We start from the raw sequence: 230,686 nt of genomic DNA, 5'->3' as shown, positions 1-230,686 counted from the left end.
CGCTTCGCACAGCAGCGTGTAGCGAAAGCTGGCCTGCGTGAGCTTGCTTAAGCTAAGCTTAGCTCCGACCAGCGCTGCCCCTTCAAACGAGCTGTGAGAAAGGTCGCTGCCACGAAAATCGCTATAGAGCGCTTGAATGCCCGCATAATCGCCCTGGGCCAAATCCAGCTCTGCAAACACCTCATAGGTGTAGGTCAGCTCCTGCTTTTGCTCCAAATAAGCGCGAACCTCGGCAGCCTCTTTTTGGCAAAAATCCTCCTTGTACACCGTCTCGCTCTGGTCCATGTACTCGCCCACGCGAACCTCGCATTCCACTTCCTTCTCCAGCTCCCTGTAGGCTTTCAGCTTCGCCGCCTCCGGCATCGCATAGCGGATTAAGCTGATGACGTAGCGATGCGCCTGCACCGCAGTCCTCAGCCGAACTGCCTCTGCCTGCAGCGCAGCCTCTGAATCGGAGAAGTAGCCCCTGGCCTCGGCCAGAAGCTGCTGCTCCAGCCCAGCCAGATCACGAAAAGCCCAGCTTGCATCATAGCTGCCATAGCAGCTGTTTTCATCCATATACCATGTTCGATCCGTTGCCTCGGCCATATAAAGCGGGCTGCCCGCAAGCAGCTCCGTCCGCAGCAGTGAATAGGTGATATGCCCCAGCTTTCCCTGCAGCCCCCGCTGCTGCCTTCCTCCGATATAAAGGCATAGCTGCTCAAACGATTGCACGAACAGCTCCGCAAGCCGTTCCTTGTGTGCTGCAAAATACCGCTCCAACGCCAGCAGCGCCCGCTGGCTTAGCTCATCAGCCACCTGCTCCTCAAATAGCTCGAGCCGATTTTCCTGCATGAACCGCTCCCCTTTCGTCTATTGAATGCCCTGTTTCTTATGACTTTTCTCGTAAGCTCTCCCCTTGCTTGTGTAGGTTGGTTTTCTGCTTGGTTTGCATTTTCCGCTCTAATTGGCCTTTAATTCGTCTTGAGCTCCTTGCCCTTAATCGTCGTATTGCCGTCCATCTTGATCAGGCTTTCCTTGCAGGTCAGGCTGATTTCATCCTTGGCGGAAATGAGCACCTTCTGCTGAGAATCAATGGCGATGTCTTCCTCGGCTTTGATTGTAATTTTCTTCTTGCTTATAATTTCAATGCCGCCTTCGTCGCTGAGCCGGATGAACACCTCGCCGTCCTTGCCGGTAATAATAATTTCCTCAGGTGTCATTTTCAGTTCTTTGCCCGCTGGCGTGCGAAAAAACTTATGATCGGGATTGCCCAGCTTGTTATGCTCGCCCTCCTCGACATTTTGCCGGACGGAGCTTGATGCAATGCCGTTCTCCTCCTTGCCGCTCGGAAAATACACCCTGACCTGGTCGCCCTTCTCCGGCATGCAGTACCAGCCCGTCCCCCCTTCCGCCGTATACACGGAGGAATAAGGGAACCAATAAGCTTTGCCGGCGTCCTGCTTCTCGTCAATGTCGAGATGAATTTGCACCGTGTCCTTGGCTATCGCCAGCACCTTGCCTTGCAGCGACGCTCCGGTGAGGGCCGCGGCATAGAGCGGAGGCTGGCTTAGCCCCTTGCCCGAACAGAGCAAATAACGATGCGACAGCATGCCTTCCTTCCACTGGCTGTGCATTTCGCCTACATAAAGCTGCTGCTTTTTGAAGGTGATGCATTGCCCTAAGTCCAGCAGCCACTGCGTCGTTTCAATTTCATAAAAAATAAAGTCCTGCTCCGTCACGCCCTGCATGCCGATTTTGCACATCCGCCGGTAATGCAGCACATCCTTGCGCACGCTGTAGGGCATATCCTCCAGCTTTCCGGCAGCATCGCCATCCGGCGTTCCAAGAAATACTTTAGGGGAATTAAACATCGCCGACGGCATCAAGCCCGCCTGAAACCGGGAGGCCATTCGTTTGAGAAATGCCCAATCCGTCTCCTGATATTGCAAGGTGAACTTTCCAAGACTCGCCCCTTGCGTTGCCGTATCCAGCACATCCATGCCGGGATAGCTCGCAGCCATTTGATCAATGAGCGCCTTGTACGTCATGCCCGTATCCTGATAGGAACGGGTATGCTTCTCCAGATCAAGCTGGCAAGTATGGGACAGCGCCTCCACCTTCAGCACATAAACGTCGCGTACCGCCTTAACCTCAATGCGCTGCACCAAGCCATAAAATAACGGGGATAATCCGCCCTCTTCATCCTTCTGGCTCACCTCAACCTCCGTCTCGGAGTCGGTCATTTCCACGTAGCTGTCCTTCAGCTCCTCCGACACAATGCCGGTAAACACCAGCTTCGCATGCTCATTGATTTTTTTCTCGACGGATAAAGACAGCATGTGGACAAGCTCAAATGGGGCAATCTGCACATTATGCGGGGCAATGATATTCGTGCTCATTATCGGTCACCTTCCTTCTCGGGCAGATGCCATTTTATCGAGGTCAGCATCGCTTCCCCAAGCTTTTTCCAATCATCCATTTCCTCTTCCATGCAGTTGAAGGTGCAGGCGATGGCTCGTCCGTTCAGCTCGGCAATCAGCATCAAATTGTATAGATTGCAATCCAGCGCAGGCGTCAAATAAGCGAAAAAAGCAACCTGCTTCCCGCCAACCTCCCGCATGCCTTCTTGGAACCAGCGCGCTGCAGGCTGCGACCGCTTGAGTACGGCCAGCATCGTTCCGCTGAATTCCTCCACATCATCTGCTTCAATCTCAAAGCCCGTCTGCTGAAAAGCGACGTTAATCGAAGTTTGCTCATTTGTGAAAATCAGCTTAGGCCGCCGCTCCGCCGGATATTTCAGCCTTGCCGTCCCCTCATCCATCACTGTAAACGCCTGCGACAGCACAATCGATGCTTCCCCTCCGGGGATGAAGCGGCGTGCAAACTGGTGACGCTCTCCCTGAACGTGCAGCGTCATCCCTTCTAGCGACGGCGATGGCGAGTCCTCCTCCTTGCGGTCCTTCTCTTGCTCCTCCTTGACTCCTCCGAAAATCATGGCAATGATCTTCTCATCCGCATACTTCATCACATGTCACACTCCCGTTCATTTTCTGAGCTCCCGTACACAGAAATTGCGACCGTGCGCGCCCTTGTATGGATAAAAATCCAACCATTTCTTATCCTATTTTTCTAATATCGGATGGAAAACTGCATAAATTTAGGTTATTAAGCAAATTAAAAGGAAACCTATAGGAAATTTTCATTTTTTACATCAAAAACGGTTATCCACAAAGTTGTCCACAATCCGACGCAAATTGTTAGTAAATTCTGTCGACATTTTCCGACGGAAATAAAGGATTTGTAAACGTTAACGTAATAAATTTTTAATGCCGTCGAATTTCTCAAAAAATTATTCACATTATCCACAATTCCAGTGTCGATAAAGTGAAAAAACTATCCACTTTCCACGAACAGCCCATCCACAGTCAAACCCTTGATTTTACGCATAAAAAAGGACTTATCCACAAAGCTTAATGCCCTGTGAATAAGTCCCTTTCTTGAGCTTGCTATTAAATTACATTTTGTTCATTCGCTCGTTTATTAATGGTCAGCATCGCTTGATTGCAGGCTCCCACATACGCCTGCGCGGCTGCATATACAATGTCGCTATGAATCGAAGTTCCACGATAGCGCTCGCCAGCGTGGACAATCGTCACGACTGCCTCGCCATGTGCATCCTCGCCTGTGGACAACGAATGGATTTCCAGATCCTCAAACTCTGCTGCAACGGGGATCGCTTGCTGAATACAGTGAATGACCGCTTCTAGAGGACCTTCGCCGGAACCTGTATAGGAACGCTCGGTGCCCGCATCATTTTCACGAATCGTCACGGTCGCAATACGGGATTGATGACTGCCCGACAGCACCTGCAGATCGGTCAGCATGTAAGGGTCAGGCTGAGTAGCTGTCATTTCGCCAGCGATGCGAATCAGCTCATTATCCGTCACCAGCTTTTTCTCATCGGCTACTTGCTTGAAGCGATTGTATACATTAACCAGTTCCTCGCCTTCTACGGCAATTCCGTATTCGGACAGGCGATGCTTGATCGCGTGGCGGCCGGAGTGTCTGCCCAGCACTATCATGCTGCGCGGAATGCCCATCGCTTCCGGGTCCATAATTTCATACGTATTGCGGTTTTTCAGCAGGCCGTCCTGATGAATGCCAGACTCATGCTGGAACGCATTGCGGCCCACAATCGGCTTATTATACGCAATCGGATAATGCATCGCCCGGCTGACCATCCGCGACGTTTCATAAATTTCGCTTTGATCAATCCGCGTCTCCATTTGCAGAACCGACTTGCGAGTCTCAATAATCATCGCAATTTCCTCAAGCGAACAGTTGCCGGCGCGCTCTCCAACGCCATTGACGGTAACCTCTACCTGCGTCGCACCTGCACGAATGGCCGCCAGACTGTTCGCAGCTGCCATCCCCAGATCATTATGGCAATGAGTGCTGTAGCGAACCGTTTCTCCGCCTCTAGCCAGGCGACGGACAGAGCGGAACATATCATCGATTTCGTCTGGCATCGCATAGCCCAGCGTATCCGGCAGATTGATGATTGTCGCACCTTCCGCTATGGCCGCTTCGACCAATTCTATGACAAAATTTCGATCCGAGCGCGTTGCATCCATCGCTGAAAATTCAATTTCATCTACGAACTGTTTGCCGTAAGCAATCATCTCACGGGCGATTTGCACCACTTCCTGGCGCGTTTTGTTCAGCTGGTGCTGCAGATGAATGTCGGACGAGGAAATAAACAGATGCAGCCTTCTTTTTGCCGCATCCTGCGTCGCCTTGACCGCCGCATCAATATCGACCTTCATCATGCGGGCAAAGCCGGCAATTTCAACATGCTGCAGCTCGCGGGAAATTTGCTGGATCGCTGCAAATTCGCCGGGACTGGAAATCGCAAAGCCCGGCTCGATAACGTCAATCCCCAGCTTGCCCAGCTGGCGGGCGATAATAATTTTACGCTCAGGATCAATGGAAGCGCCCGGAGACTGCTCGCCATCACGCAGCGTCGTATCAAAAATTTGAATTTTTCTCATTCCGTTATTCGTCTCATTTGCCGTTGTCATCGTTATGACCTCCTGAAATTTTAGTTAAATACAGCTGTTGCTGCAACCAAGGTGAATCGGCTGTCGCCATCCTTTGGCGGCGCGGCGCGTTTCATTCCGAGAAATATAAGCTGTTTATAAGGGTGAAACTTATAAATGCTTATATTAAAAAAAGCCTGCCGTCTCTAATTGAAAGAGACGACAGGCTTTTTCACCCACCGTGGTACCACTCTAATTGGCCGGACCCTGTATGCGCTTGAGCAGAAAAACCGGATTGGCTTCTCTTTTCACGCTGCTGCTGGATGGATAATCCCATGCCTGCAACATTCGCGCGGGTCCACACCCGCTTGATGCCCGATGACGGGGGCTGATTCCGTAACGATGTACGCATTAGGCTTGCAGCTAACCGCAGCTGCCTGCACCGATGGTTCCATCATTCCGCTCCCAGGCGAGTTCGAACGTAAGCTTCGACTGCGTCGCACCATCCCGCAGCTCTCTGCAGCGCTCCTTGTCGATCATGCAGCAGCTTGGTTATCCGCCTGCCGCGCCTCGCTCAAGGTTCCCGCTGTTGTCCCGCTTTACCGCTCTACTACTCCTGTTCAATGCGTTTTCTGTATGTGATTTCAGCTTATTGTGCTGGTTCATGTATAACTTGCCTGCTTGCTCATTTCATAGCTCGCTTCCAACTTTGAACTTCCAAACAACAAGAAAAGCCTGTCGTCTCTTGAATAAATCAAGAGACGACAGGCTTATTATAATCCTGCGCGGTACCACCCTTGTTGACCTTCCGCTTTGCTATTGCAGCAAATTAGAATGCCCACCTTAGGCACATCATCAACTCCGGATGTTGATTGATGCGCACCCGATTACGGGGGTTAGCCGTGACAGTGTAGTAAATCCGGCTATCCATGGTTAGCCAGCTGTTCCACTGTTCCGCTCCCAGGCGAGCTTCAGGCTTCCGTCGACTGCGTTGCACTAGCCCGCAGCTCTCTGTTCATTCCGGGAATGGCCCTACTATTCCTGTTCCTTGCGTTTGCAGAATATGAAGTTCAAAGTATTGTTGCCTATTATAGGCCTTCAAAAATTAGATGTCAATCACAGCACCAAAAAAATTTCCAGCAGCCGTTAGTCTAGCTCTGCACCTGCGGTGCCATCCAGCCTTCCAGACTGAAGCTTGGCTCGGCTTTAAGATCGAGCGACGAATATTCGCCGCGCTGCCATTTCAGGAATGCGGCAGCTCCGATCATCGCCGCGTTATCCGTGCACAGCGTCAGCGGCGGAATGAGCAGCGGCACGCCTTCCGCTTCGCAGCGGGAAGTCAGAGCTGCCCGCAGGCCGCGATTTGCCGCGACGCCTCCGCACAGCAGCAGCTGCTTGGCGCCATAGGCGCGAACGGCGCGAAGCGCTTTTTCAACAAGCACCTCAATGACCGACTCCTGAAAGCCCCGTGCCAGCGCCGCTTCATTGAGCGTGTCCCCGCGCATCTGCGTCTGATTAATAACCGCCAGCACCGCCGACTTCAAGCCGCTGAAGCTGAAATCGTAGGAGTCCGCCTCCAGCCATGCCCTTGGCAGCGCCAGCGCTTCCGTTGCTTCTGAAGCCAGCCGGTCGATATGCGGCCCACCCGGATAAGGAAGCTTGAGCGAACGAGCTACTTTGTCGTATGCTTCCCCAACCGCATCGTCGCGCGTACGCCCGATCATGCGGAAGGAGCCTTCATTTTCGAGCAGCACCAGCTCCGTGTGCCCGCCAGAAACGACGAGCGCCATACACGGATATTCCAGCTCATGCACGAGCTGGTTGGCGTAAATATGCCCCGCAATATGATGGGTGCCGATCAAGGGCAAATCTAGCGCCATTGCCAGTGTTTTGGCCGCTACGATGCCGACAAGCAGTGCGCCTACCAGTCCCGGCCCCTGCGTCACCGCAATCGCGGACAAATCCTTTAGCTTTATGCCCGATTCAGCAATCGCCTGTTCAATCATCAGCGTAATGACCTCAACATGCTTGCGTGAGGCAATTTCCGGCACAACGCCGCCAAAGCGCTGATGCACCTCGATTTGGCTCGAAATGACATTCGATAATATATGTTTACCGTCCTGAATGACGGCAACGGATGTTTCATCACAGCTCGTCTCAATGGCAAGAATAAGGCCTGACTTGCTTTCATTTTCCGCTGCCGCCTTCGCCGTTTCCTGTTGTTGCATGCTCAATACTCCTGCCCCTCTTCCCGGACGCCTAAGCTGCTCGTATCAAGCTCCGCCCACATAATGAGCGCATCCTCCTGATTATCCGAATAATAGCCGGGACGGATGCCCGACGCTTCAAAACCAAGGCTGCGGTAAAGCCGCTGCGCCACCTCGTTGGATACCCGGACCTCCAGCGTCATTTTATTTGCACCGAAAAACACAGCCGTCCGCTGAAGCTCGCCCAGCAGCAGCTTGCCAAGCCCTTGTCCGCGATGATCGGAACGTACCGCTACATTCGTTACATGCGCCTCGTCCACGATTACCCACATGCCCGCATAGCCGATAACTTCCCTCTCGTATTCCATCACCATATATTTGGCAAACATATTATTCGTCAATTCATTGGTAAAAGCCTCTGCTGTCCACGGACCTGTGAAGGCCTCCTGCTCGATCGCCACAATAAACGGTATGTCTTGCAACGTCATGGACCGATAAATCATTTCATCCCGATTGATTTCTCTCATCATGGCTCCGCATCCTTTACTCGAGCCGCATCCACATCGGCATTAATTGCAGCCTTTAGTGAAGCCGATTGGGCGGCTGCCCTTTCAGCTTCCTGTTCAGCCTTTAGAGCAGCTTCCTTTTCCTGCAGCTTAACTTCCGCCTCATGCAGCTGTGTATAGTTTGGCGCAAGCGTATGGGGGTCATCTATATCCCCCGCAAGCAGGCGCTTCCGCCCCAGCTCAGCTATCGCCCTGCCTTCGAGCTCATAAGGAAACAGACTAACCTCTACACCCGCTTCTGCACAGCCTTCTACGAGCCGCTGCGCCTCCGCCTCGTGGAGCTTAAGATCGCCAGTGATGTAAATTTTAGTAACATATCCAGCTGGAACCTGAGTTGGCTTAAGCTCAGCCTGCTCTTGCTCCTGCTTTTGTTCCTGTTCTTGAACCTGCTCTTGAACTTGCTCCAATAACTGGTCGACCCAATCCCGCATCAGCCTGATTCCATCAGCCGCACGGCGTTCCCATTGATCGCCATATGCATAGGAGAAGCTTGCCGTATATACCTGGCCCCGCCTTGCATCCATGATAGGAATGAACCATACAGCCATCTTGTTCATATTAGGGTGATCCGCCTGAATTTGTTGCTGCATAGTTGAAATCATCGCATCGGTTTGTTTTAATCGCTCACACGCCCCGTAAGCAATCGCATCAAGGCTGGACAGCGCTACTAACGGCTTATCCCAAGTCCAAGCAAGCGTCTTAGCCGCTGTTACTGCAATTCGCATGCCAGTGTAAGAGCCTGGGCCGCCCCCTACAGCGATGCCGCCAAGCTCCTTCTTGCTTACACCGCAATCCTCAAGCAGCTGCTTTAAATGCGTAATAATATAAACGGAGTGATTGCGCTCCGCAAAAGATTGAATTTCACCTAAAATCCGATCACCTTGAATAACAGCCGCCGCGAGGGCAGCCGTCGAGGTATCAAATGCTAATATGGGCTGCTCCGCCTGCTCAACCATGTTGCTTCCCTACTTCCCTGTCATTCAAAGACTGGCACCAGCCCGCGTAGGCTTCTCCGATGCCTTTCAGCCGAATTACCCGCTCTTCGCCGCCCGTATGCTCCAAATACAGCTCTAAGCGCTCCTCGGGCAAAAGCTCTTCGATCAAGCTTGCCCATTCCACAATCGTCACGCCGCTGCCGTAAAAATATTCGTCAAGTCCCAGCTCGTCCGCTTCCTCAAGGGATACGCGATAAACATCCATATGATAAAAGGGCATCTCAGCGCCTTCATATTCTTTGATAATCGTAAAGGTCGGACTGTTTACTATGCCCTGCACGCCAATGGCTTTCGCAAAAAACTGCGAAAACGTCGTTTTCCCCGCACCAAGATCGCCGTCAAGCGCTAGCAGCGTGCCCGGTTTTGCCCATGAAGCAATAAGCGTCGCAAGTGCTTCCGTATCCTTCGTGCTGCTCGCCTTCCACTGTGCTTCTCCAATCGCTGTTTGCATCTTATTCACCCAATTTCATTTCTTAAAATGATTATAGCCTCGCTTGGCAAGGGGCATACACTTGCCCTTGGCAGCAGCTCCGTCCGCTTTGGCTGACAACGCCGGCTCCAGCACCACTGAAGGCGCCCCCTGCCTCACCTCGCCAACGATATAAAATGGCAAGCCTTCGGCATGGAAAGCTTCGCGTGCTGCCTGCACATCAGCGGCTTCCATTGTGCCTAGCAGCACATAATCCTCGCCGCCATAAAGCATCCACTCCAGCGGATCGATTCCAACATCCGCCGCATAAGCAGCCATACTGCCGCTGCGTGGAAGCATATCTTCCTTGAGCACAAGGCAGCACTGTGAGGCTTCGGCAATCTCCCATGCTTCGCTGGCAAGCCCATCGCTCACATCATTAAGGGAATTACAGCTGCCACGCTCAAGCAGCAAACGTCCCGCACGCACGGAAGGTACAGGGCGGCAATGCGCCCCTATGAGCGCTGCCGCTCCGCGCACCTCTTCGTGCTGCGCTTGATTTGAAACGCCCGCTGAGCTTGCCGCTTGCGAATCCCCAGCAGGCTGTGTCCCACTGGCATCACTAGCATCACTAGCTCTGCCCGTTTCGCCCGATTCTACTGCCTCGCGCGCCGCCTGCTCTTGACGCTCCTGCTTGCGCGCGAGCAGCAAATGCAGACCTGCCGCCGACAGTCCGACGGCTCCGGTCAGCACAACCGCGTCTCCGGGCTTCGCCCCGGAGCGGCGCAAAGCCCGCCCAGCTTCGACGGCTCCCGTCACCGTCACCGCAACAACCAAGTGCTGCGGCGAAGACGTCGTATCGCCGCCAACAATCGCGACGCCGTAATCCGCGGCGCACGCATAAAGCCCATCATAGAGCCGAGCTATCCGCTCCGGCCCATATGCCGCCGGCACGCTCACGGACACGAGCGCATGTCGCGGCACACCGCCCATTGCCGCGATATCGCTCACGTTCGCGGCAAGCGCCTTATATCCGACATCCTCATCGGTCATCGTATACGCATTAAAGTGCACCGTCTCCACCATCGTGTCGACGGCCATCAGCAGCTCCAGCGGTCCATCCAGCTCATCCGCCATCCCCGCAGGAGCAATGATGGCTGTATCATCGCCAATGCCGAGCGTCACGCCTCTTTGCTGCTGCCATTCAGCGGACTGTCTGCCCGCCGTCCAATGGCTGATGCTTGCAAACTCATCCAAAGCTTAAACCCCTTTGCTAATGAATATCACGCTTCTTGAAGCGGCCGCCCTTCACATCATGGATGTTGCCGACGGCCAGAAAAGCAGCCGGATCAAGCTCCTGTACAATCGATTTCATCTTGGCTTCTTCCAGCCGGGTAATGACGCAAAAAATAATCCGTTTCTGCCCGCCGGTAAAGCCGCCCTCGCCGTGCAAATAAGTGACGCCGCGGCCGAGACGGCTCATAATAGCTGCGCCAATCTCCTGCCAGCTTTCGCTGATAATCCAGACGGCCTTCGATTCCTGAAAGCCTTCAATCGTAATGTCAATCATCTTGAATGCTATGAAATAAGAAAATAGCGAGTACATCGCCCGATCCCAACCGAATACAAATCCGGCGCTGCACAATATAAAAAGATTAAAAAACATCACGACCTCGCCTACTGAAAACGGCAGGCGCTTATTGCTCAAGATCGCAACAATTTCCGTCCCGTCCAGCGATCCGCCAAAACGGATAACGAGTCCAACCCCAGCGCCCAATATGACACCGCCGAAAATAGCGGCCAGCACGTATTCGCTCGTAATCGCCTTCACCGGATGCAGCAAAAATGTGCCCAGCGACATGACGCTAACGCCGTATAACGTCGATAAAGCAAAGGTTTTGCCGATTTGCTTATACCCTAGCAGCAGGAAAGGAAGATTTAATAAGAACAAAAACAAGCCGAGCGGCAGCCCCGTAAAATGGGATACGATAATAGAAATGCCTACAATTCCGCCGTCGATAATATGGTTCGGCACCAGAAAAATCTCTAAAGCTACAGATACCAGCGCAGCCCCAATTGTAATAAATAGAATTCTGCGAATAATATCCAGCTTGGATAAAGTATGATGCTGCACACCCATATGTATCAAAGCTCCCCCTTTATACATCTATCCCCATATTACATGAAGATAGAGAAGATTCAAAGAGAAAGCAAAATCCTCCTGCCCTCTCCGCCTGTTATGAGCGGAAAATGCAAGAGGATTTGAAGTTAGCCAATAACCGCGAATGTTTGTACTCCTGCCGGAATGAACGCCGTACGGAACAGTACGCCATTCGAATTGAATAAACGAATCGTGTAAGATACGTTTGTCAGCGTCTCAATCTGGTTAAACCTGACGACACCGAAACGGTCAAACGCCGCAATCGCAACCACAGTATTGCCTCTAAACAGACGGGCAAAAAAACCGGTCGTATTAAACGGCACGCCACTGGTCGTAACCCATACAACCGTCAGACGGTTAAAGGTCGGGCCTCCGCTTTGAAGCCTCTTTGTCCCGGTTACCTTGCTGATCACTTTTCCTGTACCCTTAGGGCCTAAATACGGGGGTTTCATTTTTTTAGACATTATACCACCACTCCTTTTTGCACTTTCGCCTTAACAGCTTATGCAGCATAAGGAATGCTTGTATAGTCAAGCCCCTAACCTAGCGAACCCATTTATATTCTTTCTTTTCTTAACAGCTCTGCGGGAAAAAGCTGCCTTAATGTGTAAGAAAGCCTCGTGCTTGACCCTATAGCTCTTTGACAATCGTCAAATACATGTCGTCCTTGAGCTCAATTTCAAAAGGAGCTGCCGTATGCGAGCCATCGGCTTCACGAATAATGCGTACGCGTGGACGATGCAGGGCCAGCTCATTGTTCGCTGTCACGACGGCGGTCTGTCCAGAGCTGAGCAGCAGCGTCGTCGCCACCGGATAAATGGAAATATGGCGGCAAAAGAGCTTGATCAGCTCAAAATCAAAGTATGTATTGCCGGCCGCAAACAGAAATTCGATGGCTTCCGTTGGCGTATATCTTTTGCGATAAGGCCGCGGGGAAGTCAGTGCGTCATAAACATCGGCAAGCCCGACAATTTGGGCGAACATATGAATATCATCATGCTTAAGCCCGCGCGGATAACCCGAGCCGTCATAACGCTCATGATGCTGCAATGCGCAGTGGGCCGATAAGAGGGAAATATCATGATACTTCCGTAAAATATCGAAGCCCTCCATCGTGTGGCTCTGCATGATTTTGCGGTCTGCATCGGATAGCGGCCCTTTCGTCGCCAGCAGCGGCTGAGGCAGCTTCGTCATGCCGATATCAAACAGCAGCGCGCCAATGCCCAAATCCTCCAGCTGGTTGCGATTGAAGCCCTTGGCGATTCCAATAACGCCGGCAAGCATCGCAACATTGACCGAATGCTGAAACAAATAGGCATCCGCCGAATGAATGCTGGTCAAATTGACCGCCATGTTTGGCCTGCTCGCGAGGTCCTGCATGATGGACCCAAATACCGAACGGAATGTCCGTCCAATGTCCGGGGCAATCGTCCGCCCCTTTAGGGCGGGCTCTTTGAACGCATTCATCGTCGCAGAAACAGCTTCCGCCGCTTTTTTGCGCGTCTCGTCGCGAATGCTGTCCTCGGGCATAATATCTTCTGTGGCCTTATCTTCAATAAACACAAAATCGTAGCCCATATTTTCAAGCCTATTAATAAAACGGTCATTCATCTCCACGCCTGCGCCGAGCAGCACGCTGCCGTTATCCTGAAAAATAGTTTTGGCAAGCCTGTCCCCCGGCTGCACCATGCCAATCTGAACTTTTCTCATTTCCTTGTTTCCCGCCTTTAACCATGATAACGCTAGTAATCGGCATCTTTCATTTGGTCGCTATCATCCATGCATTCCTAAAGCAATTTCCATTAAGTTATATACTTGCTAGTTTGCGGGCAAACGTTCGGCAAGCAGTTTCTCAAGACTAGGTGCTATCTGCAGAAAATTACGGAACTGCTCATATTGCTCCCATTTTTTCGCCTGTATGCCCGACTCGCCGCGAACCGCTCGAATGAGCAGATTTTTGGGCGTATGCTCCGGATCAACAAACTCCAGCATTTGAACTTTATAACCCAGCACCTCAAGCAGCGTGCCACGGGCCGCATCGGTTGCAATAGCCGCAAAACGTTCTTTCAATAGGCCTTGCGATAAAATAGGGGCCAAAACGTCGCTGCTCACCTGCTTGAACAACTCGTGCTGGCAGCAAGGCACGGACATAATGACCGAGGCTCCCCAGCCGACTGCCTTAGCAAGCGCAGCATCGGTAGCCGTGTCGCATGCATGAAGCGTTACAACCATATCCGCTTCGCTTACACCTTCATAATCGGCAATATCACCCACCATAAATGTCAGTTTATCATAACCAAGCGTATGTGCAAGCTCCGAACAAAAAGTGATGACATCCGCCTTCAAATCAAGACCAACGATGCGAATATCCCGTTTCTGCTCTAACGCCAGCAGATGATACAGGGCAAACGTCAAATACGACTTGCCGCAGCCAAAATCGATAATGGTCAGCGGCTTGCCCTGCGGAAGCTGAGGCAATACATCAGTAACCATTTCCAGGAAGCGATTGATCTGCCGGAACTTATCCTGCTTTTTCGCATGGACTTTGCCTTCCGGCGTCATTATGCCCAGTTCCACCATAAACGGTGCCGCCTGTCCTTCCGCAATGACGCGCTGCTTCTGGCGGTTGTGCTGCTGCTCGGTGCTTGCTGCACTAGCGGTTGGCGGCTTTTTGAGCAAAGTCGGCTTGCCTTTCTTGCTCAGAAGCAGCTGTATATCTGCTTCCTGCGTTTTGAGAAGCGCCTGGCGATATTGCTCACCGAGCAGTTCGACCAGCCTCGGCCCCGCATCTTCCGGAAGCCAATTGTTATGTATAACCTTATTCGCATAATGAGCTTCAAATTGATAATGAAGGCCATTTTTCAATTGTACGGGACGAATGATGATTTTGGGCGCTGCGTCTCCGTCCTTGCGGCGAAGCTGGCTCAGCGTTCCCTGCAAAAGCCCGCCCGTTTTTGTCAGGCGGCATATGTCCTGCTGCCACTGTTCTGTCATTGCTATTGCTCCATCTCCAGGCTGTTCAGCCCTGTTCTGATTTCCTCTATCGGCAAGCCGCCAGCCGCAAGCTTGTCCTCCTCAAAAGGAAGCAGCCGCATATAAAACGCGGCGACCTCGCCTTTGCCGGCTGCGCCGTCATCAAGCAGCTCGTACCAAATATTTTCAGCGAGCGCAAAAGCGCCCTCTGCTTCATGCCACTCAGCAACCAGATGCTTCGTTCGATTGGGCAGCTCGTATGGCGACAGCTTGCCGAGCAAGTTCACTGCTTCTTCGCTCGAGTCTGTAAGCGTCGGCGGCGCATCGATGAGTGAAAGCCGCATAAACAAGTGCAAAGCCTTTAAGCTGTGCGCAAAGCTTTCCGCTTCTTTGCCCAAATCTTCATACAGCTCTGCCTCCTGCTTGAACAAAATCGCGATTGCCTGGATATTGTCCGTTTCTACGACGCCGTTTTTCGTCATAACCGCGAGCAGATCCTCGTCTGACAACGTGCGAATCAGCTTCCCGCTTAGCCCAAACCTGCGGTCCAGCAGCTCGTCAATGACGACAAGCGCCTCCTCTTGCTTCAGCTCTCTTCTCAGCTGCATCACTTGTCCGACCGCTTCCGTCATCTGCTCAATCATGCGCATAAAATAATCCCGTTGAAACATCGCTCCGTGCCCCTTTCACTAGCCTCTATCTGCCCTGCCATGATTTAGCTTGAACGATGATCACCACTGCGAGAAAGGTGCGTCCAGCCTATATCCGAGCAATAAAGCTGCTGATCGCCTCTGCGCATGCTTCCGGCTGCTCCAGCATGCTCATGTGGCCGGCATCTGGAAGCAGCACCTGCGTGATGGAGGGGCCAACAAATAACAGCGTCCGCTCCGGTGGAACGATTTGATCGCCTTCCCCGGCAAGCAGCAGCACAGGCAGCTTGGCTTCACGCAATAGGCTCGTCCGATCAGGCCTTGCCTTCATTCCGGATGCCGCAGCGATCGCTCCTGTTCCGCCCGTCTGATAGCCAATCGCCTTCACACGCGCCACCTTGCTAGGCAGCTTGTCCAAATTATCTGGAGCAAACAGCTTTTGCGACATGCCGTCAATCACCTGCTCCAGCTGGCCCTGCTTGATTAAATTTATCGTATTGTCCCGATTGTCCTTCGCGGCCTCGCTGTCAGCTAGAGCTGTAGAATGCACAAGCCCGAATGCCGCCAACCGGTCCGCATGCCGCTCTGCAAAAGCCAATGCAATGTAGCCGCCAAGCGAATGGCCGATGAGGCATACTTTATCTATGCGAAGATGCTCAAGAATAGCGTAAAGATCATCTGCATACAATTCCATAGTAGCTTCAAGATCGGCGGAGGCCGAAGATAAGCCATGACCGCGCAGATCAGGAATGATCAGGCGCGACTGCCGTGCAAGCATTGGCGCAACCTCTTCCCAATAGGCTGAGCTGCCGCAGTAGCCATGCAGCAGCACAACCACAGGAGAGGGGTGGCCTGCCTCTGGATCTGAGTCCGTTGCTCCAGCCTGCCATTTTAACGCTTCTGAGTCGTAAAAGCTAAGCTCTGTGCCTTCCTCAAGCATCAGCTTTTGATTCGCCAAGGTTATCCAATTAGCCAAAATAAACACGCTCCTCTTCTGTCCATTTTAATAAGCGCTTACTGCCCGGCCATGCTCTTGCAATCGCTGCTGCCAACTGCTCTGCCATTTGCATGACATGATACAGCGATGTCGTCTGAATCGTTATATATGGCTTGTGGCTTAACGCATTCACAACGCCTGCAATGCTGTAATGTCCGACGGGCGGCAATCTCCGGCCCGTTGCTGCTCCTGGCTGGAGCGGACCCGCTTTCGCCAGAAAGGCTCCAACCGACTGCGGCTTGCCGAGACAAGCATCAATCGCAATGACGACTGCATGATTTTCAGCCTTGAGAACCGCCTGTTCCACTGCATAGGCGTCACACGGCTGCTCCATTGTGCCGATGACATGCTCCCAGCCCTGCTCCCGCAGCAGCGTGCCGACGAGAGGCCCAAAGCAATCTCCTGTCGAACGGTCTGTACCAATACATACGAAGGAAATATCGCTTCTATTCGGGTACTGCCTGGCAATCGGAGCCAGAAATTCAGCAATTTCGAGATTGAAACGATCTGACTGCTCCATCTTCCTGCTCCTTTAAGCTAACCTGCTTCATTCAATTTATCTGCGTTCCTTCATGCTCTACTTTATAATTACCCATCCTGCTATTAATTGTATCGGATTTATCGGTTCTATTCAATTTGTCTGATGCCCGTCCTAAAATTATGTTACAATGACGGCATTAGTATGAAACAGCAGGCGCATGCATCCATGCCCTGAATGATGAAGGAGGATTTACCCATGCTTGATCTTGAACAGCAAACGCCGCAAAATATTGAATTTATGATTGATACCATCAAAACAAAATTAAAGATGGCTTCGGCTGCCGCTATGCAGGCTTCCCATTTCAATATTACGCAATACGAAGACATTAAGGAACTGTATGAGGTCGTTGCAAGCAAAGAAAAATTCAGTATCAGTGAAGTTGAAGCCCTTGTATCAGAGCTAGGCAAGCTAAGGAACAAGTAATACAGCTCTTCAAGTAATACCATTAAAATACATTATATTACACCCTTCGACAACACAAGAAAACCGGCGCACTCGCAAGAGCTGCCCCGGTTTCTTTGTGTTATTCTTCTGTCGTTTCGGATTCCTTCACTGCTACAGCTGCTGCTGCTTCAAGGGACAGCGAAATGGCTACTTGTTTCTGCTCGCCCTTCAGGAAGAAAGCAAGGCGCTCGAGTTTCTCAGCAAGTTCAGCACCGCTGAGCGTTGTGTTCAAGTTGTAGTTGAACTGATCTGCTGGAAGCTTAAGCTCCTGCTGAGCGTAAGAAGGCTGTCCTCTCCATCCACGTTCAAATCCACCACCCGATTGTGAAGACAAATGATCTGGAACCGGATAGAACTTGTCCGACTTATTTACAACCCGCTCGTAGATGCGGAGTTTCTTAAGGAGCATGTAATACTGAGCGGAATGTTTGAAATCCCAAGCTTCACGAATATCTTTAAGCGTATAATCCATTTTCCATCTTTTCAGCTTTTCCACTTGCTCATCCGAATTCAACTGCAAAAAATCATCTAACGGCATAATAGTTTCCGGCATATTAACTCCTCCATCTAACTTGTAGTGTTGGCGATCACAATAAAACATTAGTAACGTAAATACTATTTTTAATCATATAAAAAATACCATAATTTTTTACACTTTTCAAATTAATTATTTCACAGATTAAAAGCTGGCTCTCAATCCCCTCAGGATTAAAAGCCAGCTTCACGTTTCAGCCTATATTATTCACTTTGCAACCCTAGGGAAAACAGGAACTTTTGAAAACTTGCTTTTCCAGCATCGTTGCGTTTGTATACCCCTGCGTCCTTCAGCACATCAAGGAACTTTGCACCCGTCTGAGTCTCCACATGCGCCTGAGCTTCGCTCTCTGAGCAGGACGTTCCATAAGACGCTACAAGCTCTCTAATCCACTCTGCATGCTTGTGAAGCGGATGAGCGGTTTCCTGAAGGGCAGCATCGATAGTCGCCTCTCCCGTCAAGTAAGCGGCAATTTGACCAAGCTCCGTTGCCAGTCTGCCTGGCAGAACAGCAAGACCCATCACTTCGATCAGGCCGATATTTTCTTTTTTGACATGATGCAGGTGCTGATGGGGATGAAAAATTCCGTCCGGATGCTCGTCGCTCGTCCGATTGTTGCGAAGCACAAGATCGACCTCATACTCGCCGTTGTCGCGCAGCCTGGCAATCGGCGTAATCGTATTATGCGGCGTCTGTGCTGCATCCAAAGCACCTGCGGTAAAGGCGAGAACGTCGGCATCCGCGTCGCTGTAGCCGCGCCAAGCATCAAGCAGGCTGCAGGCCGCCTTCAGCACATCAGCTTTCGAAGCGCCATTTATCCGCACAACGGACATTGGCCAGCTTACGATACCGTATTTGACGCCTGGCAGCTCCGGATTAACAAAGCTTGCTTCCACCCCAGCCGCTTCCATCGGGAACGTATGACGTCCTGCCTGGAAGTGGTCGTGGCTCAGAATCGAGCCGCCAACAATCGGCAAATCGGCATTGGAGCCGATAAAATAATGCGGATACAGCTCGACGAAATCGAGCAGCCTCGCAAACGAGGAGTGCGAAATCGCCATCGGCTCATGCGCGCCCTTGAATACAATGCTGTGCTCGTTGTAATAAACATAAGGCGAATATTGAAAATACCATTGCTCTGCCTGCAAGGTCAGCGGCAGGACGCGCAGATTTTGCCGCGCGGGATGATCGGCGCGTCCGGCGTAGCCTACATTTTCAGCACATAACAGGCACAATGGGTATTTAGCTTGCGGCAGCGTCTTAAGCAGCGCAATTTCCTTTGGATCCTTTTCCGGCTTGGACAGATTGATTGTAATCTCCAAATTGCCGTAATCCGTAGCGTATAGCCAATATTTATTTTTGCGAATGCGGTCCATGCGAATGTAGTTGGAATCAATATTCAGCTTATAGAAGGCATCCGTCGCCTTGGAAATGCCCTCTGCTTCTGCTGTCCGATCGAAAGCAGCTACCGTTTCCGAGGGGCGCGGCATGAGCAAGCCCATAATGCGCGCATCCAGCAAATCGCGATAAGTCGTAATATTTTCCTCAATCAGGCCGATGCTGTAGCCATAATCGAGCAGTTCCTCCAAGATCGAAACCGCGCTATCCAGCTGCTCCTCAGCTACTTCCCCCTCATGCGGCTCCGTAAAGCCGAATAAATCAAGCAGCGCATTGCGGGCAGCATGAATGTCCAGCTTGTGAAGCAAGCCTTGGCGGTAAGCAAAACCAATCAGTCTTTCAATATTTACAAGCGCCTTCGCCGCATTTGCTGCGGCTGTCTGGCTGTCTGTCATGCGAAAAACGCTCCTTCCTCTTGCTCCTACTCCTGTGCTTTACCTTTGTAGCCTTGTGGATTCGCCACATGCCAGTTCCAGGCGCTGCGAATAATGTCCTCCAGCTTGTCGCGCTTCGGATTCCAGCCCAGTTCATTGCGGGCACGATCCGATGCCGCTACCAGTACGGCTGGGTCGCCAGTCCGGCGAGGCTCAATGACAGCCTTGATCTCGCGTTCGGTTACGAAGCGCGCAATATCAATCACTTGCTTAACGGAGAAGCCTTGTCCGTTGCCTAGGTTGTAAATCGAGCTGTCCGCACCCGTACGCAAACGTTCTACAGCAAGCACGTGCGCATCGGCCAAATCGCTGACATGGATATAATCGCGGATGCAAGTGCCATCCTCTGTCTCATAATCTTCGCCAAACACCGAAATATGCGGGCGTTGTCCAAGCGCTGCCTGCAGCACGATAGGAATAAGATGCGATTCCGGATTATGGTCTTCGCCGATCAGGCCGCTCTCATGCGCGCCAGCTGCGTTGAAATAGCGCAAGGATACGAATTTCAAGCCATGCGCGACATCGAACCATTTCATCATTTTTTCCATAGCCAGCTTCGTTTCGCCATAGGCATTAGTCGGCAGCGTGCGGTCATATTCGTCGATTGGCACGTTTTCCGGCTCGCCATAGGTAGCTGCTGTGGATGAGAACACAATTTTAAGCACATTGTGCTCGATCATTTTTTCAAGCAGGCATAATGTGCCATAAACGTTGTTATGATAGTATTTCCCTGGGTTTTGCATGCTTTCCCCTACGAGCGAATTAGCTGCAAAATGAATAACGGCATCAATGCTGTTTTCCTTAAATACCGTTTCCAGAAAATCCTTATCGCGCAAATCGCCAACGTACAGCTTTCCGCCTGTTACTGCCTCGCGATGCCCCTGCTCCAAATTGTCAACGACGACGATTTCTTCACCGCGCTCTTTAAGTGACGCTACAGCATGCGAACCAATATATCCTGCTCCACCTGTTACCAATACTGCCATTGTATTATCCCTCCCATATTTGCTTGCATGTAAGTGTAAACGGCTAAATCCGTTCAACACGCTTCATTCGATAGGCCTGCTTAAGCCGTCTGTTGCTTAAACCAGCTGCTCAACGCCATTGCCGATGCTGCATACGTAGAAATCCGCTACAAGTCCGGTTGCCGCCGTGTATTCCTCGCCCACTTGCTGCTTGAAGCTCTCAATGCTGTCTTCATGAACGAGCGATACGGTGCAGCCGCCGAAGCCTGCGCCTGTCATGCGCGAGCCAAGCACGCCATCTACTTTGCGAGCCGCAGCTACCATCGCGTCCAGCTCCGCACCTGTTACTTCATACAAATCGCGCAGCGAGTCATGCGAGCCGTTCATCAGCTGGCCGAACAATGCGAGATCGTCTTTTTTAAGAGCCTCCATCGATTGCAACACCCGGTCGATTTCCTCGACTACATGCTGCGCGCGATTGCGGACGATATCTTCTTTGATCAGATGCTTGTTTGCATTGAACTGCTCCAAGTTAATTTGGCCAAGCAGCGTCAGCTCAGGGAATGCCTGCGTCAAGTCCTGAACCGCTTGCTCGCATTGGCTGCGGCGCTCATTATAAGCGGAATCCACCAATCCGCGGCGCTTGTTCGTGTTGCCGATAACGAGCTTGTAGCTGCCCGATTGGAACGGAACGAGATCATATTCCAGCGTGTCGCACATGAGCAAAATCGCGTGGTCCTTCTTGCCGTTCGCCACAGCAAATTGGTCCATAATGCCGCATTGCACGCCATTGAATTCATTTTCCGATTTTTGCGAGAGCAGAGCAATCTGCACCTTGTCGATCGGCTGTTTTTCAAGCGTCAGCAAGGCATATGCCGTAACCACTTCGATGGAAGCCGAGGAGGACAGGCCCGCTCCGTTCGGGATTTCGCCATGGTACAGCAGATCATAGCCGGATGTGTAGCTCACGCCGCGCTGCTTCAATTCATGGAAAATCCCTTTCGGATAGTTCATCCAGTCATCCGCTTCGTCATAAACGATATTTTCAAGATCAAATTCCCGGCTCATTGGAAAATTCGTCGTTGCCAGCCCAAGCTTGCGGTCTCCGCGCGCACGAATGAGCAGCGTAGTGCCGAACGTTAAAGCAGCCGGAAAAACGTAACCGCCGTTATAATCGGTATGCTCGCCGATCAGATTCACCCGGCCTGGAGCATGAAATACTTGAATGGAAGAGGCTTCTCCACCATATTGTTGGATAAATTTCTGTGTAAGCTCTTGAACATTTGCCACTTGCAATCACGTCCCTTTTTATCGTCTTTAGTAATTTGATGTAAGGCGATGTCTTCCCCTTCAGTATAGCGCAAGGCAAGCGGCAATTAAAATGGCGCAAAGTGCTATTTACATGGATATATGTGACTTTCATATCGATCTTAAGACATGCTATGATTATTAAAATCCGCAAATAAAGCAGTCTTTATTCCCAATTGCAGGCAGGTGTAATGAATGAACAGACCAGAGAACTATAAAGTCGCCTCAAGCCCTATGATCATCGAAAACGATCTGCTGCACGTATTGTTCGCAGGGGAAAGCCAGACGAAGCCAGCCCATCGCCTCGGACCGAAAGTATATGATTTTTATTTGATGCATGTCGTGCTTGAAGGCAGCGGCATCTTCATTTGCGGCGACAACCGCTACGAGCTGCAGGCAGGGCATACCTTTCTCATTGAACCGGAGCAGTTGGTCAGCTATGAATCCGATGTTCAAAATCCTTGGCGCTACCGCTGGGTCGCTTTTAGGGGCGCACTGGCAGGCGGGCTGCTGGAGACAGCAGGCTTATCCGCTGCACAGCCGGTCGTCGATACGGGCAGCAGCAAGCGGCCCGCCGTGCTTTTCCATCATATCTTCCATATTTTCCGCTCGAATGAGGCGGCTGCGCATTTGAAGGCAAGCGGCTATTTGCAGCTGCTGCTCGCTGAATACAGCGCCGTTATGAGCGATGCCGCTCGCGGCAAAGCACTGATGGCCGATGAAGAGGGAGAGCAATTGCTCCAAAAAATGATCCATTATTTATCGACGCAATATGCCCATCCCGTTTCTATTGAGCAGATGGCGGAGGCGCTTGGCTACAATCGCGCTTATTTATCGCGATTTTTCAAACGCAAGACGGGAACGACGCCCGTCACCTTCCTGCTCAAGCTGAGAATAGACAAGGCTAGACAGATGCTTCGAGAGCGTGGAGAGCTGACGATTGAGCAAATTTCCGCTTCTGTCGGACTGCAGGATGCGCTTTATTTTTCCAAGCAATTTCGGCGTTTTTATAATCAATCCCCAACCGCGTACCGCGAAGCGATGCGCAGCCAGAAGGAGTAGCGAGCAAGCCGCATGGCTTGTAATACGGGTAGGCCGATATGGGACATATTAGTGGTACAACAATTGATTAGATGTGTAATGGTTACTAAGAAACACCTTTTAAATCCACATGAACAGGAGCTGTGCCTCAGATGAAGGAGCTGCATACAGGCAGTCTGTTTTGGCCTACTACCTTAAATTCCCCGGCAGAATATCCGAGTATTACCTCGAACAAAAAAGTGAAGGTTGCCATTGTCGGCGGCGGTATGTCGGGTACCATTTGTGGCTATATTTTGGCGAAAAGCGGCATTGAAGCAGCGATGCTCGAACGGGAAAGCGTAGCTGGCGGCAGTACGTCGGCCAACACGGGCTTGCTCCAGTTTTCCAATGATATTATGCTGTGGGAGCTCGCTGACCAAATCGGCGAATACGATGCCGTTCGGTTCTATCGCGGCTGTCTGGATGCCGTGCGGCAGCTGGGAGAAGTTGCGGCGCAGCTCCCCGTAGATGTCGGCTTCATTCCAAGAAGCAGCCTATACTATGCGACCTCTGAGCAGGAGTTGCCAATGCTGCGGAAGGAGTATGAGATGCTGCTCAAGCATGGCTTTGATGTCAGCTTCTTGGAAGCGGACGATATTTCCCGGCAGTTTCCTTTCCGCAAACCGGGCGCCATTGTGGCGCAGGGGGATGCCGAGGTTAATCCTTTCCAGTTCGTGCAGGGCGTCTCTGCCGCTGCAGTGGAAGCCGGGCTGCAAATTTATGAGCATACCGACATCGTAAAGCATGAGCAGTCCGCTGAAGGCAGACAGCTGCTGCGTACTGCAGACGGCTGGGAAATCGAGGCGGAGCATGTGATTTTCGCTATTGGCTATGAGCCTGAGGAGCTGCGCGGCCAGCTCGTTAAAGCCAACATTAACCGTTCCTTTGCCGCCGTTACCGTCGTTCAGGACGACGCGAAGCTGCGGGCCAATTGGCCGGGCCAATGCCTCATTTGGGAAACGGCGCGCCCCTTTTTATACTTGCGCACGACGGTGGATGGCCGTATCGTCGTTGGCGGACTGGACGAAATGACAGAAGCGCCGATTGAGAGCGAGAAGCTAAGGCGCAAGCGAACCGATAAGCTGCTGGAAAAAATAACGGCATTGTTTCCGATGCTGGATCAGCCGCTGGAATTTGAATGGAGCGCCACATTCGGCGAATCCCGTGATAATTTGCCCTTTATCGGAGCAGACCCAAAAATGCCCGGCGTCTATTATTGCCTAGGCTATGGCGGCAATGGCACCGTCTACAGCATGATGGCTGCCTATATGCTGCGGGACATGATTAATGGCGAGGCGCATCCGCTCTCCAGCATCGTGCGCCTTGACCGTCCTTCCTTATTAAAGGTTTAAGCAGGCTTGCATCACGGCCATATAGTGTGCTTATATACACCACTATATAGAAAAGAAGGGCTCCGCCGATTAAAATGTACCCTATAAGATGGACACTTTAAAAAGGTCATCTTGTAGGGTCTTTTTTGTGTACAATAAATAAAAAAACGAGCGGTGGTCGAAGCGGATNTTAAAATGTACCCTATAAGATGGACACTTTAAAAAGGTCATCTTGTAGGGTCTTTTTTGTGTACAATAAATAAAAAAACGAGCGGTGGTCGAAGCGGATGTCTAAAAAATGCTTTACAACTCAAGAGCAAGCTCAGCTAAGAACAAATCCCTATGTGAAAAATGTCAGTGCCAAAGCCATTACCTATACGGATGCGTTTAAAGAACGATTTATTAAAGAATACAAGCAAGGTATGCTTCCAAGTGAGATTTTTCAGGGAGCGGGCTTTGCACTAGACGTTTTGGGGGCAACCCGGATTAAGAAGGCTTCCAATCGATGGCGCACGGCTTATCAAGCACAGGGGCCTGCTGGATTAACAGACGCTAGAAAACACGCCTCAGGCCGTACTCTGAGCCSCGAATTAAGTCTAGAAGAAAAGTATGCCCGTTTGGAAGCGAAAATGAAATGGCTCGAAGCGGAAAATGAATTCTTAAAAAAGCTCGATCAACTCGAAAGGCAGATGAGAAAAAAGAAGTCCAACTAAGCACGAAGCAAAAATTCGAACTTATTCAACAGATGATGAATACCTATCCTTTCCGGCGTAAGCTGTATGTTCTCTGTGAAATCGCTGGGGTTTCACGTTCCGGCTATTATCGATTTTGTAGCGAAGATGCTCGATTACATCGTCAAAAACAGGAAGAAAACGATCAAAAGGTGAAAGCGATCCTTCTGAAAGCCTACCATTATCGGGGGAGAAAGAAGGGRGCTCGTCAAATCAAAATGACGCTGGATCATCAATACGGAATCACCTACAACCTCAAGCGAATTCGTCGTGTCATGCAAAAGTACAACATCGTTTGTCCCATTCGAAAAGCAAATCCCGCACGACGTATGGCCAAAGCGACCCACGAGCATCGAACCTGTCCCAACACCTTAAAGCGAGCCTTTAAGCAAGGGATCGCCGGCAAGGTGCTCTTAACCGACATCACGTATTTAACCTATGGAAACAACAAGCGAGCCTATCTATCGAYGATTAAAGATGCCGAAACCAATGAGATTTTAGCCTATGAAGTTTCTGCTTCCATTGGTTTGGATATTGCGATCGAGACGTTGAAACAACTCAAGAAACATCGCCATCTCACCCCGGATGCGTTGATTCATTCGGATCAAGGATTTCACTATACGAACCCGAAGTTCCAAAAGCTTGYGAAGAAAATGGGGCTAAGTCAATCGATGTCRCGTAGAGGAAACTGTTGGGATAACGCCCCACAAGAATCATTTTTTGGGCATTTTAAAGATGAAACGACTATCAAAACGTGCATGACCTTGGAAGAGGTAAAGCAAGAAGTAAAAAGCTACATGATCTATTACAATCATTATCGAGGTCAATGGAACTTAAATAAGCTGCCGCCTGCACGATACAGACAGCAGCTTGAAGTGGCCTAACCTTTTTTTAATTGTCCTTTACAAGGGGTACATTTTAGNAGCCGATTGGAGGCATTGATTTTCGCCCATCATTATCGAGGTCAATGGAACTTAAATAAGCTGCCGCCTGCACGATACAGACAGCAGCTTGAAGTGGCCTAACCTTTTTTTAATTGTCCTTTACAAGGGGTACATTTTAGTTTCAGCTGGCAGGAAAGGTTCCTTTTTTTCTATCGGCCGCTTGTCCTTTCAAGGTGAAACGGCTTTCGCCGTCCTCTGGCGGCGCGGCGCGTTTCAGTCCGAGAAATATAGAGAAAGGATGGGAAAATCATATACTTTCCTATATTTTAAATAAAATCGGTCATCGAATGGACATTCAGCTCGCCCGGCGACGCAGCGCTGAAAGCCTGATCTCCTTGCGGATTTCGCGCGTAAAACGTAATCGTACGCGGTTCGTTCGGCAGCAGATCGAAATAGTTGTCGCTGAAAATACCTTCGATCGACGCAGAAAGTCGAACCTGCTTGGCCAGCGTATCCGTCTCCAGCACATAAGCGGTGCCGCCGCTGCCTTGAACCTCGCTGATCTTTATGGCCGGAGCCGCAAGCTCAAGCTCATTCATCGGCCTGAAATAATGCTCCTTTTCCTCCACGAGCAGTCCACCCTGCTTTAGCTTCGCCACAAGAACGACTTCACCTGGCTGAATGCCTTCGGAAAGCAGCGCTTCCAGCTCTAAGGAGCAGGCGATATGGCCGTTGTTTGGCTGAAGCGATACCGGAACGGCAAACTGCTTCAGCACCTCGCCCGTGAATGAACGCAGCTCAAGCGCAAGCTCGCCGATGAAAGGTTCATTTTGATCTGACAATACATAACAATCGACGCGGCCGCTGCTCGCGCAGTCAAACGACAGCATGATGTCGCGGAAGCTGCGTGCCGCATAATATTGCAGCGCCTTCCAGCGCCCGTAATAGTCCATTCCCGCCCATGAGGCGACAGGCCAGCAATCGTTCATTTGCCAATACAGGGACCCCATGCAAAATGGCTTTTTCCGCCGATGGGCTTCAATCGCTGTCTTCATCGCTTCCGCCTGCAAAACCTGGCTCAAATAAAGAAATGCCGGGAAATCCTTCGGCTGGCGCAAATACATATCCATATATTCCTTGATCAACTGGTTGCCGCGCGCGTTTTTCTGATGCGCCAGCATTACCTCCGATTCAATGGCCATGTCCGCTTCTTCCGCATACTGCTGCACCGTTTGCAGCTCAGGAAACGATTGGAAGCCGTATTCGCTCATGAATCGGCCGACGTGGACGTTGTATTTTTCAAAAGGCTCTACGTTATGCCAGACGCCCCAATAGTGAATATCGCCGCTCTTCGACAAGTTGAAAGCATGCTGCTCACCGTCTCCCGTCAGCCCCCGCATCGGTGAAGAAGGCCAATACGCAATACCATTGCCAAGCCCCGCGACCGCCTGCGGCAATATCCGGTGGAAAATCGCCTCATAATCAGCCCACAGCTGCTCGCGCTGCTCAGGCGTATAGTCGCGCTTCCAGCCCCAGCCCATATTTTCATCATAATGCGACCAGGCCGTATCGATTTCATTGTTGCCGCACCATATGGCGATACATGGGTGATTGCGCAGACGCCGAACGTTTTCCTCCGCCTCCAGACGCACATTTTCCAGAAAAGCCTCATCTCCGGGATACATGCTGCAAGCGAACATGAAGTCCTGCCAAACGAGCAATCCGTACTCATCGCACAGCTCATAGAAGGCATCCGCCTCATAAATGCCGCCGCCCCACACCCGGAGCATATTCATATTGGATAACGCAGCACTCGCAATTTCATGACGGTAACGCTCATAGGTCACGTCAGGCAGGAAGCTGTCATTCGGAATATGATTGGCTCCTTTCGCGAACACCGGAACCCCATTCAGCTCGATATAAAAGGCATGTCCCTGCTCGTCCTGATCGGTTACCAGCCTCACTGCCCGCAAACCCGTCGTTACACTGCGGCTGCTTACGGGCTGCTCGACCCCATCCTTTGTTTGCATAAGCTGCGCTTCAAAATGATACAGCTCCGGCTTGCCGAGGCCTCGGCACCACCAAAGCCGCGGCTGCGCAATAGATGCCGCCAGCTCCACCGTCTGCAAGCCCGCCGCCAGCTGAACCTGCTGCTCCCAGACCCTGCCGTCGGCATTTACCCGCAGCACCCCTTGCCAAGCTTGCTCGCATTCCACTTCTGCTGCAATCCTTAGGCTCGCATGGGCTGCGGTGATTTCCTGCTGCTCGATATACAGATCTGTCAGTCGCACCTCTGACCAGGCAACGAGCCTCACTTCCTTCCATATGCCGCTCGTCACAAATCGCGGGCCCCAGTCCCAGCCATAATGATACGGAGCTTTGCGGGCAAAAACACTGATTTTCTTGTCGCCAAGTCCACCAAGCTCTGACTGGTCATTCGCCGCCGGAAGCGGATAGCCCAGCTTCTCAAGCTTCGGCAAATCCTCGTTAACAGGCGAACGAAACTTGACTGTAATCACATTGCCTTCCGGCTGCAAAACCGGCTTCACATTCATTTTCCAGATGCGGAACATATTATCTGCCGACAGCATATGCTTGCCGTTGACGTACACATCAGCATACGTATCAAGTCCAGTGAATACCAACTCCAGATGCGATTGTGCCAGCATTTCCGGCGTTACCCCGAACGTGGTCTCGTACTCCCAATCCTGCTTATCGATCCACTGCAGCCCATGCTCATTCGTACCGTAAAAAGGGGGGGCTACTTTCTCCTGCCGCAGAAGATCCATGTGCACGTTTCCCGGCACAATCGCGGGCAGCCACTCCTTCTCGCCACAAGCTCTAAAGCTCCAATCGGATAAAACGCTGTTCGCTTCGTTCATCGTGTCCTCCACTATCGTTATATAAGTTTAAATAAAATGTAATTCAGCCTTGTCAGCGTTGAGAGCTGACACTTCCAGAGTCTCGTATTGCAGCGGCTGTCCGTCTGCCTGCTGCATGGCGACCGTGACCGCTTCACCCGGCAGCAGGTCAAAATAATTATCGCTGAAGCGAACGTTGCCCTGCTTCACATCGAGTTTCACAAGTCGCGCTGCTCCGCCCGAAGCGGCTACTGTAACCGTCTGCTCCTGCTTATTAAACGTTGCAGCAAGGGTGCTCTGCGGCAAGCTCAGCTCCAGATGGTCGCGCAAATAATAATAATTGTCCGGCGCGTCCCACTGCGGGGCAGACAGCTTCACGATAACCCGCTCCGGCATAGCACCGTTTAGCACTTCAAGCTCCGTCAGCTCGCCAATTTGAACCGCCTTGTTCGGCGGCAGGCTGACGTCAAAGCTCTGCTCATACCTCAAGCTGCCATCAAGCGCATAACACTGGAACAGCACCTTGCCCTCATACGCTTCCAGCCGGTCATTGACCGCCCATACGCGAAGCGGCTGTCCTGGCTCATAATCGAGCGACAGAAGGAGCGGATGATAGAACTTTTTCGCATAATAAAAAGAAGCCTTCGGCAGCAGCTCATAGTCAATCAGCGACCAGCTCGTACCCGGCCAGCTGTCATTATGCTGCCAGACAAGCGATCCGCTCGTGCGGTGCTTATTGCGCCTGTAATGCTCAATGCCATATTTTAAGCCTTCCGCCTGCGTGAGCATGGAGAAGTTCATATATTCTTCAATATTTTGCGGAATGCCCGTATAGCCTTCCATGAGCAAAATGCCCTTCTGATGGTTCGTATCCTTGTTGCGATGAGCCATCTCTACGCTGCCCCAATAAAATTCGCCTTCCGGGATATAGCGCTCCAGCGTATAGCGGTTAGCAGATGCGTGCATGCCAAACTCGCTGCTGAACAGGGTGAAATCTTTTTTATAATTTTTGAACGTGACGCCTTCAATGCTGTAATCAAGCAGCGGCGCCTCGCCGAATTTTCGCGGGTACACCGAACCATGCCATACTTGCCAATTGTGGCGGTCGCCGACGTCAGGGTCGTTCGCATCATTGCCGCCATAAGGCGACGACGGCCAATACGGCCTGCTGCTGTCATACTGCTCCAGCACTTCCGGCAGCAGCTCATGGTAGATGCTCTCGCCATAGAAGGGACAAGTAATATCCCCGCCAGCCGACTTCATGTCATACAGCCAGTCAATTTCGTTGTTGCCGCACCATAAAGCAAGCGACGGATGATTGCGCAAACGCTTCACATTATCGATTGCTTCCTGCTTCACATTTTCCATGAAATTACGGTTGAAATCTGGAAAAAGCGCGTTCGCAAAGGCAAAATCCTGCCAGACGAGCACACCAAGACGGTCGCATTCCTCGTAAAAAATATCCTTCTCATAGATGCCACCAGCCCAAATGCGCAGCATATTCATATTGGAATTGACAGCCAGCTCGATTAGATCGGTGTAGCGCTTATCCTTCACCGCTCCAATAAAGCTGTCTGCCGGAATCCAGTTGGAGCCTTTGGCGAACAGCTTGATGCCGTTCAGCAGGAAGGCAAAAGCGGGCTTTCCAGCTTCATCCTCCAGCTGCAGCTCAATCGTCCGAATGCCGCAGGGCTTGCGATAGCTGTCAACCTGCTCACCGTCCGCAAGCAGCTGCACCTCAAGCTCATACAAATACGGCTCGCCAAGATCATGCGACCACCACAGCTGCGGCTGCTTTACTGCCAGCTCTGCCGCTGTCTCGCTTCCTCCTTTTACGGAAAGCGCTGCGGATGCCGCAATCTCTCCCTCTCTCGTAAACAGCCTGATTTCAGCAGTCAGCTGCGCCTGCTTGTGATAGGCAACCGTATCGACTGCTACCTTCAGAACCGCTTCTTCCTTGCCAGCCGATAACGTTTGAACGAATACGCTGCCCAGCTTAGCTGCGCGCCTGCGCTCCAGACGAACGCTGCCCCAAATACCGACAGTGACCATTCTTGGCCCCCAGTCCCAGCCGAAGTTCATCGCCGCTTTGCGCAGCCATGGACGTTCCTTCGTATAGGAGGACCACTGGAACTGCTCCTTATCCTGATGATGCAGATGCAGCGGGTCAAAACGGACGGCAATGGCGTTTTTGCCCGGGCGCACAACCTTCGTCACATCAAAAGCATAAATGCGGTGCATATTTTCCGCTGTCCCTATTTCCAGTCCATTGACGAATATCGTTGCAAAGGTATCCAAGCCTTCAAAAATCAGCTCATGCCGCTCCCCTTGGCCCTCATGGACCTCATAGTCGAACTGCGCACGATACCACCACTCCTTCTGCTCGATCCAGCGGCATTTGATGTCGTTATGCCCAAAATAGGGATGCTCAATAATCCGCCGATCAATCAGTGTGGAATGCACATCTCCGGGAACCTTCGCCGTCATCCAAAAACGGTCGTCAAGTCCAGGTGCCGCCACCTGAAGAGGAGGCTTCTCCCCTACTTCAAAATGCTGCAATCGCCACTCCGTTATTTTCATATGGCTCTCCTCCTCCAATTTATCTCTATATGTGTGTTGAAAAAGAATACGTTAAGCGCGAAGAAGACCCGCCTCCAATCGCTTGCGATTTTTCAGCCGGGCCTTCTCCGCGCTATGACTTTTTCGCCGCACTTTTTAATATTTTCGTGAAGCTATACTTACTTGTTCAGCTTCGCTTCTGCATCTTTCCCTTTATCGAGCAGCGTTTGATAAGCCTCTTCCAATGTTGCTTGGCCAAACATAACCGCTTCCATTTCGGATTTGTAGGTTTTTACGAAGTCCTCCGCACCTGCAGGAGCTGGATAGAAAGGCAATGCTTTCGGTTTTGCCGCTTCAAGCAGCTCTTTAGCAAACAAGTCTCCGGACGCAAGCGTCGGCTCGAGCTCTTTGAACACCTCTTCGTTGATTGGAATACCGCGTGTCAAGCCGAGTGTCTTGCCGGATTCTTTGTCGGCCACGAACCACTTAATGAACGCTTTCGCCTGCTCCTTGCTAGCCGAGCCTTCGCTCACAGACAAGAAAATCGTCGATTGCGCCCAGCCGCCTCCAGCTTCGCCGATCGGAATGCTGTTCACCCCAAGCTTGCCAGGGAGCAATGATTCAATGACACTTGCCGAGCCGACAGATGCGGTTCTCAGCATAACTTTGCCTGAAGCCATCGAATCGAGCTGCGGATCATTTTCCTTAAAGGAAAGCTGCTGGTCCGCCGCAGGCACGATGCCATCTTTGCGGAAGTCCGCATAAATTTGCTGGAACTTCATCCAAGTATCTTTATCGAGATTAAACGTTGTACCATCTTTGAAGATCGGCCCTTTGCCTTGGGAGGTTTGGTAATATTGATAAAATTCCCAAATGTTCGTCATGTCGTCAATGCCGTATTGGCCCTTCGGCAGCTTCTCATGCGCTTCTTTCGCATAGGCGAAGAAGTCGTCCCATGACCAATTGTTCGTCGGAAGCTTGACACCCGCCGCTTCCAGCGCCTCTTTATTGTAGACGATGCCTTGTCCGTTATAGCTGAGAGGAATGCCGTACACCTTGCCGCCAATTTTAATATTTTCCAATACCTGCGGATCAACGACACCTGTCAAATCGATATCGGACAGATCAGCTAGCAGGCCGCGTTTCGCATAGCCTTGAATGTAAGCCGCATCCATTTGCAGCACGTCTGGCAGCGTGTTCGATGCCGCGAGCGTCGGCAGCTTTTCCCAATAACCGTCCCAAGCTGTATACTCAGGCGCAAACGTCACGTTCGGGTTCTTGGACGTATACAGCTCCAAATCCTTAAGCGTGGCATCATGCCTTGCCTGCGAGCCCCACCACATCACCTTCAGCTTTGCCGCAGCATCCGCATTTCCAGCAGACGAAGCCGCTGGCGCAGTGCTTGCTGTAGCTGAGCTGCCGCCGCTGTTAGAGCCACAGCCGGAAAGAACGAGGGGAACCGAAATCAGAGTAACGGGAAGCCATTTCAACCATTTTCTTTGTGTTTTCATACGTAGAACACTCCCTCTTTTATATAAATATAGTGAAGCCGCTAGTTAAAACCCTTTTGACGCTTTACCCTTTGATGCCCGTAGTCGCGATACCCTCTACGAAATGCTTTTGGGCGACGAAGAACAAAATCGCTGACGGGACGACAGACAATAGAGACATCGCAAGCAATTGCCCCCACTGGACCTCGAATTGGTCAATGAACATCCGCAGCGCGAGGCCAACCGTAAATTTCTCGACTGAGCTGAGGTAAAGCAGCTGCGAGAAGAAGTCATCCCAGCTCCACAGGAAGGTGAAAATCCCTACGGTGACGAGCGCCGGCTTAATAAGCGGAGCGATGATGCGAAAGAAAATGCCGTATACCGATGCGCCATCAATTTGCGCCGCTTCATCAAGCTCACGCGGAATGCCCCGCACGAACTGGACGACCAGGAAGACGAAGAAGGCGCCGCCGCCGAAGAAATGCGGGAGGACAAGCGGAACGTAACTGTCAGTGAACCCTAGCTTGTTGAACAATATATATTGCGGCACGACGGTTACCTGAGCCGGCAGCATCATCGTGAGCAGCAATATCGAAAACCAGAAGTTGCGAAGCTTGAAGTTCAAACGTCCAAAACCGTAGCCAACGAGCGCAGCTGTAGCAACGCCGCCTATGACATTCCACACTTCCATCATTAAGGTGTTGGCGAAGAAAGTGGCAAAGGTGAACTGTGGCGAGAAATTCCAGCCATTCGTATAGTTTTCCCACATGAAAACGGTTGGCCATAGCGACGGCTCCCCAAGCTCAGCCGTGCTTTTGAAAGATGCCCCGACCCACCAAATCACCGGATAAAGCATAAGCAGCGAGAACGGGAGCAAAATCAAATGGCTGCGAAATGCAGCTAGCTTTTCTGATCTCATTTGGATTTCCCCCCATCCGATTCGTAAAATACCCAATATTTCGATACTAGGAAGTTAATTGCCGTAAAGGCCGCGATAATGACGAGCAATATCCAGGCAAGTGCTGATGCATAACCCATCTCATACTGCTTGAATGCCTTCTCGTATAGGAACAGCACGTACATATAGGTCCCGTTCGCCGGGCCGCCCTGTGTTATGACGAATGCCGAGGTAAACATTTGGAAGGCATTGATAATGCCCAGCACGAGGTTGAAGAACATAACAGGCGAGAGCATCGGAATCGTAATTTTGAAAAACTGGCGAAGCTTGCTCGCTCCATCGACGGAAGCCGATTCATAAAGGTCTTTCGGAATTTGCTTAAGGCCGGCTAGAAAAATAACCATCGTTGATCCAAATTGCCAAGCGTTCAGCAAGATCAATGTACCTAGTGCCGTATCTGGATTAGATATCCAGCCAATTCCTTCAATGCCGAACCAGCTAAGCACATGATTGACGTAGCCATCTAGGCCGAACATGTTTCTCCACAATGCAGATACCGCGATGCTGCCGCCGATTAGCGATGGAAAATAAATCGCCGTCCGGTACCAGTTGAGGCCTCTTACCTTCTTGTTAAGTAAAAGCGCAACCATTAGCGAGAAAAACAGTTTAATCGGAACGGCAAGCAAAACGAAGGTAAAGGTGACCGTTAGCGATTTTACAAACAGCCGATCTTTCGTAAAGATGCTCTCGTAATTATCCGTTCCGGTCCACGTTGGTGAATCCAGCAGCGAATAATCGGTGAAAGACAAGTAGAACGATTGTAAAATCGGCCACAGCGTCAGCAGCAGAAAGCCGATCAGCCAAGGGGAGATAAATACGTAGCCAGCAATATCGTGCCCCGTAATTTTCCAGCGGCTTTGTTTTTTATTAAGCATGGCAAGACCTCTTTTCAGCGCGGGATAAATGGTCGAACTTTGTTGAACCCTGTATATCGTAAACCAATAGTAGTATGAAAGCGTAAACATTGTCAACCTAAATTTTTGTTATTGTTATGTTTACAATAAATAATAAAAGTTTACTTAAAGCGTTTACAACAATAACAAATAGAAAAACTCAGTCTATTGCACAAAAAAGACGGTTATGCGAGAATCGTTCCCCGCCAACCGTCTTACTGAAGCTATTTTCGCTTTGCTGAGCTATAACTAAAAACCTAACAAATACATTTCTACTTATTTACAGGATCGCCTACACTCTCCCGTATAATTAAATCGCTTTGCAGCAAAATTTTCGCATAGGGCATATGCCCATTTTCCAGCCGCCATTGCAGAAGTTCAACGGCCTTAATGCCAAGCGCCTCTTTCTCTGCATTTACCGTCGTAATGATTGGCGTTTCGCCTAATATTTCAAGATTGTTGTCAAAGCCCGTTAAGGAGCATTGCTCGGGAACCTGCTTGCCAAGCTGCTGCAGTGCGTTCATTGCGAGCAGGGCAATTTGGTCATTCGCACATACGAATGCAGTTGGAAAATGGCTCGCCTCCAGCTCTTTGAGACTGGCTTGCAGCAAATTCAGATTATGCGCATCCAACGTCGGTTTTACTTTAAGCAAGCCCTCGCTTGGCACATAGTCAAGCCGGCTCTCGTCCATAACCGAGCGGAAGCCGCTCCAGCGGTCAATAAAGCTGCGGGAATAGCCAAGCTCCCCGATAAATTGAATCCGGGTATGGCCTTTGCCGAGCAAAAACTTGACCAGCTTGCGAATAATATCATAATTGTTCATAAAGATGCTGTCGCATTCCAGCAGCTCATCCTCATGGTCAACTAAAATAAACGGAATCGCCTTGTTGCGCAGCTCAACCAGCATCGGCGTGGCGATCAAACCAACACCAATAATGCCCATTAAGCCTTCAGGCTTCATGACGAGGTTGAAATTTCGCGGCGAATCATCGGAAATGAGGACGGAGCCAAGCCCCTTCGCCTCCAAGCATTTGGAAATGCCGTCAAGCACTTTGCCCCAATAGCCCGATTCCTGATTTTGGCTGCGAATATTCGGAATGAGAATGCCGACGATTTGATGCTCTTCCTCGTCCGTCTGCTTGCTGCTTACCGTTTTTTTGGCGCTTTTCTGATTCATGTAGCCGAGCTGCGAGGCCATTTCAAATATTTTGCTGCGCGTAACGGCGCTAATGCCCGATTTTCCCGATAAAGCTTTGGATACCGCATATTTAGATACGCCTACCCGATCCGCTATTTCCTGCATCGTAATCTTTTTTTGCTTCCCCACGGCCAATCACTCCAAGTCCAAACAGCTGTAGTCAACTCGTATTTTGTAAACCAAACAATTTATTGTTTATCATAACAAATCCACTCCTCCCTGTACACAAGCTAAAATATAGGAATATTTTACTATTCAGTGGCTGCGGCGGCTGGGCGATCGATCGCCTTATCCGACTCGCCCGCATTGCGGCTCGCTTCCTTGCGGTTGCTCTGCATTTCTTCGACCGATTTTGTTTTCAGACGAGCGGCACCTTCATAGCTGCGTACCGGAATGGCAAGGCCATTTTCCAGACGTTTTTTCGCGGCAGCAATCGCCTCTCCATATTGCGGAAGCCATTGCTCCTGGGCAACAAGCATTTCATCGACCATTTGCCAAATCTCATTCGGATTGCACACCGCTCCGACCAGCGGGTCCATCATCATCGCTTGGCGCAGCAGCTTGTCATCGCCCTGAATGGCCGCTTCTACGGCCAGACGCTGAACGGAAATGCTGACATTGCAAACAGCCGCGCAGCCGAGCGGCAAATCGCCAACATGCGGCATGCTGATGCCGTTGCGATCCGCGTAGCCCGGCGCTTCAATAATGGCATCATCCGGCAAATTGGAAATAACGCCATTGTTGACGACGTTGAAGTGGCCTCGGTACACCCGTCCCGTCTCCAGCCCCTCGATAATATACGAGCCATGCTCCTGGCCGCGATGCTCCTTGGTGTACGCTTTCGGTTCTTCCTTCATCCAGTTCGGGAAGTCCGTCTCAAACCAGTTGCGCCCTTCCGTACATACGCGCAAGTAGCCGCCCGTTTCTCCATTAATCCACGTTCCAAGGTCGATCCAGTCGCGAATTTCCTCCGGACGCTTGCGGTACCAAGGCACATATTCGCTCAAATGGCCGTTTGATTCGGTGCTGTAATAGCCGAAGCGGCGCAGCATATCGATGCGGACCTTCTCTGTTTTGCTGAATTCCGGATGCTGTTCAAATGCCTCCAGCAGCTTGCCTGTCATATCCTCGCCATTATGTTTAATTTGCACATACCACGTCTGATGGTTGATTCCTGCACAAATAATGTCTACTTCTTCACGCGGCAGGCCCAATACTTCGGCAATTTGCGCATGTCCGCCTTGAACGCCATGGCACAGGCCAATCGTCCGTACGCCGCCATATTTATTGCATGCCCATGTAAGCATCGCCATTGGGTTAGCATAGTTCATCAGCAAGCAGTTCGGCTCCGCCACCTCGCGAATATCTTTGCAAATATTCATCATTTCGGCAATGCCCCGCTGTCCATACATGATGCCGCCTGCACAAATGGTATCGCCCACGCATTGGTCAATGCCGTATTTGAGCGGGATGTCGACATCGGTCTGAAAAGCTTCCAGGCCACCGACACGAATCGTTACAAAAATGTAACGTGCATCCTTCAATGCTTCCCGGCGATCGGTCGTAGGCTCGATTTCAATCGCAAGGCCATTTTCATGAATATCCCGTTGGCAAAGCTGGGTAACCATATCGAGATTTTGCGGATTAATATCCTGAAACGCAACTTTGATGTTGTTGAACTCTGGAACGGTCAGCAAATCACGCAGCAATCCCCTAGTAAAACCAATACTTCCTGCTCCAATAAACGCAACTTTAAATGACATTGATTAACGCCTCCAATGGCTTGCAATATAGTAGTGAACAATACGCTAATTGTAGCACCAGCAACGTGGAGGCGTTTGCACAATTGTAACTTCTATTTTGCTTTCTTGTATAAAATCCTAACTATATAAGATGAATGATCGACTAGATAAGTACGCCATCTCAGCGCTCCACTTCCTTGCGCACAGCGCGGCGATAAGCGAGCGGCGTCTCATTCGTATATTTTTTGAAAAGGGTACTGAAATATTGGCTGCTGTTGACGCCGACATAATGGCAAATATCGCTGACCGGAATATCGGTCTGCTCCAGCAGCATCCTCCCCTTCTCCATCCGAAAACGCATCACATAATCCATAACCGAGCAGCCCGTTCCCGCTTTAAATATGCGGTGAAAATACCCCGGATGCAGCCTTACAGCCGCCGCAATATCCTTGACCTGAATGTCGCGGTCATAATTTTGCTGAATATAGGCGATGCTCTCTCCCACATAAAACTCCGCCGCATCATGCGACTGGCTTGAGGTTTCCTGTGCCAGCCTGCCGATCTGCACGAGCAGCTGCGTCAGCTGAAGCGCTGTGAGAAGCTGCTCCGCGCGCCGCTTGCCGTCCAGCTCCAGCACGAGTGCCTTCAGCATTTGATACACATTGCTCGGATCGTAAAGCAGCAAATAATCATGCTTCACTGCGAACAGCTCCGCGAGCGCACGGTCAGTCTCCGCCAGCCGCTTAAGGGAAGGTAGCCCCACACCGGTATGGCTAAAAATAAATTCAACATTGAGCATCCGGCATGCCGTGCCCTGAGCGACGTGAAGACGGTGGGCGACCATCGAGTCGATGACGATGAAATGCCCTTTTTCCATCGGAATGGATTTATTGAGCAGCTCTACCGTACAATCGCCCGATATCACATACATAATTTCCACTGCGCTATGCTGATGATAAGCCATTTCGAAGCCATTCCACTCCTTAAAATAATAGGCTACCACTCGCGGATACTGCTCGGCCTGCATCAATTGCCCCTGAAAAATGCCTCGTCTTTCCACTTCATCGTCCCTCCTCTAATTGAACGCCTTCCAAGCTGCTACAGCAGCCTGCCGTTATCTTTAGCGAACCACAGCCGCATCGTCAACATGCTGAGCACAATAGACGTCAGCGACGATGAAGCCGACATCGCAAAGACGATTAAAATTTGATAACGCACCGCCTCAATCGGGTCTGCCCCGGCGACGATCATCCCTGTCATCATGCCTGGCAGCTGCACGAGGCCGACCGTCTTCATACCGTCCAGCGTCGGAATGAGACTGGAGCGCACGGCCCGGCGCACCGCTTGGCGAATCGCCTGCTTCGTCGTCGCTCCAAGTGCCAGCAGCGTCTCAATCTCGCCCCTCGACGCCTCAAGCTCGCGTTTCATATGGTTCAAGTAGAGGCCGCATACAATCATGGAGCTGCCGATAATCATCCCGCTGACCGGAATGATATAACGTGGCTCAGCCTCAATAATGCGGAGCGAGAGCAGGAGTGCGAGCGTTACCGCCTCCGTGCCTGCTAATGCCAGCGCAATGCGCAGCCGAATGCCCTTAACCGGCAATGCGCGGGAGCCGGCATTCCACGACGCCACCGTAATCATCGAAATAATAATGAGCACAATAAAAATCGGATGATTCGTTTCAAAAATAAAATGAAGCAAAAAACCGATAAACAGCAGCTGAACAGCGGAGCGGATCGTGCCAGTAATGATTTCCTTCTCTAAGCCAAGCTTCTGCTTCATCGAGATAAATGTCGTTATGGCGACGAATACTAGCGTGCAGGCGAGCGCAATATTATTCATGCTGGTCATCCCCCTGCTCTGGCGCATGCTGACTGTCTAAAAAGCTGCGCGCCTGCTCCGACCCGGGATTGGTGAAAAAAGCTTCCGTAGCGCTTTGCTCCAGCAGCCTGCCCTCCGCCATAAACCAGATACGCTCGCTTACTTGCCGCGCCTGCTCCAGATCATGGGTAATCCAGATGAACGCCGTGCCTTCCTCTGAGCACCATTCGCTTAGAAACAGCTCCACCTGCCGCTTGCTTTTCGGATCAAGCGATGACGTCGTCTCATCAAGCAGCAGCAGCGGCGAACGGAGCAATAAGGCCCGCGCGAGCGCCGTACGCTGCTTCTCGCCGCCGGATAAGCTTTCCGCCTCCTTGCTCCATTCGATATGCCCAAGGCCAACGCCCTCCATGCAGCGCCTTGCCAGCTCTTCCTCGAAGGGCTTCCCTTGCAGCTCGCTGACCGCGCGCAAGTTGTGCTCGACCGATCCCAGCAGCATAATCGGCGTCTGTGCCACGTAACACACGCTGCGCCGCCACTCCTCGGGTCTCCACTCGATGCTTGTCCGTCCTTGGAGCATAAGCTCTCCCGCATCCAGCTCACCTAGCAGCGATACGATGCGCAGCAGCGTGCTTTTGCCCTGACCGGATGTGCCTAGCAGCGCAATACGCTCCCCAGCCTGCACCTGCGCTGTAATCCCTTCAAAAAGCCATTCGGGATTTTTTCTATATTTTGATACGTTATTCAATGTCAATAACGGGGCCACCTGTCTCTCTCCTTCATCCGTAACCTGCATTCCACCATTATACTCTGCTCCCCGCCTGCTCGAAAGAGGACAGCCTGACAGCAGTTGGGAGCAGCAGCTCCGCTGTATCCGCTCTCATAGGCAATTGTGTCTTTTTCGCGACTATCCTTCGGGTATTGTGACAAGAAACAGTGGTTTTATTATTGACAACAATGGGGATCGCATGTAATGATAATGATAATTGTTATCAGTAATGAATTAAAAGATAAAGATGAGGTGTTGAGCCATGGCATTTCAGCAACCATATAGCATTTTGATTGTTGATGATGAGGAGCATATCCGCAAGCTGCTCAAGTTATTTTTGAAAAAAGAAGGCTGGATCGTCGAAGAAGCTTCGGACGGCATCAACGGCTTGTTCAAGGCGATGCAATACAATTATTCGATGATTTTACTCGATCGTAATTTGCCGGGAATGGACGGGCTTGAATTTTGCCGCGAGCTTAAGAAGAAAAAATCGACGCCCGTCATTATGCTTTCCGCCTGTGGCGAAGAGGATGACCGGCTCGACGGCTTCCAAGCCGGCTCCGACGATTATGTCGTTAAGCCATTCAGCCCGCGCGAGCTAATGTACCGCATTAAGGCGATCATCCGCCGCACCTCGGAGTTTGCTTATCGCGCCTTGCAGCGCAAGCAGACGCCCGATCTCACGCTGTCAGGACTCGTCTTCGATTATGATTCGCGGCAAGTCATTGCCGGAAACAGCAAGGTGAAGCTGACGTTCCGCGAATATGAGCTGCTGCGCTTTATGGCAGCCAACATCAATCAGCCCATTTCCCGCGAAGATTTAATGCGGCGAATTTGGGGCTATCAATCGCTCGGCGATTACCGGACGATCGATACGCATGTAAAGCGGATCAGAGAGAAGCTGAACCGCGTCCACCCCGAATCTGCCTCCTTGATTCAGACGGTATGGGGCATTGGCTATTGCCTGATGAATCCTGCGGCAGAGACCATTTAAGCGGGCGGCTGAAGCAGGCAGGCAAAAACATCCCCTCCTAATGGCATGCTTTTGCCTGCCTGTTGTGGCACGCCGCTCCCCGGCTTTGACCCTCCCCGCTTCCAAGTAAAGCAAAAGCTCCGCTTGCGCCAATCAGCGCAAGCGGAGCTTTTTTAATAACCATGCTTATTACAATTACTTAGCCAACTGCTCCCGTACTTGCTCAGTCGCTTGGATCATGTTGCGCAGCGATGCCACAGTCTCATCTACACCACGTGTTTTAAGTCCGCAGTCCGGGTTAATCCAGAACAATTCTGGCTCAAGCACGTTCAGAGCGCGTTTGATCATCGATGTCATTTCCTCTACCTCCGGCACGCGAGGGCTGTGAATATCGTATACGCCAAGGCCAATACCCAGCTCATACGTGTGCTCCTCGAAGCTGTGAATCAGCTCGCCATGGCTGCGGGACGTTTCGATGGAAATAACGTCGGCATCCAGCGCGCGAATGGAATCAATGATGTCATGGAACTCGCAATAGCACATATGCGTGTGAATTTGCGTCGTATCCTTAACGTCAGAAGTGGACAAGCGGAAGGCAAGCACAGCCCAGTTCAAATAGTGCTCCCAATCTTCACGTTTTAGCGGCAAGCCTTCACGAAGGGCAAGCTCATCCACCTGAATCATTTCAATGCCCGCTTCCTCCAGCGCCTTCACTTCTTCTGCCAAGGCAAGCGCGATTTGGTAAGCAACCTGCTCACGAGTCAAGTCGCTGCGAACGAACGACCAGTTCAAAATCGTAATCGGGCCCGTCAGCATGCCTTTCACCGGTTTAGAAGTCAGCGACTGCGCATAAACGGTTTCTTCGACAGTCATCGGCTTGCTGAACTGCACATCGCCGTAAATGACTGGCGGTTTTACGCAGCGCGAGCCATAGGATTGCACCCAGCCATTTTTCGTGAAAGCAAAGCCTTCCAGCTTCTCTCCGAAAAACTCAACCATATCCGTACGCTCAAACTCTCCATGAACGAGAACATCAAGGCCGATCTCTTCCTGCAGCTTGATCCAATGCTGAATTTGCTCCTTAATGAATACGCGGTATTGCTCCTCGCCCAAATCACCACGACGCCATTGCCGTCTCGCTTGGCGAACTTCCGCCGTTTGTGGGAAGCTGCCGATTGTCGTTGTCGGCAGGAATGGCAGCTGCCAGCGTTCCTTCTGGCTCACTTGGCGCTCTGCAAATACCGCTTTGCGCTCCGATGGCTGCGCATCAATGCTCGCTACAGCGGCATGGACGCTCGCACGGCCACGGGACGGCGATGCGGCAAGTGCAGCCAAAGCTGCTGCATTGCGATCAAACGCCTCTTTTACCGCTGCTTCTCCTTCATTCAGCGCAGTTGCCAGAACGGCAATTTCCTCCAGCTTCTCATTGGCATACGCCAGTGCGCCTGCAAGCTCTGCCGGCAGTGCCGTTTCAAGAGCCGCTGACACAGGTACATGCAGCAGGCTGCAAGAGGAGCTTACAATCAGTCGGTCGTTTGGCACGACTTTAGCAATACGGGCAAGCAGCGCTTTGCGCTCCTGAAGATCCGCCCGCCAAATATTGCGGCCGTCAATAACGCCTGCACCCAGCACTTTGTCCTGTGGGAAGCCGATTGACTCCAGCTGCTGCAGGTTCTTTTCAGCGCCAGCTGTGAAGTCCAGACCTAAGCCCTGTACAGGCAAAGCCGCGATTGCAGCATAATGCTGAACCGATTCAAAATACGTTTGCAGCAGCAAATTGAGCTTAGGTGCCGCTTCATGAAGCTGGGCATAAATGCTTTGCACAAGCGCCAAATCTGCTTCGGAAACGTCTGTTACAAGCGAAGGCTCATCCATTTGCACCCATTGTACGCCTTCTTGCTCCAACTCGCGCAGCACCTGTGCATACAGCGGAACATACTGAGCAGCAACTGTAGCAAGCTCAGAAGCGGCATAGCCTTTAGACAGCTTGAGGAATGTATAAGGTCCAACAATGACTGGTTTGCCTTCGATGCCCAGCTTTTCCTTTGCTTCGCGGTAAGCGATCAACGGACGGTTCTCGGTCAGCGCCGGCGTAATGCCTTTCAGCTCAGGAACGATGTAGTGATAGTTCGTATTGAACCATTTCGTCATCTCGGATGCCGAAGCGGTTTTGTTGCCTCGCGCCATTGCATAATAGGTCATTACCGATACGGGGCTGCCTGTATAGCCAAAGCGCTCAGGCACGACGCCAAACATCGCAGCTGTATCAAGGATATGGTCATAATACGAAAAATCATTTACCGGAATGAGATCAATGCCGGCCTGTTTTTGCAATTGGAGATGGTTTAGACGAATCGTCTCCAGCTGCTTCAAGAAAGCCGCTTCCGCAAGCTTGCCGCTCCAGAATGCCTCCAGAGCTTTTTTCCATTCTCTGTTTTCACCGATACGCGGATATCCCAAACTGCTGCTTTTTACTTGACTCATTGTTATTGCCTCCTGTTTTTCATTATTCATCCTTGTGGATGGATGTTATAATCCTTTGTTATTTCATCAACAAACTCAGATATATACTTATGGCAGTGCGAGCGAATTTCTTCGCGGCGGCCTTTCCCTATACATCCAATTTGCTGCCAGCCAGAAACTGCAAAAAGGGACGTCCTACCCTGTACAGAAATGTGGGTAAAGACGCCCCTCGTTTCAACAAACGATGGCTGCCATCTTTAACACCTCCCTATCTCCCGTAGGTACTGCAGTGTATAGAATAAGGCAGGTCTCCTGGCTCCAGCATCATCATCGCTGCGCTCGCCTTCCCGGCATCATGCCAGTGGCTTTATTGCGCAAAACTCCGCTGTTACAGTGGCGGGACCGCGCCGGTATTGCACCGGACTTCCCTTTTAAGCTCAAGACGTTACGCAAGAGCACCCTATTCCTCGCTATTTAGTTGGTCGATCTTTATTTATACAAGGTGAAACGGAGAAATATAGAGATAGGATGGAAAAATCATATCCTTTCCTATATTTCAAGCAACATGTATAAATATACGAATTTTTGCGTTTTTATACAACAAAAGATTTTACAGCCGCTTTAAATTGCGCGAGCGTACGCGGCGCCTGCTGTTCTCCTCGCAGCTCAGGCGGCAGTGCCTCCCAAGCTTCCAGCACCATTGGCAGCGTGAGTCCAAGGCTTCTGAGACGCTCGCCTTCGCGAAATACCGTCTCCGGCGTACCCTCCAATATACAGCGGCCCTCATTCATGATGAAAATCCAATCCGCCCAAGCATAGGCCATATTCATGTCATGCGTCGCCATAACCGGCGTTATGCCGCTGGCATGAATGCGGTCCAGCTCAGCCATCAGCCGCTGCTCCGATATCGGATCGAGATAAGCAGCCGGCTCATCAAGCAGCACTAACTCCGGCTCCAGGGCCAGTACGCCGGCAAGAGCGACTCGCTTCTTTTGCCCAAGGCTGAGATGATGCAGCGGCTTATGCGCCAGTTCCTGCAAGTTCAGCTGCTGAACGATGCGCGCCGTACGTCTGTCAATTTCCACTTCTTGAAGCCCCGCATTGCGCAGCCCATAGGAAATATCCTCATAAGCGGTATTCAAAATGAGCTGATGCTCCGGGTCCTGAAAAACAAGGCCGACGCGCCGTCTCAAGCTGGCAAGCTCTCTGGGCTTGTAAGAAAGCGGCTCGCCGCGCCAGCTGACAAAACCGGATTCCGGACGATTAATGCCAATAAGCTGCAAGAAGAGCGTCGACTTGCCCGAGCCATTATGCCCGCACAGCGCTATCTTCTTGTTCGCCGGAATACGCAGCTCTAGCCCGTTTAAAGCGGTCTTGTCCGTTCCGGGATAAGCATAGCTCACTTGGTTCATTTCCATAATGGTTGATGCCCGATCGTTATCCGCCAGCTTATTCACCTCCATACCGAAGCCATAGCTCTGCTGCCAGCAAAATCGTTAAGCCGAGCCCCGCTTCCGCCCAATATCGGAGGCGAACCGTCCGCTTTACACTAGGCGCAAGACGGATTTCATTCGTAAATCCTCTTGCCATAAGCCCATTCGAGAGCCCCTTGTATCGATGCATCGTTTTGACGAAGAGCCGCACAGCAATCGCCGCCGTACCCTGCAATTTGCCTTTAAAACCGTGTTGACCGCCGCGTGCACGCTGCGCGACCAGCATAGCCCCCGCCGTATCCAGCAGCAGAAAGATGAAGCGATACATAATAATCATGAGCTCCAGTACAATTTGCGGCATTTTCAACCGCTTCAGCACTTGCAGCAGATCCGGGAAGGGGGTCGTCAAGGTGATAAAAAACATACATGCCAGGCAAGCAAGAATACGCGTAAAAATATGTCCGGCCAGCCCTAACGATGCCTCTGGCACATACAGGCTAAGCGGCTTCCATGAAACGAGCATCCAGCCTGCTTTCGCTGCCGCCAAGCTTCCCGCTTCGCTGCTGCTATTGCTGAATTCAATGAGCAGCGCGGGCAAGCTGAGAATGAACAGCAGGCAAGAGGAGAAAAGCAGCGCCGCATAAAGCTTAGCGGGCACTTTCGCATAGCCGACCGTCCACAGTGCAAGCCATCCGAAAATGACAAGCTGTACGAGCGGATGAGCGATATAGGCAAGCAGCAGCAGAAGGGCTGCAAGCCCGCATTTCCAAATGGCGGGTAAATCCCGCAGCTTATTGGAATAAGAAATCGTATCAATCCATTTCATCATTGCTGCTTTGATTTCCCCGACTTCCCTTTAAAAAGGCCAATCACATAGCCGATTACGCCAGCGCCAATCGCAGCTTGCAGCGCGAACAGCATGCTTTCCGTTTCTCCCGGCACCTCAGTGAGCGGAGACGCCCAAGGCTCATAATGGGGCGCAATCGTCTGGATCATTTCCTCCGCCGCGCCATCCGCGCCGCCAAACTCGGCGTTAATGAATATTAAAGGCGCAACGGCAAGCAAAACAACAATGGCTAAAATCCAAATATTTTTGGCACTGCGGCTCATTACACGCGATCCCCTTTCATTCTCCGCTTCAAAATAGACAGCTCGTCCGTATTAAAAGATTGCAGCCAGTTCCAGATCAATACCGTCAGCAAGCCTTCGCTAATAGCAAGCGGAACCTGGGTAATCGCAAAAATACCGCCAAATTTCATAAAGGATGCGAGAATGCCTCCCTCAACAGCCGGAAAAGCAACAGCCAGTTGAATCGAAGTAACGATATAAGTGGCCAGATCGGCAACAGCGGCAGCAGAAAAAATCGCCACGCCTTGCTTGCTGCCTGAACGCATCAGCAGCCGATAGACGGCATAGCCAGCAGCGGGACCTGCAACCGCCATTGAAAAAGCATTCGCCCCAAGCGTCGTCAGCCCGCCATGTGCAAGCAGCACCGCTTGAAACAGCAATACCATAGAACCTAATACGCTCATGGGCAGCGGCCCGAACATAACCGTTCCAAGCCCCGTTCCCGTCGGGTGCGAGCTGCTGCCTGTAACGGAAGGAATCTTAAGCGCGGACAGCACGAAGGTGAAAGCTGCCGCCAAGCCCAGCATCAGCTTAAGCTCTGGTGCTTCCTTTGTAATTTTCCGAATGGCGCGTACACCCAGGATGAAAAAAGGAATAAAGGCCACCCACCAAAAAATCGCCCACCCCACAGGCAAAAACCCTTCCATAATGTGCATCGCATAAGCGGATTGCGGCTCATTCACCAGTAAAAAAAGCGTGAAGCCAATAACCAGCAAAGCGGTGCTAACTGCTGTCTTGCTTTTTAACTTGACCATTCGTTTCAATACCCTCCCCAATGTGTTCATGCCTAAAGACAACAAAAAATGACCGCTTTCCCTTCGCTGGGAAAACGGCCATGTGTACGCAGAAATAGACGGTTGCGCCAGCAAACAGACTGGTAGCAATCGCTTTCATTCGTACACCTATCCTTTCCGCGAAGGCACTGTGGTGCTGGAACGAGGTAGGTCTCCTGGCTAGCGGATCATTATTTTCCTTCGTCTTCCCTGGCTGCCCTAAAGCTTAGGCCAAGTGACTCCTGCTGGTGAAGGAAAACTCCCCGATTACAGTGGCGGGACCGCTCGGGATTTGCACCCGATTCCCTGTTACCCTTTGACGTGCGCAAAGGCACCTCGTTCCATGTCAATCATTTTTCAAAATCCTTGTATTCATTGGTCATTTTGTAGTTTGATCTTATCACAAAAAATTCAGGCTGTCCCCTATAAATGTAAATGGCTACCTTCCTGTTAGAAGAAGGACAAAATAACGCCTACGACAAAACCGCATAATGCGCCGTTGACACGAATCCACTGCAAATCGTTGCCGACCTTTTCCTCCAGCATGGAGACGAGCGCCTTGTCATCCATCCGGTCGAGATTATCCCGAACGAGCGCACCGATGCGATAGTGATTATTTTCAATAAGTCGAACGAGATAGCCGCGAATGCCATCTTCCCAATTGGCGAGCATTTCCTGCTTGCCATTCAAATAATCCGTTGCAAAACGGTATCCCTGCACAATGGCGCGCCCTCCGCTGCGATGCTGCTCCTCCAGCTTGTCCAGCACGAGCTGTCTCAGCTCCTCCAGACGCAAATGGATGAAGCGCTCCGTTTCAACGCTGTCCACCCCCTGTTCAATGAGCTGCTTCAGCTTGAGCATCAGCTCTTCGTTATCGGCAAGCTTCTCCGCCTGGGCTCTCACCTCAAGCAGCAGCTTCTGCCGATGCGGGCTTCCAGGATGGGAAAGCTCCTGCATCGTAGAGAGCAGCATGTTCTGGATCAAACCGCCGAGCTTCTCCTCGTTCATAAAGCCGACGAAAGCTTGCAGTGCAAACCCCATGAAGCCGCCTACCTTAAGCTCCTCCAGCTTTTTGAAGGCGAGCTTGCCGAGCATTTCCTCGGTTTCACGCTTGCGAATCCAATGGCCTACATGCTCCAGGCCGTAATCCAGCGCCCGTTCATCCCAACGCTCATGGACGAAACGATCCGCCAGCTTGCGCACGATTGGCGTAAAATCCTGCTTTTTCACATAATCAGCCAAAAATCCATGCAGCACACCGCTAACCCGCTCCAAAGGCAAGCGCTCCACTGCCGACTGGGCAAAATCAACCGCTGCCAGCCTGAACTTGCGCTTGCCAATCAGCCGAGTCGCCGCCGATGCTGCCCCTGCGAACAGTTGAAAGCCAGACAGCTTGCGGGTAATGCTTTCTTTATTCAGCAGTTCATTTTCCATAGCGCTGATGAGCGAGTTCACGATTTTCGCCCGGTTTTTGAGCAGCAAGGACGTATGCGGAATGGGAATGCCCATCGGATGGCGGAACAGCGCCGTCACCGCAAACCAGTCGGCAATTCCGCCGACCAGCCCCGCTTCAAAGCCGCTTTCCAGTAGATGTGTCCACGTGTTGTCTGGCAGCCACCATCTCGTAGTAATAAAGCCTGCCCCCATAACGGCAAGCGAAATACCTGCTATATATCTTGATTTCATCGTTGTCCTCCTAATCGCGGGCCCCAGCGCCCTCCTGTTGCATATTGCCCTATTATACCAGATAATGAGGTGGCAAGCGTAAACGGCTGTGCCTGCCTTCGGCAGCACAAGCTCGTTTCGCGTAGAAATATAAGCGTTATAATAATAACAATATTTATGCATCCTTATATTTCAAGCGTAAACGGCTGTGCCAGCTTCGGCAGCATCAGCTCAAATTTTCAACTACACCATTGTTTCGTTACATATAAAGGAGATTACCTGCGTGCTCAAACTACGAACCATTTTTCTAAAAATGACTCCACCGCAAATTCTTACGCTTGGCTTTCTCGCGATTATTGCGGCGGGTACCCTATTGCTTTCTCTACCTCTGGCTTCGTCAGCCCATCAGGCAACGCCGCTCATTGACGCATTATTCACTGCAACATCCGCTGTTTGCGTAACGGGGCTTGTCGTCGTCGATACCGGCATCCACTATTCAACCTTTGGCGAGCTCGTCATTCTCGTGCTTATGCAGGTTGGCGGACTCGGCTTTATGACGATGTCTACGCTGTTCGCCCTTGCCCTGCGCAAACGGATATCGCTGCGCGAGCGGCTGCTGCTGCAGGAATCCATGAATCAATCTTCGCTGGAAGGGATCGTCCGCTTCATACGGCGCGTGCTCATTTATGCTTTTGCCATCGAAGGAATAGGCGCCCTGGTTCTGGCACTGCGCTGGTCAACGGAAATGCCTTTCGGCAAGGCGCTGTATTTCGGCATGTTCCATAGCGTGTCGATGTTCACCAACGCCGGATTTGATGTTATGGGACCGATGAACGGTCCGTTCAGCAGCTTTGTCAATCACGTCAACGATCCCATTATTAATGTGATCGTTATTGCTCTCATTTTTCTCGGCGGGATCGGCTTTATCGTACTGGCGGAAATGTGGGATTACCCAAAAACTCGCAAGCTGTCTTTTCACTCCAAGGTTGTGCTGTATGCGACAGGCATTTTGTTTGTCGCAGGTGCTGCCGTTATTTTTATTTTCGAGTTTACAAATACCAAAACACTAGAGCCGCTTAGCATAAGCGGCAAGCTGTACAGCTCGTTGTTCCAAAGCATATCGCCGCGCTCGGGCGGCGCAAATACGCTGGATATTGCTTCTCTGCGCCATGCGACGCAGTTTCTCATTATTTTGCTCATGTTCATCGGCGCATCTCCGGGCTCTGCGGGCGGCGGCATTAAGGTGACGACGTTTGCGATTCTCATCGGTGCGGTGTTTGCAATGATTCGCGGCCGCGAGGATGTCGTCTTTTTCCGCAGAAGGCTCGCAAAGGACCGGGTGTACAAAGCGCTGACGATTACGATTGCCTCGCTGGCGGCGATTATTTTATTTACGATGATTTTATCTACTACTGAGGATGTCGATTTCCTCGTTCTGCTATTTGAAGTAACGTCCGCTTTCGGTACAACCGGATTGTCGCTTGGCTTAACGCCGCATTTGACGGTGATCGGCAAGGTGCTGATTATTATTATGATGTTCGCTGGACGGCTCGGCCCGCTGACGCTGGCGTTCACACTCGTTCCTGCTCAGGAGAAGAAGGAGCTGTATCGCTATCCGGAAGGGAAAATTATGATCGGATAACATGCGGCGAGGAAAAATCATTTTATAAGGAAAGGGCAGTTCATGAAAAAGAGGCTTGTTTCGAAAAAAATCAAAACGCTGTTGCTTTGCGTCTTAGCATTTGCCGCAGCGGTACTGTGCTGGTTTTCCTATGAAATTTGGTCATTTAGTATGAAGGATGAAGCGAAGCCTGCTGATGCGATCCTTGTGCTGGGCACGGCGGTCTGGGGCGATCAGCCATCCCCTGTGCTGCGGGAACGCCTGAATCATGCTATAAAGCTGTACGAGCAAGGCTTTGCCGAGTATATTATTTTTACCGGAGGACGCGAGTCTGCGAATGAGCTTGCAGAGTCAGAAGTATCACGGAGCTATGCGATTGAAAAAGGCGTGAAGCCTGAGCATATTTTGATCGAAGTCCAATCTCTTATTACAGAGGAAAATTTCGAATATTCGCTAGTCGTTGCGAAGCCATATGAGCTAGGAACCTTCATCATTGTCAGCGATCCGCTTCATATGAAGCGCGCACTCATGATGGCCAGCGAGCTGGGAATGACGGCATACTCTTCGCCAACTACGACCTCCGCATATAGCAGCATGCGCACGAAACTGCCCTTTTTCTTCCGCGAGCTGTTTTATTATACAGGCTATCGAATTATATATGCTCTGAGCTAGCTGAATGCCTTCAGCCCTCAGAGTATTTTTTTGCGCTGAAAAACTAGTATTATACATTTTTGGCATGCGAATTCCGATAAAAAAGGATAGGATTATTTTACTAAGATGCTGTAAGGGAGATTGCTGAAATGCCTGATAAGTTGAAGAACATGTTAAAGCTGCTGCAGGAGCTATGGTTTGTGCCTTTCGTCGTCTATACCGCCGGACTTGTGTATGTACAAGGCTCTTTTCAACCTTATTTCGGTGATATGTTCATTTTCAAAGATATTTTAACATTTTATCCTGTTTCTCAAAGCCTGTATTGGATAAACGGCATTTATATTTCCTTCTTTTTAGCAATTCCTGTTGTAACAATAGCTGTACTTGCATCCCGCAAGGATCGGAGAAAGCCTCGTAGGGCACCTAATCGGTCAAATGTGAGGATTAGACGTTTTCGGTATTTCGTTTTACGAAATCGTATGCATCCCTTATTATTATTAATTCATGGCCTTTTATTTCTTAGTTTTATTATTACTATGATAGTTTTTCAAATTTTAACCTTGGATAAAGATTCAAATCTACCGCTGGCCGTGCAGAATATATTCTTCTATGGCGCTTTTTTTCTTATTTTTTATTTTTCGTATCAAACCGCTTCCTATTTCAAAATGAATGCACCGGCAACAAAGATAAGCATCATTTTCGTTACAGCTATCATATTGATTTTCTCCATATACCTAAGCGGCATCCATGCGCAATATATTAATATTTCAAAATACGAAGCTCAGAAGAGTACAATTGAAATGTCCAGAGTCTCATTGGATAATGAAACGCTGACACTCATTAAAATGGATATTTCAGCTGATTATTATATCGGATACCATACAGGTACTAATCGAACTATTTTTATAGCAAAAGATAATATTAATAAAATCGAAAATTTTCAAGCCTCCTATGCAGGAAAAAAACAGCTCGCTGATCCTTCTGCTTTAAACGATGAAGAGGATGTTATTATTAAAACGTTGCAAAGCTATTATGATTTTAAGATTCATTCGGAGAAACTCACGAAATCATGTACGCAATCATGCGCCTCATTCGACGCCTTTAAGAAACTGCAATCAAATGCCTACTTACGCAATGCATCAGATTCCATTCGGTTAAAATATTTGCAGAATAACCCCTATCGTGGCAAGGAGGAGGAAGACTATTTTGGTGTGGACATCTCCTTGCCAGAGCGGATTAAAGGGGACGCGGCCTTAAGAGCCGTCTATGTCAAAGAATATTGGAAAGACGATATTTTCTATATAAAATATACGCTGCAAAACGTCGCTGATTTGGATAAAAACCCGTGGATCATTATTAAAGATGAGGAAGTATTTTTTGACTTTCAATAAAGGAGCTCAAACGAATCGAGTGTAGCGCGGACGGGCACTGATGAAGGCTGTAGTAACAACAGAAAAGCAAATAGAAATTTGGCGGACACAGCAGCAGCTATTTGTTGCAGATAAAGGGGAATGAGCAGGTTCGCGGACTCAGCAGCCGCTAATCACCCCCTTTATGATCATTTATAGCGAGAAAAACCGCATTAACGGCTTTCCTGTCCGCTTGCCCGCCAAAATCGCCTAAAAATGGGCAAATAGCTGCTGCTGAGTCCGCCTAGACCAAGTGTAAACGGCTGGCACCGTCCTCTGGCGGCAAAGCTACCGTTTCGCGGGTGAAATAGAAGGCAGCCGATTTTAAGTTAAGCGCTTTACCAAACATGAAAAAATGCTCCTATGAGCTAATGTTTTCGACCTCGACGGAGACGACATTTTTATAGCGCCGAAGATCCTCGTAGACAGAGGTTGTCGGGTGCAATTCCCGCGATGACAGCACGAGCTGAATTTCTTTGCGGCCGTCGCCAATATCTTTGATTTTCGTATGCTTGATCTGGTGCTCCGATCGAATTTTCGTCATCAAGCCGTCCAGCTCAGCCGAACGGTCAAACGTCATGCAGACCGATAGGTCGCGCTCGCGCAGCTTTCTCGGTCCTAATGCCCGAACCACGAACGGCACCAGATTGACTGCCATGATGATGAAGCCTACGGCAGTGAACGCTTCTTTATAGAAGCCTGCTCCTGACGCAATCCCAAGCGCCGACGCCGACCAGACCATTGCAGCTGTCGTCAGGCCGGAGATGACATCGTTATTTCTTCTCAGGATGACGCCTGCGCCGATAAAACCGATGCCGCTCACAATTTGTGCCGCCAGCCGCATCGGGTCCATGTTAGTCATGCCTGGATGGGCAAGCTCAGTCGACGCTTCGATCGACACCATCGTAATTAAGCAGCTTGCGACCGCGATCACCATGCTCGTCTTGATGCCAAGCGGCTTGTGCCGGAGCTGGCGGTCTACACCGATCAGCAGCCCAAGCAGCAAAGCCGCCCCCAATTTAAGTACAAACAATATTGTAATCACCCCTTCTGGGGGAGCATCTTCCTGAAGCGCGATAGTCAATCAGTTAGCTGCAACTCCATATATACGGTTACTGCCCGTTTGCCCCATTCCCATCGCTTGGAGACAAACGGATATGAAACGTCCGATCATAAGGTGTCAGCACGTTGACAACCAGCGTCTGGCAATCTGCCGGGAATGCAGCCCCGCGGATCGATTTGGCCCAATGCTCGTGCGCACCGCCCTCCATCTCAATCCAGTCGCCGCCAGCTGTAAATTTTACAGTGCCTGCTTTCCAAAATTGCTTACCTGTCTCGGCAGGAGCCAATTCGCCGCCAGCGAATTGCCCTTCCTTCCCGAATACGAAGGAAATTTGGGTTAGCAGCACATCCGGCTTGTCGCATTGAACACGCAGCTGCCAGCCATCATACGTTTCCGTCAACTCAATTCGCACATCATGCTGCTGCAAATGTGTTACCTCACGCAGCTGATGCGGCAGCAAATACCATGGGCTGACGGAATGGCTTGCTATTTCAGGCAAACGATCAGTTGCGATCGGCCCGTAGTAGCCTTTTGATTCCGTACCCGTCAGAACATAGCCGGATTCGAGCTGCTCCAAATGGTTCATCTTGATGAACCCCGGATCAAACGAGCTGCTGACCTGCACACCAAGCAGCCGTGCCGCCCCATGTCGAAGCGCGAAAAACGAATTCGTCTCCGTCATGACCGTAACGCTCGTTTCCCCATCCCGCTGCCGGGCAACCGGAGCGCCGAAATCAGGATGCAGACGGCTGTGATAAATCCGCCCGCCATGTCCAGCCGACTCCATCTGACTTAAATAATGCTGCCGATTAAATTGCCCGTTGATGACAACCCGGTAATGATCTGGCAGACTGCCGCTTTTCACACGTGGCTCTCTCAGCTCCGGATGAAGCAAAAATCCGAGCAAAACATTGTTTGGGATGGGTCCCGGATGGTTAAGCGCTGCGATTCCCAGCTCAGCCAAGGCAGCGAATAAAGCATTCTGATCGCGCTGTGCCATAAGGCAGGAAGCGAGTGTATAGCCGGACATATCGAATGCTTGACCAAAGTCCTGGCGTCCAGAATAATCCGTGACGACTTCTCCGTCAGGATGGATCAGATAGGCCATCATTCGCAGATTGCGGCGAACCGGCTCCAAGAGCTCAGGCCGGCCAAGCAGCTCGGCCGCATGGAACAGCATAATGTCGCTGACGCCGTTATAAATGCCGTTGCTGCGTTCCGTCCATTCCCCATCCTCCGTGCAATCCATGCCTTCAGCCAGCCACTGGTCGGCACGAGCTACAAGCTCGGCATTGCCCGTCAGCCTATGCAAGAAGGCAAGTGCCGCTGTCAGCACCCAACGATGGTTCGGCGTATGGCAGCCACCGGTCAGCAGCGCAGGTACAGACCGTTCTAGAAACTTTCTAATGTCCGCTCGAACACGCTCAAGCTCCGCCCATTCATGCTGCACCAGCAGTTCATGCAATTGAGCAAGTCCAACGACCGCGAACGCGGTATCGGGAGGTGAATGCATATTGGTCCAACCCGGCGATATCGTCCCGTCCTCATGCTGTTCGCGGACCGTGAAGGCCGCCGCCAGCTCCAAACGCCGCAGCAGCTTTTCGTCATGATAAAAGTTGGAGCTTTCATCAACAAGTGAGCATGCCCATATCGCCATAAACGTTGGCGTTCCCATGTGGGTCGGCCAAGCAACCCCGTTGTCCGGATCGGCTACACCGCCGTAGAAGCGGCTGCCGCTGTCCATTATTTGATTATCGATTCCTTGCTTGACCCAGCCATCGTTGACGGCAACCAGCTTCTCATGCATGTTCATCTTCCTTCCTCATTCTCCGTTGATCCGCTAAGCGTATGCCTAATAATAGCCAGCTCCGCCTCAATTCGCTCAGGTATTTCTTCGTACAGCGTTTCCCACGGAACGAACAACGGCTCACGCTCCGCAAGCTCGTAAGGAACGAACTCAAACGATGGCGTGAACCGATGATACGCCTGCTGATAGGCTCGAACTAGCACATTCGTCTCTTCATCATACTGCCCCAGCGCCTTGTACCACTCCGGCAATGTAAGACCATCCAGCCCGGCATCGCGGTCTGTAGCAGTGCGCACGTTCGGCAGCAGCTCGAAAATAATCGGCAGCGGCGAGAAGGCGTGCTTTCCAGGCTGCGAGTACAGGCTTGCTGTTTTCCCCTCCAGATTGGAGCGGTCAGGCAGCAGCGCCTTCATGTATTTGCCGTGAAAGCTCGCTTCCGCATCCACTACGGCGCCGTCCTTGCCTACATAAATCCATACATGCTCCAGCTCGTACAGATGCTGAATGTCATAATCCCAATAAATCGCGAATTCGATTACATAATCGACAATAGCATCCAGCCGTTCAAATTTACGCCGAAACGACGGCGATTGCTCGCCTTCGCGCAGGACGGAAACACCGACCCGCACCGGATAAAACGGCTCTTTTTGATCAAAAAAAAGCCGTGGGGCATAGGACGCCAGATGCTTAATGTCCATCATCCTACACCTCGCGCTCGGACAGCTTGGCAAGCAGCAGCTCATGGCTCTGTTCGATTTCCTCCGGTGTACATGCCGCTTTTAGCTCATACACCTTCACAGGAGCTGCTGCGATAATAGGCAGGAAACGATCGAAATAGCTCATGTCGCCGCTGTGTACATACGGACACCAGTGATCCGACAATCCAACCGTTTCATGAATGTGAATGCCGACTACATGGTCCTTAATGGCTTCCATATCCCGCGCATTATCGTACAAGCCCATACGCTCCATCATCATGCCGTGGCCAAAATCATACCACAAGCCGACCGGTGCACCCTTCAGCCGGTCAAAAACCGATTTCGCCTCGCGCAGCGTCGGCATCTGATAGCAGCGCGAACGCGTTTCAATGCCAATCGATACGTCCCAGCCCTTAGCCGCGATCTGGTCGCAAATATCATCCAGACTATCGCCTATGCGCTGCAGGTAATGTTCCGACAACGATTCCCTGCGCTCCAGCATCTCGTTCCACAGCTTTAAGTAAGCAGAGGATTCCGGGCCTTGGTCGTGGTAAATTTTTTTGAGCTCGTTATCGATGTTATAGTCGAACGGCACCTCGCCCGGATGCACGACAACCGCCTTCGCTCCATAGCGATTTGCATATTCCGCCGAACGGATCAGCAGCTCGATTGCACGCTGCCGCTTTTCCTCGTCTTCAAAGCCGAGCAGCACAGAATCGGTACCATAGTCGGGGTCCGCAACATGCGGAAACGTATTGTGGACGCTCGACACTCCAATTTCTCCCCGTTCAATCATGGGCTCAATCGTCGACAGCAGCTCCTGCGTGACGTTATAGTTCAGCTCAACGTAGCGAAAGCCGAGCTCCCGAATTTCATCGATCATGCTGCTGCCGACGTTGTGACGTTTAATATTCCAGCATGTCGAGAACGAATATTGGCCTTTGTCGTTTCCCATAAGCTCCTCCTGAAAGATAGATTCGGTTAACCTTTGACCGCACCGAGCATAACGCCACTAACGAAATACCGTTGAAGCCACGGATAGACAATCATAATTGGCACAGTTGCGAAAATAACGCTCGCCGCCTTCAAGCTTTCCGGCTGCAGCTTTGCCTGTCCATTTGCGCCTTCCATTACCAGCAGCTCGCTGACCATGTTGTTTTGAACCAGCTGATAAAGCTTCAATTGCAGCGGATACATCTCTGGACTCGTAATATACATGAGCGTATCCGTAAAACCGTTCCAGCGGCCTACTGCATAAAACAAGCTCAGCGTAGCAATAACGGGCAGCGACAGCGGCACGATAATGCTAACCAAAGTGCGGAGGTACGAGCTTCCGTCAATCTCTGCTGACTCCTCCAGCGAATCGGGAATATTTTGAAAAAACGTGATCAAAATAATCAAATAAAACGGACTAACGAGACCTGGCAGCATAAGCGCCCATATCGAGTCGAGCAAGCCCAAATTGCGTACGAGCATATACTCTGGAATAAGTCCGCCGCTGAAAAACATCGTAATGATAATAATGAACATCACCAGTTTGCGGCCTTTTAATTTCGTTTTAGCAAGCGGGTAAGCCGCCGCAATCGTCATTATCATGCACATGATTGTAAATAAAACCGTCAGCATAACGGTAAAACCGAGTGACCGGATCATCGACGCATCTGAAAATACCTTCTTGTAGGCATCCCAGTTGATTTCGACAGGAATAAGGCTGACCTCACCAGACATGATGGAACGTGTTGAGCTGAGCGAGATAGCGATTATATGAAGAAACGGAGCCAAACATAGCAGCACGAATAATAAAATGGCGATCGTATTGACAATATCAAATGATCGGCTGGCCTGTTGATCTCTCATGTCTTATCGCTCCTTTCCAATTTTCATAGAAAATAAAAGTTTATATTTTAAATAATGCTTTGGTCTGCCAGTTTTTTGGATAAGTAGTTGGCGCCTAAGACGAACACAAGTCCGACAACTGCCTGGAACAAGCCGACGACCGTAGCAAGCGTATATTGTCCAGATTCAATGCCGATACGGTATACGAAGGTGCTGAGCACGTCCGAATAATCACGTACAGCGGTATTTCCGATAATATAAGGACGTTCAAATCCGATGGCGATCATATTGCCCACGTTAATAATGAGAAGCGTAACAATCGTTGGTTTTAAGGATGGCAGCGTAATGCTCCAAATTTTTCTCAGTCTGCCTGCTCCGTCAACGTCAGCCGCCTCGAACAATTCCCTATTGATGCCTGTAAGAGCCGCCAAATAAATGATCGTCCCCCAGCCGGCACTTTGCCAAACTCCGACGATTAAATACGTAATTAACCAATCGCTTTTGTCCGTAAGAAAAGGAATCGCTTCAAAGCCTAACGAAGTTACGAAATTGTTAACCATACCGGATTGCGTACCAAACACTTGGTAGACGATCCCGCCGATAATAACCCACGAAATGAAATGCGGAATGTACAAAATCGTTTGCGAAATCTTTTTGAACCAAGCTGATTTGAGCTCATATAGCATAATGGCGATAAACAAAGGAGCAGGGAAAGAAAAAAGCAGATCCAAAAAATTAAGCATGAGCGTATTGCGCAGTGTCTTGTAAAAGTCCGACATGGCGAATACTTCCTTGAAAGCATCAAGCCCGATCCATTCAGAACCATTAATCCCTTGGAAAAAGTTAAAATCCTTAAACGCAATAATAATGCCGTACATCGGTCCGTATTTGAAAACCAAGAAATAGGTAACCGGTAAAATAAGCAGCATATATAATTGCCAGTATCTGCGTAAATACACGCGCATGTTCAATATTATCCACTCCTATCTGCTTACGATTAAGCCCGGAGACGGGACTTAAGAAATATCGATCGTCTCCGAGCTGCTTAATGCAGGCGTTATTTTTATTTCATGGCCTCATAAGCTTTTGTGCGTTCATCCAAAATCGCTTGACCGCCGTTTGCCATATAATCCTTCATGATCGATTCGAATGTGCTTTCGAATTGATCCGGCTTCACCATCGTTGCTTTAACGACAATTTCATTGAACTTGTCACGCAGCGCCGAACCATATTTGGCTTGGGCTTCGATCGGATGGTCGAACAAGACCGGCTTGATCGTATCAGATCTGGAAATCGTCAGTGCTTTGCGAGTCTCTTCTTGGAATTGCTCAGGCATGCCTAGTACATAAGCCTCTACGTTTTTCTCCGTATCACCCAACTGTTTGCCGTTGGAGATAATGGCCATGTCACCCCAGTTGTATACGCGATTTTTGATATCATCAGAAGCATCGGCTTTAGCTACCGGGATACCGTCTTGAAGATCATAGTTTTCGCCAGCTACACCATTTTGAATGTTAAGCAGGTTGTCTCCCGAAGCCATCCAATCCAGGTACTTAATTGCCTCTACTGCATTTTTGCTGCTTTTCGGGATCATAAGGTACAGACCAACTGGCGCATATTCCGGCTTCGGATGCTTGCCCTCGGAGTTCGAGTAAACATCAACAGAGGAAAGCTTAGCGTCAGGAATGTTCGTTTGCAGTGTCGAGTACAAACCATCTGGATAGAACGGGTTCATATCGTCTTCACTGAAGAAACCGACCAAGCCTTTAGCTGCGTCTTCGTTCAGCTTTTTCTTGTCTTCATCAAGGCTGAAGTCTTTGCTCATTAACCCTTCATTGTAGAGCTTGTTCATGAATTGCAAAGCGTCTTTAAAGCCAGGAAGCAAGATCGGGAAGTCATTGGATCCGAGCTGCTGTGTCAGCGTGTAGCGCTGTTCTTCAGTAACAGGCTGGATGAAGGACCACAGAAGCGGCTCATATTGAGCAGATGCTAGCGCCATTCCGAGCGGAATAACTTTGCCGCCAGTTTGACCCGGATCTTTTTCTTTAAACGCTTTCAAAGTCGTGTAAAGCTCATCTGTCGTTTGCGGCACAGGCAGGCCTAGCTTATCGAGCCAGTCTTGACGGACGAAAGATGAATATTTCCCTAAATGCGCACGTTTCGCTGGCAGTGCGAATTGCTGACCTTGATAATTACCATAAGCTAACGTATCGTCGCCTAGAAATTTTTTGAGGTTCGGGCCGTATTGATCAAGCAGCTCGCCAAGGTCAGTCAAACCGCCTTGCTGCGCATAACGATAAAACGTACCCGAATCATAAGTGAATACGATATCCGGAACATCGCTTCCGCTCGCCATTAGAACGTTAAGCTTCTGTACTTCCTCTGACCGTGGAATCGGTACAAATTGCACGTCAACGTTATTTGGCTTCCCGAAGTTATCCTGAACATATGTCGTCAAATAGTTTTTTGTAATAGTCGAACCAGAAGGAGAATTGCCACGATCGAATACTTCCACCTTAAGTGTTACTGGCTTACCGGAGGCTGCTTCGCCACCTGTCGTTTTGTTTCCAGTTTCATTGTTGCTGCCACATGCACCAAGAAGCATAGTACCTGCAAGCGTAAGTGCTAGCAAAACGCTGGTTTTCTTTTTCCCCTTCACAACTTTCATCATTTGATTCAACCCCTCTTTCTTTTTCGTTAATTTGTTTCCTGTACTCGATTATGAACCGAAGAATGAAGCATGTTTGAACGCGCTTTCAATCGTCGCTTGCAAACCGTGATTAGGAAGTGGCCTCAGTATGACACGGCTTGTAGTGCGCTTGCAATAAACCAGTTTCGGCGCGGCAAACCGTTAAGCCGAACCCTTGCCCAGCAAGGCTTTTGGCGATTAGAATAGATCATTTTCCCGACATAAACCGTTTTCCATCAACGCCGAAAAAGCCCGTCATAAAGCCATTTCCGCAGGTAAACTATATTCCGGCTAAACAAATAGAGCAGCAGTCCGAACATCTTTCCTTGTTCGGACTGCCGCTTCAACAAACAACTTTTCAATTCGCATGAACATACATGTGAAAGAACTAAAACCCTATTGCTTCGCACACCTTAGTTCAAAACAGAAGGCCGCATTTTGAGCTTTCGGAATTCGCCTGGCGTTACACCGGTTATCCGTTTGAATACCCGTCCGAAGGTGATCGAATTGGCGTAGCCAACCTGAAGAGCAATTCCTTGAACGGTCTCATCAGTATTCGCCAGCAGACGCTCAGCCTGCTGTATTCGAAGCTGCACAAGAAAATCGACGAACTTCATATCGTACTCCAGCTTAAACAGATAGCTTGCATACTTGCCCGATATTTGAAAGCGGTCACTCAAATGATTGAGCGAAAGGTCTGGATCGGCAAAGTTTTCCTGAATGTAGGCTCTCATATCCGTTATCATCGTCTTGTAGCTTTTCGTCTCGCTCATCGCCACATATGCATCGAATAGATCAGCCAAATACTCTAGCAGCTGCTCCTTCATTTCTGCCAAAGTCGAGGCAGTCTTTAGCTTGGCAAGCAATACAGATGAGCGATCGCCTTCCAGAAATTCATTCAGTGATTCCGACAAATCCTTCAGCTCACGGCTGAGCATTTGCATAAATATTTGCATGAGCGAATGAATATCTTCATCCTTGAGCGTATCCGTATTGAGCCGCTTGAATAATTGCTCAAACGTATTGCGCCAGCTCTCATTCGTCTGCCTAAATTCCTGCACACAATCGGTACACATTTGAATGTAATGAAACGTACCGTACTGTTTGCCCTGCGGAATATCGCCGCTGAACGTAACCGCCTCGCGTCCGATGCAGAGCTGATATTCCATACCGGAGAGGGCATCGCGGTAAGATTGTCCGATACGGCTCCATTCGTCAACGATTGAACCAATTCCAATCGACAGCATGAAACGCAAATGCTCGCCTACCCACTGCTGTGCAACGATTGCAGAAGTTCGAAGCTGATCCAGCATTCGGGATTCGTCATCCGAAACCGCAAACACAAAGGCGATGAGATCCGGCGCCAGCCATTCTCCCCAGCCCTGCAAGCCTTCGTTGTGAGCCAGCTCTTGCATAACATTGCCGAGCGCAAATTTCAGAACATTTTGCTCGTTAAGCGTATTTTCGGACTGAAAATCATCATAACGGTTGAGCTTCACAACCATTACGGCATACCGTCCGGCGCTCGGCAGCAAATCCAGCTTGCGCATCCGCTCATTAGTTTGCCCATTTTGTTCCCCGCTAATAAGCTCATTAAAAAGCTGCCTGCGCTGAAGCATCACACTTTCACGCTGCTTCTTTTCGTGATCCAACGACTGCACGATTAAATTTTCAAGCGCACGGTCAATCATCGTCAGATCATCTGTCAGAACCGCTCCCCCGTCGCCGCTCCGCAGCTGCAGCGCCTGAATGCGATTCATCATTAACCGGATCGGCTTGTAGTTTCGGCGCGTTACCCAAATGATATAGATAATAGCCGCTACGAATGTCAAAATAGCCATAACGACCCATGCATAGGATACGACCGATACCCAGCCGAGCAAATGACCGTCCTGAATCCCACTCTCGAAAGTCCAGCCAAGAGAGTCCGAAGTGACTGTCGTCAGAATGCTGCCGCCTCCTGATTCATCTGAGCCATTGTTGACGGGATAAATAGGCTTATTAGCTCCATCGGTAATTCGCATGAATGAAACCTGATGGCTTGTCATGCTGCCGATCATTTGTTCAACTGCATACAAATCGACATTAATGACCAATATGCCTTCCTTTCCGAACGGGAACGGCGTCCGCTTATGCATCGTAATGACCCTGACGGGCTTTAGCCGGTCATATTCCCGATACTCCCGGCTTGCCGACCATCCTTGGTAATCAAGATTTTTTTTCGCTTGCTGAATAAAATCACGATCGCCAAAATCCGGCAGTTCGGTCTGCCCGCTCGCTGTAAGCACCATATCGTCGGATTCCCTATAAAGATAGGCCGATTCGATAAAGTCGTTTTCTTCTACAAGTGAACGCAAACTATGAACGACGCCGTATCTGTCGCTCGTTTCGGAGGAGCCGTTTAAAAACGCAGTGTAGCTTTTATTTTTGACGGCTTCGTTCATCGCGTTAAACTCCGCTCCACGTATAGCGCGTTCGACGCTTTCCACCACATAGCCGGTGGTGATGTTGTCTGCCTTGGCAGTCTCGGACCGTGATATCTCATTAAGTGCAATGAACGATAAAAAAATAATCATTGACACCGTAAGCACCAAAATTGGAAAATATGATACAAGCAACCGGAAGTACCAGTTGTTTAGCTTAAGCATGTTAAACCCCCTACAATGACAATAATTTTTGTAAGCGTTACCATTTCAACGCAATTAGAACAAGTTAAGCGGTATACTTTGTTAATCTATTGTAGCACAGCCCCTCTAGAATCGAAACACTTCATGACAGCCAAAATAGTGGTTATCGTATAGCCTCAGGAAAAGATGTTCATCGAGTTGGCTCATGCTCGTCGTCTCACCAAAAAGAGGAGCAGCGGCTGACGAAACGTCGACCACTGCTCCTCTCGGTCATTAAGGTCACGATGTGTGGTTAATTATAGCCTCAATTACCTTATCCCATTCGCCATAATGAATTTCATGCCCCGAGCCCTCCAAAGTTAACAGGATTGAGTCAGATATCACAGCAGCAAGTGAAACTCCATGTTCATATGGAATAATCGGGTCCTCAGTGCCATGTATAATGAGCGCAGGGACATCGATTTCAGCCGTTCTGGACAGATAGGAAAAATCACCTGTCAACACGCCATGATTGTTTATACTCGCCATATTGCTGCTTCTTTCTACCTCTAGTTTAGCCAATTCATAAATGCGATCCTCATCAAGTGGATGCTTGGAGCCCGCTAAAACTTTCCACTTGCTGACTGCAAAAGCAATCACCGCTTCATCATTAGACCAGTCGATCTCTTCGGAATTAGCGAAAAACTGCGCGACCTTCTCTTCCATTGGAGGAAGACCCTCTGCAAAATTGGACGTTGCAATAAGCGAGACGGTTAGCACTCGTTCGCGATGGCGCAGAGCGAGAATTTGCGTTAGCATGCCTCCCATCGACATCCCGACAATATGTGCTTGCTTTATGCTGTAAGCATCAAGAATACCAACCGCATCATCCGTCATATCTTCAAACGTATACGCTGGCTGACCAAGCTCATAAACGGTAGAACGCCCAACGTCACGGTTATCATAACGAATAACAAAACGTCCAGCCGCTGCAAGACGCTGACAAAATTCATCTTCCCACCATACCATTGATGCTTGGGCTCCCATAATGAGTAATAGAGCTGGATCAGCGGGATCTCCAAAGCTTTCCGTACATATTTTAACACCGTTTATACTTAACAGCTGTTCACTCATCGTCTCATTCCTCCATTACTAAAAATATAAAAAAACACAGGCCAGCTGCCTGTGCTTTCAGTAATCGAGAATAGGAGCAGCGGCAGACGAATCGTCAGTCACTACTCGCATATAACTAAATAAGGTTACCATGAGGTAAACCATTCTTCGATTACTTCGCACAGAACATAGCCGTAACACGTCTATTCCATTCGTTGTGCAGAGCCAAAAATCGAAAAATTAGTTTAACACACGTAACCCTCCCGTTCCTATAGATTGGGGTTATTTTACCATGCGCATTTTTTATCTGTCAAATGATAAGCACTGCTGGGCTTCTCGGATTGTATGGTTAAGTTATATTGTGCAAAGCGTTAACAGCCTCTTGTTTGTCTCGTAAAAATAGTACCTGCTTGCCGTTATTGCATTCATAAATAAAATCCTTCAAGCTTTTGCTGTCATAAGTATCAAAATCTCCAACGATGGCCAGCTTCACCTTGTAGTTCACATATTTCTGCAAAATCTCTCCAGCCAGCTTAGTTTTGAGCTCGAAGAAATCCTCCGTTATGTTTGCTTTTTGAAGGATGATTTTATGGCATTCGTGATTGTAATTAACAGAAGCCATTAAATCCAGCGCATCCTGAACATCGCGGATGATCACGTCAGAGCTTTCTATAACGGCAACCTTGGAACTGTCTTGTTGGTCGATTGTTATGTTCATTTTTCATTCGCCTCCCCTATTTAGTGTAACACCACCTTCCTTCAAAAAAAAGCTAAACGTCCACGCTTGACTTGGTTAGCCCTTCTGTCTTTTGGCATCGATTGTTTTCTTGTATAATGATAATCAATCGGATGACTGAGAATACATGCTTTTACAGAGGGAGGATATATATGCACCATTCATCGCCATCCATAGATCGAAGAATCCACAAGTCGAAGGCAGCTCTAAAGCAGGCGCTGCTCGAAAACATGCTCCGTAAATCGTTCGAGGATATTTCCATTACCGATATCGTGAAGGCTGCCGATTTGAATCGTGGCACGTTTTATAAACATTATGCGATCAAAGAAGAGCTGCTTGATGATATTTTGGCCGATGTGATGACTGATCTTATCCAGTCCTACCGTTCTCCATATTTGCATTATCAAAATTTCGACATACAGAGCTTAAGTGCTTCAGCCATCAAAATTTTTGATCACGTGCTTGCCAATGCTACTGTTTATACATTATTGGTAACAACGAGCATTTTGGCGAACTTCCGCAACACCGTTTACGAAACGCTCAAAAGGTTGTATTTGGATGATGTTACTGAAATGTCTCCAAACCCGAAAATTGATAAAGAGCTGCTTGCCTGTTATCAGGCTAATGCTGTCTTTGGCCTCATTGCCGAATGGGTGCAGAGCCATTTTAAATACAGCTCCTCTTATATGGCAGAGCAGTTATTAGAATTTACGCGATTAAACCGCTCTCATGAAGTTTACCGTTCGAATCTCGGCCAAGCCTAGACTCTGGCCGCCTGCATTGGGGCAATAAACAGATGCCTAAACATCCGGCAAAATAAAAAAAAGAGCCCGGCTATCGCCAGAAGCTCTTATCATTCTATACCTTGTTAGTTGCTGATCCAACCGCCATCGACAGGCAGTTCTATACCCGTTACGAACTTGGATTCGTCCGAAGCCAAATACAAGTACGCATAGGCAATATCCAGCGATTCGCCGGCATGTGGATGCAAAGGCGCCAGGTTCTTGTAATGCTCGCCCATTTCAACCTGCGATTTAATGCCAGCTTTCTCGACCATCCCCGTAAATACCGCTCCCGGATGAACGGAATTGACACGAATGTTATCTTTGGCAAACCATTGTGCCGTATGTTTAGTCAGTGAGCGTACCGCACCTTTGGATGCACTGTATGCCGCACCCTGCGCATCAGCAATTCCGCCGATAATCGCTGCAATGGACGACGTATTCACAATCGACCCTCGTCCATTTTTTTGCATATGCGGAATGACTGCTTTCATGCCAAGCCATACGCCTGAAGTGTTAATGGACATCACTTTATCCCAATCCGCCAGTTCAGCTTCCAAAACGCCCTTGGCGATATGAATGCCTGCATTGTTAACGAGAATATCGATTTTTCCGTATTTGGTAATCGTTGCTTCTACAACCGCGTTCCACGATTCTGGACTGGATACGTCCAGCTTCAATGCGATTGCATCTCCGCCATTTTCCACAATTTCGCTCACTTTAGCCTGCAGCACGTCCTCGGCTACATCCGTTACGACAACCTTTGCACCTTCTTTGGCAAATAATTGTGCTCCAGCAAGCCCCATGCCGCTGGCCGCCCCTGTAATAATGGCTACTTTACCTGTCAATCTACCCATTCTGATCATCCTTTCTATCTGACAACTATAGTATAAGGAGGATTTAGAGCGTTCTCAATCGGCAAATGAAAGCGCTTTTGTACGTTTAGCAACGGATTAAAACCGTTCTGTATGTTAATCTTTAATAACGAACAAATGAAGGCCAAAGTGTTGATCTTTTTAAAAAATAGTCCTGTCCATGACCGCTTAAGGAGTCCAGCAACAAAAATAAAAAGCGCCCGGAATTCCGGACGCCATTCATTTATAATCTACTTTATTCTATTGCTTGTGATGCGAAACGGACTTTAGTCTCGCGGGTTTTAGAAAGAAGCCTGCTTGACTGGGTCCCGTTCACTGCCCAGATCAAGCGTCCGTGCAGTTGAAGTATGAATTTCGCTTATAAGCTCTGGATTGTTCAACAGCTGCACGCCATATGAAGGAATCATTTCTTTAATTTTCGGTTCCCATGCTTTCATATGCTGCGGGAAGCATTTCCCCATCAGCTCAAGCATAACGGAAACAGCGGTTGAAGCACCCGGAGATGCGCCGAGCAAGGCAGCTATCGAGCCATCAGCGGCATTAATGACTTCCGTACCAAACTGCAGCGTTCCTTTGCCGGCAGCTGTATCTTTAATGACTTGCACACGCTGGCCAGCTATTACTAGCTCCCAATCTTCGCTTTTGGCGTTCGGGACAAATTGGCGTAAAGCTTCCATGCGCTGTTCTTTCGATTGCATAACTTCCTTGATCAAATATTGGGTCAATGACATATTTTTCACGCCTGCTGCCATCATCGTGACCAAATTATCCGTTTTTACAGAAGCTAGCAAGTCCATCATCGAGCCGTTTTTCAAAAACTTTGGCGAGAAACCGGCAAAAGGTCCAAAAAACAACGATTCCTTCTTGTCGATAAATCTAGTGTCCAGATGGGGAACCGACATCGGTGGCGCGCCAACTGGAGCTTGACCGTAAACTTTTGCATGATGCTGCGCGACAATTTCCGGTTTTTTACACACCATAAATATGCCGCTTACCGGGAATCCTCCAATGCCTCTTCCTTCAGGAATACCGGATTTTTGCAGTAAATGCAGGCTTCCGCCCCCGCCGCCGATAAAGACGAATTTCGCATTCCGGCGCTCAACAGAGCCATTATCAACATTGCGTACTTTCAATTCCCACGAGCCGTCGCCAGCACGTTTAATATCATCCACATTATGCTTGTATTTGATATCGACATTTTTACTCTTCAAGTGGGTAAACAACATGCGCGTTAAAGCGCCAAAGTTAACATCCGTACCGGATTCAATTCTTGTAGCCGCTATAGGCCCATTCAAGGTCCGGTCCTTCATAATAAGCGGAATCCATTCCAGCAGCTTACCCGGATCTTCGGAATACTCCATTCCTTCAAACAGAGGATTGTTAGACAACGCTTCAAAACGCTTCTTCAAAAACGTTACATCTTTATCCCCTTGTACTAAGCTCATATGAGGCAATGGCGTAATAAAATCCCGCGGATTGCGGATTAAATTGCTGTCCACAAGATAAGACCAAAACTGCTTGGAAACCTGATACTCTTCATTTACTTTTATAGCTTTGCTAATGTCTACGGAGCCGTCTGCTTTCTCGACGGTGTAGTTAAGCTCGCACAAGGAAGAATGCCCTGTTCCTGCATTATTCCATTCATTAGAGCTTTCTTCTCCTGCGCTTGCAAGCCGCTCAATTACTGTGATTTCCCAGTCCGGTACTAATTCCTTCAGCAGTGACCCCAAAGTCGCACTCATAATACCGGCACCAATTAAGATAACGTCTGTTTTGGTTTGTCTGTTGCTCATTTCTACCGTCCTTACACTAATATTTGAAGAAAAAATGTAGGCTTTCCTGCCTGCTTAGACTGCTATGCGGGCTAATCAAACACCTTTTCTGATTCACGTATTTCCTGATCAAAGTTAGCCTTATTATTAAAGTGTTAAGATATTTACTATTATAAAGCCTTTACAATTCATTCACAAGAATAGGGAATAGGTTACAATCCTATCGCCTCGTTGCTATATCGTCAGTTTTGGATATCCGATCATCCCCAATAAGTTTTACTCTCAAACAACTTGAAAAAAAAAGCGATTTCAACAGCAAAAATCAGCCTGAGAGCAGAAAACATACATTCTCAGGGGAGAAAGGAATATCAAACTTCATTTGAACATTACTACTATCATATCACAAAAGTCACTCCCTGTTAGCACTGATTTTGAACATGGCTGTAACGTTGCAAAACGAACCTTTGTTGATGCTTAAGGTGCGGCTTCCTGCATGAATGCCCTCCGACTTGATTAGGCTTTCCGTAGCTCTGTCTTTCGTTGGCGTGCATCCCGGTAAGCATATCTCCGATACGCTCAAATAATTGGTTAATCATTAGTCTGATTTAGGTATTTTAGACAAGCTGTAATTCTTCTATAAATGAACGAAGTGTATTCGTTAATACCGAATCTTTTCGACGAATAAATACAGTCGTAACTATCGCGAATTAGAAAACTTCGATACCGAAGAATTAGTATCGTTTTAATCATACTCGCAAGCATGATTTTGGGAGTCATCTATCTATTATTCAGCCGAGTTACCGACGAGATTAGGGGCGATTTATACCCGATTTCTCAGAAACAAGACTCCATGCAAGGTCTCAGTATAAATTCATCTCGAACGCCGGATGAAGTTCCTGTTTCTCATAAAGTGGTATACCTCACGTTTGATGATGGGCCAAGCAAATATACAAATGAGATTCTGGATATTCTAAAAGAGTATCAGGCGAGAGCAACTTTCTTCATGATTGGAACACAGTTGGATGGGCACAAGAACGAAGTTCAGCGAATTGTCATCGAAGGCAGCTATCCTGGACTACATAGTATGTCGCATGACTTCAACATATTATATAAGAGTGGTAGTTCAACTCAGTTTATTGAGGAATTTCAAAGAGAACAGCAGTTAGTGGAAGACATTGTAGGTTTCGCCCCGAATCTGATTCGAGCCCCATATGGGAGTGAGCCACAGATCGATGAAGAGTTTCGCGGGGACATATCCGCATCCGGTTTTCGAATGTGGGATTGGACCGTGGATTCTATGGATTGGAGTTCCTCCAAGAGGCGGGCTATGAGTTTAACGTGTACGATCCCAACAATCCCTTTATAGCCAATTTTAGCGGTGACTCACGTTTGTAATGAACAAGTTAATGCTAATTGAACAAACAGAGGCCTATTAAAAAATAAGCAACCGCCAACAGCAGCTCCATAATAGAGCCGCTATGGCGGTTACTTTTTTAAAATATAGGAAAGTATATGATTTTGCCATACTTTCTCTATATTTCTCGAACTGAAACGCCGCGCGCCGCCAGAGGACGGCGAGAGCCGTTTCACCTTGATCCACAATACAAAGGCTAGCGGTTCATCCAACCGCCATCTACGCAGAGGACGTGGCCGTTCATATAGTTTGATGCAGCGGAGGCGAGGAAAATCGCCGGCCCCATCATGTCTTCGGATTCGCCCCAGCGAGCGGCTGGGATACGGTCGAGAATTTGCTTGCTGCGTACCGGGTCCTCGCGAAGCGCCTCGGTGTTGTCCGTGCTCATGTAGCCCGGAGCAATCGCGTTCACCTGCACATTTTTTGAAGCCCACTCGTTGCCAAGCGCCTTGGTCAAACCAGCAACCGCATGCTTGCTCGCAGTGTAGCCTGGCACATTGATGCCTCCTTGGAAGGACAGCATCGACGCGATGTTGATGATTTTGCCTGAGCCCTGCTCAATCATATGGCGGCCAGCCAGCTGGCTGAGCACATAGACCGAGTTCAGATTGACGTCAAGCACCGCTTGCCAATCCTCAAAGCTGTGATCAGCTGCAGGCGTGCGGCGGATAATGCCCGCGTTATTGACTAAGATGTCGAGGCGTCCAAGTCCTGCAAGCGTCTGATCGATAATGCCCGGCAGCAGGCTGCGGTCAGATACGTCCGCTTGAATCGATACCGTTTTGCGGCCAAGCGCCTGAATTTCCTTCTCTACGTCTGCAGGAGGCGTGCTGTTCGTAACCAGCGCAATATCTGCTCCCGCTCTCGCCAAGCCTATAGCAATCGCCGCGCCCAGACCACGTCCGGCGCCTGTCACAATCGCAGTTTTTCCTGTTAAATCGAAAAAGCTCATCTTTACACCATCCTTATCTATCCTTTAAAATCAGGCCTTTTCAATTCGCACGCCCTGCTGCTCGTATTTGGCAGCGACAGCCGGATCAATGTGCGAATCGGTAATGATCGTATGGACATCCTTCAATTCGGCAAACGTAAGCAGCGCACCCTTGTCGAACTTGCTGTGGTCAGCTACGCAATAAATATCGCGCGAGCATTCCATATAAACCTGCTTGAGCTTGGCCAGTTCCTCGGTGAAAATCGTCAGCCCATACTCCAGATGAATACCCGTCGTCGATAAAAACAGCTTATGAACATTCAGCCGCTTGACCCACTCCTGCCAGTCCGTACCGATGAGCAAATTTTGAAAACGGTATCCGCCCGGAATGACGAGGCGGATCTGTTCCTTCGCCGTCAGCTCGCGAATAATAAGCAAGTCGTTGGTCAGTACAGTCAGCGGCATGTTTTTGAGCCGCCGCGCGATTTCAAGCGTCGTGCTGCCAGCATCCAGCGCGATAATATCATTTTCAGCAATATGGGTTAACGCCTGCTCGGCGATTGCCGCCTTCTCTTGCTGATGCTTGCTGTTCGGATATTGCAAAGGCAGCAAGCTCTCATCATCTGGAGGAAGCACCGCTCCGCCATGCATGCGCTTGAGCAGTCCCTTCTCCTCCAGCCGCTCCAAATCCTCGCGTACCGTCTTTTCCGTCACCTTGAAACGCTCGCTCAGCTCGGATACTTTGACGCTGCCCTTCTCCTCCAGCTGAATAATAATTTGTCGATGACGTTCAGCGGCAAGCATGTTACTTAAGCTCTTCCATTTTCACAGCATCCATATCCGTGAACGTGTAGTTCTCGCCTGCCATCGACCAGCAGAACGTATAGTTGCTAGTGCCTACGCCCGAGTGGATTGACCATGGCGGCGAAATAATCGCCTGCTCATTGGCAACGACCAGATGTCTCGTCTCTGAAGGCTCGCCCATCATATGGAATACGCGTGCATCTTGGTTCACATCGAAGTAGAGATAAGCTTCCATACGACGGTCATGCACGTGCGAAGGCATCGTGTTCCAAACGCTTCCTGTTTTGAGGCTTGTTACGCCCAGCATTAATTGACAGCTTTGAATGCCATCGCCATGGATATACTTGTACAATACGCGCTCGTTGGATGTTTCCAGGGAACCCAGGTGAGTCGGATTCGCTTCTTCCATCGTCATTTTGCGAGTCGGATATTCCGCATGCGCCAGTGCTGAACAGAAATACAGCTTCGCTGGATTCGCTTTGTCCTTGCTTGCCAGCTGCACATCGCGCTTGCCTTTACCTACATATAAAACATCAAGACGGCTAAGCTCGTACGACTCGCCATCAACCGTAATAACAGCATCGCCGCCAATGTTCAGGAAGCCAATTTCGCGGCGCTCCAGAAAATATTCAGTTTTCAGCGTATCTCCCGCTTCGAGTGCCAGCTTCTCGTTCACAGGGAACGCGCCGCCAACAACCATGCGGTCATAGTGCGTGTAAACCGAAGTAAGGCGATCCTGCTCAAACAGGCTTTCGATCAAAAATTCTTGACGAAGACGCTCCGTCGTATATTGCTTAACATCCGTTGGGTTAGTGGTGTGGCGAATTTCCATAGTAATTGTTCCTCCTCAAGGATAATAAAATAAATGGGGTCAGGCGCACCTGAATAGGTTTGAAAATGTTCGTTTTAATAATAACACACTTTTTCAAACTTAAACAATACAAATTACCTTATTTTTCGTTTATATCTATTTGTGGGGGCGCAGCCACACTATTCAAAAACGCCCTTTTTTATGTTAGGGTATATATCATCAAAGATCGCCTATAGGAGCGGAGCGAGTTGTATGCATGCTTTCTTTCGCAATGAAAAAATACAAATGGTCGGCATCGCTCTTGCAACAGCTATCGGCGCCGAATTTAGAATTACTCCATTTAGCGGGGATTTTTACCGCATTGGCCTTGGCGTCAGCATCTTTTTATTTTTCCTGCTGCAATTTCGCCATCTTTCGTTTGTGAAAACAGGCTTTCTGGCCGGCATTGCCGCTGTCATTTTCCAATCCGTGGAGTGGCTGCTCTACACGCATTCCACATCCATTTTGGCGAGCCTGCAAAATAATGCTCCCGCCGCCCTGTACTATACGTTCTTTGCCTGGTGTATCGGCAAGCTGCTCGGACGGTCCAAGGAAATTCAGCCGCTGGCGCTGGGCGCATTCGTTACGCTTGTGGATTTTTCCTCCAATTTGCTGGAGCTTTTGTTTCGAAATATTTTTCTCGGCACAGCGCCCTATCACTTCAATGAACTGGCTCTGCTGCTCATTACGGCCGTCATACGCAGCTATTTTGTCATCGGGCTTTACAACAGCATGGCCATCCAGCAGTTCAAGATGCTCCATGCCGAGCAGGAGAAACGTATGGAGCAAATGCTGAATGTCGGTTCCAGCTTGTATGGAGAAGCATTTTACCTGCGGAAATCGATGGATAATATTGAAGGCATTACAGCGAGCAGCTTCGAGCTGTACGACAAGCTGCGGCAGGAGCAGCCCGAGCTTGGCAAGCAGGCGCTCGTCGTCACCCAGCAAATTCATGAGGTTAAAAAAGATACACAGCGTATTCTCGCCGGGCTGCTGAAGCTGTTCCATAATGAGACGCTTACCCAGATGAGCCTTGAAGAGGTTGTGCATTATGTGAGGAAAGGCAATGTGGAATATAGCGAAATGCTGGGGAAACAGATTGTTTTCAAGCAGCAGGTGGCGCTAGATATGATTACGCCTCATTATATTGCGCTGCTCACGATTCTGAACAACTTGGTGGCAAATGCCGTTGAAGCCATTGAATATAACGGCTCCATTGACATTGAAATCAGCCAGCACAGCGGCAAGCTGATCATGATCGTTGCCGATTCCGGCAAAGGCATACCGCCTGAGGAGTCCGAGCTTGTGTTCGAGCCGGGCTTTACGACCAAATTTGATCAAACGGGAATTGCAGCCACCGGCATTGGATTGTCCCATGTGCGAGATATTATTTGTTCATTTAAGGGTTCGATTCGTGCAGAGCAGCTGGATGATAGGCCAGGCACCGCTTTTATCGCCGAGTTGTCGCTTGCTGCGCTAAACCATCCGGATACAACGCCAAACTTGAAGGAGGCCCTCCATGTCCATTAGCTTCGTAATCGTAGATGATGATGCCGTCAGCAGACGGATGCTGCACAATATAATAGAGCAATCTGGCTTAGGCGAAGTATTGGGTACAGCTGGAGGGGGAGTCGAGGCCGTAATGCTTATCGATGAGCTAAAGCCCGATGTTGTGCTGATCGATCTGCTCATGCCCGATCAGGACGGCATTACGACGATCGACCAGCTCCGGGCTATCCGCTACAGCGGCAAATTTATTATGATCTCGCAAATCGATAACAAAGATATGGTTGGAAAAGCCTATCGCAGCGGCATTGAATTTTTCATCCATAAGCCCATCAATCGCGTTGAAGTGCAAGCTGTTTTACATAAGATGAATGAAAGCTGGAAATATGAGCGTTATGTAACGGAAATGAAGCAGTCGCTCGCCAAGCTCGATATTATCGAGCGCCAGCCAGCCGTGCAGGAGCGCAGCATCCGCGAAGCTGCCCGCCACATTTTAATGGACATGGGCATTATTAGTGAAGCCGGAAGCCGTGATATGATTGCCGCCGTCGAACATTTGGCCGCGCAGCCGCAGCCTGCTGCTTTCCCTTCATTAAAGGGATTATATGAGGCAGTGGCGCGTACCAGCAAGCAAAGCCAAAGCGACATTGACAAGGAAAGCAAAGCCATAGAGCAGCGAATGCGCCGCGCTGTCATGACGGCGCTAACGAATATCGCCTCTATCGGGCTGACGGATTACAGCAATCCGAAGTTCGAGCATTATGCCCCGTTATATTTTGACTTTAAGGATGTCCGGCTCAAAATGAAAATGATGGACGAGGAAGCTGCGCCTGATAAAGGCAAAGTCAACATCAAGAAGTTTCTTCAAGTGTTCTTTATGGAAGCGATGGAAAAAATAAAGCAAGCGTAAGCGGTCAGGCTACCCCTTTTTTATCCAAAAAGAATAGGGAAAGCCGATAAGAGACCAATAGCAGCAAACAGCTCACCGCTAGAAGGACTGTACTCCCTACAGCTGGAAAATTTAGCGTATTCGCGCTGCTGGACACACCTCCCAAAGCCAAGAGAAAAGTCACAGGCAGGGCAACCGCTACCATGCCGACTAGTTGACTTGCTCTAAAACCAAACCAGTAATAGATCGGATAATAAAGCGAAGCATAAACAGCAATAATGAAAAAAATGATTGGAATAAAAGAAGCTGCATACACCATTTCCCTTCCTACTATTGTTATATTGATGGCGTATACGGAAACGCTCGCGACAATTCCTATGAGTGCAAATAAAAGGACAGCTGCATATTTCGCCTGCACGATCGATTTACTGCTGACAGGCAGGCTGGCAATGACGATCATGCTTTTATTTTTGGCATCCAAGGTAGCGGAAAAGGTCATGAGCATAATAGCAGAAAGCGCAGCTACCAAAATGAAGGAAGCATAGTTATACAGCATGAAGCCGAATAAATACAAATAGAGCAGCACAAACAAAAAGTAATAGCGCAAAATAAATAAATCCTTACGTAACAGCAGCAGCAGCATGGCCTTTTTCCCCCTTAGCGGTAAAATACATAATATCCTCCAGCGCAGGCCGGCTAAGCTGCGCACCACCACCCACCATGGCAGCTATTTCATGGCCCCTATCTGTCAGCCCCTCGAATCCGACCAGCGATTTCCGAATGCCGATAAAAGCCGCTTTGACGCCTGGAGCTTCAAGCAAGCTTGATGGTCCTTTCACAAGCACATACCGCTCCTGAATTTGCTCCTTCGACTCGTTAAAGACCAGCCTGCCGCGATGTAGAAACGCTATATAATCCGCAACCCGGTCCAGATCGGTCGTAATATGGGTCGAAAATAAGATCGACTTCCGCTCATCCAGCATGATTTCGGCCAATAAATCCAGCAGCTCGCGCCTAAAAACCGGATCAAGCCCCGCTGTCGGCTCATCCATAATGAGCAGATCCGCCTGATGGGATAGTGCGAAGGCTAGAGCCAGCTTCATTTTCATCCCCTTGGAAAGACTGCGTATTTTCATTTTGGGCAACAGCTCAAAGCGCTCAAGCAACCGGGAAAAAGCGTGATCGTCCCATTTTTTATAAAACGGGGCAATAATATTTTTCATCGACTGGATCGATAAATGCTCGTAATAATGGCATTCATCGGATACGAAGCCGATACGCTGCTTTATTTCCGCCTCCTTCAAGCTTTGAGACTGTCCAAAAATCGTGATTTCCCCCTTATCCGGCCGGGTAATGCCCATAATCATTTTAATTAATGTCGTTTTGCCTGCTCCATTCGGGCCAATCAGCCCGGTTATGTACCCCTGCTTGAATGTGCTGGACAGGGGCTCGATGCCGAACATTTTATACTGCTTGGATATTTCGGTCAGTTTAATGATGTCGCTCATGTGTCCAAATCTCCTTCCTCATATAGCAGCTGCATATGCTGCTGAATTTCACTCAGGCTCAGGCAGAGAGCCTTCCCCTCCTTAATGACCGCCAGCATTTGCTGTTCCAGCCGCTTCATTCGCTGCTCTCTAACAAAATCGGCGTTTATGCCCGTTACGAATGAGCCTTTGCCAACGACAGAGTCAATAAGCCCTTCCTTCTCCAATTCCTCATAAGCCCGCTTCGTCGTAATGACGCTGATCTGCAAATCCTTAGCTAGCTGCCTAATGGAGGGCAGCGATTGTCCTGAGCCAAGTTTCCCGCTTAAAATCTGATTGCGAATTTGCTGGGTAATTTGTACATAGATCGGATCATTCGAAGCGTTGGATAAAATAATGTTCATTTCCATCACCATGCTTAGCTGTTTAATGTATATATAGTATATATACACTATACGCTCCGTATATGTCAATAACGCTTGGCTATACTAAGCTTCGAGCAAATTTGGGGTCTTTTTCTGTTTTAGCGAATAGCTGCTCCCACTTGCGTAACCTTATCTGACAGAGTTTATGGCGAAATCGTAAATGTAAAACGCTTACAAATATCTCCGACATTATTTTCTGTCGGATTTTATTATTTTTTATAGTCGGATCTTTAAAATAGGTGGCAGAAGGTCAATAAGTCTAACATTAATGGAAATGGGGTTTTCATTTATGAAGAAAATCGGATCACTTTTAATTACCGGCCTGCTTGCTCTTACCCTTAGCGCATGCGGCAGCAGCAACGAAAAAACACCATCCGCTTCGGACGGCACGGGTTCTTCGAATGAGGTTGTGACGTACACCATTGGAACTGACGCTACATTCCCTCCTTTCGAATACCAGCAGGATGGCAAATATGTCGGCATCGACATCGATATCATCAATGCCATTGGGGAGCTGGAAGGCTTTAAGGTTGATTTGAAGCCTATGAACTTTAAAGGCATTATCCCGGCGATTTCTGCCAAACAGCTCGACGCTGCCATTGCCGGCATCAGTATTACGGATGAGCGCAAGCAGGTTGTGAACCTGTCCGATACGTATTTCGAAGCAGGCTTGTCGCTGGTCGTACGTTCGGATAATGACACGATTACGAAGCCAGAGGATTTGAAAGGCAAAGTCATTGCGATTAAAAAAGGGACGGCAGGCTCTAAAAAAGCCGAGGAATTAGCGAAGGAATACAACATTACCCTCAATTATTTTGACGATAGTCCGGCGATGTTCCAAGAGGTTGTAAACAAAAATGCCGATGCTACCATTGAAGATTACCCCGTTATCTCTTATAAACTGGCGGTTGATCCAAACGCCAATTTGAAAATCGTTGGCGAAAGGCTGACTGGCGACCATTATGGCATCGCAGTGAGCAAAGACAACGAAGAACTGCTGCAAAAAATCAATGACGGCATCAAGAAGCTGAAGGAAAGCGGCAAATACGATGAAATCATTAACAAATATATAGGAACGTCTGCAAAATAAAGACGAAGACATCCTGTGAAATGAAGGAGCTGTGAATTTCATGATGTCCTCGTGGCAAGTTATTGTGGATGCGATGCCCTTGCTGTTGCAAGGGTTATGGATAACGGTCAAAATTGTTGTCATCTCGCTGCTGATTGCATTCGTAATCGGATTAATTACGGGATTGATGAATACATCATCGAGTAAAATTTTAAAGTTTATTGCAACGCTTTATATCGATATTATTCGCGGTACGCCGCTGCTCGTCCAAGTGTTTTTCATTTATTTCGCCTTGCCGGCATTTCTCGACATCCGTATTCCTGCGGAGACAGCCGGGATCATCGCAATCAGCGCCAATGCCGGTGCTTATATTGCGGAAATTTTCCGCGCCGGCATTTCGTCGATTGATAAAGGGCAGCGGGAAGCCGCCCGCTCCCTCGGTCTCAGCCAGGTGCAGACGATGCGCCTCGTCATTTTGCCGCAGGCGTTCCGCCGCATGATTCCCGCTTTCGTCAATCAGTGTACGATCAGCATCAAGGATACGTCGCTATTATCCGTAATCGGAATTAGGGAGCTGACCCAAAGCGGTGAAATTATCATTTCTACCAACTACCGCGCTTTTGAAATATGGGGAACGGTTGGCGTCTTGTATTTCATCATTATTTACGGTATTTCACGCCTGTCCCGTGTGCTTGAAAGGAGGCTGAGCCTGAAATGATTATTGTAGAAGGTTTGCAGAAAAAGTTTGGCGACAATGAGGTGCTTCGGGATATATCCACCACTATTACCGAGAAGGAAGTCGTCTGCATTATCGGCCCTTCCGGTTCAGGCAAAAGCACCTTCCTGCGCTGTCTTAATTTGCTAGAGGAAGTGACATCCGGCGTTGTAACCATCGGCGACGTGACCGTCACGGCTCCAAAGACGAATATTGACAAGCTGCGGCAAAATGTCGGCATGGTGTTCCAGCAGTTCAATCTATTTCCGCATTTGACGGTGCTGGAGAACATTATGCTGGCGCCTAAGCATATTAAGAAGGTGGGCAAGGAGACGAATGAAAAGCAGGCATTAGCGCTGCTGGATAAAGTCGGTCTTGCCGCCAAAAAGGATGAATACCCCGCCCGCTTGTCCGGCGGACAGCAGCAGCGTGTCGCTATCGCTCGTGCGCTGGCGATGAACCCGCGGGTCATGCTGTTCGACGAGCCAACCTCGGCACTCGATCCAGAAATGGTCGGCGAGGTGCTTCAAGTGATGAAGGATTTGGCTCATGAAGGGATTACGATGGTAGTCGTGACGCATGAAATGGGCTTCGCCCGCGAAGTTGCAGACCGCGTTATTTTCATGGATGGCGGGTATATTGTCGAGCAGGGTCCGCCCGCTGCTATTTTCGATACGCCCCAGCATGAGCGTACGCAAGCTTTTCTGAGCAAGGTGCTAGGCTAAAATATGGACTGCCAAGAACAAAGAAGCTTTCGTTCCTATATTGACGGGGAGCGAGAGCTTCTTTGTTTTATTCCATACGGCTATCCTTATCGTCAGCCCGAATACGTTATACTAGCGTTGCAAGAGCCTCCGGTGTGAAAGCTTGAAGCTCATTCAATCGGCCTTCGCGTATTTTCACAGCCCATTCCGGATCGCCCAACAGTGCGCGCCCAACCCCAATGACCCGCGTGTCATTCGAACACGCCAATTAATATTAGATGCTTTCATGTGGCAGTTAAATCATACGGACTTTCATACGATGACCATTATGGACATTGCAAAAAAAGCGACGATTAATCGGGCGACGTTTTATGCCCATTTAATGGAGCCAGGAAGGCAGACAGGAAGCCCCATCCGCCTTAGCCCGCAAAATCGTTCCATTAATCATTGGCGGGATTTCTCAATTACATGTAGTAGAAGAGCTATAACCCCCATCGACGGGCGCTAGCTTGCAGCTGACAGCTTAACGACGACAATATCCGGGCGATTGAACAAGCGCTGGGGAACGACGCTGTTGCCAAGCCCTCTGCTGACCAGCATATTCGTATGGCCGTTTACATATTGGCCCGCATCGTACACGGGCAGTAAACCCTGCCCCGGAGCGACAAGTCCGCCAATAAACGGCAGCCTGACTTGCCCGCCATGGGCATGGCCCGAGAAGGTCAGATCGATACCTTCACGAACATAGACGTCAAACAGTTCAGGACGATGGGACAGCAGTATCGTGTAAAGCCCTTCTTCTGCTTGCTTTCCCGCCTCCGCTTTCGTTGCGGCACCCGCACTCTCTTTCCCGGCTATGTTGGCAAAGTCTTCAATAGCTGTTTGAATATTTTGCTCCGCCGCCTCTGCATCATGTCCAGCAAACGATGAAAATTTCGGATCATCGATGCCTAGCAATCGGATTTCTCCAGCTCTGGTCACAGCCCCAGTCTCAGCCCCGCTCCCTGCTCCACTTCCAGTTAAATTACTACTTCCAACAGGGATGCTTTCCGCCTCATTCCGCAGGACATGAACGCCAAGCTCCAGCAGCTTTTTCTCCAGTACCGGGTAACGTGCGTAAGCATATTCATGATTGCCCGTCACATAATACACAGGGGCCAGCTTCACGATTTCTGCCATTAGCTCAAGGCTTTCCGCCTCGCCTCCACGCCTGCTATCAATTAAATCGCCTGTAACGACGATGATGTTCGGCTGCTGATTTTCCACCTTGCGAACGAGCCGCTGCTGCTTATCACCAAATCTTTTGCCATGCACATCGGATAACTGCACAATGGTAAAGTCCTTCAGCCCCTGCGGCAGCTTCGCTGACGAAAGCTGAAATGACGACACCGTCAAAGCATTATTTTGAAAATAAAGAAAAATGATGATAGCAGCTACAGCGGCTATGAATATCCCTACTCTTTTGAGCAACTTGCGCATAAGCTCCTCCTCTTCTTTTTATGTTCCTCTATGATTTCCTGCTCTTTCCTCCTGTCTATTATACCTGTTTCTATTGCTGAACCAAGGTTAAACGGCTGTCGCCCTCCTTTTTGCGGCGCGGCGCGTTTTAGTCCGAGAAATATAAGCCCATTATAAGGATGAAACTTATAAATGCTTATATTAAAAAATAAGCGGGACGCCGCATGCGCCCCGCTCTTATTCGATTGCCTTATACGTTAACCTTTTTCACGGCTTCGCTCATCTCATGCGTCTGCTGCCGAAGCAGACTCGACGTTTGCGCCACCTTCTGGAACATGACCGACTGCTCGCTGGTCAAGCGGTAAATCTCATCAGAGCGTTCCGAAACGCCCGATGCAATATGCGCAATCGCATGGACGGACGCCGCAGCCTCCTCAGACCCTGCTGTCATCTCCTCCGCCGATGCGGATACCTCTTGAATGCGCTGCGTCACGGTGCGGAAGGCGTCCACCACATGGGTAAAAGCTTGCTCCGCTTCCGCCGTAATCGCTACGCCCTGGCCAATCTCTTTGGCGGTAACGCCCATCTTCGTGCCGATGTGCTGGGATTCCTGCTGAATGCCAAGCAGCAAATCCGATATCATCTGCACCGATAAGCTTGAAGCCTCCGCCAGCTTCCGCACTTCATCGGCTACAACAGCGAAGCCTTTGCCATGCTCGCCTGCATGGGCTGCTTCAATCGAAGCATTCAGCGCCAGCAGCTTCGTCTGGGTAGCAAAATCCCGTACCGCTTGCAGCGCCCCGCCTATTTCCTGCGAGTAGCCGCTAAGCACATCGACCATTGCAGCGACATCTCCGGCTACCGCGGAAATGTTCTCCATCTGATTTTTCATCTGGGTCATGCTTTCTTTGCCAGATTGCGCTGTGGCCAGCGCGCTTGTCGCCGCATCCGAAACGGCGGTCGAAGACTCGGATACGCTGGTGATTCCTTTAGCGATTTCCTCCATCGCATTCGCGCTGTCGCTTGCGCCTTGCTTCTGCGTATGTGCGCCCTGCCGGATATGCTGGACGGAATGGTCAACCGTCTTGCTCATGACCAGCATCTCCTCCGCATTGCGACTGAATTGCTCTGTCGAATCAACTAAAATATTCGTCGTTGCCGCAACACCTGCAACCATATCGCTAATGATTTTATTCAAGTTGCCGGACATGTGAATCATCGCTTTAAACGTACTGCCGATTTCGTCCTCGCTTCTGAGATGGTACGCCGTCAAAATCTGATTGGCCTGCGCCAGCTCGCCATGCGCCATTTTATCGACACTGGCCTTCAATACTTTAAGCGGTCTGAGCCCCTTTACGACAAAGCGCAATACGATCGCAATGGCCGCAACCGTAATGAACAGCAGCAGGACATAAAAGGGAATGCTCGACTTAATAATATCCGATTCAATATCGCTAACAACGGATACAGCCGTATCAATGCCAATGACGCCAATCAATGCGCCGCTGCTGTCCAATAAGGGAGCGTACGAGGAAATATATTTGCCGTACTCCTCATTGTCAATAATCGGCGAGCTTGCTGTGCTTCCTTGCAGCAGTTTCTGAACCGCATCGCCCGGCATATCGGTCACTTCATTAATCGGTGATGCCTTATCCGCATCCTTCATGCCGTCCACCATAATAAGCGGCGTGCCCTTGTCATCGATTTTCACGAAATACACATACATGGCGCCGATGCGCACGCGAAAATCATCAAGCTCATCACGTATGGTCAAAAATAAATCATTTTCCTTCGGTTCTTTGGCAAACTCAGCATAAGCAGCTGTATCCAGCTGGTTGACGTAGCTCTGAGCAATCTGGATGTTATAGCTGGAAATGGCCTCCTGTGCAGCTGACTTCATGTTCGCCAGCTGCAGCAATACGCTGCCGGCAGAGATAATAACAATGACTAGCGTAACTACCGCAACAATGCGTGCCACTAAACGTTTCCTGAAAAATCCGATCATCCGATCCTCTTCCTCCCGCATCAAACCCAGCCTTTTTTACTAGTCCGCTACCCAAATCTAACATGCTTCAAGTACTATGTATGTTGAAAATTTTAAACGAATATGTCGAAATTCGCAAGAAATTATTGGGCCACCGCTTGCAATCACTTACGAAATAAGAGGTGAATGGAAGGCAGGGTCGTGCTCCCTGTTTCAGGGGCTTGCTTCGAGTACAAAGACACAAAGATAGACTTGGTGGACACAGCAGCCGCTATTTCCACAAAATCACGGGTTTAGGCACTGTCTGCGGACTCAGGAGCAGCTAATGTGCTGCCAAAAGCCATTTTGATGGGATAAGGAGGGCCATAACGGATTTCCTGTCCGCTTACGGCCTGAAATCGAATAAAAAGCCAAAATAGCGGAACCTCAGTCCTCAAAAAAACAGTGAGCATTCTCGAGCTGCGCGCTCTCAGTAACAATGACCTTTGCCACGGAGCTCTCAGCCAAAATCGCATGCTGCGGTTCCCACCCTCGAAACGATAAGATGAGACTTGCCTCGAATAAGAGTTACGCAAGGAGCAGCATGCCAACTCTAGTTACCTATCCAGCCAAGAAAAAAGGCGGAGCCCCATAGCCCCGCCTTCTACCTCTGCATTTCCTTGCTTACGCCTTCTCCACTTGAAAAACAAACTTCCATTTAGCAGCGTTGCCGGAGTATCGGCCTCTGTTTTCCACGACCTTTACATCAAGCGTATGCTTCTTGCCCGACGTCACCGTTGAAGCCTTGAAAGACTTATTGGCTGTGCCGACATCCGGAATTTTGTCCTGCTCGATTGCTGTTGCCTCCAGCTTCACGAGCTCGCTTGGCTTTAGCGTCAGCTTGATGCTGTCTCCAGCGGCTACGGCCTTTCCATTGATCAAAACCTGCGTCTCCCACTCATTCCCCACAGAATCGTTCGACACCAAATCCTCACTAACGAAGGTGACCTTAATCGTCACCGTCTTCGCAGCTGCCGCAAGCGGCTGCACAGCAATTGCAGTAAGCAGCGCGACCATGAGCAGCACGCGCAAGCTTTTGACCAGCATGCTGAAGTTCCTCCTTTCATTTTTTATGAATTTTCCTTTTATGCCATTATTAATCAGGCATATATTCTATAACGGCAGCTTGCAGCAGTTGTATAAGATCGGCATTCATATATTCGTATTCATCGGGAATGTGCAGGCAAATGACCCGCTTCTCGCTTATCGCATGGGGAAACTTCTCCTGCATACGGCGCAAATGCTTTTTCTCCATGACAAAAATAACGTCAGCCCAGCCGAGGTGGCCTTCGGTCACTCGCACTCTAGCCTGCGGCTCTGTTCCGGCAGAACGCACCTCATGTCCATCTACACCATTCAGCACCGTTTCAGCTGTCAAGCTGCGCCATTTGTTCCGGCTGCATATAAATAATAGCTTGCTCATCCTACAGCTCGATGCTCGTGTAATGCTCCACGACCGGAAACGGATCATAATAATGATGCAGCAGCCGCTTCCACTCCTGATATTCTGCGGAACCGCGGAAACCCTCTGTATGATCCTCCAGCGTCTCCCATTTCACGAGCAGCAGGTATTTATTTTGCTCCTCCAGGCAGCGCTGCAGCTCATGATGCACGTAGCCTTTCATGCTGGAAATGATTTGCGAAGCTTCCTTGAAGCTGGCCTCGAACGAATCTGCGAGCCCTGCCTTGACCTGTAAAATAGCAACTTCCAAAATCATAAGTGCACGGTCCTCCCGCTGCATTTTCAACCTGCTTTTATTATTTTGCCGAAATAAATTGAACGACACCAATAGACATCAACATCAAAAACATAACAACAACAAAACCTATAGCGAATTTCAGTCCGCCAGGCAAGCTTTGCCGTTTTCCGTGCTCCTGCTCTAACTTCTCCAGCCGCAGCTTAATTTCATCCAGCTCTCTTTCCTTATTCTCCTCCATCATGCGCCACCTCTTCCTCCTAGTAGATATCCTTATTCTACCACAAAAGGAATCGCCATCTTCCCTAGCTCCTATCCAGCAGCTGCTTTAAGCGGCCGGGAAAATCCGTAATAATGCCGTCCACCTGCTTGTCTAGCAAGGCTAGAAAATCTTGCTCTTCATTCACGGTATAAGGATAGACAGCGATATTGGCCTTTGCGGCTTCCGCCGTATCCTCGGCGTCAATGCTGCTGTAATGCGGATGCAGCGAAAATACTTCGCAGCCCATCAGCCCGGCATAAGCTGCTGGCGCAATTAATGCCGCCCCATAAAGCAGACCGATCCGCAGCTCCGGCATCCGCGCTTTCAGCCGTGCCAGCAGTTTATGATCGAAGGAGGAAACAATCGTGCGCTCCATGCGTCCAGGCTCCTGCAAAAAAGCGTCCAGCGCTTCATCCAGCGCGCCGTTATAGGAGTCCTTCGCTTCTACATTAATTTCAATAGGCTTTGGAAGCAGCGCATAAACCTCCTCCAGCAGCGGTGCCCGTTCCCCGCTAAATGCTGCGGCAAATTTGCTGCCCGCATCCGCCTTGCTGATCGCCTCATAATTCATGCTGCGGATCAGGCCAGTCTGCGTCGTCGTCCGATCCAGCGTCGCATCATGGCAGACGACCAGCTTATTATCAGCTGAAAGATGAATGTCCAGCTCGACCATATCACAGCCTTGATCGGCAGCTAATTGAAAGGATGCGAGCGTATTTTCCGGGGCTTCGCCCGCTGCTCCCCGATGCCCAATAATAAGCGGACGCTTCGCTGTTTCTTTGTTGTTTCCGGCTTCTCCTGCTTGCTGCTTATTCATCCTTCCACTATCCTCTCTACTACGTATTAGGGCAAATATAAGCATTTATAAGCTTCACACTTATAATGGGCTTATATTTCGCCCTCGAAACGAAAGCTTTGCCGCCAGTGGACGGCTTGAGCCGTTTACGCTTGCTATTATAGCAAATTTATGAAATGGGCTGCATCTGCGCATAGGCGCAACGATGCAGCCCATTTCATTTTTTAATGCGGGACTGTCATCCTCTGGCTGCTTTCTTTATAATGGAACTAAAAAAAGAAGGTGCGCAATTATAAGCTCCAGTGAAAAATATGGCGTATTCGGCTACCGCTTTCAGGAGCCCGCCGTACAGCCTATCTACCAGCTCTATGCGACTGGCTATGAGAAAATGGACAGCCTTCTGTATGAATGGGACGGCATGAAGCGAACGGACGGGCCGCTTTATTTATTTCAATATACCGTTTCAGGCTGCGGCCAGCTGGAGCTGGATGAACAGCGATTCTCCGTCCCGGCAGGAACGGCCTTTATGGTGGAAATTCCGGGGAAGCATCGCTATTTTGCACGGGATAATGGAAATGGCAGCATTGGTGACGGCGGAAATGACGACGAGAACGGCACCCCATGGGAGTTTTATTTTGTGCTGTTCCGGCAGCAGCATCTTGGCGAGCTATGGTCAGCTATGTTAGATTCGCTTGGCCCGCTCCCGACTTTTCCGCTGGATTCTCCGGTTATTCGCATGCTCCAGCTCATTTATGCCGAGGCCAAGCATGGCCGGATTGAAGATGTTCATCAAGCTTCCTCGCTTGTGTATCAGTTTATGATGGAGCTGAGCCGCAGCCGTTCTGCCGAGCGCAGGCAGCGCAGCAGCTGGCCCGATAAGGTGCAGCGGGCGGCTGCATATATGGAGCAGCATTATACTAGGCCGGAAAGCCTCGATGAAATTGCGGCTGCCGCCGGATCGTCGAAATACCATCTGACACGCACCTTTGCCGAAGCGACCGGCATGACGCTGCTCGCCTATATGACGCGGCTGCGCATGGAGAAGGCTACCCAGCTGCTTCGGCAATCGCCCCTGTCTGTTCATGAGGTTGCGCTTGCGGTCGGCTACACGAGCGGCAGCTATTTCAGCAAGGTGTTCCGCAGCTGGACGGGCTTCCCGCCCAGCGAGTTTCGCGAAGCGCAGGAGCTGCCGGCCACGTGGCGGTTTATGTTCGACTGAAACCGCAATATTTTACATGGATACGCAATACTTTATGCTGGAAACCTATCGTTCTCTCGCTTACCATGGAAGAATAGAACCGCAATATAAGCGACGAAGGGGACGATATCGATGTTGAAGCATCACGAACTGGCTGTTACGCCGCCGATGGGCTGGAATAGCTGGGATTGTTATGGCGCAAGTGTGAAGGAAGAGGAAGTACGGGCCAATGCTCGTTATATGGCGGAGCATTTGAAGCCTTTTGGCTGGGAATATGTCGTGGTGGATATTCAGTGGTATGAGCCCGGAGCCTATTCCTCCTCGTACCGCCCTTTCGTGCCGCTGGAAATGGACGAATATTCCCGCTTGCTGCCCGCCGTTAACCGGTTCCCATCCGCTGCGGAGGGACAAGGCTTTAAACCGCTTGCCGAATATGTACACAGTCTTGGACTGAAATTCGGCATTCATATTATGCGGGGCATTCCGCGCCAAGCCGCCCATGCCGACACGAAAATTCTCGGCACCGACGCAACTGCCCGCTCGATTTCACAAGCCGGTGACGGCAGCATTTGTCCGTGGAATACCGACATGTATGGCGTCAATACGAACAAGGATGGCGCCCAGCAGTATTACAACTCGCTGTTTGAGCTGTATGCTTCATGGGGCGTAGATTTTGTAAAAGTCGATGATATCGCTGCTTCGAGGCTGTATGGCATCCGGGCTGATGAAATCAGCATGATTCGCCAGGCGATTGATGGTTGCGGACGTCCGATGGTGCTCAGTCTCTCCCCTGGCCCGGCTCCAGTCGAGCACGCTGAGGAGCTGACAGCTGGCGCCAATATGTGGCGGATTACGGACGACTATTGGGATTTATGGCATCTGCTGTACGAAATGTTCGAGCGTTGTGAAAAATGGGCTCCCCATGTCGGCCCCGGCCACTGGCCGGATTGCGATATGCTGCCGCTCGGCCATCTTGGCATTCGCTCCGTTGACGGCGGCGGCGCTGACCGCTGGACGCGCTTTACCCGCGACGAGCAGGTAACGATGATGTCGCTATGGTCTATTTTCCGCTCACCGCTCATGTTCGGCGGGGAAATGAACGATAATGACGAATGGACGCTGTCGCTGCTCACGAACAAGGAAGTGCTCGCGCTGCACCAAAACAGCCGCGATGCCCGCCAAGTTTACCGCGATAGCGCAGACCGCATCGTATGGACCGCAGGCTCCGCTGAAGGCGACGGCCACACCTTTGTTGCTCTGTTCAATGCAGGCGATGAAGCGGCTGTCGTATCGGTATCGCTAAACCAGCTTGGGCTTAACGGTACGCGCAGCGTACGGGATGTATGGCAACAGCAGGATCTAGGAAGCTGCGCGGATTCGCTTTCCTATCAGCTTGCTCCCCATGCCTCCCTTCTGCTGAAGCTCTCCATCTAATAACAAGAAGAAGTCCCCTTCGTGACCAGCCGATCACGAGGGGGACTCTTTCATTTATGAATAGACGGTTATGCTAGCCTTGGTGATACAGCCAACGACTGCTAGCTCTGCTTTCTATTAGATACCGCCATTGTCGAGATAAGCCTGCATTTGCTTCTTGAGCTCTTCACGGATGGTATCCAGTCCGAGTGCGCGAAGCTCCTTGTTCAATTTCTCGGCGGATTGCTTCCAGTTCGGATCAAGCCCGTGCCTGAAAATTTGCACCGCTTGGTCGAACTTTGGCTGCACTTTGGCAATTTCTGTTTTGACCGAATCGGAATTAAAGGTAAAGCCCGACAGCGGGATACGGAAATAGCTGTCATTGCTGCCTTGATAATTCAAGTAGTCGAGCGTAAGCGCATCATTATCTGAGCCTACGCGGGACAGGATCGGATTCCAAGTCAATTCGTATTTAGGGAAAATGTAATTCGTTGAGCCTTCTGTCAGGCTGTATTGCTTCTCGCCTTCCGCTTTCCAGTGGGTTCCCTCGATGCCAAGCTCGAACAGATCGTGATTTTCCTGGCTGGAAAAAATCCAGTCGATAAATTTCATCGTGCGGTCTGGGTCCTGTGCCGTAATGGGAATGACCAGATCGTTCCATGCTTTGTAATCGGTAGGAATGCAGCCTGCTTTTTTGTCTGCTGCGCAGGACAAGTAGACGAACGGCTCGACGTCTGCGCCAGGAACCGCTTTCTGCAGCTCTTGTCTAACACTTGGAATATCGTTAATCGTGCCTTCAAACGAAGCGGCTTTTCCCGCCTTGAACAGCGCGATGGCATCCTTCTCGCTAAGTGAATCCTTCTGGACATAGGGATTGAATGCAACGTACTTGTCATAAGCCTGATAGATATTGTCTGGATTGTTGAATGGCTCCGGGAAGCTCGCATATTCAGACGCAGGATCGCCGATTGTCGTAACGCCAACGACAGTTTTGCCATCCTCGGACAACGCGACGTTGAAGTCGGCGCCTGTTCCCGTAATGCCGAGTCCATTGACCGCCCAGTTGGCTCCGCGGAACGTCTGTGAATTCGTTTCGACCTCGAACATTTTGAAGAAGCCGCGCGCTCCTTTAAGCGCCAGAGGGATCATGCTGCCTTCATTTTTTCTGACATTGTCCAAATAAACCTTGTAATCGTCATAGCTTGCAATCGGGTCCATGCCATATTTTTCACGCAAGTCTTTACGAACCATAACAGCTTCAATATCGGTGTAATATTGCGTAAGCGGAATGGCATAAATATGGCCATCTATTTTATTGCTGGCGAGAAACTCCTCCGAGAATGCAGCTTTCAGGCCAGGGTAATCGTCATTGTTAAAATATTTATCCAGCTCCGTATACAGCCCTTGGCTGACATGCTGGCTCAGGTTCTGCCATGGCGCGTCGAAGGCCAAATCGACCTGCTCGCCAGTAGACATTTTCAGCTTCATCTTCTGTTTATGGTCGTCACCTGTGTTAAATTCGAACTCAAGCTTCGTATTCAGCGTATCCTTCGTTCGGTTCTCGAACTCCGTCAGCACGCTGCCTAAATCCGTCGGCTTGTCGCCGAACAGCATAACCTTTAAAGTAATCGGTTTCAAAGCAGTGTTTGTCGAAGCCCCTCCGCCCTCTGCTGCACTGGAAGCGGCCGGTGTGTTTGTGCCACCGCTGTTGTTCGAGCAAGCTGAAACCAAAGCGACGATGGTCAGCATCAGGAAAAATGATTTAAACACCTGTTTCATGTTTTTTCCTCCCTTTTATGTGTGTAAAGTATATACTAAATCGCCTTTTGAAAGCGAGTTCAGCCAGTCACAAGCTAGCCTTTGACGGCGCCTACCATCAAGCCTTTGACAAAATATTTTTGCAGGAAGGGATAGAGGAAAATAATCGGGCCAATCGTGACGACCGTCGTCGCAAGCCGCGTCGTATAAGTCGGTGTCGCAAAGCCGGGAATATTGACCTTGGATGATATCGCATTGGCAAACTCCACATTGCTCATAATCCGCATAATTAAATATTGCAGCGGGAACAAGTCCTCCTTGGAAATATAGAGCATCGCCTCAAACCATTTGTTCCAGAACGCCAGCGCATAGAACAGGCCAACCGTTGCAATCGCAGGCAGCGAGATCGGCAAAATGATACGGAATAAAATATAAAGATCGTTTGCGCCATCGATTTTGGCTGATTCAGCAAGCGACTCGTCTATCGATTTGAAGAAGTTGCGCATAAGGAACATATTCCAGGGACTTACGAGCGCTGGAATAATGAGCACCCATTTGGAGTTTGCCATGCCTAAATATTTTGTAATAAGCAAATAGTTGGCGACAAGCCCGCCATGGAACAGCATCGTAAAGTAGACGTAGAAGTTAATGCCATTGCGGTATTTGAGCGTCTTGATGGACAGCGGATAAGCAAGGGCGCACGTAACGAGCATCGCAAGCGCTGTACCGACAATCGTTACAAACAGCGTGACCCCATACGCTTTATAAATCGTTGCATCTTTAAAAATCAGCTCATACGCCTTAAGCGAAAATTCCTTCGGCCACAGACCGTAGCCATCGCGGAGCAAGGACGTCTCCGTAGTCATCGAGCTGCTGATAACCATGAGAAACGGCACGATGCAATAGAGGGCGAATAGGGATATGAGTACATAAATGGACAGCTTCACTATGCGGTCCGCTGCGCTTTCTTTGATCATGTGAGGCACCTCCTGTGGGAATCGACTATTTAAGTTGAACCATTGATTAGCATGGGGGCGTTGGTCGCCACTACGAAAAAGGTTGGACTTCCGGCCGCTGTTGTTTTCTAATTTCTTGATTCTATTCCTCTTGGAGGATGAAATAAGAAAACAATAGTTGATGTTTACTAAGCTGCGTTCTTACAGAACACTTTAGGCGGACGCTAAGCCGATGCTTACGAAGTGGCTTTCCTTCGGAAAGCTGTGGCTCTCTCCAGTTCCAACCTTTCTCTCCGTTTCTCCCTTGCCCCATCGCTTTCTCTCATTCAACTTATATAGTTTAGTTATTAAAATAAAGCGGAATCCGGGCTGAACTTTCTGGCGATTTGATTCGCGGTCAGCACAAGAATAAAACCAACCATCGATTGGAAAACACCTACGGAAGCCGCCATGCTCATATCTCCCAGATCCATGAGCGCCCGATATACGTACGTATCAATGACGTCTGTTGTGGGGTAAAGAATCGGATTGCGTCCGACAATCGCGAAGATCATGCCGAAGTCGCCATAGAAAATTCCGCCCATAGCAAGCAGCAGCATTAATATAATCGTTGGCTTGAGCAGGGGAAGCGTAATAAATCTTATTTTTTTCCACCGGCCTGCTCCGTCAATTGAAGCGGATTCATAAATATCCGGATTAATGCCAGATATCGTCGCCATATAGACAATTGAGCCAAAGCCTGCACCCTGCCAAAGCTTGATCAGCACAAGAATAGCTGGCCAATAGGCGGCTTCGTTAAAGAAGGAAATTTCTGCGATGCCGAATGCGCCTAATATTTTATTGATGAAGCCATTTTCACTGGACAGCAGCGCCACGATAAACATCGAAATCACGGTCCAGGATAAAAAATAAGGCAGCGTTACAATCGTTTGCGTAATGCGCTTGAACCATTTTCCGCCTAGCTCGGAGAGCATAATGGCGATAGCGACGGAAGCGAGCGTGCCAATTCCGATAAACAGCGTGTTCAGAAACAGCGTGTTCACCATCACCTTGATCGTGTCGCTGGATTCAAAGAAGAAGCTGAAATTTTTCAAGCCGACAAATTCGCTTTTGAACAGTCCCAGCCTTGGATTAAAATCCTGGAAGGCAATGACGATTCCGCCTATGGGCAAATACGAGAAGATAAATACGACTAGCAGTCCCGGCAATGTAAGCAAGTAAAGCAGGCCGTTTTTATGAAGTTCACTAAAAAAGGAGTCCTTCTTTTGCTGCCCGGCTGCTTTGCTGCCCGTTTTTTGTAATGCTGCTTCTCTCACATGTAGACCTCCTTAACGCTGCTTGCGTTTTCTTGTGCCCTCATCATGGCAGAAACAGCAGGCGCCCAGCTAGAATAAGATGTTCCGATATCCGCAATTTCATCGCTCGCACACGCTATAAAATGTTACTTTTTCACTGAAAAGCTGCTTTTTTCGCACAAGCAAAAACGACTTTGTCGTCCTTCTGGGACGTGTGAAGAGCTTTGCCTTAGAATTATAAGCGGATATAAGGATGAAACTTATAATTTCTTAGAATTAAAAAAAACCGCCCCTTACAGCGGAGCGGCCGTTTTTCTCAGCATGATAGAACCTTTCACAGTGTTGTTTCATCTTCCTTAACATCCTTCAGCATCGTGTCCAGCATGTACGCCTTGCGATAATGAACGGGCGATTTGCCCGTATGCTTCTTGAATGAGGCATAAAAATAATTCGTATTCGTCATCCCGACCAGCTCTCCGACCTTTCCGGCAGATAAATCGGTAGACAGCAGCAGCTCCTTCGCCTTGTCGAAGCGGAAATCGGCAATATACTGCGAAATTGTTTTGCCTGTAAAATCTTTAAACACTTTTCTCGCATAGTTTGTCGATAATCCCACGGCTTCCGCCAAGCCCTCTACCGACAAATTCGGATCGGCATAGCCTGAGCGCACCTGCTCCTCAATAAGCGATACCGCCTTCACATTCGTCTGCGACGAGCTGTGGTCGCGCTGGCTCATCACTCGCCTGCATGCCGCTGCAAACTCCGTTATCATATGCTCCAGCGTCTCCTGCTTCTGAATCGTTTCCGGAAGCGACAGCATCCCGCTCTGCAGCAGCTCGGCTTCGCTGACCATCCCTTTGCTGGTGCGCACCGCCATAACCGTCAATTGATACACATACAGCATAATTTCATCATATTGATAGGTGCGGATTTCCGCAAAAAACTGCTCAACCGCCTGCTGGAATTTCGCCTTATCCCCCAGCTTCATCTGATCGGTAATATGCTTCTCCAGCGCTAAAGGATAATCATGCTCCGCAGCGGCATGGATAGCGGCCTCTCCTTGCTCGGCAATAATAGTGCCATAGCCGCAAATCAGACGATAGCGCGACGAATGGTAGGCCTGATTCCAAGAAAGCGGAATCGCCTTAAGCGTTTGCACAACTGGCCCAATCGCAATCGTAACCGACAGCTTCAAATACTGCGCAACCTTGGACTGAATATCCGCCATCCGCTGCTCAACCTCGGCAGTACCGCCTAGCTCGCCATCCTTCCAGCTCAGAAGCAGCACGATCGTATCGTCATTATCGTCCATAGCCTCGCGCTGCATCGGCGACGTTATAATTTCCTCCGCTATATTGGAGATCGCGTATTTGAATAAGGAAATATCCGCCAAATCAAATTGCTGCAGCCGCTTATCATATTCATCGAGGCGAATGACGCATATTTGGAAGGAATCCGCAGCGTGCAAATTCAGCCCAAGCTCGGTCAGTTTTTTATCGCCTGCCAGGCCCGTGTAGCCTCCTTGAATAACGGAGCGCAGCACCTCCTTGCGTTTGGCGGGCAGATAGCCCGATACGTCAAGCTGCAGATCCGTTACCTTCCCCTCCAAATAGGAAAAGGATTTCGTCAGCAGCTCATACTCATTAAGCTGGGAGCCATCTTTAAGTCCAACCTGCAGCGATGAGCCTACCCGCTTCATAATCGTATTGAGCGGCATATAAATCATGCGAATGGAAAAAAGTGCCGTGGCCGCGGCGATTAGGACAAAAATAGCGGTCATCCAGACGATAAACTGCTTTAAGTGATTGACCTTCAGCAGCAGGCTTTCATTTTCCGCAATGCCAATAAAGCTCCAGCCTAGACGATCCGACTTAAAATAAGAAACGAAGACGCTTTGATTATTAATCGTATCGCTCAGTTGGCCGCTTTCCGCTGTAGAATCCAATATGGTACGAATATAAGGCTCCTCATTTAAATTTTTATTCACCATGCTTGGATTGCTGTGGGAAATGACCGTTCCCTTATCATTAATAATGACCGATTGAATCGAGCTGCCGCTGCCGCTTCCCTTCGTTGCCAGCTGCTGCAGCATCTGTTGATCCAAATTTACGACAAGCGCGCCATCAATAATCGAATTGCGGGCGAATTGGGAATAAACAATCGTAATCCAGTTCTTCTCATAAGACTTTGCTAACTCGGTATACTTTTCATTCCGCGGAATAAATACGCCTTTTTTATAAAAATCCTTCTCCTTCAGCATCGCCGTCAACCTTTTATCATAAAAATCTGCAATTGGCGTAATCGGCTTCTCCGACGAGAAAACGCTATCATTATTCAGGTTGTAAATATAAATCGAATCGATTAATGGGTTCGCTTCCTTCATCTCGGACAGCAGCGTATTAATTTGCTTCATCTCTATATAAGTGAAGGAACCGCCATACATCGCGTTATAAACGACCTGGTTGTCATAGTTTTTGGCAAAATAGTTATAGGTCGAGGTAAGCAAAATATCAGCCGTATTATAAGACTGCTCGGTCATCCGAATGACCGACTGGTTGACGTCCTCCGTCAAATTATCCGAAACCTTATCGATAATGACATAAGCAAATACCCCAATGAGAATAAATCCGACAGCTACATACGAAAAGATCATTTTCAGCAGCAGCTTCCGCTTCATGATAAAGCTCTTTACATTGTTCATTGCCTGAACTCCCCCACGTTTGTATAATCTGCTGACGCTCTGTTTATATTTTGCTGTTTTCTGATAATACCATGAAGTCGCCGGAGCGAATACCTTCAGACGAGTATTCCTTGTGTCTGCGCTACTATAAATATTAATGATTTGGTTACTATTTGAAGAACAACCCCACGATATCCGTCTTGTGACGGACCGCTCAGCAAATATGCAGCTGCGTATTGTATTTTTATTTACTTAAGTGTATATTTATACATAACAAGACTTATACGGAGGTTAGACGATGCCTAATTTGAAAAATAACGATACAGCTGCCTTGCTGGCAGCGGCCAAAAAATCAGTGCTGTTCACAGCAAGCAGACCCGAGGTCGTGATGGAGCGCGGGGAAGGCATGTACTTATGGGATACGGAAGGTAAAAAATACCTCGATTTCAGCAGTGGCTGGGCGGTCACCAGCTTGGGACATTCGCCTAAAGCTTTGCAGAAGGCCATTGCCAAGCAAGCGGGACAGCTCGTGCATGCAAGCCCCGCTTTCTATAACAAACCAATGGTTGAGTTCGCGGAGCTGCTGACAAGCGTGTCCGGCTTTGACAAAGCCTATTTCACCAGCAGCGGCGCCGAAGCGAATGAAACCGCGATTAAACTCGCCCGCAAGCATGGCGCCCTAAATTTAAATGGCGCTTATGAAATTATTACTTTGACAAACAGCTTCCATGGAAGAACGCTCGCCATGATGTCGGCAACGGGCAAAGCGCATTGGGAAAGCCTTTATGCCCCTAAAGTTCCAGGCTTCAAGCATGTGCCTATTAATGATTTTGACGCGTGCTTCGCTGAGATAAACGACCGTACCTGTGCCATTATGCTGGAGCTCGTCCAAGGGGAGGGCGGCGTCCATTCGGTGGATGTGCCTTACCTGCAGGCGCTGCGCAAGGCATGCGATATTTATGGCATTTTGCTTATTTTCGACGAGGTTCAGACCGGTATTGGCCGGACAGGAAAAATGTTTGCCCATGAGCATTATGGCGTTAAACCAGACGTCATGACGCTGGCGAAAGGAATTGGCGGCGGCTTTCCGTTATCCGCGACGCTAACGATGAAGCAGCACGATCTTTTTGAGCCTGGCGATCAAGGTGGAACATATACGGGTGGACCGCTTGCGATGGCAGCAGGCCAGGCAGTCGTAGAGGAGATTATTCGTCTGGATTTGGCCACCAATGCGAAGCTGATGGGTGATTTAATGACAGAGAAGCTGGTTGAGTTGTCCCGCGAGTATGCGATCACCGATATTCGCGGCAAAGGCTTGCTGCTCGCCTTCACTGTGCAGGAAGGCATAGCGCCACAGCTTGCGGCTTGCTGCATGGAGGATGGATTGATTATTAATGCGCTTAACGCTTCCACGGTACGGATTACCCCCGCACTCACGGTAACCGAAGCAGAAACGGACGAAATGTTCGAGCTGCTGGAGCGTGCCATGAGCAAGCTGGGACTAAAAACTGTACAGAAAGTAGCGGCCAACGCCTAGCCGACAAGAAGAAGCCGACAGCTGCCCAATAGCTGTCGGCTTCTTTCTCATCGTCTTATGAAGGCTCATAACGGAAATAATCAAAGTCTGCATGCAGCCTCGTGCCGTTTAAATCCTGCACGCACATCCCTGCCAGCGTCCCCATAAAGCCAAGCTTGCCCTCATATTCATCCGACAGCTGCCCTAAATCCAGCCTTTCGCCCACGGCCATCCATTGTTCACCATCTTCCGAGCAATAGAAATGAACCTCATCGTCGTGGATAACCGCCTTCAAATAACAGCTCTCCCAGCCTTCCGCCACTACGGTTGCGCCCTCTGGCTCTTCATAATGCCCTTGCTTGCTAGTCACCAGCGCAATATGCTTGCCAAGTTTCTCATCGCGGCTTATCCGCAAATAAAAATAATCGTCCACATCATAATACAGCGTCAAGCCAGCCATTTGGTTAAAATGTTCCGGCTCAAACCGCACGCAGGTTTCGATCTCGCAGTCATAATGCTGGAGCCTGCGGGCAACCAAGCTTTGCTGATGCAGCGAATAAAGGGATTCCCGCCCGTATAGCCGCAGAAATCCGGGCTGCTCCTTCAAGCTCAGCCAGCTCTCATCAGCCGGAACCCTCAATGTGCTGAAATGCAAATTCAGCTGCGGCGCATGGAAGTGATCAACAGCCGCTTCTGGCTCGAAAGGATGCTCCTTAAGTCCAGCCGCCTTGACCTCTACCTGCGGCAATCGTCCGCCGCCGGCAAGCCGCAGCCAGCCCTCATCGGTCCATTCCACCTTCTGCAGCGCGGTTTCCCGTCCAAGTGGACTGAGCATTCTCCCTTTCAATGGCCTCGCGCATAGATGAGCAATATACCAGTCGCCATGCTGCGTCTCAACAAGCGCGCCATGTCCGGCCTTCAATAGCGGATGCTCAGGATCGTTAACGGTTGTCAGAAGGGGATAATGGGGGTCGGCTTCATACGGCCCTTCAACTGTTCGCGATCTGGCAAGCGTTCCCGCATGGTTATAACCCGTGCCGCCTTCGGCGCAAAGCATATAATAATAACCATCCTTCTTGTACACGTTAGGCCCTTCCGTCAAGCCGATGTCCGTGCCACTGAATACATGGCGAACTTCGCCAACAAGCTTTCCCTGCTCAGGGGAAAACTCCTGCATCACGATTCCTGCGAAGTGGCTTTTTCCTGGACGGAAATCCCATTTCATATTAAACAGCCATTTGCGGCCGTCGTCATCATGCAGCATAGCGGGATCAAAGCCGCTGCTGTTCAAATAGATCGGCTCCGACCATGGGCCTAAAATATCGCTGGCAGTTACTAAATAATTATGAAGATCCTTAAATGGCCCCTTGCGAGCAACTACATCGGTAATAAGCAAATAAAAGGTGCCGTTATCATAGGTTAAATTCGGTGCCCATATGCCACCTGAGCTTGGCTTGCCTCTTAGATCCAGCTGCGATACTCGGGTTAAAGGGTGCGTTAGCAACCGCCAGTTGATGAGATCCTTCGAATGATGAATTTGCACCCCGGGAAACCATTCAAACGTCGATGTGGCGATATAATAATCATCCTCAACCCTAATAATAGACGGATCGGGATTAAAGCCCTTCAGTATTGGATTAATGATCATTCGTTCTCCTCCTGTGTATAGAAGTCCTGTTAACGCCTCTAGTATAGCGTCTTTATCTGAGCAGCCAAGCTGCAAAAACGAATGAATTCGACTAAAACTCCCACACATGCCGCAATGAATGTTAACGATTTGTTAGAAATATGCTCTTCTATAATAAAAAATCGGCGTACTGGAATCTATGGAAGACTCCAGCACGCCGATGCGGCTAAACCTGACGATTAAAATTTAAAATAGTTTTTCGCATTGTAGTAGCTAATGTTGCGGACAATGTCGCCCAGCAGCTCGCGGTCATCCGGCACTTCGCCGTTCTCCACCCACTCGCCGAGCAAATTGCACAAAATCCGGCGGAAATACTCATGCCGGGTATAAGACAGGAAGCTGCGGGAATCGGTCAGCATGCCGACAAAACGGCTCAGCAGACCGAAGTTCGCGAGCGCCTTCATTTGTACGACCATGCCGTCCCGTGTATCATTGAACCACCAAGCGGAGCCCAGCTGGATTTTGCCCGGGATGCCGTCGCCTTGAAAGCTGCCGATAATCGAGCCAAGCACTTCATTGTCCATGGCATTAAGCGAATACAAAATCGTGCGCGGCAGCGCCTCATCCTTCGCCAGCTCATCAAGCAGCTTAACGAGCGGATACGCAAGCGGACTGTCACCGATAGAATCATAGCCGGTGTCCGGTCCAAGGCGATTAAACATCGCCGTATTATTGTTGCGCGCGGCATTAATATGAAATTGCATCGCCCAGTCATGCTTCGCATACAGCTTTCCGAGGAAAACAAGCGTATACGTTTTGTATTTTTTCTCATCCTCAAGGCTTACACGATTTCCGGCAAGAGCGCTAGCAAAAATCGCCGCTGCCTCATCCTTCGTCGTCTCTCCGTAAGGCACATAGTCAAGGGCATGATCCGAAACGCGGCAGCCTGCCTCGTGGAAGAAGGAAACTCTTGCTTCCAGCGCAGCTAACAGCGCCTCATAGCTGTCCAGCTTTTGGCCCGCGGCCTGCTCCAGCTTCGCGATCCATTCCAAGAAACCAGCGCGGTTAATTTCCAGCGCCTTATCTGGACGGAACGAAGGCAGCACCGCTACCGGAAAGTCCGGCAGCTCCTTAATTTTCAAATGATATTCCAGCGAATCCGCAGGATCATCCGTCGTGCAGACGACCTCAACCTTGGAGTTTACGATGAGATCGCGGGCCTTGAAGCCCTCTCCCGCCAGCTTCGCATTTACTTTTTCCCAAATCGCCGGCGCATTGCGCTCATTAATCACTTCATCGACGCCGAAGAAGCGCTGCAGCTCCAGATGCGACCAATGGTAAAGCGGATTGCCAATCGCCTGCGGAACCGTCCTTGCAAAAGCGAGGAAGCGGTCATAATCGCTGACGCCTTCGCCACCCGTGACATATTTTTCTTCAATTCCGTTCGAGCGCATCGCCCGCCACTTGTAATGATCGCCATACAGCCAAGCTTCCGACAAATTCGAGAAGCTGATGTTGTCGTAAATTTGCTGCGGGCTCAAATGGCAATGATAATCGATAATCGGCATGTCCTTTGCATAGTTATGGTACAAATCCCGCGCCGTTTCATTTGCTAGCAAAAAATTGTCGTCCAGAAACTTAGCCAAGTTAGTCCCTCCTGAATTTAACTAGTTCGTCCACCTTCACAGCGAGTCCCGTCTGAATCGATTTATTAGCAGCAATACCTGTCAAAATCGAACGGGCACCGTCTACATGATTCGCCGCGCGATTGAACTTATCCTCTACTGGCGTGCCAAAAATATCGTTGAGCAGTACAGGATCGCCGCCGCCATGGCCGCCAATTCCTTCTTCCACTTCCACATTGTAAGGAGCGCCAAACATTGGATAAACGATAATGCGCTTGCCTTTCAGCGCGCCCTCTTGCGATTTTTCACCGCCGGAATTAACATAGGATTGCTCGACAATTTCCATCTCGATCCGGCCCTTCGTGCCGTTGAACGCAATGCGGTAGCCTTCCCATGGCAGATAAGCATTAAGCGAATAAGTCAGAATCGCATTATTTTTGTAGCGTACCATTACGCCCATCGTATCTTCGATGTTAATGCCGTCGCTGAATACGCTTTGGTCGCGGCGGTAGCCGTCTTCATGCTCGGCATCCAAATACATTGCCTTGAGGTTTTCATTGCTGTCCATATGCAGCGCAAACGGATCTTCCTTCGCATTGGGGTGGCCTGTTGCACGGTCGTAAAACTTCGTTTCGCCACGCTCTTCGGCATTTTCCTTACCATAAAACAGCAGATCGCCGAAAGCAAAGACGGTATCCGGCTGCGAGCCGATCCAGAAGTTCACCAAGTCGAAGTGATGCGTCGATTTGTGGACAAGCAGGCCGCCGCTGTTGCGCTTGTCACGGTGCCAGCGACGGAAATAATCCGCGCCATGCTGCGTATTGAGCAGCCATTCAAAATGCACCGAATTGACTTTGCCAATTGTGCCGTTCTCGATCAGCTCTCTGGCTTTCGTATGATGCGGCGCATAGCGGTAGTTGAACGTTACGCGAACATTTTTCCCTGTGCGCTCAACAGCATCAATAATATCTTGGCATTTCTTCTCATCTACGGTCATCGGCTTCTCGGTAATGACGTCGCAGCCAAGCTCCAGCGCCCGAATAATATACGTATGATGCGTGCGGTCTACGCTGGTCACAATAACGGAATCCGGCTTCTCAATCTCGATCATTTCCTCGAATTGCTCTGCTTTATATGTGTTAACGGAATGATAATTATATTTATCGGTTAAACGATGGTTGGCATGGTCAAGTCTCGTTTGGTTCGTATCACAAAATGCAAGCAGCTCCGACGTATCTCTGAAATCGGTTGCAATTGCAGCGTAGAAAAACTCAGCTCTTCCTCCCGTTCCTACCAATACGTACTTTTTCTTTTGTGTCATTGCGGCTCACCCTTTGTCTGATTTTTTTGAAATATAAGAATTTATAAGTTTCACACGTATAAATAGGCTTATATTTCTCGGACTGAAACGCGCCGCGCCGCTAAAGGACGGCGACAGCCGTTTCACCTTGATTGTTTAATACGCTTTCATTTTATCGCATATAAGTGTTATAATTCTCCTCATATAGTGCTTAATTCACGAAATATGCCGCATATTTTGCGTTTTATACGAAAGGAGCTTTAAAGGCTATGATTGAAAAAACGCCCGCTTCCTTTGATTATGGGAATTTAGCGGATTTGTATATTGAATATATGAAGCGCTCCGAGCCCTTCACAATGCCCAATGATCATTTTCATGACTATTATGAAATTTATTATTTGCTCAGCGGCAAACGGATTTATTTCGTCCATGACCGTTCTTATCCGGTGGAGCAGGGCGACTTGATCTTCATTTCCCGCCAAGTCGTTCACAAAACGCTGTACGCTGGCGAAGCCTCGCATGAACGGGTCATCATCCACTTCGATCACCATTTCCCAGATACCTTCACGCCTGAGCTTCGCGAGCTGCTGCTGTCGCCGTTCGAGCAGCATATTCATGTGCTGCGGCTGCCTCGCCAGGAACAGCTGGTGATGGAGCAGCTCATTCGCAGACTGCTGGAGGAAATTCAGCAATGCCCTCCCGGCTATGAGCTTTATCCGCCAATCGCGGTTACCGAGCTGCTGCTGCATGCGGCCCGTTATTTGCAAAAGCACGAATTCGTCCCGCTCTCCCATGCCACGCCGATGCATGCAAAAATTACCGAAATCGTGCGTTACATTAATCACCACTTCAGCGAAGAGATTAGGCTGAGCGCCATTGCCGAGCAGTTCTATATCAGCTCCTATTATTTAAGCCGCATCTTTAAGGAAATTACCGGCTTCTCCTTCTCCACCTACTTGACGATTACCCGCATCAAAGAAGCCCAGCGCCTGCTGCGCGAAACCGACCAGTCGATTACGGAAATTGCCGCCGCCACCGGCTTCGACAACTTCTCCCACTTCGGCAAAACGTTCAAAAAAGTCACGCGCCTTTCGCCGCGGGATTATCGCAAGCATTTGTAGCCTCTTGAACAGATAAATATGTAATATTTCAGTTGTATAATAGATTGTGTCCTGCAAGAAAGCTACTTGATAAATGGCCTTCTTGCAGGACACTTTTACATGACAAATAATGCTTATTTGACTTACTTAGTGTGCCTTCTTTTAAATTCAATCACTCTACTGTGTATAATGTTTACTTAACTCTTCTTTTATATTGAAAGTGTTCTCTGGTCTCCCATATTTACAGAGCAGTTCAGCAGCTTTTACAAATGTATAAGTCCAAGATTCACCCTTACTATGGGTAAGCTGTTTTAATGTATTTGCATAGCATGTACTATGCATGTAGGCTAATTCAAGCTGTTCTTTTCTGAAATCGCCAGTCCTTAAGAACAATTTCAGTTCTACTTCCGAACTAATTTCTCCTATTTTTTCCACAGCTTCCTCTATTACTTCTACTGGTAAAATGGATAGTAACGATGCATAATTGTAAAATGCGAAACTATAATCTTCAAGGGGATCGGTCATTTTCATTCTAACGATCTTCCATATCCCGTTTTTACTTACCCAATCACTTACCATAGCCCGAATGTTTTGAATATCATTTTCCTCACTGAACGCCCACAAATTGAATGCACTTTTAACGTCATCGTCTGAATATTCGAGCAGCACCGATAGGTCCATATGAGCAAAAATATATTTTTGAGCCCACTCACCCTTTTTTATACCATTATTATTTAATTGTGCTGCAATCAACAAACCATCTTTGTAGTTTGATAAAATAGACGTAACTTTTTCATTATCACTATCTTCTTTTATCAATGCTTTAAACATTTCATTTATAAAAATTGTCATCTGCCTATTAAATTTCGTGAGATCTTGATGCTGATCAAGAACAAATTTTAATATTTTCATGTTTTTCTCGACCTGCTCTGGAGCTATATCCAGCCACAATTGATGAAAAAACTCTTCCCGATTCAAATCAGTTACTAGCTCCCCGTATACCGTTCCCCCCTCGTCATCGCTGTCCAAAATCGCAGTATAAAATTTCTGAAGCTGCTCGTTGGACACCTTTAAAGAAGGTACAGCATATTGAAAATAAGTATCGAAATGCACAGAAGAGCAAATTAGTTTATTTTTGTTCGACAAAAATTTATTTACACTTGAATTCCCGAGAGCGGGAAATAACTTGTTTAATAAGGAAATATAAGACGGAAATTGTATGTATAGCTTCTCACGTTGCTCTTTGAGAACGACTTCATCTTTTTGCTCACCTAGGAATACGCTTGAGTTTTTATAAATGAACGCAAATAATTCAGGATTATCAATCTTAATCGCTAATAAGGTTAGAAGATCCTTCGGGTTCGTTTCTTTTTTTAACATGGGCATATGAACCATCGCGATATTCGCAACCCTCTCCATATTCCTTGGCGTGAACTGAAAGTGATTAGCAATTCCCCCTAAAAAATCGATGTAATCATTTTCAACTTCAATTGTATAATCGTTTATTATTTTCATCATTGACGTTTGAAAAGCTTTAATCATCAGGTAGGAATCAACTCTTGGCAGGTAAAGCGGCACATGAATAAACTTTGAAATATATTCAAGCCCTACCTTTTCCTCATAGTCTTTAGAATAGAGCTGGGATAACGATTTCGCTACGTGCTTCTCATCCATAGCAAGAACATAGGTGATATTAGGAAAATCAGCTATAAGCCGTACTAATTTAAAGATGATTTGAATCTCCTTATTATCTAGACGATCTATATCATCTATGAAAACCACCATAGGCATTCGAGCCGCTTTCAGCAAATCAATAATATGTTCCCTCATGCCTTGAGCATCTTCAAAATCTTTGGAAAGTTCAGGATTGCTCATATAATCTTTAAAATTCACAATAAACCCCGGTGGTCTTATGCTGATCGTTGTCAAAAATTTCAAATACTTTTTTAACCCATAAATAAGCTTTTGCTGGGAATTAGATTGACGATTTTCCAGATGCGATATTAACAGCTTTAAAAACTCAGGAATGATATTATTTTGATCCTTCCCCATATACCAAGGATGGAAACGAATAATCTTCTCTTTACTAATATGCTGCTTTTCAATCAAATCAATAATAGAGGATTTTCCTGACCCCCATGGCCCATATAGCCCAATAGTCAAAGCATGATCCGTAGGAATAGCCATACGATCTATGAGGATCGCTGCCAAATCTTTCGCAAACTTCTCACGACCCAAGCTGTCAGTTCCACCAATGCCTAATGAAGGACTAGAATGAAATTGGTACTTCTGTGCTTTGTCTGCAGCATCAGTCTCGGGCTCATCTTTTTTGGCAAGCAGCTTTTTGATCGTCAAAATGATTGCATATAAAGAAATGGCTATTACATTCACATCATATAGATCAGACCAAACTCCCCCGGAAAATAGTCTGTTCTGATCATTAAATCCATAATCCAAGATGATTGAGATTAACACTGCCGGCAGCAGTTTCCGACGTATAGTTTTGAATAAAAATAGCCTGACATGCTGCTTAAATTCAAAATAAACAATGGCTAACCAAATGGCTCCATACATAATGACAACAAGCTGGATAACGTGATTTGTTGGGGTGGTATTTAATATGGGCTTAAACGCTAAGCGGATGCATAAGAGGACCGCATATGATATCGATGTGCTAAACAAAATAAAGAAACCAAGTTTAGAAAGGTTAGTTTTTCCTTTTCCAAAATAATCTTTTAATCTTTTGACCACACTAACTTCTTCTTTCATTTCCTCATATACCCCTCTCATATAACTTCCTTAATCATACAAATGTTATTTTTCTAAAGCAACGATCCTTACATAAAATAAAAACATTCCGTTTCTAGGATGTATTTTTAGGCATAATTATTGCAGGTTATCAACGAAAAAATTTACGTCGCAATCTTATACACACAAAGTCACTTAATTAGACTAATAAATTTGAAATCTCTATGATAAATTTACTGTGATGTCTCAATTTTGTATACTAGGTTGGGAGAAGTGATGAGATGATTAAAATTGGTAAAATTAGCTACTGGCATGTACATGCTTGGGATTATACGAAGGAAGCGCAGGCGCATCCGGGTACAGAAATTACAGCGGTATGGGATGAGCTTCCAGAGCGCGGCCAAGCGGCGGCTGACAAGCTAGGCGTTCCCTTCTACAGCAACTTGGACGAGATGCTCGCAAGCGACATTGATGCAGTAATCGTAGACGCTCCGTCCAACATCCACCGTGACGTTATCATTGCGGCGGCTCGCGCTGGCAAGCATATTTTTACGGAGAAGGTTATCGCTCCTACGCTTAAAGAAGTGAATGAAGTCATTGAAGCAGTATCCGCAAACAATGTGAAGCTTACCGTTTCCCTGCCAAGGCTGAATGCTGGCTACACGCTGGCGATTCAGGACATTTTGGCGCAAGGGCTGCTGGGCAAGGTTACGCTTGTCCGTGTTAGATTGTCGCATGATGGCGCTACGAAAAACTGGCTGCCTGAGCATTTTTACAATTTGGAGCAATGCGGCGGCGGCGCTTTGATCGATCTGGGCTGCCACCCGATGTATTTGACTCGCTTGTTCCTCGGTGAGCAGCCTGTTGAAGCATCTGCCCAATACGGCTATGTAACAGGAAAAGAAGTAGAAGACAACGCTGTTGTACTGCTAAAAACAGCATCCGGCGCTGTCGGTATCGTTGAAGCAGGCTTCGTCAACGCTTTTTCGCCTTTCACCATTGAAATCCATGGCACGCAAGGCACATTGATGTACGGCACACCAGATGACCGCCTGCTGCTGCGCACGAACTTGAACGGAGAAGACGCTGCGAAGGAGTGGCAGGAGCAGACGCTGCCAGACTCACGCCCAGGCGCTTTCAACCAATTTGCCGATCATATTGTGAACAATACAAAAGCTGAGGAAAATGTACAGCTTGCTGTTGAATTAACGAAGCTGGTTGAAGCGGCGAACCGCTCCGTGCGTGAAGGAAAATCGATTCGTATCGATGAGTTGGCGCAATAATAGACTACTGGATTATTTTTCAACAAAAACGGCTTGAAGGGAGGTTTGGCGCGATTGCAACCTTTTCCATATGAAGTGATGCGTGAGCGCCAGGATGCGCTCGAGAGGCTTGATCTTCGCATCCGCTGGGGCTATTACGATATTCATGTGCTGCGTTTTCACCTGACCCAGTTTCTTCCCGGCAAAATCGTCAACTTTCACAAGCATGCCGAGTTCGAGTTTCATTTTATACCGCAGGGCAAGGGGACCGTTATTCTGGTCGATATGCCGTATGCGCTGAACGAAGGCATGTTTTATTTGACTGGACCTGATGTGCTGCATTATCAGGAGGCAAGCCCGGATGACATTATGGATGAGCTGTGCCTGCATGTCGATATTATCGATCGCAGATTGCAGCCCGGCCCTTCCCCTGTTACGGAGGCGGATGATTGGGAAATTGCCGAGGCCGATGATTGCATCAGCAAGCTTCGCACGCTGCCGCTGTTTCCGGCCGATGATGTGCATCAGGCTATGCCTCTGTTTCTGGAAGCTTATGAAGCTTGCTCGCGGCATTATACGGGCAGCTATACGACAATTAGACAAAATGTCATTCAAATATTGCTGCGGGCAGTGCGCGCTTATGACACGGTGAAGGAGCCGGAGCAGGCCCACTTACCCACCCGGGATATGAAGGCTTACCGCTATCGTCTCGCGATGGAATATATACAGGCCAACTACTCTGGCGAGGTCACGCTTGAGGACGTGGCCGACAAGCTGAATTTAAGCTCGCGGCATATTCAGCGGGTGTTCAAGGAGGCCGGGGACGGCCAGTCCTTCAGTGCCACACTCGAAAACATGCGCCTCAAGGCGGTATGCCATGCGCTTGCCGAAAGCACGCAGTCGATTGAAAAAATCGCCCAGCAAACGGGTTTTGCCAATGCCAACTATTTGCATGCGGTATTTCGCAAACGTTTTGATATGACCCCTTCTGAATACCGCGCGCAGCAGATGACCATCATGTAGTAAAGGATGATACTCCCCATGTCCAAGACGCTAAAAATCGGAATTATCGGCAGCGGCGGCATCGCAGGCGCCCATGCCAGAGCGTATAAGCAAATGCTTGGCGTAGAAGTTGCCGCTGTCGCGGATATTATTCCCGGCCGCGCCGGGCAATTTATCGAGCACTGGGAACTGCCCCATGCGGCGGCCTATGAGGACTACCGTCAGCTGCTCGACACGGAGCTAGATGGCGTCAGCATTTGCACGCCAAATGTGGCCCATTTTCAAACGACGGTTGATGCGCTAAATGCAGGCAAGCATGTTATGCTGGAAAAACCGATGTCGGTCACGCTTGAAGAAGCGGTGACGATGGCGGAGACAGCGCTCAAAACGGGCAATATGCTCAACATCGGCTTCCAGCCGCGCTATGACCCGAATATGGCGATCATTCGCGACCTTATCTCGTCCGGCGAGCTGGGCAAAGTGTATTATGTAGAAACGGGAGGCGGACGCCGCCGCGGCATGCCAGGCGGAACCTTTATCCGCAAGGATATTGCCGGAGCTGGCGCGATGGCCGACATCGGCTGCTATTCGCTCGACATGGCGATGAATGCGCTCGGCTATCCGAAGCCGCTGACGGTATCGGCGTTTACGTCTAACCATTTTGGCACGAACCCGCTGTACCATAAGGAAGCGGATAAGTTTGACGTCGAGGATTTCGGCGTGGCAATGATTCGTTTCGAAGGCGATATTGTGCTTAATTTCAAAATCTCTTGGGCGATGCATATGGACTCGCTCGGCGCTGCCCTCTTTCTCGGTACTAATGCCGGACTCAAGGTTACGCCTTCCGGCTCCGGCCCTTGGAGCGGCGTATTCGATGGCAGTGTAGGCTCCATCACGATGTTCCATGATGTACAAGGACATCATACAGAAAGCCCGATTCCGGTTATTCAGCACCAAACGGATTTATTCCATGCCAAGGTGTGGGATTTTGCCGAAGCGGTGCGCGACGGAAGACCGGCTCCTATCCCGGGCAGCCAAATCGTGCGCAATCAAGCCGTTATTGATGGCATTATCCGTTCTGCTCAGACGAAAAAGGAAGTCGATATCTTTTTGCCTTCCCCGTTTGCGTAAAAGGCTATTTAAAGGCAGCTCCGCTGCGTAAAAGATTTGGTTTTCGATCGCTGTTGCTTCTCAAATCCAAACCTTTCACTCCGGTCGCCTTTTGAAGACTTTTAAAACAATTGCTGAAGTACTTCAAATTCAAACCAAAATTCAAGGAGGATTTTATTATGTCTAAAACTCATCGTATTGCGATTATCGGCTGCGGCGGTATCGCGGGTGGCAAGCATTTGCCAAGCCTTAGCACCATTAAAAGCGTGCAAATCGTCGCTTTCTGCGACATTGAAGAGCATCGCGCACAGGAGGCTGCCGCGAAGTATGGTGCGGAAGGCGCTCGCGTATACACCGACTACACTGAGCTGTTGAAGGACGAAACCATTGAAATCGTTCACGTCTGTACGCCAAATGATTCCCATGCCGTCATCGCAATCGCTGCGCTGGAAGCTGGCAAGCATGTTATGTGCGAGAAGCCAATGGCGAAAACAGCAGCAGATGCGAAGCTTATGATGGAAACCGCTCGCCGTACTGGCAAAAAATTGACGATCGGCTACAATAACCGTTTCCGTCCAGACAGCCAGCAGCTGAAGAAAATTTGTGAAAATGGCGAGCTGGGCGAAGTGTATTACGCGAAAGCACATGCGATCCGTCGCCGCGCTGTACCAACATGGGGCGTATTCCTTGATGAAGAAAAACAAGGCGGCGGCCCGCTAATCGATATCGGTACTCACGCGCTGGATTTGACGCTGTGGATGATGGACAACTACAAGCCGAAGGTTGTGCTTGGAACGGCATACCACAAGCTGTCGCAGCGTGAAAATGCAGCCAACGCTTGGGGCCCTTGGGACCCTGCCAAGTTTACCGTTGAAGATTCCGCTTTCGGCATGATCGTCATGGAAAACGGCGCGACGATTTCCCTTGAGTCCAGCTGGGCGCTGAACACACTGGATATTGACGAAGCAAAATGCTCGCTGTCCGGTACAGAAGGCGGAGCAGACATGAAAGGCGGACTGCGAATCAATGGCGAAAATCACAGCCGTCTTTACACGACCGACATTGAGCTGAAATCCGGAGGCGTCGCTTTCTTTGACGGTGCAGATTCCGGCCGCGACTCCGATTTGGAAATGAGAATGTGGCTGAAAGCGATTGAAGACGACACTGATCCGGTTGTAACGCCAGAGCAAGCCTATGTCGTGTCGCAAATTTTGGAAGCCATTTATGAGTCCGCTCGCACAGGAAAAGCCGTTTATTTGTAATAGCTAGCTGCTTCATGAAGCTAAACCTAAAAATCAAGCCTGCTCCCTATCCGAACGCGGAAGGAGCAGGCTTTTTTTCACTAAACAATTACAGTTCTGCTCATCGATCATGTTATTATAGAACTATACTCCGTTTTCAAGGAGGAGCGAGCTCAAGCTTTTTATCGGCGTTTTATGTACGCTTGCAGGGCTTGGGGCCATCATTGCTTATTTGCTTTAGGGGATATTTGCTAAACAAGCATACAAATTTAACCGATCCGAAGGAAGCTTAGCAGCTCGGAGAGGTAGCAGATAGGGGAATTCCGTTGCAGGGCTACCAGGAAAAAAGAGATCTCGAACGCACCGCTGTCCGCATTTTCATCAATCTCTACAACCATAATTATGAGAGCAAGCTCCGGCTCCTCTATCAGCGCGAACGACCGGATGCCGTGCTTCAGCATCGGAACCATCACATGATCGGCGTTGAAATTACCCACCTGTTCTATGACTCCGAAGAAGCGAAAAGGCTGCTGGGCCGCTCCCAATCGCGCAATCTCAATCAAGAGGTTGTCGAAATGCTGATCGCCGAGTTGAACAAGCGTATCCAGACGAAGGAAATGAAAATAAACAATTACGCGACTGCTTATCCGATCGCGTTAATTATTCGAAATGCTTCCCCCGCCTTCGGCATGTCCGACATTTTGCGTGCCAAGGAGCTCATTTATAAGCCGCAAGGCCGCTTTACCCATGTATGGTTTTTATCTCGCGATGGATCAGACGAGTGGTTGATGAAGGATTTGCAGCAGTTGTAGGCTTAAGCCTTAGAGCTGTCCTGCCCTTACACTCACATTCATAGCCGCGCCAATTTTACTATAGGCATAAATGGACCAATCCCCGCTCATGCCATCAGCCTCTAATTGTTCAAAGGTATGCGTAATTTGCTCGCCTTTGCGGATAGGCTTAGCCGTCACAGTCTCTTCTTCATTCCGTTTAATATTCAAATAAATCGTAGAGTCCCCTTTGTTTTCTACGGAAATGCTCAAAACCTTGCCGTCCGCCGGCATCGTTGTAAGCGACCCCGTATAGGCGCTTTGACCACTCTGATTAGTTAGGGCAATCAGTTCTTTTTTGTAAGATATTGCGCTTGCCGCCTGATCCACACTCTCCGTCATTTGAATGCTTGCTGCTGTCGAGGCTGCATTTGCTTTTGCAGTTGCAGTTGTAGTTGGTACGGGATCAGCAGGAACAGCAACTTGCTCTGGCGCATTGCGATTGCCAAAGCCAAAAAAAGCAATCAGGATAATAAGTATAGTTATACTGAAAAGAATCAACGTTTTATTTTTCATATCATCGTAATCCTCCAAACATATATTAAAAAAACTACGCCCCTCTTACGACCGTCACACCTCGATCTGCTCATACAATTGCCGCGAGAGCGCAGAGGGTTGAATGTTCAGCTCAGCCAGCTGCTCCTTTAGTTTGCGATAGACGCGATGCACTTGATGGTGCTCGCCCATGAACAAATAGGCGTGCATCGCACAGCGATAAGCTTCTTCTTCATACGGCGATTGAATAATTGCGCTCTCCGCAGCCTCAGCTGCCTTTTTCCCATTTTTTTGAGCGAGATATTGGGATGAAAGCTTAAGCAGCCACTCCATTGAAAAATGCTCCAGCCGCTGATGCCATTCTACAGCCCAATCATATTCCTCTTGGGCAAGCAGCTCTTGCCCATACATCTGCAACGTCTGCTCCATCTGCGCAATAGATGTCTCTGCAGGAGGCTGCAGCTCTAAAGAAGCGGATATAAAAGCAAATACATCCGCCTTAATCCTTTTCATATCCAGACGATATTGCTCGTTTTTATAGCTGACCATCTGTTCAATGCCGATTTGCCGCAAGCCTTTCCGCAGCAGGCTGACACAGGTGTGCAAATAGATTTTAGCTTTCTCGTACGGTTCGTCAGCCCAGAGGCTTGCAATGATGCGATCACGGTGAACGCCCGACGTCATATGACCATGCAGCAGCAAATAAGCAAACAGTTCTTTCTCCTTGGCCGTCCGCCACGTCAGCTGCATGCCGTTTGCAGATTGGACATGAAATACACCGAGCATATGTACGATGAGTTCTTCCTTGCAGCCAGCTTCCAGATCAAGTGCAGCGGATTGCCCCCTCACGCCCTTGTCCCTTGTCAGTCGGTCAATGGTTCGGGACAAACGCTCCATTTCAATCGGCTTCAGCAAATAATCAATCGCCTCATGCTCAAAAGCCGCTACAGCGTAATGATCGTAAGCGGTTGTAAAAACAATAGCTGCATCGGGATCAGCCTCATTTATGTAGGCGGCCAGCTCCAAGCCGCTCATTTCCGGCATTTCTATATCCAGAAACCAAATATGCGGCCGCTTGTGCCGCAGCGCTTCCAGCGCCTCAAAGCCGTTGTTGTATCGTCCCGCGACGGTCACTTTCTCGGTGCGAGCAAGAAAAATTCCCAAAATGTTTAACGCATGAAGCTCATCATCTACCAAATACGCCTGCAGCACCGCGATACTCCTCTCCTTCCACTACTGGAATGGAAACATAATCGTTACCTTTGTACCTGCGCCTGGCTCACTGGTAATGGAAGGCTCTTGTCCACTCAGATGCTTCAGCCGCCGCTGTACATTTTGCAACCCGATGCCCTGCCCTCCAGCCCTTTTATTCAATAAGGCTTGTGCCTGCTGCTGTGGCATGCCAACGCCATCGTCCTCGACTACAACCTGCACCATGTCCTCAAGCCTTCGAATCGACAGGCGTACGGTTCCCCCGCTAATTTTTTTGGACACCCCATGGCGAATCGCATTTTCCACCAGCGGCTCAATGAGAAGCGGCATAATTTTGCAGGAATGGAGCGTGTCATCTACATCAAATTCCACTTGAAGCCGGCTGCCAAATCGCTCCCGTTCAATTTCTACATAAGCCCGGACAAGCTCCATTTCTTTGCTGAGCGGAATCGTTTCCTCCGAATTATCCAGATGAAAAAGAATGCGCAAATAACGGCTGAAGCTGCCCAGCAGCTCGCCTGCTCTCGGACCATCTGTAAAGCATAATGACATAATCGTGCCCAAGGCATTATACAAAAAATGCGGCTTGATCTGCGATCGCAGAAACGCCATTTCATTGCCCGCTGCTTCCTTGACCAGCCGTTTCATCCCAAGCAGCGTATGTACACGTACGAGAATTTCTCCCGCATCGAGCGGACGCGTAATAAAATCATTTCCACCCGCTCTCAGACATGCTTCAACATCTGCGGGTGTGCCGCGCATATTAATAAATAATACCGGAAGCTCGGCTTGGGTAAAATCATTTCGAATTCGTTTGCACAGCACATAGCCTGTTGCAGGCGGAAGCAGCGCATCCACAATAACCAAATCTGGCTGCCGCTGCCGCTCCAGAAGCTTTTGCGCCTCCGTATCGGAGCCCGCGAACATCATCTGAAAGCCTTCTGTAGAAAGCAATGTACTCAAATGCTCCATATCTGCGAGATCTGCGGTAGCAATAAGTATCACTGCCGAAGCTCCACCATGGCTGCGTTCCCCATGCCATTCATGTTTGGCTCGGGCAGCGGCAACCTCTGAAAGGGCCTTCCCATCTACTATTTTTGCAGATTTCAGTTCGATTTGAATGTATTCCTCCGCATCATGAATGAGAAGCGTCCCACCCATTAAGCGGATAAGCTCTGAGGCAAAAGACAATCCTGCCGCAACACTGCTTGACTCCTTTGCAGAAAAACCCTCCTCCATCCTATCGCCTATTGGCTCCGTTAAGCGAGGCTTGTACCTTAGAATGATTCGCACGTTTTCATCCTGCTTTAAACACTCGAATATAAGCTCCCTATGGCTCCGCCGGCCAATCATGTGATAAACGATGCTGTATAGCACCTGCTGCAGCCTGCTCTCGTCGGCCATAATATAGCGGGCTTCGGGCTCGATTTTCCGCATGAGGACGATCCCTTTTCCATTAGCTAGAAAGCCAAGCACCTCAACAACGACTGAGATGGAGGACACCAGATCAACCGTGCCCATTGCCACCTTCATGCTGCCATCTTTAAAGCGCGACATGTCGATCAAATCATTTACGTGATTCGACATTCGGTGGGCTGTATTGCGTATGAGCTGCAGCTTCTCACGTATGCCAATCTCGTCCGTCTGACGCAGCGGCGACCCCAGAAGCGATTTCGATAAATGAAGGATGCTGTGCAGCGGCGAGTTCAACTCATGGGAGGTTAGCAGTAAAAACTCATCCTTAGCCTTATCTGCCAGCTGTAATTGATGAGTAAGCTGTTGCATGGAATCATAAGCACTGACATATTGATAAACGATCAGCATGGCAAAAGCACCGAGAAGCAGCAGAGTCGCTCCATTGAGCAAAATTTGGCTTATCGGGTTCCATACCACTACGATCGCCAGTGCGCTGTTGATAAGCATCATCCATACGCATGTAATAAGCAATTGAAACTGCGCTTTGCTGATGCTCCCATATTCGCCCCGCACATACTGGGACAGGAGCATGACAGAGGCCGCTACATAGGTAAACAGAATAACTAAATAAATACTGTCTTGAGCATACGAATAAATGTGAAACGGCAGTAGCACAATCAAAGTCACATATAGAGCTAATAAAGCACTTGCAGCCTGCAGCCATCTCCGAATCATTAGCCGTGCTGCAATTCGCGATACAATAACAAATACAACAGCAGGTACGCTATACACCGCGATATACTTCAGCTTGAAGGCAGCCTCAAAGGGCATTTCCGGAAAAAACTGCAGCAGCAGCCGCTCCCCATTTGTAAATACAATGAGTGCGAAACCAATAAAGAACAGCCCATACAGCAATTGAAGCCCATCTCGATGCAGACGAAAGTACAAATAAAAAAACAAAAGCCCCAAAATCAGGACAATGCCTATCGTTAATAACTCAAGCCCAGACTGCAGGGTCGTTCTCGCTTCGATACGCTGACTAAGGCCCAGATCAATGGCACCGTTAATACCGCCGCTATGAAAATCAAAATTAGCCACTTGCAGCACAATTTCAATCTCCGTACCCTCCGAGTGAAAATACACCGTATAAGGCACATTGCGCGGTTGGTAGGTTTCAACAGAACTCCCTGGCTGGCCAGATCGCCCGAGCAGCTGTCCATTGACATACATCGCATCGGAAAAACGAACATAACGTTTGGCTATCGCCAGCGGCTCATTCGGCGGCACATTTCGCACAAGCAGCCGGTACGTTCCATAGCCTTTCCCAGTCATTAAATCACCATTATTATGCTGCGCTTCGTTCCAGTTGCCTGGCACATGAATGATAACGGGCCTGTCCTTTGCTTGCCTAATTTCCTCTGGCGACAACAGCTGATTCGGATAAAACGCCCACTCCCCATCCAAGGAAACGACTCGCTTATCCAGCCATTCCACGCTAGGCAAAGTTAAAATGCCCTGCTTCGCCGTGAGCGTCTCGCGGAAGCCTATCATTTGCTGCAATAAAACTAGCGCGAGGAGCAGCGTCATGATGCCAAGTCCCAGTAGAAAGCGATCTGTTCTGATGTGGCGCACCTCAGCCCCCCTTGCTTGCGATAATCGTTTATTTTTACGGTCATAGGTTAACTTCATAGCGTTCGTATCTATTTAAGGCTGTGCTTCCTTTATTTTCTCATTCTCGAATTGCCCTGTCTATCCTTTAAAACATCCGCCGCCGCTGATTACAGCTTGCACAACGATGAAATCCCGCCTGCCCCTGAGTTGGTGAGGACAAAAGGCGTGGAGAACAGACTCCTAAAACATAGATGCCGCCTGAAAAGCTTCAAACGCCCAATTGAAATCTCAAGTTATCAAGTTCTCTACAATTTCGCCATTACACCTCCAATATAATAAATCCCTCTTAACAATCACTTAAAACTCGCGTGAAAACTTGAAAAAGGGAAGCTGAACATCCTAACTAAAACTAAGTATTTGACTAGGATGTGTATGCAAACCAGAGTTGGCCTGCTGCTTACTTAGTGCTTACTTAGTGCTTACTTCTTGCTTATTCAAGACAAACCTCGTATACCGAGTTAAGGCTGGGGACAGCCGGATAGGTGCGTTGCTGAGATTACTATTACTGAAACCACTGTGGCTGAGACCCCGCAGTTCGGGAACGCTCCCTTTTTTTGGCGGACTGAGGTTCCGCTATTCTGGCTTTTGCTCCGATTTCAGGCCGTAAGCGGACAGGAAATCCGTTATCGTCCTCATTATCCCGTCAAATTGGCTGTTGGCAGCGCATTAGCTGCTCCTGAGTCCGCGGACTGTGCCATAACCCGTGATTTTGTTGAAATAGCGGCTGCTGTGTCCGCCAAGTCCATCATTGGGCAGGGAGTATACCGGATTCGGTTGCGATACTGCGGCGGGAATGCGTTTGACGCTAAAATCAATCAGCATCTGGCTCGCTTACGTTCACATACACGCCCTAATCACATAAAAAAACGATGGAGCAAACGGCAGCACGCCGTTTAACTCCATCGCTTTAATGGTGATCCTATTTAGCTGGATGTCTCCATACCTGTGCTAAATCACTTTCATTTACTAGTCTCTCTTGCCTTATAAGCTAGCTTTCCCGCGAAAATATTTCTTCACAACCTCATACGCCAGCTTTGGCCTGCGATAGCGGTCTACAATGCCTTTGCTGTTCTGCGTACCAGCGCGGGCGAGCAGCCAGCCCGTGCCCTCGGTTACCCGGCAATCGCAAAACTGCCAGATGAACATGCCGGACATGTACTCCCGAGAGGTGTACGCCTGCAAATTCGCTTCTATAATATCCGCCTGGCGCTCCTCCGTGCCGCGTACCCGGTTCGGGTCGCGCAAGCCATAATGGCCGTCTCCGCCGAACTCGCTCATAATCATCGGCTTGCCCGCACCGCCTGCGGCATCGGCCCAGCCTCGCGCCGCATCGCACAGCTCGCCTGGATCTTCATCGCCGTACCAGCCCGGATACAAATTACATGACACAATGTCCGCCAGGTCAAAGCAAATTTCCTTCTCGCGGTGATGGGAGGCAAACGTTAGCGGCCTGCTGCTGTCCATGGCCCGAATTTGCTCCAGCTGCCGTTTGTAGTGAATGCGTCCTTCCTCCAAGTCGCTGGCGCATTCATTCAGAATTGCCCAAATGACAATCGAGGGATGATTATAATGCTGCTCCACCATCTCTCGATTAACCTGCTCGCACTGCCAAATAAAATTTGGATTGCGCATTTGCTCAATCGACAAGCCGCGGGCATGATTTTCTTCCCATACGAGCACGCCGTGCTCATCGCATAAATCGAGGAACCGCTCATCATTCGGATAATGGCTCGTACGCACCGCATTAGCGCCCATATCCAGCATCAACTGCAAATCCTGTGCCATGAGCGGCAGCGGGAATGATGACCCCGTCAGCGGATGATCCTCATGGCGATTAAATCCTTGAAGTACGATATCCTCGCCGTTCAGCTGAATGCGTCCACGCTCCGTCGTAACCGTACGGAAGCCGACGCGTTCCACCAAATCATCGACAGGAGCCGTTTGCCCTTCAATTTGCAGCAAAACCTGCAGCAAATACAAAGCCGGATTTTCCTGCGACCAAGACTGCACCTGATCAATGCTGAAAACGCCGCCTACTGTGACCGTCTCTCCCGGCTGCAAGCTTACACTGCCAAGCTCCAGCGTCTGCCCTGCAATCGTTGCCGTCAGCTTAGCAGTCAGCTGCACCTGCGTATGCTTCTTCGATAGCGCCGGATAACGGATGCAAGCGCGAATGTCTGCCTGCCAGCTGCCAGCACTTTGCTGCTCTGCTTCCGATTCGGATTCTATTTCCATTTCCATTTCTATATCTGATCCTATTTCTGATCCTATCTTTGTTTTTGTTTCTGTTTTTGCATTTACCCCTTTCAATGGGGTAAATGATAGGCGCTCAACAAACAGCTCCTGAATTTCCTCCAGCATGACAGGACGAATAATTCCGCCGTATGTATAATAATCGTTTGGAACGTGGAGCGACGACGCTTCGCTAAAAGAATTATCCACGAGCACGGCAAGCTCATGTGTGCCCGCTTCAACATCGCGAATGACGGCATCGAATGCCGTATACGCATTATAATGGCGGGCAACCGGCTTCCCGTCAAAAAACACATTAGCTGTATGGCTGACGCCTTTAAAAACAAGGCGAAGCGACGTCCTTTTTTCCACGGTCACCTTCGTGCGGTAAACGCCTCTGCCACTGTATGTCAGCAGCTCCGGATGGGTTTCCCAGCAGCCCGGAACGGCTAGCTTATATCGATATTCCAATGCTTCCAGCTGAATTTCCCCATCCGGCACCGTAACAAAATCCCACATACCGCCGAGCTCTCTTACTTTTCGAATCGTATTGGTCTGAAATAATCTGGACATGCTTTGCCTCCCCAATATGGCTTTAACGCCCCTATTGTAAACGCTACTATTTTATCACTATTTCCGTTTTTTGCAAGGTGCCTCATTAACAGAAAAAGCAGTCTCCCTCTCCAAAAAACGGTCGTTTAATAGGCGTGCTTGCTTTAACTAGGGGACTAGCTAACGTGCTATTTTCTAAAACGCTAAGCTGCCATTCAGCGGAGCTTCAGCTTCTATTCAGCTTTCTAGCCGATACGTAAATCGTGGGCCTGCCGGCAGTGATAATGATAAAGGAGAATGGAATATGTCTGTATCCATTAATACGTATTATAAAAATTCGTTGCAGCAGCCATCGTTGCTTGATCAATCCAGCACAGCAGCCAAGCAATCCGAGCTTCAAAGCGATGATAAAAAGAAATCAGCCGACTCCCTGCAGCTCAGCCAAGAAATGCTGGGTTATATGAGCGGTTATCAGCAGCAATATGCCCGTACAACAGAAATATACAGCCCAGACTCCAGCGTAAGCGAGTTAACGACTGAACAGAAAAAATCCATTCTGGTCCATTTGCAGTGGCAGTTGCATGCATCTCTTGCCTTCCAACAGGGCGATGATGGTTCGACACTCGGGACGGATACAGACGGCGGCCCATTAGGACTGATGAATGATGCGTTGTCCGGCATCGACCTGTCCACAGCTGCCGATGAGGAAATTACGAATTTGTTCGACGAAATGAAGCAAACCATGAATGCTAATAGGCCGGCTCCTCCACAGGGGCCTCCGCCTGCCCCTTCTGAGGAAGCTTTTTCAGCGAAAGAGCTGACGACCGAGCAAATCCGCTCATTGCTGACGGATTTACAAATACAGCTTGGGAATATCGATCTAACCGATAAAAATGAGGAAGACGAAATTAGCAATGATCATACGGATAGTACGTTGCTTACCGCTATTAAAAATGCCGTGTCTGAAGTGGATTTATCTAGCGCTACGGATGAGGAGATTTTGAATCTGCTTGATACGATTACGGAACTATTGGAAAGCAATCGCCCAGAGCCGCCACCGCTTCCAGACAGGTCTGAGTTAATTGAGCAAGCTGCAAGTGAAAGCACGGAAGCAAGCGTTGGGCTGCCTCCCATGCTTAGAGCGCTGAGCGGTGTGCTGCCTCCCTTTGCATGGCAAATAGCTGCTGATGCGGATGTAGATCTGGATGCCGATGAATGGTCAGGCGATTCTACTACGGAGATTGATCTTCGTGCGGATTATAGAAAGCAATTGATCCAAGACCTCCAAACCCAGCTAAGCAAGTTCAGCTCATAATAAATGAATCAGGCATAAGCCTGCATTGAACGGCAAGGCCCACACATGCTTAACCAAATGATCCTCTAGTGAACGGAAGTCATACCGGGGATCGTTAAAAGAATGAGTGTAAATAGCAAATACACGAGTCCCCGTACAGTGAACACTTCTAAAATGTCCAGCATGCGGGTACTCGTGTATGATACAAACACATTTACTATTCTTTTCATCCTATCAACTGCTCATAAGTGCGGTTTTAAGCTTCGCTTAGCGCCTTTGCGGCATAGCGATTTTCAGGAATTGGCAGCTCCAAGTTGCCACGCAGCGTATCATGCTCATACTCCGTTCGGTAGATGCCCCGCTCCTGCAAAATCGGCACGACTAGATCAACGAAGTCATCCAGCCCTTTAGGCACGGAGGAATGGATAATGAAGCCATCGGCGCCCTCTTCCTCATGCCAGCGCTGAATTAAATCAGCGATTTTCTCCGGCGTACCGATAAAGTCGGTGCGCGGCGTTGCTGCGCTGAGCGCGACCTGACGCAGTGTCAAGCCGTGCTCCCGAGCTTTGCTCTTGATTTTGTCTGTGCCGCTGCGGAAGCTGTTGCTGCCGAGATCGCCAATGTCCGGGAACGGCTCATCGAGCGGAAATTGCGAGAAGTCGAAATGCTCGAAAAACCGGCCCAAAAATTGCAGCGCCTTATCAATCGATACGAGACTTGCAAGCTCCTCGTATTTGCGATCTGCTTCTTCCTGTGTGCGTCCGATAATCGGAGAAATGCCAGGGAAAATGCCAATTTCATCGGCCGACCGACCGTACGCTGCCGCTCTAGTTTTCACATCGAGATAAAAGGCTTTTGCTTCCTCCAACGATTCATGCCCCGTAAATACAGCATCGGCGCTTTTCGCTGCCAAATTGCGTCCATCCTCCGAGGACCCCGCTTGAAATACAACAGGATGGCCCTGCTTCGAGCGGGCGATATTAAGCGGCCCCTGAACGGAGAAAAACTCGCCTTTATGATTCAGACGATGCAGCTTCTCCGGATCAAAAAATACGCCCGACTCCTTATTCCGCACAAAAGCATCATCTTCCCACGAATCCCAGAGGCCGCGTGTTACCTCCAAATATTCCTCGGCAATGCGGTAGCGCTGCGGATGCGTCGGATGATCCGCTTTGCTGTAGTTTTTCGCCGAGCCTTCAAGCGGAGAGGTTACGACATTCCAGCCGCCGCGCCCGCCGCTAATATGATCGAGCGAAGCAAACTGCCGCGCTACGGTGAACGGCTCGCTGTAGGACGTCGACAGTGTGCCGACCAAGCCGATCTTCGACGTGACCGCCGCGAGCGCGGAAAGAATCGTCAGCGGCTCAAAGCGATTCAAGAAATGAGGCAGCGAATGCTCGGTAATATAGAGTCCATCGGCAATAAATACAAGATCGAACTTGCCTGCTTCCGCCTTCTGTGCCTGCTGCTTGTAAAATTCAAAATTAACGCTAGCATCCGTCACCGCATCCTGATGTCTCCAAGCCCCAACGTGACCGCCAACCCCATGTACAATCGCACCTAATTTGATTTTTTTACGCTTAGCCATAACCGATTCCTCCTCCGGATTTTTATGAAGACAATAATGCCGTTTCCTGAAGCTGCAGCTTGTAGCATTTCACCAAAACATCGCCATTGTACATTTCCTTGTCCTTCGCCCGTTCAAAGCCAAGCTTCTCATAAAGCTTGATCGCCGATGCCATTAAATCCGAGGTGTGCAAATGCAGCGTGGAAGCTCCTAGTGCGAGCGAGCGGCGAATGCTTTCCTTGATCAGCTCAGTCGCAACGCCAAGCCCTCGGGCCTCCGGCGCTACCCCAAGCAAACGGATAATCGGCGACTCAATTTCCAGCTCTGGACGCCCATAGGCGATAGCCGAAGAAGTGAACAGCAGCACGCTGCCGACGATTTCCCCATTAACCTCCGCAATAATGCGCGCCTGAGGACCTTCCTTATCAACCGATTCAATAATAGACGCCTTATAATCTAGCCAGCGATCTGGTGACATAACAGCCTCGTACTGCGAATAAGCAGCTACGACGATACGCAAAATCGCCTCGCGGTCTTCCGCTACCGCATCCCGAACTTCAACTTTGATTTTCGCCACACTATACACACCTTTCGCATGATTTTTATCGGAATTATAGGTTAAAAAAGAGCTTGACCGCTTCATCTATAAGGCGACATCTACTCGCTCCTGAGTTATTCCGTACGTTTATTGTTCATTCGCTTCGCCGAACGATTCCAAATAACGGCTTGCGAGATTGGCAAAATAAGCAGCAGTCAGCGGCAGCGCCTGCTCATCAATATCGAAGGCCGGATGATGCCATTCCTGCGGGCCCGCTGTTCCCATGAAAAAAAACAATCCCGGCACTTGCTTCTGATAATAGGCAAAGTCCTCGCCCGCAGAAGACGGAAGCGGCTCTACGACATTCAGCAGCGAATCGTGAGCTGCTGCGATTGCGGCTTCTACTAAAGCAGCGTCATTTTGAACCGCTGGCGGCCCTTTAATCCAGCGTACCGCCGCAGTTGCGCCGAACGCAGCCGCTACATTTTCCGCCACCTGCTTGAAGCGCTCCAGCACATGCTGCCTCACCTGCTCGTCAAAGGTGCGAATCGTCCCGTCGAAGACGGCCTTTTCCGCTATGACATTCCAGGCAGTGCCGCTTTGAATGCGCGTCACGCTAATGACCGCGCTGAGCAGCGGGCTGACATTTCGGCTGACGATCGATTGCAGCGCCGTCACAATATGCGCCGCCGTCACAATTGGATCGATGCTTGCCTCTGGCACAGCGGCATGGCTGCCCTTGCCTGTCACCTCAACAACAAAGCCATCGGCTGCTGCCATTATCGGTCCCGGCTTAATCCCAACCGTCCCGACGGGCAGATCCGGCTTATTATGAATCCCATAAATCGCCCCCACACCTTCAAGCGCGCCGCTTGCAATGACCGCCTGCGCGCCCGTCGCCTTTTCCTCAGATGGTTGAAAAATAAGGCGCACCGTTCCCGCCAGCGTCTCCTCGCGCTGCTTCAGCAGCAAGGCTGCACCGATGAGAGAAGCGGTATGATAATCATGCCCGCAAGCATGCATTTTCCCTGCGGCCTGTGAAGCATAAGACAGCCCTGTCTCCTCTTGAATCGGCAGCGCATCAATATCAGCCCGCAAAGCAAGTACAGGCCCGCTGTGTTTGCCGCCTACTTCGGCAACTACACCCGTTTTCAGTCCATAATCGACGATGCGAATGCCCGCTTCCGTGAGCCATTGTTGAATCGCCTTCGTTGTAGCAAACTCTTCATTTGATAATTCGGGATGCTGGTGCAGCTGGCGCCGTATTTCAATTAGCTTTGCGCCTAGCTGCTGCGTCCTCTCAGCCGCCTGTGTATCTGCCATGCTAAAGTCCTCCCTTCGGCCTTGCGCTTTTACTCCAGCCTATTCATGCTGCCTGCCCTGCTATTCAACTTTCACAGTAACTGCTCTAATTCATAAAGTGTCTAGCTTTCTACAGCAAGCTCAGCGAATGCTTCAGATAACAGCTCATAGGAACGAATTCTAGCTTCAAAATCCTTCACCGCTGTCGTGACGATAAATTCATTAACGTGATGCTTCTGCTGCCATTCCAGCAGCCGCCTCCGAACGGTCTCCTTCGAGCCTTTCGTAATTTCCGCTTCCTTCACTTCAACGGTATAGGTCTGGCCCGATTGCCTGCCGAATTCTTCCGCCTGTTCGACGGTTCCGACCGTCAGCGTCTTGCCGTTTTCCAAATGAATTTTGACGTTTTTATGGTCAGAGGCCAGATGCGCGGCTTCCTCATCGGTATTTGCAGCAATGAGCGACAACGCCAAAATCGCCTGCGGCTGCTTGCCTTTATCCGAGCGGAACTCCGCATGATAGGCAGTTAGCGCCTCTTCCGCAACAGCCGCATCGCTATTAATAAATTGGGCAAACACATACGGATAACCGGCTTCCGCTGCCAGCTTCGCACTAGCCACACTGGCGCCAAGCACGAAAATCTCGGCCGGCTGCTCAGGCACAGGAGAAGCCTGAAGGCCAGCAAGCGCATGATCCGCAGGCAGCGTATTTTGCACAAAATGCTCTAATTCCACCAGCTTATCCTGCAAGGACTGCTCCTGTGAAATGCCTTTCTGCAAAGCCTGCGTGGAACGGGGCAGCCCGCCTGGCGCCCGGCCAATGCCCAAATCTACGCGTCCTGGAGCAAGTGTCGCCAGCAAATTAAAGTTTTCCGCTACTTTATAAGGGCTATAATGCTGCAGCATTATCCCGCCTGAGCCGATGCGAATGCTTTCTGTTTGAGCAAGCAAAAACGAGATCAGCACCTCAGGGGAGGAGCCTGCAACTTGCGCCGAATCATGATGCTCGGATACCCAGAAGCGGTTGTAGCCGAGCTGCTCCGCCTTTTTCACCAGTGTAAGTGTATTTTGAAAAGCCTCTGCCGGGGTGCTCCCTGGAAAAACAGGGCTTTGGTCTAAAATGCTAAGCTTAATCGCCATATTCATTCTCTCCCATCGTCGATTGCCTCGTAACGCTCGTTTATATGCTGTAGCTAGGTTCCGGCGCGATACGCTTCAGAAACTGCTTCGTTCTCTCTTCCTTCGGCTTGCCAAATAGCTCACTCGGCTTGCCTTCCTCGACGATGACGCCGCCATCCATAAAGACGACATGGTTTGCGACATCGCGGGCGAAGCCCATTTCATGCGTGACGACGATCATCGTAATGCCTTCTCCAGCGATTTTGCGAATGACGTCAAGCACCTCGCCCACAAGCTCCGGGTCAAGCGCCGACGTCGGCTCATCGAACAAAATCACTTCCGGGTTCAGCGCAAGCGCCCGGGCGATGCCTACCCGCTGCTGCTGCCCGCCGGACAGCTCGCTTGGGTAGGCGTCAAGCTTCGCCGCAAGCCCTACCTTCTCGAGCATTTGCGTGCTGCGCCGCCTTGCTTCATCTTTGGGCAGCTTTTGCACAATGAGCAGCCCTTCCATCACATTTTCCAGCGCCGTCTTATGCTTGAATAAATTGTAATGCTGGAACACCATTGCGGAGCGCTGGCGCAGGTTGTGAATATCTTTTTTCCCCGCTGCCTTGAAGTCCAGCTTGAATTCGCCAATGCGGATTTGCCCATTATCGGGCTTCTCCAAATAATTGATGCAGCGCAGCAAGGTTGTTTTACCTGAACCGCTTGGGCCCAAAATAACAACGACCTCGCCTTTTTCCACCGTCAAATCGATGGATTGAAGCACCTGATTTTTCCCGAACGACTTGGAAATTTGCTTCAGTTCAATCATGCTACGCCACCTCGATTGTATTTATTAATTCTCCGCTCCAGCCAAGCTGTCGCCTGCTCGATTAAGATCGTCATGCCCCAGAACAGCACCGCAGCTGCAATGTAGGCCTCAAGAAACTTCCAATTGGTCGCCGCGACAATTTGCGCCTGGGCGTTGATTTCAACGACAGATACGGTAAAAGCAAGCGTTGAACCGTGCAGCATGCCGATCAAATTGTTGGATAAATTCGGCAAGCAGACGGCGAGCGCCTGCGGCAGTACGATGCGGCGCAGTGCCTGCGGCGTCGTCATCCCAATGGAATAGGCAGCCTCCATCTGTCCGCGGTTCACAGCTAGAATGCCTGCGCGCACAACCTCCGACATGTAGGCGCCTGCTGTAATCGAGAAAGAAATATAAGCAAAGCCGATTAACGGAATGACCGTTGAATTAAAGCCAAGTCCCAGTGCGCTAGCCAACCCATCGATGATGATCGGAAGGCCAAAATAGATCAGCAGCAAATGCATAAGCATCGGCGTGCCGCGAATGAATAGCACATAAGCGCTAGCCAGCGGATATAAGACGGGAATCCGATAAATCCGAATGAGGGCAACAGCAGTACCAATAATGAAACCGACGAGCACGGAGACGATCGTAATATAAAGCGTATTCGGCAGCGCCTTGAACAAGCTGAGAAAGGCCGTCCATATAAATCCGGGGTCTAGTGACATCAAGCTCAGCCTCCTTTCTCCAAGCGCGTAATGAGCGTCCGCTTCCACAGCCTTCTTTTTCCATAACGCACAACCGGTTCAGCCACTTGCTTCTCATGACGCAGCAGCCTGCGCTCTAAATAATGGAAGGTCCGTTCCAAAGCAGTGCTGATTACAAAATAAATGAGTGACAAAGCAATATAGGTTTCAATAAAATGCTGGGTCGCCGAGGCGAGCGTCTGCGACTTTCCTGTCATTTCCATCGCTCCCAGCGTGAACGCCAGCGACGTATCCTTCAAGTTGCCGATGACGAGATTCGCTAATATCGGTATCGATATCGCCAGCGCCTGCGGCAGCACAATACGGGTAAACGCCTGATAGCCGCTCATGCCAATCGCATAAGCCGCCTCTACCTGACCACGATCCACCCCATTGACCGCTGCCCGAATCGCTTCGGATATAAAAGCGCCACTGTGGAGAGCATAAGCCAAAATAACGAAAACGAGCACATTGGCCCGCGATACATCAATATGAACGAGCTTGAGCAATTCCGGGAGGCCGTAATAAATGAGAAAGAGCTGAATCAATATCGGCGTTCCACGGAAAAAGGATACATATACCTGCGAAGCACGCTGCAATACGGGAATTTTGTAAAGCCGGGGCAGCGCGATGATAAAACCAACGACGAGCCCCAGCAAAATGGATGCAGCCACAATAAACAAGGTAATATGCAGGTAAGACAGCAATTTGGGTAAGAAATCCAGCAAGTAATGAATATCAAATTTTCTGCCCATATGTTTCCCTCCGTCTTACACCCTTGACCAGCAAGTTAGTAGCACCATTTATTTTTTTACAACTTCATCAAGCGGTTTTGTATAATCTTCGCCAAGCCACTCGATGCTCAGCTTCGAAAGCGTTCCGTCAGCTTTAACCTCTTTAATTGCGGCATCCAGTTTGTCAGCCAGCTCCTGGCTGTCTTTGCGGAGCACGAACAGCACATCGGATTGAATAAGCGGGTCGCCTACCGTCTTCATCGCAGGATTGCCATCCGTATCAGGGTAGAAAGGAAGCGAGAAATCGGTAGCGAGCGTTGCATCTACGCGTCCGCTTTTGAGCAAAGCAATACGGTCATTGGCTGCGCCGCTGGAGTAAACAATTTCATAAGGATTGTTATGCTCCTTGTTGTATTGCTCTAGGAAAAAGGCCTGGTTGCTCGTTGGCGATGTAAATATTTTTTTGCCTGTCAGATCGTCGATCGAATTAATCGTTGTGTTGTCTCTGTACACCGCTATTTTCGAAAGGAAAATGCTATACGGCTCTTTATTAAAAAGGAATTTTGCTTCACGCTCCGGGTTTTTCTCCATTTGGTGAGCGACAAAATCGATTTTTTTCGTCTCCAAGCTTAGCAGCAAGCTGGAAAATTCTTGCGTTTGGAATTCAAACTCATATTCCGGCAGGCGTTTATCCAGCTCTCTAACGAGCTCAACGTCGAAGCCTGTCAGCTTGCCATCCTCATCGATAAAGCATACATTCGGAAACTGGGTGCCCGTGCCGACAATAATTTTCTTCACTTCCTGAGCTGGGCTCGCGCTTGCTCCCGCACCGCTGTCCGCCGTTTCTTTCGTGCCATTATTTGCAGCTCCGCACGCCGTCAGCGTAAAGGACAAAACAAGCAGCGTAGCTAAAAAAGTTCTTTTTTTCATAAAAATCGTTCCCCCATGTCATGATCATTTTTATAATACCTATAATTCCTACCTACTAAGTAAGAATTGTTCTGTCACTAATTTATCATCCGCTCATCAAACCGTCAATGCCCCGGATAATAGGGTTTTTCTATTCTCTTATCTAAACATTCGATAGGTCTGCCTCTGGGCAGCTGTTCCTATTGTTGCATTCGCTTGTTTTAGGCCCGGCTGACGAAAGGCAGCGCTTTGACAAGCTTCACCAAGCTATCGAAAAAAGGGCTGCTCTCGCCGTTCAGCATAATCAGGTTCGTATCGAGCGACAAGCCCTCCACTTCTGGAATCGTAATCGGAAAAAGCTGTCCCGCCTGAACCTCGTCATAGGCAGACAGACTTGGCAGGAAGCAGATCCCCAGCTTTTGCAGCACGAGCCGCTTCGCGGTTTCCAAATTATCTGTGTGGCAAGACATTTCCGGCGGTTCATTGAGCGATTCAAAAACCCGCTGCAGCCTTACCCAGTCAAGCGCCCCACATTCAAAAAACACAAGCGGCTGGTTGCCTATCGCCCTCAGCGTAATTTGCTTCTCCTTCAGAAAGGGGTGGCCTTCGTACACATGCAGCCGAATCGCATCATCGAGCAGCTTAACCGAGCGCAAGCCGGGATGAGTCGTTTGACGGACAAAGCCGATATCGACCTCTTTGTTCAGCACCATCTCCACAATATCATCCGTCTTGGCAGTCACCGTCTTGAAGCGAATGCCGGGATGCTTCTCCTTCAGCGCTGGCAGCAGCCTCGGCACCAAATAGTTTGCCGTCGACACGGTACAGCCAATTCTCAGCTGGGCGGGCATCTCCTGCTTCAGATGCAGCTGCTTGCGCCCCTTTTCCAGCGTCTGCAAAATTTGCTGAGCGTAAGGAAGGAATCGCTTGCCTTCCTCGGTCAATTGAATTTGCTTGCCCATCCGGTCAAATAGCTTGCAATCAAGCTCCCGCTCCAGCGACTGAATTCTCGCCGTTACGGACGGCTGGGAAAGAAACAGGCTTTCCGCTGCCTTATTGAAGCTGCCGTAATAAATGACATAGACGAATGCTTCTATATTTTCGATATTCACCGGAAGAGCCTCCTCGCAAAATACAACTTAACCAACTTGTTAACTTGGAATTATGTTGTGATAATGGTAATCCACATCTACCTAGGTGTCAATGGGCGAAGGAGAAAAAATTAGATACAGAAAAAAAGTCCCCACAGCTGGACCATTTTAAATGGCCAATCTATGGGGACCATACGTTAGTCCAGTAGGGAGGAGATTTGAATGCTCGCGACTTTCTTATTTACGATATGGAAATTCATGACATCCACATAGTTGGCCGGCGAATAGCGGTAATCATCCTCTTCATCGGACACCTCTCCTCCAAGCAGGTTCCCTTCGGGATAGGCTTCTTGCAGCTTCTCGATACTGTCGCCGACTTTGATATTGCGGACCGTCGTATAATTAGAATCGGTTATCTTGATATTGAAAATCTTGAACTGCTTCCCTTCCGCTGAATCAATAGTTTTAATGACAACGCCTGGATAGGTGTATTGTTTCTCCGTGAATCCAATCAGGTTATCCATATTTGTGCCATCTCCCGCGGCATAGGTATGGGACTTGATCGCTGTGGCTTTGCCCAGCATGCCTTCAAGCTTAGCATCGTCTACGATGTCAGAGAGGGCAATGGTATGGTCATTATGCACAAAAGACAGCTCTTTCAGAACCACATTGCCTTCTTTCTTAATGGTGCCTTCCTTAATAACCTTCGAATTGGAGCCGGATGCTTCACTTGCTGCCGGAGAAGCTGGGTCGACGGCAGTAGTCCCCGCCTGGTTCTCCTGGCATGCTGCCAGTAGTGTCATTGCCAATACCGTTGTCAACGCTATGGTTGCTGATTTCTTCATTTTTTTCATCATTATCCCTCCAAGAGTTATTGTCTACGTCTTATGAGGTCATTATAGGAAAACCATTTAGTATTGTCATAGCAGTCTTGTAACATTCTTGTAACTTCACCTTTCACAACGAAGGCAGAACGATGGACACGGTGGTTCCAACACTCACTTTGCTCTCAATAACGATATATCCGCCGAACTTTTCGGCAATTTCCTTGCAAATGGACAGTCCTAACCCTGAACCCTTGGCCACATTGGAATTTTCCGCCCGGTAGAATCTTTCCTGAACCCGTGCTATATCCTCCATGAAAATCCCAATTCCCTGGTCAGTGATTTGGACGACCGCTTCCTGCTGCCGGATGAAGGTCTCTACCCGGATATGAGTGTCGGTATTCGAATACTTGATGGCGTTATCGAGAATATTCGCAATGGCATGTGATAGCAATATCGTATTGGCATATACAAAAGCCGCTTTAGCCAGCTTTACTTCCACTGTCATTCGTTTCTGCTCCGCTCTGGGTCTCAGGTCGGCAACCACTCGCTCCGTCAGATCCGATATATTTATTTTTTCGATACCTATCTCTTTGGGGCCAGCTTTGTCGAATCTGGCCAACATTAACAACTCATTGATGAGCGCGGTGAGCCGTTCCGATTCATTGACAAGATGGTAATAGATCTTCTGCAAATCTTTGTCCTCATTCTCTCCCTCATATAAATACTGGGAAAATCCCCGGATTGCGGCGAGCGGTGTTTTCAGCTCATGAGATACGTTAGAGACAAACTGCTTCTGATATTGAATATAATCGTTCAGTTGAATGCCCATCTGGTTCAATCCTGCCGCAAGCATTCCCAGCTCATCTTTTCTGTTCAGATGGACTTGCTCAAATTGCTGCTTGGAGAATTGTTCTGTAGCCGCCAGCAGATATTTAATCGGTCTGGTCGTTGTACGGGCAATATATAGGCTTGAGAACGTCATCAAAATTAGGAATCCGCCTGCGCCCATAAATAAGATGGAACGGATTCGATTCATAATATCGTAAAAATAAGAGAGGTCTTCCACAAACTCGAACACAAACACATTTTGATAATATTTATCCTGAATGGGAATTGAGAAATAGAGCCTTTTATCTTCAGTAACCGAATACGAATAATTTCCTTGCAGCGCACTTTCTATATTTTTCTTGAAAATGACAGGCGTCCCGTCGTTGACGATAATGCCATTCTCCGCGTGTCCCAAAAGATTCAACTGGCTGTCATAAATCCGCACTTCCTTGCCCGTAGCCTTTAACGTTTCCAGAGCCGTTCTGAATACGTCTGGGGTTTGCCCCTGATCTGACGGTTCTTCATCATATTTAGCGAGTATTTCCCGGAATGACAGTTCGCTCAAATCAGCCTTTTCAATCATTTGCTTCTCAATGGTTACGAAGCTATAGTAATCAATCGCTTTATCCACCGATATAATGATGACGGCAAAGGATAATATAGAGAAAAATAAATAATTCAACAAGAGCCGGGTTGCATATTTCAGGCGGAATCACCGCCAAGCTGATAGCCGAATCCATAGACCGTCTTTACATATTTCGGATTTTCGGCATCGTCCTCCAGCTTTCTTCTGAGCCTCATGATTGTCATATCTACGCTGCGGCTGTCACCCAAATAATCGTATCCCCATACGATTTCCAGAAGCTCATCTCTTGTGTGAATTTTATTGGGCCTTCTCAATAATGTCTCTAGAATTTTGAATTCTTTGGCCGTCAGAGAAATCGGCTCACCATTCTTCAGCACGACTCGGGTCTCCAGATTAAACGCCAGTTCCCCGTAATTGATTGGTTGTTCTTCATTCGGTTTGTTCATAGGGTTAGGTTCATATCGTCTTAGCACCACTTTAATACGGGCAATGAGTTCGCGGTTATCGAAAGGCTTGGTCATGTAATCCTCTGCTCCAAGCTCAAGCCCCAATACTTTATCGATGGTTTCATTCTTGGCCGATAACATAATAACAGGAACCACTTGCTTCTTCGTAATCTCTTTGCACAGATCATAACCGGAGTAGTCCGGCAGCATCAAATCCAACAGCACCAAATCCGGCTGGAACGCATCCAGCTCTTGAAGGCCAATCCGGCCATTCTCTGCGGTTTTCACCTGAAAATTCTCCCGTAGAAGTACAAGCTCGACCAAGTCTCTAATAGCCGCCTCATCATCTATCACCAGAATTTTTCTCACTTGATCCCTCCTCCTGTAAAAACATTTAGGAAACAGTCCGGTTTATAATAGTTTAGCAAATCCATAATAACGCAGGCTGCTATTATAGAGTAGTTTAGAGCAAGGTGCAAAATTCATGAACAATTAGGTAGTTTTCTGTGGATGCAAGAAAAACGGACACCTCGCTGGTGTCCGTCATTGGAGTATACCATGATTCGATGACAACGGAAGGCCCTGAGCTTCAGGTCTATCCTTCCAACTCCTCTGGGCTCATCGTCAGGCCGCTCTCATCCGGAACGGCCATGTCCAGCAGTTCACTGGTGGTGACAAAACGATATCCTTCTGCAGCCAGTTCTTGCACCAGCACCCGAACCGCTTCTATGGTCTGGGAGCGGTCCCCGTACCCGTCATGGAACAGCAAGATACTGCCGGGCGCGACCGCCTGCCGTGTATGCTCCAGAATATAATCGACGCCTGGAGTTTCCCAGTCCTTGGCCGCTCCATTTACCGTGCCGATTGTCCGGTATCCGTACTCTGCAGCCAGAGACAGAATGTTGTCATTCACACCAAAGAATGGCGGTCTGAAGCTACGTACCTCTTGCCCCGTAACCTTCCGGATAAGGACATCCGTTCGCTGCAATTCCCCACTAGCTTCCTCCAACGTCAGTTTGGTAAGGTCTGGATGGGAATAAGTATGGTTCCCGAGCTCGTGGCCCTCCTGATGCACAGCAGCCGCCATTTCTGGGTGCGCTTCCATCTCCTGGCCAATCATAAAAAAAGTTGCTCGTCCTCCCACACTGCGGAAAATATCAAGCAATTGGCTCGTATATACCGGATTCGGACCATCATCAAATGTGAAGGCCACTGCCTTTTCCCTTACAGAAATCTGATGTATCATTGATAATTTGACCATGAAATAACCGTCTCCTCTTCACAATTATAACTTGTCCACTCTCCATCATTTTGCCAGAAACAGAACCATTTCGCATCCTCATTTGGAAGTATTCCAATATTGGAGCCTAAACCTAAAATCTGATTCAGTTGTGGGTTTGACATATAGAGGCGAAGCGTAGCTGCTCAAAACCACAATTCAACGTTCACCGTATTCGCAAATAAAAAGTAAAAACTTTTCCTCAACTTAACTACCCATGACTTGTATATAGGCTTTCTAAATAAAAAAACGGCTCAGATTGTAATGAAACATTCCGTGCCGTTTTGACTATCCACCTCAAACGATGCCGCCGACAGCTGTCGCGTCTCCTGCAAATCTGCACATTCCCTCTTCCTAAGAACCAGGCAACTTACGAATCCTGTGAATTCATGAGTCTGAGTGAGAAAATTGGATCATTTCGAGGAATTAAAAAAAGTATCGTTAAGAATCGCTTTAGCTTTCTTTAGGTTGTGGGAATCCAACTTATTAAGCATCACCATGATTTCGTTCATTTCCTCGGTATCTGATAAAGTACGAAGGGTCTTGTCATTGTCTATCTCTTCTTTTGTGCGCGCAGCTCTCTGACTCGGTGCGATTGATTCCTCTTTTGTCTCCGAATAAACCCATGATGTATGCAACGTTTCGCTAAGGGCATTGACGAGAAAGCTTAATTCATCTTCGTTATACCGTTGCAAGAAACGATTGACTCCGATATCAATTTGATGATGCAGGGCTTCATGCAGACGATAAATCTCTTTGCCCAGTGATGTGGTACGGAACAGAACTTCTTTTTTGTTATCCGGAAGGTATTCAAAACGGATGATTTGTTTATCAACCAGTTTTCTCGTAATTTTAGAAATACTCCCTTTGGAATAGCCGTACTGCTTTGAAATCGTAATGCCATTTACAGGCTCAAGCTTTCCAATCGCATCCAGCACATGCAGCATCATGACTGTCATTTCTTTTACCAACTCTGTAACAGCAGGATTAGGGCTATTTTGGATCAGCCACTGTTTCTCTTCATCATCTTCCGCTTGGTATCTAAGCTGTATGTCCTTCACGACTTCCAACAATCCCTTAATTAGACGATCTTTATTTTGCACTTCCGAATGGTTGATCATTCATTTCTCCTCCGATGATTAGCTTAATACCAGTATAGCAGTGGATAGTCCAAAATTAAAGTTTCCTGGAAACAATATTGACAAAGGAGGGAGGTGCATCTATTATTGTTTCTAGGAAACCAAAATGATAATGGAGGAATATATATGAACGTTGACGTACTCATCGCCGGAGCCGGCCCGACCGGCTCCACGCTAGCGGCCGACCTTCTGCGGCGCGGCCTTCGTGTCCGACTGGTCGACAAAGCACCACATGCCTTCAAGGGCTCCCGTGCCAAGGGGGTCCAGCCGCGAACTCTGGAGGTGTTCGAAGACCTCGGCATTCTGGGTGAGGCACTCGCGGAAGGCGGCCCTTACCCGCTCGCGGGTCTCCATTTCGGACCCATCACTGTGCCGTGGCGAATGCAGCAGCGGAACAGGCCAACACCCAATGTGCCGTATCCGAACATCCTGCTGCTGCAGCAGCACCGCACCGATGCCATCTTGCACCGCCTGCTCGATCGCCTCGGGCTGGGCATCGAGTTCGACACAGCAGTGGTGGGTTTCGAACAAGATGCCGATGGTGTGACGACGACTCTCTCAACGGGAGAGAAGGTTCGCAGCAGGTATCTGGTCGGGGCCGACGGCGGCTCGAGCGCGGTCCGCAAGGCCTCTGGTATAAGGTTCATCGGAGAGACCGCCGACTCCGACCGTACGCTTATCATCGATTGCACGATCGACGGACTGTCGCGCAACCGGTGGCATATGTGGCCACGGACGCACGGCAAGTTTGTCGGAGCATGCCCGCTGCCCCACTCCGACCAGTTTCAGGTCATGATCCGGCTGACACCAGACGAGACGCCTGATCTCGACGAAGCCGCCCTGGCCGCCCAGTTCCATAAGCTCACCGGTTTCCGGCTCCACAGCATCACCTGGACCTCTGTGTTCCGGCCCAACGTCCGGCTCGCCGAGCACTACCGGGCGGGCAACGTCTTTCTCGCAGGCGATGCCGCCCACGTCCACACCCCAGCTGGTGCGCAGGGCCTCAACACTGGTGTGCAGGATGCCTACAATCTCGGCTGGAAACTCGCTCAGGTCATCGCCGGCGCTCCCGACAGCCTCCTCGACAGCTACGAGGCTGAGCGGCAGCCTATTGCTGCACGCGTCCTCGGCAAGTCCAGCGAGCTGTACTCCCGTCTTGACCAGCAGCGTCTCTCGACCCTCAAGCGCGGAGACGAGGAGCGGCAGCTGACACTTTCGTACCATGGCGGGCCGCTTGCCCCTGCCGACTCGCCAGCTACCAAAACGCTGCATGTCGGTGATCGTGCACCGGACGCGCCCTGCAACGGCCCCGGCGGGATACGACGTCTGTTCGACGTCTATCAGGGACCACACTTTACCATGCTGGCCTTCGGCGTGAACGCCGCAAAGGCACTTCCCGAGTTGAGCTGGCCAAACGGCGGCGCCGATTTGCACCGTTACACCGTCAATAGCAGCCGCGAAGTCGATCACAATGGCCTCAACGACACCGACGGCAAGCTGACCAGCATCTACGGCGTTACTGGCGACGCGTTGGTTCTAATCCGGCCAGACGGTTACATCGGAAGCATCATCACAACCGACTGGTTCGCAGCCTTCGACAACTTGACTAGGACAATTACTTAGCCACTGTCAAGTGCAGCCCACTCCGACTGATATTTATGTAGGACATTGGCGAAGTAAGCCGAGAGCGTTAGAGCCGCCTGCCATCGGCGGCCATCTCACGTGTGAAGCTGCGTGGCGACGAAATGCCGAGAAATGAATGGACGATCCATAGAAGTGCGTCCGATTCGAGCCTTTCATCACCTATTCGTCGGAACTGAAATTATTGCATATAAAAATTGACATATCTATATAATTAGATATAATGATGCTATGGAAACCATGATGATCTTTAAAGCTTTGTCTAATGACACCCGTGTGAAAATTTTGGAATGGTTAAAAAAGCCGGATGAAAATTTTGGACCGCAATTGTATTTACCAACGGATGCTGACTTTAAAGGAGGGATTTGTGTAGGAAGCATTCAGGAAAAAACGGGATTGGCACAATCGGTGATTTCCAGCTATTTAATGATCATGAAGAAAGCTGAACTTTTAGAATCAAGGCGATTTGGACAGTGGACCTATTATCGGAGAAATGAAGAAACCATTCGTAAATTTGCCGACTATATCAAGAATAAAATGTAGGTAGCCACAATTATAGGGTTACCTGCTTATTTTTTGATTCTATATATCTATAATTATAGATATATAGAAATAAGAAAAAAGATTGTGTTATAAGGAGAAAAGAATCATGAACAGAATCAGTCCACTATTTTTTATTGCACTAGGTATATTTGGCATTATAAATACCGAACTTGGTGTAGTCGGAATTTTGCCAATGGTCATGGAGAAGTATAACGTTACCGCAGGACTAGCTGGAATGCTTGTTAGTTCGTTTGCACTTATTATTGCCCTTTTTGGTCCATGGATGACGCTGTTGCTGTCAAGATTAAATCGTAAAACTACATTGATTGGCATTCTGATTATTTTTGCCGCTTCCAATTTGATGTCAGTTTTTGCTCCGAATTTTTATATGCTTATGGCTCTCCGAATGATTCCAGCTTTCTTTCATCCGGTTTATTTCTCCATTGCTTTTGTACTAGCCACTGAATTATCAGTAAAGGAGGAAGCCGCGAAGGCTAGTGCAAAGGTATTTCTTGGGGTAAGCATGGGCATGGTGCTCGGAATCCCGCTCACTTCCTATATTGCCAATCAATTTTCACTTGGTACCTCATTTTTATTTTCTGCCCTTGTGAATGTCGTTGCGTGTGTTGGAATAGGAGTAATGGTTCCAACCATGTCGGGGAAGGAGAAAACCTCTTTTGGAAGACAGCTTGCGATATTACGAAAACCCGCTTTATGGTTAAATAGCGGTGCTGCTTGCTTCATATTTGCTGCTATGTTTTCTGTATATAGTTATTTTGCGGAATATTTAGGACAGAGGTCTGACATGAGTGGGAAACTTATTAGCGTGATGCTTGTGATTTTCGGAATTAGCGGTGTGGCAGGAAATTGGTATGCTGGAAAGCTATTAAGCCATCGTATGTTGAAAACAGTGCTGCTTTATCCTGTCGCTTTAGGAATATGCTATTTACTTCTTTATTATGTGGAAATACCCCTTATTCTCATAAGTGGGATTATCATTGTGTGGGGAGCTGTTCATACTAGTGGACTTATTGTAAGTCAAATTTGGCTGACATCGGAAGCTTCAGAAGCCCCGGAATTTGCTAACAGTTTATATGTGTCTTTTTCAAACCTAGGCGTCACGATGGGTGCGGCTATAGGTGGTTGGTTTATATCACGATTGGGAGTAGGAGAAGTCGTTTGGAGCGGTTTACTTTTTGTAGTATTGTCCCTTTTGTGTATCGTCGTAAAAATAATGTATTTTGGCTTAAATGCTAAGCCAAATGTGAAATCTATGGTTACGGAAGAAGATTGACGGAACTCGTTTCTTTAGTCACACCTAAAGAGGATGGCAAGTAGTGCGGGAAGTGTACAACTTATGTGGAAATTCACCTAATACACCCAAAATGAATTTTATTAACACCAATACCGTGCAGTTTAGCTCAACTGGCAGAGAGCCTTATTGGCAGCGATGAAGTCTTTAAACTCTTATATGGATCAAACTAGTTCACTTGGGAATGAGCTTCCCAACCAAAGGAGCCAATAGACAATTACCTGTTCGCTCCTTTGGTGAGTTCCGCTTTACCACTATTTGTGATAAAGTTCTCCGCATTATCTGTAACGGCAAGCTTTAGAGCCATCTTTCGCGGGATGGCTCTTTATTTAGAATATTGAACTTAACTATTTGTTGAATAACTATGTGACCTACATTTTAAATTAACGGATAGGCTTATATTCCCCATCAAAATTAAAAAAATAACCGTTGTTTATACGGATATATCCGAAAATACAATGGTCTCTATCCCTATATAAAACACCGGAGCCGTTTTTATTGTCTTGGTTACCTTCTGCAACCCTAATTCTGTCGTCCTCACAAGCTATAACAATTCCGATATGATCGTGAGAGTGATCGCTTAAAAGCTTCTCATAAATAACGATATCCCCACGCTCTGGATTAAATCCATCTTGTTTATCTCGATAGAAAAACCCCGTTTCAGGCAGTTGGGCCCAATCCAACCATGCGCCAACTCCAGCTAATCGATACATGCGATTCGGATAGCGAATGGGCAGTCGTATCCCCACCGCCATACAGCAGTAGTACACGAATGCAGCACACCAATTCCCTTCCAGCACTTTATAGATATCCGTGTCCGGCCAATACTTGCAAATTTCCCGGTAGCGTTCATCCTCCGGGATGCCAATAATATTTTGCCCTGCAAAAATTTCCGAAAAATCTGCCAGCCTAAGTCGTCTGTCTTCCGCATTAGTCTCTATCGTTTCCGTGTCGACGTTAGCTTCCGCCCCTACATACTCAACAGGAATCCCCAGTTATATAAACACATTTTGCAGTCTATGTATAACCGCCTTGGATGAATAGTTACCTGTATGCTGAAAGTACATCTGCAATAATATAGCATCTTTAATTATTTCCTCGTATGGGTCCTGCGTTCGATGTATAGCTTCTTGATAAAAGATCGCTCGAAGAATGACATGCTGCTCTTCGTCAGAAAAGAGCTGTGTGCTGCGCAGTATAGGTCTTACCGCATCTGCACTGTTTGGACCAAGGAAGTTTTTAATGCCGGTTCTATAGAAATAATAACCGTGAAGCAACCCGGCGATCCCGGCGATTTCCGGATCTTGTCCTCTTCTCATAGCAAGCATCGAAGCGAAATTTGATACCCCATAAAGATGTACCCCGGTTTTATTTTTATAGCCAGTCTCCCCTATATTTAAGAGCATTTCTTGAACAAGACCACGAACACTTTCAATCCGCTTAACCTTCTTCTCTCCAATCAAAATTTCGCCCCCTGCCCTTCAATCATGCTGACTCAAGAAAAATAATTAAAAAACTTGCCCCTACTTATCATTAATTATAGCTAATTTCCCAACAAAAAACGGCACGGGAATGTAACGAACCATTCCCGTGCCGTATTAACGTCTGAATAGGCTATTTAATAACGCCTTTTTTCAAAATAATGTTCGCATACAGCGCCTGCTCGCCAGTTGCCACAATCGCATAAGCCTTCTTCGCCCGCTCATAAAAAGCAAAGCGTTCCACTTCCTCAGGCTTCTCGCGTACTGGCGTGTGCTGCTCAATGATGAGCTGATACTGCTCCCAGATTGGCGTTTGGACGGTATCGCCAGGAACAACCTGCATGAGCGCCGCCGGACGCTCCACATATTGATCCAGTGGAAACAGCGGCAATATCGCTTCCAGCAGCTCAGGAATGCCGTGGCCGTCTGCCCGAACAACGCGCTGCGCGTGGCTCATGACGGGGAAATTGCCGTCGGCCAGCACGATTTCGTCGCTGTGTCCCATTTCCATTAATATTTTCAGAAGCTCCGGTGAAATCAATTTGGATATGCCATGCAGCACCTCAAACACTTCCTTAAGTAAGATTAAAATTTAAGACTTCGCCTGCAAAGCGACTAACCGCAGGTAAGCCTCGTAAGCCCGCTCCCATACTTGCTGCTCCGCTTGCGCCGGCTCATAGGTATCCACCTCGAACGATGCCGCCGACAGCTGCCGCGCCTCCTGCAAATCCGCACATTCCCCTTGGGCAATGAGCTGAACGAGCATATTGCCGATGGCGCTCGCTTCGACCGGTCCTGCCCATACCGAGCGGCCAATTGCATTCGCCGTAAAGCGGCAGAGCAGCTTGTTCTGTATACCGCCGCCAACCATGTGCAGGCCCGAATAAGCCTCTCCGGTCAACTGCTCCATTTGCGCCAGCGCGTAACGGTATTTCAGCGCCAGACTTTCGAGAATGCATCTCGCTATTTCGCCCCGCGACTGCGGCACAAGCTGCCCTGTCTCCTCGCAATACTGCTGCACATTTCGAATCATGCCCGAAGGGCTGTAAAAACGCAGATCATCCGGATGGATCAGGCTGCGGAAAGGTTCCGCCTGCTCCGCTTCGGCCGCAAGCTGTGCGAATGACAGCTCTTGCCCTTGCGCCTCCCATTCACGGTGGCATTCCTGCAAAATCCACAGGCCCATAATGTTTTTGAGCAGCTGGTAGGTTCCGCCGACTCCGCCTTCATTGGAAAAATCGAGCGCAAGCGCTTCTGGCGTCAGCAGCGGACGCGCTAGCTCAGTGCCGAGCAGCGACCAAGTGCCGCACACCAAATAGGCAAAAGCTTTCCCGACTGCCGCTGGCACAGCAGCAACCGCTGATTCCGTATCATGCGTGCCTACGGCAATCGCTTCAATCGGCGGTACAGCCAGCTCTTCGCATACTTCCGTAGTTAGCGGCCCAATGCGCTGTCCCGGATGAATCGGCGCAAGGAACAGCTTCGCTGGAATGCCGAGCTGCTGCATAAGCGGCTCATTCCACTGCTGCCGCTCTGGATGAAACAGCTGCGTCGTAGTCGCCATCGTAAATTCGCATACCTTCTTGCCCGTCAAAAAATAAACGAGCAAATCCGGCGTCAGCAGCAGCGTCTCGGCGGCCGCCAGCTTGGGTGAGCCTGCCTTGCTCATCGCATACAGCTGATAAATCGTATTAAAGGGCATAAACTGGAGCCCGCCCTGCTGGTATTGCTCCTCGCGGCTCAGCAGCTGCTCCACCTCTTCGATCAAGCCCTCTGTCTGCGGGTCGCGGTAATGATACGGATTGCCAAGCAGCTCGCCTTGCGAATCCAGCAGGCCAAAGTCCACTCCCCATGTATCCACGCCAAAGGTGGAAGGCTGATAGCCCTGCTGGAATGCTTTGCGAATGGCAATCTTCATCTCCTGCAGGAGACGCAAAATATCCCAGTGCAGATGCTGTCCTACTTGTACCGCATAGTTTGGAAAACGATGAAGCTCGGTCACCTCAAGCTTGCGTCTGCCCTCTGCACTTGCAGCGAGCTTGCCGATCAGCGCCCTGCCGCTGCTTGCGCCCAGATCAAAGGCAAGGACCGTCGCCGCCGTTTTCGCTGCATTTGCCATCCCTGCATTCCTCCTCTTCCTAGCGGATTCAACGCAAAACTACTGCATTTTTTGCAGCAGCTGGATGCGGTAGGCCTCGCTCTCCAGCGATGCGATTTCTTCAAATTCTTCCTTCGTCAGCACTTTTGGCTCCTTGATCGCTTTGGCGATCAGGAAAATTTTTGCGCTTTCTTCTACCACTTCCGTACGATAATAGGCTTCGCGCAGATTGCGCCCTGTCGTTACGAGTCCATGATTGCCTAGCAATATTGAGCTCGCAGCATTTACTTTTTCAACTAGCGCATCTGCAAGCTTGTCTGTAGTAGGCAGTACATACGGAATATATACCGTCTTGCCTACTAGCGCCGCCTGATCGGGGAACATAATCGGCAGCTCCTGCTCCACAAGTGTAAAGGCGATGCAATAAGGCGGGTGCGTATGCACGATCGCTCCGATGTTCGAATTCGCACGGTAAGCATAAAGATGCATCAGCACCTCAGAAGACGGACGGAAGCCTGTATCCGTTACAGCTCCCGTCTCAATATCGACCTCTACCCACTGCTCCGGCTCAATTTCATCAAGGGCAAAACCGCTTGGGGACAAATACATTTTGCCCTCATGCTTCGCGCTAATGTTGCCGCCTGGACCAACTACCAAACGGTTCGCGACCGTCTTTTTTGCGTATTTACATAGTTCCTCTCTAATTTCCAAGCTGCTCAATTCTCTCTTCCTCCTCTATGTTATTGAACCCATGAAGCTGCCGCCCCAAAAAATTGGAACGGCAGCTTGTCAAATGGTTATTATTTATACAACGGCCCAAAGTTGTCGCAAGCCCGGTAATCTGCGCTTTCCGCATTGCTCGTGCCGAACAGGCCCCAAGCACGTGGACGGAACAGCTTTTCTTCTGCCACATTGTGCATATTGACTGGAATACGCAGCATCGACGCAAGTGTAATTAAATCCGCGCCAATATGCCCGTAGCTGATAGAGCCGTGATTCGCACCCCATTGGTCCATCACTTCATAAACGCTGCGGAACGCGCCGCTGCCTGTCAAAATCGGAGCGAACCACGTCGTCGGCCAAGTCGGATCTGTCCGCTTGTCGAGCACATCATGCACGTCTTCTGGCAGATCAACCGAATAACCTTCGGCAATTTGTAGAACGGGGCCAATGCCCTTCACCAAATTGATCCGGGACATCGTCATCGGCATGCCCCCGCGTGTCAAATAGTCGGAGGAATAACCGCCGCCGCGGAAATATTCAACTGATGCCGGACGCCACGACGTTGCCTTCAGGCAGTCCGCCGCCTCCTGCTCGGTAATTTCCCAATGCGGCTTAAGCGCAGGCTTGCCAGCAAGCTGCTGCTCGCCCGTTCCGTCAAGCGTAGCCGAACCAGAGTTGATCAGGTGCAAAATGCCGCCCGCTGCGTGCCCTTCCAGCTTATGTCCCGTTACGCGCTGCACCGAATCTGGACTCCAATACGTCCGCACATCGGCGAAAATTTGCGCCGTATTCGTCAGCAAATTACCGAACAGCATGGCAACGCCGTTCAAGCTGTCATTTTCCGTTGCTACCATGTAAGGTGCGCGGATGCCGTTCCAGTCGAACGAGGAGTTAAGCAGCGTTTCCATAAAATCGCCGTTTGGAAAATGATCCGTCCATTGGCGCTGCCCCTGGAAGCCGGATACGATCGCATTGTGGCCCATCGCCTCTTCCCCGAAGCCAAGCTCCGCAAGACGCGGGTTGCCGACCATCAGGTCACGGGCAATCATCGTCATTTTCACAACGGTTTCCCAATCCTTGTCCTTCTGCTCTCTGGAGGTCTGGATTTGCGCTGGGTTGTTGTCTGCGCCCTCCGGGCAGTTTTCCTTCACCCATGCCAGCGCGCGGGCAAATTCTTCGCCATCATAAATTTCCTCTTCGAAGCGGCGGACGAATTCCGACATATCCACATACTCGGTACGCATGCCCAAATATTCCTGGAAAAAAGCATCGCTTACGATCGAGCCCGCGATTCCCATCGATACGGAGCCCATCGACAAATACGATTTGCCGCGCATGTAAGCTACAACAAGTCCTGCTTTCGCGAAGCCCAGCAGCTTGCCTTTCACATCTTCAGGAATGCTCGTGTCGCCAGAGTCCTGAACTTCCTCGCCATAAATGCCGAAGGCCGGAAGGCCCTTCTGCGCATAGCCAGACAGTACAGCCGCCAAATATACAGCGCCTGGGCGCTCTGTGCCGTTAAAGCCCCATACCGCTTTCGGAATGGACGGGTCCATATCCATCGTCTCGGTGCCATAACACCAGCATGGCGTTACGGTGATGGACACGCCTACGCGCTCGCGGGAAAATTTGTCCGCGCAAGCTGCCGCCTCCGCTACACCGCCGATACAGCTGTCCGCAATGACGCATTCAACTGGCTCGCCGTTCGGATAACGCAAATGCTCGCCAATGAGCGCGGCTACCGATTTTGCCATATTCATTGTCTGTTCTTCGAGCGATTCGCGAACGCCTTTACGGCGTCCATCGATCGTAGGACGAATACCTATTTTAGGGAAACCGCTTTCAAAACGATGCTTTTCTTGTGTCACTATTATCCCTCCAATACAAGCGTAAACGGCTTTTGCCGTCCTCTGGCGGCAAAGCTTCCGTTTCGCGATAAAATATAAGAAATGATAAGAGTGAAACTTATCATTTCTTATATTTTAAAATAAAGTGCATAACCAGCTGTTTGAGTTAGTGTAGAGTTACCGATAACTCTAATTTATCAAGCTTGAGGGTTGCTGTCAATGGCTCACTTTTGTAAGATGGTAAGATAGCAAACGAGTGGGACGAAATAGATAAGGAGCAAGCCGCATGGTTACGATTTACGATATCGCTCAGCGATCTGGCGTTTCAGCGATGACCGTATCGCGAGTTATCAATAACACAGGCAGAATAAGCGACAAAACGCGGGCAAAGGTCAAGAAAGTGATGGAGGAAATGCACTATGTGCCGAACCAGATGGCGAGAAGTCTGGTGCTTCAGCATACCCGCCTGCTGTTTTTGCTTATTGCCGATATTACGAATCCGTTTTATACGACACTGTCACGGGGGGCAGAGGATGCCGCTACGAAAAATGGCTACAAGCTGCTGTTCGGCAACAGCGATGAAAATTTAGCTAAGGAATCGGATTATATCCATACGATTTTGACGACGCGGGTTGACGGCGTGATGATGGCGCCGACTGGCGACCCATCCTTGTCCAATCTGGAGTCGCTGCTCCATCATCAGACTCCGTTCGTGCTGATTGACCGCGAAGTACCGGGCATTGAATGCGACATCGTCCTTGGGGACAGCAAGGAAGGCGCCCGCCAGCTCGTCGATCATCTTGTGGGGCTGGGACATACGCGGATTATGATGGTCAACGGCTCGCTTTCCAGCTCCAGCGCCCGCCTCCGCTTGCAAGGCTACAGAGAGGCACTTCAGCTCAATGGGCTGGACTATGAGCCGGAATATTTATTCGAGACCAGCTTCGGCCCGCAAAATGATCTGTCCGCCATGAATGCTTGGCTCGACAGCATAAACCCGCTTCCGACCGCCATCATTGCCGGAAACAACGTCATCGCCATAGAGCTGATTCGCCTGCTTCAGCAACGCGGACTGCGCATTCCTGACGATATTTCCATCGTATGCTTTGACGATTTTGGCCCCTATGCGGACATTAATCCGTTTATTACCGTTGTCGCCCAGCAAGCCTACCAGTTCGGCTATCTCGGCATGCAAATGCTCATTGACCGCATCCAGAACGGCAGCGCCTCCGGCCCGTGGCGGAAAGTCGTGCTGCCTGCGGAGCTCATCGCAAGAAGCTCCGTCAAGCAGCTCTAACGTGGTCATAGCAAGCAATGAGAACACATAGAAAAAAAGGCCAACCAAGAATTTCTGGTTGGCCTAATCATTCGACTCGACTCGATGATGGACTTGGCGGACTCAGCAGCAGCTATTTCAACAGAAACACGGGTTATGGCATAGGCTGCGGACTCAGCAGCAGCTAATGCGCTGCCAACAGCCATTTTGACGGGATAATGAGGGCAATAACGGATTTCCTGTCCGCTTACCGCCCGAAATTGTAGAAAAAGCCAAAATAGCGGAACCTCAGTCCTTCAAAAAATTTAGGAGCGTCCGAGCAACATGTCTTCAGCAAGAGTAGTCTCTGCCAGAGTGGCCTCAGCCATAGCGGTCTCTGCAACAGCGGTCTCTGCAATAGCGGTCTCAACTACAGCAGTCTCTGCACATAGCGGTCTCTGCAACAGCGGTCTCTGCAACAGCGGTCTCTGCAACAGCGGTCTCTGCAACAGCGGTCTCTGCAACAGCGGTCTCTGCAACAGCGCCCCCTGCCTTAAATCATCTGAAGAGATTGGCCCCGCATAAGGGGCTAAGTAAGAAGCAGCAGCAGGCCGACTCTCGTTTGCCTATATGCTCTAATCTTGAGCTCGATTTAGTGTTTTTTCTTTTTTCACGATGGTCTGCTCATATCTTTCGATCTTATCATCCATGCGTTCAAGCACCTTATGCATATCTTCCATTCTTGCTCTAAGCAGCTTCCGCTGCTCGATTAGGAGTTCTTTTCTGGCCTCTTTCGTTTCATCACCCTGTTGAAACAGCCCAACGTACTCAATCAATACCTCAACAGGCAGACCGACGCCTCGCATACACTTAACAAATTCAACCCACCGGCAATCTTCTTCGGTGTAGTCTCTGAGCCCGCTTTTATTGCGGTTCACTCGCGGAATAAGCCCAATTCGTTCATAGTAGCGAAGCGTATCCTGTGACAAATCATATTTTTCACTTACTTCTGCTATAAACATGCTCGTGTCACCACCACATTTAAAATAAAGAACGCCCAAGGAAATGGTCAGGGCGTTCTTGTCCTATCTTCCTATTATACGGCGCCAATGACCGGATGAGGAACATACGGCTCCTCCAGCGATGCTACTTCTTCAGGTGTTAGCTTAATTGAAAGCGAAGCTGCAGCGTCCTCGAGATGGGATATTTTCGAAGCACCGACAATTGGACCTGTTACCGTTTCCTTCTGCGCTACCCAGGCAAGTGCGATTTGAGCACGGGGAACGCCACGTTTTTCAGCGATTGCTGCAACGCGCTCCACAATCACTCGATCCGTATCCGCAGTCGCATCGTATTTCGATTTCTGCACTTGATCGGTTTCGGAGCGGTGCGTCGTTTCCGACCAATCACGCGTCAATCTTCCTGATGCCAGCGGACTGTAAGGAATGACACCGATTTTTTCTTCCTTACAAAGCGGCAGCATCTCCCTTTCCTCTTCACGGTAGATGAGATTCATATGATTTTGCATCGACACAAATTTGGTCCATCCATTTTTCTCAGCTGTATACAGCGCCTTCTGGAACTGCCATGCATACATAGCGGAAGCGCCAATGTATCTTGCTTTTCCAGCCTTCACGACATCATGCAAAGCTTCCATCGTTTCTTCAATAGGGGTATTATAGTCCCAACGATGAATTTGATAAAGGTCTACATAATCCGTTCCCAATCGCTTAAGGCTCTTGTCTATTTCGCTCATAATGGCTTTCCGGGAAAGCCCCGCACCATTCGGCCCTTCATGCATGCGGAAATGCACCTTGGTTGCGAGCACAATTTCATCACGGTTCGCATAATCCTTTAGAGCCCGTCCAACGATTTCCTCGCTTGTTCCATCTGCATACACATTTGCTGTATCAAAAAAATTAATTCCCAGCTCCAGCGCTTTTTTTATAATAGGACGACTGCGCTCTTCATCAAGCACCCATGGATGAACCCAACGTTCTGCTACACCAAAGCTCATACAGCCAAGACAAAGCCGAGATACATCCAAGCCCGTATTACCAAGTTTCACATATTCCATTAGATCGTTCCTCGCTTTCGGTTAAGTACGATTGCCTTCGAATGTAGTTTACCCTCTGGAGTTAACTCCAAGTCAAGCGATCAAATGACATGTATAAAAAAAGCTGATCGGCAAATGACGCCGACCAACTTTTTTTCAATGCTCATTCATCTCGAATAACGAATAGTACACCGATAAAAATGAATATCGTACCTATCCAAAAAGACAAACCAATTTGCTCGCCTAGCAATAACCATCCTAGAAAAGTGCCGACAACAGGTTGGAAAAAGAAAAACAATCCGCCACTTGAAGCATTGAGCATTTGCAGTCCACGATTCCATAATAAAAAGGCGCATGCTGTCGAAATAACGCCCAAGTACAAAAGGCCGCCCCAAATCGATGGATGCATCATGGCTTGATAATCAAGCTCCGGCAACCGGCTTATTGTAAAAGGTGTAAGCAAAACAATGGCTGCTAGTGTTGTATAGCACGTTATGACAATTTGTGAATATTGCCCGGGTACCCGCTTAATAAGAACAGACATAAGCGCCCAAGTAAGTGCTGCAATAAGCAGCGATACCCCACCCAGTTGAATAGATGGATCCATTTCGGATTTTCCGACAATAATGCCGACACCGATGGATGCTAAAATAATCGAGCTTGCCTTTTTAAACGTTATTTTTTCTTTTAAGAGAATACGCGCAAACAGTACCATGAATGCAGGTGTCGTTGACGTAATAATCGCACCCATTTGGGCTGTAGAAAGCATCGTACCGACTTCTTGAGTCAGGATGGAGATTGTATTTCCAACAAGCCCAATTAGGAAGATTAACAGCAAGTCCCGTCTTTCAATATGCCATGATTGTTTGGTTGCAACGCCAATAATCAGCAATGCAATAAAAGCAATGACATAGCGAATCCATACTAGTTCAAGTGGTGGCACTATGTCTACCACATGTTTCACTACAACATACATCCCGCCCCAAATGCTAGCTGCGAGCGCTAAATACAAAGAACCTAACCAAGTGTGTTTCATTGAGTACCCTCCGTTTATCCAGAACATTCCTGCCCTTAACGGAGTTGTAGTTTTCTACCGTTAAGGGAGAATAACTACAGGTACATCATTTTCAAAAAGTGGCGACCACATCATCCATTTTCAGCTCACTTTCAAAAGAATAGTTTTATTTTACACGAAAACAAGATTAAAAAATAGTCGGCACCATACCTCCATCCATACGGATCGGAGAGCCTTTAAATGCGGATGCATAAGGACTGCATACAAATGCAGCTAGTCTGCCTATTTCAACAGGCTTGATAAATCGCTGTATTTCCGATTGAGGCAGGTTTGCAGCCATAAATTTTTGCTCTTTTTCTGAAAAAGCCATGTCTTCATCGGAGTACATGCCCTCGATGATTTGATGCACTTTTTCAGAAAGTGTCGGTCCGGGCATAATCGTATTGACTGTAACCTCTGTTCCTATCGTTAATTTAGATAAGCTTTTTGCCAAGGATAACAGCATGGACTTTGTCATTCCATACTGTGGCATTAGTCCAGATGGCATCATGGCTTCTTCACTTGCAATAAAAATAATGCGGCCATCATTATTTTTCAACATTTTAGGCAAATAAAATTTTGTTAAGCCGTTTGCGGCAAGAACATTCGTACGGAAATATTTTTCCCATACGTCGTCGTCGACATCCTCATATTTCATGATTTCATATATGCCCGTATTATTAACCAGAATATCAATTTCGGGATATTTTTCAAATAAAGCTTCCCTTTGCCCACTATCCACAATATCAGCTGCAGCATTTTGAGGAGAGGTAGCAGGAAATTCCGACTTTATTTCGCGTACTGTTTGTTCTACCTCATCATGATTTCGTCCATTAATAAGGACATGAACGCCTTCTTTGGCAAGTTCCATGGCAATGGCTTTGCCTATGCCTTTCGTTGATCCTGTAACTAAAGCTGTTTTATTGGTTAATCCCATTTCCATCATACATTTCTCCGTTTCATTTACTTAACGTATTGGCAAGATTATTAGCAGTCATTTATCCAACAGTCCATTGCTCGGAATAGTACTTATATTACCTTGTCCGGCCTGCTCAGTAACTAGCCTGTTGCGCCAAAGGTCTTGTTTCATACGCCAAATCATAAAACGCAGTACATCGTTGCCGTCCATCTTATAGCGAGTTTGCACCTAACTGTTTCTTGCGCCAATTGGAGGGCGTATCTCCTTCCCAATGTCGAAAGGCGCGGTAGAACGAGTTCTGGTCCTCATAGCCAATCAAGAAAGCCACTTCTTTAATATCGAGCGAGGGGTTTGCCAAGTACTGTCGTGCCTGCTCATGTCTAGCTTGTGTCAATAGATGCTTGAAGCTCGTGTTTTCTTCAGTAAGCCGGCGCTGCAGCGTACGATCGCTCATGCTTATTTCCTTCGCCACTGCCTGAATGTCGACACGCCCTCCTGTGAGGCTGCGTTTTATGATCCATTTGACCGTATCGGCCATTGAACGGCTGCGCTGCTGGTCATTGAGCGATCGGTCCAAAGCAGGCGTCAGAATTTCCAGCAGCTCTTCGTTGTATGTGACAAAAGGGAGCTCCAGATCTCTTCGATGCAGTATCAATCGGTTGCCTTTTGCCCCCATCTGTACCGGGCATCCGAAATAAGCTTCAAGGGCTTGTAAATCGCCCATTGGGTGTGAAAATTCGACGAACTTCGCCGTCAAAGGCTGGCCCGTGCCCCGGCGCCCAAGCTCCAGAAGAAAGGCCAGCGTAATACCAACCAGCATCGAAGGGCCAGGTTGTTCGGTATTCAGCCATCCTAGTTCGATTGTACAGTGCTCGCCCTCCTCCGTAATCTGTAAGCTTTCGGGGGGACATAGCTGTTTGTATCGGGCCATGCGGTTCAGAGCGTCACGGTAATTACGAGCGTGGTAAGTGGCTAAGACAGTTGGTGGATACTTCGCTGTGTCAAAGACAGTCGCAAGCTTGATGATCCCTATGGCGGTTTCACCAATAAGTTCGGAATAAGCCTGCCAAATCGCGAAGTATTGGGCGGTAGTGACTGCTGGCTCAGTAATAATGGTGAGCGGCAGCCGTGCTTTGCGAGCTGCGTCGTGGGCGGCGATCCCTAGTTGACGCAATCCTTCCCAAAATCCAGGCGGGATTTTAATGCGATCTGCGAAATGAGCCTTCATCTATGTGACACTCCTTTTGCTGCTTATTCATTCTATCTTAAGTACATTTAACAACATTTAAGTCTGATCAGTCTAATTTGCCCGTTTCGCACACAAATAGATAAAAACCTTCAGCACTTCGCGGGTAGGCGCGAATCTGAAGGCTTTTCACTCTAAAATGGATAAGCTACTGGGGTGAAGGTTGAATGAGGGAACAGGGCAAAATTAATTTAAATCTGTCATTGCAGGCTTAGCCAGCGGCAGCGTAATTTGCACTTCCGTGCCTTCGCCATGTCGACTAACGATATGTAGAGTGCCATGATGGGCCTCAATTATTCTGGAGCTGATCATCAGCCCAAGGCCCGTGCCTTTTTCTTTTGTCGTAATAAAGGGCTGCCCGATTTTCCCGATAATGGAGTCGGTCATCCCGATCCCCTCATCGCGAATCGTCAAGCAAACGCTATCAGGAAAGTTTGAGCAAATCGCAATCGTAACGCGGCCGCCGTCAGGCATTGCCTCGATCGCATTTTTGATGACATTAATGAATACCTGCTTGAGCTGATTGGCATCTGCATGAATGATCATTAAGCAGTCTTCCACCTGTGTCTCAATATCCACATTCGTCATAATCGCCTGTGTTTCCAGCACCGAAATAACGCCGCGCAAAATATGTACCAAATTCTCATCGTTGAATCTGGTAAAATGCGGCTTCGCCAAAGTCATAAATTCATTAACGATTAAATTAATTCGATCCAGCTCGTTGGACATAATATCGAGATAGGAGCCATAACCTTCGTTTTTTGTTTTGAGCAATTGCGTAAAACCCTTGAGCGCCGTTAGCGGATTGCGAATTTCATGGGCAACGCCCGCAGCAAGCTGGCCAATAACCGACAGCTTCTCGGAACGCACCAGCATATCCTCAGATCGCTTGCGATCGGTCAAATCCCGGATTACCGTTAAAATAACCCGCTTGCCCATATAGTTGTTAATGCGGATGCTCGACATTTCAACATCTATCGTCTGCCCATCCCTGCAAATAATTTGCCGCTCCTCAAACTGGCTTGGCTCTTCATCAAACATAATTAGATCCATCTCTCTAAGCGAATCCTCATGATGGTCAGAATGAATATATTCAAATACCGAATGCCCAATCACTTCGTGTCTGTTCTCGGCCCGAACGAGCTTGATTGCCGAATTGTTGGCGTAAATAATTTTCCCATGGTCGCTAAGCACAATCGGCTCGGGCAGCAGCTTCATGACACGCTGGTACATCTCGGCACTTTCCCGCAAGGAACGCTCAAGTGCAACCGATGAGGTCACATCCTTGGCTGAGCCTAGCATCGCCGTTCTGCCTTTGTACATAATGAGCGAGAGATTGACTTCCAAATAAACGAAGCCGCCATCCTTCTTCTTGCCGCGTACGGTAACGGTATAGCGGGGCTCACGCTTTTTGATCAAAATTTCCGCCACCTGCCGCTTAATGGTGAACAGCTCAATCGCATCAATGTAGTCGGCGGTGCGCAGCGTAACAAATTCCTCTCTCGTGTAGCCGAGCATGGCGGACATATAAGAGTTAATATAAACGATTTTACGATCCTGCCTCACAAAAACGCCGGCTAGCACATTTTGAGTCAGGTGGCTGTATAGCTGCTCCGTCTCCCGAAGCGCCTTCTCGGTCTGCTTGCGTTTCGTAATATCCCGCTCAATAGCAACGATTCCGGTCGTCTTGCCGCTGCTGTCGCGAACAGCCGATAAGGTAATGCTCACATGCAGATGCTTGCCGTTCTTGCATAGCTTTGGGTATTCCGCTGCGGCTACCTTCTTGCCCTCAATCACCTGATCGTAAAGCCTGGCAAACTCCTTATAGAGATGGGCCGGGCCAACGGGGAGCTTCCTGCCTACCAGCTCCTCCTTCGTCCAGCCGTACATCTGCTCAAAAGCTGGATTAACATCCAGCACGATACGCTGCAAATCGACAATAACAATACCATCTGTTGTCTCTTCCCAAATGGAGTTCATATAGGTATGATACAAGTCCGCACTTACATAGTCGCTCATCCGAACCCTCCACTTTCAGCCCTATTCCGTCCTCATGAGTTGTAAATTCAACATGGGTTGTTAACTTCCCTGCTAGCGCATCCAGATTTATTGGAAAATAAATATATTCATCCCTGTAAGACGTTAACTCTTTTATAAAAAATTAGAAATCCGCGACAGGTTTCACGACACGTATTACGCAGCTTGGCGGGAAGCTTGGCGAGCAGCACTGCGTGTGTATAGCAGCGAACTGATGACCGTGCCCAGCACAATAACGGACATGCCCCATAAAATATGATTGAACGCCTCAGATTTAGCCAGCTGTGCCTGCCATACAATGGCGGTGCCTATCAAGGCGGCAGTCAATGCGCCACTGAAAAACTGGGCAAGCTGGAATAATCCCATTCCCGCTCCAATTTCCTTTTGCGGCAGCAGCCTCGACATTTCATTAGACACGCTGCTCGTTAAGGCAGAGAAACTAACACTAAGCAGCATATAGATCATGAGAATTGCCCAATAGGAATGTACAGCGCTGAATGCGAGCGCGAGTGAGGCGGCAAATAGGCCGACCGGAGCCAGACGGATAAAGAAACGATTGCCTAGCCGGTCAATGGTACTGCCAATATATCTTGAGGCAACCATCGTTGCCAGCGAGCCGGGAAATACGATTAAGCCGGACTGGGCAGGCGTTAAATGATACACGCCAGCGAGCACCTGTGGAACGAGAAATAATGCGGCAAAGTTGTTCATATACGAAGTAACGCCCAGCATGCCAAGCAGCATGTATGGCTTATTGCGGAACAAATCCGGCTGGACGAAGGGGTCCCTCGCCTTGTGAATTCGCCACCAGAACAAGGCAACCGCGACCACACCGACGATTAAGGCGATCAGGCTTTTGCTCGTCAAGGCGAGCAGCAGGCCTGTCGTTCCAATGCCAATCAGCAGCGCGCCCGCTACGTCGAACGAGCCGCTTTTGCGGCTTTCAGCCGGAATCATTTTATAGAACATAGGAATGAGCAAAATCATTATTGCAGTAACCGCAAATAAATAATGCCAGCCCAAATATTCGACGATCACACCGCCGATAACCGGACCAAGTCCAAGCCCTAGCGAGGTTGCGGACATAATAAGCGCCATCGCCCGGCCGCGGCGGTCAGCGGGAATAAACCGTGTAACGAGCACGATGCCAAGCGCGGCAATCGCTCCTGCTCCCGTTGCTTGAATAAGACGTGCAGCCATTAGCAATATAAAGCTGTTGCTGAAAAAGCCTAAAATCGACGCCACGCCAAGGGAAGAAAGGGCAATGAGAAACAGTAGCTTCATCGGTATAAAATCCGAAAGCCTGCTGTACGTAATCGAAGCAATCGCGAACATAATGGAATAACCCGTAACAATCCATGAGGTCGCAATCGCTGTGAGGGAAAATTGCTTCTCCACATCCGGCAGCGCCAGATTAAACATCATTGTATTCATAACGACCAACGTTAAAGCAAAGCTAAGTATTAATATGACCAGACCTTCTTTTTTAAGGCCCGCTTCTCCGTTATTCATGCTGCTTCAAAACTCCTCATCCACTGCTTTATTTTTTATATATAGTAACATTTACGTAGTTGGTTATGCTATTTATTTTTTTAGTATGTAGAAAGATGGAAAAAGAGAAGCAACGACCGCAGCCGAGGATAGCCCTCTGCTGCGGTCGTTGCTTTGATTAAAAGCATTACTTGCTGGTCATCTATCAGCCGATACCAGCTTCGCTATGTTTTACGCCTTTGCTGCGTACATGAGCTCGACAAGCGTACGTACCATAACGCCTGTGCCGCCTTTCGGCTCCAGTGCCTTCGCCGACTCGCGGAACGACACGCCCGCAATATCGAGATGAACCCAAGGCAGATCCTCAGCGAATGCGCCGATGAACAATCCGCCCGTAATGGTGCCCGCTTCACGGCCGCCGCTGTTTTTCAAATCTGCCGCTTCACTCCGAATTTGCTTCTTGTATTCCGGATAAGCCGGAAGCTGCCATACTCGCTCGCCAGCACGCTCAGATGCCTCACGCACCTGCTGCATGAGCCCATCATGATTCGTCACCGCTCCCGTCGCTTGCGAGCCGAGCGCTACCGACACCGCTCCTGTCAGCGTCGCGACATCAATCAGCTTCGTTGCCCCGCGGCGAATCGCTGTCGTGAGTCCGTCGCCAAGCACCAGCCTGCCTTCGGCATCCGTATTCACCACTTCCACCGTCAGGCCGTTCATCATCGTAATGACATCGCCCGGCTTCAGTGCGCGATCCGATGGCATATTTTCCGCCGATGGAATGACCGCAATAATGTTCACCGCCGGCTTAAGCTCGCCAACAGCCTGCATTGCGCCAAGCACTGCCGCTGCGCCGCCCATATCGGCAATCATCTCCTCCATGCTAGGCGCCCGCTTGAGCGAAATGCCGCCTGTATCAAAGGTGATGCCTTTGCCAATTAAGCCCCAAGCCGCTTGCTCGCCTGGCGCACCCTTATAATGCAGCACAATCATACGCGGCGGGTTGATGCTGCCTTGACCGACCCCAAGCAAGCCGCCCATGCCCTGCTCGGCTGCTGTCCACTCATCAATAATTTCAATGTCAAAATCATACTGGCGGGCAAGCTCCTCGGCATACGTAGCCAGACCTTCAGGCACGAGCTTATTGCCCGCTATATTCGTCAAATCACGGGCGCTGATTACGCCATCGGCACAGGCAACGCCGCGTGTAATTCCAGCGATCCATTGCTTGCTGGAATCAGAAGCAGCACCTTGCGCTTCATTTCCTGCGATGGAGAAATACACTTTACCGATCGCATAACGCGTCTTCGCTTCGCGTTTCTCTGGCAGGCGGTCATGCACCGCCAGCTTCAGCCCTTCAGTAAGCGCCTGAGCCGCTTGCTGCTGGGAAAGCCCTTCTGCTTCCACCGCAGATAGCGGCAGCAAAACATGTACGGACTGCGCTTTTATGCGCTTCAAGGCTTTGGCCGCTGTTGCAGCCGCTAGACGCAAGCCGTCTGCGCCGGATTGCTCCTCATAGCCAACCACTATTACATGCTCGGCAGCAGGATACAAGCCGAGCGTCTGAATGACGTGAGCCTGCTCCGCCTCTCCCTTGAACAGCCCTTTGAGAGACAGGCTGCGAATAGCCTGGTCAATTTGCGGCAGCAGCCATTCGGCTGAAGCATCGCTAAGCTCACGCGGGCTAATGAAACGAACGACTGCATCTATTGGTTCAGCACCTGGCGTTCCATATGTAAATAATGTACTCATGGTCAATCATTCCTCTCCTTTTAGCGCCTCCCGCCATAAAGATGAAAAAAAATCGGGGGGCATACCCCCGATTTTAATCATTTATTCCGCTAATGGCAAATAAATAATGAATGATGTGCCGCTTCCTACGACGCTTTCGACGCGAATAGAGCCGCCATGATTGCGGATGATCCGATAACTGACGGATAAGCCAAGGCCTGTCCCTTCTTCCTTGGTCGTAAAAAAAGGATCAAATAATCGAGCTAATGTCGCCTTATCCATTCCCTTCCCATTATCCTTCATCGTAATCTCCACATAAGAGCCATCAGCTCTCGTTGACAGCTCAATAATGCCGATATCATCGCTTTCCCGCTCCGCTACCGCATCGAGCGAATTTTTCACAATGTTGAGAATGACCTGCTTAATCTGCTTCATGTCGATCGAAGCGACGAGCGCATATTCATCCCCTTCGAGCTGCAGCTCGATCTGGCAATTGCGCATAAGCGCCTCGCTCTCCGTAAGCAGCGCAACTTCTTTAAGTAGTAAATTAATGGAAAACGCTTTCTTTAATGGAGCTGACGGCTTGGACGAGTTTAGAAACTCGTAAATAATATCATTCGCACGATCAATTTCGGCTAAAATGATTCGGGCATATTCCTCCTTGCCCATTTGCAGCAAATACGGGCGCAGCAGCTGGATAAATCCGCGTATCGACGTCAGCGGATTGCGAATTTCATGTGCGATGGCAGCCGCAATTCGGCCAAGCATGGCTAGCTTGTCATTTTGTAATGCCGTTTGTTCAATCTGCTTATACTCCGACACATCTTTGACGCTGAATAGAAAATCACCTTCAAGCTGATCGCCGTAGGTGACCGTTACGAGCAAATGATTGCCATCCCTATCCTGAAACTCATAACTCCGCATGCGCCTAAGCAGCATTTCCTTGTACAGCCTTAAAATCATTTTCCGGGTATACCGGCTAAGCTGCGGATGCCGCAAAATTTCAGGCAAATTGCAGCCCACCAGCGTTTTGCGGGGAATGTCTAGGTGCTTCGCCATTTGCAAATTAATGAATGACAAAATGCCTTCACTGTCAAACAATGCGATGCCGCTGTCCATATGCTGCAGCACATTTTCATACTTATTTTTGACCATTTCAAATGAACGATTGGAACGGAGCAGCATTTCCCTCATTTCCGTAAACTTCTGATCATTGGTTTGATTCGCCAGCAAATGAAAACGATAAGCAACCATAAATTCGATTAAAAAAATGAACGAACGATTGTACAATTTGACTGCTTCTTCCGAGTCCACATTCGATACTAATGTCTGCATGCAATCCTCATGGATCGCAATGACATCATCAAGTTGGATTCCCGTTAACTCTTTGCCTAGCTCTGCTGCTTGATAAAGAGAACTTTCCTTATCACTTCGTATGTATTCGGCAAGTGCCGGGAAATAACGCTTTCGCATCATCTGCATCCTCTACTCCCCCCCGGCAGCATCAATGGACAACGCTAATTCAAGCTATACTCATCATAGATTTTGGATGTCCTTCATGTCAATGAGAATATTTGTCGAAAAATGGTATTTTTACAACGAATTGGACGAATCCTAAGCTGACCGCTGCCAGCCGTATGTATTTTCCACGTTTGTTCGATAGTTAAAATGGAGCTGACCTTCCCAAATGGTCTTCCATTTATTTTTATCGCCAGCCTTCCCCCCGTTACTTTTATCTTTATTTTTGCCCGAATCCTTGTTTTCACCATCTTTATGGTTATTGTTTCTGCCATCTTTTTTATTATTACCACTGTTTTTGTCTTTATTTTTGTTTTTGTTTCCCTGGTTATTTTCTTGCTTATCGTTATTTTCTTGTCCATTTTTATGTTTGTTCTTGTCTTTGTCCTTGTCCTTATCCTTGTCCTTATTCTTATCTTTGTCCTTGTCGTGATGCCCGCTTTTTCCGTTATCCTCCTGTTTGGCTGGCGTCTCTTGGACAGTCGCCCCAGTAGTTGATTCAGGCTTAGTCGATACCGTCTCATCAGGCTTCGGAGAAGCCGCGCCATCCGTCGCTGAGCTTATAAGAACAGGCGCAGGAGTCGGAGAGGCTGCAGGCTTAACAGGCGCGTTGTCCACAACCGGAGCGGAGGATTGCACAGCTTCTTGCTTTGATTCCGCCTCAAGCAAGCTTCTCAGGCTTTCTTTGGTCGTTTTATCAGCATGCTTCATAATCGTTTTCACTCCGCCAAGCGGCTCGGTTATCCTGCTGATGGAATGCTGCTGGAAGTTTTCCAGCTCAAGATCATAACCTTCATCCTTGGCCATCAAATAAACCGCCATCTTGCCCGACGACAGCCCGTACGCTTCCGCTGCATCCCGCAGCTCTACCGGCGCAGACAGCGTCATAATTTCTACAGCTGCCTGCATATATCCGTCCGCCACCATATCTGTCAAAGCCTTATTAAGCTTAGTCGAAAATAGTACGTCCATCTGCGGGTCATCACCGCCAACGACTACGCTCGTCACTACAATATCCTGCATCTTATCGTCAAAATAGTGCATGCCCGCAATTTTTTGCATAATAGCCGATGTGACCAGCGCAAGCGATTTATTTTTGTAGGACACTCCAGCGATGACCTGCTTGCCCGCCTCATTGAACGCATGCAGCTCCTGCACCTGCTCGCGGCTGTCAATGCCGATTTCAATGCTTGGATTGATGTCCATGCTGAAATAAGCGACTACTGGATGCTTGCCGCTCTGAACATACAGCAGCACAGGCAAAATAAGCAGTACGATAGCCGCAGCCACTCCGGTTCTCCACAGCAGCGCTTTTGGCCTCCTGCGCCTCGCCCTCTCCTCATGCTGAATCACAATTTCATCGCCAACTTTACCGTTGCGAGGAAGCACGGAATTGATGAATCTGCCATCCGCCGTCAGCACAATTGCCCTATTTTTTTGTATCTGCATTACGACGCCACGGTTCATCATTCTGCCTCCTTGCTCGCTTCTCGCTGCCAATCATCCAGGTCCAGGTAATCTTTCAAAAACGGGTACGTGCCCCGTAAAATACATGCAATAGCAATCATATATTTACGATTGCGTTCAATCGTCTTGCGGGACAAGCCGCTTGCCTCCGTCAATGCTTTGACCGGCAGCTTGCCTGTCAGCTTTAATTGGCCAAACATCGCCGCATCCTCTGCTAATATCGCTGCTGTTCGCATCAGCATTTTGCGTGAATCCGCATGCTTCGGCGACGCGTCGACCAGTTCAGCGAACGATACGCCAAATTTCAGCAGTTCCTGATTAAATTCGCCCATCTCCAGCCGGCGTTCATCCGCCGTACTGTTCAATTCATATGCAGCCAGCGCCTGCTTCAGCTCAACAGGATTGTAAAGCTGCTCCTCATCGTCTAAACGCTCGAACGTGCTATATGGAACCGAGGATAGATGACGCTGCTCACGGCGCACATAGTCAATTAGACGGCGTCTGATGACCGTCTCGGCAAAACCAAGAAACGATCTCCCGGATTCCGGCGAAAATTGGCTAATGGCCTCGTTAAAGGCGATTAAGGCCACGCTATATTCATCATCCCTGCTCGCATTGACATAACGTTTGCAGAAGCGGCTTGTCACTTTTGCAATGTATGGCTTATAGCTTGCAATGAACCTCTCCCGCAGCAGCTCGTCTCCTTGCTGAATTTGCAGAACCGTCTGCTCCGGCGTCAGGGATTGCATGGATTTCGTATTTTTTAATAATGATTCCTTCGCTTTCGTTTCTACGGTGTCGGTGGGCACGGTTTTCCGCAAGAAACGCTTGAATAATACAAGTAGCAACCGTTCCACCTCTCATTCATAGGTTTCGGTCAATCTGTGTCGCTTGAGGGGGTAGGCCCCGAAATTTATGAGAAAAATGAAAAAGCCCCCAAACGGAGGCCACATTTCATAAAATGATTCATTTTAGACTGATGTTCGCCGCTCTTTAAGCTTATTGCGCCGGCTGCTTAAAATAACCAGACGCTTCTTTAATTCACCTTGCCATGCGATGTCGTTAATTTGGTTCGCAAAGCTGAGCAAATCAAGTGATATGTCAATTTGGCTCAGTACGACATCCATCGGATCTTCACTTTCATGATTTACGCAATTTTCCCGAAGGTCCTTGCCTTCTTGCTCCACATACTCCTGAAAATCAACCTCAGCGGCGCCGTCTCCATGTGCGTATTCAGCCAATATTTCATACTCATTTTCTACCAAGTGGTGAATCTCCACACGGTTGCATACCGGGCAGAACAAAATAGGCACGTTATGGATATGTGTCCGAAAATGCTTTAATGTCCCTTTGGTACCAATCATACTAGCTCCACAACAAAAACTCATCGACGACGACCTCCTTAGCTGTTGCCAGTTCGCAGCAAGCACGTTTCGTTTGACATAAACTTATTCGCTTTACACACGTACAATTCCTGCTTTTTTCGTAATAGAAAAGCCCATGCCAATATTTGGCACGGGCTCTTTGTCTTAGCTTCTGCTAAAGAGAAGCAAATTTGGATTAAACAGACAGCGTTTGCTGACCTGGCTTCCAGTTCATTGGGCAAAGTCCGCCGGATTGCAAAGCTTGCAATACGCGAAGCGTTTCGTCTACGCTGCGGCCAACATCGTTATGGTTAACGACTTGGTATTTCACTTCGCCTTCTGGATCGATGATGAACAGACCGCGAAGCGCGATACCTTCTTCTTCAATCAGAACGCCATAATCTTTAGCGATTTTTTTCGTAATATCAGCAGCAAGAGGGAACTCAAGCTTGCCAAGACCATTATCGTTAACGGATGTATTAATCCATGCTTTGTGGCTGTGCTGGCTGTCTACGCTCACACCAAGAATTTCAGTATTAAGCTTCTTGAACTCATCAGCAGCAAGGCTCAAAGCTGTAATTTCAGTTGGGCAAACAAAAGTGAAGTCAAGTGGATAGAAGAACAAAACCAACCATTTGCCTTTGTAGTCTGCAAGGGATGCTTTGCCGAAACCGGAACCATCACCGATTGCTGTTTCTGCTGTGAAATCTGGAGCTGGGTAACCTACCAAACGTTCTGCCATAATTTGAAATCCTCCTTGAGTTTTAATGATGAGCATGTATCGATGCGTGAACATCGGTGACTATCGCTATCTATTGATAAATATTATCACTAGATTATATTGAAGTCAAGATTGTATTCAATATTTTTTTATAATTATTATAATTAAGCTTTTTTCAGCGCTGCAATGATCAAATCGCCCATTGCCGATGTGCCGATAGCTTTGCTCTTGTCTACCGCGATATCGCCTGTACGGTGTCCTGCATCCAGCACTTCTTTAACAGCATCTTCAATCGCTTGCGCTGCATCGTGGTAGCCGAAAGTCAGACGGAACATCAGTGCAACCGACAAAATCGTTGCGATTGGGTTCGAGATGCCTTGTCCAGCAATGTCAGGAGCGGAACCGTGTACCGGCTCGTAAAGGCCGAAGCTGCCTTCGCCTAGGGAAGCGGAGGAAAGCATGCCGATGGAACCTGTCAGCATCGCTGCTTCATCGCTCAAAATATCGCCAAACATATTTTCCGTTACGATAACGTCAAAGCTCGATGGACGGCGCAGCAATTGCATTGCGCAGTTGTCGACAAGCACATGCTCCAGCTCAACCTCTGGGTATTCAGGAGCAATCCGGTTAACGACTTCGCGCCACAGGCGGGAAGTTTCCAGCACGTTTGCTTTATCTACGGAAGCCAGACGCTTGCTGCGAGTCATCGCAATATCAAACGCTTGGCGAACGATACGCTCAATCTCTTGTACATTGTATACGCAAGTATCAACCGCTTCTTCGCCGCCAGCACCTTCACGACGGAATTTCTCGCCGAAGTAAATGCCGCCTGTCAGCTCGCGCACAACGATCAGGTCAGTGCCTTCCAGCACTTCTGGTTTAAGCGTAGAAGCTTCCTTCAAGCAGTCAAATACAGTTGCCGGACGAATGTTGGAGAACAGGCCCAGCGCTTTGCGAATGCCGAGAAGGCCAGTCTCAGGGCGAAGCTCCTTCGAGTTGTTGTCCCATTTCGGACCGCCAACAGCACCGAGCAATACAGCGTCAGCATTTTTACAAAGATCAAGCGTCTCTTGCGGCAATGGTGTTCCTTTTTGATCGATTGCAATACCGCCGAACAGGCCGTGCTCGGTTTCGAACTGATAGCCGTAAAGCTCTTCTACTTTTTTCAATACTTTAAGCGCTTCGCCTACGACCTCTGGACCAATACCGTCGCCGGCAACTACTGCAATTTTTTTAACTTCTGACATTGTTGTGTAACACTCCTTATTTTTGAGCTCGGATGAGCTATTCTCATTCTGTTATCATTTGTACCATATTTCAGAGCTGAAAACAAAGATATAAAATCTATGGTCTTTATAGGCAATGCTTATAAAGGCTATTGAATACGCATATGGCTCGGCAGAACGTAATAAAGGAGGAGCTTCCGCTCCCCCTAAGCTAACTAAATCAAGCTCATTTTATCGCGACGTCCTGGCGATTTGCGTTTCTCAATTAGGCGGTTGAGCGCATCGATGTAGGCGCGTGCGCTCGCTTCCAAAATATCGGTGCTAAGGCCGCGGCCCTGCGCAGATACTTCATTTTGGTTCAGTACAACATGCACCTCGCCAAGCGCATCCTTGCCTTGGGATACCGATTTAATCGAATAATCCTCAAGCTCTACAGCTTCAGAAGTCACTTTATCGATCGCATTGTAAATCGCGTCAACCGAGCCATTGCCTTCCGCTGTTCCTTCGCTAACGCTTCCATCCGCTTGGCGGATAATAACCGAAGCGCTAGGCGTCGATTGGTTGCCGTAGCTCACTTGGATCGTCTCAAGCGTAAATACTTCCGGCGTATCCACGAGCTTTTCTTCCAGAAAGGCACGAATATCTTCGTCGGTGACATTCTTTTTGCGGTCAGCCAAGTTTTTGAACTTGGCGAAGGCCACGTTAACCGCTTCTTCATCCAGCTCATAGCCCATGTCGATCAGCTTCTCGCGGAATGCGTGACGGCCGGAGTGCTTGCCAAGTACGAGCGAAGACTCTTTCAAACCGATGGTATCGGGCGAAATGATTTCATACGTCGTTTTTTCCTTGAGCATGCCGTCCTGATGAATGCCGGACTCATGCGCGAAGGCGTTGGCGCCCACAATCGCTTTATTGCCTGGTACCACCATGCCCGTCAGCTTGCTGACCAGGCGGCTCGTCTTGGCAATTTCTTTCAGGTTCAACGTCGTCGTTGCGCCGAAATAATCGGCACGCGTCGCAAGCGCAAGGGCAATTTCCTCGATTGCCGTGTTTCCGGCGCGTTCGCCGATACCGTTAATCGTACCCTCTACTTGATCTGCGCCGTTAAGTATAGCAGACAGTGCATTGGCTGTTGCCATGCCCAGATCATCATGGCAATGCGCGCTGAGCTGGATCGTTTCGATGTTCGGAACGTTTTGCTTCAGCGTTTTGAAGATGTTGCCGAATTCCTGCGGATTCAAATAACCGACGGTATCCGGAATATTAACGACTGTCGCTCCCGCGCGAATCGCCATATCCGTTACTTCGCAAAGGAAATCAAGCTCTGTGCGCCCAGCATCTTCAGGCGAGAATTCGACTTTATCAAAATATTTCTTCGCATAACGAATAGCGCGCTCTGCTGTTTCCAGCACTTGCTCCTTCTCCATCCGCAGCTTGTGCTTGCGGTGAATTGGGCTTGTCGCCAGGAATAGATGGATGCACGGGTCCTGCGCGCCTTTAAGCGCTTCACGCACCGCGTCAATATCCTGCTCGCGCGAGCGCGACAGGCCGATAATCGTTGCATTTTTGATAGCTGTCGCTACCGCATTAACCGCTGCCAAATCGCCGGGAGATGCCGCAGGAAAACCAGCTTCAATCCGATCCACACCCAGCTTTTCCAGTTGGAGGGCGATTTCCACCTTTTCCTTCGTGTTCAGGTTGACGCCTGGAGACTGCTCCCCATCACGCAATGTTGTGTCAAAAATATAAATTTTACGCATTTCCTTGCACCTCCGGGAACAGAATGATCCCGGTACGCACGGACAGCTCTAAGACTGCGCCTGCGCGCAGCTCATCCGCCGGTGAACCGGGATTATTTCTTCATCGCTTCATACTATGGGGGCGCATCCCCGCAAGGTTAAACACCTATTTGAAGATACGCCCTAGTTAAAAAATATTACTTCTTGATCCAGTGCATAAGCTCACGAAGCTGTTTGCCTGTTTGCTCGATTGGATGAGCTGCCTCGTTGCGGCGAGTAGCGTTCATCATCGCTTGTCCTGATTTGTTTTCCAGGATGAAATCGCGAGCGAAACGGCCGGATTGGATATCTTCCAATACGCGCTTCATTTCTTTTTTCGTTTCAGCTGTTACAATGCGAGGACCCGTTACATAGTCGCCGTATTCAGCTGTGTTGGAGATGGAATCGCGCATCGAGGAGATGCCGCCTTCGTACATCATGTCAACGATCAGCTTCAGCTCGTGCAAGCACTCGAAGTAAGCCATTTCTGGAGCATAGCCAGCTTCAACAAGCGTTTCAAAACCAGCTTGTACAAGCGCGGATGCGCCGCCGCAAAGAACTGCTTGCTCACCGAAAAGATCGGTTTCTGTTTCTTCTTTGAAAGTTGTTTCGATAACGCCTGCACGAGTACAGCCGATACCTTTAGCATAAGCAAGACCGATTGCTTTTGCGTTGCCGGAAGCATCTTGCTCGATTGCGATCAAGCCCGGTACGCCAAAGCCTTCTTCATACGTACGGCGAACCATGTGGCCTGGCGATTTAGGAGCAACCAGGAATACGTCTGTATCTTTGCTTGGCTTGATTTGGCCAAAGTGAATGTTGAAGCCGTGGGAGAACATCAGAGCCGCGCCTTTTTTCAGGTTCGGTGCGATTTCCTCGTTGTATACTTGTGCTTGTGTTTCGTCAGGCAGCAGGATTTGAACAACGTCTGCTACTTTAGTTGCTTCAGCAACGGTCAATACTTCGAAACCGTCTTTTTTAGCTGTGTCAGCGGATTTACCAGGGCGAAGACCGATGATAACTTTAAGTCCGCTGTCGCGAAGGTTTTGCGCTTGTGCGTGGCCTTGGCTTCCGTAACCGATTACTGCGATCGTTTTACCTTGAAGTACGCTTTGATCAGCGTCTTTTTCATAATACAATGTAACTGCCATGTGAATAATTGCCTCCTTTATTTTGACCCTTTTGAACGGGTGTTTAAGTAGAGAATGACGCGAATAGCCGCGGTTCTCCGCTTAAACTCCCGCTCAAAGCGGGGTAAATCCATATTTTCAAGGTGAGACGGCTGTCGCCGTCCTTTGGCGGCGCGGCGCGTTTCAGTCCGAGAAATATAGAGAAAGTATGACGAAATCATATACTTTCCTATATTTCAAGCAAAAACGACTTCGTCGTCCTTCTGGAACGTGCGAAGAGCTTTGCCCTAGAATTCTAAGCGGATATAAGGATGAAACTTATACTTTCTTAGAATTCGAAAAAAAGCTTGCGATCGAACGTTAGCGGCTGTTGCCGCGGTTCAGCGCCGTTACACCGGTACGGGACAGCTCGCGAATACCATAGGGCGTCAGCAATTCAACCATTGCGTCGATTTTCTCGGTATCGCCAACAACCTGTACCATAACGGAATGAGTGCCAATGTCCACAACTGCTGCGCGGAATGTTTCGACTACGCCGAAAATTTCCGGACGCACCGCTGGCTCGGCGCTTACTTTAATAAGCGCCAGCTCGCGGGCAACAATAGGGTTCGAGCTAAGATGAATGACTTTGATTACATCAATAAGCTTATAAAGCTGCTTCGTAATCTGCTCAAGCGTCTGCTCATCGCCTGTTGTGACGATGACCATGCGGGACAGGCCAACCTCTTCGCTCGTCCCCACTGTGATGCTCTCAATATTGAAGCCGCGGCGGCCGAACAAACCGGACACACGCTGCAAAACGCCAGGCTGGTCGTTAACGATTACTGCGATTGTATGTTTCTTCATTCCGCATCCCCCATGATCATTTCGTCGATCGTGCTACCTTGTGCGACCATCGGGTATACATTTTCTTCTTTGCGAACGACAAACTCCACAACTGCAGGACCAGGGTGATTCATTGCCTCTTCCCATACTGCTTTTGCTTCTTCCTTGTTCGTCGCGCGGAAGCCTTTCACACCATATGCTTCCGCCAGCTTCACAAAGTCCGGGCTGCCCGAAAGGTCAATGTGGCTGTAGCGATTATCGTAAATCAGCTCCTGCCACTGGCGCACCATTCCTAGCACCTGATTGTTCAAAATAACAACCTTGACCGGAATGTTGTTGATTGCACAAATCGCCAGCTCCTGCGCACACATCTGCATGCCGCCATCGCCGTTGATTGAAATAACAAGGCGGTCAGGGTTCGCCATTTGAGCGCCGATTGCCGATGGGAAACCAAAGCCCATCGTTCCAAGTCCGCCAGAGGTTACCCACGAGCGCGGCTTGTTGAACTTGTAAAACTGCGCTGCCCACATTTGATGCTGGCCAACGTCTGTCGTTACAATGGCATCGCCATTCGTCGTCTCATGCAGCATTTCCACTACCCATTGCGGCTTCAGCTCATCTTCCGAATCCTTGTATCTGAACGGATATTGCGCTTTCGAAGCCAGCAGCTCCGCACGCCATGCATCTGCTTTATCTGCACGCTTGGCTTGCAAATTCGCAATTTGCAGCACCGTCTTCACATCGCCTACAATCGGAATGTCAGTTGGCACGTTTTTGCCGATTTCGGCAGGATCGATATCGATATGAATGATCTTCGCATGCGGTGCAAACCCAGACAGCTTGCCCGTTACTCGGTCATCAAACCGCGCGCCGATATTGATCAGCAAATCTGCCTTCTGAATCGATTTGTTCGCTGTATACGTGCCGTGCATACCCGGCATGCCGAGGAACAAGTCATCTCCGCTTGGGAATGCCCCAAGACCGAGCAGCGTTGTCGTAATCGGAATATCGGTTTTCTTCACGAATTCATGCAGCTCTTCATGCGCGCCGGAGTAAATAACGCCGCCGCCTGCAAGAATTAGCGGACGCTCCGCTTCCGTGATCGCTTTAATCATTTTGTCCACCTGCAGCTTGTTCGGCGATACAGTTGGGTTATATCCGCGAATGCTGACTTCCGTTACCGGCTTGAACAGCGTTTTGTTAGCGGAAATGTCTTTCGGTATATCAATTAGAACAGGTCCCTTGCGTCCTGTATTAGCAATATGGAATGCTTCATGAATCGTACGGGCCAAATCATTGACATCCCGTACCAGATAGCTGTGCTTCGTAATTGGCATTGTAATGCCTGTAATATCAGCTTCTTGGAACGCATCGGTTCCAATCAGGCTCGAGATGACATTACCGGTAATGACAACCAACGGAACCGAATCCATAAAAGCGGTAGCAATACCCGTTACCAGGTTGGTCGCACCAGGGCCGGAGGTTGCAATACAAACCCCTACTTTGCCGCTTGCGCGAGCATAACCATCGGCTGCGTGAATTGCGCCTTGCTCATGGCGGGTAAGCACGTGGTTGAAATCAGAGAAACCGTGCATCGCATCGTAAATGTACAACACTGCGCCACCCGGATACCCGAATACGCAATCGACGCCTTCCAGCACCAAGCTGCGAAGTAAAATTTCGGAACCCGTAATTACTTCTGGCTGCCTCAGCTTCTCCATTAATTCTTCTTTTGACTTCAGTGTTGCATTTTGCGTGACCATCGGTCATCCTCCTCTCGAAAACAACAAAAAAACCTTTCGCTCCTCCTGCTTCTAGAAGAAGCATCGAGGGACGAAAGGTTTAACTTCCGTGGTACCACCCAAATTCGTTACACATCTTGCGATGTATAACCTCCACAGGTAAGAACGTGTGCGCACTGACCGTCCATACCTTTAGCACTGTAACGCGTGCCCTGCGATTTTCCCTAATAACCACTTGACGTGCTTTTCAGGAAAACAGCTCCGAGGTGAGCTCGTAGAAAAGGGGTTTTGGCGATGGTTGCAGCTGATCCATCCGCTCTCTGAACAAAAGAGCCCTTAACACTTCGTCCTCATCATTGCTGATGACATATGTTTGAATAAGACTTTCTTTATTATAAGCTGACATCATTCGTTAGTCAAGAAGAAACCGCAACAGCATTTTAGCAAAAATAGGGCGCGCGGCAAAGCCCCGCTTCATATATTAGAATAGCCAGCATTCGGCAAACTCATGCAGTCAGGAATGATCCTAATGATACGAGAGCGCAACGCCCGTACCGACGATGAAGAAATCATCAGGCTCATCAAGTCAGAGCTTATGCCACTCTCATGGACGACTCATCAACATGATGCCACAGTTATACGCGAGCTGCCCCTGCGCCTTCGCCGCGGCGTAACCTATGTTGCGGCAGCAGGAAAAACAGCCACGCCCTATGGCTTTATTCATTTTGAAAAAGCCCACGACATTTTGATGTTCTCCATGCTTGCCGTACACCCCGAGCATCGCAACCGCCATTGCGGCACAAAGCTGATGGCAGCAGCCGAAGCCTATGGCTTGGCAGCTTCCTGTACGATGGGCCGCCTGTTCGTCGATCAAATCAACGACAAGGCCCGCCATTTTTATACGAAGCTCGGATATCAAGCGATTCGATATTATCCCGAGCTTCGCTGCTACGAAATGATTAAAGGGCTTAGTTGAGGCTGAAATCAGCAGCCCTATGCCGCTAAATACTTAGTAGTAGCCGCCGTAGTTGTAGCCTTGGTTCTGACAGCATTGGCCTCCGCCGTAGCCGCCACCATAGCCGCCTCCGTAACCACCGCCATATCCTCCACCGTAGCCGCCTCCATAGCCGCCGCCGAAGCCAGCTCCGAAGAATGGAAGCGTACCGATTGCCAGCAAATCAAACAAAACTAGGGGCAGCAGCGCTTTTGTTTTGACCGACTTGCCCTTGTCCTTGCCAATTGGTGCAAGCGTCAGCTTGTTGCCCTGGATGCGAACGAGCTTGCCCGTGACGACAGAGCCGTCCTTGCGCACTGCATAGATGGATTTGCCCGCGAGCTTACGCGCCTGCTCTTTGGTAATGTTACCCATGCAAAATCCCTCCTTTCCCGTTGTGCTTTAGTTTATTCAGGAAAGAGGTAGCCGCCTGTTTGTTTGTCCTCTGCTGCCGGAATTGGACGCTAAAATGTACGCCACTCCAGTCGGAACCAGAAATGAAAAAAGTCATAGAAATCATAATGAGGCTGCCCCCTAAGGGACAGCCTCATCTATAACGCTTCAGTTACTAAGCGTTGATTTTTTGTTTAGCCACGCCAGCAAGGGAGTTGAACGAAGCAATATCGTTAACAGCCAAGTCAGCAAGGATTTTGCGGTTTACTTCAACGCCAGCAAGTTTCAAACCGTACATGAATTTGCTGTACGACAGTCCGTTGATACGAGCTGCTGCATTGATACGAACGATCCACAGTCTGCGGATGTCACGTTTTTTGTTGCGACGGTCGCGGTAAGCATACATTAAGGACTTGCCTACTTGCTCCTTCGCTGTTTTAAACAGGCGATGCTTCGAACCGAAATAACCTTTTGCCAGTTTCAAAATTCTTTTGCGACGACGAGTGCGGACAAATCCGCCTTTAACTCTTGCCATGAGTGTTGACCTCCTGAAAGTTTCTAATTAGTATTTATTGCAAAATGTGCTTATTTAAGATTGTTAAGACCTTGTTGCAGGCGTTTAACGTCGCCAGCAGCCATCAGTGGTTGACCAGCAAGAACGCGCTTCTGGCGTCCGGATTTGTGGGAAAGCAAGTGGTTTTTGTAAGCTTTATAACGCTTTACTTTACCAGTACCCGTAATTTTGAAACGGTCTTTCAGACTGCTGTGTGTTTTCATTTTAGGCATGTCAATTATCCTCCCTTAAATTAAGTGTTGCTTTTTGGTGCCAAAATCATAATCATGCTCCGGCCTTCCAGCTTAGGAGCGCGTTCTACGCTGCATATTTCGGCAACCTCTTGAGCGAGACGATCCAAGATCTTTTGACCAAGCGACGCGTGCGCAATTTCACGACCGCGGAACCGGACAGAAGCTTTAACTTTATCGCCTTCACCCAAAAACTTTACAACATTGCGGTATTTCGTTTGATAATCGTGCTCATCAATGTTTGCACGGAACCAAACTTCCTTAAGATCAACGATCTTTTGGTTTTTCCGGGCTTCTTTTTCTTTCTTTTGCTGCTCATAGCGGAATTTTCCGTAATCCATAATCCGGCATACCGGCGGTTTAGCCGTCGGCGCTACGTTCACCAGATCCAGGTTTAAGTCTATGGCCATTTGCAAGGCATCACGAATGGGTTTAATACCGATTTGCTCGCCTTCCGCACCAACTAAACGTACTTCTCTGGCCCGGATTTCATCATTGATTTGATGTTCTCTGCTAATAACGTGCCACCTCCAAAAGAGTATACTTGCATAATAAAAGGGATACAGGCTCAATTGAACCCGCATCCCATAACCGTTGTTTGCTGCTATTCCCTACATCCCACAAGGAGACACAAAAGATAAGCTTAGTCGATTATCGCAAACCGGTCAGCGCGAGCCGAAAGGTGAGAAGCGGGTGCTTCTGCTTGTGCGTTACAGTATTTCATAAATTGTTTCCTAAACACTACCGACTTACTATATCACAACCGAAAGTTCAGTGTCAACACTTTTAAAATCAAAATGTGGGTAACCGCGCGCAGCAGACGAAATCAATGTTCAAGAGCAGCTAAAGCTGAAACAATGATCCGTCGGCGTCGCGGCAGCTTATTCACAAATTCATCTTTAAAGCTGCTTGCTCTGTACTTCCTCCAAGCGGATGACGCGAGTATGCTGCGTATGGCTCCACTTCTTGTTGTTTTGTGTAAAGAAGGCATGAACCGTAATTGGCCACCATGACAGGGTGAAAAGCAAAAACGTCGGAATGCGCAGGTACAGCTTCCAGTTGACTTTAGCCAAATGCATAGACAACGGAATTTGAATGAAAATGTAAAGCATATAAGGGATAGACACCCAAATCGGCAGCATATTGTACACGGATGTTACCCGTTCTCCTCCCGACAGGAAGATGTCGCCCCAAACGATAGCGGCTATACAGAAGCCCGCGAGATAATTGTAAGCATTAAAGACATACAGCGCAGCGTCGATCTTTGTCCAGCTGCGATCCTTGATGCCCTGCCACAACAGCGGTAGCATATGCTTGCGCGTTACATCAAAATGGCCTTGCATCCAGCGCAGGCGCTGGCGGGCAGAAGCCTGAAACGTAATCGGCTTTTCGTCGAATACTTTAGCTTCAAAGTTGAATTTCGGGTAAATGCCCCGCTTAATGCAGCGAACGGTAAATTCCAAATCCTCGACAAGGCTCGTAGCTCCCCAGCCCATTTCCTGCAGCAGCTTGGAATCGAACACCATGCCCGTACCGCCGAGGAAGTTCGCAAGCCCCAGGTTCGTACGTGGCAGCTGCCATAGACGGTTACAGAACCAATAGTTGATTGCATTCGCCGAGCTGACCCAAGAGTCATTCGGGTTTTTCGTATCCAGATAACCTTGTACAACCTGGAAGCCATTGCACAGATCATTGTTCATATATTGCAGGAAGTCCGTTGCCACGAGATTGTCAGCATCGAAAATCGCAACGCCATCATAGCTGCGCGGCATTTGCCACAGCTCTTTAAGCATCCATTCCACCGCGAAGCCTTTACCGCGTTGGTTCGGATTTTCTCTTACGCAGGCATATACGCCGTCATAGCTTTTTACAACATCGACTGTTCCGTCGGTGCAGTTGTCGCAGATGACGAAAATATCGTACAGCTCGCGCGGGTATTTCATTTTTTGCAAATTCTCGATTAAAGCTCCAACTACTTGCTCTTCGTTATGAGCGGCGATTAGCAAAGCGAAAGACTTTTGCGGCTTATGCGACAAATCCTCTTTTTTGCGATGCCATCCAAAAAACGTCAGAAACAATTGATACAGGCCAAGCACTGCAAATAAAATTTGCACAACAAACATAATCGAATTGAACATTTAGGTACTGCCCCCTTGAGACCCCTTTTTTTGATTTGCCAAATTGATTGGCGCAGCCGACCAAGCATGCGTTCATCGTTCAGGCGGTTATTTTATATCTCTCTTGTTTACGGGCGCTTTTCTGAAAGCGTCCCTGACCTTACTTGATTCTCCACACATTGCTTCCTTTTGTCAAAAGCTCAATTGAGCGTTTTCCAGCCGGAAAAGCGCTACCATGGTTAACCAATGACTGCATTACCTCCTTTTGCGGCGCGTCACCCTTATTTTCATCCATTTGCTGAATTTTTAGCACTTCTGTCCTTACTTACGATAAAAAACGCGAAAATGTTTCCGTTAAATTTATCTCATAATGTGACTGACTGGTGAACGCCCCTTTGCGGATTGCCGCTCGCATTCCGCGAGAAGCCCATCAAAAATTGCATCCCAAGACTTGCGAAGACTGAACAATCTTGCGCTAATGCCCAAACTTCTTCTGCATTCCTCATCCTCGTGCAGAAGCGCAAGTGCAGCAGCAAAGCTTGCCGGGCTTCCCGCCTCGCATAACACTCCGTTTAGTCCGTGGGAGACGGAATCAAGCACGCCGCCCTTGTTCGCACAAAGGACAGGTGTGCCGCATGCCATCGCCTCAAGCACAACATTGCCGAACGTTTCCGTCGCCGACGGAAAGAGGAAAAGATCAGCAGCAGCGTACCACCTCTGCAGCTCCTCTGACGTTTGAAAGCCAAGGAAGGTTGCAGCTACGCCGCTTCTTGCGCATTGCTGCTGCAGCGCCTCTGACGAAGGACCGTCACCAGCCAGCACCAGCTTAACCTGTGCATTTGTTTGTTTTTGGAATAAGGAGAAAGCCTCAATTGCTGTTTCGACATCTTTCTCTGGAGCAAGCCTTCCTGCATAAAAAACGACAAAACATTCATGTTTTATGCCATGCTGCGCCAGCAATTGCTCCCGGTTAACCCCGGGATGAAACAAGCTTGTGTCTATACCCCGGCTCCACACCGAAAGCCGCTCCGCACCCCATCCTTTCCTAGTCAAGTCCTGCAGTGTAGATGTGGAAGGCACAAAAATCTTTTTACAGTCGTGATGAAACCATTCCATATACCTACTTAACATCTTTACCATCCATTGCAAATTATAAAACGGCAAATATTGATCAAAATTGGTGTGATACGATGCGATCAGTGGAATTTGATGCTTGCGGGCATAATGAATGCCACATAAGCCAAGGTTGAATGGGGTAGCTACATGGATGAGGGTGGGATTAAATTCATGCAGGGCATGGCGGAGATGCAGCGGATTCGGCAGCGCCAGACGGCACTCGGGGTATAGAAAAAACGGCAGGCTGGCAAAACGTTCTACAGAGCTTGCCTGCATAGCAGCCTTGGAGTCAAATATCGAGCGCTCCGGCGCCAGCACCAGACACTCCACCCCCCTGCGCTGCAAATAGGCTTTCCAGCGGCCAAGCGAACGGGCAACGCCATTTCGTTCAGGCTCATAGGTATCGGTAAAAAGCGCGAGTCTCATTCATACGCCTCCTTCGCCTTTACTCTTGAATGCTATCGGCTATTATTGTAAGGAAGGTATGTTATCGGGTAATCAACACAGTATGAACGGAACATTAATCTGGATTTTTACAAATTGTATGCGTACAGGGGCTCAAAACATGGTACTATCTTTAGAGTGGAAAACCGCCACACTTATACAGGAGGATTTGAATGAAACAATTGTTAGGATGGCTGAGAGTGCGCGAGCAGCAGCTCATTGTCTGGGCGAACAGCCGGCGTGGACATAAGCGCCTGCACCGCTGGCTTGGAAAATGGCTCAGCGTCATTACACATATGGGTGGTGCGACGTTTACCCTGACCAGTTCTCTGCTATTTGCTTTGATCGCTCCATCACCATGGAACGCAACAGGCTGGCAATGCTTCATAACCGTCGTCATTAGCCATTTCCCCGTTTTTGTGGTCAAACGCTGGTTCAAAAGGCTGCGCCCGTATCAAGCGCTGGAGGGGTTGACCACCAGTCGCAAGCCGCTTGTCGATTCGTCATTCCCATCTGGACATACGACAGCGATATTCGCCTGGCTCATCCCAATTGTGCTTACGAGCGGCGTCCTGCTGGTTATTACCGTCCCAATTGCTGCGGTTATAGGCGTTTCGGTAGGCTGGTCGAGGATGTACTTGGGGCTGCATTATCCTTCCGACGTTATTGTCGGCGCATTTATAGGCACGGTCACGGCATTCGCCGTACAATACAGCTGGGTTACTGCCATGTAACCTAGCTGTATTTGGCTTTTGCCCGTTTTTTTACTGCGGGGATCGTTGATTAATGGTTTGAAAGGCTAGTCTTCTGTTTCTTCGTCCTGATCGCTTTGCTCCGCTTCACGCTGGGCATTCGCCAGCTTGTTTTCGCGGAATTTCGCCAGCGCCGCTGAGCCGATTACAGCTTCCAGACGGTAGATCGGCTGGCCCTTGTCCATAAATTTCATCTCATATTCAGTAAATACAAGCTCCTCGCGCGGCTCATCCTTATGCAAATGCAAGGAAATGTTCCGAAGCTGAAGCTCCATCTCCGTAAAGCTGTTCAATGAGAACTCAAACAGCGACATCGAATCGGTCTTAAAATGAATTTCTCCGCGCTCGTTCAGCAATTGACCATACTTCGCCAGAAAACGCGGATGCGTCAGCCTGCGGCGGGCATGCTTCGCTTTTGGCCAAGGATCGCTGAAATTCAGATGAATGCGCTCAAGCTCGCCCGGCTCAAACATCGTCTCGATCTGCTCGATATTCGCGCGCAGCAGCGCCAAATTAGGCGGATGGCTAACTCCCTGCTCTGCCCAAATCGCATGTGCCTTCTCGCCTGCACGGCGAATCAGCTCATCATACATATCTACGCCAATAAAATTAATATGCGGATTGCGCGCGCTCATATGGCTGATGAAACGGCCCTTGCCCATGCCAAGCTCCACATAAATCGGGTTATCATTGCCGAAAAAATCGCGCCATTTCCCTTTAAGCGGGGCAGCATCCAAAACAACAAGCTCAGGCTGTGCCTCCAGGCTTTCACGAATTCCTTTTCTTCCTCTTAATCGCATTGTATTTGAATCCTCCATTTAATTGCGTGCGCGCCCGAATTGTGGGCAACTCCCGCATATAAGCTAGTCCTTATTGTGCCTAAGATCGCCCTTCTTGTAAAGCCGATAGCCAAAAAAAAGAACCTCAGGGTGGCCGCCCCCGCGGTTCTTCTACTAATTATAGAGCAGCTCAGATCAGCAAGCGATAATCAATCGGAGCACTGGATTTATCGATTTCATATGTTTCTTCGAGCGCTTCATTCAACTTCTTGCGCGCAGATACTTCAACATGATGATTATTGTGGAATCTGACACCGCTCAGCGCCATCAGCTCTTTAACTGTCAATTCTACTGTTACTTTCTCATCGCCATGTGGAATTCTAGTTTGCTGGCTCATTAGACATCACCTCATCGTTTAATATAACTCATTATTTCCAGACAAACGACATTGTATGACAATCGCTACGAATTAGCTATGTTAGGTTTTTTTGTTGCCATTTCACACTTTTAATATAACAGATCATGTAAGATATAGCAAGCCTATTTTCTGTTTTCTCAAAAATAATTTCCAGTTTTCCGCATAGTGGAAACGTTTACATTCAGCCTATAATCGGGCGTGGCTTTCCGCCTGTTTTTTCGTTAAAATAGAGGGAGCGAATAAATGGCGGTCAAAAAGAATCTGCACTGCGTGAAAGGTTTGGCTTATGAAGCAGCTTTCCTGCGGAAAGCTTAAGTATATGCTTCTCCGATTCGAACCTTTCACTCCGCTCCAATTTTTTCACCACCCTTTTTATAAGAGAAGGAGAACGGAATGAATTCATTAAAAGCAACAGCATTAGAATCAGCCAATGAACCCCAGCTATGGGGCGATAAAAGATTTCATACATGGAACTACGAGATGCGCGAGCAATTCGGGGGCAAAGTGTTCAAGGTCATGCTAGATGCCGGATTTACTTGCCCGAACCGCGATGGATCCATTGCCAAGGGCGGCTGCACCTTCTGCAGCGCGCGCGGATCAGGCGACTTTGCCGGGAGCCGGCGGGATGATCTCATTACCCAGTTCAACAACATTCGCGACCGCCAGCATCAAAAATGGCCCGATGCCCAGTATATCGGCTACTTTCAGGCCTATACGAACACTTACGCACCCGTAGAGGAGCTTCGCGAATATTACGAAGTGATTTTACAGCAGCCTGGCGTTGTCGGCCTGTCGATTGCAACCCGCCCCGACTGTCTGCCGGACGATGTCGTCGATTATTTGGCGGAGCTCAATGAGCGCACCTACCTCTGGATCGAAATGGGACTTCAGACGGTGCATGAATCGACCTCAGAGCTGATTAACCGGGCGCATGATACCGCCTGCTATGTTGACGCGGTAAAACGCTTGCGTGCGCGCGGCATCCGCGTCTGCGCCCATATTATTTATGGACTGCCGCAGGAAACGCATGAAATGATGCTGGACACCGGACGCGCCGTTGCCGCCATGGATGTACAGGGCATCAAAATCCATCTGCTCCATCTCATGCGCAAGACGCCAATGGTTCGCCAATATGAGGCTGGACTGCTGCGCTTTCTGGAGAAGGACGAATACGTCAAGCTCATTGGCGACACGCTGGAGTTTTTGCCGCCAGAGATGATCGTCCATCGCCTCACTGGAGATGCGCCGCGCGACCTGCTCATCGGCCCAATGTGGAGCCTCAAGAAATGGGAAGTGCTCAATGCAATTGATGATGAGCTGCGTAAGCGTGGCACTTGGCAAGGAAAGCTGTGGGTGAACAGCTAGCATGGGATTTTTATCGGTTCTCAGCATGGCGCATCGCTGGATGGCCGAACGGGCACAGCCCGGTGATGCCGTCATCGATGCCACGTCAGGCGGCGGCGTTGACACGCTAGCCCTCGCCCGTCTCGTCGGCGAACGCGGCAGCGTATTTGCCTTCGACATCCAGCAGGCGGCGCTCGACCGGACGCGGGAGCGGCTGGATGCAATACGTGCAAGCGGCAAGGAGAAGCTCGCGGAGACGCAGCTTTTGCTCCAAAGCCACGAGCATATGGCGGATGGCCTGCCAACCGCACTGCATGGCAATATTGCCGGAGTGATGTTTAATCTCGGCTTTTTGCCTGGTGGCGATGAGTCGCTTATTACGCAGCCATCGACTACAATTGCCGCGCTGGAAGCAGCGCTTGCTCTGCTTCGTCCGGGCGGCATCATTACATGCGTCGTCTATCCCGGTCATCCGGGCGGCGCGGAGGAAGCGGCTGCCGTACAGCAATGGGTTGAAGCACTGCCTGATGAGGCTGCCTCCACTATGCTGTACCGTCAGCTTCATAAGAAAGCTGCACCATATTTGCTTGGCGTAGAGAAAAAAGCCAAATGAAAAGCTTAAACTACTTAACTTAGGGAGAGATACTGTAATGACTAAACCATATCCACTGCAATTTCAACCAGAGATGAAGGAACGTATTTGGGGAGGCCGTGCGCTTGAGCAGTTTGGGCTTACGCTGCCGGAAGGCTCGATTGGCGAAGGCTGGATGATCGGCGACCATCCGAATGGCACGACGAAGGTTATTAATGGCGAGCTTGCTGGCAAAGGCCTCGACGAAATTCGCGAAGCTTATGGCCGCGAGTGGTTCGGCACGAAAGGCTTCTCCGAAAAAAATGGCCGCTTCCCGCTTCTCATCAAGCTGCTCGATTGCAATGATGACCTGTCGATTCAGGTTCACCCGACCGACACGTACGAAGGATTGCCTGAAGGCGAGCTTGGCAAAACCGAAATGTGGTACATCCTTGATGCCAAGCCAGGCGCAACGATTATTTACGGCTTGAAGGACGGCGTAGACCGCGGCGCTATGGAAGCTGCAATTGCTGAAGGACGCATTATGGATACGCTGCAAGAGGTTCCCGTTCAAGCAGGCGACGCCTTTTACATACCGGCAGGAACCGTCCATGCGCTGTGCGCTGGCGTAGTCGTTGCCGAAATTCAGCAAAACTCCGATACGACTTACCGCCTGTATGATTATGACCGTCTTGGTCTTGATGGCGAGCTGCGCGATCTGCATATCGAGGACTCGCTGAACGTCATTGCTTATGACGGCGCTGGAGCAAGCCGCATGACTACCGAAGGCGTTGCTGATGGCCAGTGGCTGACCATTGCCTCATCTCCTTATTTTATTGTGGAAAAAGGAATCATCCGCTCCGCAGCAGCTTATGAAACGCCTGCTACAAGCTTCGTCATCCTGATCGTTGCCGAAGGCAGCGGCAAGCTGAAATGGGCAGATGGCGAGCTCGCACTCGCTGCAGGCCAAGCTTACTTGCTTCCAGCAAGCCTTGGCGGCTATGAGCTGGACGGCAGCCTGACCGTCATTCGCAGCGTTGTGCCTGAGTAAGGATTTTTTAAGGGGCAAGGACATAAAGGAATAGACAACAGGGATGCGAGCAAATCGCGTCCCTGTTTTATTTGTATAGGGCATATCGGAGCATGCGTTCACATTCCTTGATCATGTATAATTTATAGGGAGACTCGCTTTACATATAAGAGAGGTGTTACCTATTCGCTTAGGAGAAAATAATCATAAGTACGCTGAGCTGCATGCCTTTATAAAACATGGCGGATTTATCGAAATACCCGAAAACGGACATTTAACCTTTCATGAGCTGCTAATTGCCTGCCAAGCAAGCGCAAGAAGTGGACAAAGTACGGTATTGGATTTTGAATTTCGCCACTTCGACTTGTCCCTAATCTATGTACATGACCAATATTATGGCTCGCTTATCGACTTTAAGAGGCTGGCCCGAATCAAGAACTCTCATAAAATAGCAAAGCTAGGCGACATTCATTTTTGGCATGATTTTGAGCGATATGCGGCCCAGCATCGTCTAACTATTCGCACATGCACACAAACCAAAAACAGCAGAAAAGCCATACTCGACAACGGCTTGCGCCTCATTTTTCATTATTCCAAAACCCATGATGATTTCCTCATAAGCGAAATAACAAGCCGGTTTGGGAACAAACGAATGATTAATTCTACGCTCTCGCCCTCCTCTTATATGGAGATGGAGAGTATCGATTTTTCGATCGTTGCTTATTTGAAGCACAAAGGTTTGTTCAACCTTCCCGCCCATAAAAACAGCGGCTTCCATGATTTATTGATGAAATGCAGCAGCAAGGAATGCCACAGCGCCATAACCGGCACCATTTTAGGCTTTGAGTTTAAGTACTGGCTTTTGGAAATTTTTTATGATGACCATTTGGCATTGATCGGGGAAAATCTTAAATTTATAAACCGCAGCTCATGCAGCAGCAAAGAGGAAATAATAAAGGAATATGAGATTCATTTTTGGGAAAGCTTTAAGCTTTATGCCCAGCAAAATGACCTGCAGATCATCGAAATTTGCAAGGACCACGATATGATCATTGCCTTTTTAAATACGGGAGCTAATTTGCATTTTCAGTATCAGGAGGAATTTGGCGACTACTTGATTAGCGTGATTGAAGGAGACGGAATCCCATTCCGCGAGTCCTATAGACGAATTTACAACCACTAGCTGAGCGATCGGAGGCATTTAACATGTACGAGCTGAAAACGAAGGAAACCGACAACAGCGTCATCGCATTTATTGAAGAAGTCGAAAATATTAAAAAACGGGAAGACGCATATAAGCTGCTCGACCTTTTCACCGAAACTACAGGGCTTCCCGCAAAAATGTGGGGGCCCAGCATTATCGGCTTCGGGTCGTATCACTACCAATATGAATCAGGGCATGCCGGGGATGCACCTCTAGTTGGCTTTTCCCCAAGAAAAGCCAAGATCAGCCTGTATTTTGCCACAGGCGACACGCATCGAGAGGTACTGCTGCTACAGCTCGGAAAACATACAGCGGGCAAGGCATGCGTCTACATCAATAAAGTTGCCGACATAGATACGGGCGTCTTAAAGGCGTTGATCCGCCAGTCCATCCAGTTTCTTAAAGAAACGTATCCGAAATCTTAGAAAAAGCGAATCGCCATTACCAGGTGCGAGTTTTGTTGATTTCGATCTTTTTCGAAAAAGCCTGCTCCAAATCTATATCCAGCTTATTGGCAAGGTCGCAAATATTCCACACAATATCGTACATTTCCAGGCCCAAACGGTCTTTGATTTCTTCCTTCTTCTCATGGTCGGGGTGGTAGGAAAGATACAGCAGCTCTTTAACCGTCTCCCCCACCTCTGTAACTAAATAAAGCGCCCTTTGCTCAATCGTTGATTCGTCAAACCCATGAGCAGTGCTGAATTCCTTCACATGCTTTTGCATTTCAGATAATTGCATGACTGTACCTGCCTTCGTTGTCTAAAATTATTTTTTAACCGGGAAGCCGTTAATTTCAAGATGGGCTTTGAACAAATCTTGAACGGATGGCAGCTGCTCCTTGGAAGGCCACTGCTCATGCGACCATAATCCGGCCTGCTTAAACGCCCGTGGGCAGTGGATGAAGCATTCCTCGACTTCAACGACAACGGCAAGGCCGCTCGTCTTGCCGTTCCACTCCATGCTGCTGATAAACGCTTCATTACGCGTAATGCTCGCACGTCCATTCACCCGCATCACTTCATCAAGCCCCGGAATAATAAAAATCATGCCGATTTGCGGATTGTCAATCACATTCAGCAAGGAGTCCATTCTTCTATTGCCCGGACGATCCGGGAATGCGATTTGCTTCTCATTAAGCACCTTAACAAAGCCAGCTTCATCCCCGCGCGGGGAAACATCGCCTATACCAGCCGCATTCGAGGTCGCTAGAAAAAAAAGCGGCGACATCGACAAGTAATTGGCGGCATGCGGATCGATAATGGAAATCGTTTTTTTCACGACAGCTTCGGAAGGCTCGGTCATCATGCTTCTCAGCTCTTCCGCGGTCGTCACTTTATCTTCCTGCCACAATAAATGGGTCATGCAGGTCTACCTCCTCGTTTTTGATTGCTTTGCTATATAGCATGCATACCCTAGTCAATCGTTCAACTTAATCGGCTTGCTTATTCGCCGCTTGGCCCGATAGCCGCTCCGTTGTATCCGTCTCCAGCCCGGCCAGACGTTTTGTGAAAGTCGCCCTCCAACTGCTGGACAGCTCTGGCGCGGCAAGCAGCCGCTCCATGCCCTCCTGATTCGTTTTCTCCACATGCATAATTTGATTCGCGTAAGAAATCGACAACGCTGCCGGATGCTTGCTTATGCATATTAAAGAGTCCGAAGGCGAAACGACACCTTCCTTGAGCACTCGAAAATAATACCCGGTATAGCCGGTCTGCTGCACCTGCAGCGGAAGCTCGGGCAAGCCGTATTTGACGGATAGCTTGAAGCAGGGCTGACGAGGCTGGCTTACCTGCACAATTGCCGTCCCAAGCTGGAACGTATCGCCAATATGGATATTCTCCTCAACGATGCCCTGCGTCGTAAGATTTTCGCCAAAGGCGCCGAAGTTCATTGGCAAGCCCTGCGTCTCCCAATAGGCATAATGCTCAAAAGGATACACGCACACCGCCTTATCCTCCCCGCCATGATGGACCAAATCCGCTTGGCCGTCTCCCTCGAAGCAGACGGCAGTAAGCTTAACAGCATCCTGGACAGGATGCTTATGAATGCCCGTTAAAACCTCTTTCTTCAAATAGGGTACCTGCTGAGGCATCCCAATATTGATCGATTTAATTGAACCCGCTACCACTATGCTTCCCTCCTGTCTGCTGATCAGACGCCGCCCTTTCGACCATCCAGCCAGCCTTCATTCCACCTGTAGCCATCGATATCTATCGCTTTATCATATAAAATGCATAATCCAGTCCTTCTATTATGGACGGTTCAGCACATAATTTCCAGCAAAAATACGCAAGTGCCGAAGCTCCAATCGGCTTATTCCATTAATGGAATGGCCGGCGATGCTTGGCTCCACCAGCTCGGGATACGCAGCAGCAAGCACTGCGGAAGAGGCATTCAACTCATTAATTGTACTCTATCCATACACCTCGGATGCGCCTACATGATTGTATGACCCTACACTTAATGTCTATAAGAATAACGATAATCATCACAAGGAGGCGGCTTCCGCTGCCAGATGGCTACTGGACACGGAAGCCGCCTCCTTGTGTTTCTGCTGTTTATGCCGGACTTGCTGCCGAGCTACATAATTTGCTCACCGAAAACAGAACCGATCAGCTCGACTGCTGTATGAGCTGTTTTGTTGCGGTAATCGAGTACCGGATTCACCTCAACAAACTCCGCGGATACAAGCCGCTTCGATTCGGCCAGCATCTCCATCGCAAGATGGCTTTCCCGATAGCTGACTCCGCCGATAATGGGCGTACCGACTCCCGGAGCATCATTCGGGTCAAGACCGTCCAAATCGAAGCTCAAATGGACGCCATCTGCTGCCGCAAGCCGCTCAAGCGCTTCCTCCATCACCTGATCCATGCCTCGCCGATCAATATCGTGCATCGTATAGACGCGGACGCCAAGCTTGCGCAGCAAAGCCTTCTCGCCCGGATCAATCGAGCGGGCCCCGATAATGACGACATCCTCCGGGCGGATCGGCTCGCGTTTGCCACCACCGCCTCCTACTCCAAGCAGGCGCCGGCTGCCATAGCCGAGACTAACCGCCAGCGACATGCCGTGAATATTGCCCGACGGCGTAGTATCCGCTGTGTTGGCATCACAATGCGCATCGAACCATAACACGCCAAGGCGCGGAATATGGCGCTGCACCCCTTTTATCGTGCCAATGGCAATGCTGTGGTCGCCGCCCAAAATAAGCGGAAACCGCCCTTTCCCCAGCTCCTCGGCCGTTTTGTCCGCCAGCTTGCTATTGACTCTAACGAGCTCATCTACATATTTCAGCTTCTCGCCTGGTTCGGGACGCGATGCAGGGCGGCGCACAGCCACATCGCCCAAATCATGCACCATATAGCCGAGCTGCTCCAGCTTCTGCTCAATACCCGCGCAGCGAATGGCACTTGGGCCCATATCGACGCCGCGGCGGTCTGCCCCCAGATCAATCGGGACACCGATAATTGAAATATCCGTTTGGCTAATCGGCAGCATAAGCCATCCTCCTTTACCTGCTGGGCTTGATTATCACCTGCTTCAGCTATTTACAGCTGCTCCGAAATCAGCTTAAGCTGTGTAAATTGCAGCAAATAATCCGGCCCCCCGGCTTTGGAATCCGTTCCCGACATATTGAAGCCGCCGAAAGGATGGACACCGACGATGGCTCCTGTACATTTTCGATTAAAATAAAGATTGCCGACATGGAACTGCTCGCGCGCCAGCTCCAGCTTAACGCGGTTCGTCGAAAATACCGCACCTGTGAGTCCATATTCCGTGTTGTTGGCAATCTCAAGCGCCTCTTCATAAGATGAAGCTTTGCAGAAGCCGAGCACCGGGCCAAAAACCTCCTCCTGCATCAGTACAGCATCAGGCTTGAGATCAGCAATAATCGTAGGCTGGATGAAATAGCCATCGCCTTCCGCCTTTTGCCCTCCGGTCACAAGCCTCCCTTCCTTGCTGCCCGTTTCGATATATTCGAAAATTTTGCGGTACGCATTCGAATCAATGACTGGCCCTGTATAGTTGCTAAAGTCTACCGTATTGCCGACGGTCAGCGCCTCCGTCAGCTCGGTGCAGCGTTTTAATACCGCGTCATAGACAGCCTCGTGGACGATGGCCCGGGAGCAGGCGGAGCATTTTTGCCCGGAAAAGCTGAATGCCGAAGCGACAATCGCCTGCGCCGCTGCTTCCAGATCCGCTTCGCTATCAACAACGATGGCATCTTTGCCGCCCAGCTCGCCGACAAACCGTTTTAGCCAAACTTGGCCCGGCGATGTTTTGGCAGACAGCTCGAATATTCGCAGTCCGACTTCCCGAGAACCCGTGAAGGAAATGAAGCGCGTCAGCGGATGCGTCACGAGCAAATCGCCAATTTCCGCGCCGCTCCCCGGTAAAAACTGGACGACGCCAGCCGGCATGCCCGCCTGCTCCAGCACCTCGACGAACTTGTACGCGATCACAGGCGTTGTGCTTGCCGGCTTCAGCACTACCGTGTTGCCCGCCACTACCGCCGCCGTCGTCATGCCCGCCATAATCGCCAGCGGAAAGTTCCACGGCGGAATGACGACACCGACGCCAAGCGGAATATATTGCAGATCGTTATCTTCGCCGCGCCGAACGACCAGCTTTTTCGCTACCGTTTCACTCATCTCCAGCATTTGCCGCGCATAATATTCGAGAAAATCAATCGCTTCCGCCGTATCAGCATCTGCTTCCCCGCGCGTCTTGCCCGCCTCAATCATGAGCCAGGCGTTAAACTCATGCTTGCGGCGGCGCAAAATTGCTGCTGCCTTAAACAGCAATCTCGCCCGATGCGCCACAGGCACCTTGGACCACGACTTAAACGTCTCATAGGCGCTTGCGATCGCCTGCTCTGCTTGCTCTGCATTTGCCTTCGATACCCGCCCCACGACCTCGCTCGTGCTGGAAGGATTGATGGAGCTTTGCATTTCCTCTGTCATGACCCTGCTGCCGCCGATAATAAGCGGATAAACATGGCCCAGCTGCTGCTGCACTTGGCTAATTGCTGCTGCAAGCGCCTCGCTGTTCGCCTCGATCGTAAAATCGGTAAATGGCTCCGGTACATAAGTAATCATAGGAAAGCTCCACCCTTCTCCTCTTAAAATAGATGATTTGGATAAGTCGGGTCACATCGCTTGAAAAACATCCGCTATACGCTGAGCCGCCCATGCCAGCTCGTCTTCGGAAATGATCAGCGGCGGCGCAAGCCGGATTACCTTTTCATGCGTTTCCTTGCATAGCAGGCCGGCTTCCTTTAGCTTCTCACAGTAGGGCCGCGCCGCTCCTTTCAGCTCGATCGCAATAAAAAGCCCCCTGCCGCGCACCTCCACAATGTCGTGATGCTTGATTTCGCGCAGCTTGGTAAGCAGCCGCTCGCCCAGTGTCAGCGATCTTTCCGCGAGGCGCTCATCCTCGGTTACACGGAGCGCTGCGACTGCTACGGCGCTCGCCAGCGGATTGCCGCCAAAAGTTGAGCCATGCGAGCCCGGCTCAAACACGCCCAAAATGCTGCTGTCCGCCGCTACCGCTGACACAGGCAGCACGCCGCCGCCAAGCGCTTTGCCCATAATGTAAACATCCGGCGTGACCGCTTCCCAATCACAGGCGAAGCGCTTGCCCGTACGGCCAAACCCCGTCTGAATCTCGTCTGCCATCAGCAGCACCTGATGCTGATGGCACAAAGCGGCAGCCTGGCGCAAATAACCTTCCGGCGGAATAATGATGCCAGCTTCCCCTTGAATCGGCTCGACGAGAAACGCAGCCGTATTCGGGGTAATGGCCGCTTCCAGCGCCGCAATATCGCCATAGGGAATAATGGTGAAGCCCGGTGTAAACGGGCCAAAGTCTTCCCGATACGAAAGCTCGGAAGAGAAAGACGTAACGGTCAGCGTCCGACCGTGAAAATTGCCGGCGCACACAATAATGTCCGCTTGGCCCGACGGAATGCCCTTTACCCGGTAGCCATATCTGCGGGCCGCCTTCACCGCCGTCTCTACCGCTTCCACACCGGTATTCATCGGCAGCAGCATATTTTTGCCCGTTAAATCTGTCAGCAGCGCAAGCAATTCCCCAAACGGCTCATTATAAAAAGCTCGCGACGTCAGCGTGACCAGATCCGCTTGGTTCTTCAAAGCTTCTATAATTCGCGGATGCCGATGCCCTTGATTGAGCGCCGAATACCCGCTGAGCATATCCATGTAACGCTTTCCATCCGGGTCCTCGACCCACACGCCTTCCGCCTTGGCGATTACAATCGGCAGCGGATGATAGTTATGCGCGCCAAGCCGCTCGGTCTGCTCAATCGTATTAGCCTGCTCCTTCATGACCATCCCTCTTTCCAGCCTGATGGCTATTTCTTTCTCAGCTCAGCCTATCGTTTGAACATGGATTTGAGCACAAAAGAGACATTTTCCGGCCGTTCGGCCAGCCGCCGCATAAAGTAGCCATACCAATCTGTTCCGTACGGCACATAGACCCGCACCTTGTAGCCCTCTTCAACGAGCTGCTGCTGGAGCGCTGTGCGAATGCCGTACAGCATTTGAAATTCAAACCGCGTCATCGGTATTGCCTGCTCCTTGACATAACCCTTTACCCATTCAATAATCGCATCATCATGGGTTGCGACAGCGGCATAATGGCCGTTTTCCAGCTGTTTTTTAATGAGATGGATAAAATTGTGATCTACATCCGCTTTGTCAGGGAAAGCGACCTCTGGCGGCTCTTTGTAGGCGCCTTTTACCAATCGGTAGTTCGGCTTCAAAATGCTCAGCCGCTCCATATCCGCTTCGGTTTTGAATAAATAAGCCTGCAGGACAATGCCGATATGATGGCCGAACTCTGCGCGCAGCTGCTCATACATTTGGATCGACGGCTCATTGCGGGCGTAATCCTCCATATCGATGCGCACGAAGCTATCCAGCCGTTTCGCCTCCGATACGATCATTCGCATATGGCTAAGGCATAGCGGATAAGAAATATCCAGCCCGAGCTGCGTCAGCTTCACGGAAACGTTGGCGGCGGCCCCGGCGCTCGCAATAGCTTGCAGCCCTTTCACAACCTCTTCGGCGGATTCCTTCGCTTCCTGCTCGCTTCGGGTAAATTCGCCAAGATGGTCAAGCGTCACGACGAGGCCGCTCTCGTTAAGCGCGGCTACCTTCTTCATCGCTGCGGCAAGCGTCTCTCCCGCTACGAAGCGTTCTGCGCCAAGGCGAAGCCCAAAGCGCTGCGCCATCCGATTGGCTAATCGGTTTTTGGACAAATACAACAGCATGTCACGCATGACCGCCATGCGTTCCCCTCCTTCTAGGCAATGTCCTGCCGCTTCTTTCTTGAATGGCAGCAGGCTCCGACTGTGGCATAGGCGAAATGTGCTTATGAAATAAGGTATGAATGCAGACAGGCAATAAATCCATCATTAAAACAAAAGCTTGATGAACGTCCTTGTTTTTCCGTTATTCGAAAAATCTTTCCGGATATAATAAAAAACTCGGAGCTGTGCCGAGCATAACGAAGCTTATTGGTGTGTATTGAAAATGTTGTATTAGACTGGATTGAAAATAGAAACAGCGGTAGCCTTGATTCGCTTCTGCTGCCAGAGGTAGAGTATAGTAGGAGTAGTTTAAAATATATTACAGGAGGCTACGCTCATGTCACAGGAGATTTGGATTAACCTGCCGGTCAAAGATGTTGAGAGGTCAACTACCTTTTTCAATGAGATTGGATTCCATGCGGCGAGCGTTGGTAACGAGAGAGCCAAGCTTGCCATAGGCCAAACAACGATTTTGCTGTTCCCGGATGCGGCGTTTGAGAAATTTACAGGTTCAAAAAAAGCAGATACTTCCCAAAGCGCAGAAGTCATATTTTCCATTGGCGCTAAAAGCAGAGACGAAGTAGATGCCTTTATTCAAAAAGTAGAGTTAGCTGGAGGAAGCATCTTTAGCAAGCCTAGTGAAAATGACGGCTGGATGTACGGCGCAGCATTTGCCGACCTGGACGGTCACCGCTGGAACCTGCTGTACATGGATGAAAGCAAAATGCCAAAAAGCTAATAGGGAAACGCCGGTCACCTGCTTAAGGTCACCGGCGTTTTTTTGCACCGCATATAGACCGACTTCCGATCACTGCGGCGAGTCTAATGTAGTGTAGTGCTTATAAAAATTCAGTGGGCCCATCACCGTAAACTGGAAGTTCCTTAGTTTCCAATTTACAAGGCAATGGGCTATTTATGTTCTATACTAAGGCAGTGTACGATACGTCGTTTATAAGGCATCGTCATCAGCTAACTCATCCGCTTGGCGTTCGTAATCTTCTAAATTAGCTGGGATCTTTAATCTTACTTTATCGCCATTAAGGATTACTCCCATTTTGCTCGCGTGTTTGAACGGATCATACGGTTCGTTGTTTTTAAGGCATGAGTATAAAACTTGGGCTATCTTACCGCATACATGACCTATTGCTTTTCTCTTCGCCATCCCTCGATCAACTAATCGTTTATAGTAAACACGAAAACTATTTTCACTTATTTTTGGAGATATTAACAGTAAAGTCATTAAGAATAGAACTCTACGAGTATCTCTAACACCCTCGTATGTCTGCCTACTTTTAAAAACAGATGTGCCCGAGATTTTATTCTCAGCGGCTACACCAAGGTATTTTTTAAGCTCTAAATATGTTGAGAAGCGTTCAATATCACCAATAGCGCCGATAAATGTACAGGCCATAGATTCACTCATGATAGGGAATGACATAAGTATTTTTGTATAAGGATGCGGTTTGTATCCTTTTTCTTTATCACCATAAAGCAGGGAGGAAATCTGTTTATCCATGCTTTTTATCGCTTCATCTATACGCAAAGCTTCTTCAATTAGCCACGTTTGCCGTTCAGCTAGGTGTGGAATGTTCAAGGCTAATGTGTTGGGTAACAATTCCGCCAAGGTCGTAGAGGCTTTCGTAGCAGTAGTTTTTGCACCAATAGTTATTAGAGTTTGCCTAAGTTCATCCTGAGTTACCTTGGCCATTTCCTGCGATGTAGGATACTTCAGAGCCAATTTGAGGACACTTAACGCCCCGGTTTTTTTAAAAGCTCGTTTAAGTTCAGGATTGGTTACAGAAAATAATTGCTGGACTTGATTCTTACGTCTCGTTAATTGAGTAGTAAGTAACCAGCGATCCCTAGTTAATGTGCGGTACAAAACCTGCTCTGCACTTGCAGGACGAACAATTCGCACCGAACGCATATCAGGATGAAGGGTTTTGTGCCATCCCATATAGGTCATGATTCTAGCATTAATTTCATCGGATTTTTCATTAAGTCCTAGCTGGCGTTCACGAAAATCTTTTACAGCTTTATTTTCAACCTGATATATAGAATAGCCTCGATCTAATAAAACTCGAACTACAAGATATGAATAATGTCCACCAGTTGGCTCCAGTAATATAAAGAAATCCTGGGGTTTATACCCGAATTGTGCCTGAATATCTTCTAAAGCATGGATAAACTTTGTAATTCCTTGGCTATTTGAGTTGAACTTCATTGTTTTACTGCGTTTCCATTCCTTCTCACTGCGGAACTTTTCAAAAGGAATGCAAGCAGCAACATGGAAATCCGAACCGATATCAATTCCAACATAGAAGGGATAGAAGGCTCTAGAGTTTTCTTGACCTTCATTAATGCTCATATCCGTAAGCATAAAATTATCCAACTTATGATCACCTATTCGAATCATTTGCACCAGATTAACCAAGTTTTCTTAAGAGCTCCGTAATGGGCCCAATGTAGCATGTCAGGTTTTAGATTCGGTGCTATACCCAAAATAAACTGAGAGGTCGAGAATCCGCCTCAATAACTTTAAAGGGCTTCTGTTAAGTTCTTTCGACATAAGGAAACAATTTCCTTATTTCTCTGTTAAGTTCTTTGTTAATCTACGCAAAAAAAACTGTCATTTCGACAGGTTGAATAATCATCAAATGTGCAGCGCCAAAAACTTGGAGCGCCTCATTTCTGTTAAAGAAGTCCAGGAGGATGTCCTGCCGGCTCCAAACCTATTCTGGGCGGTTGTTCCCTGAGAGGTCACTGCACAATTATATATACGCCTATTAGGGGGCTAATTCCTTCTAAATATCGTACCAGTTACCACAAATACTTTATAGAAGTCTTTCTAAGCTCCACATTAGACTCAGAGGTTAACTGGTACTAATATATTTTAGCATGTTGCTCAAAAGTAATAAAAGCCAATATATTGTACTAACGTATCCGTTAGCGGAATGACATTTCTTAATCAGCGAGAGCACGTTTTATGATCGCTTTTGCTTCAGCAACCAACTTTTCATCTTTATAATCAATTGCCTGCATCATGATCAAAATGGGAATGTATATGGCTATTAATCGAGCTAATATCTTCGTTTCTTCATCGACATCCCCATATTCTTTGAAAAAGTCTGAACGTGCATCCGGAGGCAAAAAGCTATACGCGACATTCAAGTCGCAAGCAGGATGTCCGATATTGATATCGCCCCAGTCGATAATCCCTGAAACTATTCCATTCTCGTCTACCAGCATATTTTTAAAATGAAGGTCTCCATGGAGGAATACGTTTTTGGGGTTCACTTTTTCAGTCCCAAGCTTTTCCAAATAGTTCGATAATTCACGATACTCTTCTTCACTAAAATGAAGGGCAAGGTTGGAAATGAATCTATGCAACTTTTCTTTACGCATTCCAATATCAATCAAATTTCTGTGGTCATGTTGAACTCCATTTTCTTGGGCAATTTGCACAGGGAATGCATGTAAGCTTTTTAAAAATTGCGCGAGCGTTGTTGCTGATAACGCACGTTGCTTGTCAGTTAATCCGATTGGAAACTTTCCTGATAAATAGGGGTAGCCTAGGAAAGGCGCAGGATAATTATAATCCCCTTCCCCAAAAAATAGCGGTATCGAATATGCAATGGAACAATAATCTTTAAGCTTAGGTAGTACCTTTCCTTCCATCCTTAAACTATTAATTGCAACTTCTCTTCTTGGAAAGCGAAATACATATTCGGCCCCAACAAGAAAAACAGTATTATCCCAGCCGTATCCTAGTTTTTGTACGCTTTGTGAAGCTAACTGTGGAAACTGACTGCTTATTAATTTATGAGCTAATTCTTCTGATACTTCCCATTCCGCATCCCATTGATTCGTACTTCCCATACCCATTTATCGACTCCCTCACGAAAATAGAAAATAGGCTCGACTAGCCTGTTCCATTTACAACATCATATCATTAATTTGTTCTTCTGTTCGAGAACAACCTTACCGTCTGTTCCTCTATCCTTCCCGTTAGTTCAATAAAAAGGACGCTCCCGCGCCTTCGCTTGGGCTACGTCCTCCTCATTATATCCATTTCCAATTACTAATTAAAGAACGTACGCGGGTAGCATGTAGTGCTTAAACAGGGGACTTATCTTAGCCTAAGCACTAAGAAAATCCTTTATTTACTTTTGACAATTGGAAAAAGAGGGCTAGATAACCGGCGAGCAAACGCCACCTTCCCTCAAATAACGGATTAGCGGACTCAGCCGCCAATCGTCGTCGTTATTTCGTGAGCACCTTGTATAACCTGCTTGCTGAGAAAATCCAGACGCTCCTCTGTCAGCTGGTCCGTCGTGACGCCGACCCCAAGAGCTCCCACTACCTTTCGCCCGAAGCCGATAATTGGAGCAGCAATCGCCGCCGTACCTTCCGTAAGCTCAGCGTAGCTGACCGCATATCCCACCTTCTTGATGCCGGGCAAAGCCGACAACAGCTGCTTGCGCTTCTCTTGGTCATCCATCAGCCGAATCAAAATCGCTTCCGCTTCAGCCAGTTTCATATTGGCCAACATCACTTTATTCGGCGCGCCAATATGCATCGCAATCCGCTCGCCCAAGCTTTCTACAACCCGGAGCTTCACCTTACCGTCTACTTTATCGATTCCCATCGAAAACTTGCCGTAAGGGATGCTTAAGAAAACCGTTTCTTTCACTTCAGCCGCCAGACGTTCCATTATCGGCCTAGCTGCCGTGCGCAAATCCATCTGCTCGACCTGCTGCAAGCCGACTTCCATCCACTTTGGCCCCGGCCGATAACGTTTCGTCTCCGGAAGCTGAACAACGAGCTCATGCCTTACCAATGTACTAATTAGTCTATGCGTCGTACTTAGCGGCAAGCCTACCCGCTCCGAAATATCTGATATCGCCCAGCCAATGCGGCTGTTGTCCGACATGAGCAGCTGAATAATTTGCATCGCGCGATCAATAGATTGAACCAATAGTATCCCTCATTCAACAGTCTCTGATCTTTTCTTCTCAAAACCTAACATACAATAATCGTTTTACGATTAATATAGGTGTCAGCATTTTGTTTGTCAATAAAAAAACAGCAGTTCACGTCACTTTACGTGACATGAACTGCATATTTACGCGGTTACCGCATCATTATGCAGCTTTAGCATGTACGGCTTTGGCGTCGGCTTGCTGCTGCCAGCCTCCATGGCATAGAGGACAACGAGCAGCGTATGCGTATTTTTCTGGATCGAGCCGTCCGCAAAATAGGCTTCCAGATCAAATGGCAGCCGCTCGATAACGGCATGCTTATGCAGCTCCTTCTCCGACATGCCGAGCGCCGCAAACGAATCCGACACCTTCTCCGGCCGCTCGACGAGGCTGCGCATATGGCTTCCCCATACGGCTTTGTCCATCGTGAATTCCCACCATGTTTTGCGCGGCTTGTATTTGTGGTTGAGGAAATAGTCATATTTCATCAGCCCCATAATGACGTCCATATCCGGCCTAGCTTCGCCAGCCAATTGCTGCTCATGCTGATAGCTGTTCAGGAACGACCACAGCCGGGAAAATAAATCCTCCAGCTGATGCCCGATTTTCTGCCAGCCCCGCTCCTCCCAATAGTCGCCAAAGTCCTGGAAGAAATCGAACGGCGACGGGAAAACCTGCTCCACCAAATACATGAGCGTACGGTCCATCCGGTGCGCATTCCAATATTTCTCCAGCACATCCTCTACCCGCTTCATGCGCACAATGTCGCCGAAAGGCATCAGGTCATTGCCGAGCATTTCGTAAGGCGCACGGTCCATGTAGATGTAGCCCCATTTGTCGGCGTCATTGCGCAGCCCTGTGCCGCGCAGCATTTTCAGAAATCCGAGCTGCATTTCTTCAGGCCCGAGCGCAAACACATCGTTAAAGGTGCCTTTGAACGTATCGTAGTTTTCGAGCGGCAATCCGGCGATTAAGTCGAGATGCTGGTCGATTTTGCCCGATTCCTTCACCTTCGTCACCGTCCGCACAAGCTTGGACCAGTTCTGTCTGCGCTGAACCGCCTCATTCGTCGGATCATTCGTCGACTGCACGCCAATTTCGAAGCGGAACACGCCTGGAGGCGCATGCTCAGCCAAATAGTCCAGCACCTCAGGGCGCATAATATCTGCCGTAATTTCAAATTGGAAGACGCAGCCGTTATGATTTTCGATCAAAAATTGAAAAATTTCCAGCGCGTAATCCCGCTTAATATTAAACGTCCGATCGACGAATTTAATCAGCTTCGCTCCGGCATCAATCAAATACAAAATGTCCGCCTTCGTCCGCTCCTTATCAAAATAACGGACACCTACCTCAATACTGGAGAGGCAGAACTGGCAGCTGAACGGACAGCCCCGGCTCGTCTCAAAATAAACGACGCGGCTGGCCAAATGCGGCACATCCTCGGCAAACCGATGCGGTGACGGCAGCGTTGCCAGATCCAGCTTCGGACGGCCCGGATTAACCAGCGCCTCAATATAGCCCTCGCGCTGCTTGCGGTAAGCGAGTCCAAACACCATATGGTACTTGCCCGCGCCCTCAATCTCGGTCAACAGATGATGGAACGTCTCCTCGCCTTCACCTACGACGATAAAATCAACCTCGGGAATGCGCTCCATCCAATGATCGGTATCGTAGCTTACTTCCGGCCCGCCGAGTATGATTTTCACCTGTGGACTGACCTTGCGCAGCATATTGATGACCGTGATCGTCTCTTCAATGTTCCAAATGTAGCAGGAGAAGCCGACCACATCCGGCTGGCGGGAGTAGATATCCGAAACAATGTTCATAACGGGATCTTTAATCGTGTATTCGGCAATATCAATATCGAATTGCTCGCCGCTATAGGCCTTCAGGCAGCGCAGCGCAAGCGATGTGTGAATAAATTTTGCGTTTAATGTGGAAAGTACAACCTTCATCTCGTTACCTCGCTCATTGTTTTGTCACTATTGTCTATCATTGTACTACAGATAAGGGTTCCCGCACAAAAGAAAAGGCTGCTGGTGGTCGCTTACGCTCCCGCCAACAGCCTGATCATTTAGCTCAAAAGATTAAGATGAAGGATTTAAATAATAAGTGCTAGTCTTTCATGCTAATATACAGCTGGTCTTTCAGCTGCATATCGAGAACCGGGAAGCGAACCTTCCACTTGTTGTCGCCAAGCGCTGTCACTTCATTTTCTGCAAAGCCGCGCGGCTGGAAGCCGAAGGTACGATCGAAGGAGATGATAACTTGAATCGTCTCGCCCGGAAGCATACGGTTCAGCTCATGGCCCAGGTTAATGGCCCAACTGCGAATATCGTTAGCGGAAGAACCGCCATAATAGGTGTAAAAGCGCGGATCAATATCAGCCGTCAGCACGATCCAGCCCTGCGAATCCCGCTTCACTTCCCAATTGCTGAAGCTTGCTGTGCCATCACCTGTCGCCACTGATCCGAATTCCTTCTTCATCAGCGCAGTGATCGTCTCCATCGACGCGCCTTTCAGCGTATCCGGCAAAATCGCCGGCAGGAACTTCACATCCTCCTGCGGGCTTTCCGGCAGCAATCCCATCAAGAGACTTGCGTGGGCAACCGATACAGCAAAGTTCAGGTCGGCCTGCGATGTATAGCCTGCTGTCGTAATCCCAACCAGATCGCCGTATTCATCGAACAGCGCTCCACCGGAGCTGCCGTGGTCGATTGGCGCACTTGTCTGAATATATGTGAGGCCATCTTCGTATGAAATGTTACTTACCAGACCGTCAGATACCGTGTTCTGGATACCAAGCGGACTGCCGATGGCTACGACCTTATCGCCTTTTTCCGGAACCGTGTAGCCTACGCTCACTGGCTCCAAATACAGCGACTCATCCGTCTGAATAATTGCAAGGTCTGAGCTTGGGCGGTTGACAACAACGCCTTGAACTTTGTATTCATCGCCATAGATCGACGTAATCGTTGCCGAGCTCGCATCTTCAATGACGTGATTATTAGTTAGAATCCAACGATCGCCGATAACGACGCCGCTGCCAAGCGCTTTATTCGTTGTGATCAGCACGACGCTTTCGTCGTTTTGCTCAACGATTTCCTTAGGCGTCAGCTTTGTACGGTCATCCTCAGGCGTTTCCTCGTACTCCTCGTAAGCTTCTGCCCACTGCTGTTCTATGGAGGTAATGCGAACGGCTTGCGCCGCGTTATCCCATTTCACTTTGGCGCCAAGCGCCTCGGCCACGAAACGAGCCGGCACGAAGGTGGTGCCATTTTTCACGGCTGGGGCTGCATCAAGCTTAACGGTCTTCCCGTCGACAACCGCTTCTTTCTTGCCTACGGTCAGTGATACCGTCGTTGTGTTTTTGCGTACGATAATCGTCTGTGTCTTCTCCACCCAAGTGATGGAAGCGCCCAGCGCCGTAAAAATCTGACGCATCGGCACGAACGTCACGCCGTTTTTTACATAAGGAGCGGCCGGAAGCGAAAGCTTGCTGCCGTCAATATAGACTTTAATAGCCTGCGTCGTAGACGCTGCTGTCGTAACAGCGCTTGCTGCTGAAGCCGTCGAAGTCGTTCCAGCCAGCGGCGACAGCAGCAAGCCAGTGACGAGCAACGGGGCTAGCAGCGTTTGTGCTAGTTTTGTTTTCACGTATGTATTTCCTCCAAATTTTAGTCGATTACCTGGGGCGTATTTTATTGATAGATTGAGTCCCGTCCGCAAATGATAGAGACACCAAAAGAAAGGCGGAACCTAGCCAAACAGATACTCTCATGGTACCATTTTCTGTTGTTGGTTGTCTATTGGAATGGGGGTGGGGTTTGATATAGTTGGTGGATTTAGGAGATTTAAATAGATTAAGCGTTCTTCCTGACGGAGATTCCGTTATCTAAGAAATGGACAAGAATGGTTGTGCCAGAGGCAAATAAAATTTCATATCATACCCTACCTTAATTAATTTCTGATTTTAATAAGCTTCGTAGTTTAATAGCGACCGTTTTCATATGGTTGTTATTGAACCATTATTAAAAAAGCTGATGCCGATCAAGATCATTATTAGCTATTATTCGTTGTGTCTACTTTAATGACAAAAGAGCAAAAAGCACTTAAGCTGCCACTCACAAGAAGAGGCATTCCCAAAATACGTTTTACACGCCCTCTTCACGGTTCTTCTAATGCTAACTTTTCCAATGCTTAAAAAAACGCAAGTTTCGAGGCTAAACTAGCCACAAAACTCGCGCTTTCTCATTTCATCCAAAACTCGACTCTACAAGGGCATCTCAATCTAATTAAAAAACTACTTATGGGACAGACCCTTAAGTCTTACTCCATCAAAATTCTATAACTCCTATTATTCTTTTGATCCTAACACCCTGCTTTGTATCCCCTGTAAAGTAGACCTTGGAATTCTTGTATATTTAAATACTTTGTCAATATCCATACCATCTGCAAGCATTTTTTCTACCATTTTAGCCTCACCTACAAACTCACCTATTGGCTTAGCTGCTGCCGACCCCTCATCACGTCCAAGCTCTCTTTCTTTTGACACAGGATATTCCACACTATTCTCTAATTCCAGATACCACCTCTTCTCTTCCGGGTAAGTTGCATTAAAACCAATTTCACCTTCCCATTCCTGATCTTCTTGATATCCAATTACTTTGTCACCAGACCTTAAATTAAAATGGGAAATTACAAAAGGCGGGATTGTAGGTCTAATATGACCATCATAATGATAATTTGTATCTATAGATATCCTCTTAAGTTCCATAATAGTCTCCTTTATTTATTCAAGTTCGGATTCGGAACTTGTGTAAATTGTTTTGATAAATTTGCCGCTTCAGTTTCTGTAAGTTGTCTTCCACCTGGGGTATAAATACTTACATGATATGGATTAGGATTAGCACCGACTGTAGGGGTCGCTACAACTTTGTAACCAGCATCGTTAAGTTGTCCTACAGTAACTACTGAAATTTGTTTATTTTTTAAGTTTGGCGATAAGGCTGCATTGGATACCCCTAGCCCACCATTTGCTGATAAGGTATTATTTTTTTGATCTAATTCTTGATTCTCTATTAAGTGTTTTGGTTGAGCTGACCCGCCGCGAACAATCGTAGCATTCCTGGGTAATTCTGTATTCTTTGCAAATTGCCCGTTCTCGAGTGGTTTTGCTGTACTTGTATTAACATGACAGTTATTTAGGTTTGTATTATGCACCCAAATACCCAAATCACTTACAAAATACGTATGAAAGTCAGCCACTTCAAAATTATATACGGTAACTTTTTCTTTCAGCTTAACCATTTCAATGTTTTCAATGGTTAATAGCTCGCCATTACTCTTCTGAAGCTGATCCCCCTCACCTAAATCTTCTGCAAGTACCCAACCTTTACCTTCTACCCAAAATGGATGGTCAAACGTTGTTTCAATAATTTCATCACCTATTGAAAGCTTATAAATTAAATCTCTCTCATTTCGAAATAGATTTAATACTTCCTTATAAGTAATTACACCTGTGTCGTCTTCTTAGAGAGAACCCTATCTCCGACTTCAATGTCCTCAATATTCTTCTCCCCTTGATCGGTTAAAACCTTTGTTCCAGCCGTAAAACAGTTACAACCTGCATAGGTTTTATAACGACCTGGTTTTATGCTAGCTTTTCCTCCAGCAAAATACATCCCCGCCCCCGCTGAAATTTCTTGCATTTCAGCTTCAAATCGCATATTCGCTACAGACGCTCTTCCTTGATACGCATATTCTGCATATAACACCATTTCTCCAGAGAAAAATCCCTCTATGGCACTCAGCATATCTCCGTTTTTCGTATTAGCTGTCTGTGTTAAATATTCTTGGAAGCCTGCGTCTGTTCCATCAGGGTATATTCCATCATATAGAGCACGTAATATTTTTTTATCATCTGATGAAAGACTGCTGACACCCTTTTTCATTAATTTTTGTGTAGCTAAATGAGCAGAAACATAACCTTCTCTGTATAATCTTTCCGGAATATCTTTAGATATATTTCCACTATAACCTATATTTGAATATTTATAGGTTAAATAATCGCCAAATTGACTATTTTCTCTTCGATTCATCAGAACAATCATTGCAGCTATTTCTCTGTCCTCATGTTTCGATATTTCTTTTACGGGTGAATTTCCTGTTTGCATTACACCTAAAAGATTTTTTATGATTTTTTGTTCTTCCGCATTCATCCCGTTATTATTTAAGAAATTTATACTATCTTTCTTATCAGTAGATAAGTCTAAAATGCTTACTTTGTCTCTCACCATACTAAATTTCGGACTTTGATTTTTGGAATCTGGTAAGTAGTCTAAACGTTCAATATAAACATACGATCCTATGATCCCTTCTCCTACAAACATCTCTACTTTAGAGTTAATGACAACTTTTCCACCTGTTATAGAACTTACACTTTTCGAGTTGGATTGTGTCATCCATTTATCGTATGTCTCGTTATCTACTATAATTCTTCCGTTTACAATGGAATAGCCCTTCGCCTTCTCAATAGGCTCGTCTATTTTCTTAGTATTTAATTGCATAGAGACGCCAGTCGCCAATCTAATTGTCGTTATCCCTGTTTTGGAATCACACGATAACTGGGCATCCGTCGCCTTCACCAAGTCCCGTAAAGCGACTTCAACCATCCCTGTTGGGTCTAAATAAATCAAAGGATTATTCAGCACATACGTATACCGATTCAGCGACAACGGCTCATTCGCTCGTCCTTTATACGTATCCTCGGATATAAACCGCCCTACATACGGATCATAATAACGCGCCCGCAGGTAATACAAGCCCACTTCCGCATCGTAAAACTCTCCCGAGTAGCGAATGGTGCTTTCATACAGCTCAATTGTCAGCGTCGGGCTACCGAATACATCGTAGTCATATTGGTTCTCAATTGTTCCCTGCTCATCTACCGTCTGCACAACGTCGCCATGACCGTTGAATAGGAAATACGACAGCTTGTCCGCCTGATCGATTCTGGCGATATAGTTTATGCCTTTCACATAGCGCACACTGACCGCGTTCGCTTTATCCGTCTCCAAAATAACGTATTGACGATCATACAAGTAGTTCGTCACTTGCTCTGCGTAGCCGTCGGCCGAGTTGCGAACCGTTTTCTGCGTCCGAAGATCGTCCCCGTCATAGGTGTATTCCACCGTCGAGCGCTCTCCGCCTTGTACATTGATTGCTTGCGTCAGACGGTTGAAGCCGTCAAAGGTGTTGTTTACCTTCTCCAGCAGGCTGCTTATTTCTTCGGTCTGCTCATCTCCGTATGGATTCGCTCCCGTCACCTGATTCATCCCCCGGCTGTGCGGACGCAAATAGCTGGTTTGCTGGCGGACTTCATTCCCGTTGCTGTCAAACAGCGAGATGACCTTCTTCTCCAGCACCTCTTCGCCCGCTGCATCCTTCATCTGCTCTGTCAGCTGCAGCAGCTCGTTCGCATTTGAATATAGATATTCGCTGCGCTTCACGATATATGTCAGCTCCGCTTTGCTAATCGGATCGGTATAGCCAGTCGGCTGCTCCGACGTATACGTCTCCAGCATCGATTGCCGATTGCCGCTGCGGTCATACGTGAAGACCGTCGTTTTGCCCGGCGCTTCCGCTTTAACAATACGACCAACCTCATCATACCCGTAATTCGTCGCACCGTAGCTGTCCGTTTTCGTCAGCTGATTGCCCGACAAGTCATACGTATAGCTATATTCAGATAGGACAGCACCGTCCGCCTTCGTATTAACCAGCTTCAACAACTGGCTGTTGCGGTCGAAGGTGTAGTTTTCCTTTACACCGCCCGCATACGCAATGGACGTACGGTTCCCGTTCTCATCATAGCTGTAGGATGTCGTCTTCCCTTGCGCCGTTACGGTACTCATCCGGCTCGATTTGTCATACGTATAGCTGGTCGTAAAGCCTGTTTTATCCTTCAAGCTCTTCACATTACCTACCGCATCATACGTATACGTGAGCTGGGTCTTACCGTCCTTCGCAACTTCCAGCAAACGGTTGTTTCCATCATACGCGTAGCGGCTCTGACCGCTGCCATCGTTCATGGAAGCACGATTCCCCACTTCGTCATACGTATACTGAATCCGATCCTCAGTTTCTGCCACCGCTTTTTTAACCAGCAGCCCCCGATTGTCGTAGCTGTACCGCGTATGGTTCTCGTTGCGATCCGTTAGCTCTGCGGTTTGCAGCGCCAGATCATAGCGGTAGGACATCGCTTGATTGGACGGATTGATGACCTGTGTCACCAGACCAAATGCCCTTCTCCATCCGTAACGGATGCTACGCGGCCCAGCTCATCATAGGCGTATTTCGTCACATAGCCGCGCTCATTCGTTTCTTCCGCTACATTCCCATTTTCATCATACGCAAATCGTTTGACCGCAGCCTGTCCGTTCATCTTTCGGCTCGTTTATGTAAGGCTGTTCATCCCATTCATTAAAGATTTAGAGAACATCTATGCAACACTTTTATTTTGTAACACAAATAACTTAGGGGCCAGCATAATCTAAACAAGCCGATTCCGGTTAAGTACCGAAATCAGCTTATTGTCTAGGGGTGTTAACAATGCCCTCTACATGGGGATTTGATAACTAGTAAATGAGAAAAACGAAAGATATTAACCTATTATATTTGCTAGCTGTTATATGACTCCCATCGATTTTCACCTACAAGATTTAGAATATTGCAAAATTCATAAACTTCTATCATTCTTTTTGTTATCAGATAGCCGTCTTCCTCAAGTTCTTCTGGGGTTAAATCACTCTCCTTTAATGACCAATAAATTATAGTATCAATATGAATTTCCAAATCTGTTATAAGAATACTTCTAATCTCATTCCACATCGTTTCTTCTTCCTTACATAATTGAAGTTCATCATCATATGAAGCCACAATAATAGCCATAAGAGCATATTTTTCATCTATATTCCAATTAAATGATTTATAGCTTTGAATAAATTCTTGAAGCCTAGTATGATCTGCAACTATATATTCCCAATCAATGTGATGAGTATCAGATAAATCAAATTTTTCAATAAGTTTAAGCCTTGCTTCGGGAGTGACTCCTATCGGATATTTATTCATTTAATCACCTTTCTGGTACTGTAGAATAATTACTATTGTAAGGATATGCACTGGCTATACTATTGTCATCTTTAACAACAATAATTGCTCGATTTGCAACAACCTTTTCTCCTGTTTTCAAGAATGAGATCCCCCCAACATTACTAGGTAATTCTACATCATATACTCCAGGTCCTTTTTTCGCGACTTCTGATATTAGCTTCGCTGCATCTTTTTGATTATTCCATCTTCCAATCTGAACCTTATCTTTAGCAGCCCTAGATTTTAATGCATCATCAGACATATGTGATCCGTGTTTTGAGTAAGCATGTCTATAGGTAGGTAAACTATTAGGTTTATCCCAATTCCATTTTGAATATGAGTCAGGGAGTTTAATATTCCCCGTCCCCCCAGGTGTACAACCATCCGTGTTTGTATTATGCACCCATATCCCGAGATCACTAACAAAGTAGGTATGGAAATCTTCTACTTCAAAATTATATACGGTTACCTTTTCCTTTAAACTAACAATTTCGATGTTTTCAATTGTTAAAAGGTCCCCGTTGCTACTCTGAAGTTGCTCTCCTGCTTCTAAATCTTCTGCAAGTACCCAGCCTTTACCTACTATCCAAAATGGATGATTAAATGTTGTCTCGATGATTTGCCCATCTATAGAAAGTTTATAAATCACGTCTCGTTCATTACGGAACAGATTTAAAACTTCCTTATACGTAATCTCACCTGTCTCATCATTCTTCGAAAGAACCATATCTCCGACTTCAATGTCCTCAATATTTTTCTCTCCTTCGTCTGTTAACACCTTTGTTCCTGCTGTAAAGCAATTACAGCCACCTACAATAGTCCTCCCCGGCTTGAATTTTGCTCTCCCTTTGGAAATCCCCAATCCCATTCCCGGCATACTGGATTCCATAATTTCCATGGACATAACTGCTGACGCTGCTATAATTCCATGGTTTTCTATATCTGCGTACATTAACGCTTCCCTAGAGAAAAATGCCTCTATCCCTTGCTGCAAGCCTCCTGTATTGCCTATTGTCTGCAAATAGGCCTGAAAATCTGCTTCTGTCGCTCCCTTATAGGTACTCATAAATACTTTTCTTAAATCATTTGTTTCTTGCTTCGTTAAAGCTCCAGCTCCTCTTGTCATTACTTCGCCGGAATACATATCTGCCGCTAGTGCGCCTTCTCTTTTTGTGCCGTAGTAGGAATAATATTGATCATCACTCAACGTATAATGATCGTATATAAACTTGTTAAATGAACTATTTTCCCTCCGATTGATCAATAAAGCCATTGCTGCATCAGCTTCACTCATCACTGCTCCCAATTCGGCATATAAATTTTTGACAAAGAGCTCATCTTTTCCAGTCATTCCTTTGCCCGTCAATAAATTTATACTATCTTTCTTATCTGTAGATAAATCCAGTACAGACACTTTGTTTCTTATTACTTGCGGTTGTTGACTTCCATATTTTTTCTCAATATAGACAGACGCTCCGATTATTCCGTCTCCCACGAATGTTTTAATCGTAGCTGTGGTCCTTACTGGTCCGCCCGTTACAGAACTTACACTTTTCGGTATGGACTGTGTCATCCATTTATCGTAAGTCTCGTTATCAACCATAATTCTTCCGTTTACAACGGAATAGCCCTTCGCCTTCTCTTTCGACTTGTCTGCGTTCTTGGTATCTAGATGAAAATTTCACATTTAGATGTTGGACGGGAATGTATCTTTTACGACTCGATTCATTCTGTATTAGTGCATTAGAAAAGAAAGACCTTGAGAGTTAGGTCCCTCAAGGTCAAAATAGTTTTGCTATTTGGTTGATTATTATATTATGGATAAAACAGTGACTTTACTGGAAGAGACGGCTTTATTAGCAAAATCGTATTGCCGACTATTTTTGTTTGATAGCCCCACTATTACCTCTAGCTACGGAATCCATGTCGAAATCATTCTATTAAATTATCAGATGTTCCATAGCCACACAAGTGAGTGGTAAAACCTCTATTATCCCATACTTGCTTTTAACTTATATGCAATTAATATAAGTATTTACTTCTAGTTGATCAATATTTCTTCTCTCTTTAAGGACTTAATGTTTTCTGTTTTCATTGACCAATATTCTTCCAGGCACTTATTTACCTCAGAAGGGTTCTTTAAGATGACCATCTGAATTAATCCTGCCAAAGTATCAAGAGCCACTAATAGCAATTCATGATCATCAAATATTATTTTAATGCCCACATCCATTATCGCGCTCCATTTATCACCATTATATTGCCACGTTACTGTATCCTTTATAATAGCTATATTTTCCACCTTTTTTCCAGTGCATAATTCCTTGTAACTTGCTAAAGATTCTTGAGCTAGTTCTACTTCAAACTTAGGATAATCATCTTTATCAGACCCCATCATAACATTATTAATTATCTTTACTTTTGTTTGAAAACTCTCAATAAATATACCTAAAGCTAATTCACCAACATCATCAATGAAAATATTAATAGGTGAATTACCAATTAAGCGTTTTAGCATATTTATATCCTTGGATTCTAGTACATTTTTAATTATATGATCCAACCTGAATCCTCCTCTAGTCTACAAAATGGATTTTCTGACTTTTATATGTGCCACCAGAGTTTATATCCACCACAGGAGTCCCATCAGAATGAGATGTGGGTCTATAAAGCACTATTGTACCGTCCTCCATTGTTCTAAGTTTTTTGCCACCACCAAGATCTTTCTCGGATATAAACCCTTTTGATTTTTCCTCAAAAAATTCTTTTGCTGCTTTATCTCCTCCGCTTATGTTTCTTACTTTAGCAGTTCCACTCTGACCAGTTTCACCAAAATATCCACTTTGATTAGCTATAAATTTCCCAGAATTCGGTGATCCACATTTATTTGTATCTGTATTATGAACCCAAATACCTAAGTCACTTACAAAATACGTATGAAAGTCGGATACTTCAAAGTTATATACTGTGACCTTTTCTTTCAGCTTAATAACTATAATATTATCAATATTTACTATTTCACCATTGCTTTTTCGAAGTTTGTCCTTCTCCTCTAAATCTTCTGCGAGTACCCAACCTTTTCCTTCAACCCAAAATGGATGGTTAAACGTTGTTTCAATGATTTGATCGCCTATAAAAAGCCTATAAATCAAATCCCGCTCGTTTCGAAAAAGATTTACGACTTCCTTATACGCAATCTCACCCGTATCGTCATTTTTAGAGAGAACCTTATCTCCGACCCCAATGTCTTCAATATTTTTCTCCCCTTCGACTGTTAAGACCTTTGTTCCGGCCGTAAAACAGTTACAACCATAAGTTTTATAACGACTTGGTTTAATGCTTATTTTACCTTGCGCATAATGCATTCCAGCTGCAGAAGTTATTTCTTGTAAGTTTGCTTCATTTTGCAGATGTAGTTGAGTTACTCTTGTATAGTGATCATACTCTTGAAATAAGAGCATCTCTCCAGTGAAAAACCCTTCTATTCCAGCCTCCAATCCACCTTGTTTCGTGCCAGCAATCTGTTGCAAATATGCCTGGAAGCCTTCGTTTGTCCCATCGGGATACAATCGATCATATAATGCTCTTAATGTTTTTAAATCATCTTTATCGAGGCTGTTAATACCCGATTTCATTAATTTTTTTGTAGCTAAGTTAGCATAAACATAACCCTCTCTTGAAAGATTTTTAGGAGCATCTGCAATCGTTTGACCATTAGTGTATTTATATATCAGATAGTCATTAAATTCCGAATCAACTCTTCGATTCAGCAACACAATCATTGCGGCTATACCGCTATTATCTTTCCCAATAATGTTGGTGATATTTGTTACTATTTTTTTCTCTTCAGCATTCATCCCTTTATCATTTAATAAATTTATACTATCTTTCTTATCTGTAGATAAATCCAATACCGACACTTTGTTTCTTATTTCTTGTGGTTGTTGACTTCCATATGTGCGCGTAATATAAACATGCGCTCCAATGATGCCGTCTCCCACGAATGTTTCTACCGTAGCTTTAATCTTTACTGGTCCGCCCGTTACAGAGCTTCTGTCTTTTTCATAAGGCTTTGATGACATCCATTCATCGTACTTCTTGTTATCAACAATAATTCTTCCATCCACAACGGAATAGCCCATCTTCTCCTGATCGGTTGAACTCTTGGTATTCAATTGAACAGAGATACCTGTGGTCAATCTAACTGTCGTTATCCCTGTTTTGGAATTGTAAGATATTTGGGCATCCGTCGCCTTTGCCAAGTCCCGTAAAGCGACTTCAACCATCCCTGTTGGGTCTAAATAAATCAAAGGATTATTGAGCACATACGTATACCGATTCAGCGACAACGGTTCATTTGCCCGCCCTTTATACGTATCCTCGGATATAAACCGTCCCACATACGGATCATAATAACGCGCTCGCAGGTAATACAAACCTACTTCCGCATCGTAAAACTCTCCCGAATAGCGGATCGTGCTTTCATATAGTTCAATCGTCAGCGTTGGGCTACCGAATACATCGTAGTCATATTGGTTCTCGATTGTTCCCTGCTCATCCACTGTCTGCACAACGTCCCCATGGCCGTTGAACAGGAAATACGACAGCTTGTCCGCCTGATCGATTCGGGCGATATAGTTGATGCCCTTCACATAACGCACACTGACCGCGTCCGCTTTATCCGTCTCCAAAATGACATATTGACGGTCATACAAGTAGTTCGTCACTTTCTCTGCATAACTATCAGCAGAGCTGCGCACCGTTTTCTGCGTCCGAAGATCGTCCCCGTCATACGCATATTCAACAGTCGAGCGTTCCCCGCCCTGAACATTGATCGCTTGCGTCAGACGGTTGAACCCGTCAAAGGTGTTGTTCACCTTCTCTAGCAGGCTGCTTATTTCTTCAGTCTGCTCATCCCCATAGGGATTCGCTCCCGTTACCTGATTCATGCCTCGGCTATGCGGACGCAAATAGCTGGTCTGCTGACGCACTTCATTCCCGTTGTTATCAAATAGGGAGATGACTTTCTTCTCCAGCACCCCTTCGCCCGCTGCATCCTTCATCTGCTCCGTTAGCTGCAGCAGCTCGTTCGCATTCGAATATAAATATTCGCTGCGCTTCACGATATAGGTCAGTTCGGTTTTGCTGATCGGATCGCTATAACCCGTCGGCTGCTCCGACGTATACGTCTCCAGCATCGACTCACGATTGCCGCTGCGGTCATACGTGAAGACCGTCGTTTTGCCCGGCGCTTCCGCTTTTACGATACGACCAACTTCATCATACCCGTAATTCGTGGCTCCGTAGCTGTCCGTTTTTGTCAGCTGGTTGCCCGACAAGTCATACGTATAGCTGTATTCGGATAGTACTACACCGTCCGCCTTCGTATTGACCAGCTTCAATAGCTGGCTGTTACGGTCGAACATGTAGCTTTCCTTCACGCCACCCGCATAAGCAATGGACGTTCGGTTCCCATTCTCATCGTAGCTATAGGACGTCGTCTTCCCTTGCGCCGTTACGGTACTCATTCGGCTCGATTTATCATACGTATAGCTGGTCATAAAGCCCGTTTTATCCTTCAGGCTCTTCACATTGCCTATCACATCATACGTATACGTGAGCTGGGCTTTCCCGTCCTTTGTAACTTCCAGCAAACGATTGTTGCCATCATAAGCATAGCTGCTTTGACCGCTGCTATCATTCATCGAAGCACGGTTGCCGGCTTCGTCATACGTATACTGGATGCGATCCTCAGTTTCAGCCACCGTTTTTTCAATCAACAGCCCACGATTGTCATAGCGATACCGCGTGTGATTCCCATTGCGATCCGTCAGCTCTGCGGTTTGCAGCCCCAGATCGTAGCGGTAGGACATCGCTTGATTGTTTGGATTGATGACCTGCGTCACCAGACCAAATGCCCCATAGCGATAGCGAGTAACCTTCCCTCTGCCGTCTGTCATATCCAGTTGGTTGCCAAGTAAATCGTAGCCATAGGTGACACTGACGCCTAGCGGATCGGTGACGCTCAGCAAGCGTCCCGCTTGATCATAGGCATACGTATGGGTAACCCCAAGCGCATTCGTGTCGGAGATTCGATCTCCCGCTGCATTGTATTGATACTTGCTCCCTTTATTTTGCAGCGCGGCTTCCGGCTCAGCCTGAGCTATCAGGCGATTCGCCAAGTCATAGCTATACACCGTTCCGTAGCGCTGCGCATCCGTCGCTGCCGAAGCATAGCCTTTCGCATCGATGACTTTAATCAGATTATCTGCTGCATCATACACATTACGCGTCACAATGATGTTGTACGGGTCCTTGACCGTCACCAGACGGTTAAGCTTATCGTACGCATAGGTCATGCGATGGCCGCTCGCATTCGCTTCCGCTATTTTGTTGCCTGCCAAGTCATAGCTGAAGGTCGCCTTCTGCCCTTCTCCATCCGTAACCGATGCTACGCGGCCCACCTCATCATAGGCGTATTTCGTCACATAACCGCGCTCATTCGTTTCTTCCGCTACATTCCCATTCTCATCATACGCAAATCGTTTGACCGCAGCCTGTCCGTTCACCTTCCGGCTCGTCTGCACCAGACGGTTCATCGTATCATACGTGTGCGTGGTCGTGTATTGGCTTCTTCCCGCCGTATCGGTCGGCGCATAGCCAAACGCACGTGGATCAATTTCCTGAATCACATTGCCTAGCACATCATACACGTATCCCGTTATGATTTGCAGCTTACCCGGATTTTCCTTATCTTGCAGAAGCTCCGTATTAGCCGAACTATCTAAATACATATGCTGAGCATCGACCAGCTTTATGCTTTGCGTCACTCTGTCCTGACTGTCGTACACAAAACGCTCCACATCATAAATCGATGTATCACGAAGCGTTGCCGTCTCCGTTACATTGCCGTTTTTATCATATTCATGAACCGTCAACGCGCCGCTGTTATCCGATTCGCTTTTCAACAAATTGTTCATGTAATAGGCATAGGTTCTCTCGCGTAAAAAAGCGTCATCCTTCGAGCTGCTGAGGCTCTCTTTAATCAGATTGCCTGCCGCATCGTAAGCATAGTTTTCTACTGCGTACACGATATTGCCACTGCTATCTTGCTCCAACGGCGATTTCGTTTCAATCAGCTTCTTGTTGGCATCGTAGGCGTACAGCGAAATGCTGCCGCGCTTATCTTGAAGCGATACGAGATTGCCTGCCAGATCGTATTTCGACTCCGTTCGCTGAAGCAGCGCATCCGTCACCAGCTTCACTTGCCCAAAGGCATTATACGCTGTCGTCGTTTTATTGCCGAGCTGATTCGTCTCAGAAGTCACACGTCCGAGCTTGTCATATTCATAGGCTGTCTCTCCGCCATCAGCAAAGGTTATTAAGCGAACGAGGCTATCTGGATAATAGGCATATTCCGTTATCATGCCACGAGCATCCGTAGATTTCGTTACATTTCCAAGCACATTGTAAACAAACATACTAGAATGCTGCAAAGCATCCGTCTGCTTGATCAATTGACCGAGACCATCATAAACATAGCTCATGCCCAAAGAGGCTGCTATATCTCCGGTATACTGCAGGCCATCTACCGTTTTGCTTATTCGACCGTTCACATCGTAGGCGATGTATTCCATCCCCTTGCCTTCTGGCGAGGTCGTAGAGGTAAGCCGATTCATCGCATCATACGTATACGATAGCCCCTTCATGGACTTGGCTGTGCCATCACGATCCAGAGAAGCCGTATACTGATTCGGCAATATCTCCTTGATTACATTGCCATTAGCGTCATATAGATAACGGGTAACAGCTTCCGTTCCATCCGCTGCCGGCTGCTTTTTGCGAATGACCCGATCCAGCTCATCATAGTCATAGCGAGTAAGCAGACCGAGCGGATTTTTTTCTTCAACTAAATTGCCCTTCTCATCATAGGTATAGGTGGTTGCTGCTCCAAGCGGATTGATTTGCTTCACGATGCGGTTATCCAAGTCGTAAGCCAGCTTGGTTACATAGCCCTTCGGGTCTGTCTGGCTCACAACATTGCCGGACTTATCATAGTGATAAACCGTTGTCGCCAGCACACGATCGTAGTAGGTATCATCTACCCCGGCATCTGCAAGCTCAGCCTGCACAAGCTCATCCATTTTCACCAAAAGCGACTCCGAAAGCTTACGGGATTGAACATCATACGCATAACGCGTGATGTCATAATCGCCGCTCGCTACCTTCGTCCGCTTCAGCGTTATATTGCCAGCCTCGTCATACTGCTGCAGCGTTTCCCGTCCATTTGGCCCGCTAACACTAAGCACGCGCCCCGCTTTATCGTAGCTATTCGTAATTTTATCGCCAGCTGAAGCCTTCGTTCCTTCCGCCCCAGACTTCGGCTGTTTAAAGCTGAAGGTTTCACTGCTGAGCAGGCGATTCGCTTCATCATACTGATGCTCCGTCAGCTTATACTGAGTCGAAGTCGAATTAGAAGAGATGTAGGCTTGCTCAGCAATCAGATTGCTGCTGGAATCATAGCGATAATAAGAGGCTTGACCTGCCTGATCTACCTTCTCGATTAATTCGCCTTTAGCGGAATACGACATGCTTTCCACGGTGCCATCCGGGTGCTCAATTCGGTAAGGCTTCTCAAACACATTGTTCCTTACGGTCGTTACATTACCGTTCTGATCCTTCTTGCTAATTAGCGTCTTGCCCGTAAGGTCATAATTATAACTTTCCTTGCTGCCATCCGGGTAGACCTTCTCCTTCAACAGCCCATTTAAATAATAGCTGTACGACGTTTTGCGCCCCAAGGCATCCGTTTCCGAGGTGACATTTCCCAGTGCATCATACCCATATTGGTTGGTGTAGTGAGCTGTGCCTTTGCTCGCATTGTCCGCACCAGTCTGCGCAGAAATGACAGCAATGACTTTATCATTTGCATCATATTGATAGACATTTCCACTGGATTGCGTTGGCTTTGCTGCCTGATAGCCTTCGCCTTTCCCTTCCTTAATGACGTTGCCGCGCTCATCATATTGCTTAAACAGCACAACCTCTTTGACTTTTCCGTCAAAGGAGCTGGCGGTTGTCATGCGGTTCAGCGCATCATACTCATAAAGTGTTCCCGGCGCATCTTCGAGAGCCAAGGCAGAATATCTGCCGTCACTTTCTTTGATCACTTTACCGTTTGCATCATAAGCATACCGGCTTCGATTGCCAAGAGCATCGCTCTTCGTTGCCATACGGCCAAGTCCATCATAAGTCATCGTTTGCGTAAGGTCAGTTCCTTGCACCGTTAGTGTTTCTGTTAAAAGCTGGCCAAGCTTGTCATAGCGATAAACGGTACGTTTTCCATTGGCCTTGCCGCCGTAAGGCTCAACCTTCTCGATGACCTGATTGCGGTAATTATACGTAAACAGTATCGTATCGTAGCCGTCTCCATTAAATACCTGCTGCTTGATGACATTGCCAGCAAGATCCCTATTATAGAACACGCGGTAGCTTCCATGCTCTTCTGTTTTACTGCCATTTTTCTCTTTAAAAACGCCTTCTTCCTTCGTCACCTGACCAGCAAAATTATAGGTGAACAACTGCTGCTTAAAGCTGGTTTCAGCTGCATCCGTATAATACGTCCCGGTAAGCTTATTGCCGTTAAGATCATAGGCATACCGAACATGTGCCGTTCTCGAGCCATCAAGCTTGGCGTATTCATCCGTCACCCGGTTCATCGCATCGTAGGTATAGCTTACATCGCTAGCTACGACACCCGCCGTTCCCGTTAATTTGCCCATTCTCGTTCGAATTGGATTTCCCGCTAAATCGTAATTATGGCGGGTATACGTATAATCCGCTTCACCCTTGGTATAAATACGCTGCTCCGCTACACGTCCAAGAGCATCATAAATAACCTCCGTAACCTTTTTCCCCGGATCTTGCTGGAGCTTTAATTGATCAAGCGCATTGTAGGCATATGAAGTCTCATTGCCTAATGCATCCTTCTTCTCTATTAACCGCCCCATATTATCGTAGCTGTACTGTGTCAAACCGTTTTTGCCATCGGTTTCACGCAGCAAATTGCCCATAAAATCATATTCATAGCTAGTGGTATATACCTGCTTATGATCTGGCGTCGTCTCTACCTTAACCGGACGATTCAACAAATCATAATAAAACGTAGTGGAATAACCCTCTTCATTCGTCAAAACAACGACAAGCGGAGCAGCGCTATTGCCCGTGTACTTATATTGAAGCGTCAGCTCCCCTTTATTGACCTTATCCTGTTCATAAGAGGAACGTTTAGTCAGGCGGAAATGGCTATCATATTCAAGGCGGAAGCTATTGCCGTTCGCATCGATTTCCTTCGTTTTTAATCCGAGAGCATCATACTCATAAGCTTGTAAAACATGCCACTCCCCGCTGTCCTCCACAGCCGCTTTAAGCAAATTACCCATAATGTCATATTCATATTGGAATCGATTGTTATTCGGATCGGTATATTGAATGCTTAAATTAGCGTAAGGATTTTCGATATAGCTGTAGCCTTTTACACCCTTATCCGGCTCTATCGTTTGCGTAACCCGTCCTAGTTTGTCGTAGGTATAGCTAGTCTTCTCCTGATTAGGATTCACGTCAAGCTTGCGGTTACCCGTATTAAAATCATAGGCATAGGATTTGGCTGCAACCTCGCCGTCTGCGCTGCCATATTGCTTGGTAACATAGGCCCCCTTCATATCCAAGCCGTTCGCATCCACATCATACTCAAACTGGGTAACAAAGCTTTGTCCGCCTGAGCTTGATGACTGGCGCGTCATATTGCCGTACGAGTCATATTGATAGTCCGTCACGGTCCAGCTATCCTCTGACTGGGCATTCATCTTCGTTTCCCTTGTCACGTCTCCTTTCGAATCAATAGCATACAGGATTTGGCTTACCGAATTTTTATCCTTCTTCCATGTCTTTGATGCCAATACATGAAACTTGTCATAGGCATATGCATAAACAACCAAATGATCATTGTTTACGGGATAGCCCTGACTATCTCGCTCTGCTTCCGGTCCCGTGTAATTCGTTAAGTTCCCATATTCATCATACCGGTAGTTTTCGATACGCTTTACAGGCGTATCATTCGATTGACCATTCGTTGTCTGGTAAATCAACGTTTCCTGCTTTTTCACCAGCTTCAGCTCGTCGCGCTCGCTCGATACGACCTCCTTGTGATCCTTTCCGGTATTTTCGGTTAAAATCAGCTGATGCAAGCCATCAAAGGTATATTTCATTTTATTGCCGATCGCATCGGTCGTTTCCGTGTAATAGCGAAACTTATCCTTCAAATACGTATGGTCATTTGGGTTATAGTTATCGGTTTTGTAGCCGTCAGCCTCGTTCGTGTAGCTGTATACCGTTTTATTTTTCACCTCGGTGGTGAAGCGGTCCTCGAACTTGGCTTTGGAGGCATCGTAATCCTTCTTGATCAGCTCGCGCTTCTCAAAAATTTTACGGTACTGCATGCTGCCCTCGCTAAGGCCCTTCGTAAACGTATTATAGATATAACGAGTGATATGATTGGTAGGAACATAATCCACCTGCATTAAATTTTCATAGCGATTGTAGACGCCATAGTTGGTGCCATTTACAAACGTAAAGCCAAGCTCAGGCTGCTCATACCAAAAATGATATTTCGGGCTGCCGTCCACATCAAATACGCGCTGCAGCCTTGTCCGCACCACATGCTTGGAATCATTGACCAGCACAGCCGATTTGTCATACACGAGCTTATTCTCTCCAGGCAGGTTGACGATAACCTGAAATTGCCCTTGCAGGTCGCCGGAATCCACATTATTCGGATTTTGTGTTGTTTTGTAGGTTTCATTTTTCCCATGCGCCTGGTTCGTGACTGCCCCTACTTTAAATTGATCGTTTTCTTTATAATCGATGGTCGTGATACGCCCAACGGTATCGACGATTTTGGAAATCAATTTTTTATGCGTCGTTTTGCCATCCACCGTATAGTCTAGTATTTTGTGCTGGAACGTAATCGTATTGCCATATCGATCGACAATGCCGAGGATCACACCATCTTCTGCAAAATATGTTTTTTTGCCTTCCTTATCGGTCATCACATATTTGGAGCTGCCATCTGTTTGCCCATTGTTAAACGCCGTCGTTTCACGAATGACGACATCTTTTACCGTCTGACCTTCCGGCAGCATGACGGGAAGACCATCCTGCGAAGCATTTTTCAAACGATAAATATCGCCGCTCTCGGTATGTAGAAACTTATGGCTCGTACCATCTTCATTTTTGCGAATTTCCATGCCCGGGAACGAGAAACGCATCCCAATCCCCAGATTATAGCGATCCTCATAGAACGAAGAGGATTCATCGACTGGCTCCACGTAGTCCACCCATGCGCCATTTACATACTTGACATTCATTTGCTGCACATTGGAAATGCCGCTTTGATAAATCCGTTTAATTTCCAAATTTAACCCATTGCGCCCAGGAAGCACATAATCGGTCTGCGTTAAACTCAGCTCCCCGCTTTGCGGGTTGATGTATTCGGCACTTTTATTATTGTTCAAATAAACAGGGGACAGCATTGTATTGTAATTTTTCTGTGGTCCTATTAAGTTGTTCATCTGCTCTTCCAATGTTTCCGCATAGGCTAATGGAGCAGGAAGCATAGATATAAATAAGATAAATAAGGACGTCTTAAGCCAACGTTTCACCCTTGCACCTCCATGAAGTTTAACTGCATTTGTGGATTGCTATTATTGTGGAAACGATTAATTGTATTTGTCTGTGTACGCTTTCGCCATAATAGCTTCATCAGAGGTTCCTGCTTTTTTCTTCGCAATGACGGACTCCGGCGTTAATCCAAGCTTCTGAGCTAGTACAAAAGCTTCTGCTACCTGCTGCTCTGTAAACTTTCCTTTTTGAACATATTTGTTCAGCTGTTCCTTCGTTATTTGCAGGCGCGGCAAGCTGAGAGAGCCATTCAAAATATCAAGCGAGGTTGAAATCTCCTGCCAGCTTTTGTTCGCCTCAAGCTTTTCCTTCAATAGATCTTCCATCGCTGCCCCGGATACAAAAGAAAGCGTATCTGCTATCATAATGTCATCCGAGCCAAGCTTAGGGTTGCTCATCCATTGCTCCAGCTCATCTGCCTCGAATGCTCTGGGAACGAAAGCTTTATGGCTGGAATGATACTGTTCCATAATGGTCTCCCAATCATTCCCCTTCGAGCGCTCCAAGGCTAGCTGCTCCAAATCTTGCATTTTCCCATAGTTTTGGTATAAAAACTCGTAAGCAATAAGCAAATCAGGCAAGCTGCTGCCTGCTGCTGCCAGACGGTCAAGCTCCTTTTGGAATTTCTCATCCACTTGCAACGTCTTTACCATGCTTTCATAGTTAGCAAGGTTGCGAGCATAAGTGGCCCCATCCGCTTCTTTAATTTGATCCAATGCCGTTTGCGATAGCGACAGGGTTGCAGCATTTTGGAAGGTTTTATTTGTGTTGACTGTCGTTTTCTGATCAGTTAATGCATTTTTTGCAAGCACGCTTCCTAGCTGCAGCACCGTGCCAAGGGCAAGTATGACAACTAAGGATTTTGTCATTTTATTAAATTTATATTTCATTGGTAGTCCGCCTTTACGGTCGATTTGGGTTAATGGCCTCTATTTCCTTCATGACATCAGCCGCTGGGTTGCCAGGCCTAATATCCTCTACAACAGGCAAAGGAACATCCGGTAAAATGTTCTCCCCTTTGCTGTCTTTTACATCTATCGATGCTGTAGTCCCCTGCGTCGTTGTCGTCAAATTATCTTTTATACGCGTGTTGCTTTTCTGAATTTGCTCCAGCAGCGCAAGCTCAATGCCAGACATCGTAATCATTTCATGGGAAGGGCTGCTCATCCGCTTCTCATCTCTTGCTTTTATATAAGCCTCTTGATCGGAGATATATAGGTTCAAATCCAATTCCAATTGAAGCGCGACCAAATATTCATCCAAAACAGTCTCTGCGCTTCCTACCTTGTCTTCCAGCAAAAGCATGAAATACACAGCGTCGGCAACATTGAACTGTTGAAGCAGCTTCTCATAGCGCTCCTGCTGATCTTCCTCTTTCTTGTCTATGCTTGCCGTAGGAACTTGAACAGCAGGGGCAGGCTGATTGCCGCCCCCCAGCTCTTTCAGTTGGAATTGCAATCGTTCTGCGAGCATTTTCGCCTCTAAAATATCCTCATTCTGATAGCCTTGTGCCTGAAGCTTGCTTGTCACTTCATCCATTCCTGACTCTGCAAGCAGCCCGCTGCGCTTGCTCCGGTCCTCGTCATTTCCCGCAAGCTTGGTTGACTTCAACTGCTCAAGCACCTCGTTCCAAGAAAGCCCCGTGTCTTTCAGCTTTATAATTTCCTCTGCCTTGACACCTGTCATATTGGAAATATCCGCGGCCATCATGCTGTCGCTCTTCATTTCAACGGCAGCTTCTTCTTTATTTGGATTGATTAAATTGTTATCTAGCAGCAATACAAAGGTTTCTGTGATTAAAGCGATGACAACAACAATCGCTACCCATTTGTAATGCTTTTTGAGAAAATGCCTCACATACTCAGCTCCATTTCCGTTTCCATTTCAGTTTCCTGTTAAACCTTTACGTCAATCGTCGTTTGACCTGTTATTTTAGATTTGAAGATGATCGTCGTTACTTCACCGGACCAGGATGTGCCCGGCACAATGTTTTGGCTTTTCTTAAAGGTGATGCGTCCCGGTGTGTAGGTGACTTCCAGATTGGAGCCTGCTATTTTGCCGGACTGCTGGTCCAGTGCTGGCGTGAAATCATACAAATCTACAACCTCCAGCGCCGATGCATCATACGTAACGACATACGTTAACTCGCTGAAATCCTGCACATTGCTGCCCAGCAGCGACAAATCAAACGTCTTCCCTTTTACACCATTGACAATATACGAAGGGCTCGTTGTACTCTTCACAATTGCCGGGCTCCATACCGTCACACCTGCTTCGTTCTTCGCGCGCACCCGGTACGTATGCGAGGTACCAGACTCCAAGCCTGTATCCGTATAGGTTGTTGATGTACCCGTTGATGCTACGGTCTGACCATCCACCTCAATGTCGTAACCGCTAGCTCCCTCTACCTGATCCCAGCGCAGCTCGATGCTGTTGTTATTCGCTATTGCATTCACTTCAATATTCCCTTGGAGGGAGTCAGGAAGGGTAGACAACGACAACACGGCGATCCAGTTTGCTGGCGTCCCTTCTTGTTTCAAGCGGATCTTGTACGTATGAAATTCATTCGCCCCGAGCCCGCCATGATGATAGATCGTGTCCAGCCCGTTATCGGTTAGGACTCCGTCCACTTCCACCTCATAATGCGCATCTATTGCTACCGTTTCCCAAGATACGGTGATTGATCGATTTGTCACGACAGCTGCTACATTCGTTAGCGCCAAATCTGATGCTTGTTGATTAGGCAGAGCTGTGAGCGTAACCTTGCTGCCCCATTCGCTATATCCGCTTATGTTCACCGCACGTACCCGGTAAGCGTAGGCTTTATTTGGAACGAGTCCCGTATGTGTGTATTGATTAGTGGTTACATTCATAATCGTAGAACCATCAATCTCAATCTCGTAGCTTTCCGCATGCGGTACTTTATACCATGTCAGCGTGTTGCCATCCGCTTCAGCTGTTGCGATGAGATTTGTTGGTATGGCGGGCTTTTCAGGATGCGTGACCGTTTCAAGCGGCTCGCTCCACGCGCTTTTCCCTCCCGCATTCGTCGCTCTTATGCGGTACGTATGAGGGCTTAGCGCCGCCAGTTCTTTATGGAGGTAGCTCGTGCGATTGGCATTATCCAAAATTAAGCCGTCTACCTCAATTTCATATCCTGTTGCTCCTGCAACGGGCTCCCAGCTCACCGCCATCTCATGTATCGCCGGCTCTGCTGTTAAAGCGCCTGGCTTTTGTGGAGGATAGGGCAGCGTTTGCGAGGTGACCAAGGCGCTCCATTCGCTGATCCCACCTGTGTTTTTTGCCCGTATCCGATACGTATGCTGCGTCTCTGGTTCCAGCCCCGAATGTATATAACGCTGGCCACTTCCAGCATCTTTTACAACGCCATCTACTTCAATGTCGTAGCCCTCTGCTCGCGCCACGATTCCCCAAGTAATCGTTTGCTCCTTCTGGGATGGTGCAACCTCTATTTGCAGCGGAATCGTAGGCGGGTCTGGCAGTGTAAAGGCAGCGAGCAGAGGACTCCAGCTTCCAGCTCCACTCCCATTTTTCACTCGCACCCGGTACGTATGTCTCGTATTTGGCGTGAGCGAGCTATGGAGATACGTGTTTGATGCGCCATTGTTAACGATCGCTCCATCGACTTCAATCTCATATGTGACGGTGCCGCCTGTTGCAGGCCACGATATCCGCAAGTAGCGCTGCGAGGCTTCTGGCGTTAGAGTCGCTGGCGGGTTTGCCAAGGTTTCTCCGTTCCTTGTGCTGCTCCAGTCCGTTTCCTCTCCTAGTGCATTTTTAGCTTTTGCCTGGTACACGAGCGTTGTATTGGATGCTATTCCAGTGACTCGTATTTTCTTGTTCGTCGGGGTAAACCATACGGCCGTGCTGCTTAATCCTCCTGAACCATTCACATACTGAGCTCCAGCTTTCAATTGGTACTGTGTTCCAGCCGGATTTCCATCTTGAAACGTGACCTCAAGACTGCTGTCATTTGCTTGTCCTAGCACGAAAGATGGGCTTTGCGCCTTTGTTTGAACGCTTTTCGTTTGTGATCCAATATGTCCTACTGCATCTCTTGCTTCAAATTTCACGGTGTAATTCGTATTCGGGATAAGCCCCGTCGCAGTATGCGCACCCGCGGCCAGCCAATCCGTTGCGCTTGTCCCTATCGTGAAACGATATGGCAGAGCATGTAAACCTGATATTGTATCCGTTGCTGTTCCCGTTACTTGTATAGTCGTATCCGTTGCTGTTGCCTGAAATACGCCAACTGCTGGAGCATTCTTGTCCACTTGGAAAACTACCGTATCTTGAATCGTTTGTGCCCCATCGCTCACCGTAAATTTCATCGTATGCGGGCCCTCACTCAATGATTGGACATTGAGCGCATTAAAGTTTACTTGCTGTGCTGTTGCTGTATTAGAGATAACTTTTGTATCTCTTGGTGTGCTCTCTGCATCTATGAAATAGGAAAGACTAAGATTACCGCTTGCTGAGCCCGTCACGCTCACTGACGGAATCAAAGATTGCAAATCACTAACCATTTGACCGGAAGCAGGTGTCAAAATGCTTTGTTTCATAACCGTTTGAATAGTGAAAAGAGGGCTATAGGCATATTCTCCCCACATACCGCTATCATTCGCCGATATTCTAATCATCGCTTGATTAGAAGGCCTGTATCTATTTAAATTCATTAAATATTCCCCAACATGATTGACCTGCCAGGCGGGCACGGTTTCGACATCATCCCACGAATATCCGCCATCTAGTGAGATTTCTATTTTCACTGTACTAGGAGTCCTCATTAATAAATTCTGAACCTTCCATGTCAAAAGCATATTTCCCTTATAAACCTCGTTATACCGAGGACTACTTATCATTACTGGATCATTGGCTGGTTTATATGCCTTATATACATGTATGGAGCCTAAATTTTGTCCAAAGCACCCTACTTTTGTAATCTTAATATCTCTAGTACCGCCCCCTATTGGCACACCTTCTATATCCAAAAATGGTTCATTATAAAAGCTTTTTAAAATATAATAGGATCCTCCGAATACTGCCGGGGAGAAGCTTATTTCGTATCCGCATCCCGGCGGTAAATTGTTTTTATTGCTTGTAAATTCTAGCCTCGTATGATAAACCTCATACGGAGAATGATTGATATCAAAAATCAAGTTCTCTTTGCCATCCAGATAGACACCAGGAGTATTGGAAGAATAGAAGTTTTGTTCACCAAAATTATGACTTGCCACGTACGACCAGTTAGGGTTTTTAAGCCCATTATCCGGAGTAATGCTTGCTGCTAAAACACCAACATTTTGACCTATGAGCGTTACCAGGAAAAAATATAAGGTTAGTACTGTAATTTTTCTCATTGAACTGTCCCCCACATATGCTATTCCACAATATAAGTAATTTTTGAGTAGTCATTTGTTTTCGCCAGAAACTCAATGCTGTTCACTATCGTTTTGTCGGCATTAATAACCTCAAACACGATTTCTCCAGGCACGAATTTCCGTACGATTATATTGGTACCTTGAATTAAGCCAGTGCCCAGCTCGATTTCTGGCGTCATTCCACTGAGTTCTAGAACTTCTACTTCAGAAGGCTGATAAGTTACCGTAATCGTTCTCTGTGTGACACCCTGCTTCTTAGGAGCAGCAACGACTACATTGAACTTATTGTCCTTGCCTGGGTTTACAATAATTTCAGGTATTGTATTTTTCTCTACTTTTTCAGACCATTCGCTAGAGCTGCTCGCCGAATGGGATCTAACCCGATAAACATGTCGTGTATTGGATTTCAGCCCCTGATGAACATAGCTGACTCCTGAAATACCTTCAATAAGCGTCCCATCGACTTCAAGGTCATAGCTTGCTGCTCCTGATACCGAGGTCCATTCGACAGTTATTTGATTTGTTTTTGCTACAGTAGAAATGATTTCCGGTACCCCTGCCGAGCTTATAGCTGTGACCGCTTGACTCCACTCGCCTATGGCGTTGCTCGATTTTGCTCGCACCCGATACACATGCTTTGATCCCGGAGCAAGCTGTGCGTGTACATATCGGGTCAGATTGCCGTTATCTACAATCCTTCCATCTACTTCAACGTCATAACCATTTGCACCGACAACGCTGTCCCACTCTATGGTAATACTCGTACTTGCGGAGAGAACTTTATGAATAACTGGAATGCCCAGCCCCGTACTTGCTCTAACCGTGTCGCTCCAATCGCCAGTCAAATCATTATTTTTCGCCCTTACACGGTAAACATGCAGCGAATTAGGCGCTAGCCCTGCATGTTTATAGCTAGTCCCCGTTGAAACCTCTACTAGCACCCCATCAACAGCGATTTCATAGCTAGTAGCTCCACTGACACTATCCCAAGAAATTGTGATTGTATCATTTGTTGATGCTGTCTTAACGTTTTGCACCTTACCAAGTGAAGTTGCTTGTGTAATGATCTCGCTCCAGGGACCGTTCCCCCCAGTATTTCTAGCTCTGATGCGGTAGGTATGCTCCGTAAATGGCAGTAAATCCTTATGCACATACGTTAAATTCAAGCCATTATTTACGATTAGCCCGTCCACTTCAATATCATAGCCAACTGCCCCTATTACTTGATCCCAGGTTACAGTGATAGCTGTGCCTGTAGCTGCAGCGCGTATATTGGAAGGCACTCCCGAAAGTGTTGTGCGTGTAATGGAATGGCTCCATTGTCCAATAACGTCATTATTTTTGGCGCGTACCCGGTACGTATGCTCACCGTTCTGCTCTAAATTGGAATGTAAATAGCTCGTATTCAAGCCATTATCTAAAACATTTCCATCCACCTCGATATCGTATCCGGTTGCCCCCACAACCTCATCCCACTCCACTGAAATACTGGAGCTGCCAGCCACTGCATGCAGATTTTCCGGGACAGAAGGCAAGGTAGTCGCCGTAACTTTCTCGCTCCAATTACTTGCTCCATTGCTATTTTTCGAACGAATTCGATACGTATGTGTTGTATTAGGCTCTAACTGATCATGCAAATATTCCGTTCCCGTTATATTGCTTTTAACTGCGCCATCCACCTCAAGATCATAGAAATCCGCCCCAGAAATAGAATCCCAAGTAATAAGAATCGATTTATCCGTTGCTGTTGTATTCAGCACACCAGAGGTTCCTGGAAGCGTAGATTTCACAAGTATTGGGCTCCATTGCCCTGGACCGCTTGTATTCACCGCTCTTATTCGATAGGTTCGCTGAATGTTTGAATTCAGATTTTCTTCAAAATAGCGATTCACATTGCCGATGTTAACGACCGTATTGTAGGTTTCCACCTCGTAGCCGGTAGCGCCCCTCACATTCTCCCAAGTCAAGGTCACTGAATCGCTTGTCGATTGCAGTTTAATATTCTCGGGGACATCCGGCAAAGTCCAAACCTCCGATACAGAAGACCATTCGCCCTTTAAATCGCCGCTCGTCGCTCTGACTCTGTAATAATGCACCGTGCCTGATGGCAGCAGCTCATGAATAAATTCATTAAGAATGCCCAGTGGATAAATGCTGCCATCCATTTCAACCTCATACCCATCTGCATTAAATGCAGTAGTCCAACCGACCTTCACCGCATTTTCAGATGGAATAGTCTGAATGGCAGGAGTTGCAAACGGAGATAGCTGACTAGCTGGTACAACCTCTTTCGCTCCTGAAGCGCTTTGCCATGATAAAATGGCTTTAGGCGATCCATTACGACTAACGTATTCCATTTGAATGTCAACCTTTTGACCAGCTTCTAAGGCAATAGAGCCAGTAAATAATTTATTTCCTTGCGCTGCCCACTCATCAATAATTAGAGTTCCATTCACATATAGTTTGACTCCGCCATTAACATCAGCCTCGAACGTATAATTTTCAGCGTAATAAGGCTGTATTTGTCCAGACCATCTAACAGAAAACCGTCCATCATTTAGGCCTGTCGAAGATACAGGAGCCTTGCCTTGCAAAGCGGGCTGCTCCAGCACCGTCGTTTTTTCACCATCCAAATTTTCCTCTGTAAAATATTCCGCCTTTAACCCTGCTGCCAAATATTTCAGCTTCGTTTCCCCTTCAGTACCGACACCGATGTTAATAATCGGTTTCTGATTAGCTGTAATACCGCCTCCGATGGCAACGATGCCTCCGGTCTCAATATTCAAGTGATTGTTGACATGCATATCGCCTTGAATAAATAAATCTCCACGTTTCACAGAAATATTGGCCTGCTGATTATTGGAAACCAAGCTGCCAACTACCATTTCCTCATCAATATTCATAGTTACATTTGTATTGATATGAAGACTTCCAGGTACAATGACTCTTCCTGCTTGTACATTAAGCAGACCACTGTTATAAGTAAGGCTCCCAGCTATGAAATTGTCCGCAATCGAGACACTAGAATTATTATTCAAGTGCAAGGAACCTTTAACCCACAGATTCCCTCCCATTGTCCGAGTCGAATCGTTAGGTTTTTTAATATCAATAGTCAGCTCAGTGTTCGCATTCATGCTCCCATTGACGACCAAAGTTCCATAAACCGTAATGGTGAGCTTATTATTCGTATTGATGCCCTCTGCGATAACATAAACCGGTTTCGTAGGAGAGCCCAATGTCAGTGAGGAATCTAAATTTAAATGGCCCACCGTCACAGCTACCATATCGCTGCTGCTGTTATTAATTGCTGCCTCCAGGCCTGAGGCACTGCAATTATTACAGGAAATAAATGAAGGATTGGATGCCGCCAGTTTGCTTTCCAAAGACGCCATTTCTGCATTCATATAGCGGCTAATTTCCGGATTTAAATCGCCTACCCGGATAAAGGGAAGCGCATTATGCTCATTATTTTGATTGCCGGAAATAATAATTTTATTGCCCTGAAGCTTGTTTTGCTCCGCTGGCTTCCCAATTTGCGGTTTTGGAATCGTTTGGATGACAGGCTCCAGAGATTTAATTTCGATATATTGAATAGCTGTTGTATCTCCACTGCTGCCCGCATTGAGCGTCAGTTTCCCGTCAGCAATGACAACCCCCTTCTGAAAAGTTACTTGTCCACCAGCAGGCAGCTCCGTATTTTCCCAAAAAGTGTTGCCCTCTACATAAAGCGTATTATTGCTTTCATATACAGAGTTCCCGACACTGACCTTCACGTTATACCTGCCATTCGGCAGCTCAATCTCCCATTCGCCGCCTTCTTGCACTTGAATAGAAGAGTTTAGAAGCGGCGCATCGTAGGTGCTTCCTGTAACCGTAGACTGCGCATGATCCATATTCCAACCGTAGAAGTATCCATTGTGTGGACCATACTCATCGCCATGGTCGGCCAAATAGCCATCTGCTGCTAAAGCATCAGTTGCTTTAAACTGAACATTAACACCTCGAAATGACGCGGCAGCCTCCGTGGAATTGCTCCAGATGGAAGGAAGGAACATTTGAATAATTAAAGATAAACATAATACTCTTATTACACCTTGCTTAATCTGACTAAAATACATTTGAATATCCCCCTCTATTAAGAAAAACGTCTGGCGGCGTCCTTTCTATTAGACGCCATCGTTTTGGCAAAACGTATAGAGAAAGTATGAGAAAATTCATATCCTTTCCTATACGTCAAGCGTAAACGGCTGTCGCCGCTCTTTGGCGGCAAATAAAAAAGACCCATTTACTTTTGGCGGCCCGGCTGTCATACGGCAACCATAATTATGGTTTTCCGTGAAGACCCGCGGCTTTGCGTCCCTGTCTTTCGATCAGGTTTGCCTTTATCAATTTCAATGGGTTTGTTGATTCTTAAACCTACATTTCTAGTAGTCTCCACGAAGACCCTCGACTTTACTCCCCCGCCTTTCGAACGAGTCTACCTTTCAGTTCAATTGATCTAATAGTTCTTTGTACTTAGTATATCGGTTGGGTATTTAAAATTTTATACTACATAAGTCATGAAAATAAATATTTTTATTTGGCATGTCATTCCTCATTAACAGTGGACTCCTTATATTTAGTAAATTCTAGATCATACAACAGGAAGTTAATCCTATTTGAACTATTAAAAATCTTCCTATTTATCTCCTTGCAAATTATTAGTCGTATGATCAACAAAAAAATGCCCAACCCGCTAAACCACGGGCTGGACCTATCATTTCATATTTAAGTTCACTTTTTAAAACTCACATTACTATTAATTTAGGCAATATGGCCTACTACTTCAACCCAAAAGCCTGCTCCAGCTCCGCAATCCTCGACTGCTCCATATGCACAATAGCTCCAATGTTTTTCGCTGAAATGGTCGCTTTCGCGCTGTATTCGGCGACCTCCAGGCGGTCGAAGGCGTTCAGCAGGCTTTGCCCGGTGACGATGACGCAGTCATTTTCGGCAATGACGATGGGCGTGTTCTCCTGAAAAAGCTGCGCCGCCTCCTGCGGCTTCGTATACAAATCCCCATAAGGAAGCTTAGGAATATTCCGCAGCAAAATATAGCTTTCCGGAATCGTCCGCGAATCCAGCAGCTCCTCTGTCACCGCAAACGCCATAATATTAGGCGGATGCGCAATAATAACCGAGTTTACATGAGGCTGCGTCTCATAAATATGCTGATGAAACTGTACCGAGCGGCTTGGCACCTTGCCCGCCTCTTTCTTCCCGCCGTCAATCCGCACGAGATCCGCTGGCTCCACATATTTACGGTCCTGATCATACGGTGTAATAATGAAGGAATTTTCACCGACCCGATGGGAAAAGGTACCCTGCGTGCTCGTAAACAGCCGCTGATCGTAAGAACGCTTAATGAGCTTGCACATCTCCCGGCGTGCTTCCTTCTCCTCACTGCTGTAAAAATCCGGTACAAACTCCTCCAACAGCGCCTCGCGCGTATCAGCCAGCTGTTCGCCCCGCAGCGATACTGGCGTCCCAATCCGGTTCGCCTGTATTTCCATCCGGGCGCAATATTCCAGCGTCTCGAATCTTTGAAAAGCTTCAAATAAATCGCGGCCGCCTACAACGACACCGTGATTTTCCAGCATAATCGTGTTGAGCCCTTCGCTGAATACATCCGCTATATTTTCACCCAGCTCCGCGCTTCCCGGCAAGCCGTATTTCGCCATGCCTACTTCGCCGCAGATCAAATAGTCATTCGGAAGCAAGCGAACATTAGGCACTTTACGCACCATGCTGAACGCCACAAGTGCAGGTGGATGTGCATGGACAACCGCCCGAATATCCGGCCTTCTGCGATAAATCATCTGATGAAACGGGTATTCGCTCGATGGCCGATGATTGCCCGCGATCGTACCGTCCGCCTTCACACAAACGATATCCTGCCGCGTCAGCTCCCCCTTGTCGATGCCCGCAGGCGTAATCCAAAGATCGCCGTTATCGTCCAAAATCGATAAATTGCCGCCTGAAGTCGTCGTCATGCCATAACCGTAAATGCGCTCCATCATCATGACCAGTTGATCGGAAGGATGTAATAAAGTAAATTCCATGTGGATGTCCCCCTTTTTTCGCATTCAATATCTTTGTTTATATTGTATTACTTTTGTTTGTTTTTGAAAGTGACTTTTCTTACATTTCTTTTAACCTTTTCGCGCAAAAATAAAGCGGCGTCCAGCAGCTTATCATCTTGCTATACACAAAAAAAAAGAATGCCTCGGGTACATAACCTCGAAGCATTCCCATTTCAATCTATATAAGTCGAACTCTTGATTAGCATAGAACGATGGTCGTCACTGCGAGAAAAGCCGGACCTCCGTCCGCTGTTGTTTTCTGATTTCTTGCTTTAATGCTTCCTTTTTACGCCAATTTCAAACTACAGCTTGCGCTCCCGTCTGCGGGCAACTCCCGAAGCATAAGCTCCTTCAATGACCGCCTCTTTGACGCGATCCGCCACATGCGGATTGAATATGCTCGGTATGATGTAATATTCATTCAGCTCATCCTCGGTAACAACCGCAGCAATCGCTTGGGCGGCAGCGAGCTTCATTTCCTCCGTCACCCGTGAAGCCCGGCAGTCCAATACGCCACGGAATAATCCGGGGAAGCATAATACATTATTGATCTGATTTGGATAATCCGACCGTCCCGTCGCAATGACGCGCACAAGGCCTTCCACTTCCTCTGGTGTTATTTCCGGTGTTGGATTCGCCATCGCGAACACAATGGCATCCTTCGCCATTTTGCGAACATCATCCGCCTTCAGCACGCCCGGCCCTGATACGCCGATAAAAATATCTGCGCCCGCAATGACTTCGCTCAGCTTGCCCTGCTCCCGGCTTGGATTCGTATGCTCCGCATACCATCTCCATGCTTCATGCTCGTAGCTGCTGCCAGCGACGAGTGCGCCATCACGGTCAACCCCGATGATGTTCCGCACACCTGCCGCGAGCAAAATCTTCGTGCAGGCAATTCCTGCTGCGCCAACGCCGCATAGCACGATCTTGCAATCTGCAAGCTGCTTGCCTGCCAGCTTGACCGCATTAATAAGGCCTGCAAGCAGCACCACCGCTGTGCCATGCTGATCATCGTGGAACACCGGAATGTCCAGTTCCTCAATGAGCCGCCTTTCAATTTCGAAGCAGCGCGGCGACGAAATATCCTCAAGATTAATGCCTCCGAAAGTAGGGGCGATGCGCTTAATCGTCGCAATAATTTCTTCCGTATCCTGTGTATCGAGGCAGATCGGAAAAGCATCGACTCCTGCGAGCTGCTTGAACAGCATCGCCTTGCCCTCCATGACCGGCATCGCCGCGAGCGGGCCGATATTGCCGAGCCCTAATACGGCGGTTCCGTCCGATACGACGGCTATCGTATTTCTTTTTATCGTGAGCGAGTGGGCCCGCTTCGGGCTTTCATGTATCGCCATGCAAATATTGGCGACGCCCGGCGTGTATACCCGTGACAGATCATCGCGCGTTTTAATCGTCATTTTTGGCGTGACTTCGATTTTGCCGCCCAGATGCATAAGAAAGGTCTGGTCCGATACTTGAAGCACCTTTACGCCTGGCGACTTATTTAATACGCTTACAATTAGCTCTTTGCGCTGCGTATCCGTAATATTCACCGTCACATCGCGAATCGTTGATGTTTTGCTTGTCCCGCTGACGTCAACCGCTACAATGTCGCCGCCCGCTTCGCCAATTGCCGTAGCAATCCGCCCGAAGGTTGACGTTTCCTTGTCCATTTCCAAACGCAATACGATATTCGTGCTTCCCGTTGCCGGCACTGCCACCCTGACCACACTCCCATCAAACGCTTGAGCGCTTGCTATTTGCCTTCATGTTAACGGTTACATGAAAACGTGGGAAGCTTTTGGCCATATTGTTGATTTTGGTCATTTTGGTCTTTGCTGCAATACGTAGCGATTGATCGGGCGTCCTACCCCGCCATAGTTGATTTCCAGCTTCACATAACCGCTCTTCTCCAAAAAATCCAAGTAGCGCCTTGCCGTAACTCTGGCAATGCCGATGCCCTCGGCTGCTTCCTCCGCCGAAACCCCGCCCTCCAAGCGATGCATGGCCTCGACAATTTGCCGCAATGTGGCCGCATTCAGCCCTTTCGGCAGGCTGCTTTGCTGACCATCGAGCCCAGCAAATGAGGCTTGTTCTGCTGGCCCAGTTTCCTGCTCCCCATAACCCAGCTTCTGTCCTTGCGCCCAGTTTTCCCCACTGAGCAGCATGCGATCCAGCTCATCCTGAGTCACGGCCTTTTCTGCTGCCAACAAGCTTTCGTGGCGATCGCGATAACGCTCTAGTGTCTGGCGAATCCGTTCCAGCTTGAACGGCTTAATAATATAATCCATCGCGCCCCCGCGCAGCATTTCCCGAATCGTCTCCGGATCCTTCGCCGCTGTTACCACAATAACATCAACGGGCATTGCCGCTGAACGCAGCTCCCGAAGCGCAGCCATTCCGTCCAGCGCTGGCATAAAAACATCAAGAAACACCAAATCCGGCGCAAGCTCACGAATGAGACGCAAGCCTTCTTCTCCGTTCCCCGCAATGCCTACAACCTGAAAGCCGTCTACTTGCTCGACAAACTGGCGGTTAACCTCCTGCACCATGGGATCATCTTCGATTAGCACCACTTTAAAAAAACGTCCATCCTGCACCTTGTCCTTGTTCTCCGCCTTCACGTTCATCCGCCAGCTCCTCCCATCGGAAATGTTAGCTCTATAGCCGTGCCGCTTCCTAGCTCCGACTGAATGCGCAGCTCCCCATCGCCCTTATCGACGATACTGCCTACCAAATACAGTCCAATGCCGCGATTATCGCTGCCTTTCGTCGTAAAGCCCCGCTCCAGCACACGCGACTGCACCTCTTCCGTCATGCCGCAGCCATTGTCTTCCACTAGAATGGACAGCAGCTCTTCATCCTGCTCCATACTAACATAAATTTCCTTATTTGTTCGATCCGCTTTTGCCAGCGCGTCAAAAGCATTTTCAATCAAATTGCCGATAAGCAGCACCATATCATGCTGATCCAGCATAACGGGAAACTGCTTTACCTCCATATGAGGATCAAGCTTGACCTGAATGCCCAGCTCCTTGCCCCGGCTGATTTTGCCAAGCAGCAGGCCTGCCAGGCTATCATTCGCAATATGCTGATGCAGAAACTGCGTCAGCTCCTCCTGCTGTCCGGAAATATCGTATACGTATTGCAGTGCCTGTTCTTTTTTATCCAGTTGAAGCAGTCCCGCAATCGTATGCAGCTTGTTGCTATGCTCATGATTTTGCACCCGCAGCGCATCGACGAACTCCTGCACACCCGTCAATTCCTCTGCCATTCGCGCCACCTCGGTCCGATCTTGAAAAATCGCGATGGCCCCGATCATTTTCCCCTGCTCACGAATCGGAATGCGGTTGCTCCAAATCAGCGCATTGCCCACCCGCAGCTCCTGATTGAACACGGGACGCTCCAGCTCCATAATTTCCGGCAGCCGCGTATCCGGCAGCACTTCCCGGATTGGCAAGCCCACTACGTCCCTGGAAACGCTGAAAATCTGCCTCGCCCGCTCATTAAAAATCGTAATCCGCTCAAGGCGGTCAATCGCAATGACCCCTTCATGCATCGCCTGGAAGGCCGCCGAGCGCTCCCCATACATGCGGGCAATTTCATGCGGCTCCAAATTGTACATTTGCCGCTTAATATGGCGGGCAAGCAGCGCAGACCCGAAAATCCCAAACAATAAAGCGATCAGCAGCGTGAGCACAATCGAGCTTTTCTGCTCCTCAATAAGCTTCGCTAGCCCGGGCAGCAGTCCACCCGCTACGACGATACCTACCTGCTCATGCGCCTCATTCATAATCGGGACATAAGCGCGCAGCGCAACGCCCGCTTCCCCTTTCACCTTGGACATATACGTGTGCTCGGCAAACGCCGCGTCCGCATCCGCCGATTCAAACTTGCCGCCGATCCTCGCCGCCAATGGATGCGATAGCCTCGTCCGGTTCATGTCCAGCACGACGACATACGCCACATTGTTGATGATGCGGATATTGTCCGCCACAGGCGCAATCCAGCTTGCGCTATCCGGTTCATTGATCTGATTTTTAATGCTCGGCAGCTCGGCAACGGTGCGGGCCGTAATCAGCAGCCGCTGCTTAAGCTCGTCCTCCTTCATGCGGGTGACGCTCCCAATGACGACAATGCCACCGATAAGCAGCGAGAGGAGAACGAGTCCAAACGATAGTAAAATCATTTTCCAATAAATTCGCAGGCGGCTAAGCATCGCTTCTCCTCCGTATTTTACGTTTTTTCTCTATTGTGAAATAATGAGGGTAAAATAGCAACTGCGGCAAACGCTGCTAATCTGGCCAAAGGGAGGTGGTTCAAAAATGAAAACCGCAATCGGAATAATCAGCTTTATTGCTGTTGGTTTGCTGGCGGCCATTTTGTTCGGCTTTCGTCCCGAGGCGACTCGTTCCCTGCCCTTTGATGATGAACAGACGGGACTGAAAGAGCGGATCGTCATTAAATTCAGCCATGTGGTCGCGGAAAATACACCGAAAGGACTGGCGGCAAGCCATTTCGCCAAGCTCGTGAAAGAAAAGACCGATGACGCCGTCGAAATTCAAGTATTTCCGAACGGCATGCTGTATACCGAGGATACGGAGGTCGCGGCACTCAAACGTGGTGATATCCAAATGATTGCACCAGCCTACTCCAATCTCAGCGTCATTGACCCCGCTTGGCTCATTATGGACCTGCCATTTGCTTTCGCTGATCAGCATGCCGTCGATTCGGCGCTTGATGGCACATTAGGCGAGCTTTTATTTGCCTCAATGGAGCGGCATCATATCAAGGGTGTTGCCTTCTGGAGCAACGGCTTTAAGCAAATGACCGACAGCGTCCGTCCACTGCGGGTTCCCGAGGATTTTAAAGGGCTGAATTTTCGCATATTGCCAAGCGACGTGCTGGTCAGCCAGTTTCAGGCACTAGGTGCCACTACAAGCAAAATTCCCTTCAACGAAGTATTTGCAAGCTTAAAGAAAGGCACTGTAGATGGACAGGAAAATACGATTTCCAACATTTTTACGAAGCAGCTTTACCAGACGCAGCATTATATGACGATTAGCAATCATGGTTATCTCGGCTATGGCGTCATGTTCAACGAAAGCTTCTGGGACGGGCTCCCCCCGGGCATTCAGGCCGAGCTGCAAAGCGCGCTTGCAGAAACAACCGAGTGGATGAAGCAAAATACAGCAGCCATGCAGGAGCAGCAGCTTCGCCAGCTCAAGCAATTGAAGGATATTGACATTCATACGCTAACTCCGCAGGAGCGTGCGCAATGGGTACAGGCTTTTCTGCCGATTTATGACCAATACCGCGAGATTATCGGGGAACCGCTGATGAATGAAATCGCGCGACCAAAATAACCAAAACGAACAATATGACCGTATGCTTGTGACAGGGGCTCTCCTTCTTTTACAATGAGGACGCAAACGAAAATAAAGCGTTTTCATTTTGATAAAAGAAAGTGGGGACCTCCTCATGAAGCTGAAATTCAACCTGAAAAACCTAACCGTCCAAGTCGTGTGTGCTATCGTTGTTGGTATTTTATTCGGCCATTTCTTCCCGGAGTTTGGCGAGAAAATGAAAGTGCTTGCTGATGGATTTATTAAGCTGATCAAAATGGTTATTGCGCCCATCGTCTTTTTCACCGTCGTAAACGGCATTGCCAATATGGGCGATATGAAAAAAGTCGGCCGCATCGGCGGCAAAGCGCTGCTCTATTTTGAAATTGTGACGACGGTGGCGCTTGCGATCGGTCTCCTCGTCGTCAATATCGTGAAGCCGGGCGCAGGCATTGATGCCAGCAAGGCGAGCGGCGACATTACGAAGTACACCGACGCAGCTGCCCAGTCCAGCCACAGCATGGTTGATTTTATTCTCGGCATTATTCCGGATAACGTCATTTCGGCCATGGCTGGCGGCGATTTGCTGCCGATTCTCCTATTCGCAATTTTGTTCGGCTTGTCGCTAACGGCGATGGGCGAGTCGGCAAAACCCGTTATCCAGCTGTTTGACAAGCTGTCGCATGGCTTTTTCGGCATCGTCAATATGATTATGAAGCTTTCGCCGCTTGCGGCTTTCGGCGCTATGTCCTACACCATCGGCAAGTTCGGCATTGGCTCACTGACCTCGCTGGGCAAGCTGATGGGCTCCGTCTATATTACGATGGCGCTGTTCATTATTATTGTGCTTGGCTCGATTGCCCGTTTTTATGGCTTTAGCATTTTCAGCTTTATCCGTTATATCAAGGATGAAATCTTCCTCGTGCTTGGCACTTCATCCTCCGAATCGGCGCTGCCGCGCATGATGGATAAGCTTGAAAAATACGGCTGCTCCAAGCCGGTCGTCGGGCTCGTCGTTCCAACCGGCTACTCGTTCAACCTTGACGGTACGGCGATTTATTTGTCCATGGCCGCAATGTTCGTCGCCCAAGCCTCCGGCGTTGAGATGTCGCTGTGGCAGCAAATTACGCTGCTCGGCATACTGATGCTAACGTCTAAGGGAGCCGCAGGCGTTACGGGCTCCGGTTTTATTACGCTGGCAGCAACGCTTGCCGCATTCCCGAGCATTCCCGTCGCTGGCATGGCGCTGCTGCTCGGCGTTGACCGCTTCATGTCCGAAGCCCGTGCCATCACGAACCTGATCGGCAACGGCGTCGCAACCGTCGTCGTCGCCAAAATGGAAAATGAATTTCATCCAGGCGGCGCGCCGGAAGCGCCTGTAGCTGCAAAAGCCGAGCCTACTCCTACTGCTGCTAGCACGGGTCTCGCTGGAAATCTTGTTAAGCCAGCTGCGGAGCAGTCATAAGCTCGGTTCCGACTAACTTGCTCACTAAAAAAAAGCGCAGCGTCCTGCCAATACAGGGACTCTGCGCTTTTGTCGATAGTAAGATGACTATTAGATTTTGAAACTAATTGAATCATCCATCCCTTCCCCATCTAATTCTTCTGGCTCATCCACTCTCCAATTATTTGCATACAACCAAAAACCTTCAACCGCTTTCTCAAATGGGGCCTCTTGCAATAGAAATTGTTTCAAATTAAATCCGTCTATTTCCCTTCACCTCTCCTAATGTAATGACACAATAGCCTTCTCTCCTGATGTTTTCCCTCCATACTTCATTATGCTCTCCACTCACTTTTTTGCCGGACAGTGGTTCCGCTATTCACGCTTTTAACCCGAATTCAGGCCGTAAGCGGACAGGATGTAACTAGAATAAAAAGTGGACACAGCGTTAAGGAACGCCTAATAATAGACGTAACGAAAAAGAAGAGGTGTCCGCGAGTGGGAGA

At 48.6% G+C, this 230,686-nt stretch carries 191 protein-coding genes and 3 riboswitches (1 of these 194 cut by a window edge); of the genes, 40 read left to right on the top strand and 151 right to left on the bottom strand.

Going from position 1 to position 230,686, the window contains the following annotated elements:
- The 17 genes from ASF12_RS32290 to yyaC all read right to left on the bottom strand — a co-directional run.
- On the bottom strand, window positions 1–834 hold the 5' portion of the coding sequence (locus tag ASF12_RS32290; protein WP_056043509.1) for a pentapeptide repeat-containing protein. The gene continues 315 nt to the left of window position 1, outside the view; the window shows 834 of its 1,149 coding nt (coding positions 1–834); the start codon lies at window positions 832–834; the stop codon falls past the left edge of the window.
- A gap of 119 nt (window positions 835–953) precedes the next feature.
- Window positions 954–2,381, bottom strand: a complete 1,428-nt coding sequence (locus ASF12_RS32285) for a phage baseplate assembly protein V (RefSeq protein ID WP_056043506.1) — start codon at window positions 2,379–2,381, stop codon at window positions 954–956.
- Window positions 2,381–3,010: a hypothetical protein gene (locus ASF12_RS32280; RefSeq protein ID WP_155973650.1), complete on the bottom strand. Its 630-nt coding sequence runs from the start codon at window positions 3,008–3,010 to the stop codon at window positions 2,381–2,383. The genes ASF12_RS32285 and ASF12_RS32280 overlap by 1 nt, the downstream gene beginning before the upstream one ends.
- Before the next feature lie 481 nt (window positions 3,011–3,491).
- A complete protein-coding gene (locus tag ASF12_RS32275; protein WP_235533351.1) occupies window positions 3,492–5,063 on the bottom strand; it encodes a 2-isopropylmalate synthase in 1,572 nt (523 codons plus the stop codon).
- Between the two features lie 266 nt (window positions 5,064–5,329).
- Window positions 5,330–5,479: a hypothetical protein gene (locus ASF12_RS35145; RefSeq protein WP_162241956.1), complete on the bottom strand. Its 150-nt coding sequence runs from the start codon at window positions 5,477–5,479 to the stop codon at window positions 5,330–5,332.
- A 693-nt stretch (window positions 5,480–6,172) separates the two neighbouring features.
- Window positions 6,173–7,249, bottom strand: coding sequence for a tRNA (adenosine(37)-N6)-threonylcarbamoyltransferase complex transferase subunit TsaD (gene tsaD, locus ASF12_RS32270; protein ID WP_056043499.1), 1,077 nt, complete (start codon window positions 7,247–7,249; stop codon window positions 6,173–6,175).
- A 2-nt stretch (window positions 7,250–7,251) separates the two neighbouring features.
- Window positions 7,252–7,758 carry a ribosomal protein S18-alanine N-acetyltransferase gene (rimI, locus tag ASF12_RS32265; RefSeq protein ID WP_155973646.1) on the bottom strand — a complete coding sequence of 169 codons (507 nt, stop codon included), beginning with the start codon at window positions 7,756–7,758 and terminating at the stop codon, window positions 7,252–7,254.
- On the bottom strand, window positions 7,755–8,750 hold the full coding sequence (gene tsaB / locus ASF12_RS32260; protein ID WP_056043496.1) for a tRNA (adenosine(37)-N6)-threonylcarbamoyltransferase complex dimerization subunit type 1 TsaB: 996 nt from the start codon (window positions 8,748–8,750) through the stop codon (window positions 7,755–7,757). The genes rimI and tsaB overlap by 4 nt, the downstream gene beginning before the upstream one ends.
- A complete protein-coding gene (tsaE, locus tag ASF12_RS32255; RefSeq protein ID WP_056043493.1) occupies window positions 8,743–9,240 on the bottom strand; it encodes a tRNA (adenosine(37)-N6)-threonylcarbamoyltransferase complex ATPase subunit type 1 TsaE in 498 nt (165 codons plus the stop codon). The genes tsaB and tsaE overlap by 8 nt, the downstream gene beginning before the upstream one ends.
- A gap of 15 nt (window positions 9,241–9,255) precedes the next feature.
- Window positions 9,256–10,455 carry a thiamine-phosphate kinase gene (locus ASF12_RS32250; RefSeq protein WP_056043491.1) on the bottom strand — a complete coding sequence of 400 codons (1,200 nt, stop codon included), beginning with the start codon at window positions 10,453–10,455 and terminating at the stop codon, window positions 9,256–9,258.
- A gap of 16 nt (window positions 10,456–10,471) precedes the next feature.
- Window positions 10,472–11,338, bottom strand: coding sequence for a YitT family protein (locus ASF12_RS32245; protein ID WP_056043488.1), 867 nt, complete (start codon window positions 11,336–11,338; stop codon window positions 10,472–10,474).
- Window positions 11,339–11,466: 128 nt separating this feature from the next.
- On the bottom strand, window positions 11,467–11,823 hold the full coding sequence (locus tag ASF12_RS32240) for a hypothetical protein (protein ID WP_056043484.1): 357 nt from the start codon (window positions 11,821–11,823) through the stop codon (window positions 11,467–11,469).
- A gap of 166 nt (window positions 11,824–11,989) precedes the next feature.
- On the bottom strand, window positions 11,990–13,069 hold the full coding sequence (locus ASF12_RS32235; RefSeq protein WP_056043480.1) for an HD-GYP domain-containing protein: 1,080 nt from the start codon (window positions 13,067–13,069) through the stop codon (window positions 11,990–11,992).
- Window positions 13,070–13,177: 108 nt separating this feature from the next.
- Complete coding sequence (locus tag ASF12_RS32230) at window positions 13,178–14,353, bottom strand: class I SAM-dependent methyltransferase (RefSeq protein ID WP_056043478.1); 1,176 nt, start codon at window positions 14,351–14,353, stop codon at window positions 13,178–13,180.
- A gap of 2 nt (window positions 14,354–14,355) precedes the next feature.
- Window positions 14,356–15,003 (bottom strand): DUF6483 family protein, encoded by a 648-nt coding sequence (locus ASF12_RS32225; protein ID WP_056043475.1) that lies wholly within the window; start codon window positions 15,001–15,003, stop codon window positions 14,356–14,358.
- Between the two features lie 88 nt (window positions 15,004–15,091).
- The gene (locus ASF12_RS32220) at window positions 15,092–15,958 is read right to left on the bottom strand and encodes an alpha/beta fold hydrolase (RefSeq protein ID WP_056043472.1); all 867 of its coding nucleotides are present in this window, start codon (window positions 15,956–15,958) and stop codon (window positions 15,092–15,094) included.
- A complete protein-coding gene (gene yyaC, locus ASF12_RS32215; protein ID WP_056043469.1) occupies window positions 15,951–16,499 on the bottom strand; it encodes a spore protease YyaC in 549 nt (182 codons plus the stop codon). The genes ASF12_RS32220 and yyaC overlap by 8 nt, the downstream gene beginning before the upstream one ends.
- 216 nt (window positions 16,500–16,715) lie before the next feature.
- Here yyaC and ASF12_RS32210 point away from each other — a divergent pair, with 216 nt between their 5' ends.
- Complete coding sequence (locus tag ASF12_RS32210) at window positions 16,716–16,943, top strand: DUF1128 domain-containing protein (RefSeq protein WP_056043466.1); 228 nt, start codon at window positions 16,716–16,718, stop codon at window positions 16,941–16,943.
- A gap of 100 nt (window positions 16,944–17,043) precedes the next feature.
- On the opposite strand, the gene ASF12_RS32205 is transcribed toward ASF12_RS32210, so the two are convergent.
- The 4 genes from ASF12_RS32205 to ASF12_RS32190 form a co-directional block, all read right to left on the bottom strand.
- Window positions 17,044–17,517: a hypothetical protein gene (locus ASF12_RS32205; RefSeq protein WP_046229069.1), complete on the bottom strand. Its 474-nt coding sequence runs from the start codon at window positions 17,515–17,517 to the stop codon at window positions 17,044–17,046.
- Window positions 17,518–17,702: 185 nt separating this feature from the next.
- Window positions 17,703–19,292 carry a UDP-glucose--hexose-1-phosphate uridylyltransferase gene (locus tag ASF12_RS32200; protein WP_056043464.1) on the bottom strand — a complete coding sequence of 530 codons (1,590 nt, stop codon included), beginning with the start codon at window positions 19,290–19,292 and terminating at the stop codon, window positions 17,703–17,705.
- 26 nt (window positions 19,293–19,318) lie between these two features.
- Complete coding sequence (galE, locus tag ASF12_RS32195; RefSeq protein WP_056043461.1) at window positions 19,319–20,317, bottom strand: UDP-glucose 4-epimerase GalE; 999 nt, start codon at window positions 20,315–20,317, stop codon at window positions 19,319–19,321.
- A gap of 96 nt (window positions 20,318–20,413) precedes the next feature.
- Window positions 20,414–21,586 carry a galactokinase gene (locus ASF12_RS32190; RefSeq protein ID WP_056044055.1) on the bottom strand — a complete coding sequence of 391 codons (1,173 nt, stop codon included), beginning with the start codon at window positions 21,584–21,586 and terminating at the stop codon, window positions 20,414–20,416.
- Between the two features lie 213 nt (window positions 21,587–21,799).
- On the opposite strand from ASF12_RS32190, the gene ASF12_RS32185 reads away from it, so the two are divergent.
- From ASF12_RS32185 to ASF12_RS32170, 3 genes are all read left to right on the top strand, one after another.
- Complete coding sequence (locus tag ASF12_RS32185) at window positions 21,800–22,666, top strand: AraC family transcriptional regulator (RefSeq protein WP_056043458.1); 867 nt, start codon at window positions 21,800–21,802, stop codon at window positions 22,664–22,666.
- A 131-nt stretch (window positions 22,667–22,797) separates the two neighbouring features.
- Complete coding sequence (locus tag ASF12_RS32180) at window positions 22,798–24,036, top strand: NAD(P)/FAD-dependent oxidoreductase (protein WP_056043454.1); 1,239 nt, start codon at window positions 22,798–22,800, stop codon at window positions 24,034–24,036.
- 266 nt (window positions 24,037–24,302) lie between these two features.
- A protein-coding gene (locus ASF12_RS32170) for an IS3 family transposase (protein WP_442952569.1) occupies window positions 24,303–25,630 on the top strand; the annotation gives its coding sequence in 2 pieces (ribosomal slippage) (window positions 24,303–24,687 and window positions 24,687–25,630; 1,329 coding nt in all).
- Between the two features lie 326 nt (window positions 25,631–25,956).
- Here the strand turns inward: ASF12_RS32170 and ASF12_RS32165 are convergent.
- The 10 genes from ASF12_RS32165 to ASF12_RS32120 form a co-directional block, all read right to left on the bottom strand.
- Window positions 25,957–28,512 carry a beta-mannosidase gene (locus ASF12_RS32165; protein WP_056043444.1) on the bottom strand — a complete coding sequence of 852 codons (2,556 nt, stop codon included), beginning with the start codon at window positions 28,510–28,512 and terminating at the stop codon, window positions 25,957–25,959.
- A 27-nt stretch (window positions 28,513–28,539) separates the two neighbouring features.
- Window positions 28,540–31,071, bottom strand: coding sequence for a beta-mannosidase (locus ASF12_RS32160; protein WP_056043441.1), 2,532 nt, complete (start codon window positions 31,069–31,071; stop codon window positions 28,540–28,542).
- A 158-nt stretch (window positions 31,072–31,229) separates the two neighbouring features.
- On the bottom strand, window positions 31,230–32,561 hold the full coding sequence (locus ASF12_RS32155; RefSeq protein ID WP_056043437.1) for an ABC transporter substrate-binding protein: 1,332 nt from the start codon (window positions 32,559–32,561) through the stop codon (window positions 31,230–31,232).
- A gap of 64 nt (window positions 32,562–32,625) precedes the next feature.
- The gene (locus ASF12_RS32150) at window positions 32,626–33,459 is read right to left on the bottom strand and encodes a carbohydrate ABC transporter permease (protein WP_056043433.1); all 834 of its coding nucleotides are present in this window, start codon (window positions 33,457–33,459) and stop codon (window positions 32,626–32,628) included.
- Window positions 33,456–34,373: a carbohydrate ABC transporter permease gene (locus ASF12_RS32145; RefSeq protein ID WP_056043430.1), complete on the bottom strand. Its 918-nt coding sequence runs from the start codon at window positions 34,371–34,373 to the stop codon at window positions 33,456–33,458. Before ASF12_RS32145 ends, ASF12_RS32150 begins: the two co-directional genes overlap by 4 nt.
- A gap of 290 nt (window positions 34,374–34,663) precedes the next feature.
- Window positions 34,664–35,719, bottom strand: a complete 1,056-nt coding sequence (locus tag ASF12_RS32140; protein WP_081419170.1) for a substrate-binding domain-containing protein — start codon at window positions 35,717–35,719, stop codon at window positions 34,664–34,666.
- Between the two features lie 122 nt (window positions 35,720–35,841).
- Window positions 35,842–37,353 (bottom strand): alpha-glucosidase/alpha-galactosidase, encoded by a 1,512-nt coding sequence (locus ASF12_RS32135; protein WP_056043429.1) that lies wholly within the window; start codon window positions 37,351–37,353, stop codon window positions 35,842–35,844.
- Between the two features lie 160 nt (window positions 37,354–37,513).
- Window positions 37,514–38,392, bottom strand: a complete 879-nt coding sequence (locus ASF12_RS32130; protein WP_056043427.1) for an AraC family transcriptional regulator — start codon at window positions 38,390–38,392, stop codon at window positions 37,514–37,516.
- A 38-nt stretch (window positions 38,393–38,430) separates the two neighbouring features.
- On the bottom strand, window positions 38,431–39,177 hold the full coding sequence (locus ASF12_RS32125; RefSeq protein WP_056043424.1) for an ABC transporter permease: 747 nt from the start codon (window positions 39,175–39,177) through the stop codon (window positions 38,431–38,433).
- Window positions 39,170–39,910, bottom strand: coding sequence for an ABC transporter ATP-binding protein (locus tag ASF12_RS32120; protein WP_235533349.1), 741 nt, complete (start codon window positions 39,908–39,910; stop codon window positions 39,170–39,172). The genes ASF12_RS32125 and ASF12_RS32120 overlap by 8 nt, the downstream gene beginning before the upstream one ends.
- A 277-nt stretch (window positions 39,911–40,187) precedes the next feature.
- Here ASF12_RS32120 and ASF12_RS32115 point away from each other — a divergent pair, with 277 nt between their 5' ends.
- Window positions 40,188–40,919 carry a response regulator transcription factor gene (locus ASF12_RS32115; RefSeq protein ID WP_056043421.1) on the top strand — a complete coding sequence of 244 codons (732 nt, stop codon included), beginning with the start codon at window positions 40,188–40,190 and terminating at the stop codon, window positions 40,917–40,919.
- 174 nt (window positions 40,920–41,093) lie between these two features.
- Here ASF12_RS32115 and metE read toward each other — a convergent pair whose 3' ends face one another.
- The 6 genes from metE to ASF12_RS32085 form a co-directional block, all read right to left on the bottom strand.
- Entirely contained in the window at window positions 41,094–43,382 is a 2,289-nt protein-coding gene (metE, locus tag ASF12_RS32110) for a 5-methyltetrahydropteroyltriglutamate--homocysteine S-methyltransferase (RefSeq protein ID WP_056043418.1), read from the bottom strand.
- Window positions 43,383–43,646: 264 nt separating this feature from the next.
- Window positions 43,647–43,839: riboswitch (cobalamin riboswitch) on the bottom strand.
- Window positions 43,840–43,954: 115 nt separating this feature from the next.
- Window positions 43,955–44,824: an energy-coupling factor ABC transporter ATP-binding protein gene (locus tag ASF12_RS32105; RefSeq protein ID WP_081419169.1), complete on the bottom strand. Its 870-nt coding sequence runs from the start codon at window positions 44,822–44,824 to the stop codon at window positions 43,955–43,957.
- Window positions 44,811–45,623 (bottom strand): cobalt ECF transporter T component CbiQ, encoded by an 813-nt coding sequence (cbiQ, locus tag ASF12_RS32100; protein ID WP_056043415.1) that lies wholly within the window; start codon window positions 45,621–45,623, stop codon window positions 44,811–44,813. The genes ASF12_RS32105 and cbiQ overlap by 14 nt, the downstream gene beginning before the upstream one ends.
- Window positions 45,620–45,904 carry an energy-coupling factor ABC transporter substrate-binding protein gene (locus ASF12_RS32095; RefSeq protein ID WP_056043411.1) on the bottom strand — a complete coding sequence of 95 codons (285 nt, stop codon included), beginning with the start codon at window positions 45,902–45,904 and terminating at the stop codon, window positions 45,620–45,622. Before ASF12_RS32095 ends, cbiQ begins: the two co-directional genes overlap by 4 nt.
- On the bottom strand, window positions 45,904–46,677 hold the full coding sequence (locus ASF12_RS32090) for an energy-coupling factor ABC transporter permease (RefSeq protein ID WP_056043408.1): 774 nt from the start codon (window positions 46,675–46,677) through the stop codon (window positions 45,904–45,906). The genes ASF12_RS32095 and ASF12_RS32090 overlap by 1 nt, the downstream gene beginning before the upstream one ends.
- Before the next feature lie 167 nt (window positions 46,678–46,844).
- Window positions 46,845–47,049, bottom strand: a riboswitch (cobalamin riboswitch).
- Window positions 47,050–47,145: 96 nt separating this feature from the next.
- On the bottom strand, window positions 47,146–48,381 hold the full coding sequence (locus ASF12_RS32085) for a DUF445 domain-containing protein (RefSeq protein WP_056043405.1): 1,236 nt from the start codon (window positions 48,379–48,381) through the stop codon (window positions 47,146–47,148).
- 292 nt (window positions 48,382–48,673) lie between these two features.
- Between ASF12_RS32085 and ASF12_RS32080 the strand changes: the two genes are divergently transcribed.
- From ASF12_RS32080 to ASF12_RS32070, 3 genes are all read left to right on the top strand, one after another.
- Window positions 48,674–50,002 carry a TrkH family potassium uptake protein gene (locus ASF12_RS32080; RefSeq protein ID WP_056044047.1) on the top strand — a complete coding sequence of 443 codons (1,329 nt, stop codon included), beginning with the start codon at window positions 48,674–48,676 and terminating at the stop codon, window positions 50,000–50,002.
- Window positions 50,003–50,044: 42 nt separating this feature from the next.
- A complete protein-coding gene (locus tag ASF12_RS32075) occupies window positions 50,045–50,653 on the top strand; it encodes a YdcF family protein (protein ID WP_056043400.1) in 609 nt (202 codons plus the stop codon).
- A gap of 128 nt (window positions 50,654–50,781) precedes the next feature.
- Window positions 50,782–52,023 (top strand): hypothetical protein, encoded by a 1,242-nt coding sequence (locus ASF12_RS32070; protein ID WP_056043397.1) that lies wholly within the window; start codon window positions 50,782–50,784, stop codon window positions 52,021–52,023.
- A 379-nt stretch (window positions 52,024–52,402) separates the two neighbouring features.
- Here the strand turns inward: ASF12_RS32070 and ASF12_RS32065 are convergent, their stop codons facing one another.
- The 10 genes from ASF12_RS32065 to ASF12_RS32020 all read right to left on the bottom strand — a co-directional run bounded on the left by ASF12_RS32065 (window position 52,403) and on the right by ASF12_RS32020 (window position 64,571).
- Window positions 52,403–53,083 carry an MgtC/SapB family protein gene (locus ASF12_RS32065; protein ID WP_056044045.1) on the bottom strand — a complete coding sequence of 227 codons (681 nt, stop codon included), beginning with the start codon at window positions 53,081–53,083 and terminating at the stop codon, window positions 52,403–52,405.
- Between the two features lie 70 nt (window positions 53,084–53,153).
- Entirely contained in the window at window positions 53,154–54,917 is a 1,764-nt protein-coding gene (locus tag ASF12_RS32060) for a hypothetical protein (RefSeq protein ID WP_327204961.1), read from the bottom strand.
- Window positions 54,914–55,612: a hypothetical protein gene (locus tag ASF12_RS32055; RefSeq protein ID WP_327204960.1), complete on the bottom strand. Its 699-nt coding sequence runs from the start codon at window positions 55,610–55,612 to the stop codon at window positions 54,914–54,916. Before ASF12_RS32055 ends, ASF12_RS32060 begins: the two co-directional genes overlap by 4 nt.
- A 1-nt stretch (window position 55,613) precedes the next feature.
- A complete protein-coding gene (locus ASF12_RS32050; protein WP_056043395.1) occupies window positions 55,614–56,564 on the bottom strand; it encodes a sugar phosphate isomerase/epimerase family protein in 951 nt (316 codons plus the stop codon).
- A 26-nt stretch (window positions 56,565–56,590) separates the two neighbouring features.
- Window positions 56,591–57,466 (bottom strand): carbohydrate ABC transporter permease, encoded by an 876-nt coding sequence (locus ASF12_RS32045; RefSeq protein ID WP_056043392.1) that lies wholly within the window; start codon window positions 57,464–57,466, stop codon window positions 56,591–56,593.
- Between the two features lie 47 nt (window positions 57,467–57,513).
- The gene (locus tag ASF12_RS32040) at window positions 57,514–58,410 is read right to left on the bottom strand and encodes an ABC transporter permease (RefSeq protein WP_056044036.1); all 897 of its coding nucleotides are present in this window, start codon (window positions 58,408–58,410) and stop codon (window positions 57,514–57,516) included.
- A 98-nt stretch (window positions 58,411–58,508) separates the two neighbouring features.
- Window positions 58,509–60,113 carry an extracellular solute-binding protein gene (locus tag ASF12_RS32035; RefSeq protein ID WP_442952570.1) on the bottom strand — a complete coding sequence of 535 codons (1,605 nt, stop codon included), beginning with the start codon at window positions 60,111–60,113 and terminating at the stop codon, window positions 58,509–58,511.
- Window positions 60,114–60,547: 434 nt separating this feature from the next.
- Complete coding sequence (locus ASF12_RS32030; protein WP_056043386.1) at window positions 60,548–62,782, bottom strand: helix-turn-helix domain-containing protein; 2,235 nt, start codon at window positions 62,780–62,782, stop codon at window positions 60,548–60,550.
- Between the two features lie 258 nt (window positions 62,783–63,040).
- Window positions 63,041–63,874 carry an alpha/beta fold hydrolase gene (locus tag ASF12_RS32025; protein ID WP_056043383.1) on the bottom strand — a complete coding sequence of 278 codons (834 nt, stop codon included), beginning with the start codon at window positions 63,872–63,874 and terminating at the stop codon, window positions 63,041–63,043.
- 328 nt (window positions 63,875–64,202) lie between these two features.
- Complete coding sequence (locus ASF12_RS32020) at window positions 64,203–64,571, bottom strand: DUF4180 domain-containing protein (RefSeq protein WP_056043380.1); 369 nt, start codon at window positions 64,569–64,571, stop codon at window positions 64,203–64,205.
- Window positions 64,572–64,741: 170 nt separating this feature from the next.
- On the opposite strand from ASF12_RS32020, the gene ASF12_RS32015 reads away from it, so the two are divergent.
- Entirely contained in the window at window positions 64,742–65,353 is a 612-nt protein-coding gene (locus tag ASF12_RS32015; RefSeq protein WP_056043378.1) for a TetR/AcrR family transcriptional regulator, read from the top strand.
- Window positions 65,354–65,457: 104 nt separating this feature from the next.
- Here the strand turns inward: ASF12_RS32015 and ASF12_RS32010 are convergent, their stop codons facing one another.
- Both ASF12_RS32010 and ASF12_RS32005 read right to left on the bottom strand, forming a co-directional pair.
- The gene (locus tag ASF12_RS32010; protein WP_056043375.1) at window positions 65,458–66,228 is read right to left on the bottom strand and encodes an SDR family NAD(P)-dependent oxidoreductase; all 771 of its coding nucleotides are present in this window, start codon (window positions 66,226–66,228) and stop codon (window positions 65,458–65,460) included.
- Window positions 66,229–66,527: 299 nt separating this feature from the next.
- A complete protein-coding gene (locus tag ASF12_RS32005) occupies window positions 66,528–68,060 on the bottom strand; it encodes a malate:quinone oxidoreductase (protein ID WP_268795485.1) in 1,533 nt (510 codons plus the stop codon).
- A 718-nt stretch (window positions 68,061–68,778) separates the two neighbouring features.
- Between ASF12_RS32005 and ASF12_RS32000 the strand changes: the two genes are divergently transcribed.
- The gene (locus ASF12_RS32000) at window positions 68,779–69,384 is read left to right on the top strand and encodes a polysaccharide deacetylase family protein (protein WP_056043367.1); all 606 of its coding nucleotides are present in this window, start codon (window positions 68,779–68,781) and stop codon (window positions 69,382–69,384) included.
- Between the two features lie 244 nt (window positions 69,385–69,628).
- Here ASF12_RS32000 and kduD read toward each other — a convergent pair whose 3' ends face one another.
- From kduD to kduI, 3 genes are read right to left on the bottom strand one after another with little or no spacing between them, the layout of a single operon-like run.
- On the bottom strand, window positions 69,629–70,384 hold the full coding sequence (gene kduD / locus ASF12_RS31995) for a 2-dehydro-3-deoxy-D-gluconate 5-dehydrogenase KduD (RefSeq protein ID WP_056043364.1): 756 nt from the start codon (window positions 70,382–70,384) through the stop codon (window positions 69,629–69,631).
- 30 nt (window positions 70,385–70,414) lie between these two features.
- Complete coding sequence (locus ASF12_RS31990; protein WP_056043362.1) at window positions 70,415–71,167, bottom strand: DeoR/GlpR family DNA-binding transcription regulator; 753 nt, start codon at window positions 71,165–71,167, stop codon at window positions 70,415–70,417.
- Between the two features lies 1 nt (window position 71,168).
- Entirely contained in the window at window positions 71,169–71,999 is an 831-nt protein-coding gene (gene kduI, locus ASF12_RS31985; RefSeq protein WP_056043359.1) for a 5-dehydro-4-deoxy-D-glucuronate isomerase, read from the bottom strand.
- A 231-nt stretch (window positions 72,000–72,230) separates the two neighbouring features.
- On the opposite strand from kduI, the gene ASF12_RS31980 reads away from it, so the two are divergent.
- Both ASF12_RS31980 and ASF12_RS31975 read left to right on the top strand, forming a co-directional pair.
- On the top strand, window positions 72,231–73,547 hold the full coding sequence (locus ASF12_RS31980) for an ATP-binding protein (RefSeq protein WP_056043356.1): 1,317 nt from the start codon (window positions 72,231–72,233) through the stop codon (window positions 73,545–73,547).
- Window positions 73,537–74,433 carry a response regulator gene (locus ASF12_RS31975; RefSeq protein ID WP_056043353.1) on the top strand — a complete coding sequence of 299 codons (897 nt, stop codon included), beginning with the start codon at window positions 73,537–73,539 and terminating at the stop codon, window positions 74,431–74,433. The genes ASF12_RS31980 and ASF12_RS31975 overlap by 11 nt, the downstream gene beginning before the upstream one ends.
- Window positions 74,434–74,437: 4 nt before the next feature.
- On the opposite strand, the gene ASF12_RS31970 is transcribed toward ASF12_RS31975, so the two are convergent.
- From ASF12_RS31970 to ASF12_RS31960, 3 genes are read right to left on the bottom strand one after another with little or no spacing between them, the layout of a single operon-like run.
- Window positions 74,438–75,055: an ABC-2 transporter permease gene (locus tag ASF12_RS31970; protein ID WP_056043350.1), complete on the bottom strand. Its 618-nt coding sequence runs from the start codon at window positions 75,053–75,055 to the stop codon at window positions 74,438–74,440.
- Complete coding sequence (locus ASF12_RS31965) at window positions 75,033–75,920, bottom strand: ABC transporter ATP-binding protein (RefSeq protein ID WP_056043347.1); 888 nt, start codon at window positions 75,918–75,920, stop codon at window positions 75,033–75,035. Before ASF12_RS31965 ends, ASF12_RS31970 begins: the two co-directional genes overlap by 23 nt.
- Window positions 75,917–76,303: a GntR family transcriptional regulator gene (locus ASF12_RS31960; RefSeq protein ID WP_056044034.1), complete on the bottom strand. Its 387-nt coding sequence runs from the start codon at window positions 76,301–76,303 to the stop codon at window positions 75,917–75,919. The genes ASF12_RS31965 and ASF12_RS31960 overlap by 4 nt, the downstream gene beginning before the upstream one ends.
- A 310-nt stretch (window positions 76,304–76,613) precedes the next feature.
- Between ASF12_RS31960 and ASF12_RS31955 the strand changes: the two genes are divergently transcribed.
- The 3 genes from ASF12_RS31955 to ASF12_RS31945 are packed head-to-tail and all read left to right on the top strand — an operon-like array spanning window position 76,614 to window position 78,833.
- On the top strand, window positions 76,614–77,414 hold the full coding sequence (locus ASF12_RS31955; RefSeq protein WP_056044031.1) for a transporter substrate-binding domain-containing protein: 801 nt from the start codon (window positions 76,614–76,616) through the stop codon (window positions 77,412–77,414).
- 40 nt (window positions 77,415–77,454) lie between these two features.
- A complete protein-coding gene (locus ASF12_RS31950; protein WP_056043344.1) occupies window positions 77,455–78,111 on the top strand; it encodes an amino acid ABC transporter permease in 657 nt (218 codons plus the stop codon).
- Window positions 78,108–78,833 (top strand): amino acid ABC transporter ATP-binding protein, encoded by a 726-nt coding sequence (locus ASF12_RS31945; protein WP_056043340.1) that lies wholly within the window; start codon window positions 78,108–78,110, stop codon window positions 78,831–78,833. The genes ASF12_RS31950 and ASF12_RS31945 overlap by 4 nt, the downstream gene beginning before the upstream one ends.
- 483 nt (window positions 78,834–79,316) lie before the next feature.
- On the opposite strand, the gene ASF12_RS31940 is transcribed toward ASF12_RS31945, so the two are convergent.
- From ASF12_RS31940 to ASF12_RS31910, 7 genes are all read right to left on the bottom strand, one after another.
- Window positions 79,317–80,291, bottom strand: a complete 975-nt coding sequence (locus ASF12_RS31940; RefSeq protein WP_056043338.1) for a metallophosphoesterase — start codon at window positions 80,289–80,291, stop codon at window positions 79,317–79,319.
- A gap of 229 nt (window positions 80,292–80,520) precedes the next feature.
- Window positions 80,521–82,275, bottom strand: a complete 1,755-nt coding sequence (locus ASF12_RS31935) for a methyl-accepting chemotaxis protein (protein ID WP_056044028.1) — start codon at window positions 82,273–82,275, stop codon at window positions 80,521–80,523.
- 642 nt (window positions 82,276–82,917) lie between these two features.
- Window positions 82,918–83,340 (bottom strand): hypothetical protein, encoded by a 423-nt coding sequence (locus tag ASF12_RS31930; protein WP_056043334.1) that lies wholly within the window; start codon window positions 83,338–83,340, stop codon window positions 82,918–82,920.
- A 49-nt stretch (window positions 83,341–83,389) separates the two neighbouring features.
- The gene (locus ASF12_RS31925; protein ID WP_155973638.1) at window positions 83,390–83,716 is read right to left on the bottom strand and encodes a low molecular weight protein tyrosine phosphatase family protein; all 327 of its coding nucleotides are present in this window, start codon (window positions 83,714–83,716) and stop codon (window positions 83,390–83,392) included.
- Window position 83,717: 1 nt separating this feature from the next.
- Window positions 83,718–84,011 (bottom strand): antibiotic biosynthesis monooxygenase family protein, encoded by a 294-nt coding sequence (locus ASF12_RS31920; RefSeq protein WP_056043328.1) that lies wholly within the window; start codon window positions 84,009–84,011, stop codon window positions 83,718–83,720.
- A gap of 40 nt (window positions 84,012–84,051) precedes the next feature.
- On the bottom strand, window positions 84,052–84,234 hold the full coding sequence (locus ASF12_RS31915; protein ID WP_056043325.1) for a hypothetical protein: 183 nt from the start codon (window positions 84,232–84,234) through the stop codon (window positions 84,052–84,054).
- A 61-nt stretch (window positions 84,235–84,295) separates the two neighbouring features.
- Entirely contained in the window at window positions 84,296–85,069 is a 774-nt protein-coding gene (locus ASF12_RS31910; RefSeq protein ID WP_056043322.1) for a glycerophosphodiester phosphodiesterase, read from the bottom strand.
- 184 nt (window positions 85,070–85,253) lie between these two features.
- On the opposite strand from ASF12_RS31910, the gene ASF12_RS31905 reads away from it, so the two are divergent.
- Entirely contained in the window at window positions 85,254–86,267 is a 1,014-nt protein-coding gene (locus ASF12_RS31905) for a helix-turn-helix domain-containing protein (RefSeq protein WP_056043317.1), read from the top strand.
- 114 nt (window positions 86,268–86,381) lie between these two features.
- A complete protein-coding gene (locus ASF12_RS31900) occupies window positions 86,382–87,680 on the top strand; it encodes a glycoside hydrolase family 27 protein (RefSeq protein WP_056044025.1) in 1,299 nt (432 codons plus the stop codon).
- Between the two features lie 117 nt (window positions 87,681–87,797).
- On the opposite strand, the gene ASF12_RS31895 is transcribed toward ASF12_RS31900, so the two are convergent.
- The 4 genes from ASF12_RS31895 to ASF12_RS31880 form a co-directional block, all read right to left on the bottom strand.
- Complete coding sequence (locus ASF12_RS31895) at window positions 87,798–89,438, bottom strand: ABC transporter substrate-binding protein (protein ID WP_056043314.1); 1,641 nt, start codon at window positions 89,436–89,438, stop codon at window positions 87,798–87,800.
- A gap of 74 nt (window positions 89,439–89,512) precedes the next feature.
- On the bottom strand, window positions 89,513–90,394 hold the full coding sequence (locus ASF12_RS31890) for a carbohydrate ABC transporter permease (RefSeq protein ID WP_056043311.1): 882 nt from the start codon (window positions 90,392–90,394) through the stop codon (window positions 89,513–89,515).
- A gap of 326 nt (window positions 90,395–90,720) precedes the next feature.
- On the bottom strand, window positions 90,721–91,689 hold the full coding sequence (locus ASF12_RS31885) for an ABC transporter permease (RefSeq protein ID WP_056043308.1): 969 nt from the start codon (window positions 91,687–91,689) through the stop codon (window positions 90,721–90,723).
- Window positions 91,690–92,002: 313 nt separating this feature from the next.
- Window positions 92,003–94,369, bottom strand: a complete 2,367-nt coding sequence (locus ASF12_RS31880) for a helix-turn-helix domain-containing protein (RefSeq protein ID WP_056043305.1) — start codon at window positions 94,367–94,369, stop codon at window positions 92,003–92,005.
- Between the two features lie 277 nt (window positions 94,370–94,646).
- On the opposite strand from ASF12_RS31880, the gene ASF12_RS31875 reads away from it, so the two are divergent.
- Window positions 94,647–95,885 carry an aspartate aminotransferase family protein gene (locus ASF12_RS31875; RefSeq protein WP_056043302.1) on the top strand — a complete coding sequence of 413 codons (1,239 nt, stop codon included), beginning with the start codon at window positions 94,647–94,649 and terminating at the stop codon, window positions 95,883–95,885.
- Between the two features lie 55 nt (window positions 95,886–95,940).
- Here ASF12_RS31875 and ASF12_RS31870 read toward each other — a convergent pair whose 3' ends face one another.
- The 3 genes from ASF12_RS31870 to ASF12_RS31860 form a co-directional block, all read right to left on the bottom strand.
- Window positions 95,941–97,512, bottom strand: a complete 1,572-nt coding sequence (locus ASF12_RS31870; RefSeq protein ID WP_056043300.1) for a glycoside hydrolase family 43 protein — start codon at window positions 97,510–97,512, stop codon at window positions 95,941–95,943.
- Between the two features lie 218 nt (window positions 97,513–97,730).
- A complete protein-coding gene (uxaC, locus tag ASF12_RS31865; protein WP_056043296.1) occupies window positions 97,731–99,137 on the bottom strand; it encodes a glucuronate isomerase in 1,407 nt (468 codons plus the stop codon).
- Between the two features lies 1 nt (window position 99,138).
- A complete protein-coding gene (locus ASF12_RS31860; RefSeq protein ID WP_056043293.1) occupies window positions 99,139–100,437 on the bottom strand; it encodes a Gfo/Idh/MocA family oxidoreductase in 1,299 nt (432 codons plus the stop codon).
- 248 nt (window positions 100,438–100,685) lie between these two features.
- On the opposite strand from ASF12_RS31860, the gene ASF12_RS31855 reads away from it, so the two are divergent.
- A complete protein-coding gene (locus ASF12_RS31855) occupies window positions 100,686–101,537 on the top strand; it encodes an AraC family transcriptional regulator (protein WP_056043291.1) in 852 nt (283 codons plus the stop codon).
- A gap of 156 nt (window positions 101,538–101,693) precedes the next feature.
- On the opposite strand, the gene ASF12_RS31850 is transcribed toward ASF12_RS31855, so the two are convergent.
- Window positions 101,694–104,285 carry a KAP family P-loop NTPase fold protein gene (locus ASF12_RS31850; RefSeq protein WP_162241955.1) on the bottom strand — a complete coding sequence of 864 codons (2,592 nt, stop codon included), beginning with the start codon at window positions 104,283–104,285 and terminating at the stop codon, window positions 101,694–101,696.
- A 260-nt stretch (window positions 104,286–104,545) separates the two neighbouring features.
- Here ASF12_RS31850 and ASF12_RS31845 point away from each other — a divergent pair, with 260 nt between their 5' ends.
- From ASF12_RS31845 to ASF12_RS31825, 5 genes are all read left to right on the top strand, one after another.
- A complete protein-coding gene (locus tag ASF12_RS31845; RefSeq protein ID WP_056043285.1) occupies window positions 104,546–105,547 on the top strand; it encodes a Gfo/Idh/MocA family protein in 1,002 nt (333 codons plus the stop codon).
- 54 nt (window positions 105,548–105,601) lie between these two features.
- Entirely contained in the window at window positions 105,602–106,549 is a 948-nt protein-coding gene (locus tag ASF12_RS31840) for an AraC family transcriptional regulator (protein WP_235533348.1), read from the top strand.
- Between the two features lie 18 nt (window positions 106,550–106,567).
- Window positions 106,568–107,659: a Gfo/Idh/MocA family protein gene (locus ASF12_RS31835; protein WP_056043283.1), complete on the top strand. Its 1,092-nt coding sequence runs from the start codon at window positions 106,568–106,570 to the stop codon at window positions 107,657–107,659.
- A gap of 158 nt (window positions 107,660–107,817) precedes the next feature.
- Window positions 107,818–108,900 carry a Gfo/Idh/MocA family protein gene (locus ASF12_RS31830; protein WP_056043280.1) on the top strand — a complete coding sequence of 361 codons (1,083 nt, stop codon included), beginning with the start codon at window positions 107,818–107,820 and terminating at the stop codon, window positions 108,898–108,900.
- A 305-nt stretch (window positions 108,901–109,205) separates the two neighbouring features.
- Window positions 109,206–109,691, top strand: a complete 486-nt coding sequence (locus tag ASF12_RS31825; RefSeq protein ID WP_056043277.1) for a hypothetical protein — start codon at window positions 109,206–109,208, stop codon at window positions 109,689–109,691.
- Window positions 109,692–109,700: 9 nt separating this feature from the next.
- Here ASF12_RS31825 and ASF12_RS31820 read toward each other — a convergent pair whose 3' ends face one another.
- From ASF12_RS31820 to ASF12_RS31805, 5 genes are all read right to left on the bottom strand, one after another.
- Window positions 109,701–110,225, bottom strand: coding sequence for a hypothetical protein (locus ASF12_RS31820; RefSeq protein ID WP_056043276.1), 525 nt, complete (start codon window positions 110,223–110,225; stop codon window positions 109,701–109,703).
- Between the two features lie 54 nt (window positions 110,226–110,279).
- Window positions 110,280–111,416: a response regulator gene (locus ASF12_RS31815; RefSeq protein ID WP_056043274.1), complete on the bottom strand. Its 1,137-nt coding sequence runs from the start codon at window positions 111,414–111,416 to the stop codon at window positions 110,280–110,282.
- A gap of 21 nt (window positions 111,417–111,437) precedes the next feature.
- On the bottom strand, window positions 111,438–114,464 hold the full coding sequence (locus ASF12_RS31810; protein WP_056043271.1) for a hybrid sensor histidine kinase/response regulator: 3,027 nt from the start codon (window positions 114,462–114,464) through the stop codon (window positions 111,438–111,440).
- Window positions 114,465–115,169: 705 nt separating this feature from the next.
- Window positions 115,170–115,325 carry a hypothetical protein gene (locus ASF12_RS34940; protein ID WP_155973636.1) on the bottom strand — a complete coding sequence of 52 codons (156 nt, stop codon included), beginning with the start codon at window positions 115,323–115,325 and terminating at the stop codon, window positions 115,170–115,172.
- A 159-nt stretch (window positions 115,326–115,484) separates the two neighbouring features.
- Window positions 115,485–117,308 carry a glycoside hydrolase family 2 protein gene (locus ASF12_RS31805; protein WP_056043268.1) on the bottom strand — a complete coding sequence of 608 codons (1,824 nt, stop codon included), beginning with the start codon at window positions 117,306–117,308 and terminating at the stop codon, window positions 115,485–115,487.
- Between the two features lie 283 nt (window positions 117,309–117,591).
- On the opposite strand from ASF12_RS31805, the gene ASF12_RS31800 reads away from it, so the two are divergent.
- Entirely contained in the window at window positions 117,592–118,602 is a 1,011-nt protein-coding gene (locus tag ASF12_RS31800; protein ID WP_056043266.1) for a hypothetical protein, read from the top strand.
- Between the two features lie 235 nt (window positions 118,603–118,837).
- Here the strand turns inward: ASF12_RS31800 and ASF12_RS31795 are convergent, their stop codons facing one another.
- The 14 genes from ASF12_RS31795 to ASF12_RS31730 all read right to left on the bottom strand — a co-directional run bounded on the left by ASF12_RS31795 (window position 118,838) and on the right by ASF12_RS31730 (window position 132,466).
- Window positions 118,838–120,169, bottom strand: a complete 1,332-nt coding sequence (locus ASF12_RS31795) for an LLM class flavin-dependent oxidoreductase (protein ID WP_056043263.1) — start codon at window positions 120,167–120,169, stop codon at window positions 118,838–118,840.
- Between the two features lie 22 nt (window positions 120,170–120,191).
- Entirely contained in the window at window positions 120,192–120,725 is a 534-nt protein-coding gene (locus ASF12_RS31790) for a GNAT family N-acetyltransferase (RefSeq protein WP_235533347.1), read from the bottom strand.
- A 108-nt stretch (window positions 120,726–120,833) separates the two neighbouring features.
- Window positions 120,834–122,009 (bottom strand): amidohydrolase, encoded by a 1,176-nt coding sequence (locus tag ASF12_RS31785; RefSeq protein ID WP_056043261.1) that lies wholly within the window; start codon window positions 122,007–122,009, stop codon window positions 120,834–120,836.
- A gap of 101 nt (window positions 122,010–122,110) precedes the next feature.
- Window positions 122,111–123,127 carry an LLM class flavin-dependent oxidoreductase gene (locus ASF12_RS31780; RefSeq protein ID WP_056043258.1) on the bottom strand — a complete coding sequence of 339 codons (1,017 nt, stop codon included), beginning with the start codon at window positions 123,125–123,127 and terminating at the stop codon, window positions 122,111–122,113.
- Between the two features lie 40 nt (window positions 123,128–123,167).
- Window positions 123,168–123,920: an amino acid ABC transporter ATP-binding protein gene (locus tag ASF12_RS31775; protein WP_056043255.1), complete on the bottom strand. Its 753-nt coding sequence runs from the start codon at window positions 123,918–123,920 to the stop codon at window positions 123,168–123,170.
- Window positions 123,917–124,627, bottom strand: coding sequence for an amino acid ABC transporter permease (locus ASF12_RS31770; protein WP_056043252.1), 711 nt, complete (start codon window positions 124,625–124,627; stop codon window positions 123,917–123,919). Before ASF12_RS31770 ends, ASF12_RS31775 begins: the two co-directional genes overlap by 4 nt.
- A gap of 5 nt (window positions 124,628–124,632) precedes the next feature.
- Window positions 124,633–125,400, bottom strand: a complete 768-nt coding sequence (locus tag ASF12_RS31765) for an amino acid ABC transporter permease (protein ID WP_056043249.1) — start codon at window positions 125,398–125,400, stop codon at window positions 124,633–124,635.
- A gap of 48 nt (window positions 125,401–125,448) precedes the next feature.
- Entirely contained in the window at window positions 125,449–126,309 is an 861-nt protein-coding gene (locus ASF12_RS31760) for a transporter substrate-binding domain-containing protein (protein ID WP_056043246.1), read from the bottom strand.
- A gap of 200 nt (window positions 126,310–126,509) precedes the next feature.
- On the bottom strand, window positions 126,510–127,400 hold the full coding sequence (locus ASF12_RS31755; protein ID WP_056043243.1) for a LysR family transcriptional regulator: 891 nt from the start codon (window positions 127,398–127,400) through the stop codon (window positions 126,510–126,512).
- A 176-nt stretch (window positions 127,401–127,576) separates the two neighbouring features.
- Window positions 127,577–128,236 carry a hypothetical protein gene (locus tag ASF12_RS31750; RefSeq protein ID WP_235533346.1) on the bottom strand — a complete coding sequence of 220 codons (660 nt, stop codon included), beginning with the start codon at window positions 128,234–128,236 and terminating at the stop codon, window positions 127,577–127,579.
- 100 nt (window positions 128,237–128,336) lie between these two features.
- The gene (locus ASF12_RS31745; RefSeq protein WP_235533345.1) at window positions 128,337–129,716 is read right to left on the bottom strand and encodes a sensor histidine kinase; all 1,380 of its coding nucleotides are present in this window, start codon (window positions 129,714–129,716) and stop codon (window positions 128,337–128,339) included.
- A gap of 20 nt (window positions 129,717–129,736) precedes the next feature.
- Window positions 129,737–130,435, bottom strand: a complete 699-nt coding sequence (locus ASF12_RS31740; RefSeq protein ID WP_056043237.1) for a response regulator transcription factor — start codon at window positions 130,433–130,435, stop codon at window positions 129,737–129,739.
- 226 nt (window positions 130,436–130,661) lie between these two features.
- Window positions 130,662–131,327 carry a polysaccharide deacetylase family protein gene (locus tag ASF12_RS31735; RefSeq protein ID WP_056043234.1) on the bottom strand — a complete coding sequence of 222 codons (666 nt, stop codon included), beginning with the start codon at window positions 131,325–131,327 and terminating at the stop codon, window positions 130,662–130,664.
- A gap of 431 nt (window positions 131,328–131,758) precedes the next feature.
- The gene (locus tag ASF12_RS31730; protein WP_056043230.1) at window positions 131,759–132,466 is read right to left on the bottom strand and encodes a MarR family transcriptional regulator; all 708 of its coding nucleotides are present in this window, start codon (window positions 132,464–132,466) and stop codon (window positions 131,759–131,761) included.
- Window positions 132,467–132,610: 144 nt separating this feature from the next.
- Between ASF12_RS31730 and ASF12_RS31725 the strand changes: the two genes are divergently transcribed.
- From ASF12_RS31725 to ASF12_RS31715, 3 genes are all read left to right on the top strand, one after another.
- On the top strand, window positions 132,611–134,107 hold the full coding sequence (locus ASF12_RS31725; protein ID WP_056043225.1) for an FAD-dependent monooxygenase: 1,497 nt from the start codon (window positions 132,611–132,613) through the stop codon (window positions 134,105–134,107).
- 249 nt (window positions 134,108–134,356) lie between these two features.
- Complete coding sequence (locus ASF12_RS31720; RefSeq protein ID WP_056043224.1) at window positions 134,357–134,668, top strand: ArsR/SmtB family transcription factor; 312 nt, start codon at window positions 134,357–134,359, stop codon at window positions 134,666–134,668.
- Window positions 134,669–134,774: 106 nt separating this feature from the next.
- Complete coding sequence (locus ASF12_RS31715) at window positions 134,775–135,962, top strand: MFS transporter (RefSeq protein ID WP_056043221.1); 1,188 nt, start codon at window positions 134,775–134,777, stop codon at window positions 135,960–135,962.
- 401 nt (window positions 135,963–136,363) lie between these two features.
- On the opposite strand, the gene ASF12_RS36075 is transcribed toward ASF12_RS31715, so the two are convergent.
- The 6 genes from ASF12_RS36075 to ASF12_RS31690 all read right to left on the bottom strand — a co-directional run bounded on the left by ASF12_RS36075 (window position 136,364) and on the right by ASF12_RS31690 (window position 142,150).
- Entirely contained in the window at window positions 136,364–136,780 is a 417-nt protein-coding gene (locus ASF12_RS36075) for a CHAP domain-containing protein (RefSeq protein ID WP_235533344.1), read from the bottom strand.
- A gap of 195 nt (window positions 136,781–136,975) precedes the next feature.
- Window positions 136,976–137,443 (bottom strand): hypothetical protein, encoded by a 468-nt coding sequence (locus ASF12_RS36070; protein ID WP_235533343.1) that lies wholly within the window; start codon window positions 137,441–137,443, stop codon window positions 136,976–136,978.
- Window positions 137,444–137,594: 151 nt separating this feature from the next.
- On the bottom strand, window positions 137,595–138,023 hold the full coding sequence (gene fucU, locus ASF12_RS31705) for an L-fucose mutarotase (protein WP_056043218.1): 429 nt from the start codon (window positions 138,021–138,023) through the stop codon (window positions 137,595–137,597).
- A gap of 30 nt (window positions 138,024–138,053) precedes the next feature.
- A complete protein-coding gene (locus ASF12_RS31700) occupies window positions 138,054–139,580 on the bottom strand; it encodes a rhamnulokinase (RefSeq protein ID WP_056043215.1) in 1,527 nt (508 codons plus the stop codon).
- Between the two features lie 39 nt (window positions 139,581–139,619).
- A complete protein-coding gene (locus ASF12_RS31695) occupies window positions 139,620–140,279 on the bottom strand; it encodes a class II aldolase/adducin family protein (protein ID WP_056043212.1) in 660 nt (219 codons plus the stop codon).
- Window positions 140,280–140,359: 80 nt separating this feature from the next.
- Window positions 140,360–142,150 carry an L-fucose isomerase gene (locus ASF12_RS31690; protein ID WP_056043209.1) on the bottom strand — a complete coding sequence of 597 codons (1,791 nt, stop codon included), beginning with the start codon at window positions 142,148–142,150 and terminating at the stop codon, window positions 140,360–140,362.
- Window positions 142,151–142,415: 265 nt separating this feature from the next.
- Here ASF12_RS31690 and ASF12_RS31685 point away from each other — a divergent pair, with 265 nt between their 5' ends.
- Window positions 142,416–143,426 (top strand): LacI family DNA-binding transcriptional regulator, encoded by a 1,011-nt coding sequence (locus ASF12_RS31685; protein WP_056043206.1) that lies wholly within the window; start codon window positions 142,416–142,418, stop codon window positions 143,424–143,426.
- 303 nt (window positions 143,427–143,729) lie between these two features.
- The gene (locus tag ASF12_RS36735) at window positions 143,730–143,969 is read left to right on the top strand and encodes a hypothetical protein (RefSeq protein ID WP_155973634.1); all 240 of its coding nucleotides are present in this window, start codon (window positions 143,730–143,732) and stop codon (window positions 143,967–143,969) included.
- Window positions 143,970–144,019: 50 nt separating this feature from the next.
- On the opposite strand, the gene ASF12_RS31675 is transcribed toward ASF12_RS36735, so the two are convergent.
- From ASF12_RS31675 to ilvB, 18 genes are all read right to left on the bottom strand, one after another.
- Window positions 144,020–144,406, bottom strand: coding sequence for a MerR family transcriptional regulator (locus tag ASF12_RS31675; protein ID WP_056043200.1), 387 nt, complete (start codon window positions 144,404–144,406; stop codon window positions 144,020–144,022).
- A 74-nt stretch (window positions 144,407–144,480) separates the two neighbouring features.
- Complete coding sequence (locus ASF12_RS31670) at window positions 144,481–145,461, bottom strand: aldo/keto reductase (protein WP_056043197.1); 981 nt, start codon at window positions 145,459–145,461, stop codon at window positions 144,481–144,483.
- Window positions 145,462–145,603: 142 nt separating this feature from the next.
- Window positions 145,604–146,476 (bottom strand): DMT family transporter, encoded by an 873-nt coding sequence (locus tag ASF12_RS31665; protein WP_056043195.1) that lies wholly within the window; start codon window positions 146,474–146,476, stop codon window positions 145,604–145,606.
- Between the two features lie 166 nt (window positions 146,477–146,642).
- Complete coding sequence (locus ASF12_RS31660) at window positions 146,643–147,437, bottom strand: SDR family NAD(P)-dependent oxidoreductase (protein ID WP_056043193.1); 795 nt, start codon at window positions 147,435–147,437, stop codon at window positions 146,643–146,645.
- A 187-nt stretch (window positions 147,438–147,624) separates the two neighbouring features.
- Entirely contained in the window at window positions 147,625–148,641 is a 1,017-nt protein-coding gene (locus ASF12_RS31655) for an AraC family transcriptional regulator (protein WP_056043190.1), read from the bottom strand.
- A 204-nt stretch (window positions 148,642–148,845) separates the two neighbouring features.
- On the bottom strand, window positions 148,846–150,678 hold the full coding sequence (locus ASF12_RS31650) for a PAS domain S-box protein (RefSeq protein WP_056043188.1): 1,833 nt from the start codon (window positions 150,676–150,678) through the stop codon (window positions 148,846–148,848).
- Between the two features lie 174 nt (window positions 150,679–150,852).
- A complete protein-coding gene (locus ASF12_RS31645) occupies window positions 150,853–152,208 on the bottom strand; it encodes an MFS transporter (RefSeq protein WP_056043185.1) in 1,356 nt (451 codons plus the stop codon).
- A 210-nt stretch (window positions 152,209–152,418) separates the two neighbouring features.
- The gene (locus tag ASF12_RS31640; protein ID WP_056043180.1) at window positions 152,419–153,939 is read right to left on the bottom strand and encodes a leucyl aminopeptidase; all 1,521 of its coding nucleotides are present in this window, start codon (window positions 153,937–153,939) and stop codon (window positions 152,419–152,421) included.
- Window positions 153,940–154,020: 81 nt separating this feature from the next.
- Window positions 154,021–155,400 (bottom strand): ATP-binding protein, encoded by a 1,380-nt coding sequence (locus ASF12_RS31635; RefSeq protein ID WP_056043177.1) that lies wholly within the window; start codon window positions 155,398–155,400, stop codon window positions 154,021–154,023.
- A gap of 132 nt (window positions 155,401–155,532) precedes the next feature.
- Entirely contained in the window at window positions 155,533–156,906 is a 1,374-nt protein-coding gene (locus ASF12_RS31630) for an anti-sigma factor domain-containing protein (RefSeq protein WP_081419165.1), read from the bottom strand.
- Window positions 156,903–157,751 (bottom strand): RNA polymerase sigma factor SigI, encoded by an 849-nt coding sequence (sigI, locus tag ASF12_RS31625; protein WP_235533342.1) that lies wholly within the window; start codon window positions 157,749–157,751, stop codon window positions 156,903–156,905. Before sigI ends, ASF12_RS31630 begins: the two co-directional genes overlap by 4 nt.
- A gap of 123 nt (window positions 157,752–157,874) precedes the next feature.
- The gene (locus ASF12_RS31620; RefSeq protein ID WP_056043172.1) at window positions 157,875–158,291 is read right to left on the bottom strand and encodes a hypothetical protein; all 417 of its coding nucleotides are present in this window, start codon (window positions 158,289–158,291) and stop codon (window positions 157,875–157,877) included.
- 172 nt (window positions 158,292–158,463) lie between these two features.
- Window positions 158,464–159,009, bottom strand: coding sequence for a peroxiredoxin (locus ASF12_RS31615; RefSeq protein WP_056043169.1), 546 nt, complete (start codon window positions 159,007–159,009; stop codon window positions 158,464–158,466).
- Window positions 159,010–159,152: 143 nt separating this feature from the next.
- The gene (gene leuB / locus ASF12_RS31610) at window positions 159,153–160,235 is read right to left on the bottom strand and encodes a 3-isopropylmalate dehydrogenase (protein WP_056043166.1); all 1,083 of its coding nucleotides are present in this window, start codon (window positions 160,233–160,235) and stop codon (window positions 159,153–159,155) included.
- A gap of 194 nt (window positions 160,236–160,429) precedes the next feature.
- Window positions 160,430–161,974, bottom strand: a complete 1,545-nt coding sequence (locus tag ASF12_RS31605) for a 2-isopropylmalate synthase (protein ID WP_056043163.1) — start codon at window positions 161,972–161,974, stop codon at window positions 160,430–160,432.
- A 176-nt stretch (window positions 161,975–162,150) separates the two neighbouring features.
- A complete protein-coding gene (ilvC, locus tag ASF12_RS31600; RefSeq protein ID WP_056043160.1) occupies window positions 162,151–163,143 on the bottom strand; it encodes a ketol-acid reductoisomerase in 993 nt (330 codons plus the stop codon).
- A 339-nt stretch (window positions 163,144–163,482) separates the two neighbouring features.
- A complete protein-coding gene (ilvN, locus tag ASF12_RS31595; protein ID WP_056043157.1) occupies window positions 163,483–163,968 on the bottom strand; it encodes an acetolactate synthase small subunit in 486 nt (161 codons plus the stop codon).
- Window positions 163,965–165,710: a biosynthetic-type acetolactate synthase large subunit gene (gene ilvB / locus ASF12_RS31590; RefSeq protein ID WP_056043153.1), complete on the bottom strand. Its 1,746-nt coding sequence runs from the start codon at window positions 165,708–165,710 to the stop codon at window positions 163,965–163,967. The genes ilvN and ilvB overlap by 4 nt, the downstream gene beginning before the upstream one ends.
- A gap of 508 nt (window positions 165,711–166,218) precedes the next feature.
- Between ilvB and ASF12_RS31585 the strand changes: the two genes are divergently transcribed.
- Window positions 166,219–166,665 (top strand): GNAT family N-acetyltransferase, encoded by a 447-nt coding sequence (locus ASF12_RS31585; protein ID WP_056043150.1) that lies wholly within the window; start codon window positions 166,219–166,221, stop codon window positions 166,663–166,665.
- A 33-nt stretch (window positions 166,666–166,698) separates the two neighbouring features.
- Here the strand turns inward: ASF12_RS31585 and ASF12_RS31580 are convergent, their stop codons facing one another.
- The 6 genes from ASF12_RS31580 to ASF12_RS31555 form a co-directional block, all read right to left on the bottom strand.
- Window positions 166,699–167,058, bottom strand: coding sequence for a hypothetical protein (locus ASF12_RS31580; RefSeq protein WP_056043147.1), 360 nt, complete (start codon window positions 167,056–167,058; stop codon window positions 166,699–166,701).
- A gap of 193 nt (window positions 167,059–167,251) precedes the next feature.
- On the bottom strand, window positions 167,252–167,611 hold the full coding sequence (gene rplT / locus ASF12_RS31575; protein ID WP_046232964.1) for a 50S ribosomal protein L20: 360 nt from the start codon (window positions 167,609–167,611) through the stop codon (window positions 167,252–167,254).
- Between the two features lie 50 nt (window positions 167,612–167,661).
- A complete protein-coding gene (gene rpmI, locus ASF12_RS31570) occupies window positions 167,662–167,862 on the bottom strand; it encodes a 50S ribosomal protein L35 (protein ID WP_046232963.1) in 201 nt (66 codons plus the stop codon).
- A gap of 20 nt (window positions 167,863–167,882) precedes the next feature.
- Complete coding sequence (gene infC, locus ASF12_RS31565; protein WP_081419163.1) at window positions 167,883–168,464, bottom strand: translation initiation factor IF-3; 582 nt, start codon at window positions 168,462–168,464, stop codon at window positions 167,883–167,885.
- Between the two features lie 315 nt (window positions 168,465–168,779).
- Entirely contained in the window at window positions 168,780–170,018 is a 1,239-nt protein-coding gene (locus ASF12_RS31560; protein ID WP_056043145.1) for a glycosyltransferase family 2 protein, read from the bottom strand.
- Window positions 170,019–170,357: 339 nt separating this feature from the next.
- Entirely contained in the window at window positions 170,358–171,539 is a 1,182-nt protein-coding gene (locus ASF12_RS31555) for a glycosyltransferase family 4 protein (RefSeq protein ID WP_056043142.1), read from the bottom strand.
- A gap of 191 nt (window positions 171,540–171,730) precedes the next feature.
- On the opposite strand from ASF12_RS31555, the gene ASF12_RS31550 reads away from it, so the two are divergent.
- Window positions 171,731–172,291 carry a phosphatase PAP2 family protein gene (locus ASF12_RS31550; RefSeq protein WP_056043140.1) on the top strand — a complete coding sequence of 187 codons (561 nt, stop codon included), beginning with the start codon at window positions 171,731–171,733 and terminating at the stop codon, window positions 172,289–172,291.
- 65 nt (window positions 172,292–172,356) lie between these two features.
- On the opposite strand, the gene trmB is transcribed toward ASF12_RS31550, so the two are convergent.
- Window positions 172,357–173,109, bottom strand: coding sequence for a tRNA (guanosine(46)-N7)-methyltransferase TrmB (gene trmB, locus ASF12_RS31545; protein ID WP_056043137.1), 753 nt, complete (start codon window positions 173,107–173,109; stop codon window positions 172,357–172,359).
- 169 nt (window positions 173,110–173,278) lie between these two features.
- On the bottom strand, window positions 173,279–173,485 hold the full coding sequence (locus ASF12_RS31540; RefSeq protein WP_056043134.1) for a hypothetical protein: 207 nt from the start codon (window positions 173,483–173,485) through the stop codon (window positions 173,279–173,281).
- 414 nt (window positions 173,486–173,899) lie between these two features.
- Between ASF12_RS31540 and ASF12_RS31535 the strand changes: the two genes are divergently transcribed.
- From ASF12_RS31535 to ASF12_RS31515, 5 genes are all read left to right on the top strand, one after another.
- Window positions 173,900–174,871, top strand: coding sequence for a TIGR01212 family radical SAM protein (locus ASF12_RS31535; RefSeq protein WP_056043131.1), 972 nt, complete (start codon window positions 173,900–173,902; stop codon window positions 174,869–174,871).
- 1 nt (window position 174,872) lies between these two features.
- Window positions 174,873–175,463 carry a class I SAM-dependent methyltransferase gene (locus ASF12_RS31530; protein ID WP_056043128.1) on the top strand — a complete coding sequence of 197 codons (591 nt, stop codon included), beginning with the start codon at window positions 174,873–174,875 and terminating at the stop codon, window positions 175,461–175,463.
- A 37-nt stretch (window positions 175,464–175,500) separates the two neighbouring features.
- A complete protein-coding gene (locus ASF12_RS31525; protein ID WP_056043125.1) occupies window positions 175,501–176,472 on the top strand; it encodes a type I phosphomannose isomerase catalytic subunit in 972 nt (323 codons plus the stop codon).
- A gap of 154 nt (window positions 176,473–176,626) precedes the next feature.
- Window positions 176,627–177,634, top strand: coding sequence for a hypothetical protein (locus ASF12_RS31520; protein WP_056043122.1), 1,008 nt, complete (start codon window positions 176,627–176,629; stop codon window positions 177,632–177,634).
- Between the two features lie 23 nt (window positions 177,635–177,657).
- The gene (locus ASF12_RS31515; RefSeq protein ID WP_056043119.1) at window positions 177,658–178,080 is read left to right on the top strand and encodes a DUF1801 domain-containing protein; all 423 of its coding nucleotides are present in this window, start codon (window positions 177,658–177,660) and stop codon (window positions 178,078–178,080) included.
- Between the two features lie 16 nt (window positions 178,081–178,096).
- Here ASF12_RS31515 and ASF12_RS31510 read toward each other — a convergent pair whose 3' ends face one another.
- The 8 genes from ASF12_RS31510 to ASF12_RS31480 all read right to left on the bottom strand — a co-directional run bounded on the left by ASF12_RS31510 (window position 178,097) and on the right by ASF12_RS31480 (window position 184,970).
- Window positions 178,097–178,396: a MazG-like family protein gene (locus ASF12_RS31510; RefSeq protein ID WP_056043117.1), complete on the bottom strand. Its 300-nt coding sequence runs from the start codon at window positions 178,394–178,396 to the stop codon at window positions 178,097–178,099.
- 27 nt (window positions 178,397–178,423) lie between these two features.
- On the bottom strand, window positions 178,424–179,020 hold the full coding sequence (locus tag ASF12_RS31505; RefSeq protein WP_056043115.1) for an MSMEG_1061 family FMN-dependent PPOX-type flavoprotein: 597 nt from the start codon (window positions 179,018–179,020) through the stop codon (window positions 178,424–178,426).
- A gap of 67 nt (window positions 179,021–179,087) precedes the next feature.
- Entirely contained in the window at window positions 179,088–179,786 is a 699-nt protein-coding gene (locus ASF12_RS31500; protein WP_235533341.1) for an MOSC domain-containing protein, read from the bottom strand.
- Window positions 179,787–179,909: 123 nt separating this feature from the next.
- Window positions 179,910–180,056: a hypothetical protein gene (locus ASF12_RS34930; RefSeq protein ID WP_155973632.1), complete on the bottom strand. Its 147-nt coding sequence runs from the start codon at window positions 180,054–180,056 to the stop codon at window positions 179,910–179,912.
- Window positions 180,057–180,238: 182 nt separating this feature from the next.
- Window positions 180,239–181,156, bottom strand: coding sequence for an arginase (gene rocF, locus ASF12_RS31495; protein WP_056043112.1), 918 nt, complete (start codon window positions 181,154–181,156; stop codon window positions 180,239–180,241).
- A gap of 50 nt (window positions 181,157–181,206) precedes the next feature.
- The gene (gene pruA / locus ASF12_RS31490) at window positions 181,207–182,757 is read right to left on the bottom strand and encodes an L-glutamate gamma-semialdehyde dehydrogenase (protein ID WP_056043110.1); all 1,551 of its coding nucleotides are present in this window, start codon (window positions 182,755–182,757) and stop codon (window positions 181,207–181,209) included.
- 51 nt (window positions 182,758–182,808) lie between these two features.
- Window positions 182,809–184,005, bottom strand: coding sequence for an ornithine--oxo-acid transaminase (locus ASF12_RS31485; RefSeq protein WP_056043107.1), 1,197 nt, complete (start codon window positions 184,003–184,005; stop codon window positions 182,809–182,811).
- 47 nt (window positions 184,006–184,052) lie between these two features.
- On the bottom strand, window positions 184,053–184,970 hold the full coding sequence (locus ASF12_RS31480; RefSeq protein WP_056043105.1) for a proline dehydrogenase family protein: 918 nt from the start codon (window positions 184,968–184,970) through the stop codon (window positions 184,053–184,055).
- Window positions 184,971–185,328: 358 nt separating this feature from the next.
- Between ASF12_RS31480 and ASF12_RS31475 the strand changes: the two genes are divergently transcribed.
- A complete protein-coding gene (locus tag ASF12_RS31475) occupies window positions 185,329–185,730 on the top strand; it encodes a VOC family protein (RefSeq protein ID WP_056043101.1) in 402 nt (133 codons plus the stop codon).
- 210 nt (window positions 185,731–185,940) lie between these two features.
- Here the strand turns inward: ASF12_RS31475 and ASF12_RS31470 are convergent, their stop codons facing one another.
- The 21 genes from ASF12_RS31470 to ASF12_RS31375 all read right to left on the bottom strand — a co-directional run bounded on the left by ASF12_RS31470 (window position 185,941) and on the right by ASF12_RS31375 (window position 227,610).
- Window positions 185,941–187,398 carry an IS110 family transposase gene (locus ASF12_RS31470; RefSeq protein ID WP_063892707.1) on the bottom strand — a complete coding sequence of 486 codons (1,458 nt, stop codon included), beginning with the start codon at window positions 187,396–187,398 and terminating at the stop codon, window positions 185,941–185,943.
- Between the two features lie 557 nt (window positions 187,399–187,955).
- Window positions 187,956–188,870: a phosphotransferase gene (locus ASF12_RS31465; protein ID WP_056044000.1), complete on the bottom strand. Its 915-nt coding sequence runs from the start codon at window positions 188,868–188,870 to the stop codon at window positions 187,956–187,958.
- Between the two features lie 364 nt (window positions 188,871–189,234).
- The gene (locus ASF12_RS31460) at window positions 189,235–189,969 is read right to left on the bottom strand and encodes an IclR family transcriptional regulator (RefSeq protein ID WP_056043097.1); all 735 of its coding nucleotides are present in this window, start codon (window positions 189,967–189,969) and stop codon (window positions 189,235–189,237) included.
- A 147-nt stretch (window positions 189,970–190,116) separates the two neighbouring features.
- Complete coding sequence (locus ASF12_RS31455; RefSeq protein WP_056043096.1) at window positions 190,117–191,931, bottom strand: B12-binding domain-containing radical SAM protein; 1,815 nt, start codon at window positions 191,929–191,931, stop codon at window positions 190,117–190,119.
- A gap of 160 nt (window positions 191,932–192,091) precedes the next feature.
- A complete protein-coding gene (locus tag ASF12_RS31450) occupies window positions 192,092–193,633 on the bottom strand; it encodes a stalk domain-containing protein (RefSeq protein WP_056043093.1) in 1,542 nt (513 codons plus the stop codon).
- 700 nt (window positions 193,634–194,333) lie between these two features.
- The gene (locus ASF12_RS31445; protein WP_056043090.1) at window positions 194,334–194,753 is read right to left on the bottom strand and encodes a hypothetical protein; all 420 of its coding nucleotides are present in this window, start codon (window positions 194,751–194,753) and stop codon (window positions 194,334–194,336) included.
- Between the two features lie 11 nt (window positions 194,754–194,764).
- Window positions 194,765–195,442, bottom strand: coding sequence for a polymorphic toxin-type HINT domain-containing protein (locus ASF12_RS36440; protein ID WP_327204965.1), 678 nt, complete (start codon window positions 195,440–195,442; stop codon window positions 194,765–194,767).
- A gap of 47 nt (window positions 195,443–195,489) precedes the next feature.
- Window positions 195,490–198,270, bottom strand: a complete 2,781-nt coding sequence (locus ASF12_RS36435) for an RHS repeat-associated core domain-containing protein (protein ID WP_056043085.1) — start codon at window positions 198,268–198,270, stop codon at window positions 195,490–195,492.
- The gene (locus ASF12_RS34140) at window positions 198,267–198,422 is read right to left on the bottom strand and encodes an RHS repeat domain-containing protein (RefSeq protein WP_081419160.1); all 156 of its coding nucleotides are present in this window, start codon (window positions 198,420–198,422) and stop codon (window positions 198,267–198,269) included. Before ASF12_RS34140 ends, ASF12_RS36435 begins: the two co-directional genes overlap by 4 nt.
- 236 nt (window positions 198,423–198,658) lie before the next feature.
- Window positions 198,659–199,108, bottom strand: coding sequence for a hypothetical protein (locus tag ASF12_RS31430; RefSeq protein ID WP_056043083.1), 450 nt, complete (start codon window positions 199,106–199,108; stop codon window positions 198,659–198,661).
- A gap of 4 nt (window positions 199,109–199,112) precedes the next feature.
- A complete protein-coding gene (locus ASF12_RS36430) occupies window positions 199,113–200,732 on the bottom strand; it encodes a polymorphic toxin-type HINT domain-containing protein (protein ID WP_056043081.1) in 1,620 nt (539 codons plus the stop codon).
- Between the two features lie 438 nt (window positions 200,733–201,170).
- Window positions 201,171–201,692, bottom strand: a complete 522-nt coding sequence (locus tag ASF12_RS31420) for a hypothetical protein (protein WP_056043079.1) — start codon at window positions 201,690–201,692, stop codon at window positions 201,171–201,173.
- A gap of 13 nt (window positions 201,693–201,705) precedes the next feature.
- Entirely contained in the window at window positions 201,706–211,848 is a 10,143-nt protein-coding gene (locus tag ASF12_RS36425) for a polymorphic toxin-type HINT domain-containing protein (protein WP_056043077.1), read from the bottom strand.
- A 57-nt stretch (window positions 211,849–211,905) separates the two neighbouring features.
- Window positions 211,906–212,757, bottom strand: coding sequence for a hypothetical protein (locus ASF12_RS31410; RefSeq protein WP_056043074.1), 852 nt, complete (start codon window positions 212,755–212,757; stop codon window positions 211,906–211,908).
- A 13-nt stretch (window positions 212,758–212,770) separates the two neighbouring features.
- Window positions 212,771–213,724, bottom strand: a complete 954-nt coding sequence (locus ASF12_RS31405; RefSeq protein WP_056043071.1) for a hypothetical protein — start codon at window positions 213,722–213,724, stop codon at window positions 212,771–212,773.
- Between the two features lie 38 nt (window positions 213,725–213,762).
- Complete coding sequence (locus ASF12_RS31400; RefSeq protein WP_155973630.1) at window positions 213,763–216,657, bottom strand: fibronectin type III domain-containing protein; 2,895 nt, start codon at window positions 216,655–216,657, stop codon at window positions 213,763–213,765.
- Window positions 216,658–217,268: 611 nt separating this feature from the next.
- A complete protein-coding gene (locus tag ASF12_RS31395) occupies window positions 217,269–221,387 on the bottom strand; it encodes a fibronectin type III domain-containing protein (RefSeq protein ID WP_056043065.1) in 4,119 nt (1,372 codons plus the stop codon).
- Window positions 221,388–221,559: 172 nt separating this feature from the next.
- A riboswitch (cyclic di-GMP riboswitch) is annotated at window positions 221,560–221,660 on the bottom strand.
- Window positions 221,661–222,089: 429 nt separating this feature from the next.
- A complete protein-coding gene (locus ASF12_RS31390) occupies window positions 222,090–223,370 on the bottom strand; it encodes a class II aldolase/adducin family protein (protein WP_056043062.1) in 1,281 nt (426 codons plus the stop codon).
- A 323-nt stretch (window positions 223,371–223,693) separates the two neighbouring features.
- On the bottom strand, window positions 223,694–225,112 hold the full coding sequence (locus tag ASF12_RS31385; protein ID WP_200931694.1) for an NAD-dependent malic enzyme: 1,419 nt from the start codon (window positions 225,110–225,112) through the stop codon (window positions 223,694–223,696).
- Window positions 225,113–225,214: 102 nt separating this feature from the next.
- Complete coding sequence (locus ASF12_RS31380; protein ID WP_056043058.1) at window positions 225,215–226,021, bottom strand: response regulator; 807 nt, start codon at window positions 226,019–226,021, stop codon at window positions 225,215–225,217.
- Window positions 226,018–227,610: an ATP-binding protein gene (locus tag ASF12_RS31375; protein ID WP_056043056.1), complete on the bottom strand. Its 1,593-nt coding sequence runs from the start codon at window positions 227,608–227,610 to the stop codon at window positions 226,018–226,020. The genes ASF12_RS31380 and ASF12_RS31375 overlap by 4 nt, the downstream gene beginning before the upstream one ends.
- A gap of 106 nt (window positions 227,611–227,716) precedes the next feature.
- Between ASF12_RS31375 and ASF12_RS31370 the strand changes: the two genes are divergently transcribed.
- Together ASF12_RS31370 and ASF12_RS31365 are read left to right on the top strand one after the other, a co-directional pair.
- A complete protein-coding gene (locus ASF12_RS31370) occupies window positions 227,717–228,757 on the top strand; it encodes a DctP family TRAP transporter solute-binding subunit (RefSeq protein WP_056043053.1) in 1,041 nt (346 codons plus the stop codon).
- 115 nt (window positions 228,758–228,872) lie between these two features.
- Entirely contained in the window at window positions 228,873–230,201 is a 1,329-nt protein-coding gene (locus ASF12_RS31365; protein ID WP_235533339.1) for a dicarboxylate/amino acid:cation symporter, read from the top strand.
- 90 nt (window positions 230,202–230,291) lie between these two features.
- Here ASF12_RS31365 and ASF12_RS34915 read toward each other — a convergent pair whose 3' ends face one another.
- Window positions 230,292–230,432, bottom strand: coding sequence for a hypothetical protein (locus ASF12_RS34915; RefSeq protein ID WP_155973628.1), 141 nt, complete (start codon window positions 230,430–230,432; stop codon window positions 230,292–230,294).
- Between the last annotated feature and the right edge of the window lie 254 nt (window positions 230,433–230,686).

It is taken from the genome of Paenibacillus sp. Leaf72 (genome assembly GCF_001422685.1).
Taxonomy (GTDB): Bacteria; Bacillota; Bacilli; order Paenibacillales; family Paenibacillaceae; genus Pristimantibacillus.
Note: the sequence above shows the minus strand (reverse complement) of the source record. Positions and strands in the feature narration are given on the sequence as shown.

Bases quoted from the DNA above. Each gene is read 5' to 3' on its own strand.
- rimI (WP_155973646.1), bottom strand. From the start codon at position 7,758: ATGATGAGAGAAATCAATCGGGATGAAATGATTTATCGGTCCATGACG.
- ASF12_RS32105 (WP_081419169.1), bottom strand. From the start codon at position 44,824: ATGGAGGTGAATAAGCTGGCGGATAACGATCGGGCATCAACCATTATG.
- ASF12_RS32015 (WP_056043378.1), top strand. From the start codon at position 64,742: ATGCACCATTCATCGCCATCCATAGATCGAAGAATCCACAAGTCGAAG.
- ASF12_RS32115 (WP_056043421.1), top strand. From the start codon at position 40,188: ATGGCATTTCAGCAACCATATAGCATTTTGATTGTTGATGATGAGGAG.
- ASF12_RS36430 (WP_056043081.1), bottom strand. From the start codon at position 200,732: ATGGTTGATAACGAGACTTACGATAAATGGATGACACAGTCCATACCG.
- ASF12_RS31580 (WP_056043147.1), bottom strand. From the start codon at position 167,058: ATGGGTAACATTACCAAAGAGCAGGCGCGTAAGCTCGCGGGCAAATCC.
- ASF12_RS34940 (WP_155973636.1), bottom strand. From the start codon at position 115,325: ATGCTGATTGATTTTAGCGTCAAACGCATTCCCGCCGCAGTATCGCAA.
- ASF12_RS31780 (WP_056043258.1), bottom strand. From the start codon at position 123,127: ATGGCGATTAAGCTTAGCATTTTAGACCAAAGCCCTGTTTTTCCAGGG.
- tsaB (WP_056043496.1), bottom strand. From the start codon at position 8,750: ATGGTTGAGCAGGCGGAGCAGCCCATATTAGCATTTGATACCTCGACG.
- ASF12_RS32025 (WP_056043383.1), bottom strand. From the start codon at position 63,874: ATGAGTGAACAGCTGTTAAGTATAAACGGTGTTAAAATATGTACGGAA.
- ASF12_RS31640 (WP_056043180.1), bottom strand. From the start codon at position 153,939: ATGAGTACATTATTTACATATGGAACGCCAGGTGCTGAACCAATAGAT.
- ASF12_RS31730 (WP_056043230.1), bottom strand. From the start codon at position 132,466: ATGATCAACCATTCGGAAGTGCAAAATAAAGATCGTCTAATTAAGGGA.
- ASF12_RS31620 (WP_056043172.1), bottom strand. From the start codon at position 158,291: ATGAGTTTTTGTTGTGGAGCTAGTATGATTGGTACCAAAGGGACATTA.
- ASF12_RS32045 (WP_056043392.1), bottom strand. From the start codon at position 57,466: ATGAGAGATCAACAGGCCAGCCGATCATTTGATATTGTCAATACGATC.
- ASF12_RS32050 (WP_056043395.1), bottom strand. From the start codon at position 56,564: ATGGGAAACGACAAAGGCCAATATTCGTTCTCGACATGCTGGAATATT.
- ASF12_RS32125 (WP_056043424.1), bottom strand. From the start codon at position 39,177: ATGAATAATATTGCGCTCGCCTGCACGCTAGTATTCGTCGCCATAACG.
- ASF12_RS32000 (WP_056043367.1), top strand. From the start codon at position 68,779: ATGATTTTGGGAGTCATCTATCTATTATTCAGCCGAGTTACCGACGAG.
- pruA (WP_056043110.1), bottom strand. From the start codon at position 182,757: ATGATTACTTATGTACCGGAGCCATTTACCGATTTTACGATCGAGGCG.
- ASF12_RS31765 (WP_056043249.1), bottom strand. From the start codon at position 125,400: ATGGGCAGAAAATTTGATATTCATTACTTGCTGGATTTCTTACCCAAA.
- ASF12_RS32095 (WP_056043411.1), bottom strand. From the start codon at position 45,904: ATGAGCCGCAGTGCCAAAAATATTTGGATTTTAGCCATTGTTGTTTTG.
- ilvB (WP_056043153.1), bottom strand. From the start codon at position 165,710: ATGGTCACGCAAAATGCAACACTGAAGTCAAAAGAAGAATTAATGGAG.
- ASF12_RS32030 (WP_056043386.1), bottom strand. From the start codon at position 62,782: ATGCTTAAGCTAAACAACTGGTACTTCCGGTTGCTTGTATCATATTTT.
- ASF12_RS31445 (WP_056043090.1), bottom strand. From the start codon at position 194,753: ATGGAACTTAAGAGGATATCTATAGATACAAATTATCATTATGATGGT.
- ASF12_RS31960 (WP_056044034.1), bottom strand. From the start codon at position 76,303: ATGAACATTATTTTATCCAACGCTTCGAATGATCCGATCTATGTACAA.
- rpmI (WP_046232963.1), bottom strand. From the start codon at position 167,862: ATGCCTAAAATGAAAACACACAGCAGTCTGAAAGACCGTTTCAAAATT.
- ASF12_RS31650 (WP_056043188.1), bottom strand. From the start codon at position 150,678: ATGAGCGACTATGTAAGTGCGGACTTGTATCATACCTATATGAACTCC.
- ASF12_RS32060 (WP_327204961.1), bottom strand. From the start codon at position 54,917: ATGAACATGCATGAGAAGCTGGTTGCCGTCAACGATGGCTGGGTCAAG.
- ASF12_RS31665 (WP_056043195.1), bottom strand. From the start codon at position 146,476: ATGAAACACACTTGGTTAGGTTCTTTGTATTTAGCGCTCGCAGCTAGC.
- ASF12_RS32090 (WP_056043408.1), bottom strand. From the start codon at position 46,677: ATGGTCAAGTTAAAAAGCAAGACAGCAGTTAGCACCGCTTTGCTGGTT.
- kduD (WP_056043364.1), bottom strand. From the start codon at position 70,384: ATGAGCTTTTTCGATTTAACAGGAAAAACTGCGATTGTGACAGGCGCC.
- ASF12_RS31560 (WP_056043145.1), bottom strand. From the start codon at position 170,018: ATGTTCAATTCGATTATGTTTGTTGTGCAAATTTTATTTGCAGTGCTT.
- ASF12_RS32240 (WP_056043484.1), bottom strand. From the start codon at position 11,823: ATGTCTAAAAAAATGAAACCCCCGTATTTAGGCCCTAAGGGTACAGGA.
- ASF12_RS31975 (WP_056043353.1), top strand. From the start codon at position 73,537: ATGTCCATTAGCTTCGTAATCGTAGATGATGATGCCGTCAGCAGACGG.
- ASF12_RS31805 (WP_056043268.1), bottom strand. From the start codon at position 117,308: ATGTCCAGATTATTTCAGACCAATACGATTCGAAAAGTAAGAGAGCTC.
- ASF12_RS31630 (WP_081419165.1), bottom strand. From the start codon at position 156,906: ATGATGAACCGTGGCGTCGTAATGCAGATACAAAAAAATAGGGCAATT.
- ASF12_RS32020 (WP_056043380.1), bottom strand. From the start codon at position 64,571: ATGAACATAACAATCGACCAACAAGACAGTTCCAAGGTTGCCGTTATA.
- ASF12_RS31945 (WP_056043340.1), top strand. From the start codon at position 78,108: ATGATTATTGTAGAAGGTTTGCAGAAAAAGTTTGGCGACAATGAGGTG.
- ilvC (WP_056043160.1), bottom strand. From the start codon at position 163,143: ATGGCAGTTACATTGTATTATGAAAAAGACGCTGATCAAAGCGTACTT.
- ASF12_RS31475 (WP_056043101.1), top strand. From the start codon at position 185,329: ATGTCACAGGAGATTTGGATTAACCTGCCGGTCAAAGATGTTGAGAGG.
- ASF12_RS31365 (WP_235533339.1), top strand. From the start codon at position 228,873: ATGAAGCTGAAATTCAACCTGAAAAACCTAACCGTCCAAGTCGTGTGT.
- ASF12_RS31970 (WP_056043350.1), bottom strand. From the start codon at position 75,055: ATGCTGCTGCTGCTGTTACGTAAGGATTTATTTATTTTGCGCTATTAC.
- tsaD (WP_056043499.1), bottom strand. From the start codon at position 7,249: ATGCAACAACAGGAAACGGCGAAGGCGGCAGCGGAAAATGAAAGCAAG.
- leuB (WP_056043166.1), bottom strand. From the start codon at position 160,235: ATGTCAGAAGTTAAAAAAATTGCAGTAGTTGCCGGCGACGGTATTGGT.
- ASF12_RS32275 (WP_235533351.1), bottom strand. From the start codon at position 5,063: ATGACAACGGCAAATGAGACGAATAACGGAATGAGAAAAATTCAAATT.
- ASF12_RS31855 (WP_056043291.1), top strand. From the start codon at position 100,686: ATGATTGAAAAAACGCCCGCTTCCTTTGATTATGGGAATTTAGCGGAT.
- ASF12_RS31760 (WP_056043246.1), bottom strand. From the start codon at position 126,309: ATGAAAAAAAGAACTTTTTTAGCTACGCTGCTTGTTTTGTCCTTTACG.
- ASF12_RS31775 (WP_056043255.1), bottom strand. From the start codon at position 123,920: ATGATTGAACTGAAGCAAATTTCCAAGTCGTTCGGGAAAAATCAGGTG.
- ASF12_RS31940 (WP_056043338.1), bottom strand. From the start codon at position 80,291: ATGCGCAAGTTGCTCAAAAGAGTAGGGATATTCATAGCCGCTGTAGCT.
- ASF12_RS31870 (WP_056043300.1), bottom strand. From the start codon at position 97,512: ATGATCATTAATCCAATACTGAAGGGCTTTAATCCCGATCCGTCTATT.
- ASF12_RS31915 (WP_056043325.1), bottom strand. From the start codon at position 84,234: ATGATGGAGGAGAATAAGGAAAGAGAGCTGGATGAAATTAAGCTGCGG.
- ASF12_RS32070 (WP_056043397.1), top strand. From the start codon at position 50,782: ATGCCTGATAAGTTGAAGAACATGTTAAAGCTGCTGCAGGAGCTATGG.
- ASF12_RS31660 (WP_056043193.1), bottom strand. From the start codon at position 147,437: ATGGAAATGGGATTAACCAATAAAACAGCTTTAGTTACAGGATCAACG.
- ASF12_RS31795 (WP_056043263.1), bottom strand. From the start codon at position 120,169: ATGGCTAAGCGTAAAAAAATCAAATTAGGTGCGATTGTACATGGGGTT.
- ASF12_RS36735 (WP_155973634.1), top strand. From the start codon at position 143,730: ATGTCTTCAGCAAGAGTAGTCTCTGCCAGAGTGGCCTCAGCCATAGCG.
- ASF12_RS31550 (WP_056043140.1), top strand. From the start codon at position 171,731: ATGAAACAATTGTTAGGATGGCTGAGAGTGCGCGAGCAGCAGCTCATT.
- ASF12_RS31930 (WP_056043334.1), bottom strand. From the start codon at position 83,340: ATGCTGGTCAAAAGCTTGCGCGTGCTGCTCATGGTCGCGCTGCTTACT.
- ASF12_RS31785 (WP_056043261.1), bottom strand. From the start codon at position 122,009: ATGGCAGATACACAGGCGGCTGAGAGGACGCAGCAGCTAGGCGCAAAG.
- ASF12_RS31395 (WP_056043065.1), bottom strand. From the start codon at position 221,387: ATGTATTTTAGTCAGATTAAGCAAGGTGTAATAAGAGTATTATGTTTA.
- ASF12_RS31835 (WP_056043283.1), top strand. From the start codon at position 106,568: ATGTCCAAGACGCTAAAAATCGGAATTATCGGCAGCGGCGGCATCGCA.
- ASF12_RS32285 (WP_056043506.1), bottom strand. From the start codon at position 2,381: ATGAGCACGAATATCATTGCCCCGCATAATGTGCAGATTGCCCCATTT.
- ASF12_RS31375 (WP_056043056.1), bottom strand. From the start codon at position 227,610: ATGCTTAGCCGCCTGCGAATTTATTGGAAAATGATTTTACTATCGTTT.
- ASF12_RS32245 (WP_056043488.1), bottom strand. From the start codon at position 11,338: ATGGGTGTGCAGCATCATACTTTATCCAAGCTGGATATTATTCGCAGA.
- ASF12_RS31905 (WP_056043317.1), top strand. From the start codon at position 85,254: ATGCAGCCCATTTCATTTTTTAATGCGGGACTGTCATCCTCTGGCTGC.
- ASF12_RS31685 (WP_056043206.1), top strand. From the start codon at position 142,416: ATGGTTACGATTTACGATATCGCTCAGCGATCTGGCGTTTCAGCGATG.
- ASF12_RS31480 (WP_056043105.1), bottom strand. From the start codon at position 184,970: ATGGCGGTCATGCGTGACATGCTGTTGTATTTGTCCAAAAACCGATTA.
- ASF12_RS31800 (WP_056043266.1), top strand. From the start codon at position 117,592: ATGTCTGTATCCATTAATACGTATTATAAAAATTCGTTGCAGCAGCCA.
- kduI (WP_056043359.1), bottom strand. From the start codon at position 71,999: ATGGAAATTCGCCACACCACTAACCCAACGGATGTTAAGCAATATACG.
- ASF12_RS32040 (WP_056044036.1), bottom strand. From the start codon at position 58,410: ATGCGCGTGTATTTACGCAGATACTGGCAATTATATATGCTGCTTATT.
- ASF12_RS31715 (WP_056043221.1), top strand. From the start codon at position 134,775: ATGAACAGAATCAGTCCACTATTTTTTATTGCACTAGGTATATTTGGC.
- ASF12_RS32035 (WP_442952570.1), bottom strand. From the start codon at position 60,113: ATGAAAGTTGTGAAGGGGAAAAAGAAAACCAGCGTTTTGCTAGCACTT.
- ASF12_RS32205 (WP_046229069.1), bottom strand. From the start codon at position 17,517: ATGCCGGAAACTATTATGCCGTTAGATGATTTTTTGCAGTTGAATTCG.
- ASF12_RS31525 (WP_056043125.1), top strand. From the start codon at position 175,501: ATGACTAAACCATATCCACTGCAATTTCAACCAGAGATGAAGGAACGT.
- ASF12_RS32180 (WP_056043454.1), top strand. From the start codon at position 22,798: ATGAAGGAGCTGCATACAGGCAGTCTGTTTTGGCCTACTACCTTAAAT.
- ASF12_RS31430 (WP_056043083.1), bottom strand. From the start codon at position 199,108: ATGAATAAATATCCGATAGGAGTCACTCCCGAAGCAAGGCTTAAACTT.
- ASF12_RS35145 (WP_162241956.1), bottom strand. From the start codon at position 5,479: ATGATGGAACCATCGGTGCAGGCAGCTGCGGTTAGCTGCAAGCCTAAT.
- ASF12_RS32055 (WP_327204960.1), bottom strand. From the start codon at position 55,612: ATGATGGACATTAAGCATCTGGCGTCCTATGCCCCACGGCTTTTTTTT.
- metE (WP_056043418.1), bottom strand. From the start codon at position 43,382: ATGAGTCAAGTAAAAAGCAGCAGTTTGGGATATCCGCGTATCGGTGAA.
- ASF12_RS31455 (WP_056043096.1), bottom strand. From the start codon at position 191,931: ATGAAGGTTGTACTTTCCACATTAAACGCAAAATTTATTCACACATCG.
- ASF12_RS31875 (WP_056043302.1), top strand. From the start codon at position 94,647: ATGCCTAATTTGAAAAATAACGATACAGCTGCCTTGCTGGCAGCGGCC.
- ASF12_RS31725 (WP_056043225.1), top strand. From the start codon at position 132,611: ATGAACGTTGACGTACTCATCGCCGGAGCCGGCCCGACCGGCTCCACG.
- ASF12_RS31390 (WP_056043062.1), bottom strand. From the start codon at position 223,370: ATGGAATTTACTTTATTACATCCTTCCGATCAACTGGTCATGATGATG.
- ASF12_RS31735 (WP_056043234.1), bottom strand. From the start codon at position 131,327: ATGGTCAAATTATCAATGATACATCAGATTTCTGTAAGGGAAAAGGCA.
- ASF12_RS31830 (WP_056043280.1), top strand. From the start codon at position 107,818: ATGTCTAAAACTCATCGTATTGCGATTATCGGCTGCGGCGGTATCGCG.
- ASF12_RS31850 (WP_162241955.1), bottom strand. From the start codon at position 104,285: ATGAAAGAAGAAGTTAGTGTGGTCAAAAGATTAAAAGATTATTTTGGA.
- galE (WP_056043461.1), bottom strand. From the start codon at position 20,317: ATGGCAGTATTGGTAACAGGTGGAGCAGGATATATTGGTTCGCATGCT.
- ASF12_RS31860 (WP_056043293.1), bottom strand. From the start codon at position 100,437: ATGACACAAAAGAAAAAGTACGTATTGGTAGGAACGGGAGGAAGAGCT.
- ASF12_RS31880 (WP_056043305.1), bottom strand. From the start codon at position 94,369: ATGAACAATGTAAAGAGCTTTATCATGAAGCGGAAGCTGCTGCTGAAA.
- ASF12_RS32185 (WP_056043458.1), top strand. From the start codon at position 21,800: ATGAACAGACCAGAGAACTATAAAGTCGCCTCAAGCCCTATGATCATC.
- ASF12_RS31410 (WP_056043074.1), bottom strand. From the start codon at position 212,757: ATGAAATATAAATTTAATAAAATGACAAAATCCTTAGTTGTCATACTT.
- ASF12_RS34140 (WP_081419160.1), bottom strand. From the start codon at position 198,422: ATGAACGGACAGGCTGCGGTCAAACGATTTGCGTATGATGAAAATGGG.
- ASF12_RS32155 (WP_056043437.1), bottom strand. From the start codon at position 32,561: ATGAAAACACAAAGAAAATGGTTGAAATGGCTTCCCGTTACTCTGATT.
- trmB (WP_056043137.1), bottom strand. From the start codon at position 173,109: ATGCGATTAAGAGGAAGAAAAGGAATTCGTGAAAGCCTGGAGGCACAG.
- ASF12_RS31965 (WP_056043347.1), bottom strand. From the start codon at position 75,920: ATGAGCGACATCATTAAACTGACCGAAATATCCAAGCAGTATAAAATG.
- ASF12_RS32150 (WP_056043433.1), bottom strand. From the start codon at position 33,459: ATGAGATCAGAAAAGCTAGCTGCATTTCGCAGCCATTTGATTTTGCTC.
- ASF12_RS31895 (WP_056043314.1), bottom strand. From the start codon at position 89,438: ATGAAACAGGTGTTTAAATCATTTTTCCTGATGCTGACCATCGTCGCT.
- ASF12_RS31675 (WP_056043200.1), bottom strand. From the start codon at position 144,406: ATGTTTATAGCAGAAGTAAGTGAAAAATATGATTTGTCACAGGATACG.
- ASF12_RS31505 (WP_056043115.1), bottom strand. From the start codon at position 179,020: ATGACCCATTTATTGTGGCAGGAAGATAAAGTGACGACCGCGGAAGAG.
- ASF12_RS31635 (WP_056043177.1), bottom strand. From the start codon at position 155,400: ATGCAGATGATGCGAAAGCGTTATTTCCCGGCACTTGCCGAATACATA.
- ASF12_RS31605 (WP_056043163.1), bottom strand. From the start codon at position 161,974: ATGCGTAAAATTTATATTTTTGACACAACATTGCGTGATGGGGAGCAG.
- ASF12_RS31750 (WP_235533346.1), bottom strand. From the start codon at position 128,236: ATGATGAAAAAAATGAAGAAATCAGCAACCATAGCGTTGACAACGGTA.
- ASF12_RS31890 (WP_056043311.1), bottom strand. From the start codon at position 90,394: ATGATCAAAGAAAGCGCAGCGGACCGCATAGTGAAGCTGTCCATTTAT.
- ASF12_RS32085 (WP_056043405.1), bottom strand. From the start codon at position 48,381: ATGAAATCAAGATATATAGCAGGTATTTCGCTTGCCGTTATGGGGGCA.
- ASF12_RS32225 (WP_056043475.1), bottom strand. From the start codon at position 15,003: ATGTTTCAACGGGATTATTTTATGCGCATGATTGAGCAGATGACGGAA.
- ASF12_RS31485 (WP_056043107.1), bottom strand. From the start codon at position 184,005: ATGAAGGAGCAGGCTAATACGATTGAGCAGACCGAGCGGCTTGGCGCG.
- ASF12_RS31655 (WP_056043190.1), bottom strand. From the start codon at position 148,641: ATGAAGGCTCATTTCGCAGATCGCATTAAAATCCCGCCTGGATTTTGG.
- ASF12_RS31380 (WP_056043058.1), bottom strand. From the start codon at position 226,021: ATGAACGTGAAGGCGGAGAACAAGGACAAGGTGCAGGATGGACGTTTT.
- ASF12_RS31370 (WP_056043053.1), top strand. From the start codon at position 227,717: ATGAAAACCGCAATCGGAATAATCAGCTTTATTGCTGTTGGTTTGCTG.
- ASF12_RS31510 (WP_056043117.1), bottom strand. From the start codon at position 178,396: ATGCAATTATCTGAAATGCAAAAGCATGTGAAGGAATTCAGCACTGCT.
- ASF12_RS31935 (WP_056044028.1), bottom strand. From the start codon at position 82,275: ATGATCGGATTTTTCAGGAAACGTTTAGTGGCACGCATTGTTGCGGTA.
- ASF12_RS31770 (WP_056043252.1), bottom strand. From the start codon at position 124,627: ATGTCACTAGACCCCGGATTTATATGGACGGCCTTTCTCAGCTTGTTC.
- ASF12_RS31555 (WP_056043142.1), bottom strand. From the start codon at position 171,539: ATGAGACTCGCGCTTTTTACCGATACCTATGAGCCTGAACGAAATGGC.
- infC (WP_081419163.1), bottom strand. From the start codon at position 168,464: ATGCGGGTTCAATTGAGCCTGTATCCCTTTTATTATGCAAGTATACTC.
- ASF12_RS31670 (WP_056043197.1), bottom strand. From the start codon at position 145,461: ATGGAATATGTGAAACTTGGTAATACGGGCTTGGATGTATCTCGGCTT.
- ASF12_RS31845 (WP_056043285.1), top strand. From the start codon at position 104,546: ATGATTAAAATTGGTAAAATTAGCTACTGGCATGTACATGCTTGGGAT.
- ASF12_RS31820 (WP_056043276.1), bottom strand. From the start codon at position 110,225: ATGAAAAATAAAACGTTGATTCTTTTCAGTATAACTATACTTATTATC.
- tsaE (WP_056043493.1), bottom strand. From the start codon at position 9,240: ATGCAAACAGCGATTGGAGAAGCACAGTGGAAGGCGAGCAGCACGAAG.
- ASF12_RS31920 (WP_056043328.1), bottom strand. From the start codon at position 84,011: ATGATTTTGGAAGTTGCTATTTTACAGGTCAAGGCAGGGCTCGCAGAT.
- rocF (WP_056043112.1), bottom strand. From the start codon at position 181,156: ATGCTGCCGATTAGCCAAACGGATATTTCAATTATCGGTGTCCCGATT.
- ASF12_RS31910 (WP_056043322.1), bottom strand. From the start codon at position 85,069: ATGAATAAGCAGCAAGCAGGAGAAGCCGGAAACAACAAAGAAACAGCG.
- ASF12_RS31615 (WP_056043169.1), bottom strand. From the start codon at position 159,009: ATGGCAGAACGTTTGGTAGGTTACCCAGCTCCAGATTTCACAGCAGAA.
- ASF12_RS31980 (WP_056043356.1), top strand. From the start codon at position 72,231: ATGCATGCTTTCTTTCGCAATGAAAAAATACAAATGGTCGGCATCGCT.
- ASF12_RS32165 (WP_056043444.1), bottom strand. From the start codon at position 28,512: ATGAACGAAGCGAACAGCGTTTTATCCGATTGGAGCTTTAGAGCTTGT.
- cbiQ (WP_056043415.1), bottom strand. From the start codon at position 45,623: ATGATGAAATGGATTGATACGATTTCTTATTCCAATAAGCTGCGGGAT.
- yyaC (WP_056043469.1), bottom strand. From the start codon at position 16,499: ATGGAGCAGTCAGATCGTTTCAATCTCGAAATTGCTGAATTTCTGGCT.
- ASF12_RS31950 (WP_056043344.1), top strand. From the start codon at position 77,455: ATGATGTCCTCGTGGCAAGTTATTGTGGATGCGATGCCCTTGCTGTTG.
- ASF12_RS32160 (WP_056043441.1), bottom strand. From the start codon at position 31,071: ATGAAAATAACGGAGTGGCGATTGCAGCATTTTGAAGTAGGGGAGAAG.
- ASF12_RS31535 (WP_056043131.1), top strand. From the start codon at position 173,900: ATGAATTCATTAAAAGCAACAGCATTAGAATCAGCCAATGAACCCCAG.
- ASF12_RS32075 (WP_056043400.1), top strand. From the start codon at position 50,045: ATGAAAAAGAGGCTTGTTTCGAAAAAAATCAAAACGCTGTTGCTTTGC.
- ASF12_RS31720 (WP_056043224.1), top strand. From the start codon at position 134,357: ATGGAAACCATGATGATCTTTAAAGCTTTGTCTAATGACACCCGTGTG.
- ASF12_RS32200 (WP_056043464.1), bottom strand. From the start codon at position 19,292: ATGACAGACAGCCAGACAGCCGCAGCAAATGCGGCGAAGGCGCTTGTA.
- ASF12_RS32135 (WP_056043429.1), bottom strand. From the start codon at position 37,353: ATGTCATTTAAAGTTGCGTTTATTGGAGCAGGAAGTATTGGTTTTACT.
- ilvN (WP_056043157.1), bottom strand. From the start codon at position 163,968: ATGAAGAAACATACAATCGCAGTAATCGTTAACGACCAGCCTGGCGTT.
- ASF12_RS31540 (WP_056043134.1), bottom strand. From the start codon at position 173,485: ATGAGCCAGCAAACTAGAATTCCACATGGCGATGAGAAAGTAACAGTA.
- ASF12_RS31530 (WP_056043128.1), top strand. From the start codon at position 174,873: ATGGGATTTTTATCGGTTCTCAGCATGGCGCATCGCTGGATGGCCGAA.
- ASF12_RS32010 (WP_056043375.1), bottom strand. From the start codon at position 66,228: ATGGGTAGATTGACAGGTAAAGTAGCCATTATTACAGGGGCGGCCAGC.
- ASF12_RS32235 (WP_056043480.1), bottom strand. From the start codon at position 13,069: ATGAGAAAAGTTCAGATTGGCATGGTGCAGCCGGGGGACAGGCTTGCC.
- ASF12_RS31645 (WP_056043185.1), bottom strand. From the start codon at position 152,208: ATGAATAACGGAGAAGCGGGCCTTAAAAAAGAAGGTCTGGTCATATTA.
- ASF12_RS31990 (WP_056043362.1), bottom strand. From the start codon at position 71,167: ATGCTTGCCGCTGAACGTCATCGACAAATTATTATTCAGCTGGAGGAG.
- ASF12_RS32210 (WP_056043466.1), top strand. From the start codon at position 16,716: ATGCTTGATCTTGAACAGCAAACGCCGCAAAATATTGAATTTATGATT.
- ASF12_RS32230 (WP_056043478.1), bottom strand. From the start codon at position 14,353: ATGACAGAACAGTGGCAGCAGGACATATGCCGCCTGACAAAAACGGGC.
- ASF12_RS31700 (WP_056043215.1), bottom strand. From the start codon at position 139,580: ATGGCAAATGCAGCGAAAACGGCGGCGACGGTCCTTGCCTTTGATCTG.
- ASF12_RS31585 (WP_056043150.1), top strand. From the start codon at position 166,219: ATGATACGAGAGCGCAACGCCCGTACCGACGATGAAGAAATCATCAGG.
- ASF12_RS31515 (WP_056043119.1), top strand. From the start codon at position 177,658: ATGTACGAGCTGAAAACGAAGGAAACCGACAACAGCGTCATCGCATTT.
- ASF12_RS31465 (WP_056044000.1), bottom strand. From the start codon at position 188,870: ATGGGAAGTACGAATCAATGGGATGCGGAATGGGAAGTATCAGAAGAA.
- ASF12_RS31925 (WP_155973638.1), bottom strand. From the start codon at position 83,716: ATGAGCAAGCTATTATTTATATGCAGCCGGAACAAATGGCGCAGCTTG.
- ASF12_RS32080 (WP_056044047.1), top strand. From the start codon at position 48,674: ATGACTCCACCGCAAATTCTTACGCTTGGCTTTCTCGCGATTATTGCG.
- ASF12_RS31955 (WP_056044031.1), top strand. From the start codon at position 76,614: ATGAAGAAAATCGGATCACTTTTAATTACCGGCCTGCTTGCTCTTACC.
- rplT (WP_046232964.1), bottom strand. From the start codon at position 167,611: ATGGCAAGAGTTAAAGGCGGATTTGTCCGCACTCGTCGTCGCAAAAGA.
- ASF12_RS32145 (WP_056043430.1), bottom strand. From the start codon at position 34,373: ATGCTTAATAAAAAACAAAGCCGCTGGAAAATTACGGGGCACGATATT.